This is a genomic window from Bradyrhizobium sp. AZCC 1678 (assembly GCF_036924765.1).
Classification (GTDB): domain Bacteria; phylum Pseudomonadota; class Alphaproteobacteria; order Rhizobiales; family Xanthobacteraceae; genus Bradyrhizobium; species Bradyrhizobium algeriense.
The window spans coordinates 5782886-6009241 of record NZ_JAZHSE010000001.1; the positions used below are offsets into that span (position 1 = coordinate 5782886).

The window sequence follows — 226356 nt, forward strand, 5'->3', positions numbered from 1 at the left end:
ATAATCGGCAAACTTACTTCGCCGTTGCGGCTTCGACGGCGCGGCGCGTCAAGACGCCGATCAGGTGCGCGCGGTATTCGGCGCTGCCGTGCAGATCGCTGTTCAGCCCTTCCGACGACACCGAAATGCCGTCGAGCACCTTGTGCGAGAAACGCTTCTTCAGCGCCTCCTCAAACTGGGTAGCGCGGAACACGCCGTCCGAGCCCGCGCCGGTGACGGCGACGCGCACATCCGACGGCCGCTTGGCGACGAACACGCCGACCAGCGCGTAACGCGAAGCCTGGTTACGGAATTTGATGTAGGCCGCTTTCTTCGCCAGCGGGAACATCACCTTGGTGATGATCTCGTCGCTCTCCAGCGCGGTCGTGAACAGGCCCTGGAAGAACTCTTCCGCCTTGAGGCGGCGCTTGTTGGTGACGATAGTGGCGCCGAGCGCGAGCACCGCTGCGGGATAGTCCGCGGTCGGGTCGTTGTTGGCGAGCGAGCCGCCGATCGTGCCTTTATGGCGCACCGCGGGATCGCCTATCCCGCCGGCGAGTTCGGCGAGCGCCGGAATGGCTTCGCCGACGATCGACGACGTTGCGACTTCGGCATGGCTGGCGGTCGCGCCGATCACCAGCGAACGGCCCTTCATCTCGATGGCGTCGAGCCCTTCGATATGGGAGAGGTCGACCAGGTGCGGCGGGCTGGCAAGGCGCTGCTTCATGACCGGCACCAGCGTATGGCCGCCGGCGATCACCTTGGCGTCTTCGTTCTTCACCAGCAGATTGGCGGCCTGCCGCACGGTCGCCGGACGATGATATTTGAATTCGTACATTGAGAACTTCCTGATCGCGGTCGCGATGAAATCAATTAAGCGAGATCGGCCTCAAGCAAGATCAGACTTGGCCATCGCCTTGGCGCCGGCGGCGATCGAGGCAACGATGTTCTGGTAGCCGGTGCAGCGGCACAGATTGCCTTCAAGCTCTTCGCGAATGACGTGGTCGGAGAGGTCATGGCCCTTGCGATGCACCAGATCGACCGCCGTCATGATCATGCCGGGGGTGCAGAAGCCGCATTGCAGGCCATGATGCTCGCGAAAAGCTTCCTGCATCGGATGCAGCGGCGCGCCGTCGGCGGCCAGGCCCTCGATGGTGCGGACCTCGTGGCCGTCGGCCATGACAGCGAGCGTGGTGCAGGACTTCACCGCCTTGCCATCGAGATGCACGACGCAGGCGCCGCATTGCGAGGTATCGCAGCCGACATGGGTGCCCGTCAGCCGCAGATTTTCCCGCAGCAACTGGACCAGGAGGGTACGGGGATCGATATTGGCGTTTACGGGGTTACCGTTCACGATCAGGGAAATCTTGGCCATCACCACTCTCTTGAGCTGCACCGCCGGATATGCCGGCAAAGCAGGCGTTTATAGTCATTCCAAGGCCCATAATATGGGCCATCCCGGTAATGAGCAACCTCAGGAGCCCCTCGCCTGGGGCATGGCCTGAGTGACTTGACGGCCTGTTCGACCGGGGGCGGGCCCGCGCAGAATCAGCCTTGGTCAGCCTTGATCATCCTTGCACGGCCTTGGCGAAATTGGCGAAGAACTCGTCGGCCAGTTTCTTGGCCGCGCCGTTGATCAGGCGCTGGCCGAGCTGGGCGAGCTTGCCGCCGATCTGGGCCTCGACGGTATAGCTCAGCAGGGTACCGCCATCCTTTTCGGCGAGCGCCACGGTGGCGCCCCCCTTGGCAAAGCCGGCAACGCCGCCCTCGCCTTCGCCCGAGATCTTGTAGCCATTGGGCGGATCGAGATCGCTCAAATTAACCTTGCCCTTGAAGCGGGCGGAGACCGGTCCGACCTTCATTTTGGCGGTGGCGCGGAAGCCGTTGTCCTCGGTCTTTTCCAGCTCCTCGCAGCCGGGGATGCAGACCTTCAGCACTTCCGGATCGTTCAGCTTGGCCCACACGGCCTCGCGCGACGCCGCAAGCTGGACTTCGCCGTTCATCGTCATGGCCATGGGAGTGCCTCCTGGATCGCGCCTGATATCCCCAAGTAAAGCACGCCCGGGCCAAAAGGAAGGGCGATAAGCGATGCATATTCGCAAGTGCAGCAGAGCCAAACCGATAAGGGCATTGGCAGCGACAGGCCGGGATGGTTAGGTCGCGAGCAGATGAGCACCGCACTCTCCCCATTGCTTGCCCCGATGCTGTCGAGCGCCGCCATGCGCGCGATCTGCGACGATGCGGCGGCCCTGCAAAACATGCTGGATTTCGAGGCTGCGCTGGCGCGCACCGAGGCCGCGCTGGGGGTCATTCCGGCAAGTGCTGCGGGACCGATCACGAATGCGTGCAGGGCCGAATCATTCGACCTCGCCGCGCTGGCCCACGCCGCCACCCGCTCCGGTAACCTCGCCATCCCGCTGGTCAAGGCGCTGACGGCCAATGTCGCCAAGGTGGATGCCGAGGCGGCGCGTTATGTCCATTGGGGCGCGACCAGCCAGGACGTCATCGATACCGGCGCCATGCTCGGCCTTCGCGCCGGCATCGACGCGCTGCTCGCCGACATCAGCCGCGCGATCGCGGGCTTTGCCGGACTGGCGCGTCAACACCGCCACACCCCGGTAGTCGCCCGCACCTGGCTCCAGCATGCGCTGCCGATGCCGTTCGGGCTCAAGCTCGCCGAATATGCCGCGGCGCTGCACCGCTCGAAGCTGCGGCTGCAGCGCTTGCGCAGCGAGACGCTGGCGTTGCAATTCGGCGGCGCGGCCGGCACCCTCGCGGCGCTGGGCGACAACGGACTAAAGGTCGCAGAAGGACTGGCAGCGGAGCTCAAGCTGCCGCTGCCGGACGCGCCCTGGCACACCCACCGCGACCGCATCGCGGAAGCAGCCTCGGTGTTCGCCATCATTGCCGGCACTTGCGGCAAGATCGCGCGCGATGTTTCGCTGATGATGCAGACCGATGTCGGCGAAGCGTTCGAACCATCGGGCGAAGGCCGCGGCGGCTCCTCCACCATGCCGCACAAGCGCAATCCCGTCGCGGCAGCCAGTGCGCTTGCCGCAGCCACCATGGCGCCCGGTCTCGCGGCGACGATTTTTGCGGCGCAGGTGCAGGACCACGAGCGTAGCGCCGGCCCCTGGCACGCCGAATGGCCGACGCTGCCGACGCTGATGCTGGTCACCTCGGGCGGGCTGGCGGCCATTGTGGATATCGCCGAGGGGCTGGAAGTCGACGCCGCGCGCATGCGCAGCAATCTCGACACGACGGACGGACTGATCATGGCCGAAGCGGTGACGATGGCGCTGGCCGAAAAGGTCGGCAAGAGCGACGCGCATCACCTGATCGAAGCGGCGAGCAAGAAGGCGGTCAAGGACAAGAAGCATCTGCGCGATGTCTTGACGTCGGATGCCAAGGTCGCCGCACAGCTCGACGCCGACAGAATCGCAAAACTGTTCGAGCCGATGGCCTATCAGGGCGCCTCGCAGGCCCTGATCGACCGCCTGCTCGCTTCGCTGGACGACAAGTGACCGGAGAATCCCTATGCCGATGATCGACGCCGACGGGTGCTTGCTCAACGTATCCGTCGAAGGCCGCGACGGCGGACCGACGCTGATGCTGTCGAATTCGCTGGGCTCGACGATGCAGATGTGGGAGCCGCAGATGAAGGCGCTGACGCAGGTGTTCCGCGTCATCCGCTACGACCGGCGCGGCCACGGCAAGTCAAACGTGCCGCCCGGGCCCTATTCATTGGAGCGTTTCGGCCGCGACGTGCTGGCGATCCTCGACGACCTCAACATCGCAAAAGCCCATTGGTGCGGCCTGTCGATGGGCGGCATGGTCGGGCAATGGCTGGGCGCCAACGCGTCAGACAGGTTCGGCAAGATCGTGCTGGCCAACACCACCTGCCACTACCCAGACCCGACGCGCTGGAACGACCGCATCAAGGCGGTAAAGGAAGGCGGCATCGCCGCGGTCGCCGACGCCGTGATGGCGGGCTGGCTGACGGCGGATTTTCGCGAGCGCGAGCCGCAGATCGCAGCCAACATGAGGGCGATGATGCTGACCACGCCGGTCGAGGGCTACATCGCCTGCTGCGAGGCGCTGTCGACACTCGACCAGCGCGAGCTGCTATCGAAAATCAAAAGCCCGACGCTGATCATCGCCGGCCGCCACGACATGTCGACGACGATCGCGGACGCCGAATTCATGCGCAGCCGGATTCCCGGCGCGAGCATGACCATCCTCGATGCGGCGCATATTTCGAACGTCGAGCAGCCGCACGCCTTCACCGACGCGGTGATCGGTTTTTTGACGCAACGCTGACAACCACAACCAGGGACGTCATTGCGAGGAGCGAAGCGACGAAGCAATCCATGTCTCAGCAAGCCGTGAAATGGATTGCTTCGCTTCGCTCGCAATGACGGGGAGAACGTACCATGGACGACAACCAACGCCGCGACGACGGCATGGCCCAGCGCCGAAAAGTGCTCGGCAATGAATGGGTCGACAAGTCGATCAAGAACCGCAACGCGTTCAATACCGACTTCCAGGACCTGATCACCCGTTACGCCTGGGGCGACATCTGGACCCGGCCGCATTTCGACCACCGCACCCGCCGCGTGCTCGTGATCGGCACCATGGTCGCACTGGGACAGTGGGATGAATTCCGCCTGCATGTGCGCGCAGCCCTTGCCGAAGGCGGCTTCACGCCCGACGACATCAAGGAAATCCTGCTGCAGCAGGCGATCTATTGCGGCGTGCCGGCGGCCAACCACGCGATCAAGGAAGCGAACGCGATCATTGCGGAATTAGATTTGCTGAAGGGCTAGGGCTTGCGCTTCATGGCTGCACCGGCAGCGATGTAACGAGCGACCTGATCCGGTCGGCATCCGATCGCGTGACCGGATTGTAGACGATCATGCCAAGGTCCGGCCGGCCGTCGACGGCAAACGCCGAATATTCCAGCGTGATCTGCCCGAGGATCGGATGGCGGAGGCGCTTGATGCCTTCGCCGTAAACGTTGACGTTGTTGTCGCGCCACAAGGCTTCGAATTCAGGGCTGAGCCGGCAGAGTTCGTCGACGAGTTGGCCGACTTCGGAAACAGCGCCTGCGCGCGCTGCGTCCGCCCTGAACGCGCCGACCACGAAACGCGCCACGCTTTCCCAATCATATTGCGCGGCCCGCACCCGCGGATCGCCGAAGATGAGGCGAAGGATGTTGCGCTGGCCCGGAGGAAGCTTGCCGTAGTCAGTCAGGACCGCAGCAGCCGCGCGATTCCATGCAACGACATCCCAGGTGGCCGTCTTGATCAGGGCAGGACTGGCATCGAGTGCATCAAGCAGGCGCTGCAGGCGAGGCGTTACGCCTTCGGTGGCCGTGTAGCGAACCTCGGGCGGACGCCCGAGTCCGAGCAGGAAGAGATGTTCGCGCTCGATGTCGGTCAGCATCAGCGCGCGGGCGATCCGGTTCAACACATCAGCCGAAGGAGCCCCGCCGCGGCCTTGCTCCAGCCACGTGTACCAGGTCGGGCTGATGTGGGCGCGCTGGGCGACCTCCTCCCGGCGCAGCCCCGGCGTCCGTCTGCGTCCCACCGCGAAACCGAGGGCGGCCGGATCAAGCCGGGTGCGGCGATCCCTGAGATAGCTTCCGAGCAGATTGTTGGTTTCGACGCTCACGCTGATCCTGTTGGTCATTATACCACGATAACATCACTACTTTAACATGACAGGCGCTTGGCCAATATCCGCCTCCACACATCATTGGAGACTTTCACTTGCGCATCTTCGTTACCGGCGCGACCGGCTTTGTCGGCTCCGCCGTCGTCCACGAACTCATCACATCGGGCCATCAGGTACTTGGTCTCACCCGCTCCGATACCGGAGCGAGCGCACTCGCGGGCCTGGGCGCGGAAGCCCATCGCGGCTCGCTCGAAGATCTGGAGAGCCTTCGCGACGGCGCGCGCAGGGCGGACGCTGTCATCCACACCGCCTTCAACCACGACTTCTCGAGATTTCTGGAGAATTGCGCGGAAGACCGCCGTGCGATCGAAGCGATGGGCGCCGAGCTTGAAGGGTCCCAGCGGCCGATGCTGGTGACCTCAGCATTTGGCTCGCTGGCGCCGCGCCGGATCGCGACCGAGGCCGACAGGCCTGCTCCCGATTTCCCGCGCGCCTCCGAGGCCGCGGCCGCTGCCGTTGCGGCACGGGGTGTGCGCGCGTCCGCGGTCCGGCTGGCGGCATCGACCCATGGCGATGGCGATCACGGTTTCGTCCCGCGCCTGATCGATATCGCACGCGAGAAAGGCGTCGCGGCCTATGTCGGTGATGGAGCGAACCGCTGGCCCGGTGTGCACCGATTCGATGCGGCCCGCCTCTACCGGCTTGCGCTCGAACAGGGCGTCGAGGGCGGCCCCTATCACGCGGTCGCCGACGAAGGCGTGCCGTTCAAAAAGATCGCCGAAGTGATCGGCCGCAGGCTCGGCGTGCCCGTCATTTCCAAAACGCATGACGAGGCACCTGCGCATTTCGGCTGGATCGCGAGATTCGCCGCGATGGACATGCCGGCCTCGAGCGCGCGCACCAGAGCGGCGCTGGGATGGAAGCCGGAGCAGCCGGGGCTCATCGCCGATCTCGATCAGGACAACTATTTCGCCTGAGCACGCCCAAGTGTCTTGAGCGCCGAACCACGAGCGTGTATCGGCGCGAGCAAAATGCCGGCCCGGCAGCATTGCAGCGCCGAGCCGGTGAAGTCCTGCCCAGGTGATATCTTGAACTCCGAACCTTCGACGAAACCCGTGGCGGCTTCCGGCTCGTTCGCGGCCATGAAGTCCGCGCCCTATCGCGCCCAGTTCATGGCCTATGTGCTGGCCATGATGGCCGACAATATCGAGCACGTGATCAGCTATTGGGTGGTCTTTCAGAAATTCCACTCGCCTGCGCTGGCCGGCTTCGCGGTGCTGTCGCACTGGCTTCCGTTCCTGCTGTTTTCGGTCGCCGTAGGCTCGCTGGCGGACCGGCTCGATCCGCGCCGTATCATCCAGTGCGGGATGCTGCTCTTCATCGTGGCCTCGGCAGGATGGGGATTTTTCTTCATCACCGACACGCTTGAGATGTGGCACGCGATGCTGCTGCTCGTCATCCATGGCTGCGCCGGCGTGCTGTGGCAGACGCCGAACCAGTTGCTGCTCTACGACATCGTGGGCCCGGCCAATCTGCCGAGCGCGGTGCGGCTGAACGCGACGGCGCGCTATCTCGGCATCCTGGTCGGTCCGGCCGTGGGCAGCGTCATCATGCTGGCGCTCGGCCCATCCCACGGCATCATTTTCAACACGCTGTTCTATCTGCCGATGCTGCTCTGGCTGTTCTGGGCGCCCACGAAGGCCAAGGACGCCGCACCCCGACGCATCCCCGTCCGCGGCCTTGCCGACATCATGCAGACCATCCGCGACATCGGCACGCAGCGGGTCCTGACCTCGATGACGCTGCTCGCCGGGCTGACTTCCTTCATGATCGGCAACGCCTACCATGCCCAGATGCCGGGCTTTGCCGGCGATCTCGGGCATGGCGACCCCGGCGTATCCTACAGCGTGCTGCTGGCCGCCGACGCCGCCGGCGCGCTGCTTGCGGGCATCGCCCTCGAAGCGTGGGGACGGCTGAAGCCTGATCCCCGGACAGCCATCGTGCTCGCCATTCTGTGGAGCCTGTCCCTGCTCGCCTTCGCGTCCGTCGGGATTTACACGCTTGCGATCGCATTGCTGTTCGCCGCCGGTTTCTTCGAGCTGTCGTTCAACACGATGGCGCAGGCGCTGGTGCAGATAAATGCCCCCGCCGACATCCGCGGCCGCGTTGTCGGCCTGTTCAATATGGCCGGCCTCGGCATGCGGGCGTTCAGCGGCATCACTGTGGGCCTCGCCGGTGCCGCGATCGGCATTCACTGGTCGCTCGGCGTGTCGGCCGCCGTGCTGCTGGCTTGTCTGGCCGTCCTGTATCGCCGCGCTGCAAAGAGCGGCTCGTCGCCGAACTAGCTTCGCTGAAGGGATAGCCCGGTGGGCGCAGCGCCGGCCTGCTGCGGCGGCGCGGGCCGCTCGATCAGCATGATAATGACGGTGCCGAGCATCATCATGAGCTCGGCCGCATGCAGCCGAAGCGCTGAAGTCTCGCCGGCCTGCGAGGCCATCAGCACGCCGGCAAAACTCATCACGCTGCCGATCAAAAGCGCCATGCCGAGCGCTTCCTCGCAGCCGCCGCTCCGGCGGGCCGACGCGCGGGTGATGAAAACCAGAAAGGCCGCAAGGAACGCCACCACGGTCATCCGGCCGAGCGCCAGCAGCCAGGCGACGCGAACGGTGGCCAATCCACTGAGCTGCAGGTGGTCGCTGACGAACAGCGCCAGCGAAATGTTCGGCCGCTCATAGAGACCGTGGATCGGCGAAACGACGATCTTGAAGGCTGCGATGGTCCAGGCCGGAATGAAATAGGCCGCCAGCAGCGCGCCGTTGAATGTGCTGATCCGCCTGTTTCCGATCATGCCGCTTCCCCCAAGCCCCCAACGGGGCGACGGCGACCTAACGCCCGCAAAATCCGGGCGGCAATTTAAACCATTTGTTTACCTTAATTTCCCGGACCATCCATTTGCCCCCGGCTTGACCCGAGGGTTCATCACACGAGTTCGGCCATGACGGTGGCGGGCCGAGCGCCACAAAAGAAAAGCCCCGCCTTCGGCAGGGCCTTCTTCACTCACTCACCCGTCCGGCTAGCTGTCCTGATCAGGCATCTGCTTCCCCTGACGGTTGGGATTCGGCTTCTCACGGCCCGGATCCTGCTGCTGCTGGCCCGGCTTCTGGCCGCCACCCTGCTGCTGCTGACCGGGCTTCTGACCCGGGTTCTGGTTCTGCTGGCCCGGGTTGTTCTGATTGGTCATTGGGGGATCTCCGTTGTTGACCATAGCCGGGGTGAACGGAAAGGCATGACATTCGTTGCAAGGGAATGCCGGTTCCGCTGCGATCATTGCGCGGCAAAGGCGTGGCAGCACTGTGAAGCGGGAACCCGTGCTGAAAAACTAGCTCTGTACAAGCCAAATAAGCCGCAGCCGGCGCTGTTGCCGCCCCCGGTTCCCACCTGTTAGAAAACGACACGACGCGTCGCATCGGGCTGCCGGAGCTCTCGCCGCGTCGCGGCTCTAACTACGGCAGCGCATGGATTATTTCGCCCAGCAACTGATCAACGGCCTCGTGCTCGGCTCGATCTACGGCCTGATCGCCATCGGCTACACCATGGTCTACGGCATCGTCGGCATGATCAATTTCGCCCATGGCGATATTTTCATGATCGGCGGCTTCATCGCCCTGATCACCTTCCTGATCCTGGTCTCGTTCGGCCTGACTGCCATCCCCCTGATCCTGCTGGTGGTACTGCTGGTATCGATGGCGATCACGGCGCTCTATGGCTGGACGGTGGAACGCATCGCCTACCGGCCGCTGCGGCACTCGTTCCGCCTGGCGCCGATGCTCTCCGCGATCGGTATGTCATTCGTGCTGACCAATTATTCCCAGGTGGCGCAGGGCGCGCGCGTCAAACCGGTGCCGCCGATCATCACGGGCGGCTATACCCTGCACGAGGGCGCCGAAGGCTTCGTGGTGCAGCTTTCCAACGTCCAGATCATCGTCGTCATCACCACCGTGGTGCTGCTGGCGCTGTTCACCTGGCTGGTATCGCGCACCCGGCTCGGGCGCGACATGCGCGCCTGCGAGCAGGACCAGACCATGGCCTCGCTGCTCGGCGTCGACGTCGACCGCACCATCTCCATGACCTTCGTGATCGGGGCTGCGCTCGCCGCCGTCGCCGGCATGATGTACCTGCTCTATTATGGGCTGGTCGATTTCTTCATGGGCTTCGTCGCCGGCATCAAGGCGTTCACCGCCGCGGTGCTCGGCGGCATCGGCTCGCTGCCCGGCGCGATGCTGGGCGGGCTACTCATCGGCCTGATCGAAACATTGTGGTCGGCCTACTTCTCGGTCGAGTACAAGGACGTCGCCGCGTTCTCGATCCTGATCGTGGTCCTGATCTTCCTTCCGACCGGCCTGCTCGGCCGGCCTGAAGTCGAAAAAGTCTGATGGGCGGCAGCGTGAGCGCACCCCCCGCCGCCCAAACCTCGCGCGCTCCGGGCGCCGCCTTCATCCTCAAGAAAGCGCTGATCAGCGCGCTGGTGGCGCTGGTGCTGTTTTCGCTGATGATCGGCGTGCGCACCGAGGCCGGACCGCAGGGACAATTGATCTACTGGACGCGGTTCGGCGACCTCGCCGTCATGGTCGCGGCCGTGTTCGGCGGTAGCATCCTCGTCGAGTTGCTGCGGCAATGGTGGGGACCGGTCGGCACCGTCAGGATCGTGCCACCTTCCGTGCAAAGCACCCTCGCCGTCGCGCGCCGCGCCATCGCACCGGTGCTGCTGGTGTTCACGTTTCTGGTGCCGGTCCTGTTCTACGACGAGCGCTACATTCTCGACCTCGGCATCCTCGTGCTCACTTACGTGATGCTTGGATGGGGGCTGAACGTGGTGGTCGGCCTCGCCGGCCTGCTCGACCTCGGCTATGTCGCGTTCTACGCGGTCGGCGCCTATTCCTACGCGCTGCTGGCGACCAATTTCGGATTGTCGTTCTGGGTATGCCTGCCGCTTGCCGGCATTCTCGCCGCGTTCTGGGGCGTGCTGCTCGGCTTTCCCGTGCTGCGGCTGCGCGGCGACTATCTCGCTATTGTCACGTTGGCCTTCGGCGAGATCATCCGCCTCGTCATCATCAACTGGCAGACCCTGACCGGCGGGCCGAACGGCGTCACCGGCATTCCCCGGCCAACCCTGTTCGGCATTCCGCTAACACCGGCCGATGACGGGCTTGCGGCCATGCTCGGCATCGAATTCTCGCCGACGCACCGCATCGTGTTCCTGTTCTATTTGATTCTGGCGCTGGCGCTGCTCACCAACTGGGTCACGATCCGGCTGCGGCGGCTGCCGATCGGCCGCGCCTGGGAAGCGTTGCGCGAGGACGAAGTCGCCTGCCGCGCGCTCGGCATCAACACCACCACGACCAAGCTGACGGCGTTTGCGACGGGCGCAATGTTCGGCGGTTTAGCCGGCGCATTCTTCGCGACGCGGCAGGGCTTCATCAGCCCGGAATCCTTCACCTTCCATGAATCGGCGCTGGTGCTGGCGATCGTGGTGCTGGGCGGCATGGGTTCGCAACTCGGCGTCGCGCTCGCAGCACTTGCCATGATCGGCGGCTTCGAGCTTTTTCGAGGGCTCGACCAGTACCGCATGCTGGTGTTCGGCATGGCGATGGTGCTGTTGATGATCTGGCGGCCGCGCGGCCTAATCGGCCATCGCGCGCCGACTGTGTTCCTCGAGCGCAATCAGGCAATCTCGTCCGACCTCGTCAAGGAGGGACACGGATGAGCGGCGACCAGATCCTGTCCGTCGATAGCCTGTCGATGCGCTTCGGCGGCATCGTCGCCGTCAACGAACTCTCCTTCAATGCCGAGCGGCGCAAGATCACCGCGCTGATCGGGCCGAACGGCGCCGGCAAGACCACCGTCTTCAACTGCATCACCGGCTTCTACAAGCCAACGTCAGGCGCGATGCGGCTCGCGCATGATAATGGCCACGCCATCCAGCTCGAACAGCTGAACGATTTCCGGATTTCCAAGCTGGCCAAGGTCGCACGCACCTTCCAGAACATCCGGCTGTTTCCCGGCATGACGGTGCTGGAGAACCTGATGGTGGCGCAGCACAATGCGCTGATGCGCGCCTCCGGGCTGACGTTTCTCGGGCTGATCGGCGCGCCGTCCTGGCGCAAGGCCGAGGAGGCCGCGATCGATCTGGCGCGGACCTGGCTCGACCGCATCGGGCTCCTGGACCGCGCCGACGACGCCGGCGGCAATTTGCCCTATGGCGACCAGCGGCGTCTCGAGATCGCGCGCGCGATGTGCACCCAGCCCGCGCTGCTCTGCCTCGACGAGCCGGCAGCCGGCCTCAACGCGCGCGAAAGCGCCGCTTTAAGCGAACTGCTGCTCTCGATCCGCGCGAATCAAGGCACCTCGATCCTGCTGATCGAGCACGACATGAGCGTGGTGATGGAAATCTCCGACCACATCGTCGTGATGGATCACGGGCTGAAGATCGCCGAAGGCACGCCGCGCGAGATCCGCGACGATCCCAAGGTGATCGCGGCCTATCTCGGCACGGATGAAGAGGAAGCCATCGCCGTGATGGAGAGCGGAACGTGACCGCCCCATCGAAGACTCCCCTGCTCGCGATCCGCGCCCTGCGCGCGGCCTATGGCAAGATCGAGGCGCTGAAGGGCGTTGATCTCGATATCAACGCCGGTGAGATCGTCGCCCTGATCGGCGCCAACGGCGCCGGCAAGTCGACCCTGATGATGACGATTTTCGGCCGGCCCCGCGCCCGTGCGGGGAGGATCGAATTCGACGGCCAGGACATCACCGGCGTGCCGACGCACGAGATCGCGCGGCTGCGCATCGCCCAATCCCCGGAGGGCCGCCGCATCTTCCCGCGCATGAGCGTGGCGGAAAACCTCCAGATGGGCGCCGATGCGACCGATAGCAGCGAGGCCGACCGGGCAAGCGGCCTGGAACGCGTCTTCGCGCTGTTCCCGCGGCTCAAGGAACGCATGACCCAGCGCGGCGGCACGCTTTCCGGCGGCGAGCAACAGATGCTGGCGATCGGCCGGGCCCTGATGAGCCGGCCGCGCCTGTTGATGCTGGACGAGCCGTCGCTGGGGCTGGCCCCACTGATCGCGCGGCAGATTTTCGATGCGATCCGGACCCTGAACCGGCAGGACGGCCTGACCGTCCTGATCGTCGAACAGAACGCCAACCACGCGCTGAAACTGGCGCATCGGGGCTATGTCATGGTCAACGGCCTGATCACCCTGTCCGGAACCGGCAGCGAATTGCTGCAGCGCCCGGAAATCCGCGCTGCCTATCTGGAAGGCGGCCGGCGGGAGTAGTCACATTTCCACCTGCCTCCCACCTACCCAGGCGTGCTGCGGCAAGATGCTGCGAACCGACCGTGGATTTGCCCGAAAATTGCCGATGACTTCGCCGTAAAATCAGCCGACAATGGGCGTGATTTTCGTACCCGGCCCGCCGGGTGCTTCCTGAAATCGACTGACCTGCGAGGATATCTCATGAAATCACTGAAACTTATCGGCCTGGCTTTGGGCGCATCGTTGGCGCTGTCGACAACGGCGCTGGCGCAGGACATCTCCATCGCAGTGGTGGGCCCGATGACGGGCGGCGAATCCGCATTCGGCCGGCAGATGAAGAACGGCGCCGAACAATTCGTGGCCGATTTCAACGCCGCCGGCGGCGTGCTCGGCAAGAAGCTGGCGCTGCAGATCGGCGACGATGCCTGCGATCCCAAGCAGGCGCGCTCGGTGGCGGAAAAGTTCGCCAGCGCCAAGATCCCGTTCGTTGCCGGTCACTTCTGCTCCTCGTCGTCGATCCCGGCGTCGGAAGCCTACGCCGACGGCAACGTGCTGCAGATTACCCCGGCCTCGACCAACCCGCTGTTTACCGAGCGCAAGCTCTGGAACGTGGCGCGCGTCTGCGGCCGCGACGACCAGCAGGGCCTGGTTGCCGCCGACTACATCGTCAAGAACTACAAGGGCAAGAACGTCGCCATCCTCAACGACAAGACCACCTACGGCAAAGGCCTTGCCGACGAAACCAAGAAGGCGCTCAACAAGGCCGGCTTCACCGAGAAGATGTTCGAATCCTACAACAAGGGCGACAAGGATTTTAACTCGATCGTGTCACGGCTGAAGCGCGACAATATCGATCTGGTGTTTGTCGGCGGCTACCATCAGGAAGCCGGCCTGATCCTGCGCCAGATGCGCGACCAGGGCCTCAAGACGGTGTTGATGGCGGGCGACGCCATGAACGACAAGGAATTCGCCTCGATCACCGGGCCGGCCGCCGAAGGCACGCTGTTCACCTTCGGTCCCGACCCGCGCAACAAGGCGACCGCCAAGGCGATCGTCGAGAAGTTCAAGGCCAAGAACATCGATCCCGAAGGCTACACCCTCTACACCTATGCTGCGATGCAGGTCTGGACGCAGGCGGTGGCGAAGGCGAAGACCACCGATCCGAAGAAGGTCATGGAGACCATCAAGGCCAGCGATTGGGACACTGTGCTTGGCAAGTTGGGGTTCGATGCCAAGGGCGACATCAAGGTCATCGACTACGTCGTTTACAAGTGGGACGCCAAGGGCAACTACACCGAGATCAATCCGAAGGGGTCATAGGCCCCTCGTCGATCAGAACCTCAAACGCCCCGGCTTGCCGGGGCGTTTTCATTTTGGGTTCCAGATAATTTTCCGATCGCGGGAACAATTGGGTTCCCGCCGCATTGAGCAAACTGGGCTGAGTTCCATGTCATTGATTTCTCGACCTTAACCGTTATTCCAACTTGATCTGCCGGTGGGGCAGCGGTTCTATCTGTGAAATCGCATTTCAGCCTAAGTGATTTGCGCGCGAACTGGTCGAGGAAACACCATGAGTGACCTTTCCCCTGGGGCATCACCCTCCGTTCGCCGGGTCGCCAAAGCCCAACCAGCCACCACCAACGGCACGTCCGATCCGATGCAGGATCTGCTGCACGCCTTGCAGGCAATGCGCGCGGGTGATTTCTCGGTACGGATGACCGGCGATCACCTCGGCATCGAGGGCAAGATCGCCGACACCTTCAACGAAATCGTCGCCGCCAACCAGCGAATGGCGCAGCAACTGGAGCACGTCGGCCAGGTCGTCGGCCGCGAAGGCAAGACGCGGCAGCGCGTCAAGTTCGACCTGTCGAGCGGATCGTGGGCGGACATGGAGGGATCCGTCAACACGCTGATCGATGACCTGCTGTGGCCGACCCGCGAAGTCACGCGCGCGGTCGCCGCCGTTGCCCAGGGCAATCTACTACAGACCGTGCAGCTCGACGTCGACGGCCGCCCACTTGGCGGCGAATTCTTGCAGTCGGCCAACATCGTCAACACGATGATCAAGCAGCTTTCCGTGTTCACCTCGGAAGTGACGCGCGTGGCGCGCGAGGTCGGCACCGAGGGCAAGCTCGGCGGCCAGGCCCAGGTCCCGGAAGTGACGGGCGTCTGGAAAGACCTGACCGAGAGCGTCAACTCGATGGCCAACAATTTGACCGGCCAGGTCCGCAACATCGCCGAGGTCACCATCGCGGTGGCCAATGGCGACTTGTCGAAGAAGATCACGGTGGACGTCCGCGGCGAGATCCTGCAGCTCAAGGAAGCCATCAACACGATGGTGGATCAACTTCGATCCTTCGCTTCCGAAGTGACCCGCGTGGCGCGCGAAGTCGGCACCGACGGCAAGCTCGGCGGCCAGGCGATCGTCCCCGGCGTCGCCGGCACCTGGAAGGATCTGACCGACTCCGTCAATGCGATGTGCGGCAACCTCACCGCACAGGTCCGCAACATCGCCAACGTCACCACGGCGGTGGCCCGCGGCGACCTCTCGCGCAAGATCACGGTCGACGTCCGCGGTGAAATCCTGGAGCTGAAGGACACCATCAACACGATGGTCGACCAGCTCAACTCGTTCGCTTCCGAAGTGACGCGCGTCGCCCGCGAGGTCGGCACCGAGGGCAAGCTCGGCGGTCAGGCCCAGGTCCCCGGCGTCGCCGGCACCTGGAAGGACCTCACCGACAACGTCAACTTCATGGCCTCCAACCTGACGGCGCAGGTCCGCAACATCGCCGACGTCGCGACCGCCATCGCCGGCGGCGACCTTTCCAAGAAGATCACCGTGAACGTGTCGGGCGAAATCCTTCAGTTGAAGGAAACGCTCAACACGATGGTCGACCAGCTCAACGCCTTCGCGGGCGAAGTGACGCGTGTGGCGCGCGAAGTCGGCACCGAGGGACGGCTCGGCGGTCAGGCCAACGTGCTCGGCGTCGCCGGCACCTGGAAGGACCTTACCGAGAGCGTCAACTCGATGGCTTCCAACCTGACGGCGCAGGTCCGCAACATCGCCGAAGTGACGACCGCAGTCGCCAATGGCGACCTATCGAAGAAGATCACCGTGGACGTCCGCGGCGAAATTTTGGAGCTGAAGGACACCATCAATACGATGGTCGACCAGCTCAACGCCTTTGCCGGCGAAGTGACGCGCGTCGCGCGCGAAGTCGGCACCGAAGGCAAGCTCGGCGGCCAGGCCAACGTGCGCGGCGTCGCCGGCACCTGGAAGGACCTCACCGACAACGTCAATTCGATGGCCGGCAACCTCACCGCTCAGGTCCGCAACATCGCCGAAGTCGCGACCGCGGTGGCGAAGGGCGACCTGTCGAAGAAGATCACTGTCAACGTCTCGGGCGAAATTCTTCAGTTGAAGGAAACGCTCAATACGATGGTGGACCAGCTCAACGCCTTTGCGAGCGAAGTGACCCGCGTCGCGCGCGAAGTCGGCACCGACGGCAAGCTCGGCGGCCAGGCCCAGGTGACCGGCGTCGCCGGCACCTGGAAGGATCTCACCGACAGCGTGAACTCGATGGCCGGCAATTTGACGGCGCAGGTCCGCAACATCGCCGAGGTCGCGACCGCGATCGCCGGCGGCGACCTGTCGCGCAAGATCACCGTGGACGTGCGCGGCGAGATCCTGCAGCTCAAGGAAACGCTGAACACGATGGTCGACCAGCTCAATCGCTTCGCCGGCGAAGTGACGCGCGTGGCGCGCGAGGTCGGCACCGAGGGACGATTGGGTGGTCAAGCCAACGTGCCCGGCGTCGCCGGCACCTGGAAGGACCTGACGGATAACGTCAACTCGATGGCCGGCAACCTCACCGGCCAGGTCCGCAACATCGCCGAGGTGACCACGGCGGTGGCGAAGGGCGACCTGTCGAAGAAGATCACCGTCGACGTCAAGGGCGAAATTCTGGAACTGAAGAACACCGTCAACACGATGGTCGACCAGCTCAACGCCTTCGCCTCCGAAGTCACCCGCGTGGCGCGCGAGGTCGGCACCGAAGGCAAACTCGGCGGCCAGGCCCAGGTGCCTCAAGTGGCCGGCACCTGGAAAGACCTCACCGACAACGTCAACTTCATGGCTTCGAACCTGACCGCGCAGGTCCGCAACATTGCCGAAGTCGCCACCGCCATCGCCGGCGGCGACCTGTCGAAGAAGATCACGGTCGACGTCCGCGGCGAAATCCTGCTGCTGAAGGATACCCTGAACACGATGGTCGAGCAGCTCCGCTCCTTTGCCGCCGAAGTGACGCGCGTGGCGCGCGAGGTCGGCACCGAGGGGCGATTGGGCGGACAGGCCGTGGTGCCCGGCGTCGGCGGCACCTGGAAGGACTTGACCGACAACGTCAACCTGCTCGCAGCCAACCTCACCACGCAGGTCCGCAACATCGCCGAAGTCACCACCGCCGTGGCCCGCGGCGACCTGTCGCGCAAGATCACCGTGGACGTGAAGGGCGAAATCCTCGAGTTGAAAAACACCATCAACACGATGGTCGATCAGCTCAACGCCTTTGCCGGCGAAGTGACGCGCGTGGCGCGCGAAGTCGGCACCGAGGGCAAGCTCGGCGGTCAGGCGCAGGTCCCCGGCGTCGCCGGCACCTGGAAGGACCTCACCGACACCGTGAACTTCATGGCCGCCAATCTGACCGAACAGGTGCGCGGCATCGTCAAGGTCGTGACGGCGGTCGCCGACGGCGACCTGAAGCAGAACCTGACGGTGAAATCGAAGGGCGAAGTCGCAGCCCTTGCCGACACCATTAACAACATGACCGAGACGCTGGCTACCTTCGCCGATCAGGTCACCAGCGTGGCGCGCGAAGTCGGCGTCGAGGGACGCCTCGGCGGCCAGGCCAACGTGCCCGGCGCCGCCGGCACCTGGAAGGACCTCACCGGCAACGTCAACCTGCTCGCCGCCAACCTGACCTCACAGGTGCGCGCGATCGCCGAGGTGGCGACCGCCGTGACCAAGGGCGACCTGACCCGCTCGATCCAGGTCGACGCCCGCGGCGAAATGGCCGAACTCAAAGACAACATCAATACGATGATCGGCAACCTGCGTCTGACGACGCAGGTGAATACCGAACAGGACTGGCTGAAGACCAACCTCGCCAGTTTCACCAACATGCTGCAGGGGCAGCGCGACCTCACGACCGTCGGCCGGCTGCTGCTGACCGAACTGGCGCCGCTGGTCAACGCGCATATGGGCGCGATCTATCAGACCGAGAATCCCGATAGCCCACAATTGCGCCTGCTCTCCGCCTATGCGGGCGATAGCGCCAATCCCCACCCGCTGGTCGTTCAATTCGGCGAAGGGCTGATCGGCCAGTGCGCGATGGACAAGCGCCAGCGGCTGCTGTCGGACATCCCGACCGATACGGCGCCGATCAATTCGGCGCTGCTGCGCGTCATTCCGAGGAATCTCGTCGTGCTTCCGGTATTGTTCGAAAACCAGGTCAAGGCGGTGATCGAACTGTCTTCGATCAGTTCGTTCACGACCTCGCAGATGACCTTCCTCGAACAGCTCACCGACTCTATCGGCATCGTGCTCAACTCGATCGAGGCCACGATGCAGACCGAGGGCCTGCTGAAACAGTCCCAACAACTCGCCGGCGAATTGCAGACGCAGCAGAAGGAACTGCAGCAGACCAACGAGCAGCTCGAACAGAAGGCCCAGCAGCTTGCCGAGCGCAACGTCGAGGTGGAAAGAAAGAACCAGGAAATCGAACAGGCCCGCCGCGCGCTCGAAGAAAAGGCGACCGAGCTTTCGCTGACCTCGAAGTACAAGTCCGAATTCCTCGCCAACATGTCGCATGAGCTGCGCACGCCGCTCAACAGCATCCTGATCCTCGGCCAGCAGCTCACCGAAAATCCGGACGGCAATTTGTCGGCAAAACAGGTCGAATTCGCCCGCACTATCCACGGCGCCGGCACCGACCTGCTCAACCTGATCAGCGACATTCTCGATCTGTCGAAGATCGAATCCGGCACTGTGACGGTCGATGCCGAGGAGATCCTGACGTCGAGCCTTCTGGAGACCGTCGGCCGCCCGTTCCGCCACGAAGCCGAGAACCGCCAACTTTCGTTCAGCGTCGAGGTCGACGAGAATCTCGCCCGCAGCATGGTCACCGACTCGAAACGTCTGCAGCAGGTTTTGAAAAACCTGCTGTCGAACGCGTTCAAGTTCACCGCGGAGGGCGGCGTCAAGATGACCGTATCGGCCGCCGTCGGCGGCTGGAGCGCCGAGCACCCGATCCTCAATCACGCACCCGCCGTCGTCGCCTTCGAGGTGACCGACACCGGCATCGGCATTCCCCTGGAGAAACAGAAACTGATCTTCGAGGCGTTCCAGCAGGCCGACGCCGGCACCAGCCGCAAATACGGCGGCACCGGCCTTGGCCTTGCCATCAGCCGCGAGCTCGCGAGCCTGCTCGGCGGCGAAATTCATCTGCGCAGCGCCCCAGGCAAGGGCAGCACCTTCGTGCTCTATCTGCCGCTGACATATTCAGGCCCCACGGTCGCGCCCCGGGCCCCTGCCTCGTCGCCGTTCGCTGGTGCGCCGGCGCTGCAGGTCGCAGCACAGGAGCGGGTCATCGAACAGTTGCCGGATGACCGGCTCAACCTCGAACCAGGAGATACCATCCTGCTGATCGTCGAAGACGATCTGCATTATGCGCGGGTGCTGATCGATCTGGCGCGCGACAAGGGCTTCAAGGTGCTGGTCGCCAGCCGCGGTGCGGAAGCGCTCGAACTCGCCAAGCAGTTCCAGCCGACCGCGGTTTCGCTCGACGTGTTCCTGCCGGACATGCTGGGCTGGACCGTGCTGAGCCAGCTCAAGCACAATCCGCTGACGCGCCACATTCCGGTGCAGATCATCACGCTCGACGAAGACCGCCAGCATGCCCTGGCGCGCGGCGCGTTCTCCTTCGTCAACAAGCCGACAACGACGGAGGGCGTCAGCGCGGCGCTGTCGCAGATCAAGGAATACGCAAAACCTCGCCGCAAGCGCCTTCTGATCGTGGAAGACGACGCCGCCGAACAGATGAGCATCACCGAACTGCTCGGCCACGACGACATCGAGATTCTCACCGCCGATACCGGCGCCGATGCGCTCTCGACAATGCGGAACCAGCCTTGCGACTGCGTCGTGCTGGATTTGCGGCTGCCAGACATGAGCGGCTTCGAAGTGCTCGACCGGCTTCGCAACGACGACGCGCTATCGACCGTGCCCGTCGTGGTGTTCACGGGGCGGGAACTTTCAGCCGAGGAGGATGCGGAACTTCACACCATGGCGAGGAGCATCGTGGTGAAAGGCGTGGAGTCGCCGGAACGCCTGCTCGACGAAACGTCGCTGTTTTTACACCGTGTGATCACGGAATTGCCAGCCGAGAAGCAGAGAATGCTCGAAAAGCTCAATAGCTCCGATGAGGATCTCGTTGGCAAAACCGCACTTCTGGTGGACGATGACGCCCGGAACATCTTTGCGCTGTCGAGCGTATTAGAACGGCGCGGCATGAAGGTGCTGACAGCTACGACCGGCAATGAAGCCGTTGCGCTGGTCGAGTCCAATCCGAATATCGCAATCGTGCTGATGGATATCATGATGCCGCAGATGGACGGATATCAGACCATCGGCGTCATCAGGCAAAACCCGTCCCTTGGCCGCCTTCCGATCATCGCGCTGACCGCCAAGGCGATGAAGGGCGACCGCGAGAAATGTCTCGAAGCCGGCGCTTCCGACTATCTCGCAAAACCCGTCAATACCGAGCAGTTGCTGCTCGCCATTCGAATGTGGCTACACCGCTGACCGGCGTATGCAGATGATGGACCAAGACAAGGTAAACATTCTTCTGGTTGACGATCAGCCGGCGAAGCTGCTCGCCTATGAAGTCATCCTGAAGGAACTCGGCGAGAACCTGGTCAAGGCTTCGTCCGGGCGTGAAGCGCTTGAGTTCCTGCTCAAGAACGACGTCGCGATCATCCTGGTCGACGTCTGCATGCCCGAACTGGACGGGTTCGAACTGGCCGCGATGATCCGCGAACACCCCCGCTTCCAGAAGACGGCGATGATATTCATCTCCGCCATCCAAGTCAGCGACATCGACCGGCTGCGCGGCTACGAAATGGGTGCGGTCGACTATGTTCCGGTGCCCGTCGTGCCGGAGGTGTTGCGCGCCAAGATCAAGGTGTTTGCGGAGCTCTATCGCAAGACGCGCCAGCTCGAGCGCCTCAACGTCGAGCTCGAAGATCGCGTTCGCGCCCGCACCGCCGAACTGGAGGAATCGCACGCGAGGCTTTTGGAAAGCGAGCAGCGCCGCAGTCTCGCGATAGCCGCCGGGAAGATGGGATCCTGGGACTGGGACTGGGTCAATGGCGACTGGATGTGGGATGAAGGCCAGTATCAGATCCTTGGCATCGATCCCCACAAGTTCGAGCTGACGCCGGCCAATATCCAGGCGCTGTTTCACCCCGATGACGTTCATGAACTGCACGAGGCGTGGGCGAGCTTCGCCCGAGGCGCGAAATCATACGAAGCGGAATTCCGCATCATCCGGCCGAATGGCGAGATGCGCTGGTGCGCGGGCACGGCGGCGGCAAGCACCGACAAGGGCGGCCGTGTCATCCGCGTCAGCGGCGTCACCGTCGATATCACCGAGCGCAAACAGGCCGAGGAGCGGCAGAACCTGCTGGCGCGGGAGGTCGATCACCGTGCCAAGAACGCGCTGGCGCTGGCGCAATCCATCGTCCGGCTGACGCGCGGCGAGAACGTGAAGACCTATATCCGTTCGGTCGAAGGGCGGATCAACGCGCTGGCGCGGGTGCACACCGTGCTCTCGTTGTCGAGCTGGCAAGGCGCCGAAATAAGAAAACTGATCGACGAGGAGCTGGCGCCCTATTCCACCGGCGAACAGATCGACTTGTCCGGTCCGGAGGTCCAGCTCGAGCCGGCGACGGCCCAGACCGTCGCGCTGGCGCTGCACGAACTCGTCACCAATTCGGCGAAATACGGCGCCCTGTCGGCGCTGTTGGGCCGACTGTCGGTGAGCTGGGAAGACCAGGCGGGCCTTCTCAAGATCATTTGGGTGGAGACCGGCGGGCCGCCGGTCGAGAAGCCGGTATCGCGAGGGTTCGGAACCAGAAGCGTGATTGCCAGCATCGAGTCGCAGCTCGGTGGCCATGCCGAATTCGACTGGCGCCGGGAGGGCCTCGTTTGTTGCCTCTCGGTCCCCTTGCCGCATCGGCAGTTTACCGCCGAGCCGGTTTCGCTGCTCGAGGCTACCGCCGACGGCAATGGCCTGCGACGCGCGGGGCGGTAACCCTACGCGATCTGGATTTTTGATTTGACGCGTTTTCTTGACGCGAACCGGTCCCCACTTCGCTGGAGGCTTTAGCGCGCCGCCGCTGCGGCGGCCCCGGCCGACGGCCGGCGCGATCCCTGCGCCGCTTCGATCGCGCGCATCAAATCCGGCGGACGAAACGGTTTCTGCAGACAGACCACATCGGAGAGCTCAGGCGTCTCCGACAGAAAGTCCAGCGCGGTCATTCCTGAAATCGCAATGACGGGCAGACCGGGCACGCGGGCGCGCAGCATCGCAATCAGTTCTGAGCCGTTGGTGCCCTGCAGAAAGATATCGACGATCGCAAGATCGAAGCTTGCTTCCTCGAACAGCTTCAATGCGGATGCGGCGCCCTCTGCCTCGACGATTTCGAACTGATGGATGCGCAGCACGATGGAAATGATCGTACGGACGCCGGCCTGATCGTCAACAACAAGCACGCGCGGCATCGAAGCCTCCCGGATCGGTCGTGCGAACAGCTTACGATGAGAATTCGTGTATTTCGGCGGTTCCGCGGGCATTATTCAGCCGGTCGGTAAAGAGGCGGTTACCCGCCTGGAGCGGGATGACTTTTCTTCGAATCGTCATCCCACTCTATCTCTTTGATTTACGCATGATCTTTTCGGAAAACCGGTACCCACTTTTCCGGATCATGCTCTAGCGAGTTCCTCTCCAGGCATTGCCAGGTAATATATAACTTGAGTTGATTCCCGCCGGGGCGACACTAGCGTAGACTTGGTGCAGCGATACCGGTGGCGTCAATCCCGGTGGCGTCCGACTTTCGGCTGGATGTCCGGCCGCGCTGAATGCATTACTTTCCAGCGTTTGAGACTATTGCCAATTTGAAGCTATTGCCATGGCGCGTTCGTTGCCAGTTTGCCGGAGACGACAATGGGTGACGAGCGCAACATCTTTCTTTCGACCATGCCGACGACGCGCCGCGATCGTATGGCCGCGCTCGCCGTGGTCGGCGTCTCAGCGGTGCTGTTCGCCTGCGCCGTGCCATTTGCCGGCGTGCCGCTCACCCCGATCCCGGCATTCGTTGCGAGCTACCAGTCCGCGCTCGCCATCAACGACCTGATCACCGCCATCCTGCTGTTTTCGCAGTTTTCGATTTCCCGTTCGCGGGCGATGCTGTTGCTCGCCAGTGGATATTTGTTCACGGCGCTGGCAGCCATCGTCCACGCGCTGACCTTTCCCGAACTGTTCGCGCCCGGCGGCCTGCTCGGCGCGGGAACGCAGACCACCGTCTGGCTCTACATGATCTGGCACGGCGGTTTTCCGCTGCTCGTCCTCGGCTACGCCTTGCTGAAGGCAAGGGACAACGAGCGGAAGATCCAGGGTTCGACCGGCGCGGCAGTCGTTACGAGCATCGTTGCGGTCGGTGCCGCGATGGCCGCATTCACCTGGCTCGTCACCGCCCAGCACGACCGTCTGCCGATCCTGCTGAGCGGCGGCCATTACACGCCCATCATGCTCGGAGTGGTCTCGACCGTATGGTGCCTCAGCCTGGCTGCATTGATCGTGCTGTGGCTTCGCAGACCGCACTTCGTCCTCGACGTCTGGCTGATGGTGGTGATGTGCGCCTGGCTGTTCGACATCGCCCTGTCGGCGATCCTGAACGTGGCGCGATTCGACGTCGGCTTCTATCTCGGCCGCATCTATGGCCTTTCTGCCGCGAGCTTCGTGCTCGCCGTCCTGCTCGTCGAAAATGTCGGCCTGCAGGCCAAGCTCGCCCGCCTGCTCGGATCATTGCGCTTGCAAGCCGCCTCTGAAAGAGACCTTCGCACCGAGCGCGACAGCCTTTTTAGCGCTGTCGTGGAATCGTCCAACGACGCCATCATCACCAAACTGCTGGACGGCACCATCACGAGTTGGAACGGAGCCGCTGAACGCCTGTTCGGCTACACGGCCGCGGAGGCGATCGGCAGGCACATCAATCTCATTGTTCCGCCGGACCGGCGCGACGAGATACGCAATATTATTGAACGGATCGGCCGAGGCGAGCCGATTGCACATTACAAAACGTCGCGCATGCGCAAGGATGGCAGCACCGTCGACGTTTCGCTGAGCATCTCTCCCATCCGCACCGCGTCCGGCAAGATTGTCGGCGTTTCCAAAGCTGCGCACGACATCACCGAGAGCAAGCGGACACAGCAGGCGCTCAGCCAGGAAATCGAGGAGCGGCGGCGCATCTTCGAGTCCTCGAACGACCTCATCTTCGTGACCGATTCCGCGGGGAATTTCATCCAGGTCAGCCCGAGCGTCACTGCCATCCTTGGCTATCATCCCTCCGACATGGTCGGACGCAGCGCGATCGAATTCATCCATCCCGACGATCTCGAACACACCCGCAGGGAGATGCGGGCGGGACGACGGGGGTACAGCAAGCGCAATTTCGAGACGCGTTATGTCAACAAGGAGGGCAAGGCGGTCGCGCTGAACTGGACCGGAAACTGGTCGGAGCCGGTCCGCCGCCACTTCTTCATCGGCCGCGACCTGACGGAAAAGCAGGCCGCGGAAGCCCAGTTGCGGCATGCGCAGAAGATGGATGCGGTCGGCCAGCTCACGGGTGGTGTCGCGCACGACTTCAACAACATCCTGACCGTGATCACGGGCACCATCGGCATCCTGGAAGAAGCCGTCGCCGATCAGCCCCAGCTCGCCGCCATCGCCAAGCTGATCGACGAAGCCGCCGAACGCGGGGCCAACCTGACCAAGCACCTGCTGGCCTTTGCCCGCAAGCAGCCGCTGCAGCCGGTTGAAGTCGACGTCAACGCGCTGGTGCTGGAGTCGGCGAAGCTGCTGAACCCGACGCTTGGCGAAAACATCGAAATCACGCCGCTATTGGCCGAAGATGCATGGACCGCGCTGGCCGATCCAAACCTGCTGACGACGGCCGTCCTCAACCTGGCAATAAATGCGCGCGATGCCATGCCCAACGGCGGCAAGCTCGCGCTCGAGACCAGCAACGTCTTCCTCGACGACAACTACGCGAGCATGCACGACGAGGTCACGACCGGCAATTACGTGATGATCGCGGTCAGCGACACCGGCTCCGGAATCTCGCCCGCGCTGCTCGAACGGGTATTCGAACCGTTTTTCACGACCAAGGAGGTCGGCCGGGGCACCGGCCTTGGCCTCAGCATGGTGTTCGGCTTCGTCAAGCAGTCGGGCGGTCACGTCAAGATCTACAGCGAGGAAGGCCACGGCACCTCCGTCAAGATCTACCTGCCGCGGGCGACGGGATTGCAGCAGACCACGGCGGAAGCGCTGGTCTCGGCGCATGTCGAGGGCGGCAACGAAACGGTCCTCGTCGTCGAGGACGATACGCTGGTGCGGCGCTACGTGATGACCCAGATCGAGAGCCTGGGCTACACCACGCTCGAGGCGTCCAACGCTTCCGACGCCCTGCGCTTCATCGACGAGGTCCCCGCCATCGACCTGCTTTTCACCGACGTGATCATGCCCGGCATCATGAACGGCCGCCAGCTCGTCGACGAAGCGCTGAAGCGGCGGCCGGGCCTCAAGACCCTGTTCACATCGGGATATACCGAGAACGCCATCGTCCATCATGGCCGCCTGGATTCCGGCGTGCTGCTGCTGGCAAAGCCCTATCGCAAATCCGAACTCGCCAGGATGATCCGGCTGGCGCTTGCCAGTTAGGCAAACTGCAACAACGAAACCGGACTGCGCCCACTCACTTCCGTCCGGTAATCATTCCAATGTCACCGGCCAGCGACGACACCCGGAGATCCCGAAATCCGGTTTCGGCCATCCAGCCCTCACAGTCTGCAGCACTGTAATCAAAGCCGCCGGCCGTGAGGACCAGCATGTTCAGGCTGGCCAGCAGGCCCGCCGTACTGAATCGCCGGCCGTCGTCGATAAAACGCTCGTAGACGATAAGGACGCCGCCGCCTGGAAGCGCGTCAAACGCTTTTTTGAGCAGCAGCATCTTGGTGGCGCGATCCCAATTATGGAGCACGCGGCCCATCACCAGAACGTCGGCTGTGGGCAATGGATCGTTGAAGAAATCTCCGGAATGGAAGCGCAAGCGGCCCGTCACGCCATGTTGCTCGGCGTAGGCTTCGAACAGCGGCTTCAGCGCGGGAAGATCGAAACCGCCGCCGCTGAGGTGTGGATGAGCCGACGCAATCTGGACCGGCAAGCATCCCTGCGCGGTGCCGATATCGATCAGCGTGCGAAACTCCTGCCACGGGAAACGCGCTGCGATCGCCTGCGCGGCGCGCAGTGATCCACCGGTCATGCCCCGGGCAACGTTCTCCAGAATGGCGGAGTCGGCGTAATAGGCCGGGTAATCCTCCGTGCCCCGCGCTCCACTTTGTGGCTTGCCGGTGCGCAACGCGTCCGTGAGCATGCTCCAGGGGCCAAACTGCCGCGCGTTCGCCAATTCAAGTTCGCCGCCGATATAGGAAAGCTTGTTGCGGTCGAGATACTGGTTCGCGTCCGGCGCGTTACTGTAGCGGCCGGATTCATCCCGTTCGAGCAGACCAAGCGCGACCAGGGCATCGAAGAAGTCCCTCGCCCCTCGCGCGTGGACGCCCGATTTTTCCGCGAGTGGAACCAGCTCAAGCGGTTGCTGGGCCAGCAAGGTAAAGACGTCAAGTTCGACGGCGCTCAGCAGCGTCTTGGAATCCCTGAAGGCGAGGCCCAATTTCACCAAACGATCCGGGGCGGCGGTGGTCGCTTCCATGGTACATCCTTTCTCTATCGGGTCGTACCTGCGACGATTTCTCGGACTTTCTTCTTCTGCTCCGCAATGGACGACGAAAACTCCGCAGGTGTGCCGACCCGAACCTCGACCCCGACATTGCGCAACCGTGAGATGACGGCGGCATCCGCGCCTACCGTCCTGACGTCCTCTGCAATCTGATCGCGCAGCGGCGTCGGCATATCCCGCCATCCGTAAAACCCGACCACGCCTTCAAACGTCAACTCCGGAAAACCGGACTCCCCGGCGGTCGGCACCTCCGGAGCCAACGGGGAGCGCTGCCGGTTTGAAACCATCACGAGCCTGGCTTTGCCTGTGGCGACCGCTGGCAGCAGGAATGACGGCGCGGTAACGACGACGTGGATGCGTCCTTCAGCGAAGTCCTGGAGCGCGGGTGCAAAGTCCCGGTACGGCACCTGTGTGAGCACGAGGCCGGTCGATTTTTGGAAAGCTGAAAAGATGTACTGAGGCAGCCCCGCCGTCGCTGCCCAGTTGAACTTGCCCGGATTGTCTCGCGCCATCGCGACAAATGAGCCCAAGGAGTCCACGCCCAGCGAATTCGAAACCGCGATGCAGAAAAAATTTTCGGCCGCCGCGGCGATCGGAACAAGGTCGCGATCGGGATCGTATGGCAGCTTGTCGTAGATCAGCGGATTGATCGAAATTGGACCAGCGAATGAAAACAGAAGTTCGTGATCGTCGCGCGAATTGACGAAGCTCGCCACACCAGCGAGCCCGTCCACTCCCGGGCGGTTCTCAACGACAACAGCGTGTCGCCATCGCTGGGACAGGCGTTCGGCGAACAGGCGCGCGGCAAGATCGGTGGCGCCACCTGCGGGCAGCGGAAGGATGATTTTGACGGTCCGCTGTGGCCAGGCCTGCGAGAGCGCCTCCACCGGGGGCCACGTTGCCGCGATGGCAATCAGAGCATATGCAAAACGCTGAATTGCAAGCATGCCGTTATCCCCCGTGCCTAAATGGACTTGCGTGAAGTTCGTTTGCGTCGTCCGGCACCGGGCCGCGCATGGACACGGTTTCCTTCCACTAGACGCACCAGCATATCAATGAAGAGCTTTTTTTCCGATGCGTTCAGCGGCGCCAGGACGCGCTGGTTGGCGGCAAAGACTTCCGGCTGGCATTGCCGCCACAGGCGTTCTCCCTTTCGGGTCAGATAGACTTGACGCGCGCGGCGATCGTCCCCGTTGACCGTTCGCCTGAGAAGCCCTCTCGCTTCGAGTTTTTCGGCGATCAGACCGACATTGTTGCGATCAACCCCCATTGCCTCGGCGAGCGTTTGCTGGCTGATGCCGGGCGCATCATTGACGAACACCAGCAAGGCATATTCAAGCTGGACCAGTCCGGCTTCGGCCAAGGCTTCAGTGATGATCGACACGCAGATTTGTTGAAGGCTTCGGGTGAGTGGCGCCACAACCCGGCGAAGCGGCACGCCGTCACGGCCGATGTGAAGTAGCGAACCGCCCGCTTGAAGATCGCTATCGGAAGCTGTGTCGGACATCAGAGCAGCCTATATAGTCATAATTTTGATCATCATATATTTGAGTAATTCCATTGTCAACGTAGCCGGACGCCGAACTGAACGATTAGAATGGTGCTGGACAGTCGCGACGTTTTTCGCGACTGGTGTGTTCGCAATGAAACAACACGCGCCCGACGGACTGCCCACTTGAAAAATCTCCTCACCGATATTTCCGGCGTTCGCGTCGGCCACGCCCACGACGCGGCCATCGCCTCCGGCGTCACCGCGATCATTTTCGATACTCCCGCGGTCGCCTCGATCGACGTGCGCGGCGGCGGCCCGGGCACCCGTGATGACGCGATGCTCAAGCCCGAAAGTACGGTCGAGGCGATCGACGCCATCGCGCTTTCCGGCGGCTCGGCGCTCGGGCTGGATGCCGCGGGCGGCATACAGGCCTGGCTCGCCGAACAGGGTCGCGGTTTAAGAATCCGCGAGGCGGTTATTCCGATCGTTCCGGGCGCGATCTGCTTCGATCTGCTCAACGGCGGCAACAAGGCATGGGGACGCTTCCCGCCCTATCGCGATCTCGGCTACGCCGCGGCGTGTGCCGCAGGCGGCGATTTCGCGCTGGGCAGCGTCGGCGCCGGCCTCGGCGCGACGACTGCCAATTTCAAGGGCGGCCTCGGCTCGGCTTCCGCGCAGACCGAAAGCGGCGTCACCGTCGCGGCGCTCGCCGTCGTCAACGCCGTCGGCAGCGTCACTGTCGGCGACGGACCCTGGTTCTGGGCGGCGCCGTTCGAAACAGCCAATGAATTTGGCGGGCGCGGACTGCCGCCGGCGTTCACGCCTGATATGCTGAGCGCGCGGCTCAAGGGCGGCCCGGCCGCGGCATCTTCGGAAAACACCACGCTGGTGGTCGTGGTCACGGACGCCATACTGACAAAAGCGCAGGCCAAACGGCTCGCGATGATCGCGCACACCGGCATGGCGCGCGCCATCTATCCCGTCCATGCCACGACGGATGGCGACGTGGTGTATGCCGCAGCGACCGGCAAGACGCCGATCGATCCGCGGTTCGGCCTCACCGAACTCGGCATGGTGGCCGCCAACACGGTTGCGCGCGCGATCGCGCGCGGCGTCCATAGTGCGACCGCGCTACCCTTTCTGGGTGCGCTACCGGCGTGGGGCGATCGCTTCGGTTAGATCGCAGAAGGGATCTCGCCGGGTCTCGTGTTCAGACGCTCACCGAGAGCGATGAAGTGGCGGCCGATGCAATTTGCTGGGCCTGCCGCTGGATCATCTGCTCGATGAAATTGTAGGACGATGCCGCTGAAGTGGATGAGCTTTTGCCCGCGGCCGACGTCATCGTCACCTTGGATCCGTCCGCATAGGTGAGCGACGTCGTCACTGAACCATCGCTGTTGGTGACGGATGTGGTGGAAGCGCCCTGCAGCGCCTGCGAGAGCGGATCGGAATTCGATCCGTCGTCATTGCCGGCAGCGTTGCTCGCCTGGTCGTCGTGATGCTTCTTGCCGCCCTTCAGCGCCGACGCCAGTTCCTTGAGGCTAACCGAACCGTCGCCATCCGTATCGAACTTGCCGAAAGCATTGCCGGCTTGGGCGGCCTTGTTGCCGTCGGCGCCGAGCGCCTCGAACTCTGATTTGCTGATCTTGCCGTCACCGTCGCTGTCGACCTTGGCGAACCATTCCTTCAGCGAATTTGAGCGCATCGACAGCGACGATACATTCGAGCTGGACTGGCTCTGTGCGTCGAGCAGCGCACTCATGGTCTGCGGCGATATCTGCGAACCGCCGCCGGATCCGGAACCCGTGCCCGAGCCGACCGAAGCCGACGAACCCGAGGACATCAGATCGAACGGGCTCTTGGCGTCCTGGCTGCGGCCGGTGGATTGCGCGGACGACGACTTCGACGACGTCAGCGCCTTGAGGGCATCGATCGCCGACGACGCGGCGCCCAAAGCAAAGAACATGGCAAAACTCCAACAACGCCGCATTGGTCGCGGCCGATAGCTCGTGCATGTTCCTCAGCAAGCGCCGTGCCATGACGAAAAACCCAATAAAACCGGGCTTTCCCGCATCCGTTCCGATCCGGCAAACCCGGCAATAGCTGCCCGCTCCGGCAGATTTTTCCCGCCCACAGGTCGCCTTGGCGGTCGCATTGCCCCCGGCCGCCCTGCATGTTACGCGGAGCCATCCTGCCCCTCGAGTTTTGGGAAAGCGCACATGTCTCAGCAATTTGCGTCGCGTCCCCTTGTCATCGCGCCGTCGATCCTGGCGGCGGATTTCGCCAAGCTGGGCGAGGAAGTCCGCGCTGTCGATGCGGCCGGCGCCGACTGGATCCATCTCGACGTGATGGACGGGCATTTCGTGCCCAACATTTCCTACGGTCCTGATGTGATCAAGGCGATGCGCCCGCACACCAAGAAGATCTTTGACGCCCATCTGATGATCTCGCCCTGCGACCCTTATCTGGAGGCGTTTGCAAAAGCCGGCTGCGATCACATCACCGTCCATGCCGAGGCAGGCCCGCATCTGCATCGCTCGCTGCAGGCGATCCGCGCGCTCGGCAAGAAGGCCGGCGTCTCGCTCAATCCCGGCACGCCGGCGAGCGCCATCGAATACGTCATCGACCTGATCGATCTGGTGCTGGTGATGTCGGTCAATCCCGGATTCGGCGGCCAGGCCTTCATCAAGTCGGCGCTCGGCAAAGTCAGCGACATCAGGGCGATGACGGCGGGACGCCCGATCGACATCGAGGTCGATGGCGGCGTAGGCCCAGATGTCGCCGGACAGTTGGCCGCTGCCGGCGCCAATGCGCTGGTCGCAGGCTCGGCGGTATTCAAGGGCGGCACATTGGAGGCCTACAAGACCAACATTTCCGCGATCCGTCACGCGGCGGCGCTGGCGCGCGGCGAAGCGGTCTGACGCGGACAAGTCTCTCGCGGGCGCCGAACCGTTCCCCGTGCCGGCGCGACCAACCAGCCATGGACGAACGGCGATCCACGATATTTTCCTCGATATTTTCCTTGATATTTTCCTTGATATTTTCCTTGGGCTTACGGCGGCTGTTGACTGAAGCGCTTCAACCCGGCGAGCGCGTGCTGTGGCAGAGCCCACCCGACGGCGTCGCCCGCATGATGATGTGGCGGTTTCTGTGGTGGATCGGGTTTCCCTGGCTGCTGCTCACGCTCATGGCGATCTCCAGGGCCTGGATTGATCAATCGATTCCGTTTCTCCTGATGCCTGGGGTGATGATGGTTGCCGCTCCGTTCGTGATGCTGCTGCATGACCAGCAGACGCTGTTCGCGATCACCAACCGGCGCGCGCTGATCGTGCGAACGGCCTGGGGCAAGCGGACCGTGACGACGACGCGCTTTGAAGACATGGATGCAGCATTCGAGATAGCAGACATGGGCCGCGGCGCCGGCCATCTGAATTTCGCGTCGGGGCGCTCGACGCGCTCTCCCGATACGGATCACACCGGCCGCTACGGGTTCCGCTGCGTCCGAAACCCTTCAGGTGTCCGCGACATTCGGGAGTGCGCGCGCCGCCGCACCGTGTAGCGACCGGGCAGCAAAGCCACAGCAGGCGCGCGATGGATCATGGAACCCAAAGCTTCACGCTCCGGCCACAAAGCTTCACGCATCTCGCCATAAAGGCAGATCAGCATCCCGCCTTTCACAGATGGGACGAAAATATGATCAAGGCCTGCACCACCGCCGCAATGCTCCTGCTGCTCGCACCTTCTGCCGCGCTCGCGCAGCGCGCGGGCGACGCTGCATTGGGCGCGGTAGCCGGTGCCGTCGTGCTGGGTCCCGTCGGGGCCGTCGCCGGCGCCTTCGTCGGCTACACGGCCGGGCCTTCGATATCACGTTCGTGGGGACTGGAAGGCTCGCGCTCGTCACGGCACCGCAGGCAGTCTTCAAGGGACGGTGTGCGCGGCGCCAGGGCGGAAGCCGTGGCCCCCGCATCCAATTCCGCCGCCCAAGCCGACCGGGGCGGTCGCGCCGCCAGTTATCCGGTGCCGAACCCGCCGCGCGCCGCCAAAACAACGCTGCCGCCCGTCCAGAGCCTCGACTGAGCGTCTGACCCGACGCTAGAGCCTTTTCCGTTCCGATAGAATCGGAACGGGGCTCTAGATTTTTGTTTTGACGCGTTTTCTTAACGCGAACCGGTTTCCACTTCGCTGGAAAACGCTCTAACTAACGCTGATTACCTTGCTGCGCCGGCACAGACGCCGACGGTGGCGGTCGCACCACCGTCACGGTGCAGGCAGCCTCGGCCGCGACCTTGGCTGACACGCTGCCGAGCAGCGCGCGCAGCATCGAATTCTGCCGCGCGCCGATCACGATGTGATCAACGTGATTGACCCTGGTGAATTCCAGGATCGCGGCGGCGGGATCGACCGCCTCCAATACATGCACCGTGAGCCGGCTTTCATCCAGCTCCAGCGGCTGCGCCCAGTGCCGGAGCGCGACCAGGCGGTCGATATGCTTGTTGTTGCCCTGTTCGTCGAGCGTCCGGTCGATGGTGATGCGCCCGAGCCTGAGCACGTTCAGGCAGGCGAGCCGCGCCGACGGCAATGTCGCCAGGAGTTGTGCGGCGGTGCGGCGGAGGCATTCGTTGAGCGGTCCCGACCCCTCCTCGGTATCGAGCGCAACGACCACGATCGGTCCAGAAGCGAGCTGAGCTGCGACATCGGATTTCGGCCGCGGCAGCGCCAGGCCGCGATTGAAGCGGCGGCGCCACACCGTAGAAAGCGGATCGCGCTTAATCCGCTCCGACCGCGCCGTCAGCTTGACCTGTTCGGGATGGGCCAGTTCGAACGCCAGTTGCGAAGCCGTCGGATGCCGCCACACCGGCTCGATCTCGAGGCACCGGAGCACGATTTCCTGCAGCCATGGCGGATAGTCCGGCTTAAGCTTGCGCGGCGGATAGGGATCGCGCCACAGCCTTCGCCGCATGCCGCGCAGCGTTTCGCTCTCGCCGAACGGCCGCTCGCCGGTGGTGAAGAAATATAGCAGCACACCCAGCGAAAACAGATCGCTGCGCGGGTCGTCGCGGACGCCGAGCAAACGTTCCGGCGCCATATAGGGTGCGGTGCCGTAGGGCAGACGGAATTCTTCCTGCAACAGGTCCGGCAACTGGTTGTGATGCGACAGGCCGAAATCGATCAGCACGCATTCGCCGGAGGGGCGAAACATGATGCTGCTCGGCTTGATGTCGTGGTGAATGACGTTCTGCCGGTGCAGGTCCGCCAGTGCGGTGGCGATCTTGCCGCCGATCACCCTCACCTCTTCGTAAGGGATCGGCAATTGGTCGATCCGGCCATAGAGCGTCTTGCCGGGGATGCGCTCCATGACGACGTAGGGCTGCCGGTCGAAGTCGCCGGTGCCGAAACAGCCCGGCACGTGCGGGCCGGCCAGCCGCGGCAGGATCATCTGCTCCATCTCGAAGCTGACGATGGCTGCCGGGTCCTCGCCCTCGGCAACCCGCGGGACCTTCATCAACAGCGGCACGCTGATGCCGGGATGGGTCACCGTCCACAGCGTCGTCATGCCGCCCTGGTGGACGCGCTCGCCGATGGTGAAGCCGTCAAGTTGCGCGCCCTGCTCGATCAAAGGCTTCACCATTCCCTCATTTCCCCACGAGCAGGCGATCGGCCAGCCAGTGCGGCAAGCCGTTGGCGCGGATCCGGTCCGCCGCCGCCTCGACGTCGTAAGGTACGCGACAATAGGTGATCTCGCGCGACGTCGTATCGAGCATCGCGAACGAAGCCGCCGGGTCGCGGTCCCGCGGCTGCCCGACCGAGCCGAGTACGGCGAGCCAGCGCCGGCCGCCGAGCAATTGCACCGGCACATCAGATGTGGGGATGAAGCTCGTCATCTTCGCCGCCGATGACATCGAATAGAGCGCCGGCCGGTGAATGTGGCCGCAGAAGGTGACATGGGCATCGGTGGCCGCGATGCTGCGCGCGGCGTCCGGCGTATCGCGCACATAGCGCCATTGCGACGGGTGTGAGGCTTCGGAATGCACATAGAGGCGATCGTCTTCGCGCCGGGTCAGCGGCAACGCGGCGAGAAAACGCCGCTGCGCCACGCTGAGCCTGCCGCGCGTCCACTCGATCGCGGCTTGCGCCGCGGCGTTCATGGTCTCCGATGGGGCGCTGATGGCGTGATCGTGGTTGCCGATCACGGCGATGGCGCCGTCTTCGACCAGACCCATCACGGTATCGACCGCCCATTCCGGATCGGCGCCATAGCCGACGACATCGCCGAGGCAGACGATGCGTTCCGCGCCGCGGGCACGCGCGAATTCGAGGCACGCGCTGAACGCCTGCCGGTTGGCATGGATATCCGCAAAGATGGCAAGCCGCACGCTTTCCCTCCGCATCCATCATCGCGCCCGTGCTTGCGCGTGTCTTGAGGGATACCAAACAACAGGCCGCTTGTGAGGTGCAATCAGGCTGGGGGCGCCGGAAGGCCATTAGGCTGATCAGATCCAGCCGGCGGCGCGATACAAATGAGTGGGTAATCCCCTCGCTATCCTGAGCTGAGGGCTGGCACCCGCGGCAATAACCGGCAAGCAGAATACCAATCTCTCCCACTTCAATATGTAGCGCGTAAGGAGCTTGCTTCAAGACCCCGGTCATCCCGTAGAAACGCCCACCGAAGCCAGTTGCTACGGAGGGACGAAATGGGTGCGGCAAAGACCAGGCATGCGGTGGTAATCGTCGGCGGAGGTCCGACAGGACTGATGTTGGCAGGCGAGTTGGCGTTGGCGGGCATCGACGTCGCTATTGTCGAGCGGCGCGCCAATCAGGAACTCGCCGGCTCTCGCGCCGGCGGTCTGCACGCACGCGCCATCGAGGCGCTCGACCAGCGCGGGATCGCCGATCGGTTCCTGTCACAGGGACAGACCCATCAGGTCGTGCATTTCCACATGATCATGTTGGACATCAGCGACTTTCCCACCCGGCACAACTACCTTCTCGGGCTGTGGCAGAACCACATCGAGCGCATCCTGGCCGAGTGGGTCGGCGAACTGAAGGTGCCGATCTATCGCGGACGTGAGGTGACCGATATCGCGCAGGACGACACCGGCGTCGACGTCGCGCTCTCCGACGGCCAGTCGCTCCGGGCGGAATATCTCGTCGGGTGCGACGGCGGCCGCAGCGTGATTCGCAAGGCAGCCGGCATCGCGTTTCCCGGGTGGGATCCGACGATGAGTTGGCTGATCGCCGAAGTCGAGACGACCGAAGAGCCGAAATGGGGGTTTCACCAGGACGCCTTCGGCACCCATGGCATCGGCAGGACGGAGAATGGAGGGGCGCGGGTCGTATTGACCGAGCGGGACGTCGGATCCACCAGCGAACCCACGATGCGCGATGTCAGCGAGGCGCTGATCGCCGTCTACGGGACCGACTACGGCATCCACAGTCCGACCTGGATCTCCCGCTTCACCGATATGACGCGGCAAGCCGCGGCGTATCGCGAGAGGCGCGTCCTGCTGGCCGGCGACGCCGCGCATGTGCATCCCCCGATGGGTGGACAGGGCCTCAACACCGGTGTGCAGGATGCGGTGAACCTGGGATGGAAGCTGGCCCAGGTGGTCAAGCTGATATCACCGGAAAGCCTTCTCGATAGCTATCACGCCGAGCGCTTTCCCGTCGCCGCCCGCGTCTTGCGCAACACGATGGCGCAGGTCGCGCTTCGTCGTAGGGACGAGCGCAGCAAGGCCCTGGGCGACACCGTTTCCGAACTCCTCGGCATGGACGAGCCTCGCAGGCGGCTCGCCGGGGAGATGTCCGGTCTGGACATTCACTACGACCTCGGCGAGGGACACAAGCTGCTCGGACGCCGCATGCCCGATCTCGACCTGGTCACCGCCAACGATCCGCTGCGGGTTTTCACCCTGCTCCACGATGCCCGGCCGGTGCTGCTCAACCTCGGTGCACCCGGCGGCCTCAACATCACGCCATGGGCGGATCGGGTTCAGTTCGTTGCGGCTGAGTACGATGGTCCGTGGGAGCTTCCGGTGCTTGGCGCGGTCACGGCTCCCGACGCTGTATTAATTCGGCCCGACGGATATGTGGCTTGGGTGGGCGACCTGACCCAACCGGGGCTCGCTGACGCGCTAACCACCTGGTTCGGACCACCTGCCGCGGCGTAGCCGCACTTTGAGTTGCATTTAGCTTCCGAACCGCGCGGTTTAGTGCAACACATGTTTTGCGATACGAGAGCTATCCTTTGCGCCGCCCATCGCTCTCGCCAAGCTGAAAAGGGACGCCCGGATGAAGCGCCTGCATCGCCTTCTCGCTGTATTGTCCATCCTCCATCTCGTGACTGTCGGCCTTGCTACCGCCGCCCGCGCCTACGCCGTCGCGCCGGCGGGCGGCCCGGAAGCACTCGGTTTCTCGTCATCGCGGTTGGCGCGGATCGCGGCCTGGCAACAATCGCAGGTCGATGCCGGCGCCTTCTCGGGCGCGGTTGCAGCGATCGCGCGCAATGGCAAGGTCGCGTATCTGCGAGCTGTAGGCTTTCGCGACCGGGCCAAGACGATCCCGCTACAGCCCGATGCGATCTTCTGGATCGCCTCGATGACCAAGCCGGTCACCAGCGTTGCCGCCATGATGCTGGTCGAGGAAGGCAAGCTCGACCTCGCCGCCCCGGTCCATCGCTATCTTCCCGAACTCAAGGACATGATGGTCGGCGTCGAGACGAAAGACCCGGTGGCCGGACAGAGCAAGCTCGCGCTTGAGCCGCAGAAGCGCCCGATGACCGTCGAGGATCTGCTGCGCCACACATCCGGCCTCGTCTACTTCGACCACGGCAATACGGCCGTGCACAAACTCTACCGCGAGAGCGGGCTTGACCCTAAGAGCTTGGCGCGCGACAGCACGTTGAAGGACTTCGTGTCTCGCTTGGCGCGACTCCCACTCGCGCATCAGCCAGGCGAGGTGTGGGAGTACGGTCACAGCGCCGACGTTCTGGGACGGGTCGTCGAGGTCGCTTCGGGGCAGCCGCTCGATCAGTTTCTCGACAATCGCCTGTTCAAACCGCTCGGCATGGTCGACACCGGTTTCTGGGTGCCACCGGAGAAGCTCGCCCGCCTGGTCGATCCGCCGATTCGCGCGCAGATTCTTCCCGACCGTGACGTCACCAAACCGACCACGCTGTTCTCGGGTGGCGGCGGGCTGGTGTCGACAGCCCCCGACTATCTGCGATTCTGCCAGATGCTGCTCAACGATGGTGAGCTCGACGGAGTGCGCATCCTTTCGCCCGCAACCGTCCGCCGCATGACTACGAATTCGCTGCCGCCCGACATCCGCTCCACCAGCGATGGCATGGGGCCGCGGAGCGATGCGACCTTCGGGCTCGGCTTCGGAGTCCGCAGCGATGCCGCCCGAAGCTGGGTGCCCGGGTCGGTCGGCAGCTTCACCTGGAGCGGGGTCTGGGGAACGTACTTCTGGGTCGACCCGGCGGAGCAGCTGATCGCCATACAACTCATCCATGTTGCGACTAAGTTCGACCAGTTCACCCGTCCGTTTCGCAATCTGACCTACGGGGCCTTGCGTGCTGGCGACGAGGGCGTGCCGACGTCGGTCACGGGACCGGTGACCATCGACCCGACCATGCTTGCGGGTTACGAGGGAACTTACACGTTCGGACTCTCGACGAGCTCACGCGACAAGCAAGCGCTCGGCGCGCTCGGCGGCCTCGGCGTCGACGTTGCCATGGAGCAAGGTGTCGTCAAGGTGCTGTCTCCGATCCGGGGCATGCCCGCCGCCAAGGCCGGCATCATGGCAGGCGACATCATCACACATCTCGACGACGCCGCGATCCAAGGCCTTTCCCTCAACCAGGCGATCGAGAAGATGCGCGGGCCGGTCAACACCAACGTCCGCCTGAGGATTATACGGAAGGGACAGGACGGGCCCATCGAGCTGCCGCTCGTCCGCGCCCGGATCCGACTGCAAGGAGCTGCCGATCTTCAAATCGTCAACAAGGATGGCCACCTCCTGATCGAGGCAAGCGGAGACCTGCCGGTCCTCGATTTTGAGAAAGGCGCAGCGATCACGGTCGTCCCCACGTCGAGCAACGAGTTCTTCGTGGATGGCGGCGACCACACCCGCCTTGCCTTCCTGCGCGACGGGGCCGGCCCGATGCGCCTGGTGCTCAATCCGGGACCCTGGCAGATCACGGGTCAGCGGATCAACTGACGGGACACGAAAATAGGAGACGCGAAGGACAGCTCGCGGCGCCCGGAGAACGAGGGTTTGACCCTACAGCTCGGATACAGAACGATCGTCAGCGCTTGCGCGGCGTTTCCAAACCCTTGAGCAGCAGCGCGAGCAAGGCGTCGATCCGCGCCGGGGCACCCGGCTCGTTCCATTCCTCGGCGTGCGCGGGATGGTGGAAGCGGCTGGTGGCATCGAAAATCGCGCGCGCCGTCACCTTGACGTCGGCGACCTCGAACGCGCCCTGCTTCACGCCGTCGGACAGGATCAGGGCGATCTGGTCGACCAGGCAGTCCTTGTGGCAGTTCACCGACTTGCAGGCCTCACGGGCCAGCGCCAGGTAGGTCGCAAACATCTCGGGATCGTCGCCAAGCCTCTTGTGCTTGATCGAAAACATCGTGCGCAGCCACCTCTCCAGCCGGGCGGGCGCCGGGCCGGAAGTTTCTGCGATCTTCAGCAGCGGCGCGCTGAGACGGTCGAGCCAGCGCTTGGCCACCGCCTCGCGCAGCGAGGCCTTGCTGGGGAAATGGCGATAGACGCTGCCGTGGCTGACATCGAGCGCACGGGCAACATCCACTACGGTTGCCTTGGCGAGCCCGTAGCGGCGCAAAACGTCCTCGGTTACCTCCAGAATCCGTTCGGGGGTCAGAACCACGACTTCGTTCATGCGCACACCTGCGAAACGATGGGACGGGTGGTCATCTAATCCCCCTTAGGCAATCACCTTGGCGGGTTAATGTTTCGTCGCCGGTTCCAGCCGCTCGGCCTGGGCGGCCAGATGACGGGCAACGCTCTGGTTGAGCCAGCGCTGGATTTGGGCAGTCAGTTGAATGAGATGGGTCGTCATAACGTAGTCCTTTACAAGTACCCGGGCTCAAAACTATCGGAGCCGGGTGACGCCTGATTTTGGCGTCGGCAATGGATATAGCATATCTCGCTGACAGATTTCAATATCTGTCAGTCAATAATTCGTGATTGTCGGGGCCATCGCCGGATGCCTATGGCTCGTCCTTCGGCGGCATCCGCGGCGGAAGCAGCGGTGTAAACGACACCTCGTCGCCATCGCGGGGCGTCGCAAGCAATCCCCCTCCCGTCGAGGGATCGCCGCCCGACGTGTCCAGGATCATGCTGGGCGTGATGTACTCACGGGCGGCTTGGAGCAGCCCGCCGCCGCCATCGCCAAAATCGGCGGCGCGACCGCCTTGGGCACGGCCAGCGGCGATCTCGCCCGCCGCCTTGTCGGTCTTTTCCGCAAGCCTGTCGCTATAGGGAATGCGGTACGCCCTGGGGACGCCGCTCGGCCGATTGCCCTCGTCGAGCGTCTCGACCCACAGATAGATCGAGCCCGGATCGCCTTCCAGCGAGTGCGGCTCAACGATCCGGGCCTGCAGCAATTTGAAGGCGACAGGAAGCCTGTCTACGCTGGCCCAGCCCAGCAGTCCGCGCACCCCGACAAAGCTCGCAATGTAGAACGCGCTCGTCACCACCACGGCGACCGCCTTGGCCGACCAGGGCACGCGCGCATAGACGAGGACAATCAGCAATAGCGCGCCGATCAGCGCGTAGCTGAGAGAGAGCGTGAGGATGACGGATTGAAGGCTATTCACGGCGCGGCATCCTCACGCCGGTTTTCGGATCGAGATCCGCGCCGTTGGAGCGAACGTTGCGGAACGTCTCCATCAGCGACTTCTGCCGCTGCTGGACGTCGACCACCTTGCCTGCGGCGTCGAGCCAGAAGCGCACCGCCGTCTTCTCATCACCGGTGTGATCGAGCGTCAGCTTGTTGTCGAAGATCACCTGCGCGGTTGGATTGAGTTTCTGGACCTTCACGCTCACCGAAACAGGCTGCCCGGTGATGGCCTGAAAGTGCGAGACGTTGACGGTGTATTCGCCGGGGACGATGCCGCGCACCGTGACGATTTCCTCCCGGATCGGCGACAGGATCTTCTTGCCGGCGACGACGATGAAATCGTTGGCACCGCCGCGATCATCGCGGTCGAGGGTCAGGAAGCCGGCTTCGCGACGGCGATACCAGGCGATGTTGCCGGCGGGGTCCTGCACGAACAGATCGAAGTCGTCAGGATGATTGTCCGGCCAATCCATCGTGATGAGGAATTCGGCCTTGGAATCGATCTTGCCATCCTTCGCGTCGGGCGAGATCGCCAGCAAAGCCAGGAAGAACAGGAAGGCGATCACCTGCAGCGCCTTGAACAGCATCACGCCGAGCGGGTCGAACGGCTCCTCGCGCGGATAGAGACCGAAGTCATCCATCATGGCGGCGTCCCAAGGCGGCTTTCCAATACCGGGGTGACGTGGGTCTCGGTCAGCATGACGGCATCGGAAAACACCCGCTGGGTCGCGGCATCGAGCATGTAATATTGGATGCGGACCAGGATGGAGCCGATCAGGCCCGCCAGCGTCGTGTACATGGCCACCGCCATGCCGTCGCTCATCAGGCCCATCGATGTTTTCATCGCGGCCTTGTCGGCCGCGTCCAGCGTGGCGATCGGCGCCAGCATGATGATGAAGCCGACGATCGTGCCGAGCAGCCCGAGCTTCATCAGCGTGTCGGAAACGAATGCGCCAAACCCGTTGGAGCCCCTCAACCGGTCGGCCAGCGTCCGCAACAGCAGCGTCTGGTCGATGCGGCCGGCGGCTTGCGCCCTGGCCTTCGTCACCAGGCTGCGGATGTGATCGCTGACCAGCCCGCCCGGCAGGCCGCGCGCATCGGCGCCGAGCGCCTTCGCGCCATCAGGCATCGACAGCACGGCGCGACAGCCTCTTGCGACCTCGCCTTCCCGCGCGATCGCGCGCGTTCGCCAGAAGCAATGGCCGCAGGTGATGAGGTAGAGAACGGCGATCAGGCTCGAAATATAGGTGCGGTCGGAGGCGACCATGAGATGGATCAACCCGTACCGCCACAGCAGGAAGACGGCAAAGACCGAAAGCCCGGTAAAGATCATCCAGAGCAGCAGGACGCCGCGTTCCGGCGTGGCCGTGCCTGATAATGCGGTCTCGGCACCAATGGCACTCATGCTGCGTTAGCTCCCTTGAGGGCTGCTGCGCCGAAGCCCGCCCGCCAAAAGGCCCCCTCGCCCCTCGTTAGATCAGAGGCGGCAGGCGCGGTCCAAAGACATATGCCCGCGGGTTGCCGGGAAAATTTCCCAATCTGCGCGTCGCCACCGGCTTGCAATTGGAACGAAATAGCGGTGCTGTTACCGTCATCGACAAGCCGTGGAGTGATCGCATGCGCCTCGTGCTTCAACTCGTCGCCCGCCTGCTCGTCGTCGTCGCCTTGTGTCTGGGGGCTGCGACCATCTGGGCCACCATCGACGCCTATCGCAGCGTCGATCGAGCCACGGCCGCATCCGCAGAACGGGTCTCCCAGGCGCTGGAAGCGCTGTACTGGCGCGAGTTGCTGTTGCGCAGCAACCGAACGCGCGAACATCTCATGCCGGTGTCCGATTGGCGCACCATCGAGACGATGAAGCTGATTTCGCCCGGAATTTGCGTCCGGTTCGAGCCGGTGGGCGCGTTCGAGAATCCGCTCTGCGGCCAGAGCAAGGGGATCGGCCAGCCGCCACCACTCTGGTTCGCCGCGGCCGTGCAGAAATTGTTTGGTACCCACGCGGCGGTGGCCCGGTCAATCAGCACGCGTAACGTCACCGCAGGCACCGTCTCGGCCATCGCCGATCCGGACGCCGCGATATCGCTGGCCTGGCAACATATCGTGGACAACATCCACGTCGCGCTGCTGATGGCCCTGGCTATCGCCTTCTTCGCATCGCTCGCCATCGCGCATACGCTGGCGCCGGCGCAGCAGATTGTCGCGGCATTGCAACGCATGGCGCACGGACAATACCGGACATCGCTGCCGCGTTTCCGGTCGATGGAACTCGCCATGATCGGGCAAGCCGTCGGCGATCTCGGCGAGCGCCTCGCGCAGGCCACGGAGGAACGCGCCGTCCTGACCCGGCGCCTGCTTGAAATCCGCAACGACGAGCGGCGGGCGCTTGCCCGCGAATTGCACGATGAGTTCGGCCAGAACCTTTCTGCCATTCTCGCCTTCGCCAGCATCATCGAAGCGACCGGCGCGCGGGAACAGGCCAAGAGCAATGTCGCGAGCGATGTCAGGAGCGATGTCGCGCAGGATGCGCGGATGATCTCGCAAGCGACCCACCGCATTATGGCCTGCCTGCGGGATACCCTGAATCGTTTGCGCCATCCACCCGCCGAGGAACTCGGACTGGAAGCCTGCCTCGTCAGCCTGGTCGACAGCTGGCGGTCACAGAATGCGACGCAGCCGATGATCCAGCTCGACCTGCAGGGCGACCTCGCCGACGTGCGCGGCACCGTTGCCGCGACAGCCTACCGCGTCGCCCAGGAATGCCTGACCAACTCGTTGCGCCACAGCGCCGCGCGCGAAATCGTGCTCCGGATCGAGCGGCGGACAGGGACGGAAAATGCGCTGCTGATCCGCGTCGAGGACGACGGCGGCGGGGATGCGGCCAAGGTGGCACAATCCACAGGCTTCGGCCTGACCGGAATCCGTGAGAGAGTGACAGCGCTTGGCGGTTCGCTTTCGATCGCGCGCGCGCGGCGTGGCGTAAGCGTGGCCGCCACGATACCGCTCGCCGCTTGACGCCAGAGCATGATCGATCCTGATTCAACCAGACAGGCCAAGGGCATTTCGATCCTGCTGGTCGACGACCATCCTGTCGTCCGGCAGGGCTACCGGCGCGTTTTGGAGCACCAAAGCGACTTCCGCGTGGTCGCCGAGGCCGACAACGCCGTCAACGCTTACCGCGCGTTCAAGACCCATGCCCCCGACATCGTGGTCATGGACATATCGATGCCCGGAGCCAGCGGCCTCGAGGCCATCCGGAACATCCGGTTGAGGCACTCCGGCTCACGCATCCTGGTCTTCAGCATGCATAGCGAAGCCGCACTGGTGAAGGCCGCTTTCAGCGCCGGGGCCAGCGGCTATGTGACCAAGAGCAGCGAACCGGCCGCGCTCATCAAGGCGATCCGTGCCGTGGCGCGCGGCGAACACGCGATGAGCGACGACATCGCGCACGTGCTGGCGATGGAAAGCCTCTCCCCGTCAGGATCGGTGCTCGACCAGTTGGGGGAAAGGGAGATCGAGATCCTCAGGCAATTGGCTGGCGGCGCGACGGCGGAGCAGATCGCCTCCAACCTCAATCTCAGCATCAAGACCGTTCAAAACTATCACTATCTGATCAAGACCAAGACGGGCATGCGAACCGACGCGCAACTCGTCCGCCTGGCCGTCGAGTGCGGGCTGGCCAGCCTTTAGCAGCGGCCTGCCGGCGGGTCGGAGCCGACAGTTTTCCCCCGGCCAGGCCCACACGGGTGGTTTCCCGGCACCCGATCTGCTAAAGCGCGGCGTAAAAACAATTCGGCCGGGATCTGCCTTGCGACCCCGCCCACTGCCTGGAGTCCTTGATGATCCCCCGCTATACCCGCCCGGAAATGGCCTCCATCTGGGAGCCCCAGACCCGCTTCAAGATCTGGTTCGAGATCGAGGCGCATGCGGCTGATGCGCTGGCGGAACTCGGCACAATCCCCAAGGAAGCAGCCAAGACGATCTGGGCCAAGGCCAGGGATGCCACCTTCGACGTGGCGCGGATCGACGAGATCGAGCGCGAGACCAAGCACGACGTCATCGCCTTCCTGACCCATCTGGCCGAAATCGTCGGCCCCGAGGCCCGCTTTGTCCACCAGGGCATGACCTCTTCCGACGTGCTCGACACCTGCCTCAACGTGCAACTCACCCGCGCCGCGGACCTGTTGATATCGGATATCGACAAGGTTCTGGCGGCGCTGAAAAAGCGCGCCTTCGAGCACAAGATGACGCCGACCATCGGACGCTCCCACGGCATCCACGCCGAGCCGGTGACGTTCGGGCTCAAGCTCGCCTATGCCTACGCGGAATTTTCCCGCGCCCGCGAGCGCCTGGTCGCCGCCCGCAAGGAGGTCGCCACCTGCGCAATTTCAGGCGCCGTCGGCACTTTTGCGCAGATCGATCCGCGCGTCGAAGAACATGTTGCGAAAGCGATGGGGCTGGTGCCCGAGCCGATCTCGACCCAGGTAATCCCGCGCGACCGCCACGCGATGTATTTTGCGACGCTCGGCGTGATCGCCTCCTCGGTCGAGCGGCTCTCGATCGAAATCCGCCATCTGCAGCGCACCGAGGTGCTGGAAGCCGAGGAGTTCTTCTCCGAGGGCCAGAAGGGTTCGTCGGCGATGCCGCACAAGCGCAACCCGGTGCTGTCGGAAAACCTCACCGGTCTCTCCCGCATGGTGCGCGCCTATGCGATGCCGGCGATGGAAAACGTCGCCCTCTGGCACGAGCGCGATATCTCGCACTCCTCGGCCGAACGCATGATCGGGCCGGACGCCACCGTGACGCTCGATTTTGCACTGATGCGCCTCGCCGGCCTGATCGAAAAGCTTTTGATCCATCCCGCCAACATGCAGAAGAACCTCGACCGTCTCGGCGGGCTCGTGCATTCGCAGCGGCTCCTGATCGCGCTGACGCAAAAGGGTGCCAGCCGCGAGGACGCCTACAAATACGTCCAGCGCAACGCCATGCCGGTCTGGCGCGGCGAAGGCGACTTCCAGACGCTGCTCAAGAAAGATCCTGACGTGAAGAAGCATCTGAGCGATGCCGAGATCGAAGAGCAGTTCGACCTCGGCTATCACTTCAAGCATGTCGACACGATTTTCAAGCGGGTGTTCGGCGAGAGCTGACAACGCACGCCGTCCGAACGCTTGACGGTCATCTCTCGGTCTGCAGCAAACCGACCACGAGATATCGGAAAGCCTCGACAGCCTTTGCAAAGACGGCGTGCGGATCGTCGGCTGCGGCAATCCAGAGCGAGGCGTTGAGCGCCGCTCCATTGATGAGCCGCGCGGCAGCTTCCGCATCCATCGGCCTCACCGTTCCTTCGTCGATAAGCGCCTGGATCGTTTGCGTCGTCGAGCGAAGACACGCAGTCTGGTTGGGCCATAGCGATGGATCGCCGAGCACGGCCGGCCCGTCTAGCAGCATGATGCGCTGGATCTCCGGCTCCAGCGCCATCTCGATATAGGCGACGCCCTCGGCGAGAAAGCCGAGCCACCGGGTCTCCGCCTGATCTTGTACAGCGCGCATTCGCGCCACCATTTCCGCGTCGATCTGCTCGATCACGGCCTGCAGCAGACCCTTCTTGTCGCCGAAATTGTGATAAAGCGCGCCGCGCGTCAGGCCGGCCTCGGCGGTTAAATCGTCCATCGACGCCGCCGCATAGCCTTTGGTCGCGAAAGCCTTACGGGCGGCCTGGGTGAGCTTGGCCCGGGTTTCCTCCACCATCTGTGCGCGTCGCTTGGCGGCCACCCTATCTCCGCAAGTTACATACGCTCCGTATGCTAGTTGACATACGCCGCGTATGTAACCTATAGAAACATACGGAGCGTATGTCAATTTATCGCTCGAGTAGGATGCAAACAGCCGGACCCGTGGAGGTCTGGCTTGGCTTGCCTTTGAACAGGAGTGACGTCATGGCCAAACGCGATGCAATCTTCCCTGCCGGCCGGCAGGCGCTCTACGAGATCAACCGTTATTCGGCGGCGATCCGCTCGGGCGACCTTCTGTTCGTCTCGGGCCAGGTCGGCAGCCGCGATGACGGGTCGCCCGAGCCGGTATTCGAAAAGCAGGTCCAGCTTGCCTTCGACAATCTCTCGGCCGTGCTGAAGTCTGCCGGTTGCACGTTTGATGATGTCGTTGACGTGACCACGTTCCATACCAATCCGGCCGCGCAGTGGGAGGCGGTCAACGCAATTCGCCTGAAGGAGATCGGTGAGCCGCCTTATCCGAATTGGACTGCGGTGGGCGTGAACTGGCTGGCTGGCTTCGATTTTGAAATCAAGGTCATCGCGCGCCTTCCTCAGTCCATCTGATCGATCGGCGGCGGGCGTTGCAAGGGACAGTGGACGAAGTGGCCGTCCGTCGTCTCTGGACACCCATCTCTCATCGACCGCAGGGTACCGCCCCCGCCCCAGCAGTCTTCCGGCCTTGCCAAACCGATTTAGATCATTCCAAATTGTCCCAATCGCCGTCGACTCCGTGATCCCGCCGGCACCCCTTAAAGCAACCCAACGGTAACCGCAGATCGGCTAAGGTCGCAGCGTGTCAGCCCCGCCCACCATCCTCGTCTTCGACTCCGGCCTTGGCGGCCTCACGGTCCTGCGCGAGATCGTCCGCGCCCGGCCCGACGCGCACTATGTCTATGTCGCCGACGACGCGTTCTTTCCCTATGGCCATCACGGCGAGGAAGAGATCATCGCCCGCGTGGTGCCGCTGATCGGCGAGTTGATCGCACGCCACGCCCCCGCTTTGGTGGTAATTGCCTGCAACACCGCTTCCACGCTTGTGATGTCGCACCTGCGCAGCGCCTACAGCGCGCCGTTCGTCGGCACCGTGCCTGCGATCAAGCCGGCCTGCGCCAACTCAAAGACCAAACGCGTGTCGGTGCTCGGCACCAAGGGCACCGTCAAGCGCGAATACACCCGGCGCCTGATCGATGATTTCGCGCAAGGCTGCGAAGTGACGCTGGTGGGATCGGCGGAACTCGCCTCGCTCGCCGAATCCGCCCTCAGCGGCAACGACGTCCGCGACGAGGATATCGCAGCCGAGCTTGCCCCCTGCTTTGTCGGAAATGGCGATGATCGTACCGACACCGTCGTGCTGGCCTGCACCCACTATCCGCTGCTGCTCGACCGCCTGACAAGGCTCGCGCCGTGGCCGGTCGACTGGATCGATCCGGCACCCGCCATCGCCCGGCGCGTGTCCGACCTGCTCGTATCTCCAAGCCGGAAAAGCGATCAGGCCGGGGCCGAGATGATCTTCACCTCCCAGCGGCCACACAGGCTGAGCCAGGCACTGATGCCGTTTTTCGGCGGCCGCGTCCTGGCATAAAGGCGCCTGTGGGCGCGTATTCAAAAAAGAAGAGTCGAGAAGGCACCGCTGAAGCGGAGAAAGCACCGGCGATGGTCTCGATTATTGTCGCGGCAGATCAAAAGTTCCTCCACACGAAACTGTAAGACCCTCTGGTAGGCGACACCGGGCCACCTTTCCGGATGAGCCCCGCCGGACCGTGCCACCCAGGCAATCTATGCCGGATGCCATATTCAGGCTGGCTGCGACTCTTGGCAGAATTTCGCGCATGCTACTCGAGCAGACGATCACCCTTGGGCAAATGCGGCAGTCCGGCGCTCGCCGACTGCATGTGTTCTGCGGCGATTACAAGTGCTCGCATTCGGTTGAGATAGACGCTGACTGTTGGCCCGCGAGCCTGCGGCTGTCCGATCTGGAGGCCCTATTCGTCTGCTTGGTTTGCGGCCATCGCGGCGCCGACGTGCGGCCGGATGAGCAAGGAGCAGAACGTCGGCTCGCCAGCGTCGACCGGTGAGAACATCTGCCGAGACTTGGGGTCTTCGTAGAACTACGCGGACAATTTAGGAACGAACTCTCACGCCGGCGTACTACGGCCGCCTCCGCTCCTTCTTCCCAGACACCCCACAGCCCGGAGGCAGGTCTGCCAGCCCCGGTGTTTGAGCACCACCAGGAGGCCGCGGCTTGGCTGGTCAGCGTGAGCGGGCTTCGATAAGCTGCAGCCTACGAACGGTCGCCGTCGGGTCTAGGCTTTGTCTCTCGGCCGGCCACAGCTCTCAGTTCCGGAGCAGGGTGCAGGCCCAGCGATGATAGCCACTTGCTTATGTGAGCACGGACCAACTTGATGAACTTGGTCGGAAACCCGCCCTACTGCTATCGATGTCGACTGACAGTTGTCCGGGGCGGCGCCGTGAAGAAGAGGCCGAGACGTGGGCGGCCTTAATCCTCCTCCAATCGGCGAAGCTGAGCCAGTAACTCTGCCTCTAATTCCCGAAGGTGAGTTGCCGTTGGTTCACTAACGTACTCTTTGGCAAGCTGTCTACAGCGCGCCAACTTTTCATGGATTGCCAATTCTTCTCGCTCGCCATCCATAAACGTAAGATACGGCAAAGGGAGAAATGTTCAACACCAGCACTATGGCCAAGTTGGTTGGTTCAACTGCGACATGCACAATCAGCGTCTAGTCTAATCAAGCTAGAACTGGGGCTTGCGGTGGGATACAAAAAAGGTTCATTCTGAACGCACCATATTTAATTGGATTGCGGCGGGTAGCCCGGGCTGCCGGCGCCAGACAATTTAGACGTGGCGTTGGGGTAGCAAGAGGATTAAGGCGCCGCGCTGGGCAGGCGAGGTCAAGCCTATGTTAGATGTGTCCCTGGACCAAGAAACATTCACGCGCTGCATCCGGCTGGTGATCGCAGATCGACAACCAATCGTTCTGCAGGGATTGACGTCGGTATTCGCAGCTCAGGACGACTTCGAGATTGTTGCGTCGTGTAGCCGCGGAACAAGCTGCCTCGATGCGATTCGGAATTTGGCACCCGACGTTGCGCTCGTTGCTGACACGTTGCCTGACCTGACGGTATCCAAGATCCTCGCCATTGCGAAAGCCGAGAATCTTCCCACTCGGCTGGTGTTCTTTGCCGAATCCGAAGGAGACGGCGATCTCACCGCGGCAATCGCGGCCGGCGCTTGCAGTGCAATTTCGAGCTACGCAAACCCTGACACCATTCTGCGTTCCCTGAGGCTGATGACGGAGCGCACCAGTGCGCGACCGACACCGTCCCCAGAGCTCGCGCCAAACGGGAAGGAAGTAGACGGCGCCAAAATCGAAAAAAAGCTGAGGGTGCTCACGCATCGCGAGCGCGAAATCATACGACTGGTGGCCGAAGGTTTGTCGAACAAGGAGATTGCGCGCCAGCTGAACCTTTCCCCAGGCACAGTCAAAGTACACCTCTACAACATATTTCATAAGCTTGAAATCAGTAATAGGACCGTGCTCGCCACGATCGCGCTGTTGCAACGATCCACCGGCTTCGGGACGCTCTCGCTCGCCTTGGCGTTCGCAATTTTGAGCGAGATCAAGGCGTCAGACGCGAACAACGCCTTCCTGGATGACGACAGCACTGCCGACAAGGATCTTGAGCACTCCGTATTTGAGCTCTGGAAGAAAGCGATCCTCCGGCACGTCATCGTTGCGGATCCCGGCGAGACGGTCGTGCTCACCCAGAGAGACTCCCCAATTAAGGTGAACCAAGTCGCGCACTCGGCGGCGAGAATGGGAGAGCTGCACGCGGCTGAGCAGGCCGCCCTCTCCAACTTCGGGAGAGGCTACGGCCTGATTGGATCCGGCACGCCCTATCTTTTCATTTCGCCGCTGCTGCAAGCGATTAACCCGACCGGCAGCTCCACGGCGCAGCAGCAGTTCCCGCCGCTGGCGTTTGCCTCGAACCCGATAACGAGTCGTGGAGGCTATGGCGGCTTCAGCATGACGGCCGCCGGCGTGGGGATCTACACACTCGACAACTCCCATGCCGCAGCGCAGGTGCTCGACCCCGGCGAAACGCTGATCGACACACCCACGGTCGCCACCATGGATGGCACCACACAAGTGGCGACGATCACCATTCATGGCGCCGGCCATGTAGACCCCAACGATGTCGACAACCTGGCTTCGGGGCCAGTTGTCCACGACTCCAGCCTGCTGCTCGAGTTTGGACACGACAGCGCCACAGGAGAAGGCAACGCGGGCCAAATAATCCATGGCGTCGCCGGTGACGACACCCTCAATGGCACCGGCCTAGTGGATGTTATCTACGGAGCCGCGGGGAACGATACGATTAGGGATATCGGTGGTGACGACACGATCTATGGAGGATCCGGCAGCGACACAATCAACGGCAACAACGGCAACGATACCATCATCGGCGGAGATGACGGTGACCAGCTGACGGGCAGCAAGGACGATGACATCTTTGTCTATCTTTCAGCGATCGATTCCAACGCTACCCAGTTCGACACCATCATCGATTTCACATCGGGGGAGGACAAGATCAACCTGGCGGCTTTCGGCGCGCTGGCGTTCCTGCACCTGACGTCAGCAAGCAAGTCCGTGCCGCCGCATACCCTCGCCTGGATCTACAACCCCGCGAGCAATGAAACGATCGTCTATGTGAATCCGACGGATCGCAGCCTTGATATCGGCGATCCGGGCCTGCTCGAAATCCATTTGCAGGGAGTTGTGTCCGTTGCCGAGTCGGATTTCGTCTACGAGCAGGAAGCGGCGGCTGTCGCGGCGGCTTTGGAAGGAATCGATCCTGCGCTGCTGGCGGCTGCGAGCGATGGGACCGTTGTCACGGCGGATACCGCCATTGAAGCGGATGCGAGCGAGAGCGCGGTCGAAACGGATGGTATCTGGACCATGCCTGCTGACGACGGTTTGAGGTTCCATTTCGGGCGAGACCGGGTCGGTTCCAACGTTTCGAGTAGGCTCATCAATTTCGGCGACGATCCAACTTATGCAACTGAGCAAAACGACGACAATGGTGCGGTTACTGTGCCGGTGCACGTATCATTAATCGAGCTTGCTCATAGCCAAGCGACGGTCCTGACCGAGGACAATCTCACTTTCAAGAAGGAGCCGGTCCACGCGAACACCGGGGCTAAGGAAACCGGGAATGGCAAGGCACCCGCAACCGCCGGGTTTGAAATTCTCGAGTTTGGGATACAAAGCGCCGCCCCGGTCGCAGTCGCCGACCCGGTCGAACCTAGCGTCGCACCGGGTGATGGTGGCGGCCATGGCAACCCGTCGCACCCGTCACACTCGGCCTCTGCAAAAGCATCGGCGGCCGGCGAACTAACCGAGCCGGGCGTCACATCGGGCAACGGCGTCGGCCACAACAACGCGCACTCTTCACACCCGGCCTCCGCAAGCATTATGGAAGCGGCCGACCCGGTCGAACCTGGCGTCGCACCGGGTGATGGTGGCGGCCATGGCAACCCGCCGCACCCTTCACACTCGGCCTCTGCAAAGGCACTGGCGGCCGGCGAACTAACCGAACCAGGCGTCACATCGGGCAACGGCGTCGGCCACAACAACGCGCACTCTTCACACTCGGCCTCCGCAAGCACTATGGAAGCGGCCGAGCCGGTCGAACCTGACGTGGCACCGGGGAATGGTGGCGGCCACGGCAACGCGTCGCACGCTTCACATGCGGCCTCTGCAACGGCATTGGCGGCCGGCGAACCAACCGAACCGGGCGTCACATCGGGCAACGGCGTCGGCCACAACAACTCGCATGCCTCACACTCGGCATCCACTAGCGCTGCGGAAGCGGCCGAGCCGGTCGAACCCGGCGTCGCACCGGGGAATAGTGGCGGCCACGGCAACTCGCCGCCCCCTTCACACGCGGCCTCTGCAACGGCATTGGCGGCCGGCGAACCAACCGAATCGGGCGTCACATCGGGCAACGGCGTCGGCCACAACAACGCGCACGCTTCACACTCGGCATCCGCAAGCGCTGTGGAAGCGGCCGAGCCGGTCGAACCCGGCGTCGCACCGGGCAATAGTGGCGGCCATGGCAACTCGTCGCACGCTTCACACTCGGCCTCTGCAACGGCATTGGCGGCCGGCGAACTAACCGAACCGGGCGTCACATCGGGCAACGGCGTCGGCCACAACAACGCGCACGCTTCACACTCGGCATCCGCAAGCGCTGTGGAAGCGGCCGAGCCGGTCGAACCCGGCGTCGCACGGGAGAATAGTGGCGGCCACGGCAACTCGCCGCCCCCTTCACACTCGGCCTCTGCAACGGCATTGGCGGCCGGTGAATTAACCGAACCGGACGTCACACCGGGCGACGGCGTCGGCCACAACAACGCACACGCTTCAACGGCATCCGCAAGCGCTGTGGAAGCGGCCGAGCCGGTCGAACCTAACGTCGCACCGGGTAATGGTGGCAGCCAAGGCAACTCGACGCACGCTTCGCACTCTGCCTCTGCGAACGCATCAGCGGACACCCCCCAGCCGGCCGACCCCGCGTTCGGGATCGGCGGCGCTGGCCACGAACCGGCATTCCACTTCAAAGATCAGGCTCCCCCTTCCACCCCCACCGCGGCCGTTGCGCTGGAAGAGCTTAACGATACGTCCGCTCTCCTCGTTCACAGCGCCGAGTTGGCGGCAATCCTTGAGATGGGCTCAGCTGCCATGGAGGAACACGCGACCAGTCACGACAACAACGGTCAGCACCATTCCATGGCACATTTGTCCCACGATCTGCTCACGTGAAACGTTGTTGGCGGCGGGGTCCCCTACGGATCGAATAAGGCCGAGGCGCTGCAGCGGCCGCTGCCCGACGATGCGCTCAAAATCGTGATGCGCGGACGAAGGCGCGGCTCGGCTACAGCAGAACCGTGCCGACGCCTTTAAGCAGGATGCAATTTTCTAGGTAGTCCCGAGGCCGGCCTTGGCGCATTGCTCGTCCTGGTCGCCGGTGACGCCGCTCACTCCCACTCCGCCAGTGACTTTGCCGTCGACCATGATCGGCAATCCGCCCGGCGAGGCGAAGACACCGGGAAGTGTGGCCGTGGCCGGCCCGCCTTTGTTGATCGCCTCCATGAAAACGCGCGTCGGGCGCCGATAGGTCGCCGCGGACTTCGCCTTGCCGATGGCGATGTCCATGCTGCCCGTCTGCGTGTTGTCCATGCGTTCGAAATACACCAGGAATCCGTGATTATCGACCACGGCGACCGCCACATTCCATCCGTTCTTCTGGCATTCGGCGACGACGCCGGCTGCGATCTTCTTCGCGCCCGCGGCATTGACTGCGGTGCCGTAATCGGGGCGCTTGTCCTGAGCAGATGCGCCGACGGTAAGGGCGGCAAGTGCGGCAGCGACCAGTATTATCCTCATCTTCGTCTCCTCCCCTAGGTTTATTGTGCAGGGATTATACCGGGACGAAACGCCGGTGTGCGGTCAATGATGTCGCAAACCCCCTCTGTTTAGGGCCAGCCAAGCGCTGATGTGGGTGCACGCCTAGCCCAATTGCCGGCCTGCCATCCGTCCGATCTCCGCGAAGACCGCTTCGAACTGCTTTGATGCGGTTTTTCGGCAGGCGCGTCCCGGTGTAAAGCCGCCGAGCGCGCTTGCGCCCAGGGACAAAAGCAACCCGGGCCGCGATACCCAATGTCCGAGTTCGGCTGCTCGAAGGGCCGAGGTCGGCATAAAGCCGACCCGGCATTGCAGGCTTTCTACCGCTCAGCGGTGACAAGCTGATAGGCGCCGCGCTCGAGCGCGTCGTAGGTGGCCAGCGCCTTGGCGTCGGCGAATGGCAGGTACTGCATCATGATCACGCCGGCGATGCCGCGCGCCGGATCGATCCAGAAGAACGTGTTGTTGATGCCGCCCCAGCTCAGGCTGCCGGGGGAGCGCTTGCCGGCTACCTGATCGGCCGTGATGAGGAAGCCCAGCCCCCACTTGTCTCGACCGTCAGCGATGAAGGTGAAATCGGCGCTCCGCGGCAGCGCGCTTTTGAGTGCGGGGACCGAGACCGCGCCGATGTGGTTCTGGCCCATCAGCGCCACCGTCTCGGCCTTGAGCACACGCGTCCCGTCAAGCGCGCCGCCGTTGAGCAGCATCCGCACGAAGCGTCCGTAGTCATCAGCGGTCGATGCGAGGCCGCCGCCACCGATCGGCGCCGCGATGGTGAGCCCGAGCTGCGGCTTTTGCAATTCTATAGCGCCGTCCATGCGCTGGCCGGCGCGCTGCTGTTGAGCAACGAGGCGTGCCCCCTTTGCCTCCGGCACGTTGTAGGACGTGTCATCCATCTTGAGCGGGGCAAAGATGTGCTGGCGGAAATAATCCTCGAGCTTCTGGCCGGACACCACCTCGACCAGTCTGCCGACGACATCGGTGCTGGTGCTGTAGTGCCAGCGCTCGCCCGGATCGAACAGCAGCGGTCCGCCGAACGGATATTTTTCGCCGTCGCGCGGCTTGAAATCGCGCCAGATCGGGCTGGTGAACGGATATGCCAATCCGGACGTGTGCGTCAGGAAGTGTTTGACGGTCGCCGGTCTTGATGCCGGGCGGAGCACGTAGGCTCCGGTAGTGGCGTCGAACGATTCAAAGACTTTCAGTCCCGCAAGCTCAGGCAGGTATTTCTCGGCCGGGTCATCGAGACCGAGGCGGCCCTGCTCGACGAGCTGCATCAATGCGACAGAAGTGACCGGCTTGGTCATCGAGGCGATGCGAAACAGCGCGTCTGATGTGAGCGGCCGCCCGGTCGCGACATCGGCTACGCCAAATGCGCCCTGATAAAGCACCCGCTCGCGATCGGTGATCAGCGCGACCACGCCCGGGACGTCCTTGCTCTCGACCGCGCCGCGCAGGCTTGTGTCGAGAGCCGCACTCGATGGTGAATTCTGTGCGTTCGCGTCGCCGGCCAACATAGCAACGGCAGCGCTCAACGTGACGACCATTCCGGCAGCCTTTCGATTCATGGAAGCCTCCCTGTTGCGCGAGAAGCCCCGGGCATCGCCAGCGCTCCTCTCCCGAGGCTAATTTTTTGTTTGATGACGGCGCGGTGGACACAGCGCCGCCTCTGCCTCTCGCATGGTGACACTAGCACTCGGCATGCGTCGAGTCCCGAATTCCCTCGATCATGGGTTGCGCAGGCGAGAGCAACGGCGGACTGCTCGCGTACCCGTGGGCACTAGCCCAATTGCCCGCCTGCCATCCGTCCGATTTCCGCAAAGATCGCTTCGAATTGCGGCGGCGTGGGCGAGCCTCCCTGCGTATAGGCGCAAATCAGCACCGGCCCGCCCACCTTTGGCCAGGCGATCGCGATATCGCCGGAGGCGTCCTTGCCGTTGTTGCCGGTCTTGTCGCCGATCTTCCAGTCCTTCGGCAGACCACCGCGCAGGCGGTTGTTGCCGGTCTTGCAGCCCACGAGCCACTCCGTGAGATGTTCGCGTGAGCCCTGCGACAGCGCCTCCCCCAGCACGAAGCGGCGCAGATTTCCGGCCATGGCGGCGGGCATGGTGGTGTCGTTGGGATCGCCGGGCGGCGAGCGGTTCAACTCCGGCTCGTTATGGTCGAGGCGCGAAACCGTATCTCCAGTCGCGCGCCAGAACGCGGTCAGCGCGGCCGGGCCGCCGGACCGCGCCAGCAACAGATTGGCGCAGGTATTGTCGCTGAGTTCGACGATGGCCTTGCACATGTCCGAGACCGACATGGCGCCCGCAGCAAGGTTCGCTTTGGCGACCGGCGCATAGTCAAGAAGGTCCGCCGCGGCATACCCGACCATGTCTTCAAGGCGCTCCTCACCGCGGTCGACCCGTGCCAGCACGAAGGCGGCCAGCGAGGCCTTGAACGTGCTGCACATGACGAAGCGCTCCTCGGCGCGCCAGACGATCTTCGCGCCGCTTGCGAGATTTTCGGCGTAAAGGCCGATCCGTCCAGCGGTTTCGCGCTCATACGCTGCAAGCACCGGCGGCGCCTCCTCCGCGAGCGCCGGCGAGAGCACGAAGCCAGATGCCGCGGCCAGGAATGTACGTCGATTGATCGTCATGAAAGCATCCTTTGCACCAAATCCTCGCGTTGCGTTGCTTGCCGCTTGCGCCGGAATCATGGCGAGCCAAATGCGATGCGTTAAAAACAATGTGGCTCGATAGGCCACGGATTTATCCTTATGATACCAGCCACCCATTTTTGAATCGGCCGTTTGATTTAAGGAGTTTCCGCCTTGACCTCCGCAAAACCTGCGCCGCTCAACCGCCTGCGCCAGCTATGGCGGGAGGGACGCCCGACCTTCGGCGCGATCGCGACCATTCCCTCGATCCAGACGGTGCAGATCATGGCGCGCTCCGGGATCGACTGGATCATCGTCGATCTCGAGCATGGGCCGATCGATCTCGGTTCGGCACATGCGATGATCACGGCCACCTCAGGCACGCCCTGCGTGCCGATGGTACGGATCGCCGCCAACGAGCCCTGGCTTGCGAAAGCGCCGATGGACCTCGGCGCGCTCGGCATCAATTTTCCGATGATCTGCAGCCGCGCGGATGCCGAAAAGGCCGTGCGGAGCGTGCGCTACCCGCCAAAGGGCGACCGGTTGTGGGGCCCGTTCCACGCGCCGTTCCGCTGGGGCCTATCGATGGCGGATTATATGGCGACCGCTGATGACGACATGATCTGCATGATCACCATCGAGCATGTCGAGGCGGTCGAGCGCATCGACGAGATCATGGCGACACCAGGCATCGACCTCGCGGTGATCGGGCCCGGCGACCTCGCCACGTCGATCGACAAGCGCGGCCTGCCCGACGATCCCGAGGTGCTGGCGCTGATGGCGCGCGCCGAGGCCGGCATCCTGAGGAGCGGCATGCCGATCGGCGGCGTCGCCCGCACGGCCGAGCAGGCCAACCGGATGATCGAACGCGGCTATGTCGCGCTGGCGCTGGGCTTCGACTGGTCGCTGTTCCAGCGCGGCATCGCGGCGAGCTTTGACGGGATCAAGCGATAGGTGCCGAGACGGCGGCAAACCCTTCAAAGTCCTTGGGGTTTACATCGCCCTCGGAGGCCCGGCCGCCGGCCATCCGGGCGAATCCGGATACGAACCCTCTGGCGTCAAAACGCCTTGTTCGTGCTAGATGAGGTGCTGGCAGGCAGCCTGGGCGGCCTGCCGGTTTTCTGATTGATCTATTGCGGAAACCCTGAGCGGAGCGATGCGCGGAACGGTTCGAAAAATCACACTACCGCGCCGCCTGGTCGCCGACCTCATGCACGCGTCGATCCGTGTGCCTTTTGTTTCGCTCACACGTCCGCTTCATATCCGCACCTTGCAGGAAGCTCGTGCGCAGGCCGCCCAACGGCCAGGCTGGGCCGCGATCTTCGTCAAGGCCTTCGCGCTGGTGGCGAAGGAAGAGCCGGTGCTGCGCACGCTCTACGTCAAATGGCCGATGCCTGCCTTTTACGAACTGCCGCGCAGCGTCGCGATGGTGGCGATCGCCCGGGTCGAGGACGGCCAGGATTGCGTGCTGCCGCAAAAGGTCACCGCGCCGGATGAAATGCCGCTTGCCGAGGTCGATGCCCTGATCCGGCACGCCAAGGAGGCGCCGATCGACGAGGTGCCGGCGTTCCGGAAGATTTTGCGAACCACCCGGCTGCCGCTGCCGCTGCGGCGGCTGTTCTGGGCGATCGGGCTCAATTTCGGCCGCCAGCGGGCCAATTATTTCGGCAGTTTTGGCGTGACCTCGGTGGCCGCCTATGGCGCCGGCCAGCTCCACGCCATCAGCCCTGGACCGTTTGTCCTGAGCTATGGGGTGGAAAAACCCGATCAGACCATCGATGTGGTGCTGCGCTGGGATCACCGGGTTACCGACGCCGCTCCGATGGCCAAGGCGCTGAACCGGCTGGAACAGGTGCTGAACGGTGAAATTGCCGCCGAATTGCGCTCCAATCGGCAGCAAAGCGACCCCAAACCGGTCCGGGCGGTCGCGACCTGACGGGGACCGATTTGGCCCGGAAAAGCGGCCGTTTTCGTTGACAGAACGGCGGTTTCTCCTTAAGAACCCGCTTGCTCGCGGGCCGGTTTCGGCCCGCGATGCGTTTCGCGACCCGTGGTCTTCCCCGAGCTTTCGAGGCGGACCTGTCGGCCCCGGCCCTGCCGGTGCACAGGAGGGCGCGTTTCCTCAATACTCAAACCTAATGCAGAGGACGCGATGACAAAGCGCAGTGAGGCGAAATACAAGATCGATCGCCGTATGGGCCAGAATATCTGGGGCCGCCCGAAGAGCCCCGTGAATCGCCGTGAATACGGCCCCGGCCAGCACGGCCAGCGCCGCAAGGGCAAGCTGTCCGACTTCGGCGTGCAGCTCCGCGCCAAGCAGAAGCTCAAGGGTTACTACGCCAACATCTCAGAGCGCCAGTTCCACGGCATCTACGTCGAGGCCGGCCGGATGAAGGGCGACACCGGTGAAAACCTGATCGGCCTGCTCGAGCGCCGTCTCGACACGGTGGTCTATCGCGCCAAGTTCGTCGCGACGATGTTCGCCGCCCGCCAGTTCATCAACCACGGCCACATCAAGGTGAACGGCCGCCGTGTCAATATTTCGAGCTACAAGCTCAAGCCCGGCGACCTCGTCGAGATCAAGGAATCCTCCAAGCAGCTCACTCCCGTTCTGGAAGCAAGCCAGCTCGGCGAGCGCGACGTGCCGGATTTCATCGAAGCCGATCACGGCAAGATGACCGCGAAGTTCACCCGCATCCCCGCCCTGTCGGACGTGCCGTTCGCAGTGCAGATGGAGCCGCATCTGATCGTCGAATTCTATTCGCGCTGATCGATTTTCGGTTCCCGAGACATCAAAGGCCCCGGTTTTGCCGGGGCCTTTTTTCTGTCCGCAGTTTGCAATGCGCATGGTTCAAACACCGGCTTGCAAGTAGGATTCAGCCCAAGGTTCAGCCAAGGGGGAGCCATGGATTGAACCGGCGCCGGGGGACAACATGCGTTTGAGCGACTGCTACAACTTCCATGATTTCCGCAAGCTGGCGCAACGACGGTTGCCCGGCCCAATCTTCAACTACATCGACGGCGCCGCCGATGACGAGGCAACGCTTCGCCAGAATACCGCAAGCTTCGAGCGTTGCGATCTGGTGCCCAACGTCCTGCGCGGCGTGGAAACCATCGACATGTCGGTGACCGTCATGGGCCAGAAACTGGCCATGCCGTTTTACTGTTCCCCGACCGCGCTGCAGCGCCTGTTCCACCATACCGGCGAACGCGCGGTGGCCGCCGCGGCCGCGAAATACGGCACCATGTTCGGCGTATCCTCGCTCGGCACCGTAAGCCTCGAGGAATTGCGCAGGGCGTACGATACGCCGCAAGTCTATCAGTTCTATTTTCACCGGGATCGCGGCCTCAACCGCGCCATGATGCAGCGGGCGAAGGAAGCCGGCGTCAACGTCATGATGCTGACCGTGGACAGCATCACCGGCGGCAACCGCGAACGCGATCTGCGTACAGGCTTCTCAATTCCGTTCAGCCTGACGCTTGCCGGTATGGCCCAGTTTGCGGTCAAACCGATGTGGGGCATCAACTACCTCGCCCATGAGAGTTTCAAACTGCCCCAGCTGGACCAGCACGTTGACATGAGCGGCGGCGCCATGTCGATCGGCCGCTATTTCACCGAAATGCTCGACCCTTCGATGAATTGGGACGACGTGGCTGAAATGGTGCAGCTATGGAACGGGCAATTCTGCCTGAAGGGCATCATGTCGGTGGCCGACGCGAAACGCGCCGTTGAGATCGGCTGCACCGGTATCGTGCTTTCCAACCATGGCGGCCGGCAGCTCGACGGCTCGCGGGCGGCGTTCGATCAATTGGCTGAAATCGTGGATGCCGTGGGCGACCAGATCGACGTGATCATGGACGGCGGGATCCAGCGCGGAACCCACGTCCTGAAAGCGCTGTCGCTAGGAGCCAAGGCTGTTGGCGTTGGACGCTTCTATCTTTATCCTCTCGCCGCGGCCGGCCAGGCCGGCGTTGAACGCGCCCTCGGCCTGATGCGGGCCGAGATCGAGCGAGGAATGAAGCTGATGGGGTGCAGATCGATCGACCAGCTCTCACGCGAAAATCTGCGCTTCAGATAATTCCTTCTCCCCTCATCACGTTTGCAAATTCGGTCTTCAGTTCCGAGATATTAAAGGCCCCGGTTTTGCCGGAGCGTTTTTGTTTGAGGTTCAAAGGTCGATTGCGGCGTCAGACTGCCATTGCCTTCTTCGCCGCCTGGGCAAGGAAGCCCGAGCGCGTGAACCCTTCCCGTTCGGCGTAGCGATCGATTTGATCGAGCACGTCGGCCGGCATCGTCACGTTGATCCGAACACTCTTCAGTTCCGCGGCGGGCGCCGCGATCAGCACGGCAACGCCATCCTTGTTTTGCGCATTTTTCATGATCTGTTCCAGAGAGCTTGGCTCTGGCGCGGCTTCGCCATCGGCCGCCAAACCTTCCAGATGCAGCGCCAAAGCTTCTGCGCCCATATCGCGGGCTTCATCCAGAGTCTTGCCGGCGCTGATCACGCCGGGTAGGTCCGGAAACGATACGCCGTAGTCGCTGCCCGGCTCTTTGTGGATCAAGGCGATGTACTGTCGCATTTTCTATTCATCCTCTGCTTCTGGCAGGGCGGGCCGCTGGCCCATTTCCTATCTGTTCTATTTCAGCTTCAGACCGGTTGCTTCTCGATGCTCCTGAACGTGCCGGTCGGGATATCTCTTCGCGGGTGAGGCACCGTTACCCGCCCCGGTTTGGTTGGATGCTTGAGCTGGACATGACTTCCTTTTTGGGCGACCTGCACCCAGCCGTCCGCCTTCAACGCGGAGATAATGGCCTTAGAATTCATGAGTATTTATACACACTTTAATGCGTGATTTCAAGTGTATAAATACACACTAAGATTCGAGCCCACCCTTGACGCGAGGCACCGGACGCGTGCTTTTGCCCGGCCATAGCAATTGTGAGCGAGAAGAACTCCCATGCACTACACCCCTGCCCCTCGCGATCCCAAGGCCGATCCCATCCGCATCAACCTGCTGTCGGACACGCAGACGCGCCCCACACAAGCGATGCGCGAGGCGATGGCGCGGGCTGAGGTCGGCGACGAACAGATCGGCGACGACCCGACGGTGAACCTGCTGTGCGAGCGTGTGGCCGACCTGCTCGGCAAGGAAGCGGCCGTGTTCATGCCGTCGGGCACCATGTGCAATGTCGCGGCAACACTGGCCCATTGCCGGCCGGGCGATGAAATTCTCGCCCATGCCAGCGCGCATATCATTGCGCGCGAAGGCGGCGCGCATGCAGCCCTTGGCGGATTCCAGATCACGGCGCTGCCGGGCGACGACGGGCAATTTGCCCCCGGAACGTTCCGCGCCGCGCTGCATCCGCGCTCGCGCTACCAGCCGCCGCAGACGGTCGTCAGCGTCGAGCAGACCGCCAATATCGGTGGCGGGACGATCTGGAAGAAGGCGGCGCTCGATGAAGTGGTGGAGATCGCCAAGGCCAATGGGCTGATCACCCATATGGACGGCGCGCGGCTGTTGAACGCCTGCGTCGCGACAAAAATATCGGCGCGCGATATGGCCGCGGGCTGGGATTCGGCCTGGATCGATTTCTCAAAAGGCTTGGGCGCACCGATCGGCGGCGTCATCGCGGGTTCGCGCGCCTTCATCGACGACGTCTGGCGCTGGAAGCAGCGCCTCGGCGGATCGATGCGGCAGGCCGGCATCTGCGCCGCGGCTTGCGTCTATGCGCTCGACCATCACGTCGACCGCCTCGCGGACGATCACGCCAATGCGCGTTCATTGGCGCGGGGGCTGTCGCAGATCAACGGCATCGAGGTGCAAGAGCCCGAGACCAATCTGGTGTTCTTCAGGCCTGACGGCGCGGGCGTCAGCGGCGATAAAATGGTCGAGGCCTTGCGCAAGCGCGGCGTGCTGCTCGCGATGATGGATGGCCGCATTCGCGCTTGCACGCATCTCGATGTCAGCGCTGCGATGATCGAGGAGACGGTCGGCATCGTGCGCGAGATCGTGCGCGGGGCGTGAGAGAACTCAGGCAACAGCAGCAGTGCGTGCCCGCCACAGCGCACTGCCGAGCAGGACATACACCGCCGCGGTCCACATCGCCTGCCAGTTCTCGAACCCTTCATTGAAGACAACGTAGACCGCGGCAAGCGCGAACAGTCCGGCAAACACGGCTTCCGAGAGCGGCCGCTCGCCGGATTTCGAACCATTGAGGAATGCCAAGGTCCAGAACGGCACCACGGCCATGGTCAGGGCGGCGAACGGGAAATCGCGCCAGCGCGCGTCGAATATCAGGCTGAGCGCGGTTTGCGTGGCAATGAGCGTCGTCACGATCAGCGTGATGCCGAGCATATTGGCCATGAAGAATGGGGTCAGATCCTTGGGCGGCCCCAACACTTCAAGAAACGACGGAAGCCCGCGCCCCGAGATCAGCGCGTAGGTGGACAGCAGTGGCGCAGTCACCGCCGCCGCCAGCAGGAAACCCTGAACCAGCCAACCGCCGGCCCCGTAACTTTCGTGGAGCATCTTGTCCACGCTCACGCCCAGCAGGATTCCGCCAGTAGTCGCGGACACCGCGACCGCAAGCCACGATGCCAATGGCATCGGCGACGGCCGGCGCTTCAGCGTGACCAAGGCTACGGCGAATACGCCGATGCAAAGAAACAGCCCGCATGCCATCTGCAGCTTCCAGAGCGGGTAATTGCTGATGGCCACCCCTGCCGGATATTTCAGCTTGCGTTCGATCCCGTCGAACAGCCCCCAATAGCCACCCACCGTTCCTTCCCAGCGTCGCTTCCACGGCTCGTCATAGGCCTCGAAAAAATTGACGCGAAAATTGTCCTGTCGCGCCCGCTCGAGAATCTGGGAAATGAAACGCGCCTGATTGACGCGGGAAGCCAGCGCGCCGTCGCGCATCCGCCCGTGGCTTGGCCAACCGGTTTCCCCGATCAGGATCTCCTTGCCGGGAAACGCTGCCACGACCTGCTTGCGAATGTCATCGACATGCGCGGCCGCATCTTCGGCGCGCGGCGGAACGTCCTCCCAATACGGCAGGAAATGGGCGGTGACGAAATCGACATCCTCGCCCACTTCGCGATAGCGCAGCCAGAATTCCCAGACATCGGCATAGGTCACCGGCACGTCCACGCGCGGCTTGACCGAACGGATCGTTTGGCGAAGGTCGTCCACCGTCATGTCGCCGCGCAGCAGCACTTCGCTGCCGACGATGATCGCCGCGACCACGCCGGGATGATCCTTCACCAGCGAGACCGCGGTGTTGATCAGGAGCGCGTTCTTGGCGCGATCGCGTCCGATCCAGACGCCGAGCAGAACCTTCAATCCGACCCTGGACGCAAGCTCGGGCACCTTGTCGAGCCCGTTGTCGATGGAATAGGTGCGGATGCATTTGGAGACCTTGGCCAGTTCGCGTAAGTCCTCCGCGATCTGCGCCGGGCTGACGATCAGCGTTGGATCATGCGGCGTCTGATCGCCCCTGAACGGCGCGTAGGAAACGCACTCCAGCTTCGCGGCATCATCGATCGGCGCGCGCGTCAGCGCCACCGGCGTGGCGAGCCACCACCACACCGCGGCGACCATGCCCAGCGATACAATGAAAAGCGCCAGCGGCGTGCGCAAGCCGATCGTCCTGCTCCCCAAATCGGTGAATATATCAGCCTGTTTAGCGGTGCGCGGCGGCCCTGTCGACCCGCGGATTCAGCCGCTTGCACAATTGCACTGGGACACCGAAGCAGTGATATTAGACCTGCTTCGAACACGAAGCATCAAGAGTGAGCCTTGTTTTGCTCAAGATTGATTGATCCCGACGAGTGAAGCGATGCCATTCAAGAGATTTTCCCGGCGGCAATTTGGCAGAATTGCGGGCTGGTCTGCACTTGGCATGTCGATGCTGCCAGCCGGGTCCGGACGAGCCCAATCGGATGCGGATAGTGGAACACGAAATCGAACAACCTCTTTCGGTTTTCCGAGCGGTTTCCTGTGGGGCACGGCGACCTCGGCCTATCAGATCGAGGGAGCCGTGAACGAAGACGGCCGCGGTCCGTCGATCTGGGACCGTTTCTCCCACACGAGCGGCACCATCTCCGATCACAGCAACGGCGACACCGCGACCGACCATTATCGTCTGTACAAGGAAGACATCCAGTTGATGAGGGCGCTCGGCGCAAAGGCCTATCGATTCTCGATCGCATGGCCTCGCGTCTTCCCGGACGGAGCCGGCGCGACAAATCCAAAAGGCCTCGATTTCTACAACCGCCTTGTCGACGAGTTGCTGGCGAACGGCATCGAGCCGTTTGCGACGCTGTATCATTGGGACCTGCCGCAGGCGCTGCAGGATCGCTTCGGCGGCTGGACCTCGCGCGACACCTCAAAGGCCTTTGCGGATTACGCAGGCCATGTCGCGGGGCGCCTAAGCGATCGCGTGAAGCACTTCTTCACCATCAACGAATGCTCCAGGCTCGTCCATCTCGGCCATGAGTTTGGCGCTGATGCGCCGGGGCTCAAACTATCCCCATCGGACGTGAAGCAGGTCAGGCACAACGTCGCGCTGGGGCACGGTCTCGCGGTTCAGGCGATCCGGGCCAATGGACAGGCCGGAATCAAGGTCGGTCCGGCGGAGAATGCCGTGAGCTGCATCCCGGCCATCGAAACGCCTGCGAACATCCGCGCAGCCGAGATCGCGACGCGTGAGCTCAATGCCGGCTATTTGACCGTGATGCTCGAGGGAAAATACACTGATGCTTATCTCGCGCAGGCCGGCAAAGATGCTCCAAAATACACCGCCGAAGATCTGCGCATCATCTCCTCCCCGATCGATTTTGTCGGGCTGAATGTTTACATGCCTGATCATTACGTCGTTGCTGCCGACAACGAACGCGGCTTCACTCTAGCGCCATTTCCCAAATCGTTCCCGCACATGAAGGCGACCTGGCTCAGGCCCGGCCCCGAAACAATGTACTGGGTACCACGCCATGTGGCCAAGCTGTGGAACGTGAAATCGATCTACATCACCGAGAACGGCACGTCGGGAAGCGACCAGCCGGCCGCGGACGGCACCATCTATGACGTCGATCGCATCATGTACTTACGCAGCTATCTGACGCAGTTGCAGCGCGCGACATCAGAGGGCGTGCCCGTGCTTGGATATTTTCTGTGGAGCCTGATGGACAATTTCGAATGGTCGGACGGGTATGAACAGCGCTTCGGCCTCTATCACGTCGACTTCGATACCAAGCGCCGGACGCCCAAGCTGAGCGCGTCGTTCTATCGCGAGACGATCGCGCGCAACGCGGTCGCGTAGTCAGGCGATCGTCAATCCTCTATCAATCCTTGCGCAGGCCCTTGCCCAGCGCCTCAAACATCATCGTCTTCAGCGCCAGTTGGATCCGCCCACCTTGCGTCGGAGCCTGCACCATACAGACAACGAGCATGTCGTCCTCGGGGTCGACAAAATAGAAACTGCCGCCCGCACCGTCCCAGCGGTATTCGCCGAGCGGCCATGTCGTATTCGGCGGCGGTGAGGTGCGCACGGCAAAGCCGAGACCAAAGCCAGAGCTCGGGCCGGGGAAATAGAAGGGATCGTGAATGATCCTGGTCTCTGGCCCGATCTGATCCGACGTCATCAGTGCGACTGTCTCGGGCTTGAGGTACCGCTTGCCGTCCAGTTCGCCTCCGTTCAGCAGCATTTGCAGGAAGCGGGCATAGTCCCCGGCCGTCGAGACCAGCCCCGCTCCGCCGGATTCCCAGCGCCGCGGCAATGCTGGGTCCCTGATTCCGGCCACCCGAAAACGATCGACGGGAAATGCCTGGGCAATGCGCGACCACTTCGATTCATCTGCGACATAATATGCGGTCTCGGACATGCCGAGAGGATCGAACAATCTTTGCTTTTCGAATTGAAACAGCGTCTGCCCCGAGGCCACCTCGACAACGCGGCCTAGCACGTCGGTTGAATGGCTGTAATTCCAACGCACCGCGGGCTGATCGGCGAGCGGCAGTGTCGCGATCCGGTCGGCGAATTCGGCGTTATCGAAATCGCCGGCGTACAGTTGGGGATTGGCGTAGAGTTTCTGTACCGCGGTTTCGCCGAAGAAGCCGTACGTGATGCCCGACGTGTGCCGCAGCAGATCCTTGATCGTGATCGGGCGCTTCAACGGCTCGAGCTTGAGCGGGTACTGTCCTGCTTCATCGGAAAGATCGACGCCGACTTTTGCATCCGCAAAGGCGCGAATGTATTTCGACACGGGATCGTCGAGCGCCAGCTTGCCGTCGTCGACCAGCATCATCGCGGCAACCGAGGTGACGGCTTTCGACATCGAATAGATCTGGAAAATCGTGTCCGGCGTCATCGGCTGGCCGGTCGCCGGGTCCCGCACGCCGAAACTTTGCAAATAGACCGGCTTGCCGTGCTGCTGGATCAGCAGGACTGCGCCGGGAATCTTGCCGGTCGCGACCTCGTTGCGGATGTAGTCGCCGATCCGGTCAAGGGCCGCGCGTGAAAAAGTTGGCGCGTTCGCCACTTTCGGCTCGGCTCGCGCCTCGTGCGGTCGGCCAGCGACCAACAAAACCACGAGCCCGGCCGCGACGAGGCAGCGCCCTGCGGCGCCGTCAGTTCTCCAGCGCTTCATAGACCAACTGCTTCAGCGTCCGCTGGACGCGCTGGCGCTCCGTCGGCGTCTGCTCCAGCACCACGAAGAACATGTCCTGCTTGCGGTCAACCACCATATAGCAGCCGGCGGCGCCGTCCCATTTCAGTTCGCCCAGCGATCCCGGCGGCGGCGGCTTGGCGTTGCCGGGATCGGTGCGCACGGCAAGCCCAAGCCCCATCCCGAAGCCGTCACCGGGGAAATAATAATGATCCCGCGCAACGCCGGAGTCCTTGCCGGCGTGGTCCGATGTCATCAGTTCGAACGTCTTCGGGCTGAGATAGGTCTTGCCCTCGAACGTACCGCCATTGGCCAGCATCTGCGCAAACTTCGAAAAATCCGACATGGTCGAAACCATGCCGCCGCTGGCGGATTCCCACTTCTGGCGAACCTCGGTCCTGTAGAGGCGGCCGACCCGGAAATCGCTGTCGTTCGGCAATGGTTGGGCAAGCCGCTGCAGCCGCTCCGGTTCGGTAACGAAGAAGCCGGTGTCGGTCATGCCGAGCGGATCGAGCAGCTTTTCCTTTTCGATCTCGAGCAATGATTTGCCGGACACGATCTCCATGATCCGCGCCAGTATGTCGGTGGAATGGCCGTATTGCCAGAGCGCGCCCGGCTGGTTGTGCAGCGGCAGCTTGGCGATCCGCTCGGCGAATTCGGCAAGGTCGAATTCGCCCGCGTAGAGATTGGCCTCCTTATAGGCCTTGCGCACCAGACTGTCGCCATAGAAGCCATAGGTGATGCCGGAGGTATGACGCATCAGGTCGAGAATGGTGATAGGCCGGGTCAGCGGCGCCAGTTCGAGCGTCCTGGTACCGTCCTCGGCCTTTTTCTCCTCACCGACCTTCATGTTGGCGAAGGAGGGAATGTACTTCGAGACGGGATCGTCGAGCTTGATCTTGCCGTCCTGGATCAACTGCATCGCCACAACGGAGGTGATCGCCTTGGTCAGCGAAGACAGACGGAAGATGGTCTTGTCGGTGATCGGCGCCTTCGACACGACGTCCTGAACGCCGAAGGTTTCGTGATAGACCGGCTTGCCGTGCTGCTGGATCAGAACGTTGGCGCCGGCGATCTTGCCGGTCGACACCTCGTTCTTGAAGAACTCGGTGATCTTCCCAAGCTTGTCCTTGTTGAAATGCGCACCTGCGGGAATATCGAAGGTGCCTTCGGCGCGGGCGGACGACAGCGTTGCAAGCATCAGCGCGCCGAAGCCCAGCGCGCGCAGCATTCCTGATGAATTCATTGGACCCTACCCCTCTCCTTGGAATTCAGCGGAGAGTGTAGCGGCGGCTTGTCAGTCGGCACAAGGGCTGCCGAAGGTATCCAATGCCGCCTGATGCAACTGGGCGCTGGCATCGGAGAAGCAGCAGAAGACCACTTGCATGACTGTGGGTGCAGCCGCGAGCGTATCGACGACGGTCTGGACTGCGATGCCGGCCGCGCGATCGGCGGGGAAGCGATAGATGCCCGTTGAGATCGCGGGAAAGGCGACTGAAACTAGGCCGTGCTTCTCGCACAATTCGATCGAGCGACGATAGCAAGAGGCAAGCAGATCGTCCTCGCCAAGCGTGCCGCCATTCCACACCGGCCCAACCGTATGGATCACGTGCTTGGCCGGCAGGCGATAGCCCTTGGTGATCTTGGCGTCGCCGGTCTCGCAGCCGTGGAGCTTACGGCATTCAGCCACCAGCTCCGGCCCCGCCGCCCGATGGATCGCACCATCGACGCCGCCCCCGCCAAGGAGCGACGAATTGGCCGCGTTGACGATGGCGTCAACGCGCAAGCTGGTGATGTCGGCAACGATGACTTCGAGCCGCGCCCGGCCGATCTGGCGCGCGCGACCGCTCAGGCCGAGGCCGCCGCGCTGACGGTGACGCCCTTGTCGGCGAACAGCTGCTGCAATTCACCGGCCTGGAACATCTCACGAATGATGTCGCAGCCGCCGATGAACTCGCCCTTGACGTAGAGCTGCGGGATCGTCGGCCAGTTCGAATATTCCTTGATGCCGTTGCGAAGTTCGGCGGATTCCAGGACGTTCAGGCCCTTGTAGCCAACGCCGACGTGGTCGAGGATCTGCACCACCTGGCCGGAGAAACCGCACTGCGGAAACTGCGGCGTGCCCTTCATGAACAGCACAACGTCGTTCGACTTCACTTCATTGGCGATGAATTGTTCGATGCTCATATTCGCTTCCTTTTGCGGCTCAGCCCCCTGCGGCTTCGCCTGACGGGCCGGCTCGTCCATCTAACCTGGTTACTTGCCCTATATGTAACCCAAACCGTTGGGCATCCATAGTAAAATGGCGAGTAGGTGGCATGCGCGGGTCCGGCTCGGAGCCCCCGGCGGCCGCGGCCCAATAGTCTGACGGCATCAATATCATAGCGGGGGAAGGCTTTTTTCCCGGAGGGGAACCCCTATCTAGGACGGACCGCCCGTCGGGAACCAGTTTGCCGGACTAAAGTTCTCTCCCTTAACCGGAGACACCTGTGACGAAATCAGTATCTGCAGCGTCCCTTGCCAGCCCCACCCCGTCACTTTTCTCCGATTCAGGCACCCTCGCCCAGAATTTGGTGGAAGCCTATCTGGCCGTCCGCGGCGAGACCGAGCGCCGCGCTGCCCCCCTGAGCCCCGAGGACCAGCTGATCCAGTCGATGCCGGACGCCAGCCCGGCCAAATGGCACCGCGCCCATACCACCTGGTTCTTCGAGCAGTTCCTGCTCGGCGAACACTGCGAGGGTTACCGGCCCTTCCACCCCGACTACGCGTTTCTATTCAATTCCTACTATGTCAGCGCAGGTCCCCGGCACGCCCGTCACCAGCGCGGCCACCTCACCCGCCCGAGCGCGGACGAGGTCACCGCCTATCGCCGGCATGTCGATGCCGCCGTGGTCAAGTTCTTCCAGACCGCCGGCGAGGAGCGCCTCACAAAACTGGTCCCGCTGGTCGAGGTCGGCCTCAACCACGAGCAGCAGCATCAGGAATTGATGCTGACCGATATCCTGCACGCCTTTGCGCAGAACCCGCTTCCGCCGGCCTACGATCCGTCATGGCGCTTCCCGGCGCAGCATCGTTCGGCGGAGGAATGGGTCACCCTCAACGAGGGCATCCACACCGTCGGCCACAGCGACGACAGCTTCCATTTCGACAATGAAAAACCCGCGCACCGGGCGCTGGTCGGCCCGGTCAGCCTCGCCCGCAACCTCGTCACCAATGCCGAATGGCTGGCCTTCATGAAGGACGGCGGCTACGGCACGGCCACGCTGTGGCTGATGGACGGCTTTGCCGCCGCGACCAACGAGGGCTGGCAGGCGCCGGGCCACTGGCGCCAGGTCGACGGCGACTGGCGGATCATGACGCTCGGCGGGCTGCAGCCGATCGACCCTTCAGGCCCGGTCAGCCATGTCAGCTATTACGAGGCGGACGCGTTCGCGCGCTGGGCCGGCCGCCATCTGCCGACCGAAATGGAATGGGAGGTCGCCGCCCGCGCCGGCCAGCTCAACGACGCCTTCGGCATCGTCTGGCAGTGGACCCGCAGCTCCTACTCACCTTATCCCGGCTACCGCGCCATCGAGGGTGCGCTGGGCGAATATAACGGCAAGTTCATGGTCAATCAGCTGGTGCTGCGCGGCTCCTCGCTTGCAACCCCGGCCGGCCACAGCCGTATCACCTATCGCAACTTCTTCTATCCCTACCACCGCTGGCAATTCACGGGGTTACGCCTCGCCGATTACGCCTGACCCGCTCAACAGGATCATAGCGCGCCGGAAAGCGCGTTCGGGAGAGTATCATGAATGTGCACGCCGCCGCTTTGGCCCAAAGCTACCCGTTCGATGAGCAGACCTCCGCCTTTGCCGGCGACGTGATCGGCGACCTGTCGCAATTTCCCAAGCGCCTGTCGCCGAAATATTTCTACGACGCCGCAGGTTCGGAGCTGTTCGAGCAGATCACGGTCCTGCCGGAATATTATCCGACCCGCACCGAGCTCGGCATTCTGCGCAGCCGCGGCGGCGAGATCGCTTCCATCGTTCCCAAAGGTGCCGCGCTGGTGGAATTCGGCGCCGGCGCCACCACCAAGGTCCGCCTGCTGCTGGAGCGCTGCGATTTCGGCGGCTATGTCCCCGTCGACATTTCCGGCGACTTCCTGACCGCGCAGGCCAGCGGCTTGCGCAAGGATTTTCCCGAGCTCGGCGTTTATCCGGTTGCCGCCGATTTCACCGCGCCGTTCACCCTGCCCGCCGAGATCGAAGGGATGCCCAAGGTCGGCTTCTTTCCGGGATCGACGCTCGGCAATTTCGAGCCGCACGAAGCGCGCGCCTTCCTGCGCAGTGCGCGCGACATTCTGGGCGAAGGCGCGCAAATGATCATCGGCGTCGATCTCGAAAAGAACGAGCGCGTGCTCTACGATGCCTATAACGATGCAGCCGGCGTCACCGCGCGCTTCAATCTCAACGTTCTGGTCCGCATCAACCGCGAGCTCGGCGGCAATTTCGACGTTTCCGCCTTCATGCACCGCTCGGTCTATAACCGCGAGCGGCATCGCATCGAGATGCACCTGATCGCCAAGAAGGCGCAGACCGTGCGCATCCTCGGACGGAATTTTTCATTCCGCCCGGGTGAGAGCATCCACACCGAGTCGAGCTACAAATACAGCTTCGACCGCTTCACCGATCTGGCGCGCGACTCCGGCTGGTCGGTACGGGAATCCTGGACCGACCACGACCGGATGTTTTCGGTTCACGCGCTGGCGGCGTCAGCCTGAGGAGTGGTCGCGAGCTTTGCAGTTCAGGTCTCTGCAGTTCAAGTCTCTGCAGTTCAAGTCTCTGCAGTTCAAGTCTTGCAGTTCAAGTCTTGCAGTCAGATCTCCTGCGCTCCGGTCGCATCCTGCGTGTTGGAGCGATCCGGGGCGCGGCGGATATCCAGTCATCGAATAGTCGATCTGCACCCAGCAACCACGCGTGAATGATCCGCCACTTGTCCTGCCCACGAGACTGGAAATCCAATAGCGCCGATCCAGCGTCCTGCAGCTCGTGGAAGAACTTCAACGAATCTTTTCCAGTGGGTCCGTCCTGCTCGATCGCCTGCGTCACGATCCAGCGATCCCACTCCTGAATGATGCGTACTCTTGCTTCACTTTGTTTCATAGGCGCGCATTCCCACCACGGCAACCCCGTGGGCACTGAGTGAATCGCGCTGGTCTAGGTCTGATGGAAAGGTGCTACGCCGCCGCGCGTCCCCGCACCTTTGCCGCGCCCACTATAGACAAACTTCTTAACAAATCTTCATCTTTATCGACCCGCCCGCAAAACGCTCCATCCGCGCTCTCGTTTGCCCTTCGAAACGTCCAACTTTTGACGCGGACTCAGTCGAATTTCTGCGTCAGGCTCGGCTAGGGGTGTGTTCGTGCCAGGGGATGTCAGTTATGGGCAACGCATATCCAGCGTCCGGCAATCGGAAGGAAGATTCCAGCTCGTCCTCCGTTCGCGAGGACCAGGCTTGGGATCAAGAGACGGACGCCGAACGGGTGTCCCTCATCGAGGAAAATGCCAGGCTGCGGGCGCTCGTCGTGCAATTGTCAAATCTCGTTCTTCGAAACGTCGTCGATCAGCACAGCACGTCGCCATTTCTGCCGGTCAGGCGATCGCTGCCTGATTAGGGCGCTTTCAAGTTAGAGCGTTTCCAGACGAACCACGCCCTCGGACTTGATCCGGGGGTGGATTCGGTTTGCGTAAAGAAAACGCATCAAAACGAAAGACGAGAGCCCGGTTCTGATTCAATCAGAACCGATGAGGCTCTAACGGTACTATTCTCTCGGACCCGATTGCAGCGAGACCGATTCCCACACCGCGACCACCATCATGATGGCGGTGGTCAGGATCGACAGCATCAGCGGCGACAGCTCGCTTGCGAACCAGGCGAGCACGCAGAGTGCGATGATACCGACCCCGTGCGAGAGCTGAAGGAAGCCGCGAAAGCTGTGCTTGAACAGGATGGTCCCGAACAGAAACAGCAGCGGACCGCCGATTGCGCTTATCACCGTCTTGAGATCGGAATGCCCGCCCGGGTGCTTCAGCACCAGTTCGTCGGCCACCGCCGAGACGATGATGCCGGCCACGATAGGCATGTGCAGATAGGTATAAGCGAGCCGCGCCAGCCTTCCCGGCTCGCTCGATCTTGAGATCTGCTCGGAGCCGGCTTCGGCGCCGATGTGGAAATAGATCCACCACATGGCGATGCTGCCGGCCAGCACCGTGACGAAGGCGATCAGGTTTTCGGCCGACCAGGCCAGTTCGGCAAATGTTGCGCCGGTCACGACGACGGATTCACCCAGCGCGATGATGACGAAGAGCGCGCAGCGTTCGGCCATGTGGCCGCCTTCGATCACCCAGTCCGCGACGGAAGACGCGCCATATCGGGGTATCCAGAACCGCACCGCCGGCGAGACATACTCGATGACAAGCGCGATCGCCCAAAGCACGAGCCGCAACTCGCCTTGCGCCAATCCGCCCACGATCCAGAAGATCGCCGACATCGACAGCCACGCGGTAATGCGGATGGCATTCATCCGCGCCAGCGGCCGCGATCGTGGGGTCGAAATCCAGAGAAAGACCGTCTTGCCGACCTGCATCGCCGCGTAGGCAATGGCAAACCACAGGCCGCGCCCGTCAAACGCCGTCGGAATCGAGGTCGACAGCACGAGCCCGCCCAGCATCATCGCAAACAGCAGGAGCCGGACCGGGGTCTTTTCGGGATTGAGCCAGTTGGTGATCCAGGAGGTGTAGACCCACACCCACCACACGGCGAGGAACAGCAGCGTGACCTGCAACACGCCTAGCGGCGTAAAGTGCGCCAGCAGCGTGTGAGAGATCTGCGTAACCGCAAAGACGAACACGAGGTCGAAGAACAGCTCCGCATAAGTGACGCGGCTGTGCTGGTGCGGCACGATCGCGCGAAACATCGCGCCGTGCGGATTGTCCGTCATCGGTGCCCCCGCGTGGCCAGTCGGGGCCTAGGCCTCCGGCACTCCAGGTCCGCTAGGTACTCCGGTCTGCAGCGCCAGCGCATGCAGCAAGCCGCCCATCTGCCCCTTGAGCGACTGGTAGACGATCTGGTGCTGCTGCACGCGCGACTTGCCGCGGAAGGATTCCGAAATCACGGTCGCGGCGTAGTGGTCGCCGTCGCCTGCGAGATCGCGGATCGTCACCTCGGCATCGGGGATAGCTGCCTTGATCATCGATTCGATATCGTGGGCATCCATCGGCATCCAGCATGTCTCCGTCAGGTGTTTCGAATCACGGCCGGCTCGCGCGACCGTGACGGCCGAACCTAGCGCGTAGGCTCTTCTAGGTCACGCCTGGCGGCACTATATTCCGCCTTCGACCGTTTGACACCTGAGATCCGGTCGCGCCCGATCATTATGGGCTGACCGAAAAAGAGGCTGAAAATCATGAAATTGCCCGGTCCCGACCATCCGATCACGATAACGGCAAACCCCAAGCGCGTCCGCGTCTCGGTGGGCGGCGTGGTCATCGCCGACACCACCCATGCGCTGACCCTGAAGGAAGCCAGCTATCCGGCGGTGCAATATGTGCCGCGCGAGGATGCCAATATGTCGCTGCTGGCCCGCACCGAGCGGACCACCCACTGCCCCTACAAGGGGGATGCGAACTATTTCAGCATCAACGCCAACGGCAAGAGCATCGAAAATTCGATCTGGACCTATGAGACGCCCTTCCCGGCCATGGCCGAGATATCAGGCCATCTGGCGTTCTATCCGGACAAGGTGACGATCGAGGAAATGGCGTAGGCCGTCTCCCGTCTGTCATCGCCGGGGCATAAGTGTCTGCGCTGCGCAGAACAGGTAGACTTGTCTGTACTACTGGCCATTCCGTGGCAAACGGCAGCGAACATTGGGCCTTGCTGAATCGGGTTCCCGGCTGCAACATTCGGCACAAACAGGCTGGCCGGGAGGCGCGCATGACATCGATTTCCGCCGTGGGGCACGCCGAATTGGGTGCAGTGCCCAAGGCCAGGACGCGAAACCTTTCGCTTGATCGCGCCCGCACCTTCCTGACGCTGGTGGTGCTCCTCCACCATGCCGTCATCCCCTATACCTATTTCGGCCACACCGATCCGAAGTCGTTCTTCGGGTTCGACATGATCGTGCTCGCCACCGACAGTTTCTTCATGGCGATGTTCTTTTTCCTTTCGGGACTGTTCGCCTGGTCCGGCATCGCCCGGAAGGGAGCGCTGAACTACTTGGTGGACCGCCTGCTTCGGCTTGGCCTGCCGTTCGTGATCTGCGCGTTCACGGTCATTCCGCTCGCCTATTACGCGATCTCCCTGCGGCACCATCCCGAAATCGGCTTTTCGGAATATTGGTGGAACATGGTGACGAAGGGTCCGTGGCCGAGCGGGCCGATCTGGTTTCTCTGGGTTTTGTTCGCCTTCGACGTGGTTGCCTGCCTGCTGCACCGGCTGTCGCCCAACATGCTCGATCCGATCAACCGCCTCTCGCTGCACGGCCGTCGCCGACCCGCAGTGTTCTTCGCGGTCATGCTCGCCGTCACCGCCGCGTTCTATGTTCCCGGGCTGATGATTTACGGACCAAGCAGCTGGTTCGAGTTCGGCCCGTTCTCGGTGCAGCACGGGCGCGTGATGCTCTATGCGAGCTACTTCTTTTTCGGTGCCGGCATCGGCGTCGCGAACATGGATCGCGGACTGCTTTCGGCAGACGGCCGGATGGCGAAGGTCAGCTGGGACTGGATGGTGCTGGCGATCGTGCCGTATTGCCTGCTCTGGACGCTGATCTTCATCAAGCGCGAAATACTGGGAAATCCGTCGCCGCTGCCGAACTGGTATGAGGGGCTCTATGCCGTCTGTTTCGCTGTGTTCAGCGTAGCCATCCTGTTTCTGATCTTGGCCTTTTTCCAGAGGTTCAGGCAATCAGGCTCAGCCAAGCTACTCGATCCGATGCAGGCCGACGCCTATGGCATGTTCCTGGTGCACTACCCGATCGCGCTTTGGCTGCAATACTGGCTGTTCGACTATGACCTGCCGGCGATCGTCAAGGCCACGATCGGATTCGTGCTGACGGTCGCAGGAAGCTGGGCGCTGACGCGAGCGTTGCGGCAGATCCCCGGGGCGAACAAGGTGCTGTAACCGTCATTGCGAGCGCAGCGAAGCAATCCATCATACGGCATAACGGATGCACGGATTGCTTCGTCGCTTCGCTCCTCGCAATGACGTGGAGAGAAATCAGGCCGCCTTGCCGCTCATATAGGCCGGCAGCCAGTGCTCGAACGCCGTTTTCAGCGTCTTGATCAAAACCGGAATCTGGTCGGTGATGCTAATCGCATCGCCGCCGGTGGTGCCGATCCGCGCGCAGGGCACGCCCGCGCCCTTCATCTTCGCCAGCACCAGGCCGGCATCCGCCTCCGGCACCGTCACGATGTAGCGCGCCTGATCCTCGCCGAACCAGTAGGCGTGCGGCACGATCGAGGCCGGCGCGGCCAATAGCTGCGCGCCGGTGCCGCTGGCAATCGCCATCTCGGCGAGCGCAATCAATAAGCCGCCGTCGGAGATGTCATGCACCGCAGTTGCGGTGCCGGCGTGGATCATGCCGCGCACCACGTCGCCATTGCGCTTTTCGGCCGCGAGATCGACCGGCGGCGGCGCGCCCTCTTCGCGGCCGCAGATATCGCGCAGATACACCGACTGCCCGAGCCAGCCTTGGGTGTCGCCGATCAGCAGGATCGCTTCACCGGAAGCCTTGAACGCCAGCGTGGCGGATTTCGTGAAATCGTCGAGCAGACCGACGCCGCCGATCGAGGGCGTCGGCAGAATGCCGCGGCCGTTGGTCTCGTTGTAGAGCGAGACGTTGCCCGACACGACCGGGAAGTCGAGCGCGCTGCAGGCTTCCGAAATACCCTTCAGGCAGCCGACGAACTGGCCCATGATTTCAGGGCGTTCCGGATTGCCGAAATTCAGATTGTCGGTAATCGCCAGCGGGCGGCCGCCGACCGCTGTGATGTTGCGCCAGGCTTCGGCGACAGCCTGCTTGCCGCCTTCGAACGGATCGGCCTCGCAATAGCGCGGCGTCACGTCGACGGTGAGCGCGAGCCCCTTCGGCCCGTCCTGCACGCGGACCACGGCGGCATCGCCGCCCGGCCGCTGCACGGTATTGCCCAAAATGACGTGGTCATATTGCTCCCACACCCAGCGCTTCGAGCACAGTTCGGGCGTCGCGATCAGCTTTTCCAGCGCGGCCGATATGCCGAGCGGCGGGTCTACCTCGCGTGCCTGCACCACCGGCAGCGCCGCGGACGGGACATGCGGCCGGTCATAGATCGGCGCCTCGTCGCCCAGTTCCTTGATCGGCAGATCGGCCATGACGTCGCCGCCATGCTTGACCACGAAGCGCTTGGTCGGCGTGGTGTAGCCGACGACGGCGAAGTCCAATCCCCACTTCGTGAAGATCGCCTCGGCCTCTTTTTCCTTCTCGGGCTTGAGCACCATGAGCATGCGCTCCTGGCTTTCCGAGAGCATCATCTCATAGGCGCTCATGCCGGTTTCGCGCGTCGGCACCGCATCGAGATTGAGATCGACGCCTAGATCGCCCTTGGCGCCCATCTCGACCGCCGAGCAGGTCAGCCCGGCCGCGCCCATGTCCTGGATCGCGATCACGCAACCTTTTTCCATGATTTCGAGGCAGGCTTCCAGCAGCAGCTTTTCCGCAAAGGGATCGCCGACCTGCACCGTCGGCCGCTTCTCGGCCGAATCGTCATCGAACTCGGCCGATGCCATCGAGGCGCCGTGAATGCCGTCGCGCCCGGTCTTGGAGCCGAGATAGACGATCGGCATGTTCACGCCTGACGCCGCCGCATAGAAAATCTTGTCGGTGTCGGCCAGCCCAACCGCCATCGCATTGACCAGGATGTTGCCGTCATAACGGGTGTGGAAGCGCACCTGGCCACCGACCGTCGGCACGCCGAACGAATTGCCATAGCCGCCGACGCCGGCGACCACGCCCGACACCAGATGGCGCGTCTTGGGGTGTTCCGGCGCGCCGAACGAGAGCGCATTGAGGCAGGCGATCGGCCGCGCGCCCATCGTGAACACGTCGCGCAAAATGCCGCCGACGCCCGTGGTCGCGCCCTGATAGGGCTCGATATAGCTCGGGTGGTTGTGGCTCTCCATCTTGAAGACGACCGCCTGCCCGTCGCCGATGTCGATGACGCCGGCGTTCTCGCCCGGGCCCTGGATCACCCAGGGCGCCTTGGTCGGCAGCCCCCGCAGATGGATGCGCGAGGACTTGTACGAGCAATGCTCGTTCCACATCGCCGAGAAGATCCCCAGTTCAGTGAAACTCGGCACCCGCCCGATCAGCTTGAGGATGCGCTCATACTCGTCGGGTTTCAGGCCATGGCTGGCGACAAGTTCGGGGGTGATCTGGGGCTCGTTCATGGGTGCCTTAATAGGAAGATCGAGGGGGTGCGAAAAGGCCTTTTATGGCGCATTTCCGCCCTGTCCAGAGCTTTACGGGGGGAGCCTTGCAGGATCGGCGTTTGCACATCGTTCCCGGATCGGATTTAAGGGCGGAAACACCTGATTGAAGGGCCATTTTTAGTGAACGAACTCCCCAAAAATGCATTTCACCGGCGCCCCGACCTGCATGTCGAAACCGAGGGCGAATTCGCGGGCTGGCGGACCTGGACCCGCGACAGTTTTGAGACCCATAACGGCCCGTTCTGGCACCGGATGGACGAAAACGGCCGCGTGCAATGCGCGTTCCGGGTCGAGAAGAAGCACCTCAACGGCATGCGCAACGTCCATGGCGGCTGCTTCATGTCGTTCGCCGATTACTGCCTGTTTGCGATCGCCTCCTCCGTGCTGGAGGGGCCGGGCGTCACGGTTTCGTTCGCCTGCGAGTTTCTCGACGCCGCGCGCGAGGGCGAACTGGTCGAATGCGAGGGCGAAATCACCCGCGCCGGCGGCTCGCTGATCTTCCTGCGCGGCGTATTGAAATCCGGCGAACGGTCGCTGTTTACCTTCTCAGGCACCATCAAGCGGGTGAAATGGAAGAAGCCCTCGGGCACCAGCGCCGTTGCTACCTGACGCGCCAAAGGCCCGTCGCGGCTGGCGCGACTATGCGTTGCTGCTCGCGCTGGCGTGCTGCTGGAGTTCGACCTATCCGCTGACCAAGATCGGCCTCGGCTCGATCCCACCGATCACCTTCATTTCCGCCCGCTCGCTGATCGCGGCCGCCTTCCTGCTCGTGGTCCTGCGCGTCCGCGGGATACCAATGCCGACGGAAGTGAAGGCCTGGAAGCTGTTCGCCCAGCAGCAGACCATCAATTCGACGTTTCCGTTCCTGCTGATCACCTGGGCGCAGCAATATGTGCCGGCGTCAAATACGGTGGTGCTGGCCTCGACGACGCCGATCTTCGCCTTTCTCATCACCTGGGCCATTACGCGGCACGAGCCGGCCACGCTGCTCAAGCTTGCCGGCGCCATTCTGGGACTTGTCGGAACGGCTGTGATCATCGGCCTCGACGCGCTCGCGACGCTTGATGCCAGTATATTTGCCGAGATCGTCATCCTGATCGCCACCATCTCGTTTGCCTGCGCCACGATCTTCGGTCTGCGGCTGACAGATTACGACCCGATGGTGGTGGCCGCCGGCTCGCTCTTGTTCGGCGGACTCATACTGCTGCCGGTGTCACTGGTCGTCGATCATCCCTGGACCTTGCGGCCGACGGCTGAGGCGCTGGTTGCAACAGTCGCGATGAGCATATTCTCCAGCGCCTTCGGCCTGATGCTATTTTACATGTGCCTGACGCGGCTCGGCACGCTCACCACCAACGCGCAAGGTTACCTGCGCATCCCGATCGGCGTCGGCCTGTCGGTGATCCTGCTCGGCGAAGCCGTGCCCGCCAATCTCGCGCTCGGCCTCGTCCTTGTCACAGCCGGTGTCGCCGCCATGACGATCCCGAAAGACGCCTACCGGCGGTGGCGGCGTCGCGGCGGCTGAGCGCCACGCAGCTATTGCACGCTCACCAGCGTCAGATCGACGAACCACGACTGCGGCGAAACAAACCCCTTGACCTTCGGGCTCATCGCGCGGGGATTGAGATCGTGGACGATGTAGAGCCACGGCGGATTGTCGACGAGCCGCTCATGCGCCTTGCGGTAGGCGGTCGAGATCGCCTTCGAATCGGTCGATTCCGAGATCGTCTTCAGCGCGTCTTCGAATTCGTCGTCTTTCCACTGCTCGAAATTGAAACCGTTCGGCGAGAAATTGGCAGCCAGAAAATAGCGCGCCATGACGCCGGCATCCGACGACGGCGAACTGATATTGAGCGCCATCGCGCCGCGCAGATTCGGGCTGTCAGGCGTGGCGCGCGCCGCCGTCAGCAGCACCTGCCATTCGATCACGTCGAATTCCACGTTGACGCCGCAGGCCTCTTTCAGATTCTGCTGCAAGTACTCGTTCATCGGCAACGGCAGCATCTGCCCCGAGCCGGAATTCGAGATCAGCGCCTTGAACGAGAGCGGCTTCGCCGGTGTGTAGCCTGCTTCCGCGAGCAGAGCCTTACCCTTGGCGGGCTCGAACTTGTAGCGATTGACCGGCGCGCCGAAATCGGGATCGCTAGCCTTGAGCCACCCGACCGACGGCTCCGCAGTGCCGTTGAGCAGCGAGACCAGCCCTTCCCGATCGATGCAATAGTTCAGCGCCTGGCGAACTCTGACATCCTTGAACGGGCTGTTGGCCGCGCCGATGTTGTAGAACCACGGCCAGACATGCGGATAGGAGCCGGTGGTGATGGTGAAGCCCGCGGATTTCAGGGAGGCGATGCCGTCAGGCGGCGGCACTTCAATCCAGTCGACCTGGCCGGAGCGCAACGCGGCCAATCGCGAATTCGCCTCGGGGATCGGCATCAGCACGACATTGTCGACTTTTGCCATCCTGCCCGGGTCCCAATATTTGTCCCAGCGCGCCAGATCGGCTTCCTGCCGCGGCACCACTTTGGTGATCCGAAACGGCCCGGTGCCAGCCGCCGGCAATGTCGCGACCTTCGCCCATTCCTTTCCCGCCTTCTCGAACGATGTCGGCGAGGTGAACAGAAGATAGACCGCCATATGGGGAAAATAGGAAGCCGGCTTCGTGGTGGTGATGGCGACGGTTGCGTCGTCGATCTTCTTGTAGCTGCCCATCACGGGAACACGCGCCCGCGACATCGCTGAACTCGGCGGCTCAAATTGCGGGCTCTCGCTGTTGAAATAACGGTCAAGATTCCAGATCACGGCGTCGGCATTGAAATCGGTGCCGTCGTGGAATTTGACGCCCTGGCGCAGATGAAAAATCCAGGTCTTGTTGTCGCTGGGGTCCTGTTCCCATTTCTCCGCGAGCCCGGGACGCAAGGTCGCCAGTCGGTCGGTCTTGGTCAAATCCCAAAGCACCAATCCTTCGAAGATCGGATAGCCGAGGAAGCGCATTCCCTCGAAACCGTTGTTCGGCAGCCCGGTTGCAGTGGGGATATCGGACGCTGTCATGGCGATGCGCAGCGTGGATTCAGCCATCGCCGAATGGGACGACAGGAGCGCGGTCAGCAGCGCAACCGTGCAGGAAGCCTTAACCGTGCGGGAAGCCTTGCGAATGGGCATGATCTATCTCCGTCCGACGATCGGAAAATCCGCGTTTGGGATCAGGAGATACGAGCAAGTTTCAGGCCAGCCACTTGCCGCAACTGAACAAAGATTCCGCAGTTGAACAAAGGCAGTTGAACAAAGAATGTCTTCGGCCGCTGCTACTCAGCCCAACAACTGCTTTTCAGCGATCGAAAGCCATTCGGCCTGCGCCTCGCGCAGATATTTGGGCGCGCGTTTCATCTGCAGCAGCAGTTCGTTGAATACGACTCTGGCCTCAGCGTTGCGACCCGCCATGCGCAGCAGCATGCCGTAACGGACCCGCGCCTCCGCGCCGGGGAAGTAGGCCACGAGCGCGTGGTACTCTTCGAGCGCCTCGTCAATCCGCCCGACCTCTGCCAACGCACGCGCATAGAGCAAATGCCCCTCCGCCGATTCAAAGTCCGGCCAGCGCTTTTGCAGATCGTCCAACGTGGCGAGTGCCTCGGCCGGACGGTTACGACCGAATTCGGCCTGCGCCCTGCCCAGCGCATAGGCCGGCTCGCCACCGAGCGGCAGCATCAGGATGTGATCGTAGTGACGCATCGCTTCGTCGAATCTCGCCAGCCTAAGGCACTCCGCTGCCAGCGCGGCGCGATTGGCAACAGTGTCTGTGTTGGCGAGCCGATCGGAGAGCTCGCGATAGAGCTTTTCCGGGTCGAGTTTGCCGGCGATACGCTTGCGTGCCTGCTGGGCACCGGGACTTCCAAACCATTCTGGCACCAGTTCGACAACGATGTAGGCGAGCGCGCCGACCAGCGGGATCATCAGGATGATGAAGGCCCAGGGCTGCAGGCGGCCCGTCTTCGATGCGTGATAGATCAGCGTGATATCGAGCAGCAAGACGACGAGAGCAACGGGCATGGCGCATTCCAGGCAAACCGGACGGACGGTCCTTAGTGGCTTTGATAGCGCGGCAAGTTCAATCGGACAATCTTCAGTTGTGATGGAATGCGAAATATCGGCTGGCGATTCCACAGAAGCAACACTGCGCTTCCACATTTGTGGCCAGTGGAAATCTTCATGGGAACAGCAACGAACTGTGATCGGCAGGCGGGAACGCTCCGTTGGCGGACCTCGTTGGCGCGTTACGCAAGCCAAGAAAAGGAGCAATCATGAAACTCGCAGCATTGGGATTGGCGACAGCGCTGGCATTCACGGGCACTTACGCGCTGGCGCAGTCCACCGGCGGCTCCACAGGAAGTTCGGCCACGGGTGGTGCGGCAACGGGCGGCACGACGACGGGATCTTCCACCAGTGGAACGACATCAGGCGGAACGACGACCGGCAATGCGACGGGCAGCCCCGCTGACACCGGCATGACCAACAACGCCGGCAGCGCCGCGGCCGCACGGAACAGCGGAGTGAACCCGTCGGGGAACACCCACATCAACCCCTCGCCCAGCGGTTCGGCGCTGGCTCCGGCGGGGCCCGGCTCGCCTGCTGGCCGATAGCAAAAAGCCCCGCTGCGCGGGGCTTTTTCATTCGCGTGGCACCTTCATCACGTGGCTGCCGATGCTACTTCTTCTCTTCCAGCAGCTTCCTGTATTTCGCGACGTCGCGCGTCACCAACCGCCCGAGCACTTCGCTCGCGAGCTCGTTGGCGTCGGGCGCGACGGTGGAGAGATCGTGAAAGCGCTTCTTCACCGCCTCGCTTTCGACGGCGGTCTTGGCTGCGGCGTTCAGCTTCGCGATGATCGCAGGCGGCGTGCCCTTCGGCGCAAACAGGCCGTTCCAGCCCTGCGCCTCGAATTCGGGCAGGCCTGCTTCCGACGACATCGGCAGATCGGGCAAGGTTGAAAGCCGCACCGTCGAACCCACGACGAGGCCCTTCACCAATTTGTCGTCGATCGCCTGCGACACCGAGGCAGCTGAGTCGCAGACGCCGTCGATCTGGCCGCCGATCGCGTCCGTCAGCGCAGGCGCCGCGCCGCGATAGCCGACCAGTGTGACCTCGATGCCGGCCGCATGTTCAAAGCTCTTGCAGATCAGGAAATTCGAGGAGCCGACGCCGGCATGGCCGAGATTGACCTTGCCGGGATTCTTCTTCGCATAGGCGATGAAATCCTGCAGGTTCTTCGCCGGAAAATCCTTGCGCAGCGCGACGATGCCGAAAGTTTTCGCAACCACCGCAATCGGCACAAAGGATTCCGGCGTGAACGGCAGCTTAGGATAGATCGTATAGGTCGCGGCACTCGTGCCGGCGTTGCCGATCGCGATGGTGTAGCCGTCAGGCTCAGCGCGCGCGGCACGCGTGAGCGCGGTCGAGCCGCCGGCGCCCGCGACATTCTCGATCACGATCGGCTGCCCGAGCGACTTGGTCATCTCCTCGGCGACCACGCGCGCGATCACGTCGGACGTGCCGCCGGCCGCGAACGGCACGATCATGGTAACCGGACGCTTGGGATAGTCCTGCGCGTGGGCGGCTGCGGTGAGCGAGAAGGCCGCCGCGGCGACGGCCAGGCGCATCATGAAGGATTTCACGCCGCTTTTTCCAGATGAGCGACGAGGCCCGCGAACAGGCCGCGCCCGTCGGTGCAACCCATGATGTCTTCGACGTGGTTTTCCGGATGCGGCATCATGCCGAGCACATTGCCGCGCTCGTTGACGATGCCGGCGATCGACTGCGCGGCGCCGTTGATGTTGGATTCCTCGTCGACCACACCATCGGCGGAGCAATAGCGATAGAGCACCCGCCCCTCGCCCTCGAGCCGTTTCACGGTCTCCTCGTCGGCTTCATAGTTGCCCTCGCCATGCGCGACCGGCACGCGAATGACCTGGCCGGCATTGTAACCGCGCGTGAACGGCGTATCCGAGCGTTCGACCCGCAGATGCACGTCCTTGCAGATGAATTTCAGCCGTGAATTGCGCATCAGGACGCCGGGCAGCAGGCCCGCTTCACACAGTATCTGGAAACCGTTGCAGACACCGAGCACGAGACCGCCGTCGGCGGCAAATTTGCGCACGGCGTCCATCACCGGCGCGCGGGCGGCAATCGCGCCGCAGCGCAGGTAATCGCCATAAGAAAACCCGCCGGGCACGACGACGAGATCGGTCCCCTTCGGCAGCTCGGTCTCCGCGTGCCACACCATCGCCGCCTCCTGGCCGGAGGCGAGCTTCAGCGCCCGCGCCATGTCGCGCTCGCGGTTGATTCCGGGAAAGACGAGGACGGCTGATTTCATGAAAAATGCGCCTAGAGAAGTTCGACCCGGTAATTCTCGATCACCGTATTCGCCAGCAGCTTGTCGGCGGCATCCTTCAATGCCGCCTCCGCCTTGGCCTTGTCGGCCCCTGACAGTTCGATGTCGAACACCTTGCCTTGGCGGACGCTGGCAACGCCATCGACGCCGAGCGATTTCAGCGCGCCTTCGATGGCCTTGCCCTGCGGATCGAGAATGCCTGACTTCAACGTAACGGTAACGCGTGCCTTCACGATCTCAACCTCAGCTCTTCACCAGCACCGGACCAGTACCGGCCGGACGCTCGTTCTCCATCAGGATGCCGAGACGCTTTGCCACTTCGGTATAGGCTTCCAGCAACCCACCGAGATCCCTGCGGAAACGATCCTTGTCGAGCTTCTCGTTCGACTTGATATCCCACAGCCGGCATGAGTCGGGCGAGATTTCGTCGGCGACGATGATCCGCATCATCTCGTTTTCGAACAGGCGTCCGCATTCCATCTTGAAATCGACCAGACGGATGCCGATGCCGAGGAACAGCCCGGTCAGGAAGTCGTTGACGCGGATGGCGAGCGCCATGATGTCGTCGATTTCCTGCGGCGTCGCCCAGCCGAACGCGGTGATATGCTCTTCCGACACCATGGGGTCGTTGAGTTGGTCGTTCTTGTAATAGAACTCGATGATCGAGCGCGGTAGCTGGGTGCCCTCCTCGATGCCAAGGCGCTGCGACAGCGAACCGGCGGCGACGTTCCGCACCACCACTTCCAGCGGCACGATCTCGACCTCGCGAATCAGCTGCTCGCGCATATTGAGGCGGCGGATAAAATGGGTCGGCACCCCGATGTCGTTGAGGTGCTGAAACAGGTACTCCGAAATCCGGTTGTTGAGGACGCCCTTGCCCTCGATCACCTGGTGTTTCTTGGCATTAAACGCGGTCGCATCATCCTTGAAGTGCTGGATCAGGGTTCCCGGCTCCGGGCCTTCATACAGGACCTTGGCCTTGCCTTCATAAATACGGCGTCGACGGCTCATTGGGATGTACCGTGTTTTGTTGAAATCCATGAAATTGGTGTGCTCCGGATGACAAGGGTTTACGACCACGACGGAGCTGCCGTGAAGGCCAGATCCCGAACAGAACGACCGGAAACAGAACAAGAACCTCGCCTGATGGCAACCTATCCGATTGGCCCATCCAGCACAATCGACCCGGCCCAATTGGGGCCAACTTATCCCGATTGCCTGCGGCCTAACGGCCCGTTGTTTTACCGATTCGTCCCCTCTATCTAGGTAGGCGATCGGGCCGCGACAACGCGGCCCTGCTTACCATTTCCGGGGATTGGAACCGAAGAATGAGCACTTTCGACAAGCGCGAGGAAGGTTTTGAGAAGAAATTCGCCCTCGACGAGGAGCAGAAGTTCAAGGCCGAGGTGCGCCGTAACAAGCTGCTCGGTCTTTGGGCAGCGGAGAAGCTCGGCATGTCCGGTGACGACGCCAATGCCTACGCCAAGGAAGTGGTTTCGGCCGATTTCGAGGAAGCCGGCGACCAGGACGTCCAGAACAAGGTCGTCAAGGATTTGACCGCCAAGGGCGTCGCCATCACCGCTGCCGAGGTGCGCGTCAAGATGGACGAGCTGATGGCGGCGGCCGCCGCCCAGGTGAAGGCGGGGACGTAAAGTACATTCCATCCCCGTTATTGCGAGGAGCGAAGCGACGAAGCAATCCATTCCTCCACTTGCGGCAGCATGGATTGCTTCGCTCCGCTCGCAATGACGGCGGAGAATGCCGTGACGTATCTCTAAGACCGCATCCCGCGATATTCCCCACGCACGATCTCCATCAATCGCCGCGCCGCCGCGCTGAGAAAGCCGCCGCGGCGCGTTACTGTTACCACGTCGTGGCTCGCCTTGAGATCGCGCACGCCGATCACAGCGATGGTCCCGTGTCGCAGTTCCTCAGCAGCGTTGCTCTCCGACAGCAGCGCCACGCCGAGGCCTGCTTCGACCAGGCGCTTCTGCGCGGTCAGGCTGTCGACCGGCGTCCAGTCGACTTCACCCAGCCCGTGGGTCTGAAATAGCGCAAAGACGTGTGCGGCCGTGATCTCGCGCCGTCCCGGCACGACAGGGAATGCGATCCAGCGTTCGCCGCGCAGCTCTGCAAGTTTTGCGACACGGCGCCCTGCACGCGGATGATCCAGAGCACACACCACCTGCAGTCGTTCGGACAACAGCAATTCGCAGTCGAGATCACGCGAACGGTCGCGGTCATAGCGCAGCCCGATGGTCGCCTCGCCGCGCCGGATCATGTCGCTGACCTCAGCGCTGGTCGCGGTGCGTAAACTCAATTCGACCCCAGGGTGCTCGGCCGCGAAGCGCTTTAAGATCGCCGACAGCCGCCCGCCGGCAAGCGTGCCGACCACCGCAAGCGCGACAGGCCCCGAATCCGGCCGCGCCAGCGCGCGAACCGCATTCTCCGCGTCCTGGGCCGCGGCGACCGCGCGCTCGGCGTAAGGCACCATTACCCGCCCGGCATCGCTCAGCATCGTGCGCCCCGCGATCCGCTCGAACAGCGGCACGCCGAGCTCCTGCTCCAGCAATGCAATGCGCCGCGAGATCGCCGGCTGCGAACGGTGCAGCGCCTTCGCCGCGCTCGAAATACCGCCGCGGCGGTGAACGGTCAGGAACGTGAGAAGCGCATCGCTGTCCATGCTTCCTCTATGCAAAAAGCTGATGATGCATAGAGAAATAACAAATTTGGCTGATGGGCGGTAGCCCGCTAGTTTCGCTGCCAGCCAGAACCGGCCAACCAAGCGGAGATTGCCGATGCGAACCCAGATGGAAAAAGCCGAAGCGTTTCGCGCGCTGCATGCGCGCCCGGGCGCCTTCATCATTCCCAATCCCTGGGACGCCGGCACGGCAAAACTGCTCGCCGCGATGGGGTTCGAGGCGCTCGCGACCACGAGCCTCGGCGTTGCCAATACGCTCGGCAGCGCCGCCGTCAGCCTCGATGCCATCATCGAGAACTGCCGGGTGATCGCTGATGCCACCGGCCTGCCCGTCAACGCCGATTTGGAGAATTGCGGCGCGGACGATCCGAAGACCGCGGCGAAAGCGATCGCGCGCGCGGCGGAGGCAGGCTGCGTCGGCGGCTCGATCGAAGATTTTACCGGCGATCCGCAGAAGCCGATCTACGACTTCTCGCTCGCAGTCGAGCGCGTACGGGCGGCGGTCGAGGCCGCACGTGCGCTCCCCTTCCCGTTCACGTTGACGGCGCGGGCGGAGAATTTCCTGCACGGCCGCAAGGATGTCGACGACACCATCAAGCGGCTGCAGGCATTCGAGGCGGCCGGAGCGGACGTCCTGTATTCGCCAGGCCTGTATGACATCGGCACGATCCGCACCGTCGTGTCATCGGTCGGCAAGCCGTTCAACCATGTGATGGGCTTTGCCGACCCCACGCTGACGGTCGATCAGCTCTCAGCCGCAGGCGTCAAGCGCATCAGCGTCGGCGGCGCGATGGAGCGCTACGCGCTTGCAGCGTTCTTAAAATGCGCCCGCGAGATGAAGGAGCGCGGCGCGTTCACCTATGTACGTGATATGACGCCGATCGGGGAGATTAGGGCGGCGTTCGTGTGACGCTCTCTCACCGTCATTGCCTGCGACAAACGTGAAGCGTTTGCGCAAGAGAGCGAAGCGACGAAGCAATCCATTCTTTCTATCCGCGGCGGGATTGATTGCTTCGCTTCGCTCGCAATGACGGTGGAGGGATGGGTCACCCCTCCTTGAACCCATACTCCGGCACGTTACCGCTGGCGCCGTAATATTTGTACGGCAGGAATTTGCCGGACATCGTGATCTTGACGCGGTCGCCCTTGGGATTGGGCAGGCGCTCCATCACCATGTCGAAGTCGATCGCCGACATGATGCCGTCGCCATATTCTTCCTCGATCAGCGCCTTCCACGCCGGGCCATTGACCATCACCAGTTCGTAGAAGCGATAGATCAAAGGATCGGTCGGCGGCATCGGCGTTCCGGTGCCGCGCATCGGAACTTCGTTGAGCATGGCGATTTCGGATTTGGAAAGCCCGAACAGCTCGCCGGCATTGGCGGCCTGCGGCTTTGTCAGTTTCATCTGGCCGAGAATGGCGCCTGTTATCAGCACCTCCGAATAGCCGCCGATCTTTTCGCAGATATGTTTCCAGCTCCAGCCCTTCTCGCGCTTGATGTCGAGCAGCTTTTCGGTGAGGTCTTCGCGTTTCATATTTGTCTCTCCTTTGAAATCTAGCGCGCGATCGTTTGCGCTGAACTGGTCTCGACCAGGTTCGGCGCTGACACGATGGTAGGTTCGCCCAACCCCGGCCGCACCACCGGCACGTTGCGCGGATCGTGATTGGTCACATCAGCCGCAAATGTCTTGCTGCGGCTGACCAGGAAATCGACGATGTGGTTGCGCAGCGCGTAGTAGTAGGGATGGCGGTGCAGATCGATGCGGCCGCGATCCTTCGGCAGTGGATTTTCCACGATCTCGGCCAGCACGGCGCCGGGGCCGTTGGTCATCAGGAAAATCTTGTCGGCGAGATAGATCGCTTCATCGACGTCATGGGTGATCATGAAGGCGGTCTGTCCGGTTTCGAGACAGATGCGGCGCACCTCGTCCTGCAGCGTGCCGCGCGTCAGCGCATCGAGTGCCGAGAACGGCTCGTCCATCAGCATGATCTTCGGCGTGATCGAGAGCGCGCGCGCAATGCCGACGCGCTGCTTCATGCCGCCGGAGAGTTCCGACGGACGCTTGTGCTCGGAGCCGGTCAGCCCGACCAGGTCGATGAACTTCTGCGCATGTGCCTTGACCTTGGCGCGATCCCAGTTGCGCCATTTCGAGGTCACGGCATAGGCGACGTTGCCGAGCACGGTGCGCCACGGCAGCAGCGCGTGGCTCTGGAAGATCACGGCACGGTCGAGGCTCGTGCCTTCAATGGCCTGTCCGTCGACGATGACGGCGCCCTCGCTCGGCTCGTCGAGCCCAGCGAGAATATTCAGCACGGTGGTCTTGCCGCAGCCGGAATGGCCGATCACACAGCCGAATTCGCCCCGCCCCATCGACAGCCACAGATCGTCGAACACCGTGGTCGCGGCCCCATCCGCGCCGGGATAACGCCGCGCGATGCCTTCAATGGAAATGAATTTGTCGGTCATCACAGCTATTCCGGGAACGTGACCATGCGCGTGAAGCGCGCCAGAATCTGGTCGAGCAGCATGCCGACGATCCCGATCAGGAGGATCGCGATGATGACATTGGTGATCGAGAGGTTGTTCCACTCGTTCCAGACGAAGTAGCCAATGCCGGTGCCGCCGACCAGCATCTCGGCCGCGACGATGACGAGCCAGGCGATGCCGATCGAAATCCGCATGCCGGTGAGAATCGTCGGTGCGGCCGCCGGCAGGATCACCGTGAAGGCGCGCCTGATGGTGCCGACCTCCAGCGTGCGGGCGACGTTGATCCATTCCTTGCGCACCGCGGCGACGCCGAACGAGGTGTTGAGCAGCATCGGCCACACCGAGCAGATGAAAATGACAAAAATCGCCGAGATCGAGGAATCCTTGATGGTGTAGAGCGCAAGCGGCATCCAGGCGAGCGGCGAGATCGGCTTCAGCACCTGGATGAACGGATCGAGTGCCTTGCTGATCAAGGGCGACATGCCGATCAGGAAGCCGAGCGGAATGGCAACGAGCACCGCAAGCAGATAGCCGAGACCGACGCGGCCGATGGAATAGCCGAGCTGGATGCCGAGGCCCTTGTCGTTCGGCCCCTTGTCGTAAAACGGCTGCTTGAGATGCTCCCACAATTTCGCGCCGACATCGAGCGGACCCGGCATCGCCGACTTGCCCTGAGTCGCCGTCAGCCCCATCAGCTTGGCGTATTCCGGCGTCATGGTGGTGGTCGCAGCCGTCGAGCGCGTGGCGAGATGCCAGATGCCGAGGAATGCGGCGAACAGCACGATCGAGACCACGGCCGCGCGGAAACGAAGTGAGAAGGTCATCTCCCTCTCCCCGCGCGCGGGAAGAGGGTCGGGGTGAGGGGCTCTCTCCGCGAGGCGAATGCTAGTTGATGGACCTGTACCCCCTCACCCGCCGCGCAAAAGCGCGGCGACCTCTCCCCGCAAGCGGGGCGAGGTAAGAAAGAGGCAAGGCCAGGATCCCTCACGACGCCTTCCTGATCTTGAAGCTGGCGAGATAATCATCCGGCTTCGCCGGATCGAACGTCTTGCCCATCACCGCGAACGATTTGTACGACGTCGTCGGCGGTGTCAGTCCCATCTCCTTCATGACCTTGCCGGTGTCGGTCGCGAGATAAACCTGTTCCGCCACCGCCTTGTAATCGACATCGCCCTTGATCTGGCCCCAGCGCTTCATCTGGGTCAGCATCCACACCGCAAAGGACTGCCAGGGGAACGGATCGAAGTCGACACGCTTGGCGTCGGTTTTGACGCCGCCCAATCCGTCCGCATAGGTGCCGGTCAGCACCTGCTCCAGCACGGTGACCGGTGCGTTGATATAGTTCGCGGGAGCGATCGCTTCCGCGATCTGCTTGCGGTTCTCGGCTTTCGACGCATAGGCGGTCGCGTCCACGATCGCCCGCGTCAGCGCTGCAAAGCTGTTCGGCGAGCTGGTGATGAATTCCTTGCTGGCGGCAAAGCTGCAGCAGGGATGGCCGTCCCAGATCTCCTTGGACAGGATGTGCATGAAGCCGACGCCGTCATAGATCGCACGCTGGCAGATGTTGTCCGGCGCGAGGAAGCCGTCGATGTTGTCGGCGCGGAGGTTGGCGACCATTTCCGGCGGCGGCACCGAGCGCAATTGCACGTCGGTATCGGGATCGAGGCCGTGTTCGGCCAGATAATAGCGCAGCAGATAATTGTGCATCGAATAGTCGAACGGAATGGCGAACTTCATGCCCTTCCAGTCCTTCGGATCGCGCTTGTCCTTGTGCTTCATGGCGAGCGTGATGCCCTGCCCGTTGATGTTCTCGATCGCCGGCACCGTGAACGGGATCGCATTGGCGCCCAGCCCCAGCGAGATCGCGATCGGCATCGGCGCCAGCATGTGGGCTGCGTCGTATTCCTTGTTGATGGTCTTGTCGCGGATCACCGCCCAGCCGGCGGTCTTCACCACTTCGACGTTGAGGCCGTGCTTGGAATAGAAGCCGAGCGGGGCCGCCATGATGATCGGCGTTGCGCAGGTGATCGGAATGAAGCCGACCTTGAGATCCTTCTTCTCGGGCGCCCCGCCTTGCGCGAAAACCTCGGTCGCGGTCTGAAGCGGAAAGAATTGCGAGATCGCGGCCAGCGCGGTCGAGGCGCCGACCGATTTCAGGAACGCGCGCCGTGCGGCATCCCTGGGAAACATCGCCCGCATCACGGCGGAGGCTACGACGCCCTCGTAGCGCTTGTCCTCGCTCGGTGCGGGCTCGCAGCGCAGCGCCGAGGCCGCATGTTCATGTTCGGCTTCGCTGAAATGCTGGCCGCAACTGCAGCCACCGGCACGAAGACGGCGATCGGGATCGAATGGATTGTCGAAGGTAGACATGAGACCTCCTGCACGGGCGTTGCCCCCTAATTAAGCAAGGCACATGCCAGCCCTCTTCTTCGGCGATTGCGTAGATGCCGCAGGGATTTGCGGCTTCGTTGGCGATTACGAAAATTCGTGATAAACGAAATATCGTAGCTGGATTACGAATTTTCGGAGTCGATCAAATGGATCTGGCCTTGGGTTCCACGGCCGCGCCACAAGACGCCAGCCTTCACACCGCCGCGTTCGAGTTCGCAGTCGAGCCGGCGCTGCTGCTCGATCCCCATGCCGACCTGATCCTCGACGCCAATCCGGCCGCCTGCGCCCTGCTCGGCTACGACCGCGCGCTGCTGCGGCAGACCAAAGTCAGCACGCTGCATGCAGGCCAACTCCCCTCGTTGATCGTGTTCACCCAGGCCGTCCTCGACAAGGGCGCGTACTGGACCAATGCACTGACGCCGCGCCACGCCACCGGGCAGACGCTCAGGCTCGAATATGCCGGCTCGCTCGTGCCGGGTGACGGCCGCGCGCTGGTGCTGCTCACCATGAGCGACCTCGATGCACGCCGCCGCCGCTATGTCGATGCGGCGGCTGAGGACCACATGCGCGGCGGGATCGCGACCTGGCAACGGGTCGAGCGCGTGTTCCAGGACATCGAGCGCGAAAACCAGTTGATCCTGCGCGCCGCCGGCGAAGGCATTTACGGCGTCAACGCCGAGGGCAAGACCACCTTCGTCAATCCGGCGGCCGAGCGCATGCTGGGCTGGTCGGCCGAAGAACTGGTCGGCAAGGAAATCCACCCGATCGTTCATCACACCCATCATGACGGGCGGCACTATCCCGATCACGACTGCCCGATCTACGCGGCGTTTCGGGACGGCGCCGTGCATCAGGTCGAGGGCGAGGTGTTCTGGCGCAAGGACGGCACGCCGGTCTGGGTCGAATACACCTCGACGCCGATCCGCGACCGCGGCGTCGTCGTTGGCGCGGTCATCGTGTTCCGCGATGTCAGCCAGCGCCGCGAGGCCGACGAAAAGCTGCATGCGGCACTCGCCGAAGTCGATCGCCTGCGCGAGCGGTTGGAGCTGGAAAACGCTTACCTGCAGGAAGAAATCCGCATCGAGACCAATCCGCGCGGCATCATCGGCCAGAGCGAGGCGATCCAGAAGACGCTGCGCCAGGTCAAGCTGGTGGCGCCGACCTCGGCGGCCGTGATGATCACAGGCGAATCCGGCACCGGCAAGGAACTGATCGCGCGCGCCATCCATGAGGCGAGCAGCCGCCGCGACCGGCCGCTGATCCGCGTCAATTGCGCGGCGATCCCGCGCGAACTGTTCGAAAGCGAGTTCTTCGGCCACGTCCGCGGCGCCTTCACCGGCGCGATGCGCGATCGCATCGGGCGATTCGAGCTCGCCGACGGCGGCACGCTGTTTCTCGACGAGGTGGGCGAAATTCCGCTCGAACTGCAGGGCAAGCTGTTGCGCGTGCTGCAGGAGGGTAATTTCGAGCGCGTCGGCGAAGAGCGCACCCGCGCGGTCGACGTCCGCCTGATCGCCGCCACCAACCGCGACCTCAAGCAGGAGGTGCAGCGCGGCCGGTTTCGCGAGGACCTCTATTTCCGGCTCAACGTGTTTCCAGTGGAATCGGTGCCGCTGCGCGAGCGGCGCGAGGACATTCCGCTGCTGGCGCAGCATTTTCTGACGCGCGAAAGCAAGGCGCTGAAATCCGAGCTTCGATTGTCGGAAGGCGATGCGCGGCGTCTCGCACGCTATGACTGGCCCGGCAACGTGCGCGAATTGCAGAACGTGATCGAGCGCGCCGCGATCCTTGCCCAGAACGGCCGCCTCCGCATCGACCTGCCCGACGCGTCCGGCGCGCAGCCCTCCCCCGGCGCGGCGCGCGCGAAAACAGATAGCCGCCCCACGGTCATGACATCAGCAGAGATGCGCGCGCACGAACGCGCCAATATTCTGGCCGCACTGCAGGCCTGCTCCGGAAAAGTGTTCGGCCCCGGCGGCGCGGCCGAAATGCTCGACATCAAGCCAACCACGCTGGCTTCACGCATCAAGGCGCTTGGAATTACGAGTGGGCGCGGCTTGGCTGGCTAATTAGGGCGTGTGCTCATAAACATCGGCTTCCCACGGCAAAGCGGAAGTCACCCGGCTTGACCGTGATCGGCGGCTCGTGACCCTCAACGCACCTTGCATCTAGACTTTAATCGGCGGCTCTACTTGAGCAAGCTCCTCTTTCAAAGGGGTCCAGCCGTGAGCCATCACAACTGTGCTCAAGATTCCACGAAGAGAAAAACTAACCTCAAAAATCTCGCCAGTTTCGGCCTCAAGCTCAAATGTGACTTTGGGGTCCTCCTCCGTCGAAGCGTCGCCTCTCATGCTTCGGCCCATTACTATCGTCGCCAGCCGTGTTCGCTTCGCCATTAGAATTCCACGCTCCCTTCCAACATTTCGCCAACTCGGCAGCTTACCCTGGGATGCAGCGGCTGTGGCACCGACCCATTCATTCGCGTTGGCGGCGCAGAAGAACGCAGCTTGCTTCAATCCAAATAGAGTGCATGTAGCTCTCTTCGCCGACGACCTCGCCTACGTGCAGCTCCAGAAATCCGTTGTCGATCCCCGCAATAGGAAAGATGCGACCCATGCAAGCTTCAAACAATGCCTGTGTGCCCATCCCAGACGGAAGCGATCCCGGTACCGCAACTACTTCGACTTGATCCCCGATCTTCATGCCGCACCATTCAGCCCCCAGTTCGCTACCCTTAGCAGGTGACGTCTCCTGCTGTGAAGGTAAAGCGGACCTGACTTAATTACGAGTACATGCCTAGTAGCGGCGGCCGCCGATAGCAAATGGCGAGGCCCCGGGCAGCGAGTTGATCTCGCTGTCGAGGCGGCCCGACTGCTGGACGTAACCGACCCCGAGCGACAGGCTGAGATTCGACGTCGCCTGGAATTCGACGCCGGCATTCACGCTGGAGATCGGCAGCGTGCCGGATTTGGAGTCGAAGGGCGCGAACGGGCCGCCGATGCCGGTATTGTATTTCAGCGTGTCGAAACCGGCATAGAAGGTGACGGGCAAGCCGCTGTTCTTCAAGCTGTAGCCGAACTGCACGCCTTCGCTATAGAGCGAACCGAAACTGCCGAACGCACTCTGGCTGAGGCTGCCGAAGCCCATGCCGCTGCGCTGGCTGCCGACAAAAAAGCCGTTCGAAAAATTGTAGCGCGCATGGGACGAGCCGTTTCCGAGATCGCGGAAGTCGAAGCTCGGAAAGGTGCCGTACGCGTCAGGGCTCTCACCCGCAGCACCGCTGAATCCCATCGGCCAGCCCGGAATCCAGTAGTTTACCGGCGAGGCCTGCGCGTGGGCCGCTGGCGCGCCCAGGCACAGCATCGCTGCGACCATTGCAAGACCAAATCTGCGTGAGAACATCGACATCCGGGCGACCACCTGACTGCGTCGCGATTATACGCAGCGGAGATCAGGAACGCCAGAGTGGCGCGATGGCGCGGTTCCATTGGTTCGCGCCATCACTTCAGGAATCGCCGGCCGCCTTGTTGCCGTCCAATTCCATGGAATAAGACTGCAACACCGGACGCGTCGTTACGCCGCCTTGGTGGTGAGCTTGACGTCCGTCGGCAACCCCTCCTCGATCGGGAGCGACGGATCGCGCGACCATTCGTTCCAGGAGCCGAAATACATCCGGACATCCTTCACGCCGGCGTTCTTCAGCGCGAGGAACGTGTTCGAGGCCCGCGCGCCCTTGAAGCAGTAGAGATAGACCGGCGTATTCTCTGTGATGCCGACGGTGGCACACTCCGCCAGGATCTCGTTCTTGGACTTGAAGCGCGGCCCTTCCGCGGTCGGCTTCATCATGCGGTACCACTCCAGCCACACGGCGCCGGGAATGCGTCCCTTGCGCGGGCAGAAGTCTTTCCCATACGGCGAAGAGCTTTCGCCGATCCACTCGTCGATGTCGCGCACGTCGAGCAGCGCGATGCCGGGCTTGCCGACGGCGGCGAGCATGGTCTTGGCGTCGATCAGGATATCGCCGGCTTCCGGCACGACCGTGAACGACGCCTTCACCGGCGACGGCACGTCCGTGGTGACCGGCAGCCCCGCCGCCGCCCAGGCGTCGTAACCGCCATGCAGCACCTTGACCTTGGGATAGCCCAGCATGGTCAAGAGATAGTAGCCGCGGCAGGACTGGCCGAAGCCGGAATTCATCGACTGCTCGTAGATGACGGCGGTCTCTTTGCCCGAAAGCCCGGCAGCGCCGAACGCATCGGCGAATTTCGTCTTCAGTTCATGAATGCCTTCCGGCGTCGAGGTCGCGAGGTACGTGAAGATTTCATGGACATTGACGGCGCCGGGGAGATGCCCCGCGCCGTAGGCTTCGGGATTGCGGGTGTCGATGATGACACACGGCTCTTTCGTGAGGAATTCCGCGAGTTCGCCGGCAGTAATCAGAACGTCCGTCATGGCAGGCCTCTCCTGTTTTATGGTTGCTGGTTGGGTCGAAACGGAAATCCCTTTAGTGCTCGTCGCCAGCCAGCATCTTGCGAAGCTGCTTGGTGGCAGGGGTAACGATGGCGACGAAATAAGCTTCGCGGAGCCTGCGCTGGGCGCGGTGGCTTTTGAGGTAACCGCGCGCGCCGCAATGGAGCATCGCCGCATGCGCAGCCGCGACGCTGGCGTCGCCGGCGCGTAAGCGAAGCGCCACCACCCGCCGCCAATAGCTGTCGTCGGTGTTGTAGGGATCGCGCGCCAGCGCCATCGTCTCCTTCTCGAACTCGGCGTGGAGCTCGCGGAATTGAACCGGCTGCTGCGCCAGATAGCGGTTGACGTGGCCGAGCGGCGCCTCGACCTCGTCCATGATCTGGATGCAATCCTTGATCAGGCCGAGCGCCATGCCGGCCTGCAGCAGGATGAAGCCGGCGCGGATTTTCTTGACGAAGGGGCCGGCCGGTTCGGCGAGGATCAGTTCATCCGGCACGAAGACATCGCGAAACTGCACGCCATAGGTGCCGGTGCCGTCCATCGCCAGGAACGGCTTGCACGGCTGCAACGTGATCGCGGGATTGGAGCAATCGGCAAGGAACATCACGATGCCCGGCCCGCCGTTTGCGGTGCCGCCGGGCCCGTCCTCGCGCTCGAAGATCGTGCCGAAGAAATGCTCGGCGCCCAAATTTGACACCCAGGGCAGCGCGCCGCGCACGACGTAACCGCCCTCGACCTTGCGTCCTTTCAGCTTCAACTTCTCGATGCCGAAAAAACTCTTCATCGGGTTGGACAGCCCGGTGCCACCGAGAATTTCGCCGCTGGCGAACTTATCGGCGAATTTGGCGACGAGTTTTGGATTGCCCGAATTCGAGGCGTACCAGACCAGCGTGTTCTGGCACCACGCCATGAAGGCGGTGGCGCCGCAGACTTCGCCGAGCGCTGCGATCGATTGAATGGCGCAGCGCAGATCGGCCGCGCCATTCACCGGTTGGTGGCTGCCCCAGGCGCCGGCTTCGCCAAGCCGCCGGAGCAAGGCATCGGGGTAGAGCGTGCCTTCGTCGATCGCCAGCGCCTGGGGTGCGAGTTCTTTGCGCGCAATCACTGCTACCTGATCGGCGATCGACGCCGATGGCAGAGTTGCGTCAATCGCGAGCCGGGATACCGCCAGTGAACCCATCAAACCCTCCACACCCCATTGGCCTGCCGTGGCCGCCTACGCGCTGACTTCGAGATTGACCGGGCGGGTAAAGGTGTTGGCGACCGGCGACCACTGCTTGACGTGGGCCACCAGCGCGTCGATCTCGGCCTTCGGAATGCCCTCGCATTCCATGTCGACCTTGACCCGCACGTCGGTGAAGCCGACCGGCTTCTCGCTGACATCGCCGGTGCCCCACACCGCCGTGATGTTGAGATCGCCCTCGAGCTCGAGTTCGAGCTTGTTGACGATCCAGCCGCGGTGAACGGCGTTGGCGTGCAGGCCGACCGCAAGGCACGAGCCGAGCGCGGCCAATGACGCCTCCGACGGGTTGGGCGCGGTGTCGTCGCCGAGCAGGCCCGGCGGCTCGTCGACGATGCAAGGCGCGAGGTTGCGGATGTAGTTGGCATGGCGGAACTTGCCTTCCGCCACCGTCTTGCACTTCAAGGTCTTGATGACCTTCGGATTGGCCTTGCCGTTGGCGATGAGCTGCTCGAGCCCATTTTTGTCGATCGGCGCCAGGCAGCCTGTAAGCACCGTTTTTTGAGCGACCGCGGTCATCATTTCTCTCCCTAGGGTAGGATACCGAACGTTCTGTTTCCTGCATTAAGCGTGCCAGATCAGGCCAAAACCAAAAGGCGAAGCTCTCCCGCCGCTTAGCGATCGCTGCCCGGAAATTGGTCAGCGCCGCGCTGCACAGGCGCGAAGCAATTGCCGCGTGCCTGCGATTAATTTCGGCGCAAAGATGCGACTTGATGATTGCGCGGCGCTCCGATTAACTGCAGCGCATGGGCAAATCGGTTTCAAAGAGGAAAGCTGTCGCGGCACGCGCCGCAGGCGATGAGGAATCCGCGCGCGGACGCCTGCTCGGCGCGGCGACGCATCTGTTCTGCAAGAACGGCATCAACGCCACCGGGATCGATGCCATCATCGACGAGGCCGGCACCGCCAAGACCACGCTCTACAAAGTGTTCGGATCGAAGACCAACCTCGTCAACGCCGTGCTGGAGAGCGAAGGCAAGGCGTGGCGCGAATGGTTCATCGGCGCGATGGAGGATGGCGGCGGCGACGCGCAGGCGAAATTGACGCGGATCTTTCCAGCGCTGAAGCGCTGGTTCGCCGAGGAGCGCTTCTACGGCTGCCCCTTCATCAACGCGGTCGCCGAGCACGACAAGGACGCCAAGCAGTTCCGCAATATCGCACTGCGCCACAAGAAAGTGGTGCTGGCGCATATCGAAAAGCTCGCCAGTGAAATGGGCGCGGCCGAACCGCAAATGCTTGCCCATCAGCTCGCGCTGCTGATCGACGGCGCCATCGTCGCCGCCATGGTCTCGCGCGATCCCGGCGTCGCCGATACCGCCGGTCTCGCCGCGGGCAATCTGTTCGGGCCATCGAAGGTGAAGAAGACGAAGCGGACCGGCAGCCCTGCGGAGCTCGTCGCCGTCTGAGGCGAGCTATAGCGACGCGGGCGCTGTGACGGTCAGGCCGTACGCGAGGACAACTGCGCCGGCCACGATCAGGCCCACGCCCGCGGCGCGGCTGAGCCATTCGCTGCGTGGCAGCAGCCTCTCGAAGGCGACATAGATCGCGACGGCTGCGACCCAGGCGAGGTTCATGACACCGACGACGAAGAGCAGCGCCATCAGGAACCAGCAGCAGCCGACGCAATAACTGCCATGCCGGAATCCCATGCGCAGCGCGCCCATGGCGCCGCGTTGCCAGTAGCTCGAGAGGAACAGCAACGGACTCTGGCAGTAGCGAAGACAGGCGCGCTTGATCGGCGTCAACTGATAGAGGCCGGCGGCAAGCAGGATGATTGCGGCGAGCACGCTGCTGGTGCTTGCCATCATGCCGGACAGCAACCCGGCCTGCTCAAGTCCCCACTGCAGCGAGACCGCGACCACGCTGAACCCTGCCCAGATCACGAGATAGCCGGCGAGAAACAGCCAGCTTGAAATCGCGGGACTGTCCGCGGCCGCCTGCCTGCGCTTGATGGCGGCGAACAGCAGGATCATGGGGGCTGCGCTAGGCACCATCATCGCGACCATCATCACCCACCACATCACGAACATGAGCCATGCCTGGGCCGGCGACCACGGCTCAGGGTCCATCGGCATATCGGCCATGCTCATGTCGATGCCGGCGCCGGCAATCAGATATCCCCAGGAGAACGCAACGACGACGGCTATTCCGATGGCCACGATCAGGCGATCGTGCCGCAGGGTCTGTTCGAGCGCCGAGGTCGCCATCATAAACCCCACCCCCGACTGGGCGTGTAGAGATTAGGGCGCAGCGCTAGGCCGCAACGCCCTGCGGCGTCTGAACGACATTGGCGAGCGAACTATGCGTGCCCTTGGTGTCGAACTTGATGGCGCCGCTCGAGCGGATGTTGGCCGAAGCAACCTCGGCCGCCCTGTGCTCGAAGCCCTCGGGCATCACGACCTGAATGCGGTGAGGCTCTCCTGTCACCGGATTCTTGATCGGCTCGACCTCGGTCTCCAGCACGCCCTTCGCCACCATACGCGCTACGCGCCCGTCCTTGTCGAATTCGAATTCGATCGGTACGAACAACGGTTCATGCATCTTGGTCACGATCAGGCTGAGAATCTGGAATAGCGTGCCTTCGGCAGAGTTCTGACCCGACATGATATTGAAAAGTGCTTCGCGTTGTTCCGGTGTGGCGCGCTCGTCGATGATCGGCTGCAGCTGGCCATTGCCCTCATGCAGCGCACCGGGAAAATGAACGGTTGCCGCGAAAACCAGGCCGTCGAGTTTGGTCTTCTCGAAATGTCCCTTGGTGATCCGCATGCCGACCGTGCCCTTGCAATAACCCTGGGTCGGCAGGGCATTGAAATCGCACGGGCAGCCAAATGCGCAATTGCAGTTCTTGATCCATTCGCCTTCGAGACGCCAGTCAGATGTAGCCATCGCACACCTCCGTTTGCGTATTCGATTGAACTGCAGGGGTAAGCTTATCCCGTTTGCGCGCGCGGGGACAGGGAGCGTCGGCCGGCTTGCCCGATAGGCCCGCCTAGCTGCGCTCGCGCAGCTTCGCCTCGAGCCGAGCGAGTTCCGCGACCAGATCGCGCTCGACTTCGGCGACCTTCATCTCGATCACACGGTAGTCGCGTGCTTCCAGCCACGTCTTGCGGCCGGCGCGGTCGGCGACGATGGCCTCCGACTCGTTCGGATTGACCAGCTCGATCGCGAGCCGGTGCACGAAGGAGACGAAATCCGGAATGTGGCGCCCCACCGGAGTCTGGCGCTTGAACTGGCCGGCGAAGCGCCGGTCGCGGGTCAGCGCCTGCCACAGGACCCGCTCGGCGTCGGTCGGGTTCCGCCGCAGCAGCCGGGCCAGCCCGCGCACGGTAGAACTGTCGCCCGGCACCGCCGGCCCCTGCCCGTGCTCGGCCAGCAAAGCGCGCAGCCGCGTCGCCTGTTCGCCGTCGAGCACGCCACCCTTGGCCGGTCCCTTGCGGCCTTCCGCGATCGCCATCACCACGCCGTGCAAAGTGTGCATGTCCTGCTTGGTCGGGTCCATGCGGGTAAAGATGTTGCGCAGGTTCACCAGCATGGTCTCCCGCTTCTCGCGCGGGCGGAGGAATTCGACTTTGTCGAGTTCCCGGACCAGATTGTCGAAGAAGGCTTGCATCTGGTGCTGCGAGGCCGGCTCGGAGCGTTCGGGCATCGCGAACGGCAAGGCGCCGCCCGTCGACAGCTTGAACCACTCATAGCCGATCAGCAGCACCGCCTGCGCCAGATTGAGCGAGGCAAAACCCGGATTGACCGGAAAGGTAATGATCCGGTTGGCGAGCGCCACTTCCTCGTTCTGCAGGCCGTAGCGCTCGCGGCCGAACATGATGCCAGCCCCGCCGCCGCTGCCGACATGCGCCACGATCTCGGCCGCCGCTTCCCCGGGTGCGACCACCGGCTTGGCCTGGTCGTGGGCCCGGGCGGTGGTGGCGAACAGCAGTGTCAGGTCGGCGACCGCCTGCTCGACGGTGTCGAACAACTGGGCCTGTTCCAGAATCTGGTCGGCGCCGGCCGCCGCCCGCTGCGCGGCGATGTTCGGCCAGCCGTCGCGCGGATTGACGATTCTTAGACGGGAAAGCGCGAAATTGCCCATCGCGCGCGCGGCCATGCCGATATTCTCGCCGAGCTGCGGCTCGACGAGGATCACAACAGGTCCGGCTAAGTCCCAACCAGACTTGGTTTTATCGGTGCCCGAACCGGACATTCGTTACTTCACTTTCTGATTCAACTTCCGAAGTTGATTCAACCTCTGAAGAGTTTGAACGGCCGCGCGTTTTTGGATGGCGGAATTCGAGAAGCCTGCTGTGCGGCTTAGTAACCTCTCCGAACGCTCGATCAAAGCCTCAAGGAAGCTTGATCCCGCCCGCCGCTTGCGCGCGTTAGACTTTCGGATAGGCTAACAATCACAAACAAAGCGAAGCTGCAAACAGCCCGAAAACCGGTTCAACGGCGAGGGAATCAATGGGGAGGCGTCCATGCGCGGCAGGGGTGGTCGTTGGCGATACTGGGCGTGGTCCTGATCCTGGCGGGCGGCCTGTTCGCCCATTTCACGCAGACCGCAGGCGGGATCAGGATCCAAGACGTCCGCTTCCAGGGCGCCAAGGGCAACACGATGAGCGCCCTGCTCTACATTCCGCCGAACGCCACGCCCCAGATCCCCGCCCCCGGTATCCTCGCGGTCCACGGTTACATCAACTCCCGCGAAACCCAGGACGGCTTTGCCATCGAGTTCGCCCGCCGCGGCTATGTGGTCCTCGCGCTCGACCAGACCGGCCACGGCTATAGCGACCCGCCCGCTTTCGCCAACGGGTTCGGCGGGCCCGATGGCCTCGCCTATCTGCGCAGCCTCGAAATCGTCGACAAGAACAATATCGGGCTCGAGGGGCACTCGATGGGCGGCTGGACCGTGCTGGCAGCGGCCACCGCCGCGCCCAATGACTACAAGTCGATGGTGCTGGAGGGCTCATCGACCGGCAAGCCGTTCGCCGCCGAAGGGACCCCAAGCTGGCCGCGAAACGTGGCGCTGGTGTTCGCCCAATATGAAGAGTTCCCGACCCTGATGTGGGGCGTCGACAAGGCCCGCGACGTCACCCAGAGCCCGAAGCTGTGGGCGCTGTTCGGCACGCAAGGGCCGGTGGAGCCAGGCAAGGTCTATGGCGACATCGCGCAAGGCACGGCGCGGGTGCTCTACACCCCCGCCATCACCCATCCGGCCGAGCACATCTCCCACGAGACCATCGGCCACAGCCTCGACTGGTTCGCAAAGACCCTGCAGGGTGGCACGCCCCGCCCGGTTGACGACCAGATATGGCTCGCTAAGGAGATCGGCACGCTGATCGCGCTGCTCGGTTTTGTGGCGCTTTTGATCGGCGCCTTCGATGCGCTGCTGGAAGCGCCGATGTATTCCCGGCTGCGGCTGCCGGAGATTGCCGACGGCACCATGCCCGAGCACACCGCAGCGAGCGGCCGGCGCTGGACTGCGGCCTTCATCCTCTCAGCCTTAATTCCGGCGCTCACCTATTACCCGGCGTTCGCGCTGGGCGGGACATTCGTAAAGCCCTCCGCCTTCCTGCCGCAGGGCATCACCAACCAGATCCTGGTGTGGGCCATCATCAACGGCCTGATCACGCTCGCCTTGATGCGGTTCGCGCCCAAGCGCGCCAGCCGGTCGGGCATCGTCCTGCAGTCGCTCGTGATCGCCATCGCCACGGTGGCGATCGGCTACGCGGCGCTGTGGCTCGCCGACCTCACCTTCAAGATCGACTTCCGGTTCTGGATCGTCGCGCTGAAGCTGATGAGCACGAAGCAGTTTTTGATCTTCCTGATCTATCTCGTGCCGTTCACGGCGTTTTTCGTGATCGCGCTGCACGTCCTGCACCGCAATTTCTCGACCATGGCGGCGCCCCGCGGGGCGCTTTATTTAACCAATATCCTGGCGTTGACGCTGGGCTTTATCGTGCTCGTGGGCGGGCAATACGCCATTCTCTGGCTCACCGGAAAACTGTTCAACCCGCTGCCCGACCCCGGCTTCGTGCCGCTCTCGACCATCGTCGCCATCCAGTTCGTGCCGCTGCTGGCGATCTGTGCCGTGATCGCGACCTTCACCTGGCGGCGGACCGGCTCCAGCCTGCCCGGCGCCCTGATCTGCGGCCTGTTCGTGACCTGGTACGTGGTCGCGGGGACGGCGACCCAGGCAGCAATATAATCTAAAGGATGGGCAGAAAGTGCATAACGGCTTGGCTTTCGCCGGCCGGTTTGCAGTGCTATAGGCCGCCTATAATCACTCCACCCCGCCCAAATGCGCGGTTTTCCGAGAAAAGGCCCCCTCCATCATGGCAAAAATCAAGGTGACCAACCCCGTCGTCGAACTCGATGGCGACGAGATGACCCGGATCATCTGGCAGTACATCAAGGACAAGCTGATCACCCCCTTCCTCGATGTCGAGCTTTTGTATTTTGACCTCGGAATGGAGTACCGCGACCAGACCAACGACCAGGTCACGATCGACGCCGCCAACGCCATCAAGAAGGTCGGCGTCGGCGTCAAATGCGCCACCATCACCCCCGACGAGGCCCGGGTGAAGGAATTCGGCCTGAAGGAAATGTGGAAGTCGCCGAACGGCACCATCCGCAACATCCTCGGCGGCGTGATCTTCCGCGAGCCGATCATCTGCAAGAACGTGCCGCGCCTGGTCCCCGGCTGGACCAAGCCGATCATCATCGGCCGCCATGCCTATGGCGACCAGTACCGCGCCACCGACTTCAAGTTCCCCGGCGCAGGCACCCTGTCGATGAAGTTCGTCGGCGCAGACGGCACCGTGATCGAGAGGGAAGTGTTCAAGTCCCCCGACGCCGGCGTCGCGATGGGCATGTACAACCTCGATGATTCCATCATCGACTTCGCCCGCGCCTCCCTGAACTACGGCCTCTTGCGCGGCTACCCGGTCTACCTCTCGACCAAGAACACGATTCTCAAGGTCTATGACGGCCGCTTCAAGGACATCTTCCAGGACATCTACGACCGCGAATTCAAGAAGGAATTCGAGGCCAAGCGGCTCACTTACGAACACCGCCTGATCGACGACATGGTCGCTTCCGCGCTGAAATGGTCCGGCGGCTACGTCTGGGCCTGCAAGAACTACGACGGCGACGTACAGTCGGATACGGTGGCGCAAGGCTACGGCTCGCTCGGCCTGATGACCTCGGTGCTGCTGACGCCCGACGGCAAGACGGTGGAAGCCGAAGCCGCCCACGGCACGGTGACCCGGCACTACCGCGAGCACCAGAAGGGCAAGGAGACCTCGACCAATTCGATCGCGTCGATCTTCGCCTGGACCCGCGGCCTGTCACACCGCGCCAAGCTCGACAACAACCCGCAGCTCGCAAAATTCGCCGAGACGCTGGAAAAGGTCTGCGTCGCGACCGTTGAGGAAGGCTACATGACCAAGGACCTCGCGCTTTTGGTCGGCGCCGACCAGCGCTGGCTGTCCACGACCGGCTTCCTCGACAAGGTCTCGGATAACCTTGCCAAGGCGATGGCGGCGTAAGTCGCCTTATCGCAAGTCCCTCCACATCATCGCGAGGGGCAGAGCGACGAACAATCCATGCCTCAGCTTGGGGTACGATGGATTGCTCGGAGCCTGTCGTCGGTCGCGCATTCGCGCGGCCGTTGGCTCGTAGTGATAAAAAAAACAACGACGGAGCAATACCGTGTCGTTCCCTAAGAACGCCGTACTCACTGCCATCTTTCTCACCGGGTCGCTCGTCAGCGCATCCGCCCAGAAATCGCTTCCCGAGGCCATCGCAGCACCGGGTGAAACCGTGATGCTCACGCTGCATGCCGAAGGCGCGCAGGTCTACGAGTGCAAGACCGGCGCCGACGGCGCACTCGCCTGGGTGTTTCGCGAGCCGATCGCGACGCTTTTCCTGGACGGAAAGACGGTCGGCCGGCACTATGCCGGACCGAACTGGGAGTACAGCGACGGCAGCGCGGTGGTCGGCCAGGTCGTCGGCACCGCCCCAGGGCAGGTCGCGATGGACATTCCCTGGCTGAAGCTCGGAGTGGCTTCCCGGCGCGGCAGCGGTGTTCTCAGTCCGGTGACGACAGTGCAACGGATCAACACGTCGGGTGGAAAGCTCAATGGCGCCTGCTACAAGGCAGGCGACTATGAAAGCGTCCCCTACTCGGCCGATTACGTGTTCCTGCGCAAGGGCTGATACGACGCTGCCGTCGAGGAAGGCTACAATGACCAAGGGCCTCGCGCTCCTGGTCGGCGCCGACCAGCGCTGGCTGTCCACGACCGGCTTCCTCGGCAAGGTTTCGGACAACCTCGCCAAGCCGATGGCATAATTGGCTGATAATGGTGTTGGTCCTTCGGGGCCCACACCATGGATTCATGATGCCGATTGTCCGGAATACCGCACTCGCTCTGCTCCTGTCGTCGGCGTCAGTTTTGAGCGCCTCCGCCCAGACGCCGCTTCCCGACGCCATCGCCGCGCCCGGCGAAGCGATCGTGCTCACCCTTCACGCTGAAGGCGCGCAGGTCTACGAGTGCAAGGCTGCCAGCGACGGCAAACTGGCCTGGGCATTCCGCGAGCCGACAGCAACCCTGCTGCTCGACGGCAAGACCGTCGGCCGGCACTATGCAGGGCCGAACTGGGAACACATCGACTCTAGCGCCGTCGTCGGCAAGGCGGTCGGCAATGCGCCCGGTGCTACGCCGAACGATATTCCCTGGCTGAAACTGACCGTGACCTCCGGGCGCGGCACCGGCATCCTCTCCGGCGTCACGACGGTGCAGCGGATCAACACGGCGGGCGGCAAACTCGAGGGCGAGTGCGAAAAGCCCGGCAGCTATCGCAACGCGCCCTACTCCGCGGACTACGTGTTCCTGCGCAAGGGCTGACGTAGCGCCCCATCCGGAGTTGCCGATGCTGTTCATGGTGATCGAGCGCTTCAAGAACCAGGACCCGGTCCCGGTCTACCGCCGCGTCCGCGATCCCGGGATCAAATTCCCGGATGGACTGAAATATGTCGGGAGCTGGATCGAGCCGAATTTCGACCGCTGCTTCCAGCTCATGGAATGCGACGATTTGCGGCTGCTGCAGGAATGGGTGCTGGCCAACAACCGCGATCTCGGCATGACGTTCGAGATTGTCCCCGGTGGTGCCAGCAAGGAGACGCGGGAAGTCGTTGCGCCGTTCCTCGACGAGCAGTAGCCGAGACCAGCGCGGATCGCGCTCATCGAGCGCGACCCGACTGATCCCCTACCGCGCCCGCCATCGCCTGTTCGATCGTCGTTGGCGCTTGCTTTCCATTGCGACTCGCGGCCGAGCACATTTTCTGAGTTGGACACTCGGAAAACGCTTCACCATCCCGGCAGGCTTGTCCTGATATGAACGAGCGCGGAGCGGTGCCGGGCGAGACCGGCCCACTCTGCAACACCAAGAATTAGCGACCTTTAGAAGCGACCTCTACAAGTCTCGCGATACCTGCGGCAGTTTCCTTCGCCTCGTTCGCCCAACTCGTCCTTGTTGAGGCAGGCTTGTCTCAATTCGCCGCACACATCCCTCCGAACTGGCCTTTGGCAAGTCTCACGGTATCTGCGGCAATTTCCTTCGCCCCGCTCCCCCAGCGCGTCCTTGTTTTCGCAGGCACGCCGCAATTGCTCGCATTGTCCCCCTCGACCGTCGTACACTCGGACGCCTCCCGGTCCAACTTCAATGGATTGGGAAAAGGCCGAGATCGGAATTACAAAAAGAGCAGCTGCCGCTGCGGCGCCGAACGCATAGTTGCGCATTGCTTTCAACATTTCCTGGTCCTCCAGTTGCTATGTGCCCGTGAATAGAGAGGCCGCTTCGGCGGCCTCTCTCTTGTCGATGGGAACGGACGGAGCTGGCGTTATTGCTTCTCGCCATCGCCAACCTTAGTGCGCGCAGACCTTGATGGTCTTCATCCCGGTTTCAGCTGCGGTGCGCGTCTTGAACACCTTGCCGTCGCCAACAACCACAGTGGTGGTCGTGGTCGGCTTCTTGTCCACGATGGTGCATTTCTTCGTGGAGGTGTCTTGCACTACATAAAATTCCGTCTGAGCGTAGGCAGCGCCGGTCATGATTGCTGCGGCTGCCGCCGAAACAAGAAACTTCTTCATGATGTCTCCTCCATTGGATAACTGAGCGGCGTGGAGTCGGTTCCACGGCTGGGAACTCCGTCTACGGGTACTAGCTTTCAGTTCCTGGATGGAGACTCTAAAAGGGTTGACGTGAACGCCGGTCGAACGAGCAGTTCAGAGACTGTTTATTTCGAGCTTACTTTCGCCTTCATGAGCGCGACTTCCGCTTCGGGTCAGAACGATTTTCGATTGGCTAGCGCCAGTTCGAAACTAAGCCGGCGCGAGATCGATCTGCTCAAGCCGATTTCTTTCCGCATCATAAACCTTGACCTGAAGGTTGGGAAAACGCCTCTTCAAGTCTTTCGCTGCTTGATTGGCAGAGTCCTGGGTTTCGAACTCTCGCTTCGCTTGGCCGTCCACGACAAGTGCATAACCACTTGTCGGAAGGTCGGTCGGCGCCCTGCTGGTCGTCGCCCGCGCAGCCATAGGCGCGCCCTGCGTGCGTTCTTGGCGCATGAGAAAACTCCTTTTGGGGGATTGCTTCTATAACGCCCCACCGGCCCAACGGTTCCTGGAGCAGCGACGGATTTCTCTCAGAATGAAGTGTCCCCCTCAATCAATATTCGATCGCCGCCGCTGCACGCCGGGAAATTTGTGATGGGTGCGACAAAAAGGCTTTTGCAACACCATCAACCATGAGCGGACGTAGCCGCTTCGTTCGATCTCCTCACCGGCGAACAGGAACGGCCTGGCAAGCGTCGCTCCGCACGTTGTGACCGTCTATCCACGCTCATCAGCAACGGCACCTCGCGCTGCCGCTAACCCATCGCCACCTTGTCGCCCGCGGCCCCGTGCTGGCGTTGGTCGAACCACATCGTGCCGAGCGCAAACGCCAGCCACCCGAAATTGTAGGCAAGGCCTGCCATCAGAACGATCCAGCCGGGGATCGGCCCGACAGCGGCGCGATCGGCAAATTCCGACAAGGTCGACGCAGGCGTCGGATGGATCGCTATCTTGCCGTAATAGGCAATCACCTGGACGGCGAGAATCCAGACGTAGTTGCGACGCAGCCGCCGCCCCGCCGCGCGGACAAACGAAATGTGGTGGCGGGGCGCCGTGTAGTCGCGCCCGAGAATCATCTGCCAGCTATCGTCGCGGGCTTCACCGGTGAATATTGGCGCGTAGAAATTCATTTCCATCCATCGAGCTCGGGCGCGCCAGACATTGAAGTAACGATAACGTCGTGCCTCCATGCCGAGAAACACGGCAATGAGCAGGCCTACGAGCAGGAGTGGCAGGGGGGAAGCCTCCGGGCTCGAAAAGGTCGTCGACAGAGCGATGCCCATCGTGACGATCGCCCAGTTGGTCGTGTTGTCGAGCCGCGTTCTCCAGATCGTCGAACGGTAGACTTCGCCCCGGTAGAGATGAGCGATGGCGCCCATCTCAGCAGGATTGAAGGTGTGTTGGAGATGTGTTTCGCTGGAAGCCGTAACAGACATGGCAGGACTCCGGTTGTCCGAACCGCAGATCACCGGCGTTGACCGGGAGAGTCCGCATCATCGACGCCGACGAACCTATCCGGAATTGTGACGTCGCAACTATGCTCGCCCCGGGGCCGAATTGCCAGCAACAGATCCAGCAATAGAACGGTGCACCACACCATCCTGAGCCGCGGCCGCATCAGGTCGCACCCTCTAAGTTCCCGCAACAGAGTCAGGATGGCGAAAGCGGCACTGCATACCGCGCAGCGGGATCGTCTGAGCGCAGGAGAACAGCGGCATCAGAACTGGCGCAGGACGATGGTTCGATCGATTGGGAGATGGCCCTGGCTGAGACCGGCAGATCGCGGCGTCCCTACCTCTTGGCCCCGAGATACGTCGTCCATACGGCGCTGGCTAAAGTCTGGGATGCTTTCCGAGCGCATGTCTTTTCGACTTCCGCCACGATCGACGACACACCGATCTTCGGCTGTGTTTGGCCACTCGCCGCGGCAACATAATTAAGTCCCGTCCAGAAACCGTGGATCCAGACCGTCCCCTCCAGCCGGTGCTCTTCCGCGGACCGCCAGTGCGCGCAACTCATGCTCCCGACGCCAATCATTTCGACTGAAACCTTGGCGTCCTGCGCTGAGGCCACGCAGACGGAAGCACCAAAGACGATTGACGCAAATAGAGATCGCTTCACTATCCACCAGATCATCCTGGCACCTCTCGCCTGAACGCCAAAAGTCGGCTGTCGCGTAAGTCCAGCGATCGGGTTGTCCACCGGAATGCCGCTACCAAATGATGCCCGCAAGGTTCGCGGCACCATCGAGGGTTCGATCAACGTGGATTCTCTGCAGCATCACCACGAATTAGGCTGCAGCGTGACGAATGAAGGTGGCGTCAGCCCTTCTGCCGCTCCCACTTGTAGGGGCGATGGATGGCGCCAGGATCACATCCTGCCCGGCAAGTTGGTCCATCAGCCATTGCAATCGCAGCGACAGCGCTAGCGATCAAGAGGTCTATGAGTCCACGCCCGAGCTTGCCTGCGCTTCAGGCGCCGGCCATCGCCTCTTCGATCGCCGAGAGCGCCGCATTCGCCTTGGCGCCATCAGGCCCGCCAGCCTGCGCCATGTCAGGCCGCCCGCCGCCGCCCTTGCCGCCGAGCGCCTCGGAACCCTTGCGCACCAGTTCGACCGCGTTGAAGCGCGAGGTGAGATCGCTCGTGACGCCGACGACGAGACCCGCCTTGCCATCCTCGGTAACGCCGACGATCGCGACGACGCCGGAGCCGATCTGCTTCTTGCCGTCGTCGACCAGGCTCTTGAGGTCCTTGGTCTCGACGCCCTCAACCGCGCGGGCCAGGAGCTTGACGCCGCCCGCTTCGCGCACGCCGCCGGCCGCCGCGCCGCCGTTGGTGGCGCCACCGCCCATCGCCAGCTTCTTGCGCGCGTCCGAAAGGTCACGCTCGAGCTTCTTGCGCTCTTCCATCAAGGCCGCTATACGCGCCGGCATGTCGTCGACTGTCGTGCGGAGTTCCGATGCCGCGGTCTTGGCAATCGCCATTGTATCGTTGGCATGCTTGCGCGCATGACGCCCGGTCAGCGCCTCGATGCGCCGCACGCCGGAGGCCACCGCGCTTTCGCCGGTCACGGTAATCAGCCCGATATCGCCGGTGCGGCGCACATGGGTACCGCCGCACAGTTCGACCGACCAGCCGAGTGCGTTCTGCCCCTGTTCGCGCGGGCCCTTGCCCATCGAGACGACACGGACCTCATCGCCGTATTTTTCACCGAACAGGGCGCGCGCGCCAGCTTCGCGGGCATCATCGACCGCCATCAGCCGCGTTGTCACCTCGTCGTTTTCGAGCACGACTTCGTTGGCGATGTCCTCGACGCGGGCGAGTTCTTCCGCCGTGATCGGCTTCGGATGCACGAAGTCGAAGCGGAGCCGATCCGGCGCCACCAGCGAGCCGCGCTGGGCAATGTGATCGCCGAGCACCTGCCGCAGCGCCTCGTGCAACAAATGCGTCGCCGAGTGATGCGCGCGGATCGAGGAGCGCCTGCCATGGTCGACTTCGAGCTGCAGCGCTGTACCCACCTTCAGCGTACCCTGCTCCACCGTGCCGATATGCACGAAAAGATCGCCGGCCTTCTTCTGCATGTCGGTAACGCGGAACTTGACGCCCTCGCCGGTCAACAGGCCGGTATCGCCGACCTGGCCGCCGGACTCCGCGTAGAACGGCGTCTGGTTCAGCACGATTGCGCCGCTCTCGCCGGTGTTCAGGCTGTCGGCGTCCTTGCCGTCCTTCACCAGCGCGGTGACCACGCCTTCGGCGCTCTCGGTGTCGTAGCCGAGGAATTCGGTGGCACCGAGCTTTTCACGTAGCGGAAACCAGACGTTCTCGCTGGCGGTATCGCCCGAGCCTGACCACGACGCGCGCGCCTTGGCTTTCTGCTTTTCCATCGCATCGGTGAACGAAGCCTGATCAACGCTGATGCCGCGCGACTTCAGCGCGTCCTGGGTGAGATCGAGCGGGAAGCCGTAGGTGTCGTACAGCGTGAACGCGGTATCGCCGTCGAACATGTCGCCCTTTTTCAGGCCGGCGCTCTTCTCGTCGAGAATGGCGAGGCCCCGCGCGAGAGTCTTGCGGAAGCGGGTCTCTTCCAGCCGCAGCGTCTCCTCGATCAGCTTCTCCGCGCGCACCAGGTCCGGATAGGCCTGCCCCATCTCGCGGACCAGCGCCCAGACCAGGCGATGCATCAATGGCTCATGCGCACCGAGGAGCTGCGCGTGGCGCATCGCGCGGCGCATGATCCGGCGCAGCACATAGCCGCGGCCTTCATTGGACGGCAGCACGCCGTCCGAAATCAGGAAGGCCGAGGAGCGCAGATGGTCCGCAATGACCCGGAACGACGCGGCGGTCTGTTCCTTCGGTCCGGTCCCTAGCGCCGAAGCAGTCGCCTCGATCAGGTTACGGAAAAGATCGGTTTCGAAGACACTCTCAACGCCCTGCAGGATGCAGGCCATGCGCTCCAGCCCCAAGCCGGTGTCGATCGAGGGGCGCGGCAGCGGCTGGCGCTCCTCCTTCGTCACCTGCTCGAACTGCATGAAGACGAGGTTCCAGAATTCGAGGAAGCGATCGCCGTCCTCTTCCGGGCTGCCCGGAGGCCCACCCCAGATGTGCTCGCCGCGGTCGATGAAGATTTCCGAGCACGGCCCACAGGGCCCCGTGTCGCCCATCGCCCAGAAATTGTCCGAGGTCGCGATGCGGATGATGCGGTCGTCCGAAAAGCCGGCGATCTTCTTCCAGTGGCCCGCCGCCTCATCGTCGTCGTGGTAGACGGTGACGAGCAGCTTGTCCTTCTTGAGCCCGAACTCCTTTGTGATCAGCTTCCACGCAAGCTCGATCGCGCGCTCCTTGAAGTAATCGCCGAATGAGAAATTGCCGAGCATCTCGAAGAAGGTGAGATGCCGCGCGGTGTAGCCGACATTGTCGAGGTCGTTGTGCTTGCCGCCGGCGCGCACGCATTTCTGCGAGGTGGTGGCGCGCTGGTAGGGCCGCTTCTCGACGCCGGTGAAGACGTTCTTGAACTGCACCATGCCGGCATTGGTGAACATCAGGGTCGGGTCGTTGCGCGGCACGAGCGGCGACGACGGCACGATCTCGTGGCCGTTCTCCGCAAAGAAATCCAAGAATTTCGACCTGATCTCGTTGACGCCGCTCATGTTCATCCAATCGGAAGTATGCCCGGGTCAGGCCGCAAATAGCCCAATCTTCCGGCGGAACGCTTTTAGACAAGGGCCGCCGTGCTGTCCAGAAACTGTGCAGGCGGATCATGGGCTTGCCGCAGCACACAAGATAGGCGCGCAAGTCTCGTTGATAATGCTGCGGCTGCGTTGACAGGCTTGGCAGGGCTGTGTTTCCCTCCTATCTGTAAGACGTCACGTCGGGAGAGATCGGCTTTAGCGCCGGCGCCGAAGGAGCAACCGCCCCGGAAACTCTCAGGCAAACGAACCGCGTGACGAACTAGCATCTGGAAAGTGACGCCGGGCGGCTTTGGCCCAGGGCGTCCGCCGACGGGATAATACTCTCAGGCACAGCGACAGATGGGGCTTTCTTTCGGGTTTTCGGGGGCTGGTCCCCGGAACCCCTGAGGGTCCCTGGATGCTGGCACGCGACGAATCTCACCTGAAACGCACCCCGTTGCACGCGCTCCATGTTGCGCGCGGCGGTAAGATGGTTCCCTTCGCGGGCTATGAGATGCCGGTGCAATACGCCTCCGGCGTGCTCAGGGAGCATCTGCATACGCGCGCGAGCGCCGGCCTGTTCGACGTCTCGCATATGGGCCAGCTCGCGCTGCGTCCCAAATCAGGCCAGGTCGCCGATGCGGCGCTGGCGCTGGAGCGGCTGGTGCCGCAGGACATCGTGGCGGTTGCACCGGGACGGCAGCGCTACGCGCAGTTCACCAATGAAGACGGCGGCCTCCTCGACGATCTGATGGTGGCGAATTTCGGCGACCATTTGTTTCTGGTCGTCAACGCCGCCTGCAAGGCCGAGGACGAAGCGCATCTGCGCGCGCATCTCTCCGAGACCTGCGTCGTCGATTCGCTGGCCGACCGCGGCCTGATCGCGCTGCAGGGGCCGAAAGCGGAATCGGTGCTGGCCAAATTTTGTGCAGACGTGACCGCGATGCGGTTCATGGATACCGGGCCGCGGAAGGTCTTAGGCTTCGACTGCTTCGTCTCGCGCTCCGGTTATACCGGCGAGGACGGGTTTGAGATTTCGGTTCCGGCCGAGCACGCCGAGACACTGGTCGCGGCGCTGCTGGATAATCCGGACGTGCTGCCGATTGGCCTTGGCGCGCGCGACAGCCTGCGGCTGGAAGCCGGGCTTTGTCTTTATGGCCACGACATCGACACCACGACGACGCCGGTCGAGGGCGCGCTGGAATGGTCGGTGCAGAAGAGCCGTCGCACCGGCGGCGCCCGCGCCGGCGGATTCCCCGGCGCCGAAAAAATCCTTTCGCAGTTTGAAAAAGGCGCGTCGCGCCGCCGCGTCGGCTTGCGGCCCGAGGGCCGCGCGCCGGTGCGCGAAGGTGCGCTGCTGTTTGCGGACGCCGCCTCAAGCGAGCCGATCGGCAAGGTCACGTCGGGCGGTTTTGGCCCAAGCCTCAATGCGCCGGTTGCGATGGGCTACCTGCCGACATCGTTGTCCGCCGACGGCACGCAGGTTTTCGCCGAAGTGCGCGGCCAGCGCCTGCCGCTGCAGGTCGCGGCCATGCCTTTCGTTCCCAACACCTACAAACGCTAGTTCTGCAAACGCTGATTCAAACGCCAGAGGAAGTTTCATGACGACGTTGTTCACCTCAGACCACGAATGGCTCCGCATCGAGGGCGATGTCGCCACCATCGGGGTCACCGACTATGCGCAGTCGCAGCTCGGCGACGTCGTGTTCGTCGAACTGCCCAAGGTCGGCCGCACCCTGAAAAAGGCCGAAGCCGCCGCCGTGGTCGAATCGGTCAAGGCCGCCTCCGACGTCTATGCGCCGATCTCGGGCGAAGTGCTCGAAGTCAACGAGGCGCTCGCCGCCGAACCCGCACTGGTGAATTCCGACGCCGGCGGCAAGGCCTGGTTCTTCAAGCTCAGGATTGCGGACAAGAGCGAACTCGGCGGTCTGATGGATGAGGCCGCTTACAAGGCACATACGGCTTAAGGAAAGCACGCCATGAACGCGCCGCTCAAGACCACCGCCGAAGCCGCCACTGATTTCGTGCGCCGGCATATCGGCCCCTCGCCCCGCGACATCGCCGCGATGCTGGACAGCGTCGGCGCGAAAAGCCTCACTGAGCTGATGAGCCAGACGCTGCCGTCCTCGATCCGGCAGAAGGCGCCGCTCGATCTGGGACCTGCGTTTAGCGAAACCGAGGTGCTTTCGCATATGCGCGAACTCGCCGCGCAAAACCAGGTGTTCACCTCGCTGATCGGCCAAGGCTATTCCGGCACCATCCTGCCCGCGGTGATCCAGCGCAACATTCTGGAGAACCCGGCCTGGTACACGGCCTACACGCCGTATCAGCCGGAGATCAGCCAGGGCAGGCTGGAAGCGCTGTTCAATTTCCAGACCATGATCTGCGACCTCACCGGGCTCGACGTCGCCAACGCCTCGCTGCTCGATGAGGCCACCGCCGCGGCCGAAGCGATGGCGCTCGCCGAACGCGCCGCGCAGGCCAAGGCAAAATCATTCTTCGTCGACGCGGAAGTGCATCCGCAGACGCTCGCCGTGCTGCGCACCCGCGCCGAGCCCTTGGGGTGGAATCTGATCGTCGGCGATCCCCTCACCGATCTCGACAAGGCCGAGGTGTTCGGCGGCCTCTTGCAGTATCCGGGCACGTCAGGCGCGGTGCGCGACCTCAGGCCGGCGATCAATACGCTGCGCGTCAAGGGCGCGCTTGCCGTCGTCGCCGCCGACCTGCTGGCGCTGACGCTGATCGCCTCGCCCGGCGAACTCGGCGCTGACATCGCCATCGGATCGGCGCAGCGCTTTGGCGTGCCGATGGGCTATGGCGGCCCGCACGCGGCCTACATGTCGGTACGCGATGCGCTGAAGCGTTCGCTGCCCGGCCGCATCGTCGGCCTGTCGGTGGATTCGCGGGGGGCGCCGGCCTATCGGCTGGCGTTGCAGACCCGCGAGCAGCACATCCGCCGCGAAAAGGCGACCTCCAACATCTGCACCGCGCAGGTGCTGCTGGCGGTGATCGCCTCGATGTACGCGGTCTATCACGGCCCCGAAGGGCTGACGCACATCGCGCGGACCGTGCATCGGCGCGCGGTGGTGCTGGCGGCGGGCCTCGCAAGGCTCGGCTTTGCGCCGCAGTCGCAGGCATTCTTCGATACGGTGACGGTCGCGGCCGGCGCCAAGCAGAATGAAATCGTCGCGCGCGCGCTCGCTGAGAAGATCAATCTGCGGATCAGCCAGGGCCGGCTCGGCATTGCCGTCGACGAGACCACGACGCCTGAAATCGTCGAGGCGGTGTGGCGCGCGTTCGGCGGCATGCTTTCCTATGCGGAGGTCGAATTGACCGCGCGCGAGACGTTGCCCGTTGAACTCAAGCGCGACAGCGCGTTCCTTGTCCATCCCGTGTTCCATGCGCACCGCTCCGAGACCGAGCTGTTGCGCTACATGCGCAAGCTCAGTGACCGCGACCTCGCGCTCGACCGCGCGATGATCCCGCTGGGCTCCTGCACCATGAAGCTCAACGCGACCACGGAGATGATTCCGTTGACGTGGCCCGAGTTCGGCAGTCTGCATCCGTTCGCGCCATCCGAGCAGGCCAAAGGCTATCATGTGTTGTTCAGACGGCTGGAGAAAGCGCTGTGCGACATCACAGGCTATGACGCGATCTCGCTGCAGCCGAATTCGGGCGCGCAGGGCGAATATGCCGGGCTGCTCGCGATCCGCGCCTATCATGCCGCGCGCGGCGAGCCGCACCGCAAGGTCTGCCTGATCCCCTCCTCCGCACACGGCACCAACCCGGCCTCCGCACATATGGCCGGCATGGAGGTGGTGGTGACCGCGTGCGACACGCGCGGTGACGTCGACGTCGACGACCTCCGCGCCAAGGCGGAGAAGCATTCCAAGAATCTCGCCGCCGTGATGATCACCTATCCCTCGACGCATGGCGTGTTCGAGGAGCATATCCGCGATATCTGCGAGATCGTTCACGGCCACGGCGGCCAGGTCTATCTCGACGGCGCCAACATGAACGCGCAGGTCGGTCTCTCGCGCCCCGGCGATTACGGCGCCGACGTCTCGCATCTCAACCTGCACAAGACCTTCTGCATCCCGCATGGCGGCGGCGGCCCCGGCATGGGCCCGATCGGCGTGAAGGCGCACCTCGCGCCGTATCTACCCGGCCATCCCGCCATCGACGGCGCGGTGGCGGCTTCCGTAGGACCGGTGTCGGCGGCGCCGGCAGGCTCGGCGTCGATCCTGACCATCTCCTACATCTACATTTTGTTGATGGGCGGCGAAGGCCTGACGCGCGCCACCGAGATCGCGATCCTGAACGCCAACTACATCGCAAGCCGGCTCGATCCGCATTTCCCGGTGCTCTACAAGAATGCCAAGGGTCGCGTCGCGCATGAATGCATCGTCGATCCGCGCCCGCTCAAGACCACGAGCGGCGTCACCGTCGACGACATCGCCAAACGCCTGATCGACTACGGCTTCCATGCGCCCACCATGAGTTTTCCGGTGCCGGGCACGCTGATGATCGAGCCGACCGAATCGGAATCCAAGGCGGAGCTGGATCGTTTTTGCGATGCCATGATCGCGATCCGAAGCGAGATCACGGAGATCGAGGCTGGCCGCTGGAAGGCCGAAGCATCGCCCTTGCGCCATGCCCCGCACACCGTGCACGACATCGCCGATGATGCGTGGAGCCGCGCCTATAGCCGTGCCAAGGGGTGTTTCCCCGACGGCGTCTCGCGCACCGACAAATATTGGAGCCCGGTCGGCCGCGTCGACAACGTCTATGGCGACCGCAACCTGGTGTGCTCGTGCCCGCCGGTGGCGGACTACGCGCAGGCCGCGGAGTAGCTTCGTAGGATGGGTAGCGCGAAGCGAAACCCATCATGGTCATCACCGCGGGTGCGGCACGATGATGGGTTTCGCTTCGCGCTACCCATCCTACGGCCACGCCGCTACGGCACGAGCAATACAGGGTCCCAGCGCCACAGCCGGTCGTTGGTCAGTCTCGTGCCGCCCCACCAGCGATCGATCGGGTTATGCTGGCTGAAATCTTCGGTGCCGGCCAAAATTGCCTTGCCGAGCGCGGTGAGCGATAGCCGGCTCTCCTTATATCGCTCGTATCGCTCACGCTCATCGTGCATCTCCAGCGTGAACGGCCATTCCGCAAGGCCTGACACGGCCGGCACCGGGGCGAGCGCAAGCCTTTCCAGGAGAGCACCAGCTTCCCAATAGCCGAACACGCGGCGCTGAAAGCGCTGCTTGAAATGAGGAAATACCTCGAACGGATGCACGTAACCGGCCGCGATCAATTCCAGAATTCGCAGTTCGGACGCGCCAAGCCCGGTTGCGCGACCGGGAAGCTCATCGAGCATTTCCAGAACGCATCGCCGAAGCTGCGGCAAGATGCTCAGATCCTTGCTCAGCAGGTTGAACCACGCGTGTGGCGTGGGTGCCCGGAAGGCCTGCCACGCAAGGCTTGCGATCTCGATATGATGGTCGTTGATCGCAACACCCGGAAACCTCAATTCGGCGAGACGCGCCGGTTCTGTCTCGCCGAGAGAGGCATCCAAATGTCGCAAGATAATGTTTAATGTTTTCGCCTTCAGGCCGAGATAATTCAGCAGCCAGATCAGGACTAGTTGGGCATTCGGCTCGGTTTCCATCCAGAGCTCGACCGTTTCGCAACGTTCGCAAGCCTCGATCAACCCGAGATCCTTGAAGCCGGATTTCTGACGGCGCTGCGGCGGCACAGAATCGAGCCAATGCGAGTCCGGCCCTTGCGTTGTCCTTGCCTCCAAAAATGCTGCAAGCTCCGCATCGGAACGCGGCGCCCCCCAAACCATCCGAAGCTCGATGGCGACAGCCAGATCGGCAAGACCGGCCGATACAACGCAGCCCGCACTTGAGGGATCTGCCGTCAGGATCAAACGCGTCACGGTACGCCTCGTTCAGACTGCCTGCAGAAGGGCTTGGTCAGCGCCGGATTCCAGCGCCAGAGCCGATCGTTGGTCAAATGCGTGCCGCCCCACCAGCGGTCGATTGGATTGTGCCGGCTGAAGTCTTCCTTGTGGGCGACAACAGCCTTGCCGAACTCGGTAAGCGACAGGCGGCTGCGTAAGTAGGCCTCATGGCGATCCCTGAGGTTTTCCCGCAAAAGTGTGCGCAGCCCCTCGTCAAGGCCCGCCACGGCCGGTTTGCGCCCGAACGCCAGCCCATCGAGCAAATAGCCGCATTCCCATTCGCCGAAGGTGCGCGTGCCGCGGATAGTCCGCAGATGAAACAGCGGATTGGTATTCGCAAATCCCCACGCCAACATCTCCAGTATCCGCATTTCAGTTACGCCGAGCCCGGTCACGCCGGAGGGCAGCTCTTCGAGCAGTTCGACCATGGCCGGTCTTAGCAGCGGCAAGGCGCTCAGATTGCTGGAAAGCAGATCGAAGCAGGCTTCGGGCGTCGGCGAACAATACGCCTGCCAGCTCCGGCTTGCCGTGTTCAATTCCGCCTCCGTAACGGACAAATCGAACACCTCAAGCCTGCGAAACTCCTCCGCGCGCACGCCAAGCAAATCAAAGTCAACAAGGCGAAAAACCAGCTTCGCTGCAATCTCCGGATGAGACTGGAAGTAATCGAGCAGCCAGACCAGTTGCAACTGGTCGTTAGGATGCGGGTCGAACCACAGTTCGATCGTGTCGTAGGCCTCGCAGAATTCGACAAGGCTGAGGTCTTGTCTTTCCTCGTCGTCGGCAGGCCCCCGGCGGGCATAGTCCGACCAGTGATCCCCCGAACGCTGTTCCTCCGAACGCGTTCCGAGATAGGACGAAAGCTCGTCCGGGGACGGCAACTGCCCCCACGCGAAGCGATAGCAAAAGTGGATGACAAATTCGGCAAGGCCCGAACCAAGAAGACCAAATCCGGACGAACTGGTTAGGATCAGACGCCTCATGAGCCAATCACCTGCGCACGCAGAATTACCAAACAAAACGGGCGCTGAAGACGTCGGCAACTCAACGTCCGCAGCACCCGTCTGTCGCGTTTCAAACCTTATCGGCCTGAAGCGTCGGAAACTTACTCTTCCGCCGGCTCTTCGCCGTCGGCGTCGCGCTCGGCGGGACCGGCGAGGATCTGCTCGGCGATCAGGCCGGAGTTCTGGCGGATCGCCATCTCGATCTTGGCGACCATGTCGGGATTGGCCTTGAGGAAGGCTTTCGAGTTCTCGCGTCCCTGGCCCAGCCGCTGGCTGTCATAGGAGAACCAGGCGCCGGACTTTTCTACGATGCCGGCCTTGACGCCGAGATCGAGAATTTCGCCCATCTTGGAGACGCCCTCGCCATACATGATGTCGAACTCGACCTGCTTGAAGGGCGGCGCCAGCTTGTTCTTCACCACCTTGACGCGGGTGGTGTTGCCGACCACTTCGTCGCGCTCCTTGATCGCGCCGATGCGGCGGATGTCGAGGCGGACGGAGGCGTAAAATTTCAGCGCATTGCCGCCGGTGGTGGTTTCCGGCGAGCCGTACATCACCCCGATCTTCATGCGGATCTGGTTGATGAAGATCACCATGGTGTTGGACTTGTTGATCGAGGCGGTGAGCTTGCGCAGCGCCTGGCTCATCAGCCGCGCCTGCAACCCCGGCAGCGCGTCGCCCATCTCGCCCTCGAGTTCGGCCTTCGGCACCAGCGCCGCCACCGAATCCACCACCAGCACGTCAACCGCGCCGGAGCGCACCAGCGTGTCGCAGATTTCCAGCGCCTGCTCGCCGGTATCGGGCTGCGAGATCAAGAGCTCGTCGATGTTGACGCCGAGCTTGCGCGCATAGACCGGATCGAGCGCGTGTTCGGCGTCGATGAAGGCGCAGATGCCGCCCTTCTTCTGCCCTTCCGCCACCGTGTGCAGCGCCAGCGTGGTCTTGCCTGAAGATTCCGGCCCGTAGATCTCGACCACGCGCCCCTTTGGCAACCCGCCTACGCCGAGCGCGATATCGAGCCCGAGCGAGCCCGATGAAATGGTCTCGATATCCATCGAGCGGTCGTTCTTGCCCAGCTTCATCACCGAGCCCTTGCCGAACTGGCGCTCGATCTGGGAGAGCGCGGCAGACAGGGCCTTGGTCTTATCCATGGAGGATCCTTCAACGATACGCAGGGCAGTGGCGGACATAATACGTGCTCCTTATGGCGGGGATTCGCGAGCGGGACAAACGGGCGATGGAAGGTTTTAGGATTCGATTTCTGGATTCGTTGGCGTATAGGAATTTCGTACCACGTTTGTTCTATGTTCGCAATATGTTCTTTTCCCGGAGATGGCAATGGCCTGTTTCAACCGCTGGTGGCCGGTTTTGAAGTTAACAGTGGCCTAATTTGATTTTGAGCTTAGCCTTCACTGCCTCACAACAAGATAGAGGCAACGCCCGTGAAGTCTCTCCATTGCAGGTTCAGCAATCTGTATGGCTTTCGCAGCTTCGAATGGAGCCGCTCTGGCGGAGTCGCTGGGATATCAATGCCGCTCCGCCGTCCGCGCGGAAATGAAGGGGCCTGATTGCCGGATGGCGCTCCCGCTTAGCCCGACCAGTCACTGCAATATACCTGCTAACGCCGAGGTCGAAGTTATGGACAATAAAATCAATGAGTGCGTCAAGCGGGGACAAGCAAAAACTAGATCATGATGGAGGTCTAGAGGCCGCCAACTGAGGCGGCCTTTTTCGTTCAGGCCTGTCTTTGCGAGCGGGCCTATTTCAGCCGGTACCTTGGACACGTGAAATTTGGCCCCTGGTGCCCCAAGCAAACTTGCCAGCTTCCCAACTTTCATAATTCCGTAATTTTACGGGCAGCGGACCTTCCCGCGGCCCGCGGGCTTAAGTATCATCGAGGCTTGGGGTCAATCGACGGGGTGCGTAAATGACGGGACACACTCAATTGGCAATAACACCACGCGACCGTTTTCTTGAGACGGCGCAAAAGGAACTGGCCGCCTTCGAGCAGCGCGAGCGTGAATTTTCCAGGAAGGAACGGCAGGAGCGGGCAGCAGAATTACAAATTCCCGTCTACAAGGGCGGACTTCACAGTTAGGCAGGGCCCGTAACAAGACTGTCATCGATCGCTAATAGCCGTAGCGGACCATCCTTCGAGATCATCAAAATGGTTAGACTAAAGCCGCCCAACAGGGCGGCTTATTTTTGATGTTTTTCCAGCTGGACGGCTCCAGCTACGTAACCATACGGAAGTGACCCGGCGCGCAGGGCTCAGCATATTTCCGCGGATGGGCCGACCACGATGCCGAAATCGGCAGCTCGGCTCGGAACGCCCGCCCTTCAAGGTCCGGCGCGAACATGGCGAGCGCTCCATATCCCCGCCGTCTTGAGTCCATTTTTGTACTTTTCCGCCGGAACGGATTCCGCCGCAGTGCGTAATCGCATCAGGAGCGACGACGGGTAGTTTAACGGGGAACCAGAATTGTGCCGGGTAAAAAATATCTAACGGAACAAGCGGCAACCTTTTTGAAATTTGCAATGGCCACCACGGATCCGGACGTCGCCGCGGGCTTTCTCGACAAGGCCGCCGACCTTTCGGCCAGGAGTGAAGAGGCGCCGGACGCCAGCCCCCGGCCGCCTGACGTAGAGCAGCCGGAAAGCTAGCTCTCGCGATGAGGCCGCCGAACCGGCGGTCTCATCGTTTATTGGTCGATCTGCAAAATCATGCCTTGCGACGTCTCATGCCTTGGACGCCCCTTCGATGACCCTTGGGCGACATCGCTTACAATTTTAGGCGTGCTTGCAGTTTCATCTGAACCGGCCGTCAAGACGCGCACGCTATGCCTTGCTGCATGCACATACAGGTTGCCTTCACCCCCGCTCCCACCCTGCCGATGCTTCAGCAGCATGGCGCCCATCTCCTCACACGGCGCTTGAGCCTCAGCCGCACCCCGGAGCCCTCGCGGGTGCCGCAGCCGGTCCGGCCGGACCTGCCCTCCAGACCCCATATGCCGCCGCGGCAGCCTTATCCAACGCGCCAGGAATAGGCGCCGGCAGCAGCGGCCTTTTCCTGCAAGCACGGGTCGCCCCAGCCAAACGACCCCGCCGCTTGGGGCTATGCAGCGAGGTCGCCGACGGCGGGGAAAATCTGGAGGACCACCCCCGCCCTCGCGAGCAGATACGTCTGCCGCAAGGGCCCCGTTTCAGCGTGCAAACTGCCCGGCAAATTCGCCCCCAGCGCGTTGAACCTTTTTCTCACCATCCAGACAAAACCTTGCCTGGGACATTGCATCACTCGGGGAATAGGCCTGCGCCGCCAAGCGACCATACTCCGCTTGCGCGGCGCAGTGCTTTTTAACGGCGCGCAAGCGGGGCCGGCGGGGGAATTCGGACGCGCCTGTGGGGTTGGAACGCATACAGCGCCAGGATTTCTGCCGCGCCGGAGCGCGGCAAATGTCAGCAGATGGAATATGGAACTTTGTGGTTCCGCTGCCGTTATCACGGAGTGCGGGAGATTTTCATGAACCGCAAAGGCGTAGAATATACGCTCACCAAGTCGGAGACCCCGGGCTTCTGGAAATGGCAATTTCGGATTGGCGACCTGGTCAGGTCGGGTAAGACCGAGGCGAGGCTGGCCATGCGCCGCGTCGAGTTAAGAATCGATCGCGAACTGAAGCACGCGGCGCACCAACTGGTGTCCTGATCGGGGCCGTGGGGTTATTCCCGGCTCCTCTCCGTTTCTTCGCAGGCGTCTGACTGGCGCCTGATCAAATCTCGTACAGTTGCATCGTTTATTTCTTGCAATTTTAGGTGATAAGTATGGATTTGAAGCGGTTGGGGCCGCGGCGGGATTTTTGTATGGTCTACAAGGGTGTTGAATTCACCGTGACGGCGGTCGCTCCGGGCATTTGGAAATGGCAATTCCGCATCGGCGACCAGGTCATCGCGGGCAAGACCGAAGCCAAGCTCAATCTGCTGGCCATCCGGCGGGTCCAGCTTCGGATCGATCGGGAGCTGAAAAAAGCCGAACGGGATTAGCCCGCTTCGTCGGATCCTTGCGTCGGCCGCTCGCCCGTGAAATCTTAAGTAATTACATAATGTTACAGATACATCATGATATAGCGCATATGCACGGTAACGGCCCTGGGCCCGTAAAAACCCGGAGTTGATCTTTCCGCGCGCCAGGAATCCACTCCGCCTGCACTTGCGCATTCTCAGGGCCAACGGCGGCCCATTTGACGTTTGGTCCATTGCCATGCCGATCTTCTTCTTCAGCGTTCGACATGGCGAGGATGCATGCGTCAACAACGACGGCGCGGAGTTTGCGGATCATAACGCCGCCTGGAAGGAAATGACCGGCGTCTGCGGCGACATGATCGCGGACATTTCCCGCCAACTCTCCGAAAACGCCAAGTGGCAGATGGAATTGCTGGATGAATCCAGGAAGCCGGTATTCCGGATTCGCCTGGTAGCGGAGACGCTGCAGGACGCCGATCAGGAAGCGAGCTAAATTCAGGCGTCCGCCTTCTTGGTAACGGCATCCGCTTCACCGGCCGGCGCGGCGCCCTTTCGCAGCTCCCGGGCGGAGATGAATCGGACGCCGACCATCTCGCCCCTGCGCCAGATCAACGTGCATACCCGAAGCACCTCGCCGCCCGCCGTAAGGGAAAGGCCGAACACTTTGGGAACAGCGAGGTCGCCCACATCCAGGCAGGCGCCGTTATCGGAAATGTCGAGGACGTAGCACTGGATCCATGGCGCATCTGGCGCCGGAATCAGGAACCCCGGCTTGCGCAAATCGACTCGAACGAACTTGCGGGCACCAAGGTCTTTGCGGTCTCTCGTCATGATTTCTCCTGCGCGGAGAAATCCTAGGCGGAATACCTGAATACCGAGTTATCGGAATTCGGCAAAAATCGAGGTGTTGGTGATTTCGTGGACCCCCATAGCGTTTTCGAACAAAGCATGCCCCCGGACTTGATCCGGGATGCGGACCGGTTCGCGTCAAGAAAACGCGTCAAAACAAGAATCTAGAGTTTCGATTCTGATTCAATCAGAGCCAAAACTCTAATCGGCGCTGGCAAGCCGGCGCATCGTGAATTCGATGTCGCCATCGGGCAGCTCGCGCCAGCTTTCGACCGAGCTCATATAGGCCGCCTTGGGATAGCGGTCGAGAAAGTCGCGCGCCCGCGCTCTGGCCTTGTCGCGCGGCAGTGTAAAAGTCTCGCGCAAATAGCCGTCGTCCGGCTTGCGCCGGCCGCCCATCCGGCTCGCGAGATCGCGCGGACGAAAGACCATGTCGTAACTCCAGACACAGGACGACAGGTCGAATATAGGGGTTGCGGCGAACGAATCCTACTCGCCGCTGTCGCGAGACAGTTACTGGTTGTTGCTGCCGGTCTTGCTCTTCTTGGGCGCCGCTGCGGCCTTCGGGGCGTCGGTGCTGCGCACGGTGCCCCAGGGATCGGAAGAGGCCTTGGCGTCGGGTATCTTCTTCAAGGATTCCCTATAGGCTTTGTCCTTGATCGCATCCGCCTCCTTCTCCTCCGGCGATTTGGACTGGAACTCCGGCATCAGGTTGATGTTCGGGGTCTGCGCGTAGGCCGGCACCGTCAACAACACCACCACCGCGGCCGCGCTCAGCATTCTCATGAAGCTCTCCTTTGGGACGCTGACTTTGCGTTTCCGGGAAGGATACCACCGGCTCAACCGCCTCGCCAAGCATGGGGCCCCAGTCTCTGGTTCGACGCCGATTCGCAGGATTTCGTGCCGTATTGTGGCCCACCGCGCCTGTTCCCTTGGCCGCAATGGCCACTACAATGCGCCGGCAACAAAATGTCGGGCGAAACGGGCGTTCATGCAACAACAGCCACAAGCAACGGAATTCGGCATCGCGGAAGCCAGGCGGGTGCTAGGCGAGGTCTTTGCACCTTGGGTGATGGATCTCAATCTTGCGATCGAGCGCTTCGACAGTGCCCCACCAGGCGACGCCGCCGACTGGCAGCCGGGCGCGATCTTGCGTCTGCCGTTCTCGGAGCGGCTGTGCCGCAATGGCGGCACGGTCTCGGGCCAGGCGCTGATGGCCTTTGCCGACACCGCGATGGTGATCGCCAACCTCGCCGCCAACCGCGGCTACCGGGCCATGACGACGGTCGACCAGACCACGCATTTCATGCGCGCGGTCTCGGCCTCCGACGTGCTGGCGGACGCGCGCGTGGTCCGCCTCGGACGCACCATGAGTTTTGGCCGCGTTACGCTTTCAGCCGCCGCCGACAACAAGCCGGTGGCGATGGTCTCGAGCGCGTTCGCGATGCTGTAGTCCCGAAGGCGCCTTAGCCCCGATGGAGCGAAAGCGAAATCCGGAACTGCCGCACGCAATGCGCCGCGAGAATACGAAGGTATGTCAACCGTCATTGCGAGCGCAGCGAAGCAATCCATGCCGCCGCAAAGGAAGAGTGTATTGCTTCGCTTCGCTCGCAACGACGATGGTCCGCTCACACCCTCCCCACCCTGCTCCGCCGCCAGCGCCAGACCAACATCGCCATCAGCACGATCACAAACCCAACCACGATCGCCCCGCTCATGAATCGCCCGCCCGGCCGGTCGATGGTGCGCGAGCGCAGCGAGGGCGTTTCGCCCGGCCGCGCCAGGCGGAATGCCACCACGCTGTCGCCGATGGTCGTGCCCGACTCCGAATGACCGCCGGCGCCGATCGCGACATATTGCTCGCCCTTCCACTGATAGGTCATGGGATTGGCAACACCCGGCACCGGCAGCCGGCCCTGCCACAGCTCCTGCCCCGATCGCGCGTCGAAGGCGCGCAGATAAGCATCCATCGCGCCGGTGAAGACGAGACCGCCGGCGGTGATCGCAACGCCGTTGACGAGCGGCGTGCCGAACGGAAAGGCGATGCCGAGCGGCGCGCGGTCCTCGGTGGTGCCCACGCGCGAACGCCAGAGAATCTTGCCCGCCTTCAGATCGACCGCGACCATCTCGCCCCAGGGCGGCTTGTTGCACAACATGCCCAAGGGCGACGTGGCGACAGCGCGCGTCATCGCAAACGGCGCGCCCTGCTGCCGTCCGAAATCGTGCCCGGGCGGCGGCTCGAACCCTTGCGTGGCCTCACGCGGAATCAGTTTGACGATATGGATCGCGCGCGAAATGTTGGCGTAAAGGATCTGGTTGACGGGATCGAAGGCAGCACCACCCCAGTTCACGCCGCCGCCGGTCATCGGAAACACCACGGTGCCCTGCGTCGACGGCGGCGTGTAAATTCCGTCATTGCGCGCCGGCGCGACCTTCGCGCGGCAGGCCCCGCTATCCCAGAACGGAATCAGGCCGAACACGTCGTCGGCCGAAATCTGCTGCGACAGCAGCGGCGGCACATGGGTCGGAAACGGCTGCGTCGGCGAGAGCTGCTCGCCTTCGGCGCCGCCCTGCGGCACCGCGCGCTCTTCCACAGGCCACACCGGCTTGCCGGTATCGCGGTCGAGCACGAACACAAATCCCTGCTTGGTCGGCTGGATCACGACGTCGCGCAGGCCCTCCCCGGTATCGATGCGCGACAACGTCGGCTGCGCCGACAAGTCGTAATCCCAGACATCGTGATGCACGGTCTGATACGACCAGGCCCGCTCGCCGGACTCGGCGCGCAGCGCCACCACCGAATTGGCGTAGTTGTTGTTACCGGGCCGCTTGCCGCCCCAGAAGTCCGGACTCGGCGAGGACGTCGGCAAGAACACCAGGCCGCGCTCCTCGTCCACGGACATCGGCGCCCAGACATTGGCGTGGCCGGCCACGACGCCGCTATGCACCAGCGGATCGAAACTCCAGCGCGGACGCCCGGTTCGTGCATCGAAGGCGCGCACCATGCCGGGGGGCGCCTCGACACGGCGGTTGTCCGCGATCGCAGAACCGACGATGACGGTGTCGCGGATAATGACGGGGGCCGACGTGATCTGGAATTCGCCGGGCCACTCCAGCGGCATGCCGGTCTCGACCTTGATCTCGCCATTGGCGCCGAAATCGGCGCAGGGAATGCCGGACCTGGCGTCGATCGCGATCACCCGCGCGTCGTTGGTGCCCATGAAAATTCGTACGCGGCAGGCGGCCGTTCCGGCCGCCTTGTCGTCGACCCAATAGGCGACGCCACGGCAATTGTAACGGTTGGCCGGGCGTTGATTGGTCGAGATCTTCGGATCGTACCGCCACTTCTGCGCGCCGCTGCCGGGATCGAGCGCAATGACTTCGTTGAATGGCGAGCAGAAGATCAGGCTGTCTTCGACCAAGAGCGGCGTGGCCTGAAACTTGGTCCGCTTCATAACCTCGGGCGCGCGGGTGTCGAGATCGCCGGTGCGAAACTCCCAGGCGCGAACCAGATTGCCGACATTATCAGGCGTGATCTGGTTGAGCGGCGAAAACCGCGTTCCGCCGCGATCGCCGCCCCAGTGCTCCCAGGCGGAAGTTGGAAGCGGGATACCCGCGCAGAAGATGGCAACGATGAAAGTGAACAGACGAACCGGATTTCGCATCCTGCCCCCGCAAGCGCAACGCAACGCTTGCGGGATCGATTACCCTATTGCCACTTCAGTATCTACCCCGGTCGCCATAGTTGCCGCCATGGCCGCCGCGGCCGCCGCCAAATCCGCCGAGACCGATGCCGATGCCGATGCTGACCGGCGGTCTCGATGGCTCGTACACTTCGCGCGGCGGCGGGTCGTACACCACGCGCGGGGGCGGACGACGAACGACCACGACGTCGTCATCCGGCTCGCTCCGACGCGGCGGCCTGCGATCGACCCGCTTCTTCGGCGGATCCGGCTCGACGTGCCGGACCGGGGCATTGACCTTCAGTGGCTGCGGCAACGGCGGCTGCACGTTGCAGGGGCACATCGGCCCGGTGAGCGCAACGTTTTGCGGCACGGCGGCGTTGGCGGCGGCAACCGCCGGCGTGAACTCGGGACGGTTGCGCAGCCGCTGTTCCAGCTTGCGCGCGGTCGCGGAAAGATCACTGTCGGGGAATTTCGCCAGGAAGGAGCGATATCCCGACGCGGTGTTGATGAGCACGGCCTCGTTCCACGCCACCATGCGCCGGTGCCGAACCAGCCAGTCGCGCGCCAGCCGCCCGAGCGCCGTCTGCGGGAACAGGCCGGCAAAGGCCTCATACGCTTCGTCGGTGCCGTCGGCCACGATCACCTCGTTCGCCGCCTCGACCGGCTTGCCCTTCAGATCGCGTGTCCACTCGGCGACCGATTTCTTCGGAGCGACCGCAGGCTTCGGCCCGGCGACGGATGCGCCCGAAAAGCGGAAATCCTCGGTCAGCGAGGAGCTGTCCCACGGGGTCTGCCGCCCTTCGGTGACCTTGTTCACCGCAAGCCGCACCCGCTTGAAGGTCTCCTCGATCGGAATGTTCTGCTCCTTGCCGGCGGCCAGCAGCGCATTCGTATACGGACTGTTGGAGCCGGAGCCGTCTTCCGCGACCGCGCCGGGCGAGGTCGAGAACGACAGGAACGTGCCGGGCGAGCCGACCTTGGCATCGACAAGGGCAAGCCCGCCGCCGGCGGTCTTGAGGTCCGGGAACGGATTGTTGCGGCAGGCGTCGAGCATCAGGATGCGCATCTTGCTCGGCACCGACGTCAGCGTGTTCAGGATGTCGTTGAGGCGCACCGCCTGGATCGGAATGTCGGCTTCCCGCTTCGGATCGATGTCGACCGGAACCAGAAAATTCTCGCCGTCGATCTGCAGCCCATGGCCGGCGTAAAACACCAGCGCTACGGTATCGGCGCCCTTGGCCGCAACCTTGCCGGCGAAGTCGCTGACTACTTCCCGCATCTGGCCTTGCGAAAGATCGGACGCGGTCGAGACCTCGAAACCGGAATCGGTCAACAATTGCGTCACCGCCCTGGCGTCATTGGCCGGATTGGGCAGCGCCGGCACCGAGCGATAGGCGGACTGGCCGATCACCAGCGCAAGGCGGCTTTCGGCAGAGGCCGAATGTGCGCCCAAAAGAACCGCAGCGGGAATCATCAATGTGAACAGCGCGTGACGGAACATGATGCCACCTCCCGGCAATGCAGGCTACGGATTGGTCACGGCCCCGAAGCCAAAGGTTCAAGCCGGCGGCGCCATGGGGGCGTAACAGGGCCCGATTCAACGGCGATCTTGTCGCAGGCCCAAGTCCCGCGCAGTGATCTCAATCACAGTATCGGGATCGTTATCTGGGCAACATGCCCTGTTCTACCGCAGCGTGTTCGGGGTAAAACGCTCTCGGATGCGGCGGATCGTGGTTCACATAGCGCTGATGGCGGGCGCGGCGCTGATGCTTGCGGGTTGCGGCTTTGCCGACGTCCGCTCGCCGGTGCCCGAGTTCATGCGCGCCAAGGCGCCAGAGCCGCCCGCGCTCGAGCCGGCGCCTGACGTCAAGCGCATGCTGAAGGAGAAACTGGATTCGGTGTTCACCGCGGCCTCGCAGCCGACCAGTGTTCGCGTTTCCGAGCCGCGCCCCAACCTCCGCGGACCGGGCTGGACCGCCTGCGTCAAGGCCGAAGTGATTTCGGTGACCGGCAAACCGCTGGGCACGCAGACCTATCGTGTCGAGATTTCCGGCGGCGTGATCGCCGATCGCCAAAAGGTCGAAGCCGAGGATACCTGCAACACCGAGAGCTACGAGCCGGTCTAGCGCTACAGGCAGCGCGTCGTCGCCCGCACCGGACAAAGCTTCAGCGCGCTCGTCAGCGAGAACAGCACCCGCGCGCCGCGGGTGGGATTGTCAGGCGCGCGATAGGTAAGCGGCGCGGCAGCGCCGATGTCGGCCTGCAGGCCGTCGACGAGGAAGAAGCGAACGCCGCCGCCGGCCGATGTGAGCGACAGGCCGTCGCTCAGTTGGTAACCGTCATTCCAGGCAACGCCGCTGTCGACGAATCCGTAGATCTGATAACCGCTCAGATATTGAAGGTTCGTCTTCTGGTCGAAGCGCAGTTCCGCCGAGCCCGCCAGACCGTTATCGCCGCTGATCTCGGCGCTGCCATAGCCGCGTCCGAATGCGATGCCGCCGAGATAGAATTGCTGCGAGGTGAACAGCGGGCCGGATGCCGTCTGGCCGGCCGCGGCGAGTTTCAGCGACCATGCATCCGACAGCGTCTGGTAGCGCGTGAACCAGAAATTCAGCGCGGAGAATTTGCCGGACGCCCCGTCGTGCGACAGATAGTCCTCGTCGCGGTGCGAGGCGCCGAGAATGTCGAGGCCCTGGCGATAGTTCACGGTCAGATAGTTGGTGCCGCCGAAACTGTCCTGCAGCCGATAGTCCGATGTGAGGCTGGCGGTGCGGATACGATCGGCATAGATCGGGCCGAACACATCGTTTTCGGTGGCATTGGTGAATCCGGCCGCCGCGGTCAGCGTCAGGCTCGATTTCTGCGATTGCAGCGCAGCGATGCTGCCGTGAATTTCGAACGACTCGGTCTTGATGTTGTCGCTGTAGAGATGGCGGTAGTCGCCGGGCCAGACCTCGCTGTAGTAGCCCGATGCGCCGATGCGGGCGCCGTCGGCGCCGACGGGCACTTCGTAGGACAGGCGGCCGAACGCGAGCTGCCGCGGATCGCCGGGCGTGGTCGACAGGTTCAACACCAGGGAATCGCCGGGAGCGAGATAGGAGTTGAACGCCGCCGTCCCATAGCTTTGCCACGGTCCGACCGACGACGATCCCAGATTGTCGACGCCGAACGACGTAAAGAGGTGCCACGTCTTCAAAGACACGATCAGGCGAAAATGGCCGCTCGCGGTGCCGATCTCCTCGATCGCGGTGTCCTCGATCCGCACGCCGGGCCGTCCGTTGATCAGCAGTAACTGCCGTTCGAGCGTCGCAAGCCGCGAGGGCCGCTCAGTCAGCACGGCATCAAGCATCGGCCGGACGCCGAACTGTTCGGCGCCGTCTCCCTCCAGCGCCAGCTCCGTGATGCTGCCTTCGATGACTTGAATGCGAAGCCGGCCGCTCTGGATGTCCTGTGGAGGAACGATCGCCCGGCTGAGGTGAAAGCCGGCGGCGCGATAGACGTCGCTGACCGCAGCAGCGATAGCCGCGAGATCAGCCTGCGAAACCTTTTTCCCGATGTAGGACTGATACGTCGCCGCAAGCCGCTCCTGCGGCATTGCGACGGCGCCGGAGATCGAGACATGGCGGAGCACGAACAGCGGCCTGGAATCCCCCTGCCCCTCCGGCCGGGCGAATTGCGGCAACGGCAGCCGGGGCCGCCCGTTTGCGCCCTGGCTCGATTGCTGATCATCGAAACGTTTTTCGGTCTGCCGCGGATCATAGCCCGGCTGGTTCGCATGCTGCGCTTGCGCCGGAAGGCAGCCGGTCAGGGTCCAGAGGACGAGGCCGGCGGTGCTCAGGTGGTGCCGGGATAAAGCCGCATGGGCGCACTTCCGTAGAAGTACGGACGCCAAGCGCCAATCGTTAAGGGAGCCCCTACCCATATGATTTTTAATAAGATTTTATGGTCAATGAATCGTTAACGAGGCTCGCGCAGTTCACCGTTTCCGCTCACTCAATGTTGAAACATTTCCGCTACTAACCGGGACAAAGCGGCAATCAGAGAGAGTTTTCATGCGTGCGATCCCTCACGTCTCAAGAGCACTCGCGACCGTGTTCGTGCTGGCGACGGCTTCCGCCGCTTTCGCCGCTGACGGCGGCGACTGGACGGTCAGCAAGTCCTCGGGCGAGGTATGGCTCACGGGCAGCGGCGTGCAGCAAGCGGCGCTGAGACAGGAGGACGTGCTGAAGCCAGGGGACACCATCAGCACCGGCCGCACCGGGCGCGTGCTCCTGAAGCGCGGCGATGAAATGATCCTGGTTTCGCCGAATTCCGTGGTCGGCGTCCCCGCCCAGAAGAAGGAAGGACTCTCGACGACGATCAAGCAGCAGGCCGGCTCGATCCTGCTCGACGTCGAGAAGCGCAACGTCAAGCATTTCGAGGTCGAGACTCCCTACCTCGCGGCCGTGGTGAAGGGCACGCAATTCCGTGTCACCGTCAACGCGGGGAAGACCACCGTCGACGTGGTCCGCGGTCAGGTTGAAGTCGCAGATTTCAAGTCGGGCCAGATCGCCCAGGTGATGGCGGGCCAACATGCTACGGCGTTCGCCAACGGCAAGACCGGCCTCTCGCTGGGCGGCTCCGGCGCCCTCGCCCCGATCGAGCAAGGCAAGCCGCGCGCACCGTCGATCGAGCGCGTTCCGGTGCCGCGCGGAGGCTTTACCGCGATCCGCCATGCCACGAATGGACAGGGCGTCCAGCCGTTGCGGCATACAAGCGTGCAGCCCGCAAAGCATGGCGTCACCCGGATCTCGTCATCGATCGGTGAAGTCCGGTTGAACGTCCACCGCGCCACGCACGGCCTCGCCCGTGACGGGTCGGCGGTGCATGGCGGATCGCGGGACGCCAAGAACGATACAATCTGGAACCAGTCCGATTCAGCCGTGGCGAACAACAGCCAGGGCAATGCCGCCAATGGCGCAGCCAGCTCGAGCAACGCCGCGGCCTCCAGCGTCAGCACCACGATAGCCGCCTCCAGCGGGTCGGATGGTGGCGGCAATGGCAAGAGCAACAACGGCAATGGGAATGGCAACGGGGCCAATGGTAACGGCAAGGGGAATGGGAACGGTAATGGCAACGGAAACGGTAATGGCAATGGTAACGGCCGGGGCAAGAACTAGTTTGCGACGTCAATTGCAGAGCTGACAGCCATCAGGCGTAGCGACGCCGCATTCCCGACCACCAGAATGGTGACCATGTGAAACGATATCGGCCGCATATTTTCGTGGTGATTGCGCTCGCAATCGTGTTGGCGGGCGGCTGGCACAATTCGCTTCGCCACGCATTGGCCGACCTGCGCTTTACCTGGCAGTCGCGCCAGGCCTCTGGCGATATCGTGGTGATCGCGATCGACGCATCGTCGATCGACAGGATCGGCGTCTGGCCGTGGCCGCGCCTGCTCCACGCCGAGCTGCTCCGGCAGCTTCAGAAGGCGGACGTCCAGGACATCGCGCTCGATGTCGACTTCTCCACGCCCTCCGACGCGGCGTCGGACCGGAACTTTGCCGAAGCCCTGCAGAGCGCCGGCGGATCGGTGGTGCTGCCCTCCTTCCAGCAGCCCCGCACCGACAGGACGACGCTTCACGTCAATCGCCCGTTGCCGCAATTCGCCGAACATTCCTGGCCGGCGCTCGTCAATGTCGAGGTCGGACCCGACGGCCTCGTCCGCCGTTACCCGTTCGGCGAGAAGCTGGACGGCAAATTCGTGCCCGCGATGGCTGCCGTGCTCGCCGGCCAATACGATGAGAAGCGCACGCCCTTTCTGATCGACTTCAGCATCCGAACGGCGGGAATCCCCAAAGTATCCTTTGCCGACGTGCTGCGCGGCGACCCGGCGACACTGCAAAAGCTGCAAGGCAAGAAGGTCGTCGGCGGCGGCACGGCGCTCGAACTCGGTGACCGCTTCAGCGTCCCGAACGGCGCGATCGTGTCCGGCCCCGTGCTGCAGACACTGGCCGCGGAATCGCTGCTGCAGAACCGCGCGCTGCAATGGACTTCGCAAATCGTCACGCTGACCGGCCTCGCTTTGCTCGCCTTGCTCATGCTGTTCTCATGGCGTCGCCTTTCCGCCGGCAAGCGCGTGGCGCTGCTCGCCGCAACTTCTGTCGCCCTCGAAACAGGTGCGCTTGCCCTGCAAGCGGCTTTCCCGCTCATTCTCGACACCTCGCTGTTTCAGATCGCCATCATCGTCTACATCGCCGCGATCGCGCTCGACGAAATCGACATCCGCGATCTGCTAGGCAGGGTCGCCGAGAGCCGCTTTCAGCGCGTGGCGATGTCGCTCGGCGACGGCCTGATCTGCACCGATTCCAATTACCTGATCACGGTCTGGAATCCCGGCGCGACCGCGATCTTCGGCTATCTGCCTCAGGAGATGATCGGACGGCCGTTCGACGAGATTTGCGCCCGCGATGCGGATACGCCTGCATTTTCCGTCAGGGATGCAGCAGCACTCGCCGCCGGCACGGTGATCGAGTTCGACGCACGCCGCAGCGACGGCGAGGTGTTTCCGGTCGAAGCCAGTTTCTCCGGCTGGCAGGGTACTGATGGATTTCAGTTCGGCGCGATCCTTCGCGACATCTCGGTGCGCAAGCGTGAAGCCGAGAGAATTCGATACCTGGCGGAACATGACACGCTGACCGGCCTCATCAACCGCAATACCCTTCATGCCAAGCTTGAAGCGAAAATTGCCAAAGCCGGGGCTGACGGCCGCAAGGTAGCGCTGCTGGTGATCGGCATCGACGGCTTCCAGCAGGTCAACGACATGCTCGGTCATGCCAGTGGCGATCTCGTGCTTCGCGCCATATCAGAGCGGCTGATGGAGGTGATGCCGGCGACGGGCCTGATCGCGCGCTTGAGCGGAGACGAGTTCGCCATCGCAGTTCCGGCGAATGCCATCGGCCAAAACGTCAGCCGTTTTGCCGGGCAGATCGGTGCAGGCTTCGACGAACCGCTGCTCGTCGGCACGCGCCACCTCCGCGTCAGGGTCAGCATCGGCGCCGCTGTCTTCCCGTCCGACGGGCGGACGGCGGCCGAGCTCCTGGGCAACTCCCACATGGCGCTGAGCCGCGCCAAGGCAACCCGGCGCGGCGGTCACGTGCTGTTCGAGGATTCGATCCGCCGCGAACTGGAAACCCGCTTGACGCTGGAAGCGGAGCTGGCGCTGGCCGCGGAGCGCAATGAATTCGAACTGTTCTACCAGCCACAAATACAGCTGGCCGACGGCAGCCTGATCGGCGCCGAAGCCCTGATCCGCTGGCGTCATCCCGAACGTGGCCTGGTTTCGCCGGGGGAATTCATGCCGGTTGTCAACACCTCGCCGATCTCCGAACGAATAGCGGAGTGGGTTCTCGAAACCGCCTGCGCCAAGGCGGCCGCCTGGGAGCGCGCCGGACAAAAACTCCGGATCGGCGTCAACCTTTCGCCCTCCCAACTGCAGTCGGGTGACCTTGCAAGCTCGGTCGCGCAGGCCCTTGCCCGCACCGGTTTGAGTCCAACCAGCCTCGAGCTCGAGGTCACCGAAGACATCCTGCTCCACGACGAGCAGAGCGCGCTCAATACGTTCCTGAAGATCCAGGCGCTCGGCGTGCGCCTCGTGTTCGACGATTTCGGCACCGGCTTTGCCAGCCTGAGCTACCTGAAGAAATTCCCGCTCGATGGACTGAAGATCGACCGCTCTTTCGTGCTCGGATTGCTGGTCAATCCCGACGACGCAGCGATCGTCAGCTCGACCATCGGGCTGAGCAAGCAACTAGGCCTGTCGGTCATCGCCGAAGGCATCGAGGACCGGGCCACGGCCGACTTCCTGATCAGGATGGGTTGCGAGGAGGGACAGGGCTATTTCTTCGGACGGCCGATGCCGGCGAGCGAGTTCGAAGCCAAATTCCTCACCGCGCCCGCAGCCGCTGAGGTGGCGTAACGGCTGAGCGCCCTGATCAGGCTGAACGATCCGTTAACTCGACCGCTCAAATCCGAGCTTCGCTGCAACGCGATTTTCCACCTCTTTCCATTAGCGTTGCCCCGTGAACGCGATGGCCGGGCGGCCCCCTCAAGGTGTCGTCGGTCACATAAATCGCGAACGGGGATTCGGGGAAGTGGCTGATATTGCCGACACATTGACGGCTCGTCGTGCATCGAGCAAGGATGCGAACGCACGCGCGCCAGACGCCGTCGGGGCGCTGACGCCGCTCGCCGGCGTTTCCGCAGGCCCTTGGCGCGCGCTCTCGGCACGCGCCGCCGAGCCGAACGGCTACTATTTGCCCGAATGGGAATTGGCGGTGAACGCTTCGGCGCGGGGCCGCGGCGACACCGACGCGCTCGGCGCGTGGCGCGATGCGTCCAGCCTGATCGGCCTGGTGCCTGTGATCTCGATGTGGCGCGCCTACAAAATCCCGCTGCCCGCTTTGGTCAGCGCCGATCCCTATGGCACGCTTTGCACGCCGCTGCTTGATCGCGACATGGCGGAGGAAGCCGTCACGGGCATTCTGCAGCAGGCCCGGAGGGCTGGCGCGCATGCGCTGATCTTCCGCGCCACCTCGCTTGATGGCGCGGCCATGAAAGCCTTTACCGATGTGCTGCATCGCAGCCGCATGCAGCCCGCGGTGCTGCAATCGCATGTCCGCGCCTGCCTTGATACCACCGGTGATGCCGACGACGTGCTGCGCGAGGCGCTGGGCGCGAAGAAACTGAAGGAACTGCGCCGTCAGCGCAATCGCCTCGCCGAACACGGTGCTATCAACTTCGACGTGGCGAGGACGCCCGCCGAAATGACCACCGCTGTCGAAACGTTCCTGATGCTGGAGGCCAGCGGCTGGAAGGGGCAGCGCGGCACCGCGCTCGGCCAGGACGACGGCGATGCGGCCTTCGTCCGCCGCGCCACGTCAGCGCTGGCCGAGACGGGCCAGTGCGAGATCGTGACCCTGCGGGCCGGCGAAACGCCGGTGGCCGCGGCCATCGTGCTGCGCCATCAGGATCGCGCCTTCTACTTCAAGCTCGGCGTCGACGAGCGCTTTGCGAAGTTTTCGCCGGGCGTGCAGCTGACGCTGGAATTGACCCGGCATCTCTGCGCGGATCCGGCCATTTCAATGGTGGATTCCACCGCCGCCCCCGACCATCCCATGATCAACCCGATCTGGCGCGGACGCCTTGCGATCGGCGACGTCTTGATCCCGCTGCGACGGGGCGATCCGGTCGTGTCGCTGATCCGCGCCGCGCTCGGCTTGCGCAGCGCGATCCGCGAACCGGTACGCCGCATGGTTCATTTCGCCAGAGCACGGCAGGAGAAATCCTAAATGAATACGCTCGCCGCTATTGCGCCCGTGATTACGGCCGATCATGACGCGCTTCGCCGCGACTTTCCGCTCAAGCCGTTTGCGATCCATCACAAGCTCGCCGGCCATCCGCTGCTGACGCTGCCGCGCATCGCGCAGCTCGCGGCCGAACTGCCGCGCGATCTGATCGAATATAATTCCGGCAAGGTCGCGATCAGCCAGGATCCGGACGCGATTCCCTCCGTCGACCTCGATCCGGTCGAAGTGGTGAAGCGCATCGAAACCGCCGGCGCCTGGATGGTGCTCAAGCGCGTGGAGAATTCGCCGGAGTATCGCCGCCTGCTGGAGGACACCCTGCTGTCGGTCGCCCGCGCCCGCGGCTTCAACAGCCTGCTCGACGCCGGCTTCGAGCAAGTCGAGGGTTTTCTGTTCGTGTCCTCGCCGAACTCGACCACGCCGTTCCATCTCGACAGCGAAGACAATTTCTTCGTCCACATCCACGGCGAAAAATTCTTCACGATCTTCGACAATACCGATCGTTCGATCGCCTCCGACGACGAGATCGAGCGCTCGATGACCAAGCACCGCAACCTGAAGTACGACGAAAGCTTTGCGCCGCGGGCTACGGAATTCCATCTGTTCGCGGGCGACGGCTGCTACGTGCCATACCAATGGCCGCACTGGGTGCGCACATCAGGCTCGTTCTCGATCTCGATGGCGATCACCTGGAAAACGCGCGAAGTGCGGCGGCTGAACGACCTGCACTTCTTCAATTCGATGCTGCGCGGCATCGGCTTCCCGCAACAGCCGCCCGGCAAACAGCCCGTGCTCGATAGGCTAAAGCTCGCGTTCTACCGCACGGTAACGACCGCGATAAGACCGCTGCGCGCCTCCATGGCGATGCGCCGCGTGCTGCGGCGGATCGCGCTCGGGAAACGGGCGAATTATTATCTGAAGGGCGCGTAGCCGCGGCAGCGTAGCCATACCGAACACCGTGGCAGACCAGGTAATTGAAATCCAGAAAAGCACATCGTCTCGGTTCATCAGCGGCCCCTACCCTTGTACCGATCCTGTCAATTGGTCTGCACGACTCTCGTATTGATCTGCGTCAATCTCCTCCCGCTTCCTCCTGATGAAATCATTTCGCGTCTAGGACAGGCGCAAGAGAGTGGACGGCTCCCGGCGGAATCCTGCCTAGATTTGCCTGCGAGGGAGGACTTCCCCATGGCCGACCACCACCCCACCATTTCGACTGAATCCGATCTGGCATCGCCGGCCCTGCCGGCCACCGCGGTCACGCGCCGTTCGCTGCTCGGCGGGGCCGGCATCGCCGTTGGCGCCGCCGTGTTGACGTCGCCGCCGGGCATGCCCGGAGTAGCCCCGGCTGCGGCGCAGACTGTGGGCGTGGGCGTGGACGTGCGCCCGCTCGACGCGGCGTTCAAGCGCCGCGCCTTCGAAGTCCGACAGGCCTGCGCGAGCAACAACGAGAAAATTCCGATCCCGCCGCACCCGGCGAATGGCGATGAGGCGCGCTACACCAACAAGATCGGGTCCGATACACGGGGCCTGCCGCATGACAAACGCGGCGAAGTGGAGCAAGCGGCATGGCAGGCGCTCTATGCCGCTTGCCAGTCGGCCGAAGCAGCTGATTTCGAGAAAATCCCGCTCGGCGGCACGCGCAAACTGGTCAACCCCATCGGCACCCAGGCCGTCAGTCTGAGCGGCATGAACCCTACCCAGATTGCGATACCGCCGGCACCGGAGCTTGCGAGTGCGGAGCGCGGCGGCGAGGCGGTCGAGGTCTATTGGCAAGCCCTGCTTCGCGACGTTCCGTTGACCGAGTTGCGCGACGACACCACCCATCGCGACGTGCTTGCGGCAACCGAGGAGATCAACAAGCTTGCCGATTTCCGGGGGCCGAAGTCCGGCGGGCGGGTCACACCCGGTACGCTGTTCCGTGCCAATGCGCTCTATTTCGACCCGGCTGACCCGAAGGGTCGCTCCGTCACGCCGGCAGGCGTTCTGGACGGACCAATGATCTCGCAATTCCTGCTTCGGGACGTGCCCTATGCCGCGCAGTGGATCAGTGCTCAAATTCGCACGGCGTTGCCCTCCAACGAATTCCTGACCGAATACGAGGAATGGCTGGCGACCCAGAACGGCACCGCACCGAAACGCCGGATACAGTTCGACGCGACGCCGCGATACATCACGACGGGAAGAGATCTCGCGGAGTATATCCATAGTGGTCCCGCACTTGGGTGGGCGGCAGCATTGATCCTTGCCACCCCCGGCGGCGGAGCGGACCCACGCTACACCGGCATGTATCCGCCGACGGAGCCCGTGTCCTACCCATCGAACCCGTACCGGAAATCAAAGACACAGCAACCTGCGGGGGGCACCTTCGGGTTACCCTATGTGCAGGCATTGCTCACCACGGGGATCAGTAACTCCGTCCGCGCGGCCTACTGGCAGAAGTATTTCGTGCACCGGGCGGTGCGACCTGAAGCCTATGGCGGTCTGGCGCACCATCGCCTCGCCAACGGCGTGAGCGATTATCCGTTGCATGAGAACTTCCTGAAATCGGAAGCCCTCGATCGCAGCAAAGCCAAATACGGCACCTATCTCTTGTCACAAACCTATCCGGAGGGAGCGCCGCTTCACTCCACCTATCCCGGCGGTGCCACAAGCGTTGGGGCCGTCACGGCTACCATATTGAAGGCGTTTTTCGACGAGACCCGCGTCATCGCCAACCCGGTACAGCCCGATCCGGCTGACCCGACGAAGCTCGTGCCCTATAGCGGCCCGCCGCTCACGGTTGGCGGAGAGTTGAACAAGCTCGCGGTGAATTTCGGTTTCGGACGGAATTGGGCGGGCATCCACTGGCGTTCCGACGCTTCCGCCTCCATGGCGATCGGCGAGGAAGTGGCGATCGGCATGCTGAGGGACGAGCGCACGACGCTCCGCGAGCCCTTCGACGGCTTCTCCTTCACGCGCTTCGACGGCAGCCGCGTGACAATCTGACGGCAGCCGGCGCCGCCCGTGCCGTGAGGCGCAGGCGGCACGGTGCCGCGCTGGCGGCGCGACTTGAACAGGTGCAATTGCCGCGGTGTTATCTGCACCGCTCCATCCGAGCTACGTAGACGCCTCACTGCAGCGGCGAATGCGGCGCCGGCAGCATGATGGTCGAGTGCATCTCCTCGAGGAAGCCTGGTCCCTTCCCCAAAAACTCCTGCCAGGCCGGATCCTTCATCGCATTGCCGCGCGCTTCGGCGCGGGCGTTCAGGCTGGGATAGGCCCAGATGTGGCAGGCTTCGTTCGGCTGCCCTGCTTCGGTCGTCCAGAGGCCGACGATCTTTGAATATTTCTCGCGCTCCGGCAGCACCGCGGTGAACGCATCGAGCCACTGCTTCAGGCCGCCCGCCGCCTTGGCGCGATAGTTGCGGAGTTCGTAGACATTACCTGTCGAGGACGGTGCAACCGGCGGCCTTACCGCGTTCATCAGGCGGACGTCCTGACGCACCAGCCAGGGGCGGATCAGCGGCACATACTCGCCGGACCAGCGCGGGTTCTTCGCAAGTTCGGCCCGCATCCGCGTGCGCTCATCAAAACTGTTGTAGCTCCACATGTGCAAGACCTGATTGAGCGGCCCGATCTCGGTCGACCAATAGCCTTCCAGCTTCCCGTAATCGTCCTTGCGGATCTCGCGCGACACCGTGCTTGCGGCCTTGATCATGTCGCCAAGTGTGCCAGGCTTTACGGTGTAGGTGCGCAGTTCATAGATCATGATATTCCCCCAGGTTCAGTTGTTGATTGTCAGGGCGACACTCACGGTCAAACGCGACACCGCGCTGTCTGGAGAGAGGCCCTCACCCCGCCCCTCTAAGAGCGAGCTTTCGCTCGTCTCGACCCTGCAAGAGCGGGGCGAGGGAGAAAACCGAGTTACTCTGCCGCCTGCGCGTTGATTTCGCCGGATACCTGGCGGATGGCGCGGGCAAGCTGGTCGGCGGGCTGGGCGCCGGAGACGGCGTATTTCTGTGCGAACACGAAGGTCGGCACGCCCGAGATACCCTTGTCGGAGGCCTCCTGCGCCTGGCTGGAGATCAGCGCGACATCCTCGTCGGTTGCGAGGCGCTTGCGTACGTCGTCGGCGTCGAGGCCGACATCGGCCGCCGCCTGCACCAGCACGTTGACGTCGGTGAGGTCGCCGCCATCGCGGAAATACAATTCCATCAGGCGCTGCTTCATCTCGGCGGATTTGCCCTGCGCATCCGCCCAGTGGATCAGGCGGTGGCAATCGATGGTGTTCGGCTGACGCTTCACGAGTTCAGGCCGGTAGGTCAGCCCCTCTTCGCCTGCAGCCGCCACGACGCGGCCGGCGATGCCCTTGTAGGCTTCGACCGAGCCGAATTTTGCGGTGAGATATTCGTCGCGGCTGATGCCCTCGCGTGGCACCCAGGAATTGAGGAAGAACGGCCGCCAGCGCACTTCGACGGGAACATCCGGCACCAGCGCCAGCGCGTTCTCGATCCGGCGTTTTCCGATGTAGCACCACGGGCAAACCACGTCGGAGACGACGTCGATCTTGAGGGGTTTTAGGGTGCTCATCGGGGTCTCCTGACTGAATGGTGCCCGGAAGGTAGTCCGATCGGGCGAGGAGACAAGGGGACGGCCTGCATGTCTCGTATCACTTCAGGCCGGAAGGCCCCTGTTTCGGGCCACCGAACAGGCCCGTGGCCCGTGGTCGCCAGACGTGCTGCAGGGCAGCGCGACGACGGCGCTGATGACGCGCGAGGTCGAATGGCTTGGCACCCAGGCCCAGGCGTCCTGAGCGCCGAGTGTCAAGGCGCCAGATACTGCAACAGCCTTGGATCGTTGCGAACCTCTTGCGCCGATCCGGTGAGCGCGACCCTTCCACGATCGAGCACAAAGGCCCGGTCTGCGACGCGTAGCGCAAGATCGAGATGCTGTTCCACGATCACGACGGCGATCTCCCGGGCGAGCAGGATCAGACGTTCGGTGATTTCCTCGATCACGCCGATCCAGACGCCTTCGGTCGGCTCATCCAGCAGCAATACCCGCGGGTTCGACAGCAAGGCACGGCCGATCGCGAGCATCTTGCGCTCGCCGCCGGACAATGTGCCGGCGACCTGATCCATCCGCTGGCCCAGTTTTGGAAATATCTCCAGCACACGATTGACGGCCTGGCTGTCGCGGTTGGTCAACGCGCCGACGGCGAGATTGTCGCGCACCGAAAGCCTGCCGAACACCGAGTGCTCTTGCGGCACGTAGCCCAACCCGAGGCGAATGCGCTGCTCTGTCGGTAGCTGGCCAACGCTGCGGGCATCGAGACTGACGGAGCCGCCGAGCAGCGGCAATTCTCCGACGATGGCCTTCATCAACGTGGTCTTGCCGGCGCCGTTGCGGCCAAGTATGGCGACGCCGCCGCGCCAGGGAACGCCCAGCGTGACACCGAACAGCACCTGGCTGCGGCCATAGCCCGCATCAACATTCTGGATATCGAGATATTTGTCCTCGTCAGGCACGGCGGAGATAGACCTCCTGAACCCGGGCGCTCGACTGAATATGCTGCACCGAACCGGTATCCAGCACGCTTCCCTGGTCGAGCACGGTCAGCCGGTCGCAAATGTCGCGAATAAAATCGAGGTCGTGCTCGACGATGACGAGGGAGCAGCGCTTCTTGATCGGCTGCAGCAGTTCGCCGGTAACCCGCCGTTCCTCGAGGCTCATGCCGCCGGTCGGCTCGTCCAGCAGCAGGAGCTTTGGCTCAGGCGCCAGCGCCATCGCGATTTCAAGCCATTGCTGCTGGCCGTGGGAGAGCGCGGAGGCCGGATCCGCCGCCCGGTCCACCAGACGGAATTGTTCGAGCATGGCCATGGCGCGGTCGTGCAGGATTCCGCGGGTGCGCGAGAACACCAGCCGGGGAAGCGACGTCTGCGCCTGCAGCGCCAGCAGAATGTTGTCGTACAGCGTCAATGCCGGCAGAACACTCGTGATCTGGAACTTGAGGCTCATGCCGGCGCGCGCCCGCTCGGCAGGAGAGGCTCGCGAGATATCGCGGCCGCCAAACGTCACCGTGCCCGACGTCGGGATCTCCGCACCGGCGACGCATTTCATCAGCGTGCTCTTGCCCGAGCCGTTGGGTCCGATCAAGCCGTGGAATTCGTTCTCCGCGACCGTAAGATCCGCACCGTTCAGGGCCGTCAGCTTGCCGAATATCTTGACCAGGCCTCGCGCTTCAAGAAGATCCATGATCGCCCTTCCCCGGCGGCCGGCCGAAATTGCCGACGCGCTCGCGCTCGCTGAGGACCAGGCTGATCAGGCCGGCGGGACGAAACAGGATAACCAGCAGCAACAATACGCCGAGGATGATCGGCCAGATGTCCTGATAGCTGTTCGACAGCCAGAAACTGACCGCCTCGATCGCAACTGTTCCGATCACAGCTCCGATCAGCGTGCCGGAGCCGCCGAACAACACGTAGAGGACCACCTGCGTCGATATCACCACGCCCAGCATGTTGGGCCAGACGAAACCTTCATGAAAGGCGTAAAGACTACCTGCGAGCCCTGCGACGGCGCCGGCGAAGGAAAAGATGATCGCCTTGAGCCGTTGCACCTGATAGCCGAAGAAGGCGATCCGCTGCTCGTTCTCGCGCAGACCCGCCAGCGCAAGCCCGAACTGCGATCGCACCAGAAAGCGGCATAGAAGATAGACGAGGACGAGAATCCCGAGCGTCAGATAATAATAGACCGGCCCCTCGGTGATATCGTAGCTGCCGAGCGACATCGGCGGGATCGATGGAATGCCGTTCTGGCCTCCCAGATAATACCAGCCCCGCGCCACGCGATCCGCCGCGTATGAGCCGGTGAGCGTGCCCAGCGAAACAAAGATCACGCTGGAGGGATGACGTCCGAGCAGTAGAAAGCCGCCAAGCAGCAGTGCAAATGCGAGCCCGATCAACAGGCCGGCCGGCAACACGAGCAGGATCGAGGTCACGCCGAGATCGCGGGCGAGCAGCGCAACGCCATATCCCGCGGTCCCGAAGAACACGGCCTGCCCAAAACTCATGATGCCGGCGTATCCCCACACCAGATCGAACGAGAGCGCGAACAGGCAGAGGATCAGGACGCGCGTCGCATAGACCGTCAGATAATCCTTGAGGACCAGCGGCAGCAGTGCGCCGATCACCAGCACCACGATTTCGATGATCGGTAGCACCTGTAACCGGCGCGAGCGGCTGGCACGAAGCGAAAGGCTCAAGGGCGTCGTCTGTGTCGTTTCTGTCATCAAGTTGCCAGTAAATCCGCTCCGGAGTTCGCAGCGGCGGGTTGCCGCCGCTGCATTTCGCTCATCACTCAGCATTCCTTGGGATCGACGAGGCCGGCGCTGCGCGCAACGATCTCATAATTGCCGCCCTTGGCAACCGCCGTATACATCTTCATCTTGCAATGCCGCTTGCCGGGAACCATTTCCGCAGGTCCGCCGGGACCTTCGGCGATCTTCGCATGGTCCAACGCAGCCGCAACCGCGTCGCGATCGACCTTGCCGGCCTCCTTCACGGCCGCCTCCCATAGTTTGAGGCCACGATAGGTCCCGGTCGCGGCACTTCCCGCGGCAAACAGGAATGTGCCCGGGAACTGCTTTTCATAGGTCGCCTGAAGCTTGGCGCTGAACGGATCCTCCGGCGTCAGCGCCTTGAAATAATCGAGGCAACTCGCAAGTCCTTCGATCTCCGCGGCCTGGTTGATGTTGAGCGTGTTCTCGTCGTAATAGACACACGACAGCCGGCCGCCGTTCTTCAGAAATCCCGCCTCGTAAAGCTGCTTGAAGAACGGTCCTACCCCCGGCGGGATCACGGTGTTGAACACCACGTCCACTTTGTTGGAAATGACCCGGTTCACGGTGGCACTGAAGTCGATCTGGTCGAGCGGGTAGTATTCTTCAAAGATGACTTCGCCGCCATTGGCCTCGATCACCTTGCGGGCATAGACGTTCAGCGTGTGAGGCCAGACATAGTTGGCGCTCGGCAGCGCGAACCTCTTGCCGCCGTTCTTGATCAGCCAGGGAATGAATTCGTCGCACTGCTGCGCCGGCGTCGGGCCGGTGCAGAACAGATAGGGCGTGCATTCCTTACCCTCGTACAGCTGCGGATAAATGTAGAGCGTCTTGCCGCGCGCGACGATCACGTCCTTGATGGCATTGCGCATCGAACTGGTGATGCCTCCCAGCACCAAGTCGACCTTGTCGCGCTGGATCAGCTTGCGGACGTTGCCGACCGCGACCGATTCATTCGACGCGGTGTCCTCGATGAACAGTTCCAGCGGCCGGCCAAGCAGTCCGCCGGCATCGTTGATCTCCTTGATCACCATCTTCGCGACATTCGCGTCCGCATTCCCGGCGTAGCCGATCGGACCGGTCAAGTCGGTCGCGATGCCGACCTTGATCGGGTCCGAAGCCGCATTCGCCCAGTCGGGGCGGACGACCCAACTGCCGACGCCCGTGGCAATGGCGGTACTGGCAAAGGCGAAGTTGGAGAGAAATCGCCGGCGGCTGAGATTGCTGCGGTCGCTGAACATGGACTAGACCCCCTTTGTTGAAATCAGACCTTGCGGCCGAAACTTGATGAAGATGATGGCGAGAACGAACACGAGGACGTCGGCGATCACGGGCGGAATGATCCATGGCAATGCGGCGGCGAGCGTTCCGATTACGCCCGCGCCCGCCACCGGTCCCGCGAACGAGCCCACCCCACCGACCATGACGGCGACGAACCCCTGAATCAGGAAGCGCAGGCCGAGATCGGCAAACAGCGAGAACACCGGCACGATCAGCGCACCCGCAAGTCCCGCGAGTGCGGCGCCGAACGCAAAGGTGGCGCCATAGATCGCATTGGTCGAAATACCCGATGCGCGGGCGAGCGCTGGATTTTCCAGCGACGCTCGAATTCGCAACCCGAAGGCGGTGCGCGCCAGCAGCAGATAGCTGCCGATCATCACCAGTGCCGTAATGAGAATGATGACCAGCCGCCAGGTGGAGAAATGCATGGTCCCGATGGTGACCGAACCGCCGAGCGGCTCCGGGACCGACAGATACAACCCGCCGATCAAACCGCGGACGATCTCGCGGATGATGAGCCCGAGTGCGTAGGTGCCGAGCATCGCCACGATCGGTGCGGCGTAGAATCGCCGGACGATCGTCCGCTCCAGGAAAAATCCCAGTGCGCCGACGACAAAGGGCGCAGCCAGCATTCCGAGCCAGACCGGCAGGCCCGCACTGTGGACGATATAGGTGACGTAGGCGCCAAGCAGGACGAACTCGCCCTGCGCGAAGTTGAAGATGCCCATCATGCTGGCGATGATTCCGAGTCCCAGCACGACCAGAACGACGATCGCGCCGAAACTCAGGATCTCGAACAGTGCGACGAACAGATTATCCATGTGGCATCACCAGCACCCTTATCACCAGCCCCCTCTCGGCGTTCGGCTGCTTGCTTACATTTTCTTCCAGTCACCGGCCTGCTCGAAGGCATGCGCCGCACGATAGATGGTCATTTCATCGAAATGCCGGCCGACCAGCATCAGGCCGACAGGAAGTCCGTCGACCATGCCGCAAGGCACCGACATGGCCGGATGGTGCGTAATATCGAACGGCGCGGTGTTGCTGATCATCTCGAACGCGCGCGCGCACACCTCCTCGCGGGCAGCGCCCGGCGCAGGCAACGGCGTCGCCTTCATCGGCGTGGTCGGCATCAAGAGTAGATCGTAGCTCGCCAGAACCTTGTCATAGGCCGCGGTCACGCGACGCGAGATGTTCACGGCCTTGCCGTAGTAACGCGGACCGAAATTATTGTTGACGTAGACGCCAAGCATCAGAAACAGTTTTGTCGTTTCCGACAGAGAGTCCGCCTGCCCGCGCCAGCCACGGTGAAAATCCATCAGCGATGTCGAGTAGAGGTCCGAGCGGCTGAGACCATACCCGTCGCCGAACATCATGGTCTGCGCGATACCTTCGGCTCCGATCGGCGTCCAGACCGCCGGTGCGACCATGTGCATCGGGATCGAGACTTCCTCAACGGTAGCGCCGAGGCTCGCAAGCCGCTTTGCCGCTTCCCGCACGCTTTCATTGACGGCGGCTTCGGCGCCGACCTGCTCAAAGCCTTCCTTGACGATGGCGATTTTCATGCCCTTAACGCCGCCGCCAAGCGCCTTGGTGTATTCCTGCACTTCTGGCGACTTGATCCGCGGATCATAACCGTCGTCACCGGCGAGCACTTCGAGCAGCAGGGCGTTGTCGGCAACGTTCGCGGTCATCGGCCCGGTATGGTCGACGAAGATTTCGATCGGCATGACGCCGGTGTAAGGCACCAGCCCCCAGGTCGGCTTCATGCCGTAGGTGCCGCTGAACGAGGACGGCATCCGGATCGATCCGCCCTGGTCGCCGCCGATCGCCATGTCGACCTCGCCGAGCGCGACAACGACCGCACTCCCCGAGGACGATCCGCCGGCGGAGTAACCCATCTTGTGGGGATTATGGACCGGGCCGGTCGAATTGGTGTGGCTGCCGCCGGATATGCAAAATGACTCGCAATGCACCTTACCGGCGATCTCGGCGCCGGCATCGAGCATGCGCGTGACGATGGTGGCGTCGAAATCCGGCACGTAGCCCTCGAGCGTCGCGGAGCCGTTCATCATCGGCACCCCGGCCAGCATGATGTTGTCCTTCAGCGCCACGACCTTGCCTTTCAGCTTGCCGCTCGCGGCACCCTTGACGGTCGATTTGCGGTACCAGGCGTTGCGCGGATTTTCCTCCGGGCCGGGCCGATAGCCCGGCGTCCGCGGGTATTTGACGACCGGGACTTCGTCGGGCATCGCGCCGACAGCGTTGTAGGCATCGACAGAGCCTTGCATCAATCCGCGGAACGAGACGACATCGTCATCGGTCAATGCCAGGCCGCATTGATCGGCGACCGCGCGCAGTTGATCGGGCGTTGGAAGCGCTACTGTCACGATGGTTTCTCCTGTTTCTTCTGAATGCTTGTGGGCAAGTTGCCGGATGAAGGCCGGCCCCGTTCACATCACTAGAAACGGAAATGTTTTCCTTTTCAAGTATTATTTCGCAACCTTCCCTTTTGGTGAAACGATACGTGCGGCCGTCAGAACTGCTTGATCAGCTGGAAGTCGAGCCCGCTGGCCGCCGCAAGATAGATCGGCATGCGTGCGCTGCCGCGCCGGATGCCAATGGTGCCTCGCGCGCCCTGATAGTCCACATTCGCGGCAGCCGAGAGCAGCGGCTTTCTTGCCAGCGATCCCGCGCGCGCCGCGACCGTCTCCAGAAACCGCAACCCTTCGTAGTTCGATTGCGCGATCGAGCCGAGCGGTGGCGCGTGGCGACCGAACGACGCCTCGTATTGGCTGAGGAAGGCATCGTTCTCGCGCGACGCCCTGTCGATGAAATAGCCCGACGCGCAGAACAGGTTTTCGGTATTGTCGGCACCGATCCCGAGCAGCACGGTCTCGTCCATCGCGCCGGCTAGACGGAGCATTCGCCCGCCCAGCCCCTGCTCGCCAAAGGTACGATTGAAAACGACGCTATCGGCGCCGATCAACGTGATCAGAACCACGTCGGGCTTGGCGGCCCGAATCCGCGCGAGCTGGCTGCTGTGATTGTGCTCGCCGATGGGCACGAACTCTTCGCCGACGACACGCCCGCCGGCATCCGCGATGTATTTCTTGATCGCCTTGTGCGAGAGCCATGGCCAGACATAGTCGCTGCCGATCAGATACCAGTTCGACGCGTGCCTGGCATTGGCGAGCCACTCGATGGCCGGGCGCCATTGCGCCCCCGGCGTCTCGCCGATGGCCATGACGCCGGGCGTTCGCTCGCCGCCCTCATATACCGGCGTGTAAAGGTAGGGAATGTGTCCGGCGACGACCTTGCGCAACGCCACCCTGACCGCACTGATATGCGAGCCCATCACGAGATCTGCGTCTTCGGACGCGACAATGTCGGAAGCCGTCCGCGTCACGTCGTTGATATCGCCGCCGGTGTCATGGAACGCGACTTCAATCTCGCGGCCAAGAATGCCGCCGCGGCGGTTGATTTCGGAAACGCCCAGCAGCGTACTGTTGATGGAGGCCGGCCCCCAGATTCCCGACGGACCCGATAGTCCGACAAAATTGGCAATGCGCAGTTTCTTGCGGTCGCCGCGCTCACGGAACAGGCGCGGCGATGGCCCGGAGCTTCCGGAACCGAACTCCGGGAGTCCCCTTAGCAGCCATTCCGGCGGCATCGACGGCCCGCCGAACTTTCCAAATTGCGTTAGCGAGAGCAATTCGCTCTCCTTTCAGCTTCTTTAGTCCGGCGCGATCAGACTACCATCGGCAAGGTGATCGGCAACAAAAAATATCCTAGTGGAAAATATTGAATATTCAACGATTCTCATGCATATAGAACAAGCAAGAGCGCTAAATATTCATCCAAAACCCCCGTTATGAAGTTCAAACCCTTGGCCAAATCGCCCAGCAAACCCATCACCGAGCATCTCGCTTATCTGCTTGCGCAGGCCAACCGGGAGATCAACCGTCAGCTCGACGCGCGGTTTCGCAAGGAAGGCGTGCCGGTCGAGCAATGGCGTATTCTGAAAGTTCTTTCCGATGGCAAGGGCCACTCGATGGGTGAGCTCGCCGAAGCCGTACTGCTTAATCATCCGACCCTGACCAAGATGGTCGACCGAATGGTGTCCGACGCGCTCGTGTACCGGGTCCAGGACGCCGACGACCGACGCAAGGTTTTGATGTTCTCCTCCGATCGCGGCAAGGCGCTGACCCAGCGCCTGAACTCGCTGGCGCTGAGTCAGGAAGCCTTTATCGCCGAGAACTACGGCGACAAGGCCACGGCAGAATTGAAACGCCTGCTGGAAAGCCTGATCGAGAAGGCGAACTGATTTCTGATTACGCTACGCCGCCAACGCTGTGAGCGCGGCCTCGGAGGCAGCGTCCATCGGCATGAACATCTCCACGCGCAATTCCTGCAGCATTACATCCTGTGGTGCCCAGCGTCAGCACCGCCCCGATCAGGCCGATACTGACGTTGCCCTTGCGCAAGCGCACTTCGCACAGCGGTCCCGGCACGTCGCTTTCGTTGAACTGCGGGGCAGTGACATTATGGCGCTGATGGGTTTCGCTTCGCTCTACCCATCCTACTCAAGTCAAGCTCGCCGCTATCTGCCGCATCCGCTCGGCGGTCAGATCGTCGGCGGGGAAGAAGGTTTCCAGCGCCAGCTCCTGCAACGTGATGTCGACCGGCGTGCCGAATACCATGGTGGTCGAGATGAAGCTCAGCACTTCGTCATTGCGGCGCAGCTTGAAGGGGATCGCGACATTGTCGGCCGAGACCGGACCCGAGCGCGCCGGCATCCGATAGGCTTTCAGTTCCTGATACAGTTTGAGCAGTTCGGGATCGGCCGTCGCCTCGCACTGCCGGTGCAGCCGCTCCAGAAGATGCGCGCTCCATTCGGCGAGATTGACTGTGCGCGGCGCCAGTCCCTCGGGATGAAAGGCCAGCCTTAGAATGTTGAAGGGCTGCCCGAGCAAATGCGGCGGGATGCCTTCGAGCAGCGGCGCCACCATGCGATTGGCCGTCACCAGATTCCAGTGCCGGTCATAGGCCAGCGCCGGATTAGGTTCATGCGCCTTGAGGACGAGGTCGATCGCCTGCCGGGCTGATTTGAGCGCGGGGTCGTCGAGCGAGCGCTGCGGAAAGGCCGGCGCAAACCCCGCCGCGACCAGGAGCACGTTGCGTTCGCGCAAGGGAACCTCCAATCGCTCGGCGAGTTTCAGCACCATTTCGCGCGACGGCGCAGCGCGGCCCGTCTCGACAAAACTGAGATGGCGCGCGGATATTTCGGCGTCCCCCGCCAGATCGAGCTGGCTCAGATGGCGGCGCTGCCGCCATTCGCGCAAATGATCGCCGATATGGACAGGCTGGGTTCGTTCGGCTCGCGCCGTGGCGGCATGTGCGTTCATGGTGGAAAACCTACCATGCGAATTTCGTCCATTCCATTACGTCCGAGGTAATCGAAACGGGTCACGGGCTCGCTCATCCTGGGGGTACAGGAGATGACCCATGCTGATGCTTTCCCTCTTCCGCTTCGTCGCCGCTGTAATCCCCTGGGTGGTCAATCTGGCCACCTGGTTGCTGGCGCGCTCCCTGAACTTGCCGCAGCCGTTGGTGCACGACACCAGCGTCTTCGTGTTCGTGCAGGTGCAGACGATCGAAAACAGGGTCGGCAAGGCGCTCTGCCCGATGCGGCTGATGCGTCAGCTCCGGTCGCTGCTGCAACGCTGATCGCTGTCTCGCCCAAAGTCCCCCCAAGCCAAAGGAGAACTGCCATGATTCATCCGTCCACATTCCTGAACCGCGCGCTGCTCGCCGACGCCATCTTCAGCGGCGTCGCTGCGGTGGCCCTTACCCTCGGCGCCGGCGCGCTCGCGCCCTTCCTCAATCTGCCGGAGGCGTTGCTGCGTGAAACCGGGCTGTTCCTGATCGCCTATACGGCGCTGGTTGGCTGGCTGGCCACACGGTCGACGGTGGCGAAGGCGCTGTTGTTGCTTGTCATCGTGGGAAATGCCGCGTGGACGCTCGGCAGCATCGCACTGCTGTTCTCGGGTGCGGTAAGCCCGAACCTGCTCGGCCAGGTCTTCATCGTTGCCCAGGCGATTGCGACAGGCGTGTTTGCTGAGTTGCAATATATCGGCCTGCGCAAGAGCGGCGAGACGGTAACGGCATAAGCCTCAGCCGTCATCGTCCGCGACAAACGCGAAGCGTTTGCGCAAGGGAGCAAAGCGACGAAGCAATCCATGCCTCAGCAAGTGGAGAAATGGATTGCTTCGCGGAGCCTGTCATCGGGCGCGCATTCGCGCGCCCGATGGCTCGCAATGACGGGGAAAGAGCCTCAGCTTAGCATTACCGCCGCGATCATCCCGGCAAAGGTCAGCACGAGCCCGATCACGAGCATCGGCACCAGGCTGCTGCCGGAATACGGATCGGCCTGCTCCTTGTTGGTCACGACATGCGTACGATAAGCCATTACACTGCTCCTGTTTGATTGCGCCGAAATCGTTCCCCGTTGCCGAGCATGACGCCGTGGGTGCCGGCAATGCCGAGTTCGAGGCTTGCCGCGATGCGGCGTGCCCGTTCCACGAAATGCGCCTCCGCCTCGGGCGGACAGATCTCGCGGGCGGTTTGCTCGAACAGTTCGATCCAGCGGTCGAAATGCCCGGCGTCGACCGGCAGCGGCAGATGTTTGGCCATCGGGGTGCCGTGGTAGCGGCCCGTCATCAACGCGACCGATGACCAGAACGCGCACATCTGCGCCAGATGCGGCTCCCAATCCGTGATGCGGGCCTCGAAGATCGGCCCCAGCACCACGTCGGCCCGCACCTTGGCGTAGAAGCCGCGCACCAGGCGATCGATCATCGCCTCGTCAATGCCCGTCCGCTCCATGATTTCGGCCGTCAAGCGCTCCCGCCGCACCGGCCCTGCCACGATCGCTTCCATTTTTCCGCCTGCCCTTAAATAGGTATTTCAAATACCTATTTAGACGGCTATAGATGTTTTGCAAGCAGATCCTTCAAGAGGGCTCCCATGCGCCTGACGTCGTTCACGGATTTCGCGTTGCGCGCCTTGATGCGGCTGGCGGGCGACCTTGGCCGTTCCTTCGCCACCAACGAGATCGCGGCAGAGTTCGGCATTTCCCGCAACCATCTGGCCAAGGTGGTGCGCGATCTCGCCGATAGCGGCTTCATCTCGACCCAGCGCGGCGTTGGCGGCGGCTTCACGCTGGCCCGCCCCGCCCAGTCGATCACCATCGGCGAGGTGGTGCGCGCGCTTGAAGGGCCGCCGCTGGTCGAATGTTTTCGCGAGGACGGCGGCAATTGCGTGCTGAAGCCGCGCTGCCGGCTCAAGGCAAAACTCGCCGCCGCCCGCGAAGCCTTCATGCGCGAACTCGACGCCACCACGCTGGCGGAATGCGCCTATCCGCCAAGCGCCAGGCGGAGCCCGGCACTTGCGTGAGGGCTGCAAGAAACCATGACAAGGCTCAGGTGCAACTCATGAAACCGATCGAGTTCGAAAATGGCGCAGTGCAGATCGACGCCGCCATCGTCGCCGAAGGCCTCGGCCTGGCGCCTTCCCTGCTTCAGGAAGCAATGCGCGCGGGCCGGATCACCAGCCTTGCGGAGCGCGGGGTCGATGCCGACTCCGGCCGGCATCGCCTGACCTTCTTCTCCGAACACCGGCGGTTCCGCGTCGTGGTCGACGAAACCGGCGCGATCATTCAACGCTCGGCGGTCGACTTCGGCGATTCGCTGCTGCCGAAGTCGGTGCACAAGGCTGGCAGATGAGACGTCAAATGGCGGTGGTCTGCGCCTCAAGGGAGAAAGCGGCGGGTTGAACCTCAAGGACCGGCGCGGGCGCGGAAACTGGCGGCTTGCTGGCGCTCGATTTTTTGCCGGCAACCCTGACGCGGCTGTTGCCGTTCAGACGTTTGGCGTTGAGCGACCTGCCATTGAGAGACTTGCCGTTAAGGGACTTGCCATTCGGCGAATGGCCGTTCAGCTTGAGCGTCTTCTTCACCTTCCGCTCAGCCTTATCCTTCAGCTTCGCTTTAGCCTTCTGCTGTTCTTTGGCCAGCTTTTCAGCCTTCTTCAGCGCTTTCCGCTCGGCCTTGGCCTTGAGGCGGGCCTTCTCCGCCCGCGCCTCGGCGCGCTGCTTCTTGCGCTTCTTCTCGCAGGCCGCGCATTTGCAGCCGATCGGCTTCAGATAGGCTTTGAAATAATCGGTGCCGTAATCGTAGTTGATCTCCTCGCCCGGCTCGATGTTCTTGATGGCGCGGATGAACACCTTGCGCTTGCGTGGGCGAACGTCGGATTCCGCGTTCGGCTTGCAGGCGTGGTTGATGTAGCGGGCGATGTTCTTGCGCACCGAGCCGTCGATGGTCCAGCGGTCGTTCAGCTCGAACAGGTACTTGTTCTCGATCGCGTCGTCTTTTTTCTTCTTCGAATCCAGAAGCGGCCCAAAATAGCGGATGATTTTGGTGCCCTTCTTGATCGGCTTGGTGGCGAAGAGACCTAGTCCGGTGGGGGAGCGGCCGACGCGATAGGGCTTATTCGATGGTATGGAAGGCATGAGGACTGAATGACTGCGGGCTTGGGAAACGACGAATTGCGAGCCGCTCTTCTAGGACGATTCCGCGTCAATGTCAGGTGTTTCGTACCTTTGCCATGAACCTTCCCCAGATTGCGCACGTCTGATCCTGGAAGTTCCATGCGAGAAATGCAGATGAAACGCGTCCCCCATCGGCCGCTCACTGTGCCGGCCGCCGCCGCCCTGTTCGCGGCTGCATTCGGCCTGATTTCACCGGCCAACGCCCAAACATTCAGCAGCAGCTACACATCGACGGCGCCGAAGGACTGCCGCACCATCGGCAAACCCGAGAACGGCAGCACGAAGCAGGTGTGCCCCGGCAAATCGGGGCTGGTGGTGCTGATCAGCGAGGACGACCTGCGCCAAACCGTCTCGGTCGGAGCCGACCGCGCTGCCGCCAGCAAGGAGCCGGCCGCGGAGGCCGGGTTTGCCCCCTTCAATTCCACCGCCAATACTGTCGAATGGCGGGCGGTGGACGGCAAGCCGTTCGCGATCATTCAGCGCTGGCTGATCGCCGACAACGACGCCCCGGACAAGACCGGAAGCCCGACCTCGAAACCGATGCTCGCCGTGACGCGGTTGCCGCCGGGCCCTGTCTGTCACGTCGCCTATATCGACGGCCAGGCCAACCGCAATGCCAACGAGCTCGCGCGCCAGGCGGCGGACGAATTTGCGCGTGATTTCAAGTGCGGCAAGGACGAAGTGAAGGTAATCGGTGAAAAAGGCATCGCCGTCAGCCTTGCAAAGCGCTGACGCAGCCCACGGCCGGCGTGTTTTCGCCGCATTAACGTCAAAGCTACAGCCTTGAGTGCTTGATATATTCTCACGTCACGGATTTTAACGGCGGCCACACCGGAGCGACGATGCTAACGAGAATCATGGTTCTGCTGGTTGCAGGCTCCGCCCTCACCGGCTGCTGCGCCTCCGGCACCGGCTGCTCGACGACACAGACCGCAGGCGCCCCGATCGCCTGGGACGGGTTGGGCGAACCACCGACGGCAAATGACGCGCCGGGCGAGCCAAAACGGCCGGCAAAGCGAAGAACGGCCCGCAATCAGGAGATCATTCTCGGCCCGCTGAACGATGCCCCGGCCCAATCGAACGCCAAAGCGCGGTATGACGAGTGGACACGGCAGCCCAACGAAGACGCGGAAGCCGACGCAAGGCTCGCGCGCCAAACCAAGATTTGCAGGGGTTGCTGAGCGGCACGCCATCCACACCGTTGGCCGCGCAGGGTCCATTCCGGCGCCAGCGAACTCGCCCCCAAACCGCTGTCCTATAGCGCCGGCGGCCGTGCGACGGTCGAGACCAGCATCGCATGTAGCAGCTGGTCGACGCCGGTGCCTTCCGGCAGCCGGTGCAAAATATCCTTCAGCCGTCCATCGAGCAGCAGCGTGGTGAAGCCGTGCACCAAAGACCACGCGCGCGCGATGGCCGCGGCCTGGTCAAGCGACAATGCTTCCAGCGCCGCGCCGGTGAGCTTCTCATCACGGCCGAGGCCAGCCGCGGTTGCCAGTCCTTCGAAGGAGGCAGTCGCCGCCTCGTGCAGCGACGGCCGCGTCATGTCGAGCCGCTCGGTTCGGAACATTAGCCCGTACATGCCGGGACGCGCCTGCGCATAGGCGACATAGGCCTTGGCGCGGGCCATCGCCTTCATCAGCGGAAGCGTTTGGGTCTCGCCTGCGGCCGTCATGGCCTCGTTGAAGCGCCGGAAGCCGATGGCGGCGAGTTCGCTCAGGAGCCCGGTGAGATCGCCGAAATGATGGGTCGGCGCGGCGTGCGACACGCCGGCCTCGCGCGCCACCGCGCGCAACGTCAGGCCCGCCAGCCCATCGCGTTCCAGCACCCGCTCGGCGGCGGCGAGCAAGGCGTCGTGCAGATCGCCATGATGATAAGGGGCCTCGCCGGCTGGACGGCGACGCCGGCTGGCCGGCCTTTCGGTCACGGCTCTTGCCGGCTTGCGCTTCGCGGAGGGACGGCTGGTTCTGGCTTCTCTCGAGATTCTTGTCATATGAATCCTTATAGCTGCAATTTTTACACTGTAAAGATTTTGCTTGACGGTCGATGACAACGCGCTTACTGACATCTTTACGATGTAAAGATATATCCGGAGGAAACGTAAGATGCTCGACCAAGTGGCGACGACCAATACGGCGCGGGACAATCTGGCGCCGATCCCGATGGAATGCGACGCGCCGCATCTCAAGGTGACCGGCGAATTGCCACGCGAACTCAACGGCACGCTCTATCGCAACGGGCCCAACCCGCAATTCGAGGCGCCGGGCGCACACTGGTTTTTCGGCGACGGCATGCTGCACGCCTTCCACTTGGAGAACGGCCGCGCCAGCTACCGCAACCGCTGGGTCCGCACCCCGAAATGGCTGGCCGAGCACGACGCCGGCCGCGCGCTGTTCGGCGGCTTCGGCCGCAAGCTGCCGGGTGCGCCGGCCGGGATCACCGACGACGGCGGCGTCGCCAACACCAACATCATCTTCCATGGCGGTAAGCTGCTGGCGCTGGAAGAAGGCCATCTGCCGACCGAGATCGAGCCCGACACCCTTAATCGCGTCGGCTATTGCGACTACAAGGGCGCCATCAAGGGACCCTTCACCGCGCATCCCAAGATCGATCCCGTGACCGGCGAGATGGTGTTCTTCGGCTATAACGCCGCAGGCCTCCTTACCCCTGCCCTCTCCTTCGGATCCGTCAACGCCTCCGGCGTGGTGACGCGGTTCGATCGCTTCGATGCGCCCTATGCCAGCATGGTGCACGACTTCATCGTCACCGAAAACCATCTGCTGTTTCCGATCCTGCCCATCACTGGCAGCATGGAGCGGGCGATGCGCGGCAAGGCGCCTTATGCCTGGGAGCCCGAGAAAGGCGGCTACGTCGGCGTCATGAAGCGCAGCGGTTCCGCCAAGGACATCGTCTGGTTTCGCGCTGAGAGCTGCTACGTCTTCCACGTTATGAATGCGTGGGAGGAAGGCAACCGCATCATCGCCGACGTGATGCAATTCGAGGAAGCGCCGCTGTTCTCCCATCCCGACGGCTCGAAGACCGATCCGCAGAAATCGCGCGCGCGGTACTGCCGCTGGACTTTCGACCTCGCCGGTAGTACCGACCGCTTCACGCAAACCTATCTCGACGATCTAACCGGCGAATTCCCGCGCATCGACGACCGCCGCGCGGGACGCGCGAACGGCCATGGCTGGTACGCCTGCGCCAACCCCGATCTGCCGATGTTCGGCGCGCTGTCCGGCATCGTCCAGGTCGACGGCAAGGGCAAGCGGCTCGGCCATTATCTGCTGCCGGCCGGCGACACCATTTCCGAGCCGGTGTTTGTCGAACGCGGGCCTGATGCCGCCGAGGGCGACGGCTGGCTGCTCGCCGCCGTCTGGCGCGCGCAGGAGAATCGCAGCGATCTTGCAGTGTTCAACGCTCAGGACGTCGAATCAGGCCCCGTGGCGCTGGTGCATCTCGGCCATCGCGTGCCCGACGGCTTTCACGGCAATTGGGTCGGCGCGGCGTAAGCGCAATCTCTTGCAGCAGTCATTCCGGGATGGTCCGAAGGACCAGACCTCAGATGCGCAATTGCGCATCGGGGAATCTCGAGATTCCGGGTTCGATGCTGCGCATCGCCCCGGAATGACGTCGTTGAACGCACAGACTCGGGGAGACACACATGCATCTGCCCTCGATCACGTCAGCCTATCTCGCCATACTCGCCCTGCTCTATACCATCCTCGCCGTTCAGGTCGGGCGGCTGCGCATGAGAGACCGGACGGCGTTCGGCGACAACGGAAGCCTCGCGCTGCGGAGCGCGATCCGCGCGCATGCCAACTTCATCGAATACGTGCCGATCATTACACTGATGGTCGCGATGCTGGAAATGTCCGGCCTCGGAGCCATGTGGGTCCATCTGCTGATGGGCGCGCTGCTGTTGTCGCGGCTGCTGCATCCGCTCGGCATGTACGCCGCGCCCAATACTCTGCAATTCCGCGTCGGCCGGATGGGCGGCATCACCATCACGCTCGTTTTACTGCTCGCCTGCGCCCTGACGATCCTGGTGCGCGTCATATAAGACCACAAGCCATTGCAAATACGTTGATTTCTCAATTAGCTGGTTTTATTTTGACACTGTAAAGATTTTTCTTGACGACTCCCGACCTTGCGCATAGTTTATCTTTACGATGTAAAGATTAGCCCGAGAGGCTGCCATGACCATCTTCCTGATCCTCGCCCCGTTCGGTTCGTTCGCCCTGCTGATGCTGGTGACCTCCGCCGAGATCAGCCTGTTCGCATCGGCCGGGATCTGCCTCGCCGTCATCGGCATCGACGTCTACCGCGGCCGTTCGATCAAGATGCTCGGCGCAGGCTGCGCCGTCGTGTTCGCCGCACTCGGCGCATACATCGCGCTGATCGATCCGAACTTGAGTCATTCGGTTGTCAAGCTGGCGGTCGATATCGGCGTGCTCGCAATATCGCTGGCGTCGCTCGTCATCCGCAAACCGTTCGTGCTGCAATATGCGCTCGAGGAGGTCGATGCCGAGACGGCGAAGCTGCCCGGTTTCAAGAAGGCGATCTATATCATCACCTGGGCATGGACCGGCGCCTTCGTCCTGATGATCGCGGGTAACGTGCTGATGATCTACGTGCCGGGCGTGCCGCTCTGGTCCGGGCTCGTGATCGCCTTCGCCGCCCGCAACAGCGCCGCCTATTTCACGACTTGGTATCCACAATATCGCAAGACAAAGTATGGTTCCGCGCCGGCCAACGCCCTACCGGGCACCCACTAAGTACCCTTTCGATCCGCAACAATCCTCCAGCAGAAAGCAAGCCGATGAAGGACGTATTCGCCAGACTGGGCGCCGATTTTTTCTCCACCAACCTGTTCATCGCGATCTACCTCACCACCGACAATGTGCTGCTGGCGACCGGCGTGGCGATCGCAGGCGCCATCGCGCAAGTGATCTACTCGCGCGTCAAGGGCAAGGAGCTCGGCTACATGACCTGGGCGAGCCTCGCGCTCGTCATCGTGCTCGGCAGCGCGACGCTTTTGACCCACGACCCCCGCTTCGTGCTGGCGAAGCCCGCGATCGGGCATTTTGCGATCGGCGTCATCATGCTCAAGCGCGGCTGGATGTTGCGCTATATGCCGCCGATCGTGACACAGACCATTCCCGAATACGTCACCTTCGCGGGCTATGCCTGGGCCGCGCTGTGCTTCGTGCTCGCCGCCGGCACCATCGGCGTCGCCATGACCGGCGACATGAAGCTGTGGACGTTCTACGTGACCGTCGTACTGGTCGGCGCCAAGATTGCCGCCTTCGCAATTCAATACATCGCGTTTCGTGTCTTGGTCGGCAGCCGGCTTCGCGCTGCCGCCCAGCGCGCCTAAAGAAATACGCGTCAAAAGGACGCTTGAGACGGTTGGGCTTGTATGGCGAGATAGGCTATACCGCCGGTCGAGTTGGCGGGATCTCGCAAACCATTCCGGTTTGCCGGGAAGAAATGTCGGGGAGACAAAGATGGCCGTGGACGGAAACTGGAACATCACCATGAGCACGCCGATGGGCGAGCGCAATGCAACGCTGTCGCTGACGAGCGCGGGTGGTACGCTGACCGGCACCCAGGGCGCCGACGGCAATTCCGGCGAAATATTTGACGGCACCGTCAACGGCGACGACGTCGCCTGGAAGATCTCTATCACCAACCCGATGCCGCTGACGCTTGCCTTCACCGGCAAGGTTTCCGGAGACAGCATGTCCGGCGAAATGGGCATCGGCCCGATGGGCAGCTTCCCCTTCACGGGATCGCGGGCGTAAGAGCCTCCATCGAGCGCGATCAGATCGGAACTGACGGTCCGGGGCCCTGCCCCGGACCGTTTCGGCGTTCACGCTGGACCTATTTCAGCATCTGCGCGACGTTGTCCTTGGTGACGAGATCGAGGCCGGTATGGACGATCTCCGGCACCTTCCCGCCCTTCTTGATCGCGAGCAGGACATCCATCGACTTCTCGCCCATCTCGAACGGCCGCTGCCCCGTCAGCGCGTTGGCATAGCCGTCACGCAACAGCTCGAGCTGCATCTTCAGCGTATCTGCAACGACGAGGGTGAACTTGCCGGACTCGATGTCCTTCTTGTTCTTGCTGGCGAAGGCCTTGAAGCCTTCCGGCGCGAACATCGGCCAGCCGCCGACCGGCACGATCGCGGCGAGGTCGGGCGTTGCGGTCCGCAGGTCTGTCATCTGCTGAACGGCGAGCGCGGGATCGTCGTTGCAGAACGTCGGTGAGCCACCGACCTCGACCCATTTCGATCCCTTCAGCGCCTCGCGGACGCCATCGACGCGCTCGGCGAGGTTCTTGGCGCCTGGCCCGCCCGAGACCATGGCGTATTTGCCGCCCTCGGGGCGGAGCTGCAGCAATTGCTTGCCAAGCGCGACACCGAACTCCTTGTTGTTGGTGCCGATATAGGCAATGCGCTTGGACCCCGGCGCATCCGCATCGAAAGTGATGACGGGAATGCCGGCAGCACTCGCCGCCTCGATCGACTTGGTCATGGCCGCGACGTCGGCGACCGAAATCGCGAGGCCGTCGACCTTCTGCGTGACGAAGTCCTGGATGATCTGCGCCTGCGTTGCCGGCTCATGCTCGACCGGCCCCCTGTAGATGCATTCGATGTTGCCGAGCTCCTTGGCGCGCTTCTGGCAGCCGTCGCGCGCGAAATCGAAGAACGGATTGTTCATCGCCTTGGGCACGATGACGAAGCGGTAGGTCTGGGCGAGCGCCGGCGTCACCATCATCGCGATCGCCATGCCGGCAAGCAGAACTTTCCTCATTGGTTCCCTCCACACGTTTGATTGCCTATCCTCAATTGCCTGATCCGGGAGCGGATAGACGAGGCCTTGTTGTCTCCCGGCCAGTGTCTCTCACAGCATCCGCGAGCGGACCCGGTCGACCAGCACCGCCAGGATGATGATCACGCCCACCAATGTCTGCTGCCAGTAGGAGCTGACCTGTGCGAGCACGAGGCCATTGCGAATCACCTCGAGCAGCACGCAGCCGACGATGGCGCCGAGCGGCCCACCGATGCCGCCGGCAAGGTTGGCGCCGCCGATCACCGCGGCCGCGATCACGGTGAGCTCATAGGAGGTCGCCATGTTCGCCGGCGCCGAGCCGAGCCAGCCGCAGATGATGATCCCTTGCAGGCCGGCGGCGAGCGCGCAGATCACATAGACCTCGATCTTGACCCGCACCACCGAGATGCCGGTGAGTTCGGCCGCCTTCTCATTGCCGCCGAGCGCGAAGACGTGACGGCCGAACGTCGTATGGTGGAGCGCGACCGCCATGAGCAACGCCAGGATCACGAGATAGATGAACGGCATAGGCACGCCGAGCACGTCGCCCGAGGTCAGCGCATAGAAATAGTCGGCATCCGGCCCGCCCGGAAAACTGCCGCGGCCGTTCGAGACGACATAGCCGAGGCCGCGCACGATCGAGAGCATGCCGAGCGTGGTCACGAACGGCGACAGCCCGAGCACGGCGATGCAGAAGCCGTTGACGAGGCCGACGATCAGCGCCACGCCGAGCCCCGCAAGCACCGAGACGACGAGGATGAGACCGGGCACGTTGGCGACCACGGTCTTGCCGTCGGCGGCGAAATGCACGAACAGCGACGCCCCCGGCATGCCCGGCGTCGACAGGCCAGCCATCACCATCGAGGTGATCATGGCCGAGAAGCACATCATCGAGCCGACCGAAAGATCGATGCCGCCGGTAATGATAACGAAGGTGACGCCGAGGGTGGCGATGGCGATGAACGAAAAGTTCTTCGCCACGTTCTGCATGTTGCCTTGGGTGAAGAAGAAGGGGCTCGCGAAATGCATCACGATCAGCAGCACGACCAGCGCGAGCGTGACATAGGCGGTTTGCGACGCGAACACGCCGCGCTGCCACCACCTGGACTGGCCGACATTGGTGAAGGAGATCGGGGATTCCATCGGCAGAGCCATCAGGCCGCCTCCTTCGCGCCGGTGATGAGGGCCGTCACCTCTTCGGGGCTGGTATCGGCGATCGACTTGTCCGCCCGCTTCTCGCCCCGCCGCATCACGACGACGCGGTCGCAGACCGCGAAGACGTCGGGCATCCGGTGCGAGATCAGCATGACGGCCACGCCCTGCTCCTTCAGGCGATGGATCAGGCTCAAGACCTGCTCGACCTGACGGACCGAGATCGCGGCGGTCGGCTCGTCCATCATCACGAGCTTGGCGTTGGACAGCCGCGTCCGCGCGATCGCGACCGCCTGGCGCTGGCCGCCCGACATCTGCTTGACGAGATCATGCGGCCGGGTCTCCGAACGCAGCTCCCCGAACAGTTCGAGCGCCCGCGCCGCCATCGCCCTGTGATCGAGGAAGGCGAACGGGCCGATCTTGCGCTTCAGCTCGCGGCCGAGGAAGACATTGGCCGCAGCCGTCAGATTGTCAGCGAGCGCAAGATCCTGGTACACGACCTCGATCCCAACGGCGCGGGCGTCAACCGGGCGATAGAAATGCACGACGTTACCGTCGAAGCGCACCTCGCCATGACTCGGCGGAAAATTGCCGGCGATGATCTTGACCAGCGTCGACTTGCCGGCGCCGTTGTCGCCCATCAGGCCGACGACCTCGCCCGGATAAACCTTCATGTCGACGTCATGCAGCGCGCGGATCGCGCCGAACTCCTTGCCAATGCCGGTCAGCTCCAAAACCGGTTGCGCTGTTGCATGAGGACTTGCCATGAACGGCCTCGCTCAAACGTACCGGTTAACCAGGGATTCCAGATATTCCTGACGTCCCGAGCGCGGCTGCGGATCGAACCCGGACCCCATCGCGCGATCGGCGAGATCGGCCAGCGAATGCTGGCCCGCGAGGATCGCGCGCCCCTCGGCGCCGGCCCATCCTTTATAGCGCTCGGCGAGCGGCGCAGTGAGCACGCCCGCATCGAGCATGTCGGCCGCGGCCAGGAAGGCGCGTGCGCAGGCATCCATCGAGCCGACATGGGCATGAATCAGATCGTCGGGATCAATCGACTGGCGCCGGATCTTGGCATCGAAATTGAGCCCGCCCGACGTGAAGCCACCGCGGTTCAGTATCTCGTGGAACACCAGAACCAGCTCCGGCACGTTCATCGCGAACTGATCGGTGTCCCAGCCCAGCAAATCGTCGCCGCGATTGATGTCGAGCGAGCCGAACACTCCGAGCGCTTCCGCAAGGGCCACCTCATGCTGGAACGAATGGCCGGCGAGGATGGCGTGGTTCTGCTCGATATTGAGCTTGACGTCTTTCAAGAGGTCATAGCGCTGCAGGAAGCCGTAGCAGGTCGCGACGTCGAAGTCGTATTGATGCTTGGTGGGCTCCTTCGGCTTCGGTTCGATCAGGATCGGGCCCTTGAAACCGATCTTGTGCTTGTGCTCGACGACAAGCGAGACGAAACGGCCGAGCTGGTCGAGTTCGCGACCGATGTCGGTGTTGAGCAGCGTCTCGTAGCCCTCGCGCCCGCCCCACAGCACATAGTTCTGGCCGCCGAGCCGATGCGTCACCTCGAGCGCGGCGCGCACCTGCCCCGCGGCATAGGTGAAAATCTCCGGATCCGGATTGGTCGCAGCACCCGCCATGTAGCGGCGATGCGAGAACAAGTTGGCCGTGCCCCAGAGCAGACGCACCTTGGCTGTCGCCATCTTCTGTTCGAAGACATCAGCGATGGCGTTCAGATTGGCAACGGACTCGGCAAGCGTCCGCCCCTCGGGCGCCGCATCCGCGTCGTGAAAGGCGAAGAAGGGAACGTCGAGCAGGTGGAACAGTTCGAAGGCGACATCGGCCTTGGCGCGCGCCTGTGCCATCGCATCGGAGCCATGGTGCCAGGGCCGCAGAAAAGTCTCGCCGCCGAACGGATCGAGCCCGGGCCAGCAGAACGAATGCCAGTAACAGACCGCAAAGCGCAGATGATCTTCGAGCCGTCGCCCGCGCACGACGCGGTCCTTGTCATACCAGCGGAAGGCGAGCGGAGTTGAGGCCTGCGCGCCGCCATAGGCGATCGGCGTGCGGATGGTGAAGAATTCGGATGCCGCGTTCACTTAAGTACACTCCTTCAGCGCAGGATAGAGCTTTCGCCATTGATGATAGGCGTCGTCATAGGCCGCGACCGCCGACGGGCGCGGCATGAACGTCGATAGCCGCCGCGGACGCGTGCAGACATCCAGAGGCTCTTCGCCGGTCGCGGCGAGCCGGCCGAGCCGCGCCGCGCCGAGCGCAGCCCCTACCTCGCCCTCCTCGACGCGGTGGACGGGAATGCCGAGCACGTCGGCGCAGATCTGCGCCCACAGCGCCGAGCGCGATCCGCCGCCAACGAAATCGACCTCTGTAATATTCGAACTGGCGCTCCCCAGCGCATTGAGATTATCGCGCGCCGCAAACGCCACGCCTTCGAGCACGGCCTGCACCATCTCGTTACGCCCGCTCGCGCTGCGAAGCCCGACGAACGTACCGCTCGCCGCCGCATCATTGTGCGGCGTGCGCTCGCCATCAAGGTAAGGCAGGAATTTTACGGGGCTCGGCCGGTCTGCGACGTCGCCCAACGGCGCGAGCAGCGCCGGTGCCGGCGTGGCCATCACATCCGACAACCAGGCCAGCGACGCCGCCGCCGCCAGCATCACGCCCATCTGGTGCCAGCGGCCGGGCAGCGCATGGCAGAAGGCATGCACGGCTGACGCCGCCGCCGGCGCAAACCGGTCGGTGACGCGGAACAAAACGCCCGATGTTCCCAGCGACAGGAAGGCGTCGCCCGGCGCGATGGCGCCAAGCCCGATCGCACTCGCGGCGCAATCACCGGCGCCTCCGGCAACCACGACGCTTTGTGTCATGCCCCAGCGCTGCGCGAGTTCAGGTGAAAGCATCGCGCTTGCCTGGCTGCCCTCGACGAGGCGCGGCATGTGGCTGATGTCGAGACCGGTGGCCTGCAGCAGTTCTTCGGACCAACGGCGCCGGCCGACATCGAGCCATAGCGTTCCCGCCGCGTCCGACATGTCCTCGACGATCTCGCCCGTCAGGCGATAGCGGACATAGGCCTTGGGTAGCAGCACCTTGGCCAGTTTCCTGAACGTCTCGGGCTCGTGCCGCGCCACCCACAACAGCTTTGGCGCGGTGAAGCCGGGCATCGCGAGGTTGCCCGCGATCGCGTGCAACGCGGGACATTGTCGCTCCAGTTCGGCGCATTCGGCATGCGAACGGCCATCGTTCCAGAGGATGGCCGGACGCAAGGGACGGCCGGCGGCGTCGAGCAGTGTCGCGCCGTGCATCTGGCCGGACAGTCCGATGCCGCAGACAGCAGCCGCTTCGCGCGGATGCGCGGCCGCGAGATCATCGACGGCGCCGATCGCGCCATCGACCCAGGCATCGGGATCCTGCTCGGACCACAGCGGTGCGGGATGCGACAGCGCAAGCTCACGCGCGGCAGTGGCGATAACGGCGCCAGCCTCGTTCACGAGTACCGCCTTCACACCGGACGTGCCGATGTCCATTCCGAGATACACGAACCATCCTCCTTTCCGGCTCTGCGCGGTGTGCGAACTGCGTCGCCTTTCCCGCACGAGAGCCGTCTTGCAATGTCGCCTGTCGTCCGGCCGCTCCGATTACGGCAGATTGTCCCGCATCACGATGTCGATCCGGATCTTCTCCTGTTCACTCAAGATCGGCTCGCCGCGCGCGAGCGCCAGCAGCACCCGCACGGCGGCGCGCGCTTCATGTCCCGGGTTCTGCGAGATCGCGGCATCCATCACGCCCTGCAGCAACAGCTTGCGTGTCAGCACTGTGACGTCATGGCCGACGAATACGACCTGCTTGTCGCGCCCAGACTCGATCAGCGCCTTGGCGACACCCGGCGTCCCGGCGCCGACATTGTAGAGGCCGACCATGTCCGGATGATCACGCAGCAGGCGTGCGGTCAGCTCTTCCGAGCGCGCATCGTCGTCGCGGCCTTCGAGCACCGGCAGCACATCGAGGCCTGCGAATTCGGACGCCATCACCTGGTTGAAGCCGAAGATGCGTTCGGCGTGGTCGCGCAGGCCTTGCGAGCCCGCGATGATCGCGACCTTGCCCTGGCGCGCGCGCACCAGGCGGCCAACCAGCGCGCCCGCGGAGCGGCCGGCCGCGATATTGTCGATGCCAACATAGTGGTGACGCCGCGAAGACGGCACGTCCGATACCAACGTCACGATTTCGGTACCGCTATCGACGAGATCATTGATCGCTGCCCGCACGCTCGGATGATCGAGCGCGACTACCGCCACGCCATCGAAATCGCCGGCGAGCTGCTCAAGGCAGTCGGTCAGCACCATCGGATCGAACACATCGGTTGCGATTATCTCGACCGAAAGACGGCGCGCCGAAAGCCAACCCGACATCTCGCCGAGATAGGCCTCGATCTGCTGCATGAAGAGGTTCGGGCCCGACGGCATCACGAAGGCAAAGCGCCGCGCACGGCCGCGAGCGAGTTCGGCCGCCGCGACATGCGGCTGGAAGGCGTTACGCTCGATCGCCTCCTTCACGCGCCGCACGGTGTCCGGCCGCACGCCGGGGCGGTTGTGCAGCACGCGGTCGACGGTGGCGAGGCTGACGCCGGCCTGGCGGGCGATGTCCCTCAGCGTCAGCGGCGCGCTCGCGACCTCTTCCTTCATGGCGGTAACCTAGCAGAGGGCTTTTGAGGTACGCAACTCATTTTGAGGCGGAATTTTTACTACCCTGCGGAAATATCCCTAGAACCAGATCTGCATCGGTAGGCCGTGCACGTCCAATGGCGGCGCCCCCTCCGGAACGCAGCCCTGCGGCTCCCGTGCTGCAATCGCAACCGCGCAGGCGTCCAGCACATCGTCGCGCTTGGCGCCGGTGCCGATGCGTGCCTCGCTCAGCCACTCGTCGATCTCGCGAAAGCCAAAGCGCTTGAGCAGCCTGCGGCGGAGCGCATCGCCCTCCTCCGACTTCTTCGGCGGAAGCGGCTCGCAGCCGTTCATCCGCAGGAAGACAAGTTCAGGATGGACCTCGCGGATATCGCGTGCGGGATGCGCGCGAACGAAGGCGTCGACCTCCGAAATCTTCGGGCCGAGATGCCAGAGCTGCCGCGACACACGTTTCTGGCCGCGGCCTAGCGCGTCCTTGTTGGCCTTGTCCGGATCATCGAACTCCTGCCAAAGCCAGCGCCGCGCGCCCGTGAAGACGCGCGACGTATGCGGGCGGAGTCTTTCACGCGCGAGTCGATCACAATCACGCTCGCCGTTATCGGTCATGCCGACCGGGATATCGATGCCGGCACGGTCGAACGGGCGCGCCAGCGCATCCACAATATCAGCGTGGAAGGAGATTGTTTGCCGGTCGCCATCGAGGCATACGGCGACCCACCCCTTGCTGAACCCGTCGAGGCCCAGCGCCCTCACCCCAGATTCAATTCCTTGAAGAAGTCGTTGCCCTTGTCGTCGATGATGATGAATGCCGGGAAATCCTCGACCTCGATGCGCCAGATCGCTTCCATGCCGAGTTCGGGGTATTCGACGACCTCGACCTTCTTGATGCAGTGCTCAGCGAGGTTCGCCGCAGCACCGCCGATCGAGCCGAGATAGAAGCCGCCGTGCTTCTTGCAGGCCTCACGCACCGCGACCGCACGGTTGCCCTTGGCCACCATCACCATCGATCCGCCAGCCGCCTGGAACTGGTCGACGAAGGAATCCATCCGACCTGCGGTGGTCGGACCGAACGCGCCGGAGGCGTAGCCGTCGGGCGTCTTGGCGGGACCGGCGTAATACACCGGATGGTTCTTGAAGTAATCCGGCAGCGGCTCGCCCTTCTCCAGCCGCTCGCGCAATTTGGCGTGCGCGGAATCGCGGGCCACGATCATAGTGCCGGTCATCGAGACGCGCGTCTTGATCGGATATTGCGACAGCGTCGCCAGAATCTCCTTCATCGGTTTGTTGAGATCGATCTTGACGACCTCGCCGCCGAGCGACTGTTCGACGGCCGGCAGATATTGCGCCGGATTGTGCTCGAGCTCCTCAAGATAGACGCCGTCTTTTGTAATTTTGCCGAGCACCTGGCGATCCGCCGAACAGGACACGCCGAGTCCGATCGGCAGCGACGCGCCATGGCGAGGCATCCGGATCACGCGCACGTCGTGGCAGAAATACTTGCCGCCGAACTGCGCGCCGACGCCGAGCGACTGCGTCATCTTGAGAATTTCCTGCTCCATCTCCAGGTCGCGGAACGCGTTGCCATCCGCCGAGCCTTGGGTGGGCAGCGCGTCGAGATAACGCGCGGATGCAAGTTTTACGGTCTTCATGCAGAGCTCGGCGGAAGTGCCGCCGATCACGATCGCAAGGTGATACGGCGGGCAAGCCGCGGTGCCGAGCGTGAGCACCTTCTCTTTCAGGAACGCCAGCAGGCGATCCTTGGTCAGAACGGATGGAGTCGCCTGGAACAGAAAACTCTTGTTGGCGGAGCCGCCGCCCTTGGCCATGAACATGAACTTGTAGGCGTCATCTCCCTCGGCGTAGATCTCGCACTGCGCCGGCATGTTGTTGGCGGTGTTCTTTTCCTCATACATCGACAGCGGCGCCACCTGCGAGTAGCGCAGGTTACGGCGCAAGTAAGCGTCGCGCGCGCCTTCCGAGAGCGCGGCCTCATCGTCGCCGTCGGTGATGACGTTGCAGCCCTTCTTGCCCATGATGATCGCGGTGCCGGTATCCTGGCACATCGGCAGCACGCCGCCGGCTGCGATGTTGGCGTTCTTCAGGAAATCGAACGCAACGAACTTGTCGTTGTCGCTGGCTTCCTTGTCTTCCAGGATCGAGCGCAACTGCTTCAGGTGGCCCGGCCGCAGGTAATGATTGATGTCGCCGAACGCAGCCTCCGACAGCGCCCGCAACGCCTCGCGCGACACGACGAGCATGTCCTTACCGAGCACCTTTTCGACACGCACGCCCTCGGCCGTGATCTTCTTGTAGGGCGTGGTGTCCGGTCCCAGCGGAAACAGCGGCGTGTGCTTGTAGGGCGGAACGGGTTTTTGGTCAGGGAAAGCGGTCGGGGCGTTCATGTCGACATCTCGGGTTGGAGCCGGCGGCGGCCAGAAACGCGCCGCGGCGATAGACCCGTTCTAAGCATTTTTCGACCAAAAGGAAGGTTTTGCTTGCCCGCCAGATGCGGCCGAAGCAGGCCATTACGGCCGCCCATCGGCGGTTGAACCGTTCCGGGCCCTCTTCAGACAAATCCGAGATTTCCAATGGTCCCTGAATCGATTGCGAACGTAATGAACTCCGCCATATTGCCTGACGCAGCCTCTCGCCCCATCCGCGCGCCGCGGCTGCTCGGGCTTTATCTGCTTCTGATCATCATCGCTGCCATCGAAGCCTTCGACGGGCTGTCGCACGTGCCGATCCTGTTCGACGACATGTCGAAAATTCCGGGTCCCGGCGTCGGCGGAGCGATCATCAAGGCGTACATTGCGAGCCATCCCCTGCTGGCGCTGGCCGCACTGGCGTTTGCCACCGTCGGCCGGCTGCGTTACGCGATCATCACGCTGGGCGCGCTCGTGCTCATGACCTGGCTGAACTTCATGCCCTCGGTGGTACGACACGGACTGGATTTTCGTGGTGTCTCCGCCTTCGAGACGCCGGTCCGGATCGTCGCGTTTCCGCTGATGGCCGCCTGCGGCATCGCACTTGCCGCACGCAGCCAGCGGCTGGGACTCGCCACCATGCTGGTCAGCATTCCCACGCTGTACAATGTCTTCGCCGTGATCGCCCTCGGGATCGGCGTCATCCTCTACGGTTTCTGAGAAGCAGTTGACTTCCGCGCGCGGCCCTTGCAGGAAATCCGCGCGCGGGGTTCAATGGCGCAAAGGGGCATTCACAATGGCTTTGGGATCACAATTTCGCCGACCAACCTTGCTTGCCGCCACGCTGGCGCTGGTTGCTGTGGTCGGCGCATCGCCGGCGCAGGCCGACCGCTGCGACGATATCGCCAAGGAATTGAAGAACCAGATCGACGGCCTCAAGATCAGCGTCAATACCGGCAACATGATCTATCTGACGCATCCGGCGGCGAAGGAGCTGTCGCTCGGCTGCCGCGGCCGCAACTATTCCAACGAGCTCTACGCCAAGGCGGACCGCAAGCCGAAGCCGCAATTCTTCGAACTGATCGCCTCGGCCGGCGCCATCATTTTCACGATTCCGAAGCCCGATGTTGCGACCGGCTCCTCGCGCTGCATCAAGCGCATGGGCATCCTGCGCGGCGACAAGGTCTCGATGCGCTTCCGCCGGCTCAACATGGAATGCACGCGCACCAAGACCGAGGCTTCGATCGTGGTGACCCGCGGCAAGGACGAGTAGGTGCTATAGCCTTTTCGAGCGAAAGCCTGCCCCGGACTTGATCCGGGGTGGACGCCGGTTCGCGTCAAGAAAACGCGTCAAAACAAGAATCCAGAGCTCCCGGTCCGTTGCATTCTAACGATTTCGCGAGCCGCCCGTTCACCATTGGCCGCGATTGACGGCGTCGGCGCGGAACTGCCGCACGGAATTCACCAATCGTTCGCTTCAAGCCGGCCAGTGTCGGAGGCAACCAAAAGGACGCTTCCGATGAATGTCTCTGCTGTCCCCGCAACGGTGGTGGTCAAACCGCCTGAAGTCCCCGCGTTCAAGGCTCCCGACAAGACCCCCGACGTGCAGAACGGCGCTGCCGCCGACGGCACCCGCACGCCGAAGCCGACGCTGGTCGCTCCCCTGCCGCCAGGTCAGGGAACACGGATCGACCAACTGGCGTAGCGTTTCACGTTCCGGCCAGGACGAAACCAACGCCGCAAGTTTGCCGGAAAATCGCGCGATCATGCTGTCACGGGCGAATGGAACCCGAGCATGATCGCAAAGCTTCTGCTGCAAAACACCATCGTCGTCATTGCCATGGGCGCGCTATTGTTCGGCGCGGCGGGTTCGCTGGACTGGCCGGCGGCGTGGGTAATGCTGATCGTCAGCGCGATCCTTGGTCCTGCCTGCGGATTGTGGCTAGCCAAGACCGATCCGGCGCTGCTCGCCGAGCGCATGCGACCGACATTTCAGGCCAACCAGCCTACCGCCGACAAGATATTCATGCTGATCTTCTTCCTGGCGCTGTTGCTATGGCTTGTTGCGATCGGCCTCGACCGGCGCGCGAACGCCTCCGACGTTCCGCTGCTGCTGCAGGCGCTCGGCCTTGCGATGTACTTGGCCTCGATCGCCTTCATCATGTGGGTGTTCCGCGAGAATTCGTTCGCCGCGCCGGTCGTCAAGGTGCAGGCCGCGCGCCACCAACGCGTGATCTCGAGCGGGCCCTACGCCTTCGTCCGTCATCCCATGTATAGCGGCGTCATGCTGTACTTCCTTGGAATACCGCTGCTGCTAGGGTCGTGGTGGGGCGTGGCGATCGCGCCGGTGTTCGCCGTCCTGTTCGCCATTCGCGCCCGCATCGAGGAGCGCGCGCTGGTCGAGGGATTGCCTGATTATGCTGACTACACCGCACGCGTGCGCTATCGTCTGGTGCCCGGACTTTGGTGAAAAAGAGGATGGCGAAGCGGAATGCCCGATAGCAAGACCTACACCGGCGGCTGCCATTGCGGCCAGGTACGATTCGAATGCACCAGCGATCTTTCGATGGTCACCGCCTGCAACTGCTCGATCTGCACCAAGAAAGGGCTGCATTTCACCTTCCTCGACCCGAAGAGTTTTCAGCTCCGCGCCGGCGAGGAAAACCTGAAGGAATACCTCTTCAACAAGCACGCGATCCACCACCAGCTCTGCGTCGATTGCGGCGTCGACGTCTTCGCGCGCGGCAAGAAGCCCGATGGCAGCGATGTGGTGGCGCTGAATGTGAGCTGCATCGACGGCATCGAACTGTCGAAGCTGAATATGACGCCGGTGGATGGACGGAGCATGTGACGGCAACGCCGTCACTCCGGGGGCGGGCAAAGCGCGAACCCGGAATGACGAACTACCCATCCAGCACCTTGTACCTCCGAAATATCCCGTCCTCGTTGAACGCAATCCTCCGGTCGCTCGCCAGATACGTCTTGATGTTCGGGCGCGCAGCGACGCGGTCGTGCAGTTCGACCAGGCCGGGAATTTCCTTCTCGAACTTCTTCATGCGTTTCGGAAAGGCGTAGCGAAGACCTTCCACGATCTGGAACAGCGAGAGGTCGACGTAAGTCAGGCGGCGGCCGGTGATGTAGGTGCCGCCATTGGCCGCCAGCAGGTCCTCGAAGTAACCCAGATATTTCGGCACGCGCGCCTTCCAGAACTCATCGGTGCGTTTCTTCGCGGGCGCTTTCTGCTCCTCGTAGTAGAGCGACGGACCGAGCGGGTGATGGGTGTCGTGGACTTCCAGCACCAGATCGGCGATCGTGAGCTGCAACTGATGCACCCAGAGTTTGCCGGCCTCCGACTTCGGCGCCAGCCCGTGCCGTGATCCCAGATAGAGCAGGATATTGGCGGTCTGCCCGATCACGAGCTTGCCGTCCTTGAGGAACGGCGGTGCGAAGGGCGGCGCTCCCTTCCGCGCTTCCATCATTCGCATCATCGCGGCCATGCCGTTGCCGCGGCGCGCGACGTCGGCGTAGCGGGCGCCCGCCTCTTCCAGCGCGAGGCGGACGTATTCGCCACGGCCCTGAATGCTCGGCCAGTAATAGAGCTCGTAACGCATCGATGATACCTCCGCTGCCGGTTTGACCGACATAACAAATCATCTTGCGGTTCGTTCGTCACGCCAAACGCGGCGTCCGCGCGACCGTCGCGGCATGAACGCGGCGCCCAGATCTCCACAGCTCCGAATCTGTCCGAATGCGAGCGGGCGTGATAGGTTGCCTCCCGTTTGAAGCATCGATTTTCTCAACACGACAGGAGAATGCGGATGGCGGACAACACGAAGAAGCGCGGCGGGGCCGATCGCGGGCTGATCGCGTTGAGCGAGCCTTACGAGGTCGCTTACTGGTCGAAGAAATTCAAGATCACGCCGGCCAGGCTGAAAGCCGCTGTCAAGAAAGTGGGGCACTCCGCCAAGAACGTCGACGCCTATTTCAAGCTGCAGAAGCACAAGGCCTCCGACCGGGCACGGATCGCAGTGAGCCAGCCCTACGAAGTCAGCTACTGGTCGAAGAAGTTCAGGGTCACCCCCGCCAGATTGAAGGCCGCCGTCGCCGCCGTCGGGCATTCGTCGAAGGCCGTCGGCGCCCATCTCGCCAAGCGCAAGGCTGCGAAGAAGGCGAAGAAGAGCGCCAGCAAAACTCCCGGTAAGACGATAGAGAAGCGTGCAAAGAAAAAGGCCGCCTAGCGGCGGCCTTTAACGCAAGGCGCGGCTTGCAGGGATTCGTAGCCCGGATGAAGCGAAGCGCAATCCGGGGCCGCACGCAGGAGAACCCGGGTTTCGCTGCGCTTCATCCGGGCTACCACTTCCCGCTCCTCGCAATGACGTTCGTGAGCTCAGTTCGCTGCGAAGCAATAGAACAGTCCGTCACCGCCCGTGCTCTTGAGGTCGGCCTGCGAGCAACCGCCATCCGGACCGCGCGAGGGGTGCGAGGAGTTCCAGGATTTCGAAGCTTCGTCGTCGCGCAGGCCCATGCGGTCGGAATGGCCGACCATCGCCGCGCCTTGCGTCGAACTCGTCCAGTTCTTGCAGGTGCGATCCTCGCCAGCCGCAAACGCTGACCCGTCGGGCTGCGATCCCGTCAGCACGTCGTGACGATTGGGCGTATCGCCGCGGCCGTTGATGACCTCGCCCTTCTCACTGAGCGCGCTCTGCTTGGTGAGGCCGTTGGCGCCGTGCAACTCGGCGACGTCCTTGGCGACCACCGCGCCCTTGGCATTCTTCCACGGCCCCTTGCCGATGCGGTCGCGCGCATTGACGGCCGGCGTGCCGTCGGCGGCTTGCGTCGAGAGATAGGCGCGCCAGGTCTTGCCGCCCGCTCCAGCCGCCTGCGCCAATGTCTGGCAGTGATTGTCGGCGCCGGCGAGCCCACCGAGATTGCCGCCATTGCCGATGCCGTTGCTGGTCAGGAAGAAACTGATATCGGCCGATTGCGCCTGCGCGGGCGCGCTGGCGAGGGCCGATAGGGCGGCAAGCGCAAAGCATGCCGGCGAGATGATTCTGGCGAAGCTCTTCATCTGGTTTCTCCCTGTTTTTTCGTTCGTTGCCATCAACACATCACGGCGACTATTATTCCGGAGCGAAATGAAGCGGGCATTCTGGCAAAGAAAAAGGCGCCGCGGAACGAACCGCAGCGCCTTCCTCGTTACGTTGTGGCGATCAGCTGGTCTGCTGGATCGCCGAGAGTTCCCAATCGGCGCCGCGTCGACGGGCAAAGGTCCACACTTCGGTGGCTTCGATCGGCGTTTCGCTGCCCGAGACCAGGCGGCCGGTGGTGCGCTCCAGGGTCTTGTCGACCAGCGAGAACCGCATCGCCACGCTGGCGAAATCGGTTTCGCCTTCGCGCCAGGCTTCGGCGAGGTCGCCCTGCAGCAGCTTGACGTCGGTCACCTTGTTGACGTCGTTGCGGGCCTTGTTCTCCTCGAGATCCTTGGAGAAGTAGGACACCATCTCGGGCGTCGCCAGCGTATGCAGTTTGGCGACATCCTCGTTCGACCATGCAGCCTGGACCTCGCCGAGCAGACGCTCGAACGCTTCATAGTCGGCCGGCTGGATTTCCAGCTGCGGCTGGCTCGATCCCAGCCCAAAGCCGCCGAGGCCAGAGCGGAAGCTGCTCTGGGCGCCGGGGCCTTCAGCGGCAGGAGCAGGTCCCGTCGCGTAGGCGGAGGCCGGCGTATGGCGGCGCTGCCACCACGACATCGCCAGCCGCACCACAATAACGATCAGGGCGATCTGCAGCAGCAGGCCGATAATCGAGGACAGGCCGCCGAGGCCGGAGAACAGGCCACCGCCGGTCAGCATGCCGAACAGGCCTGCGCCAAGGAAGCCCATAGCGAGACCGCCAAGCATGCCCCCCATCATTCCGGGCCGGTTGAAGAAGCCGCCCTTGGCGGCCGCGCCGGCAGCCGCCGGTGCGCCCACGCCAGGAGTACCCGGCTGGGTGAAGGTACGGTTCATGGGCTGCGCCGTGCCCGGCGCGGTGGTGGTGCTCGGGGGCGCCGAATAGGTCCTCGATCCCCGCGAACCGGAACTGCCGCCACCGCCAACGCGGGCGTCAGCCGCCGAAATCGAGATCGCCAACGGAACCGCCACCGACATCACGATCGCGATGGTCCGTATAATTCCGCGCGCAGTCAGCGTGAAATTCATGTCTTTTTCCTCATTCCCCGACATTGGAGAAGTGCCCCTAAGATGGGCAGGACCACCCAAAAGTGAAGCCGCCATAGGGACGCACGGCTGCGGCCCTCGGTCGCGGGGATGTGACGATTTAGCCGTGAACCAGCATTAATCAATGGTTTAGGGCCAGCAATGTCAGCTCGCGCAGGATGCGTAGCCGAGAGAACTCGCCCTCGAATGGCGGTTCCTCCGGCGTGCTGAAGCATTTCATACGGGCGGATTTGACAGGCAGATCTCAAGAAGCCGTCATCGTCTCCTTCACCTTCTCGACCAGCGCGCTGAGCGCGAACGGCTTCGGCAGGAAGGCGAATTGCTCGTTTTCCGGCAGGCTCTTGTCGAAAGCTTCTTCGGCATAACCTGAGACGAAGATGATCTTGAGGCTAGGATTGCGCTTGCGCATCTCGCGCAACAGCGTCGGGCCGTCCATTTCCGGCATCACGACGTCGGAGACGACAAGATCGACCGCGCCGTCCTTTTCGTCCAGCGCTTCCATCGCCTCGATGCCGTTGGCGGCCTCGATTACGCTGTAGCCGCGCGAACGAAGGCCGCGCGCATTCAGGGAGCGCAGGCCATCCTCGTCTTCCACCAGCAGGATGGTGCCCTGCCCGGTCAGGTCGGGCCGCGGCTTCGGCGGCTCGGCTCCGGCTTCCTTTGCCGCCCCGTTTGTGGCCTGCGCTTCGGGCTGGGTCTCCAGTTCGGCACGATGGCGCGGCAGGAAGATGCGGAACGTGGTGCCCTCGCCCGGCGTGGAGTCGACGTAAACAAAGCCGCCGGTCTGCTTGACGATGCCGTACACCGTCGAGAGACCAAGCCCGGTGCCCTTGCCGACCTCCTTGGTCGAGAAGAACGGTTCGAAAATCTTGTCGACGATGTCGGCCGGGATTCCGGTACCGGTATCGGAAATGTCGATCCGCACGTAATCGGCGGCCGGCATGCCCTTGTGGGTGAGCTGGGCTGCTTCATCCACCGTCACGTTGGCGGTCCGCACCGTCAGCTTGCCGCCATCGGGCATGGCATCGCGCGCATTGACCGCGAGATTGACGACCACCTGCTCGAACTGCGAGACGTCGACCTTGACCGGCCAGAGGTCGCGGCCATGCACGAGGTCGAGCTTGACCTTCTCGCCGATCAGCCGCCGCAGCAGCATGGTGAGATCGGACAAGGCGTCGCCGAGGTCGAGCACCTGCGGCCGCAGCGTCTGGCGGCGCGAGAATGCGAGCAGTTGCCGCACCAGCGTCGCGGCGCGGGTCGCGTTCTGCTTGATCTGCATGATGTCCTGGAACGACGGATCGGTCGGCTTGTGCGCGTTCAGCAGGAAGTCGTTGGCCATCATGATGGCAGACAGCACGTTGTTGAAGTCGTGCGCGATGCCGCCGGCGAGCTGGCCGACCATGTCCATCTTCTGCGACTGGTTGATCTGGTTTTCCAGCGTGCGCCGCTCGGTAGTCTCCAGCAGATAGACGATGGCGGCTTCGGTGTCGCGCTCGTCCTCCTCGACCGCGGTGACGAAGAACTGCCCCCAACGCTCCTTGGCCCCGTCGAGCATGGCCTCGACGGGGGCAATGTCGCCCTGCCCTTCCGCCGCCTGGTTGATCGCCGCAATCAGAAGGCCGCGGTCGCGCGCGTTCACGGTGCGGAAGATCGACTTGTTCGCTGCGCCGTCCGGGCTGAGGTTCTGCGCCAGCTTGGCGAAGCGCGCGTTGGCACGGACGACAGCGCCGCCGCGGTCCACCGTCGCAATCGCCATCGGCGTATGGTCGAAGAACCGCATGAAGCGGACTTCGGCGGCGCGTTCGGGGTCGGAATGCTCGTCGCGCGTGCGGCTGATCACGAGCGTGCGCGAGGAACCCGGCGAGCCGTCGGCGCCGAAAGCCAGCTTGTGGTAGAGCCGCACCGGCATGGTCCTGCCGCCGCGCATGCGCAGGTCGATGTCGAACACCTCGGTCTTGACCTCGCCGGGCACCGCCACGATCGAAGTCAATAGCGCAGCGCCATCGCCGGAGACGATATCGGTGAGCTTCAGCCCACCCGAACCGATCTCGGCGAGATCGTAATCGAGCCAGTTCGCCAGCGTGGCGTTGACATAGATGACGTCAGCGGCCGGACTGACCGAGAAGAATCCGCATGGCGCGTGGTCGAGATATTCGATCGCGTGCTGCAGTTCCCGGAACACATCTTCCTGGCGCTCGCGGTCCCGCGTGATGTCGGCGATCGACCACACCGCGTATTTTGCTTCGCGCTTGCTCTGGCCGAGCGGACGAACCCGCATCCGGAGCCAGCGTCCCTGCGCACCGTCAGAGCCGGCGATGCGGACCTCCTCCTGCTGCCGCTTGCCTTCGCGGGCGGCCTTGAGCAGGCGGAACACGGCTTCGGAGACGTCCGGGTTGCCGATGAAGACGCGTTCGATGGGGCGCACGTCCTGCGGGCTCGCGGCGCCCGTCAGCGCCAGATAGGCGGCGTTCGAATAGACGACATGGCCCTTCGGGTCGGTCACGGCCAAACCGTCATGGGCGTGATCGGCGATGCGGCCCATCACGGGGTCGTCGGCGGCGCGGTCGGTGAAGCGGATGATCCCGGCGGCAAAGGCGAACAGATTGAACAAACCGACCATGGCGAGCAGCGCCAGCACGCCAAGGATATAGGGCTGGGCCTGGGCGCGACCGATGGTCATGAGCGCCACCGCCACCGCCACGATGCCGGCAGCCACCAGCAGCACCAGCACGATGCTACCGCCCCGCCGCGCCGGTTCGTGGGCCGCAAGGGGCCCGGTCGACGGATGGCTGTCAGTTTCGACGGTCATAGGAAGCGGCGTTGCCCTTCGGCAAGGAGTCACGCGCCGGTCAGGATGGCCGGCCGCAGGTAACCCCGCGTTCGGCTGGCGCACCCCTCCTGAGTGCCTGAATCGGCCCCGCAAGCGCAAGCCCATCAGGCAGCTATTTGACAGATTGAAGGCATTTCAAGGCGATTTCCAGCGGTTCCTCTCACATTCTCCGGGCAGCAAGCCCGTTCTTCAGGCCCATGACGTAGCCGATGATCTCGGCGACCGCCTGATAGTGCTCGACCGGAATCTCCTCGTCGATATCGACGGTGGCATAAAGCGCCCGCGCCAGCGGCACGTTCTCCACGATCGGAATGTCGTGTTTCTTCGCGACTTCCCTGATCTTGAGCGCGATGTTGTCGGCGCCCTTGGCGACGCAGACCGGCGCCGACATGCCGCGATCGTAGGACAGCGCCACCGAATAGTGAGTCGGGTTGGTGATGATCACGCTGGCCTTGGGAACGGCGGCCATCATGCGCTTCTTCATCTGCTGTACCCGCAACTGCCGGATCCGGCCCTTGATGTGGGGGTCGCCTTCGGACTGCTTGTATTCGTCCTTGATCTCCTGCAGCGACATCTTCTGCCGCTCGTACCACTGCCGGTACTGGAAGAAGTAGTCGGCGATCGCGACCGCCGCCAGCATCGCCACCACCGCGCCCATCAGATGCAGCGTCAGATTGGTGGTGACGCCGAGAATCGCGGAGGGATCGAACATCAAGAACGATTCCAGGCGATGGCGCTCGGGCCACAGCACCGCCATCATGACGGCGCCGAGCGCGATCAGCTTGAACAGGCCCTTGGCGAAATTCGCCACCGCCTGCTTGCCGAAGATGCGTTTCAGTCCGGCGCCGGGAGATACCTTGCTGAATTTCGGTGTCAGCGATTCCGACGACCATACCAGCCGGTGCTGGATCATGTTGCCGGCGATCGCGGCGAGCATGAGCATCAACAGCGGCACGCCGATGGCGCCGAGCACGGCATAGCCCAGCGTGTTGCCGAGCGCGAGCAGCGCCGCGCCGTCGGCACGAAGCTGGCCCGCGTTGGCGATCAGGTTGCGCAGCGGCGTCAGGATGCCGCCGCCGATCGATCCCGAAAAGGTCGACAATATCAGCGTGGCGCCCGCGATGATGAACCAGGTGTTGACCTCCTGGCTCTTGACGACGTCCCCCTTGGCAAGCGCGTCATCGAGACGTTTTTGCGTAGGGTCTTCTGTTTTGTCGTCGGTATCGTCGGCCATCGCGGCGTCCTAGCATTTTGTTTGAGCATGATTTCCGCGACAACGCGGAACGCGTTTGCGCGGAGATCATGCTCTATTTCAGCGGCGTCAGCTCGTGCATCACGCCGATGAAGTAGTTGAGATAGGTTGCCATCATTCCGGTGAGGACGAAGGCGAAGATCAGGAAGCCAATCATGATCGACAGCGGCACGCCGACGAAATAGACCTGCATCGCCGGCATCAGCCGCGCCAGCACGCCGAGGCCGATATTGAAGACGAGGCCGAACACCAGGAACGGCGCCGAAAGCTGCATGCCGATCTTGAAGGCCGTGGCAAACGCGCGCGTGGCCAGCGCCGCGACGTCGCCGCTCGGCATCACTTCGCCCGGCGAGAAAATCCGGTAGCTCTCGTTCAGTGCCGCGATCACGAGATGGTGGCTGTCGGTGGCAAACAGCAGCGTCATGCCGAGGAGGGTGAGGAAGTTGCCGATCAGCAGGCCCTGTTGCCCCTGAGTCGGATCGACGGAGGTGACAAAGCCCAAACCGAGTTGCTGGGCGATCACCGAGCCGGCCACCGAGAGCGCCGACAGCGTGACGCGCGCGGTGGCGCCGAGTACGATGCCGATGACGATCTCGTGCATCATCAGCACGCCCAGCGAGCTCATCGAGGTCAGGTCGACCTGATAGGCGGTGCGGTGCAGCGGCAGGATGATCAGCGTCAGCAGCAGCGCGATCCCAAGCTTGATGCGCACCGGGATGTTGCTCTCGCCAAATCCCGGCATCAGCATCACCATGGCGCCCACGCGGGCAAACACCAGCATGAAGGTGGCGGCAAGGGCCGGCAGCAGGGATATGTCGACGCGCATTCATTCACAATGCATCAACCGCCTATGATTCGCGACGATATCCGCATCATGTGACTGTGCAGCGAATCCGCCATGAACGGCAACGCCAGCAATAATGTCACGAAGATCGCGAGAATCTTCGGCACGAAGATCAGCGTCTGTTCCTGGATCTGGGTCAGCGCCTGGAATAGCGAGACCACGACGCCGACCACGAGCCCGATTACCATCAAGGGCGACGACACCACCACGATGGTCCAGATCGCATCGCGCGCCACGTCGAGGGTTTCAGCACCGGTCATTGTAGACTTCCCTTCTTCCAATTCTCCACCGTCATTGCCTGCGACAAACGCGAAGCGTTTGCGCAAGGGAGCGCAGCGACGAAGCAATCCATTCTTTCTGCCGCCCGATGGATTGCTTCGCTGCGCTCGCAATGACGAAACTCATGACGTCCAAGGACCGTCAGATCGGCATCTTCATGATGTCTTCGTAGGACTGGATCACCCGGTCGCGCACGGACACCAGCGTCGAGACCGCGACGTCGGTCTCCGCGACCGCCGTCACCACGTCCATGACGTTGGCCTTGCCCGAACTCATCGCCATGGTCTGGGCGTCGGATTTCTTGCCGGCATCCAGCACGCTGCCCACCGCGTCCTTGAGCAGCGCGCTGAAGGACGGGCCGCCGGCGGTTTGGCCACCCTTCTCGGCGCCGCCGGATTCCATGATGCGCGAAAGCGCGGCGTAGGCATTTGCTGCAACGGTGGGTGAAGCCATTTTCTATGGTTCCTGTTCAGGCCTTGAGGATGTCGAGCGTGCGTTGGATCATGCGGCGCGTGGCGCTGATGATGTTGAGGTTGGCTTCATAGGACCGCTGCGCCTCGCGCATGTCGGTCATTTCAACCAGCGGATTGACGTTCGGATATTTGACGTTGCCGGCCGCGTCCGCCGCCGGATTGCTCGGCTCATGCTTGACGCGAAACGCCGACTGGTCGGCCCTGACCTTGTCGAGCGTCACCACCCTTGCGTCCAGCGTGCGGTCGAGCGCTGACGAGAATGTCGGCACCTTGCGGCGATAGGGATTGCCGGCGGCGGTCGGCGCGGTGGAATCCGCATTCGCGATGTTTTCCGAGATCACCCGCATCCGCCCCGCCTGCGCGCGCAACCCGGAGGTCGCGATGCTCATCGAGCGGGCGAAATCGCTTCCATCATCTGCCATGATCCGGTTCTCCTAATCGCGGCGCGTCAGCGTTTTCCGATGGCGGTTTTGAGCAGGCCGAGGCTGCGGGTGTAGAGCGAAGTGGCGGCCGCATAGTCCATCTGGTTGGCCGAGACCTTCAGCATCTGGTCTTCGAGATTGACCGAATTGCCGGCAGGCTTGGTCAGGAAGCCGCTCCTGCCGCCATCGCCCCTGAAACTCTGCCCGCCGCCGGAGACGCTGATATGGGTGGCACTGGTGCGCATCATGCCAAGCGAGCCCATCCCGCCGCCGACATTCGCGCCCTTATTGTCGAACTTCGGCTCCACCAGGTCGCTCGGCCGGAAATTCGGGGTGTTGGCGTTGGACACGTTTTCGGCGAGCACGCGCTGGCGTTCCTGGTGCCACTGCATCTTGGTGCGGAGCGCCGACAGGATCGGAAGATCGTTGATGGCCATCGAGCCGGTTCCCCGTTAACCTCTGGCAGACGCCGCGAGGTAGGCAGAATTTGCCCGGTGTATGGTTAACGGCTGGTTAAAATTACACTCGAGCGCCGTCGACATCCGCCAATACCCGCTGACAGCGCCAAAACGAGCGCATTTTCGCCACGAAAACTGCGTTAACCAGCACCAGCCGACGCGACTTGGGGCGCTCAGAAGTCGTTTTGGCTCAAGCGATTCTTGGTCTATTAATTAACCGGACGGCGGCGTTCGCCGCGGGGAATTAAGAAATAAGGCTGATCTCGGGCGTGATTCGCCGTCTCGCGGATCGCTTCGGAGCATGGTCAGGATGCCGGGAACCGTGTTCCCGGAGAACATGCTCGGACAGCAAGACCTAAGACCGCACTCGACGAAGCCAGCATCAAGAGAACGGCCCGTGGCCGGGGACTAAAGAATGCAATCACCTCTGACATTCCTCTTCGCATTCATCGCCGTTCTGGCGCTGATCGGCTTGGCCGCGTGGCTGGTCCGCCGTTTCGCCAATAACCGCATCGGCGCCAACACCCAACGCGGGCGGATGCCGCGGCTCGCCGTTATCGACGCCGCCGCCGTGGACGGCCGCCGGCGCCTGGTGCTGGTACGGCGCGACAATGTCGAGCATCTCCTGATGATCGGCGGCCCGAGCGACATCGTGGTCGAACCCAATATCGTGCGTGCGATGCCCAACCGCGATCAAATGGCGCCACGCCCGGCGGTCGGCGAGCAGCCGCCGCGCATCGCGCCGCTGCCCGATGCCGCCTGGAACGACGAGGCGGCAAGAGAGGCGGCAAGATCCGATTCGCGATCGACCGAGGCCTTCGATCATCCCGAACCGCAAATGCCGGAGCCGCCGCCGCGCCCCGCACGGCCCTCTTTCGCCGACGAAATCCGCCGCCCCGCGCCGCCACCGATGCCGGAACGTCGCGGTGATCCGTTGACGGGCTTTGCGCCGGAATCGATCAGCGGCCGCCCGGAATCGGGCCCGCCGCGCCTCGGCCGCAACGAGCCGCTGATGCCACGGCCGCAGCGCGAGTTGCCCAAGGCACCGCCCATCCGTGAGGCACCGCCAGTCCGTGAGGCGCCGCCGGTCCGCGAGGCACAGCAAATCCGTGAGGCATCGCCAGGCCGCGAGACACCACCGTCCATCCGAGAGGCGCTGCCTGTCCGTGACGCTCCGGCGGTTCGTGAGACGCCGGCCCGGGCGCCTGAACGCGCTGCTGCTGCGCCGCCGCCTCCGCCTCCACCCCCTTCGGCCCCCGCGCCGTCAAGTGCCGACCAGAATCTGGCCGAAATGGCGCAGCGGCTGGAAGCCGCGCTGCGCCGGCCGGCCGAACCGGTGGCGCCGCCGGTAGCGCCGGAAACGCCGCCGCCCGCCCGGACCTCCCGCAACGAGCCTCCCGCGCCCACCCCCGCTCCGCAGAAGAGCGGCTTCGAAAATCTCGAAGACGAGATGGCGTCCTTGCTGGGTCGTCCGAAGAACCCTTCGTGAGGCCGGCGACTTCTCCGCGTAGAGTTTTATTTTTCTTAATCCTGACCGCCACCGGATCGCTTGCCGATCCGGCGCTGGCGCAGGACATCAGCATCAATCTCGGCCAGGGCGGCGGCGGGGTCACCGAGCGCGCGATCCAGTTGATCGCGCTGTTGACGGTGCTGTCGATCGCGCCATCGATCCTGATCATGATGACGTCGTTCACGCGCATCGTCGTCGTGCTGTCGCTGCTGCGCACCGCATTGGGTACCGCGACCGCCCCACCCAACTCGGTGATCATTGCGCTCGCGATGTTCCTGACCGCGTTCGTGATGGGGCCCGTCCTGCAGAAGTCCTATGACGACGGCATCAAGCCCCTGGTCGCCAACCAGATCGGGGTCGAGGAAGCGCTGCAAAAGGCTTCGGTGCCGCTGCGCGGCTTCATGCAGAAGAACGTTCGCGAAAAGGATCTGAAGCTGTTCGTCGATCTCTCCGGTGAGCCGCCGCCGGCGACGCCGGAGGATCTGTCGCTGCGAATTCTGGTCCCGGCCTTCATGATCTCGGAGCTGAAACGCGCCTTCGAGATCGGTTTCCTGCTGTTCCTCCCCTTCCTGATCATCGATCTCGTCGTCGCATCGGTGCTGATGTCGATGGGTATGATGATGCTGCCCCCCGTCGTGGTCTCGCTCCCGTTCAAGTTGATCTTTTTCGTGCTGGTCGACGGCTGGTCGCTGGTGGCGGGGAGCCTGGTGCAGAGCTACGGCGGCAACTAGCGGCCGATTCCCAGGGGTTCCACAACCCAATAGGTCAATATTGATTACGTATTTGCCGCGGAGTTTCCTGGCGAATTTAAGGTCAGATTAGTTCCTTCGTGCACAATGGAGGGCTTAGGGCACCGAATTTCGTAGCAAACGCATCACCGGATCAAACGATGGTAGGCCAGTCGATCGGCGAGATGGACGTCGAATACGCCACGACGATTGCCGACCGGGCTATGCGGTTGATGGCCCAGCAGTCAGTTCCTGCCACCCCGACCAATTTTGCGGTCTGGTTCGAATATTCCCTGGGCAATTCGCTGGCGCTGCGAAAGACCATCGACATCCTGATCGCCGGCAAGCGCAAATTCGATCCGGCGATCAACCACGAACTCTACATTACTTATGTGACGCCGCAGTCCAGCCCCGACCCGCTCGGTGACCTTCCCGAGCAGTTGAGCGGCCTGATCGCCACCGCCCAGCAATTCCTGAACACCGCCGTCACCGACAACCAGACCCACATCAAGGCGCTCGGCGAGGTGTCGTCCGAAGCCGCTGGCGCCGCAGATCCCCGGACGATCATTGCGAAACTGGTTGATGAATTGTCAAAGGCGACGTCGCGGGCCGCGACGCTGGAAGCAAATTTCGCCGCCACCTCGGAGGAACTGGACAGCATCCGCGATTCGCTGAAGGCGGCCGAGCAACGCTCCAACACCGATGCGCTGACCGGGCTCGCCAACCGGCACTCGATGGATGAGTTCCTCCGCCTCGCCCAGATCGCGGCGATGGAAAAGGACGAGGCGCTCAGCGTCTTCCTGATCGACATCGATCATTTTAAGAAATTCAACGACGATTATGGTCATCAGGTCGGCGATCAGGTGCTTCGGCTGGTGGCCAAGGTCCTGCAGGAAGGCGTTCGCGAAGTCGATCTCGCAGCCCGTTACGGCGGAGAGGAATTGATCGCGGTGCTTCCGGGAGCCGATCTCGAGGCTTGTACCTCGGTCGCCGAGCGCATTCGCCGCCGCATCGCCGAAGCGCGTCTGACGCGCCGTGCGACGGGCAAGGAAATCGGCAGCATCACGGTTTCGATCGGCGTGGCGCAATTCCGCCTCGCCGAATCCGCGGACGCCATGATCGAGCGCTGCGACCGCGGGCTTTATCAAGCCAAGCGGCTCGGCCGTAACCGCACGGTGACGGAAACCGAACTCGAGCCCGAGGCCGGCGCGGCCTAGCGGGATCGCTCCAGCGTCAACGCACCTCCAGCTCTGCCTTGTTTGAAGCGTGAAGAAATTGCTGCACCGCGCTCCGGTGCGGAACTAATGCCGCAATTCCGGCTTATCGTAGACGCCCTACAGCCGGGAGTATTTCATGAAAATCGCAGGGATGATTATGGCTGCTACTGCGGCCCTCAGCATCGTCGGTACGTCGGCGCTTGCCCAGCAAACGCGTACGGGAATGGTGACGAGAATAGACCGGATCAGCGGCACCATCTCGATCAAGGATATGCCTGATGGCACCACCGGCGCGAACGCCGGCGCCGCGACCGAAGAATTCAAGGTCCAGGACGGCGCGCGGCTGAATGTCTTGCACGCCGGCGACAGGGTCACGTTTGCCGTGAGCGACACGGCGGGGACCAAGACCGTTACGAAGATCGACAAGACGGACGCGGTCACGAAGATCGACAAGAAGTGAGACGTTGCCGAAGCGAGATCCAGCCTCGTGATGTCTCGCTTCGCCCGAAAGAGCGAGGCTCGGAGTGCCCATCATACTTTGGGAGTCCGGGCCTCGTACCCTGAACTGCCCCTTCCGGATGGAGCCGCTCGGTACGGAATGCAATGTAGGTAATCCGGCCAGCGTGCCTTGATCTGCCGCAAACGCTCGCCCGACTTCATTCCCGGAAAACCGGCACCGGCTTCTTACGGACTAGCGTGGCGGCGCACGCTCGAGCGAAGCGCGAATTTCGGCGACTGTCTCGTCGCAATATTCGTTCAGTTTCTGGAATTGTTGCTGCAGCGCCCGAAGTTTTCCGGCGCGTTTGGCCGGCCCTTCCCGATCGATATTGAATCTGTCGGCGGGCGATAGACGTGACGCCGCGGCCGCCCGCGCCGCTTGCATCGATGTGTCATGACCGTTGCTGGAAGACATCTCTGCACGCCTCACAAATTGGAATCCGGCCGGAAAAGGTCCGGTAGAATTTCCGTGTGATCGCGCGCTGGCGTTGCGAGCTTGCACCCGACAGTGTGTTGTTTGGATGCCCGGCCGGGGTCGATTTGGTGGCAAAAGATGGATGGTGGTGGCAACCCTCGTATTCTTACGGAGCTGTTTTTCCACGAATAAGATACAATCGGCAGCCAATTTCGCCGATGCTTTCCTTTGTTTTTTGTTGCTCAGCGATAGTTGATATGTCCGTACCGCATTCAGAAACCGCCCTGCCGCCGCGCTGCGAAATTTGCGGGATCGGCACGGTCAGGATCGGGAAGCTGCCCCGAATCGGATTGCGCCCGCTCGTCTACGTCTACAAGTGCGATGCCTGCAACCAGATCACGTCGGTCGAGCCGGAGCGGCAGGAGGAAGCGGTCCGTCGCCGCCCGGTGTCGACGCGACGGCCGCGGCGCTAGCTGGAGCGTTTTCCAGCGAAGTGGAGACCGGTTCGCGTCAAGAAGACGCGTCAAATCAAAAATCCAGAGCCCCGTTCCGATTCAATCGGAACGGAAAAGACTCTAGTCAAGATAGACCGCACTTAAAAACGCGGATCCCCACGCCGGGCCGGGTTTCTTCCTGGCCATGCCGCATGTAAAGCTTCGGCCAAACTTCTCATAAAGAAGAGGCAGGGGCATGTCCGAGGACTTCATCGACGAACTGCGCAACGTGCTCGACAAGGGCACGGTGCTGGCAGGCGGCGACATCGACGCGCGCTATCATCACGATCTCGCCGGCAATCCGGTGCCGAAGCCGCGCGCGGTCGTCCGCCCGAGAACGACGGAGGATGTCTCCGTGTTGCTGCGGCTCTGTCATCGCGAAGGCGTGCCTGTGACGACGCAAGGCGGCATGACCGGGCTGGTGCGCGGCGCGCTGCCGAATCCGAACGAAATCGTGCTGTCGATGGAGCGCATGAACAGCGTTGAAGAGGTCGATGTCTCCGCCGGCGTCGCCATCGCGCAGGCCGGCACGCCGCTGCAAAAGCTCCAGGAGCGGGTCGAGCAGGACGGCCTGATGTTTCCGCTCGACCTCGGCTCGCGCGGCAGTTGCACCATCGGCGGCAACATCTCGACCAATGCCGGCGGCAACCGCGTCATCCGTTACGGCATGACGCGTGACCTGATCCTCGGCCTCGAAGTCGTCACCGCCGACGGGACCGTGCTCAAGGGCCTGCGCAAATACATCAAGAACAATACCGGCATCGACTTAAAGCAGCTTTTCATCGGCAGCGAAGGCATCCTCGGCGTGGTGACGCGCGCTGCGCTGCGCGTCTTTCCCGCGCCGGCGGAGCGGCAGGTGGCGCTGTGCGCCCTGCCCTCGTTCGGGCAGATCACGGCATTCCTGAGGATGGCGCGGGAAAGTCTTGGCGGCGAACTGACCGCCTTCGAGGTGATGTGGAATGCTTACTACCGCCTCACGGTCGAACGCATAAAGGGCGTGGCCGGGCCTCTGCCGACCCACCATCCGTTCTACGTCCTGCTGGAGGCTTCCGGCAGCGACCCCGAGCGCATCCATGCCGACCTCGAGAAACTGCTCGAAACCGCGATGGACGACAACCTGATCCTCGACGCCACGCTCTCGACCTCGAATGCATCCGCCGCCGCGATCTGGCGCATCCGCGATTCCAGCGTCGAACTGGGCCGCAGCTTTCCTTACGCTGCGCGGATGGGCTTCGACGTCAGTCTCGCCATCGACAGGATGGAGGAATATGCGGATACGCTTGATGCACGAGTCAAGGCGATCGATCCACAAGCCTTCACCATCGTGATGGGACACGTCGGCGACGGCAATTTGCATCCCAGCGTGTATCACGAACATACGCCCGAGAAGCACGATGAATTCGAGAAGCTGCTCTACGACCTCACGGGCGAATTCGGCGGCTCGATCTCGGCCGAACACGGCATCGGCATCCTGAAGCGGCCCTACCTGAAAATGAGCCGCACCGAAGAGGAAATCGAAACCATGCGCACGCTCAAGCGCGCCCTCGACCCCAAGAACATTTTGAACCCGGGGCGAATTTTTACGGTGTGAAGACGTTTTGGGCGGTCAAGCCTGGCCGGACGCTGGCAACTGCCCGTCACTCCTTAAAATTATACTGCTTGCAGAGGTGGTCGCCGATCTGGACCAGCATGGCGACGCATTCGGGATAACCCGGCTTGGCGATCGTGGCATCGTCGGCCTCGGCGCGGAATTCCCAGCTATCGCCGTCGGGGATCACCGAGATCGCAATACCCTCGGGACATTCGAGATGGGCCTTCAACTCGGCTCGCGCCATCGCAATGAGTTCGGCTTCGGTCTTGGCGGGCTTGCTCATCGTGATGGCGTCCTCCGGCAGGTTGTTTGCCTGCAGGTTGCCGCTTTGACGCGGATCTGTCGAGGGGTGACGGAACGACGCGCCATCTCGTCGCGCTCGCCCTGCCCGCCATCGCGATTGCAGCCGCTGTCGGCGCGACCGCAGCGCGGTGCGTTATTGCGCCGCGCTTGCCGGCCTCGTTTCGGCGATGACCCGCAGCGAAGCGGTTTTGTTCGTGTCCAGCTCCGAGCCGGTCGCGATCGGGTCGGCCGGCGACGACGGTAACTTCTGAATGTGCTTGGTGAATATCCTGATGACCCGGCCTTTGATCACAGGCACCCTGTCGAACATATCGGATGCGATGCCCTCGACGGCATCCCGCAGCGCCAAAAACTGCGCCTGCCTTGCGATGCTCTCCGTACCCTTCACGCCGCCGAGTTCGTCCAATGCGGCATCGCTGATCTGGCACTCGACAATATCGGCTTCGTTCCGCATGGTGAACCTGAACGCCAGGCGTTCATTGTCGTGTCCAATAATTCGGTCCCGGGTCAGCGGCATCGGACGGCCAGTTTTGGACGACTAGTGAGAGACGATAACAGGCAGCACCAGGGCGGCGCTGACGTCCTGCCTAATGCGTCAACTCGTCAAAAATTGGCCGAACCTGCGGCCAAATCCGCTACTTCGCCGGCTTCTTCAGATCAATCCGCCTGATGCCTGATATCGCGGGCAAGGAGCCAGTGTGGACCGGCTCGGCCCCGGACATTTCCGGCGATAGCGGCGCGCGGGCGGTGGCATCCGGGAAGCGGATCTTCATTTCGCGGATGAAGCCGTCGAGCGTGTCGACGCTGGCGGCCATCTTGGCGATCAGGGCGAATTCGGCGCTGTTGGAAGCGGCCGGCTTGCTCGCGGTATCGAATGCAAGCCGGTCGGCCTCGCCGGTCATCAGCGGCGCGTATTTCTCGCGGAAACGCGCCAGGCCGATCGCGTCCCCGGCCAGCGCATAGCCGACCACGGCGCGGATCACGTCGCTCTTCTCGGCGGCGTTGAGCGGCCTGAAGTCGCGCCAGCGGTCGGCGTAATACAGTTCGATCTGTTCGGAAGCCTCTCGCCACTGCCGCGACGCCCAATAAATGTCGGAGCGCAGCCGGATCGCTTCGCGGCCGGCGATGTTGGAGATGATATCGAGCGCCAGATCATGCCGACCGATGTCGCTTTGGGCCCGTGACTCGAGCAGCAGCCGCTGCTGCCGCAGTTCGCCGGAGAGATCGGCGATCCGGGTCAGGCGCAGCGCCGCGATCGCCCTATCCGGCTTGCGGTTGGTCAGGTAGACCATGGCAAGGCGTGCCGCCACCTGCGCGCGCGCGGCTCCCTCCAGCCGCTTGTCGACCTGGTACTGCAGCAGTTCGGCGGCCTGGTCGAGCAGGTCGACCGTAGCCAGCCGGTCCGCGAGGCGCCGGATCATCTCGTCGCCGCGCCGGCCGATCGGCGTCAATTCGCGAAACTCATAGAACATGGCGAGTGCGTCGACCGGCTTCATGTCGTCGCCCTTCGAGCCGACATAGATCTCCGCGAACAAGGCGGACGCCGCATCCTGGCCCTGCCGCGACAGTTCGGAATTGGGCTGCAGCTTCGTCGCGGTCTTGGCGGCTCCGAGCGAGTCGGCATAGCGGCCGGTTTCGGCGTAGATCTGGGCCATCTTGTTCAACGCCCTCAACTCGATCGCGTCGCCGCGCCAGGTGACCGACAACGTCTCCAGCTCGCGCAGCAAATCGGCCTGGCCCAGTTCGCCGCGTTTGTGCCGCAGCAAGGCCTCCAGCAGCCTCGCCTCCGCCGACGCCTGCCGGTCGCGGGACTGCGCCGCGTACCTGTAGGCGTCGAGCGCGTCCTTGTCGTGCCCCAGCGCCTCGGCGAGCCGCCCGCGCAGCACCGCGATCTCGGGCTTCATCTCGTTGGGAATACCGATCACCTCGAGTTCGCTGCGCCGCCGCGAGGCACCGGCATAGTCCTTCACCTCGAGCGAGGCCCGCATCGCGTCCGCGGTGACGATGCGCTGCAGTTCCGGCGGCAGCGCGGCGATCGAGAATTCGTCGTTCTTGAACTTTTCGCGCGCGTCCGCCCATTTTTCCTGACGGGCGAGCGCGAACCCTTTCCACAATTGGGAATCGTAGCCGTTGCCGATCGCAGGACTTGCAAGATCCTTCAGCGCCCGCTCGGGATGGCCGATCAGGATGCTGGCGACCGCATGCACCATCAGCACGGTGGCATCTTCGTTCCCCTGGTTGGTGTCGGAGAGGATGAGGTTGGTCACCCCCCTCGCCTCCTGATACATCCCGCGCGACATGTAGAAATTGGCAAGCTCGAGGCGGGCTTGCGCTTTTAGCTCAGGCCTCGCGGCGGCGGCAGCCTTGATCAACGCATCCAGTTTGGGGAGAAATTTCTCTTCCCGGTTCTTGCGCCATTCGTTGGCGTCGAACAGCGGCCGCACCGCCGCGGTGGCGCGTTCGGCGGCGACGTCGGCGGACGACAGCGTCAACCCGCCGGGCCGTCCGAGCATCACCTTGTCGGCGCCGACCTCGGCGTTGATGTCGTCGGAGTTCGGATGCACGACCACGCCGTGCACGGATTCCAGCAGCGATAGTTCGACGAAATCCTGCCGCTTGATGAGGCCGCGGGTCGGCGGCGGCGCGGTGACGACCAGCAGCGTATCGCCGGCGTCGGGATCGACCAGCCGGTGCATCGCGCCGGGATTGGCCAGCGGCACGGTGACATTGGCGAGCGCGGGATCGGTGATGTTCCGCAGCACCATCAGCGGCAGCGGCGAGGCCTGGCCGCGGTCGGCGAAGGTCAGCGTCCACTCGGCGCCGTTGGCGCGGCCTTCGCTTTCGAGCGAAGGAATCTGCGGCCGGTTAAGGCGGATGCGGATGGCCTGGCCCTTTTCCAGCGGCAGCCGGCTGACATCGCCGATGATGGCGCCGCCCTTGGCACGGATCGGTTCGATATCGATGGGTTTGGCTTGGTCGAACACCAGCCACAGCGTATCGGCACGGCGGAACAGCGCGGCCGGGGTCGGCGTGGCAAAGGAGAACGTCACGCGCAGGCCGTCGCTGTCACGCCTCGCCTCGACGGTGGCCGCCTTGTCCTTGACGCCGCTTTCCAGCGGCGGGCTGGATGCCGCCGGCGCTGGCTGCTTCGGCAGCTCCGCGGGAGGTGGAGCCTGGCTGGGCGCCACGGCCTTCGGCGCTTCCGCAGCAACGGCCTGGACCTGTTCGGCAGGCTGCGCCGCTTTTGCGGCTTCCGCCGGCGGCGATGTTTTTTCCGCAGCGGCCGCCATCTTCTCGGCCGCTGGAGCCGCGTTGTCACTGGCCGGCGTCACTTTTTCGACGGCAGGCGTTTTGACCTCGGTCACGGCCGGCGCTTCGGTCGCCTGCCCCGGCTTGATCTCGATCCTGGCCTGCTCGGCAATCATCTCCGAGGTGACGGGCGGAATTTCCGCCGGCTGCTGCAGTGACGGCGATTCCTTCAGGGCCTTGTCGCGCGAAACCCGCGAGGCAGGGCCCGGTTTGGCCGGTACGGCCGGCTTGGCCTCGGCATGCGGCGCGGCCAAAGCGGGTTTTTCCGCCTGCTGGAAGGCGACATCGATCACATAGTTCTTTTCCTCACGGAAGGAATGCACGTCGACCTCGCCGATCAGAACGAGGTCGACTGCGGAAGAGTCGACGTCGGCCCGCTGGTTGATCGAGGCAATGTTCGGTGGCGCCGCCACCTTCGCATCCGCCAGGTCGAAATTGAGCACGCTGTTGAACTGCAGCGTCAGCTTCTGATCGTTCAGCACCGACGATACGTTGACGCCGTCGGGCATCTCGAACACGAAGCGGACGAAGGTCGGCTGCACCGAGGCGCGGACACGCACCGGCGGCCTCTTCTTTGCGGCATTGACCGCCATCTGCGCGCGAAGCGCGCGCTCGGCTGCCCGCGCCCGAGCCGCCAGTTCGCGAATGACTTCGGCAGGAAGCGAGGGCGGCGGACCGGTCCAGCTATCGGGCAGGAAGTCGACGAAGATCCGCTCCCCCGCCGTCATGGTGTTGACGGTTGCCCGCCGTGCCAGCGATAGCCGGATCGCCGTACCGTCGGGATCGCGCCGCGCCGAGCCGACATAATCGGGAACGGCGTCCGACAATTTGTCGACGGGAATATCCACCGGGCGCTTGAAGTGGATGATGATGATCGAACCCGCGGTCGAAACCTCCGATTCGACGTCCTCGGCCAGTTTCAATACCAGCCGGGCGAAGCCACCGCCGGACGTGAACGTCGCCTCCCCCCGGACCGGATCGTCGGCCCGGCAGGGCTGCGAAACAGCGATGCCGGCGAGCAGCAGGACAAAGGCAAGCGGCCGGCCGAGGCACAGCCGGGCCGCCCGCGCCAAAGCGCGGCCCTGCGACCCAGTTCCAGCGGCAGCCCTTTGCCCCATCCAGGAAATCTCGCGGCCTCAATGAGTTCTGCGGCGAAGCGCGCTCGCCTGCGGATTTGAATCTTGGATTGGCCGACTTAAGGTTTTGTTAACGTCAACTCATTGATTTCGTTGGAGAGGCGGCCTGGCGCCCGGACGAAGCATTACACGTCGCAGGATGGGTCGGAATCCGGCCCCTTTTCGTGATCATCCGGCACGCCGCAGGCTCGCACGCTGCGGCTCCTACCACAGCGCCGCCCCGCGTCTTGATCTGCATCAATAATCTCACGACGGTTGGAACCAACATCAGCCATCCCGTCTTAGGGAAACAATGGACCCGGGACGCGGGGCCGGCAATCGACAAACCAGCTCCCGGGCCTGCCAAACCTGCCTCAGGCAGCCAATTCGGAGTGCGTGAAAATGGCAACCCAGATCGTGATGGATCGTACCGGTGACACCCGCCATACATTCGACGTCCATGATCGCGCGGAGGTCGAAAAGGCCGAGCGGCGTTTCAGGGATTTGACCGGCGCAGGCTTTACGGCAGCGGTACGATCGGGGCCCGGCGAGCAACGGGTGATCCGCTCCTTCGATCCGACGGCGGAGGAAACGCTGTTTTATCCACGTCTCGTCGGTGGCTGACGGCGGTGACCCAGCAGATCGTCCTGGCGATGTGCTCGTTCGCCCTCGCTTTATTTGGCACGCTGCTGCTTTCGGCGCTTTCGCTGGTCGTGGCGCGATCGGGTACCTGTAGCAGATCGTTCCGCTACGAAACCGAAGCGCGAGCGCTGACCCTGTTGAACGGCTGGCTCTCGCCGAAGCAGCGCGCCTGCTACGAGCGGTTCCGATATTTCGACGTCACCGGCAGCGATACCGGGACGCGCTATCGGATCCATCATGGCACGCAGACCAACATCGAGGAACTCAGCGGCACGGGCCACCACGTCTGCAAATGGTGCTTCGTTCCGGACGGCGACCTCGTCGCGGGCGATGTCATGCTGGCGCAGAAGATCGCCCTTGAAACCAACGAGCGCGGCGCGCTTGCCGTGGCCCATCGCTCGTTCGTTTCGTCGGGGCCGCGCAGGTTCTGAAGCGGGTGGCGCCAACGCCCCCTTTACGGGGGGCGCCGGTACGTCCGCGTCAATTGGGCTTTTGCTGCAGGACCTTGCCTTCGATCTTCGGCAGCTCGGCCGTAGACGTGGATTTATCGGTGCCGGCGCGGCGGGCCAGTTCGACCGTCAGCCGCTCGGCCGCTTCCGGCTGCATCAAGCCCAGAATGTCCGACATCTTGCGTGGCGCGATCTGGGAGGCGATGTCGTAGAGCACCGACATTTCCAGCCGGTCGAACACCTTGGCGGCATCCTTTGGCTTCATGCCCTCGTACATCGTGATGATGCCCTTGAAGCGAGCGGCGTCCTGCTCGGCCTTTTGGCCGGTCGCGGTCGAGATCTTTGCTTCGGTGGCCTTCATTTCCTCGACGCGGCCCTCGATGCGCTTCTCGGCGGATTTCAAAAGGCTCTCGCGAATTTCAACTTCACGCGCGCGCTGCTCCAATTCCTGGCGCCGCGCCTGCAGCCGCTCCAGGATGGCGCGCTCCGACGGCGACACCGATTGCGGGTTCTGGTCGGGAAACACCACGACGCCGTCGGGCTTCGGCGCGTCGGTGGCGGGAGCGGCCGGCTTCGGCGCCTCTTCCTTTTTCTCTTCCTTCTTGACCGATCCGGTGATGTCGGCGGGATCGGCCTTAGCGCTGGTCGGATAGCCCAGATTGTCCTGCGCCCACGAACGCTTGGCCGGCTGGCTGACCTGATAATCGAACACGTATCCGCCATCGATCACGAGGCCCGCGATCTTCAGCACGGCAAGGCCGAAGATCGCGACCAGCACGACCGGAATGACACGGATGTCGCGAAACGACTTCATGCGGCGAGGCCACTGGCCCTTCTGCGTTCGGAGAATGCTTCAGCCGCCGCGGCAACCGCCTTGGCAGTAGAGACCTTGGGCGCTGCGGGCTCGGCCTCCTGCGAGGGCCGCGCCGCGATCGCGATCTTGGACAGCCGGCGAATGACGCCATCGCCTTCGGCGAGCATGTTCTTCAGGTGCCCCGCCATCTGCGTCGCCGCCGCAAGCTGGCTGCCGAGATTCTCGTTGACGTCGCGCACGGTGTGTTTGAGGCCGCCGATCGCCCGCTCGGCGATTTCGGTTGCGGTGATCAGTTCGGCGATCGTGGCCTTCAGCGAATGCTCGTCCGCCTTCAGCCGCTTCAGCCGCTTGTTGAGCAGCATGCAGTAGCCGATCGTGAGCATCAGCAGCACCGCCACCAGACTCTCGATCACAACGCCAAGGGAATGACTCATTGTGCCTCCATCAACTTGGTTTGCTCGTCGGCCTTCTCGAACATCGCGAAGGTGGTATTGGGCTTGCGCAACTGCTTGGTGACGCGAATGGCGACGCGATCGCCGACACGGCCCATGCGCCCTTCGGTCAAAAGAACATTGCCGCAGCGGACCTGTACCAGCGCTTCAGGGCGCATCTCCAGCGGCAGGGTATCGCCGACCTTCAGCTTCATCAGCTGCTTCAGCGGAATGTCGGCTTCATAGAGCACCGCATCGACCGATATCTCGGCCTGCGCCACTTCGGTCGCGAAATGGCCTTCCCAGATCGGATCGCGGCCGAACTTTTCGCCCATGAACATCTGGAGCAGAACCGGGCGGATCGGCTCGATGGTCGCGTAAGGCAGCAGCAACTCGATATTGCCGCCGCGGTCTTCCATGTCGATGCGCAGCCGCACCAGGATCGCGGCGTTGGCGGGCCTGGAGATCGCGGCGAAGCGCGGATTGGTTTCCAGCCGGTCGATCGAGAACGTCACCGGCGACAGCGGCCGGAACGCCTGCTCGGCGTCGGCCAGCACCACCTCGACCAGCCGCTTGACCAGGTTGGTTTCGATCGTGGTGTAGGGCCGGCCCTCGATCCGCAGCGAGGTCTGGCCGCGGCGGCCGCCGAGCAGCACGTCGATGATCGAATAGATCAGGCTGGAATCGACCGTCGCCAGGCCGAAATTTTCCCACTCCTCGGCCTTGAACACGCTGAGCACGGCCGGCAAGGGAATTGAATTCATGTAGTCGCCGAAGCGAACCGAGGTGATGCGGTCGAGCGAGACTTCGACGTTATCCGAGGTGAAATTGCGCAAGCTCGTGGTCATCAGCCGCACCAGGCGGTCGAACACGATTTCGAGCATCGGTAGACGCTCGTAGGACACCATCGCGGAATCGATGATGGCGCGAATGCCGGAATGGTCGTCGAGATTGACGTCGCCGACGGTGAAGCCGAGCAGATTGTCGATTTCTTCCTGCGACAGAACCCGTTCGCCGGAGTTCTTGTTGCCGAACTCGCGGCCGCCATCCTCGACCATGGCCGCCCATTGCAGCGCCATGCTCTCGGAGAGTTCATTGGCGGCAGCTTCTTCCGCGGCCGCCGCGGGATCCTCGGAATCGAGCGACGCCTCCCACTGGGCGGCAATCGCGTCCTGGTCCATCTGGTCTTGGTTGCCGGCCATGATGCTAGATCCGTTCCATCACTGCACGACGATTTCCTTGAACAACACGGCGCTCACCTGCTGCGGCGCCACCGCGTTGTTGACCCGCTTGGTCAGTTCTTCCTTGAGGCGAAACAGCCCGGCGGAACCGTTGATGTCGGAGGGACGCAGTTCGCGCAGGTAGGTCTGGAACAGGTCGGTGACGCGCGGCAGGCTCGGCTTGATCGCCTCGACCTGCTTCTCGTCCTTGATCTCGAGCACGACCTTGACGCGGAGATATTGCACCCGCTCGCCGGGGGCCCCGACCAGGTTGACCATCATATCGGGCACTTCGACAAAGGACGGCGGCTTCGGCGGCGGCGCTTCGGCGTGCTTTTCCTCGCCATGGCCGCGCATCAGGAAGAACCAGCCGGCGCCGGCGCCGAGGATTGCGACGAAACCCGCCACCGCAATGATCAGCTTGAGCTTGCCCTTTTTCGACGATGCGGCTTCTGCGCCGTCTGCGCCTTCCACCTGCTCGTTGTCAGCCATTGCCCCGCCCGCTTCGATTCCGAAAAACGAACGCGGTTGCCACCAGCCTGGGTAACGATGCCCCCACAACGCGAAACAAAAGCCGCCAGCGCACACGCGCTCTACATCTGCAACGCTAGGGTAATAATGGTTAACGGAACCTTTCCATTAGCGCCCAACTAGGAAAAATCTGCCGGGCAAACATGGTCAACAAGACCTTTCTGCCGCCCGCCCCGCGCCCCGAAAAAAGCCTAACCCCTTAAAAATCCAGCATTTCCGTAACTGGCACGGCTTTCGCTGAGTAACTGGCGTGACCTGCCGGCTTGGGAGAGCCCAAAGGTTTACGACGGATCCGGACCACGGGCTTGGGAGAGCCTGTTTCGGATCGATCAAGGGGAGAACCACCGATGGAGAATATGCTTCTCGTCGGACTTTCGCGGCAGATGACGCTGGAACGGCAGTTGGATGTCGTCGCCAACAACGTCGCCAACATCAACACGACCGGCTTCAAGGCCGACCGGTCGCTGTTCGAGGAATATCTGCGCTCGCCGGCGCATGAAGACAATTTCGTGCACGCCGACCGCCGCGTCTCCTTCGTGCACGACCGCGCCACCTTCCACGATTTCGCGCCCGGCCCCTCCGAGCAGACCAAGAACCCGCTCGACGTCGCGATCGACGGCAACGCCTTCCTGGTGGTGCAGACGGCCGCCGGCGAACGCTACACCCGCGACGGCGGCCTGCAGATCAACAATCAGGGCCAGCTCGTGACCGCGAGCGGCGATCCGGTGCTGGGCACCTCCGGCCCGATCGTGTTCCAGCCCACCGACAAGGCGATCAACATCGCAGCCGACGGCAATATCACGGTCCTCGAGGGCACCGGCAGCACCGACGCGGTCCGCGGCAAGCTGCGGCTGGTCAATTTTGCCGACGCGCAGAAGCTCGTGAAGGAAGGCGGCAACCTCTACTCCGCGGGCCAGGGCGTCGCCGCCCAGCCCGACACCACCTCGCGGGTCCGCCAGGGTTTTATCGAGAAGTCGAACGTCAATTCCGTTCACGAAATGAGCCGCATGATCGAGATCACGCGCACCTACACGCAGATCTCGGCGATGCTGCAACAGCAGCACGACCTGCACCGAACCGCAGTCGAGAAACTCGCCGACGTTCCGGCATAACCGTAAGGCATTGATCGATGCGCGCTTTATACTCAGCAGCGACCGGCATGGCGGCACAGGAACTCAACGTTCAGGTGATCTCCAACAACATCGCGAATATGCGCACCACCGGCTACAAGAAGCAGCGCGCCGCGTTTCAGGACCTGATCTATGACCACGTGCGCCGCGTCGGCGCGCAAGCCTCCGACCAGGGCACCATCTTGCCCGTCGGCGTCGACATCGGCGGCGGCGTCAAGACCGTCGGCACGCCGCGCCTGATGAGCCAGGGCACGCTGTCGCCGACCGGCAACGACCTCGACATCGCGATCCGCGGCGAAGGCTTCTTCAAGATCCAGGTGCCCGACGGCACCTATGCCTATACCCGCGACGGCTCGTTCATGATGGACGCGCAGGGCCGCGTCGTCACCGCACAGGGCAATCCGGTGCAGCCGACGATCACGATCCCGCAGAATTCCTCCCAGATCACCATCAACGCGCAGGGCCAGGTCACCGTGATTGTGCCCGGCTCGACTACACCGACGCAGGTCGGCCAGATCGGCCTGACCCGCTTCATCAACAAGGCCGGCCTCAACCCGATCGGCGACAATCTGTTCACGGACACGCCCGCCTCCGGCACGCCGCAGGACGGCGTCGCCAACACCGACGGTTTTGGTGACATGCAGCAGGGCAATCTCGAACAGGCCAATGTCGAGGTGGTGACCGAAATCTCCGACCTGATCGCCGCCCAGCGCGCCTATGAGATGAACGCCAAGGTGGTCAGCGCGGCCGACCAGATGATGCAATCGACCGCCAACATGTTCCGCTAAAGGACTGGTCATGATCGCCCGCGCCCTCCTCCTGGCCACAGCCCTGATCGCCGCATCGAGCGCGGCCGCGGTCGCGCAGACCCAGGAAAGCTTCACGAACCGCAATGCGATCGCCGCACCCGTGCTGCGCGCCAACGTGCAGGTGTCGAGCGATCTGGTGCGGATCGGCGACGTCATCGACAATGCCGGCAGCGCAGCGCAGATCGCGATCTACCGCGCGCCGGATCTGGGCACCACGGGCTCGCTGCCGGTCGCGCAGGTGCTCAACACCCTTCGCGCCCATCATGTGATCGGCGTCGATACCCGCGACCTCAGGGAAATTTCGGTGACGCGTCTGGCTCGTACGCTCGAGGGCAAGGATATCGAGTTGCAGATCGCCCGCGCGCTGGAACGCCGCAACGGTCTCGGCGACGCCGCCAATCTGTCGCTGACTTTCGACCGCGACCCCAGCGACGTCAGGCTGGACGCCGGCTTCACCGGCGCCATGCAGGCAGCCATCGTGCGCTACGACAACCGCAACGGCCGCTTCGACGTCACCTTTGAAATCGGCAACGACAACGGCGCCGCCGCAGCCAAGCTGCGTTTCACCGGCACGGCGATCGAGACCGTCGAAGCCACGGTGCTGGCACGCAATGTCGAGCGCAATGAGATCCTGAAATCATCCGACGTGGTGGTCGAGCGTCGCGCGAAAGCGGAAGTCGGCGCTGATGCCGCCGCGCGCGACCGCGCGGTGGGCATGCAGGCCCGCCGCCAGCTCCGCGCCGGCCAGGCGATCCGCACCGCCGATCTCGTCAAACCCGACCTGGTGCAGCGCGACCAAAACGTCATGTTGGTCTACGAGGCGCCCGGAATCTACCTCACCATGCGCGGCAAGGCGCTGGACAACGGCACCGAAGGCGACGTCGTCAGCGTCATGAACGTGCAGTCGAAGCGCACGCTGTCCGGCACCGTGATCGGCCGCGGCCAGGTTTCGATCACGCCCGCGGCGCCCCGCCCGCCGCAGACCAGCGATGCCACCTCCTCGCTCGGCTCCACACAACCCGCGCCCGTTGCCGTAGCTACCGTCAGTTCGCCAGTCGCTCCAAAAGCCGAGTAATGTAAAATGTCAGTCATCCGTCTCAACCGCATCATTCTCACGGGCGCCATGCTGTCGCTGGCCGCCCTGGCCGGCGGTTGTTCCTCGATCGACCGTCTGTCGCAAATCGGCGAAAAGCCGAAGCTGACGGAGATCGAAAACCCGACCACGCAGCCCGGCTACAAGCCGGTGCAGATGCCGATGCCGAAGCCGGAGCAGGCTTCCTACAATGCCAACTCGCTGTGGCGGAACGGCTCGCGCGCCTTCTTTAGGGATCAGCGCGCGGCGCGGATCGGCGATATCCTGACGGTGACCGTCAACATCACCGACAAGGCCAACCTGTCCAATGAGACCCAGCGCAGCCGCACCGCCAAGGAAGACTCCGGGATTTCCGACTTCATCGGATCCCAGACGATCACGCAGCCGCTCAAGGTTTTGCCCGGCAAAATCCTGACCACGGACTCGACGTCGTCGAGCGACGGCAAGGGCTCGGTCAACCGCCAGGAGTCTCTCACCACCAACGTCGCCGCCGTGGTGACGCAGGTGCTGCCGAACGGCAATCTCGTGGTCGAAGGCAAGCAGGAGATCCGCGTCAACTTCGAAATTCGGGAACTCATCGTCGCCGGCATCGTCCGCCCCGAAGACATCCAGAGCGACAACACCATCGATTCCTCCAAGATCGCGCAGGCCCGCATCGCCTATGGCGGCCGCGGCCAGATCACCGACGTGCAGCAACCCCGCTACGGCCAGCAGGTGATGGACGTGCTGCTGCCGTTCTAGTTTTTCTTAGAGCTCCCACACCTCATCGCGAACCTAGGCGCGATGAAGTGTATCAACGCGGCCTCCGCCAGCTCCCCTGGCGGAGGCCGTGGTCGTTTTGGCTGAATGTCAGGAATGGAGACATCGCCGCCGCAAATCTCCAAAGGGCATCATGACCTCGGTTCAAAAATCCGGCTCTTCCTCAGCCACCCGGTTCTGGTGACGCCAATGCTGCCATATGGCCAGCCCGACCGAGGCCGCCGCCGCCAGCAGCAGCAAGCCGGAAATCGGCCGCGTCAGGAAAAGCCAGGGATTCGCGTCGGTCATGATCGCGCGCACCAGATTGATTTCGATCTGGTCGCCGAGAATTAAACCTAAGATCAGCGGCGCGAGCGGAAAGCCGAGCTTGACCAGCACGTAACCGACGACGCCGAACAGCAGCAGCACGTAGACGCTCTGCATGGTATTGTTGAGCGCGTAGGCGCCGACGACGCAGAGCACGAGCACGACCGGCGCCAGCACCGCCATCCGCACCGAGGTCACCCGCAGCATCAGCGGCATCAGCACGATGCAGATCAGCAGCATGCAGGGGTGCGCCAGGATGTAGGCCGCATAGATGCCATAGGCGATATCAGGGTTTTGCGAGATGAACAGCGGTCCCGACTGAATGCCGTGGATCGTCATCGCGCCCAGCATCACGGCGGTTACGGCGTCACCGGGGATGCCGAATGCCATGATGGTCATCAGCGAGCCGCTGACATTTGCGTTATTCGAGGCTTCCGAAGCGATGATGCCCTCGGGGTGCCCCTTGCCGAAACGCTCCGGCGTTTTCGAGAACTTCTTGGCCTGGTCATAGGCCATGACGCTCGATGCGCTACCGCCGATGGCAGGCAGGATTCCGATGATCAGCCCGACGATCGTTGCCCACGCGAGCAGGAACGGCTGCTTGAAGATTTCCAGGTTCACCTTGAGGTGCGAGAAGCGCTCGAGCCTGACCCCGACCAGCGACTCCAGCGCCCGGCCGCGCGGCGAATTCAGCTTCTCCAGATCGGTCATGATCTGCGCGAAAGCGAAAATGCCGATCAGCACGGGGAGGAATGGAAAGCCGCCGCCGATGAACGCCGAGCCGAAGGTAAAGCGCGGCACGCTGCCGATCGGATCGTGGCCGACCACCGTGATCAACAACCCGATGGCGGTCGAGATCAGTCCCTTGAGGAGCGAGGATTCGGTGAGACCCGCTACCATCGCCATGGCGAGCACGAACAGCGAGAAGTACTCCCATGGCCCGAATTCCAGCGCGATCGCCGCAAGCGGCCCGGTGAGGAACACCAGGAATAAGGCGCCGAGCAGGCCGCCCCAGACCGAAGCCCAGACGCCGAGCCAGATGGCACGGCCCGGCTCGCCATTGCGCGCCATTGGAAAGCCGTCGAACGTGGTGGCGATCGAAGAAGGCGAGCCTGGGATACCAAGCAGACAGCAGGCGATGAGGCCGCCGGTCGATCCGCCGACATAGACGCCGGTCATCGCCGCAAGGCCCGCCAGCGGATCGAGCCCATAGGTGAACGGCAGCACCACGATAACCGTCATGGTGATGGTGACGCCCGGCAGCGAACCACCGATCACGCCGATGAATGTGCCGGCAAACAGCGGCAACAGATATTTCCACTGGGCGACGTTGACGAGGCCGTTCCAGAGTAAATCGAGCATCAGAAGCCCGTCCAGGCGCCGCGTGGCAGCAGCACCAGCAGGTATCGTTCGAAGACGAAGTAGCTCACCATGGCAGTGCCGAGCGCAATCGCGGCGAGTACACCCCATTGCCGCGCCGTTCGCGGACGGTCCAAAGCGGCCTGCAGCGCGCCGACGAACAAGACCGTGGCGACGCGAAATCCCACGAGCGGCAGCAGCACCACATAGGCGCCGACGATTGCGAACGCGATCACGACCAGGCGATAATTTCGTCGCGGCGCCTCACCCGCGCCGGCTGCGGCCGCCGGGCGGCGCTTCAGGAGGTCCTGCAGAACTAATAGCGCGCTCGCGGCCGCCATGAACGACAGCACGATGGCCGGGTAAAAACCTGGCCCGACCGGAACGATCGGCAGGGACGGAAGCTGGAACGACTTGACCAGGAGGACCAGGCTGATCGCGAGCAGAATCAGCCCGGCAATTCCGTCGCGGCCGATACTCATTTCTTGATCAGGCCGAGATCGGTCATGACGACCTTGTTCTCGTTGTCGATCTTGGCGAGGAACTGCGCATAGTCATTGGCATTGAGGAATGCCACGCGGGTTCCTTGCAGCTTCATCGCCTGGGCGAAACTCGGCTCCTTGGTCGCCTTGGCGCAGCTCTCCTCGAGCTTGGCGCGCACCTGCGCGGGTGTCCCTTTGGGGACGAAGATGCCGCGCGCCACTTCGTACACGATGTTCATGCCGAGGTCCTTGAGCGTCGGCACGTCGGGCGCTTCCGGATCGCGCTTCTCGCTGGCGATCGCGATGTAGCGCAGCAGGCCGGCTTCGACCTTGCCCTTCTGCGTCAGGTTGGAGTCGGTGAGGTTGATGTGGCCGCCAAGCAGCGCGTTCATCCGCGGGGCCAGGCCGTCGTAGGACACGAACTTGAATTTCACGCCGGCCGCCTTCTCGATCATTGCCGGGAAGATGTGGCTGGTCGAGCCGAGCGTGGCGCCCACCGTGATCTCGCCCGGCCGCTTCTTGGCGTCGTCGGCGAGCTCCTGCCAGTTCTTCCAGGGCGTTTTGGCACTTGCGGTCAGCACCGAGGGCGTCGCCGAGACCAGGCAAATCGGCTCGAAGTCGGTGTATTTGACGTCACTGATGCCCGCGTAGAACGTCAGGTGAATGTAGTCGTGCACCGCGTAGACCGTATAGCCGTCGGGCGCCGCAGCCTTCGCCTCGCGCGCGCCGGTAGTGCCGGACGCACCGCCGACATTGGCGACAACCACCGGTTGGCCGATGTGCTTCTGGAGTTCGGCGGCGAACGGCCGGAAGATATTATCGGTGTCACCCCCCGCGGCCCATGGCACGATCATCTTGATGGGGCGGTCGGGATATTGCGCCATCGCTGGCGCCGATAAGGCGGCCAGCACGCCGACCAGCGCGGCTGCGCCGACCATCGTCACGAATGTCCTTGCCATCCGTTCTCTCCCTGGTCGTTTCGTGGGCCATTCAGGCTCTCCGTCGGGACAATAACAGCCGATCCCCGCAGGGGAAAGCCCTGCGGGGATCGCATGCCCGCTACGGCCAGCAGGTGATGGACGTGCTGTGCCGTTCTGAGTCTTATCCAGAGCTCCCACACTCCATCGCAAACCTAGGCACGATGACATGTATCAACGCGGCCCTCGCCAGCTCCCATGGCGAGGACCGTGGTCATTTTTGAATGGTGCATCGCGAAAATGTATTCGCGCGGTCCGATGTCAGTTCGAACGACGACGCACATGGCGCTTGTCGATGAGCTGGGCGTTGGCGCTGAAGTTGCGATTGTCCGTGCAATAAGCCGTCCGGCCCGAAGCCGCAGCCTGGCACAGCGCGTTGGTCGTGAAGATACACTCGCCCGACCCGCCGCGGAAGTCGTCGCCCTGAATGCAATAAGGGTAATCCTTCGCAGAAGCCGCGCTAAGGCCGGTGAAGAAGACAACTGCCGATGTGACGAGGGCAGTAAGTACTATACGCATGTTACGCATGTTTCCCTGCCGCGCTAACAGGGCATTCGTAGGTCCGGGCTCAGTTTGGCAGCGTGAGGTATTTCACATTGCCAAGGTCACTGTTGGCGCCAGCACTTGTTGCGGAAGCCGTGGTCGATTTGAAAATCATTGAAGGGATGCAGCGCTGCTCAGGTTTCGTGGGCGTGCGTCGATGCGCAACCCTTCGCCTCGGAACGTTTCCCCTCCCCTCCTCGTTTTTCATCCATCAACCTCGACGGAGGGAACCATGACCCTGGAAGCAAACGAAACCGGCAACCTGATTGGTAGCGACAAGGTCGAGGGAACTGCGGTCTATGGCGCCGATCGCAACAAGATCGGTTCGATCGAGCGCGTCATGATCGACAAGAAGAGCGGCAGGGTGTCCTATGCCGTGCTCTCTTTCGGCGGCTTTCTCGGCATCGGCGACGACCATTATCCGCTGCCATGGCAATCGCTGAAATACGATACCTCGCTCGGCGGCTACGTCACCGGCGTGACGGAAGCGCAGCTGAAGGACGCACCGCATTACCGCAACGACAACACCTGGAACTGGAGCGACCCGACCAGGGCCCGCGCCGTCAACGACTATTACGGCATCGCGATCTGATCGCGGTCACACCTTGACTTGCGAAGGGCCGCCTCGAGCGGGCCTTCTGCGAACACAGATGCGTGTGCCTGTCAGCAGAGAACTATTCCTGCTGCATTGCGTTGGGGTCTGCGGGAGCCAGAGCAATGGGAAAATTCTTCTTGATCATTATCGCCATCAGCGTCGCCGTTTTGCTGGCGATGAGCGCGTATGTCATCAGCCTGTGACGGCGATGCGCCCCGCGAGATCAAAATGGCGCGGTCGCGTCTCCTCACAAGGTCGCTCAAAAAAGGCAGGCTCCAGCGCCTCTCGGGGGGAAGATAGCGCCGAAGCCTGACAAGGTTACCGTGTGTCTAGCGACACGATTGCATAATTTTCCCGATCGAGAATCGTTCCTGCCTGGACGTCACTTCCTCATGGTTGCGACAGGAGAAGTGGCGGCGGTCCACGGCGCCCGCAGTTCCCGCGCCTTGCGTGCTGGCGTCCTTCGGCGAAAGCCTGGAGTTCCCGGTCGTCGCGCCGATCACGCGTTCTTCGTCGCGGCTCCGCCGGTCGTCGTGCTGTTGTTCATATCGTCGCCGGCGGTCGCCTTCAAAGCCGGTCCGTCGGCCCGCGAACTGCATACGCTCCTGCATCCCTCGTAAGGCGGGTGCGCCGCGAACGCACGCAAGCGCGCCGCGCGCGTCCCTGCGAGATGACATGTTGCGAATCGTCACGAGCGATGCAACGGGCGCGGCAGCGTCGGGTGTGCAAGTTTGTCGCATGGCGGTATTGCCTGAGTGCGCACAACGGCGCGCAGACAAGCGGCGCTCAAACGCCTCCGCCAGAACTTCGGTCGGCAGCCATGCCCACCCAATACGATTGGTTAACGAAGCTGCCGGCGGCGACGGGGATCCGTGGTCCTGGCATCCATATTAGCGCCACGCGCCGAATCTCCTTCGAGTCCGGCCGGGTTTTCAATTAACCATTAACTCCCCGGCGACAGCGGCAAGACGAATTCGTCATCGTCTTAAGCCCGTTAAAACCACTGCACGGGGAGCGCTGGCTGATCCCGAGTACCCGTGGTGACCGGCGTGTGGCCTGCCACCAATGCACGGGGCCGAGGGTACTCGGCGGCCCGGCATTCCCTGCGCCCTCTTTCTTTTTTGATGGAACCGGTTAGCATGACCCGGGTGAAATGAGCTGCGGCAACGCGAACACACCCGTTGTCATTCGTCCGCGCCGGGCAGGCGATCGAGTACTCCAGAGACAGCAGTGATGGACACGACAGGGCGCGGCGTACTGGATACCCCGCAAGTGCGGCGTATGACCATCTCTTGTGGGGCAGCGCTTCTCCTCCTCCTCGCGATCCTCATCCCGGCCTCGCCTGCGTTCGCAGAGCCGTGCAGCAGGCCGGCAGCACGCTCCAAGATCGTCGAGACGCTCCCGCTCGCCTCGGAGCAGCGGCCGGTCAACATCACATTCCGCACCCACGCCGACGGTGTGAAACTGTCGCTCGGCCTGAAGTCGAAATATCCCGACGATATGACCATCATTCTGCAGCGTGACTTCGAGCAGTTGAATATCAAGGAAGACCGCTTCGAGGTCTTGCTGCGACTCATGGGGGCGAGGGAACGCCTCTCGGTGCCCTTCACCGCGATCAAGGCATTTTGGGACAAGTCCGACTTAAAGTGCTCGGACAGTTAAAACCTTTATTGTCTTGCAATGAGATAAAGTGGTGACCGCTTCCCGCCATCTCCTGCCTGGGAGAGAAGCCACATGTGCCACCTCTGCGATGCCCGAGAAGCCGTCACTGCACAAGCTACATCACGTCGCCGCTTTCTCGGCCTGACGGGCGGTATCGCCGCCGGGCTCGCTTTTTCGTCCGCCGCGTGGGCCAAGGATAAAAAGCCGCCGCCCAAGCCGCAAAACGTGGTCTCGCCGGATGAGGCACTCGACCGGCTGATGATGGGCAACGCCCGTTATGTCGAAGGCATCTCACGCCGGCACGATTTCAAGCACGAGCGCGAGGCGCTGGCGGGCGGACAAAATCCCTACGCCGCCATCTTGAGCTGCGCGGATTCCCGTATTGCTCCCGAATACGCGTTCGACAGCGGTCGCGGCGATCTGTTCGTCTGCCGCGTCGCCGGCAATTTCGCCAATGACGACTCCGTGGCGAGCCTGGAATATTCGGTCGCTGTCCTCAACACCCCGCTGTTCGTGGTGCTCGGCCACGAAAGCTGCGGCGCGGTGGATGCGACGATCAAGTCGCTGAAGGACAACACTACCCTGCCCGGCCACCTGCCATCGCTGGTCGCGGCGCTGGCACCAGCGGTGAAGGCCGTTGCAGATCAGCCGGGCGACAAGCTCGTGAACGCCACTCGGCGAAACGTCAGTGATAACGTCGCCAAGCTCAAGGCCGCGGCGCCGATTCTCAGTGAGGCGGTCGGGCAAGGCAAGTTGAAAATAGTCGGCGGCATCTATCGGCTCGGTGACGGCAGGGTCGAATTGCTGTCGTAGCCGGACGAGCGTTCACTCCGGCGTCGCCCGCCGGATCAGGGCGCAGAGCCCGGTCATGCGCGCGATCGGATGTTCGACGAACAGTCGGCAGGAAGCGAGCGCTCCCTTCAGCGTATCCGGCGGTGTGGCAGGTTTCAGTTGCGACGCGAGAACCGCGCCATGCGCATACCCAAGCGCGCGAGTCGAAACCGTCAACGCATTCAACCGGCCTTGACGCTGCAGCGGCGCCAGCATGGTTCGCACCAGCGCCAGGTAGGCCGGCCAGTAAGCGAGATGCCGGTACATGCTCGCGATCAGTTGCGGCTCGGTGTCTTCGCCGAAGCAATTCAATTCACCGACCAGCGCCGCCACTTCGGGATCGAGCGCATCCATCGGCGGCAATTCCGGGATTTTGGCGCCGGACGGTTTTGGCGCGGTATCGGCAGCCGTCACGCTATCGGCCGGGCGCGGCTCGTAATGTGCCAGCAGCGCCGAGAGCACGACGAGTGCGAGCGCGTTGGTATATTGATAGCTGTCGAGCACGTCACGAATGAGCGCGCGTTCGGCCTCGTCCACGCCGGCGGCAGCTAAGGTATCTGTGGAGAAGCCAGGCCAGTCAGGCAGCGCGATCGTCTGCCTGACGGCTTCGGCATGCAATGGGGCGTCGCCGAGATAAAGCGGACGGACGGTGGACCACGTCCATTCCAGCGCACCCGGCATGGTCGCAAGGTTGCGCCAGATCAGGTTGACCACGCTGGTGCCGAGAACCTTTCGAATGTCGGCATAGATGTCGGCGATTTCACCCTTGGCGTCAGATTCGAGAACCGACGGAACGCTCTCAGCCATCACACCCACCCGTCCCGGCGCGCTTCGCGCTTCGCCCACCATCTCTCAAAATCATTTATGCTGAATGGTGGGCACGCGGAGCCTGTCATCGGGCGCGCATTCGCGCGACCCGTTGGCTTTGCCCACCCCACAAATCTATGAGGCGTCACCCGAACTTCGCTTCCACCGTGCCCAACCCGTCGAGCTCCATCTTCACGCTGTCGCCCGCATCGAGCCAGACGGTTTTCACAAGACTGCCTGTGAGCACGATCTGCCCGGCATGCAGTCCCTTGCCCTCTTCGGCGAGATGATTGGCGAGCCAGGCCAGTGCGTTGTGGGGATGGCCAAGCACGTCGGCGCCGGTGCCGCGCCCGGCTTCCTTGCCGTTGACGATGGCGTGGCCCTTGACCGTGAGCAGGTCCGGCGCCCTGGTGCGCGCCACTGCCTTGCCGAGCACGCAGCCGGCGGCGAAGAAATCATCGGCAACCAGCGTCGGCGCGCCCATCGTCTCCCATTTGACGTAGCGGTCGTCGACGATCTCGATCGCGGGATGGTAGGCCTCGATCGCCTCCATCATCCACTCCGCGGTGAACGGGGCTTCCGACGGCGCAAGATTGCGTGCGAGCCGCACCGCGATCTCGCATTCGACGCCGACACGGACATAATCGCCATAGCGCAGCTCGGCGCCGCTGACGTGAACGCCCTTGGCAAACACGCCACCGGCGCAGGGATGGGGGATGTCGAGATATTGCTGCATCACCGCGCTGGTGCAGCCGATCTTGTAACCGACCAGACTGCCGGTCTGCGGCAGCAGCAGGTCGTGGACCGCGCGTTGAATGCGATAGCCTTCCGCCTCATCGCCGGGCACAAGCTCAGCGGGAAGCGAGGCCAGCGGCGTGCGATTGCGGCGGGCAGTAGCGATGATCTGTGCGGCCGCAAGAATGTTGTCCATCAGCGGCGGCTTTCTGTTGCAAGGCGCAGCGCTGACCGCATGGCGGTCAGCCGCCCGTCAATGTGCCCTACTCGTCCCGGTAAACCTTCTCGCGCTTCTCGTGGCGTTCCTGCGCTTCCACCGACAGCGTTGCAATCGGACGGGCCTCCAGCCGCTTGAGCGAGATCGGCTCGCCGGTCTCCTCGCAATAGCCGTAGGTGTTGTCCTCGATGCGTTGCAGCGCGGCGTCGATCTTGGAGATCAATTTGCGCTGGCGGTCGCGGGCGCGCAGTTCGATGGCGCGATCGGTTTCGGAAGAGGCGCGATCAGCCAGATCGGGATGATTGACGTTCTCTTCCTGAAGGGTTTGCAGGGTAATCTTTGATTCCCTCAGGATCTCGTCCTTCCACGCCAGCAGCTTGGCGCGAAAATAATCGCGCTGGCGGTCGTTCATGAAAGGCTCTTTTTCGGAGGGTCGATAATTCTTCAACTTTTCCAAGGCCAGCCCATCTTCACGTGCAAGGCGGGGCGGAAAATTGTCCGTCCGCGCCGGCCTTATATAGCGGCGGGTTGTGACAGACAATATCGTCCGTCCCCGTGGGAGTACCGCCCCCAAGGCCTTGCACAGGCAAAACTATCGGGGCGGCCCACTGCCTTAATATCCGACCGTAAAACGCTGGCGGATATGAGCCGGGCGTTCGATCTCATCGGCGAGTGCAATTGCGAAATCCTCGAAGGAAATCGAGCTTTTGCCGTCGGCAGCGGTCAAAAGCTGGTCGGTCCCGAGACGGAACTTGCCGGTTCGCTCGCCGGCCACAAACAGCGCCGAGGGCGACAGGAAGGTCCAGCTGAGTTCCTTCTCGGCCCGGAGCAGGTCGAGGAAGGCCGCACCCTTCTCGGCTTCCGCCTTGTATACCACGGGAAAGCCAGGGGTGGTGACCAGCCGGACACCGGGGGCCACTTCGAGGCTGCCGGCGCCGCCGACGACGAGGTAGCGGGCGACCTTCGAATCCTTGGCGGCCCCGATCAGCTTGGCCGGATCGCTGGCAAGAAAGTGGACCGAACTGATCGCGACGTCGTGGCCGGCCAGCAGCCGGGCAAGGCCGGCCTGGTCCATCACGTCGCCTTTGGTCGGCGTGACGCTGGGCCCGCTTGCGATCTTGTCGGGATGGCGGGCGATGGCGGTCACGCTGTGGCCGCGGCGGGCGAGTTCGGCAGTGATGCGCGAACCGGCATTGCCGGACGCGCCGATGACGGCGATTTTCATGGAAGTCTCCCTTGCGATACGCGAATGTGGTATCCAATGGTGACTAGATAGCGAAAGGGATGTAAGTGTGAAGAGAGCACTTTTGGGTCACCTGATTACGCCGGAGTAACCGCTATGAAAGCCGCCAATTCGAAAACCCCGAACGCCTATGCGGCCGATTGCCCGACGCGCCAGATTCTCGATCGCGTCGGCGACAAATGGGCGGTGTTAATCCTGCTTCTCGTGCGCGACGAGCCGATGCGTTTCAATGCGTTACGGCGGACGATTGAAGGCATCTCGCAGAAGATGCTGAGCCAGGTTCTCAAATCGCTCGAACGCGACGGACTGATCCGGCGGCGCGCGATCGCGACTGTGCCGGTCACGGTGGAGTATTCGATCACGCCGCTCGGCGCGACGCTCGCCGGCGCCGTCGATCCGTTGCGAGAGTGGGCGGAGAATAACCTGAAGGAGGTGTTGAACGCGCAGCGCCGTTACGACGCGGCGCGCAAGGATATCGCGGCGTAAATCTTAGAACTGCCCGGCCTTTGCGAGCTCGACTTCAACCCGCAGCTCGATCTCGGACAGCACGGCATCGAGGCCGGGATCGCCGGAGGAGGATTTCAGATTGGCCGCGGCGTCGCGCAGCCGGTTCACGGTGGAAGCATCGAGATTGCCGGAGAGCAGCCCGATCTTGAGTTCGTCGAGCACGTCGAGCGCGCCCCTGCCCCGCGCCACCGAACGCTTGCGGCGCTCGGTCGGATCCTCGACGCCCTGCAGGGCGAGCAGCGCATCGATGTTGCCGGCGGCCTTGGGTGCTGCGGCCGAGCGCAACTCTTCGGGTGCAGCCGTCGTCTCCGGCAGCGAGAAGCCGGTCGAACTGGTTCGCCGCGTGTGGGTCGCGGGCGATCCAAGCGTGGTGCCGTTCGGTCCGTAGATGCGCATCGTGTGATCTCGCCGTGAGAGTAGAGAGACCTTCGCCCTCTTATGGTTAATGATGCGTAAATGGCCCGGCAAAATCTGCCGACGTGCGGCAGTTTCGCCCTTCATGGTGAAGTCGCCGCAGCACCATGCCTCCAGCGAACATCCAGAAATATCAAGGTATTGCATCAGAAACGCGACGTGGCACGGCGTTCGCATAGTTAATGCTGGATCGCCGTCATGGGAGTGGCGCAAGCGGTCCGGTCAAGACCTCGAGGGGAGCACAGGATGCCCGGCATCCGTTCGGCAAGACTGATTTGGGTGGCCTGCGCCGCGCTGTTGGCGCTGGCGTTATCGCCCTCGGCCGCGGGTGCGACGTCGCGGATCAAGGATCTCGCCAACATCGAAGGCGTGCGGCAGAACCAGCTGATCGGCTACGGCCTCGTGGTCGGCCTCAACGGCACCGGCGACACGCTGAACAACATCCCCTTCACCAAGCAATCGCTGCAGGCGATGCTGGAGCGCATGGGCGTCAACATCCGCGGCGCCACCATCCGCACCGGCAACGTCGCCGCCGTCATGGTCACCGGCAATCTGCCGGCCTTCGGGACTCAAGGCACGCGGATGGACGTCACGGTATCCGCGCTCGGCGACGCCAAGAACCTGCAGGGCGGCACCCTGCTCGTCACCCCCCTGCTCGGCGCCGACGGCAACGTCTATGCGGTCGCCCAGGGCTCGCTCGCGATCTCCGGCTTCCAGGCCGAAGGCGAAGCCGCCAAGATTACCCGCGGCGTGCCGACCGTCGGCCGCATCGCCAACGGCGCCATCATCGAGCGCGAGATCGAATTCGCGCTCAATCGCCTGCCCAATGTCCGGCTGGCGCTGCGCAACGCCGATTTCACCACCGCCAAGCGCATAGCGGCGGCCGTCAACGATTTCCTCGGCGTCAAGACCGCCGAGCCGATCGATCCCTCCACGGTGCAGCTCGCGATCCCCACCGAATTCAAGGGCAACGTCGTCGCTTTCCTGACCGAGATCGAGCAATTGCAGGTCGAGCCGGATCTCGCCGCCAAGATCGTCATCGACGAACGTTCCGGCATCATCGTGATGGGCCGCGACGTCCGCGTCGCCACCGTGGCGGTGGCGCAAGGTAATCTCACCGTAACGATTTCCGAAAGCCCGCAAGTCAGCCAGCCCAACCCGCTGTCGCGCGGCCGCACCGTGGTGACGCCGCGCACGGGGGTCAGCGTCAGCGAAGACGGCAAGAAATTTGCGGTCGTGAAAGACGGCGTCTCGCTGCAGCAGCTCGTCGACGGCCTCAACGGGCTTGGCATCGGCCCGCGCGACCTGATCGGCATCCTGCAGGCGATCAAGGCCGCCGGCGCGATCCAGGCCGACATCGAGGTGATGTGATGGACACGAGCCTTATCAATGGGATCGGTGCCTACACGAAGAAAAAGGCTTCGCTGATCAACGGCCGCAACGATCCGCAACTCGCCGACGCGCTGAAGAAGATTTCGCCTGAGGCGCAGAAGAAGACGCGCGCCAAGGCCCAGGAGTTCGAGGCGATGTTCCTCAACTCGATGTTTTCGCAGATGACCACCGGCGTCAAAGGCGAAGGGCCGTTCGGCGACACGACCGGCACCGGCGTCTGGCGCTCGATGCTGACGGACGAATATTCGAAATCCTTTGCCAAGTCCGGCGGCATCGGCATTTCCAACGACGTCTTCCGCTCCTTGATCCTGCAGCAAGCCAACCGCGCCGGCTGATCCAAAAGGAAAACCCGACATGAATCAGCGTCCTCAGGCCAGCCCCGCACGCTCACCGGCATCCGCACCAGCAAGAGCGATCTCCACGCCGCCGGAAGCGCGCAAGCTCGCGGAAGATCTGATGGACGTGATGACCGGCCTGCTCGGCATCATCGAACGCGAAACCGAACTGGTTCGCGCCGGCAAAATCCCCGAAGCGATGCGGCTGGAAGAGCAGAAAGGCGAGTTGTCGGGCCGCTATATGGTGGCGGTCGAAAGCCTGAAGAACGCGCAAAAATATCTCACTCAGGTCTCGCCGGAATTGCTGACCACGCTGCGGCGCCATCACGACACCTTCCGCGCCATGCTGCAGGTCAACCTCACCGTCCTTGCGACGGCGCATGCGGTGTCCGAAGGCATCGTGCGCGGCGTCAACACCGAGATGCAACGCAAGAACATCCCGAACACCTATACAGCCTCGGGACAGCGCGCGACGCCCGGACCACGCAACATTACGCCGCTCACGGTCAGCCGCTCGCTGTGATCGTTCCGTGCTTCCAAAAAAATAGCAGCAATTTTAACTAAAAACTTCCGCGGATTTCAGCGCGAAATTCAGCGCATTCTCTAACATTGTATTGAGGGGTGTTGGGGCATAGTTCCGATTCGAGAGGGGTTGGGATTTGACTCGAAGCAAGCCAGGAGGCTGCCGTGAGTACAGATTTCAGCATCAAGCCGGTGGGGGCACCGGTTGCCGCGCCGATTGTGCAGCCCGTGAGCGAAGCGGCGCATAAGGCGGTGGCGACAGAACTGCCGGCGGCGCAAAGCGTCACGGCGGCAGATGCGAGCGCACGTGCGCGCGCGGAGTCAGATGCGGTCAATGTTTCCAGATCGCGTCAGGTGGTTTTCGATCGCGCAGCTGCCTCGATCGTCTACCAGGTCGTCGATACCAGGACCAGCGTGGTGGTGCAGCAGTTTCCCGATGAAGCGGTGCTGCGCCGTCGCGCCTATTTCCACGCCCTCGACCTGACCAAGGACGCGCCGACGCGCGCTCTTGCCACCGATCGCAAGGCTTGACGCGCGAAACCGTCAGGCCTTGCCTGACAGGCCCGCGGCGAGGTTGCAGTTGATGTCGATCAGCGACTTCAGTTTCGCCGGATCCGGATTCAGCTGCATGTCGACTGTCTGCTTCATCACGAACACGCCGAGATTGGCGATGTTCTGACGAATTTCCAGCGGTTGCGGGTTGTCGTTGGTCTCGACCGCGCTCATGAAGATCGACCACAGCCGGCGATTGAAGAGCAGCGCATTGTGCATGTTCTTGTCGGGGCCAGTCCAGTTGGCCTGAACATCCAGAAGCTGTCTCGCAGCCTTCAGCAGCGCCTGCGCTTCGATTTCACGGGGAGATGCCGTTGCATGTGACGTACGCGCGTAGGCCTGGGCTGCATTGGACATTCACGACCTCGATGGGAGCGGCTCGCAGGACCGCTGGGGGACTTCAAAACTGCCCAACTTTCATACAGTTCGTGCCTTTAAATGTGGTTAGCAACGGTTACCAAATGTGACGGAGTATCGGCATGTCGGGACCCTTGCTAGAGTGGGATGGGTTGGAGTCGAATCGATTCGCCATTAGCGCGCAGTTAACGATCTCGTGTCCTGGACGCAGTGCAGATACTTCTTCGGCGGTACACCGCAGGGCCTAGACACAAAATCGCGAAAACAACCCCATGCAAAGTAGAATAGGCCCCGGCTCGCAGCACTCACGCCGCTTGCGTCCGGGGCACGAGATAGTCCGTCGTCACGGCCCAACCTAATCTCATCCTGCTCTAGGCGATATGGAAATCGCTGGCGTGCAGGTTCGCCAGGGCAACATTCTGCAGCAGGATGGTGGTCGATGCATCGACAGTAATCAACGTATCGCTGCCGACCTGGGTGGCCGCAGCGAGCGCAGCGTTGGCGTCGGCGAATATACCGTCGTGAAGCTCGATCAAGTCGCTCCCCGCCGTAAAGTCCGTGATCGTGTCCTGGCCGAAGCCTGCGTGGAACACAAACGCATCGTTGCCCGCGCCGCCGGTCAATGTGTCGTTGCCGGCGCCTCCCGTCAGGATGTTGGCACCGGCATTGCCGCGCAGCACGTCGTTGAAATTGCTTCCCGTCAGGTTCTGGATGAACAGGAACGTATCGCCTGCGGCATCGCCGACGTTCAAGCTAGGCGTCGACAAATCCGCCGTCACGCCGGATGCAGCCGTGATGTAGCTTGCGGTGTTCGAGCCGGCGCCGCCGATCAATTGATCGGCACCCGATCCACCGATGAGAATGTCATCTCCTGCGCCGCCATCGATTACATTGATACCGGAGGTGCCGGTGAGTGTGTCGTTGAACGAACTTCCCGTGAGATTCTCGATGGTATCGTAGGTATCGCCCGCCGCATCGCCTGTATTGCTCGCCGGCGCAGCCAGACTTGCGACCACGCCACTGCTTGCATTTGAATAGCTCGCGGTATCCGTGCCGGCGCCGCCGACCAGGGTGTCCGCTCCTGCCCCGCCGGTCAGGATATTGTCGCCACCATCGCCGCGCAGCGTATCGTTGAAAGCACTGCCCGTGAGGTTTTCGATACTCGAATACGTGTCACCCGCCGCATGCCCCAGATTCGACCCGGGCGTTGAAAGGTCGGCCGTGACTGCGGCCCCCGCGGTGATGTAGCTCGCGGTGTCCGATCCGGCCCCGCCGATCAACTGATCGGCTCCGGCATCGCCGATCAGAGTGTCATTGCCGGTTCCGCCGTTTAGGATGTCGTTGCCGATGTTGCCGATTAGGATGTTGTCGTCGGCACTGCCGGTGATCGTGGTGTTGGACGCCAGCGCCGCCGTGCCGTTCTCGACATTGGCCGACATCGTGTAGCTGGTGGTTCCGATGATGACGGTGTCGATGCCCTGATTGGCGCTCTCGAATATCTGATCGGTCGAGACGTCAACGTAGTAGGTGTCGTTGCCCAACTCACCAAACAGCCTGTCGGTTCCGACGCCGCCATCGAGCACGTCATCGCCCGCACCAGCGCTGATGTCATTGTTGCCGGCGTTGCCGATCAACGTGTCATTGAAGGCGCTGCCGGCCAGGTTCGCGACGCCGCTATAGGTATCCCCCGCCGCATCGCCGGTGTTGCTCGACGGTGTCGCCAGCGACACTGTCAACCCTACCGTTGATGTCGAATAGCTTGCAGTCGTGACACCGCCACCCACCAGGACGTCGGCTCCGGCGCCACCGATCAAGGTATCGAAGCCGCCGTTGCCTCCACTGAGGGTGTTGTTGCCTGCATCGCCGATCAAAACATCGTTGAAGCCGCTGCCTTTCAGGTTCTCGATGCTGGTGTAGCTGTCGCCCGCCGCGTCATTGGTGTTGGCCGAAGAATTGGCGAGATTGGCCGTCACGCCGACAGTTGCCCCCTCGTAGCTCGCAGTGTCGCTACCCGCACCGCCGATCAACGTATCCGCCCCGGCACCGCCGATCAGCGTATCGTCGCCGACGTTGCCGGTGAGGGTGTTGTTGTCCGCGCTGCCGATGATCGTGGTGTTGGATGTCAGCGCCGCCGTGCCGTTCTCAACGTTGGCCGACAGCGTGTAACTGGTGGTTCCGATGATGACGGTGTCGATGCCCTGATTGGCGCTCTCGAATATCTGATCGGTCGAGACGTCAACGTAGTAGGTGTCGTTGCCCAACTCACCAAACAGCCTGTCGGTTCCGACGCCGCCATCGAGCACGTCATCGCCCGCACCAGCGCTGATGTCATTGTTGCCGGCATTGCCAATCAACGTGTCATTGAAGCTGCTGCCAATCAAACTGGAGATGCCAATGTAGGTATCCCCGGCAGCATCACCCGTGTTCATGGATGGCGTTGCCAAAGACGCTGTCAACCCGACGGTCGAAGTCGAATAACTCGCAGACGTTGAGCCGCCTGCGATCAAAACATCAGCTCCGGCGCCACCGATCAAGGTATCGAAGCCGCCGTTGCCTCCACTGAGGGTGTTGTTGCCTGCATCGCCGATCAAAACATCGTTGAAGCCGCTGCCTTTCAGGTTCTCGATGCTGGTGTAGCTGTCGCCCGCCGCGTCATTGGTGTTGGCCGAAGAATTGGCGAGATTGGCCGTCACGCCGACAGTTGCCCCCTCGTAGCTCGCAGTGTCGCTACCCGCACCGCCGATCAACGTATCCGCCCCGGCACCGCCGATCAGCGTATCGTCGCCGACGTTGCCGGTGAGGGTGTTGTTGTCCGCGCTGCCGATGATCGTGGTGTTGGATGTCAGCGCCGCCGTGCCGTTCTCGACATTGGCCGACATCGTGTAACTGGTGGTTCCGATGATGACGGTGTCGATGCCCTGATTGGCGCTCTCGAATATCTGATCGGTCGAGACGTCAACGTAGTAGGTGTCGTTGCCCAACTCACCAAACAGCCTGTCGGTTCCGACGCCGCCATCGAGCACGTCATCGCCCGCACCAGCGCTGATGTCATTGTTGCCGGCGTTGCCGATCAACGTGTCATTGAAGGCGCTGCCGGCCAGGTTCGCGACGCCGCTATAGGTATCCCCCGCCGCATCGCCGGTGTTGCTCGACGGTGTCGCCAGCGACACTGTCAACCCTACCGTTGATGTCGAATAGCTTGCAGTCGTGACACCGCCACCCACCAGGACGTCGGCTCCGGCGCCACCGATCAAGGTATCGAAGCCGCCGTTGCCTCCACTGAGGGTGTTGTTGCCTGCATCGCCGATCAAAACATCGTTGAAGCCGCTGCCTTTCAGGTTCTCGATGCTGGTGTAGCTGTCGCCCGCCGCGTCATTGGTGTTGGCCGAAGAATTGGCGAGATTGGCCGTCACGCCGACAGTTGCCCCCTCGTAGCTCGCAGTGTCGCTACCCGCACCGCCGATCAACGTATCCGCCCCGGCACCGCCGATCAGCGTATCGTCGCCGACGTTGCCGGTGAGGGTGTTGTTGTCCGCGCTGCCGATGATCGTGGTGTTGGATGTCAGCGCCGCCGTGCCGTTCTCGACATTGGCCGACAGCGTGTAACTGGTGGTTCCGATGATGACGGTGTCGATGCCCTGATTGGCGCTCTCGAATATCTGATCGGTCGAGACGTCAACGTAGTAGGTGTCGTTGCCCAACTCACCAAACAGCCTGTCGGTTCCGACGCCGCCATCGAGCACGTCATCGCCCGCACCAGCGCTGATGTCATTGTTGCCGGCGTTGCCGATCAACGTGTCATTGAAGGCGCTGCCGGCCAGGTTCGCGACGCCGCTATAGGTATCCCCCGCCGCATCGCCGGTGTTGCTCGACGGTGTCGCCAGCGACACTGTCAACCCTACCGTTGATGTCGAATAGCTTGCAGTCGTGACACCGCCACCCACCAGGACGTCGGCTCCGGCGCCACCGATCAAGGTATCGAAGCCGCCGTTGCCTCCACTGAGGGTGTTGTTGCCTGCATCGCCGATCAAAACATCGTTGAAGCCGCTGCCTTTCAGGTTCTCGATGCTGGTGTAGCTGTCGCCCGTCGCGTCATTGGTGTTGGCCGAAGAATTGGCGAGATTGGCCGTCACGCCGACAGTTGCCCCCTCGTAGCTCGCAGTGTCGCTACCCGCACCGCCGATCAACGTATCCGCCCCGGCACCGCCGATCAGCGTATCGTCGCCGACGTTGCCGGTGAGGGTGTTGTTGTCCGCGCTGCCGATGATCGTGGTGTTGGATGTCAGCGCCGCCGTGCCGTTCTCGACATTGGCCGACAGCGTGTAACTGGTGGTTCCGATGATGACGGTGTCGATGCCCTGATTGGCGCTCTCGAATATCTGATCGGTCGAGACGTCAACGTAGTAGGTGTCGTTGCCCAACTCACCAAACAGCCTGTCGGTTCCGACGCCGCCATCGAGCACGTCATCGCCCGCACCAGCGCTGATGTCATTGTTGCCGGCATTGCCAATCAACGTGTCATTGAAGCTGCTGCCAATCAAACTGGAGATGCCAATGTAGGTATCCCCGGCAGCATCACCCGTGTTCATGGATGGCGTTGCCAAAGACGCTGTCAACCCGACGGTCGAAGTCGAATAACTCGCAGACGTTGAGCCGCCTGCGATCAAAACATCAGCTCCGGCGCCACCGATCAAGGTATCGAAGCCGCCGTTGCCTCCACTGAGGGTGTTGTTGCCTGCATCGCCGATCAAAACATCGTTGAAGCCGCTGCCTTTCAGGTTCTCGATGCTGGTGTAGCTGTCGCCCGCCGCGTCATTGGTGTTGGCCGAAGAATTGGCGAGATTGGCCGTCACGCCGACAGTTGCCCCCTCGTAGCTCGCAGTGTCGCTACCCGCACCGCCGATCAACGTATCCGCCCCGGCACCGCCGATCAGCGTATCGTCGCCGACGTTGCCGGTGAGGGTGTTGTTGTCCGCGCTGCCGATGATCGTGGTGTTGGATGTCAGCGCCGCCGTGCCGTTCTCGACATTGGCCGACATCGTGTAACTGGTGGTTCCGATGATGACGGTGTCGATGCCCCCGATCGTGCCGTTGCTTTCGTTGACCACATCCGTCGAAGCATCAACATAGAACGTGTCATTACCGTTGCCACCTGCCAGCGTATCGGTTCCCGCTCCGCCGTCCAGCACGTCATTACCGTCCCCACCGTTGAGCGTGTCGTTGCCGCCCCCGCCGCTCAGCGCGTTGTTTGCGGCATCGCCGGTCAGCGTGTCGACGAAGTTTGTTCCGATGATATTTTCAACGGAAGTATACGTATCGCCGGCCGCCTCGCCGGTGTTGCCCGCGGACGCAGCGAGATTGGCGACGACGCCTGCGGCTGCGGCAGTATAGCTCGCGGTGTCGGTGCCCGCGCCTCCTATCAAGGCGTCGGCGCCCGCGCCGCCGATCAGCGTGTCGTCGCCGGCTCCGCCGTCGAGCCGGTTCGCGCCGGCGTCGCCGACCAAGGTGTCGTTGAAGCCGCTGCCGAGCAGGTTTTCGATCGCGTTGTAGGTATCGCCGGCAGCTTCGCCGGTATTGTCGGTGAAGGCGCCAAGGCTGGCGAGGACGCCCGCGCCGGCATTCGCATAACTGGCGGTATCGGTGCCGAGGCCTCCGATCAGCGCATCCGCGCCGACGCCACCTTCGAGCACGTCGTTGCCCGCGCCGCCATCCAGAGTGTCGTTGCCCACGCCACCGCTAAGCGTGTTGTCGTTCGCGTCGCCGGTCAGCGTATCGGCAAATGCGCTGCCCAGCAGATTCTCGATGCCGTTATAGCTGTCGCCGACCGCGTCGCCGGTGTTGCCCGCAGGCGCGGCCAGGCTGGCCGTCACGCTTGCCGTCGCGGTGGCATAGCTCGCGGTGTCGATGCCGTCGCCGCCGGTCAGCGCGTCCGCGCCGGTGCCGCCCTCCAGCATGTCGTTGCCCGCGCCACCGTTCAGGGTATCGTCGCCCGCGCCGCCGCCGAGGGCGTTGTTGTTCACGTCGCCGGTCAGATTGTCGGCCAACGCGCTGCCCAGCAGGTTCTCGATGTCGACATAGGTGTCGCCGGCGGCATCGCCGGTGTTGGATGCCGGCGCGGCAAGGCTCGCGGTCACCGCCGCAAGCGCCGTCGCATAACTCGCGGTGTCGCTGCCCGCGCCGCCAATCAGAAGGTCTGCTCCGGCACCACCTTCGAGCACATCGTTGCCCGCACCGCCGTCGAGACTGTTGTTGTTCTCGTCGCCTCCCAATACGTCGGCGAATGCCGTTCCGGTCAGATTTTCGATGCCGCCATAGGCGTCGCCCAGCGCATCGCCGGTGTTGTTCGCGGAGGTTGCAAGGCTGGCGGTGATGCCGCTCGCCGCGCTCGCATAGCTCGCAGTGTCGGTGCCGGCCCCGCCAAGGAGGGTGTCTGCACCGGCACCGCCGGTCAGAACGTCGTTGCCGTCGCCGCCATCGATCGTGTTGGCGCCTGCATTGCCGGTCAGTGTGTCGGCAAACGCGCTGCCGGTCAGATTCTCGATACCGTTGTAGGTGTCGCCCGCCGCGTCGCCGGAATTGCCCGAGGAGGCAGCGAGGTTGGCGGTCACTCCCGTTGCCGCAGTCGCGTAGCTCGCGGTATCGGTGCCGGCACCGCCGATCAGGGTGTCTGCGCCCGCTCCGCCGCTCAGCACATCGTCGTCTTCGCCGCCATCAAGGACATTGGCGCTGGCATTGCCGGTCAAAATATCGGCGAACCCACTGCCGGTCAGATTCTCGATGCTGCTGTAGGTATCGCCGGCCGCATCGCCGGCATTGCCAGCGGATGCGACAAGACTGGCCGTCACCGCATCGGCCGCGCTCGCATAGCTCACGGTGTCGGTGCCCGCCCCGCCGATTAGCGAGTCCGCCCCTGCGCCGCCGTCGAGCAGGTCGTTGCCCGAGCCACCATTGAGCACGTTGCCGTTGTCGTCGCCGCTCAGCGTGTCGGCAAACGCACTGCCGGTCAGGTTCTCGATGCCGTTGTAGGCATCGCCTGCCGCGTCGCCGGCAGTGCCCGCGGATGTAGCAAGGCTGGCCGTGACACCGGCTGCCGCGGAAGCGTAGCTTGCGGTGTCGGTGCCGGCTCCGCCGATTAGAGTATCCGCTCCGGCGCCGCCGATGAGGGTATCGTTTCCGTCACCCCCGTCGATCCTGTTGGCCGCAGTGCTACCCGTAAGAATATCGTTGAACGCGCTGCCGGTCAGATTTTCGATGCTGTTGTAGGTGTCGCCGGCAGCGTCTCCGGTGTTGCCCGAGGGCGACGCAAGGCTGGCGGTCACCCCGGTTTCCGCGCCCGCGTAGCTCGCCGTATCGACGCCGGCACCGCCGATCAGCGTGTCCGCGCCGCCGCCTCCTTCGAGCACGTCGTTGCCCGCGCCGCCATCGATGACGTTATTGTCGACGTCGCCGATCAGCCTGTCGGCAAAGGCCGTCCCCGTCAGGTTTTCGATGCCGCTGTAGGTATCGCCGGCCGCAGCTCCGGTATTGCCCGAGGAATCGGTCAGGTTGGCGATGACGCCGCCGGTCGCGGCCGCATAACTTGCAGTATCGATGCCGTCGCCGCCGATCAGTGTGTCCGCGCCGGCGCCACCGACGAGCAGGTCGTTGCCGGCTCTGCCATCGATAATGTTGTCGTTCGCATCGCCGGTCAGTGAATCGGCGAAGGCGCTGCCGGTCAGGTTCTCGATGCTGATGTAGCTGTCGCCGACCGCTTCGCCGGTGTTGGCTGAAGGCTGCGCGAGCGACGCGACGATTCCGGTCGCCGCGCCGGCATAGCTTGCGGTGTCGCTCCCGGCGCCGCCATCCAGGGTGTCGGCGCCGGCGCCGCCCTGGAGCACATCGTTGCCGCCCAATCCCTGGATCAGATCCTGCTCGGCGCTTCCGACAATGACGTCGTCGCCCGCCGTGCCGACGAACGTGCCGGATACGTCGGTGATCGAGATGGTGAAGACCTTGCCGAAGCTGAGTCCGCCCTGGTCGGTCACTCGAACGGTGACGTCATGCGACGCGACCGTTTCGAAGTCGAGCAAGGTCCCGTTCGCCACCGTGATCTGTCCCGTGCCCGCATCGATCGCGAAGCGGCCTCCGGCATCGTCTGTCAGCGCATAGGACAGTACCGCCCCCGCATCGGGATCAGCGCCTGTCACCACGCCGACCACCGTGCCGTTCACCGCGCTCTCGGCGACCGATCCGCCCGCCAGCGACGCCGCGGTGGGCACCTCGTTGATGTCGTTGACTGCAACAGTGAAAACCTTGTCGAAGGTCAACCCGCCCTGATCGGTCACCCGCACGGTGACGTCATGCGACGCTGCGGCCTCGAAGTTCAGCAGCGCCCCGTTCGCGACCGTGATCTGGCCCGTCGTCGTATCGATCGCGAACCGGCCTCCGGCATCATCCGTCAGCGCGTAAGACAACACGGCGCCGGCGTCCGGATCGACGCCTGCAGCCGTGCCGACGACGGTGCCGCTCGCCGAATTCTCCGCGACCGACCCGCCGGCCAGCGCCGCGCCGGTCGGCGCTTCATTGACGTCGGTGACATCCAGCGTGAGCACCTTGTCGATGGTCGCCCCGTTCTGATCCGTCGCCCGCACTGTGACGTCGTGCGAGGTCGCCGTCTCGAAGTCCAGCAACGCGCCGTTGGCCACGGTCACCGCGCCGGTGCCGGCATCGATGACGAACCGGCCGCCCGCATCGTCGATCAAGGCAAACGACAGCACCGTCGCCGGATCATTGTCGTCAACGATTCCGATTGCCGCGCCATTCGCAGCGTTCTCTGCGATCGTTGCTCCCGTCAGCGACAAGTCAGTCATGGACAGCTCCCGGATGTTTGATGGTTAGTGATGAACGGACGCGCCAACGATTGCCCGCGATTGCAGGATCACGCGGAGAGGCCCGGTTTGAACGATGGAACGGAGTTCGCGCGGTCACACATGACCGGCAGATGCGGCGACGAACGCAAAAAAATCGGAATGACCTGGATTTGCGGCGCGACGCGGCAAGCACCCGCAACCACGAAAACCGCTTGACCACGGCGCATCTATTGCCGGCATTCGGCATTGAAGGAACCGCCCTCAATCAAAAAGTGCCGGCACAACTGCCTGTCAGTCTACTCAGCGCCCCAACTCGGACACTAATAGGAACGCTCTCCAGTTGTAAAGCGAGATAAGCGACACGCAAAAAAACACGTAAAGCGGGAAAATTTATCTTAAAAGTGTTGCAAAGGGAGAATCGCAACCTGATTCGCCGCTCGGCGCGATCATCTGTCCTTTAAAACGCGCAAACAGCGCAGACGTGCTGAATTCATGGGAGATATGTCGTCCCGCAGCTTTTGCGACGACAACAAGCAGACAGAGGGCGACGTCGAAGCAAGATGCCGCGCGCGATCAGGCAATGCTGAAGTTACTGATGAGATTGATCAGGACGCGCGATCGCGGATCGAACAGAGGCTGACTACTATCAGACCCGATCGACCGGCGCCGAGTTCAGGGTCGACTGCCCGGTGGCGGGATTGGTGACCACGGTCTTGATCGTGCCGTGGCCCTCCTTCGACAGCAAGAATTTGGAGTCGCCCATCTTGAAGGCGTTGTCCTTGATCAGGATGTCCTGGTATTTGATCGGACCGTTGCCGCTCTGATATCTCACCTTCCCGCGAAATCCCTGCACGTTGGACACCGAGAAGGAAAACTTCTCACCCGTCGAATAGGTCCCCTTCCAGGTCCCTTCCCACTGCGTGGCATCGACAGGGACATACTTCGTATGCGACGGAGGCGTCGGGGGTTTGGACGTGTAGCCGGCTGCAAGAGTGCTGAAGATATCACCCATAGCTGAACCTTCCTGCTTGATGCCCGTTGCTGTTCAGGCGCGGCCGCCGAGGCCGGCCGCGAGGTTGCGGTTGATCTCGATCAGCGGCTTGATGTGCTCGACCTGCGG

Annotated in this window: 216 protein-coding genes, 1 pseudogene and 1 riboswitch (1 of these 218 running past the window's edge); of the genes and pseudogenes, 101 read left to right on the forward strand and 116 right to left on the reverse strand. The window is 63.0% G+C overall.

The genetic code is table 11. The features are described 5' to 3' along the window. Positions 1–13 precede the first annotated feature (13 nt). The 3 genes from V1294_RS27870 to V1294_RS27880 all read right to left on the reverse strand — a co-directional run bounded on the left by V1294_RS27870 (position 14) and on the right by V1294_RS27880 (position 1994). A complete protein-coding gene (locus V1294_RS27870) occupies positions 14–817 on the reverse strand; it encodes an FAD binding domain-containing protein (protein WP_334479162.1) in 804 nt (267 codons plus the stop codon). 51 nt (positions 818–868) lie between these two features. Continuing rightward, positions 869–1354 (reverse strand): (2Fe-2S)-binding protein, encoded by a 486-nt coding sequence (locus V1294_RS27875; protein WP_108516919.1) that lies wholly within the window; start codon positions 1352–1354, stop codon positions 869–871. A gap of 193 nt (positions 1355–1547) precedes the next feature. After that, complete coding sequence (locus tag V1294_RS27880; protein WP_108516537.1) at positions 1548–1994, reverse strand: SRPBCC family protein; 447 nt, start codon at positions 1992–1994, stop codon at positions 1548–1550. Between the two features lie 153 nt (positions 1995–2147). On the opposite strand from V1294_RS27880, the gene V1294_RS27885 reads away from it, so the two are divergent. The 3 genes from V1294_RS27885 to V1294_RS27895 all read left to right on the forward strand — a co-directional run bounded on the left by V1294_RS27885 (position 2148) and on the right by V1294_RS27895 (position 4805). Beyond that, the gene (locus tag V1294_RS27885; RefSeq protein ID WP_334501648.1) at positions 2148–3503 is read left to right on the forward strand and encodes a 3-carboxy-cis,cis-muconate cycloisomerase; all 1356 of its coding nucleotides are present in this window, start codon (positions 2148–2150) and stop codon (positions 3501–3503) included. Positions 3504–3516: 13 nt separating this feature from the next. Next, the gene (gene pcaD / locus V1294_RS27890; RefSeq protein ID WP_334501651.1) at positions 3517–4299 is read left to right on the forward strand and encodes a 3-oxoadipate enol-lactonase; all 783 of its coding nucleotides are present in this window, start codon (positions 3517–3519) and stop codon (positions 4297–4299) included. Positions 4300–4412: 113 nt separating this feature from the next. Beyond that, positions 4413–4805: a carboxymuconolactone decarboxylase family protein gene (locus V1294_RS27895; protein WP_334501653.1), complete on the forward strand. Its 393-nt coding sequence runs from the start codon at positions 4413–4415 to the stop codon at positions 4803–4805. A gap of 10 nt (positions 4806–4815) precedes the next feature. Here V1294_RS27895 and V1294_RS27900 read toward each other — a convergent pair whose 3' ends face one another. Further along, positions 4816–5670: a helix-turn-helix transcriptional regulator gene (locus V1294_RS27900; protein ID WP_334501654.1), complete on the reverse strand. Its 855-nt coding sequence runs from the start codon at positions 5668–5670 to the stop codon at positions 4816–4818. 80 nt (positions 5671–5750) lie between these two features. Here V1294_RS27900 and V1294_RS27905 point away from each other — a divergent pair, with 80 nt between their 5' ends. Together V1294_RS27905 and V1294_RS27910 are read left to right on the forward strand one after the other, a co-directional pair. Continuing rightward, positions 5751–6632, forward strand: coding sequence for an SDR family oxidoreductase (locus tag V1294_RS27905; protein WP_334501655.1), 882 nt, complete (start codon positions 5751–5753; stop codon positions 6630–6632). A gap of 111 nt (positions 6633–6743) precedes the next feature. Beyond that, on the forward strand, positions 6744–8000 hold the full coding sequence (locus V1294_RS27910) for an MFS transporter (protein ID WP_334501656.1): 1257 nt from the start codon (positions 6744–6746) through the stop codon (positions 7998–8000). Here V1294_RS27910 and V1294_RS27915 read toward each other — a convergent pair. Both V1294_RS27915 and V1294_RS27920 read right to left on the reverse strand, forming a co-directional pair. Continuing rightward, a complete protein-coding gene (locus V1294_RS27915; RefSeq protein ID WP_334501657.1) occupies positions 7997–8503 on the reverse strand; it encodes a hypothetical protein in 507 nt (168 codons plus the stop codon). The two genes, V1294_RS27910 and V1294_RS27915, sit on opposite strands and share 4 nt — an antisense overlap. A 225-nt stretch (positions 8504–8728) precedes the next feature. Then, positions 8729–8896 (reverse strand): hypothetical protein, encoded by a 168-nt coding sequence (locus V1294_RS27920; RefSeq protein WP_190241861.1) that lies wholly within the window; start codon positions 8894–8896, stop codon positions 8729–8731. A 274-nt stretch (positions 8897–9170) separates the two neighbouring features. Here V1294_RS27920 and V1294_RS27925 point away from each other — a divergent pair, with 274 nt between their 5' ends. The 7 genes from V1294_RS27925 (at position 9171) to V1294_RS27955 (ending at position 22339) form a co-directional block, all read left to right on the forward strand. Then, positions 9171–10088, forward strand: coding sequence for an ABC transporter permease subunit (locus V1294_RS27925; protein ID WP_334501658.1), 918 nt, complete (start codon positions 9171–9173; stop codon positions 10086–10088). Beyond that, positions 10088–11419 carry a high-affinity branched-chain amino acid ABC transporter permease LivM gene (gene livM, locus V1294_RS27930; protein ID WP_334501659.1) on the forward strand — a complete coding sequence of 444 codons (1332 nt, stop codon included), beginning with the start codon at positions 10088–10090 and terminating at the stop codon, positions 11417–11419. Before V1294_RS27925 ends, livM begins: the two co-directional genes overlap by 1 nt. Continuing rightward, positions 11416–12249: an ABC transporter ATP-binding protein gene (locus V1294_RS27935; RefSeq protein ID WP_334501660.1), complete on the forward strand. Its 834-nt coding sequence runs from the start codon at positions 11416–11418 to the stop codon at positions 12247–12249. Before livM ends, V1294_RS27935 begins: the two co-directional genes overlap by 4 nt. Continuing rightward, on the forward strand, positions 12246–12992 hold the full coding sequence (locus V1294_RS27940; protein WP_334479142.1) for an ABC transporter ATP-binding protein: 747 nt from the start codon (positions 12246–12248) through the stop codon (positions 12990–12992). Before V1294_RS27935 ends, V1294_RS27940 begins: the two co-directional genes overlap by 4 nt. Before the next feature lie 180 nt (positions 12993–13172). Beyond that, positions 13173–14291, forward strand: coding sequence for a branched-chain amino acid ABC transporter substrate-binding protein (locus tag V1294_RS27945; protein ID WP_334501662.1), 1119 nt, complete (start codon positions 13173–13175; stop codon positions 14289–14291). A 250-nt stretch (positions 14292–14541) separates the two neighbouring features. After that, positions 14542–20829 (forward strand): HAMP domain-containing protein, encoded by a 6288-nt coding sequence (locus V1294_RS27950; RefSeq protein ID WP_334501664.1) that lies wholly within the window; start codon positions 14542–14544, stop codon positions 20827–20829. Between the two features lie 16 nt (positions 20830–20845). Beyond that, complete coding sequence (locus tag V1294_RS27955) at positions 20846–22339, forward strand: HWE histidine kinase domain-containing protein (protein ID WP_334504852.1); 1494 nt, start codon at positions 20846–20848, stop codon at positions 22337–22339. A 71-nt stretch (positions 22340–22410) separates the two neighbouring features. On the opposite strand, the gene V1294_RS27960 is transcribed toward V1294_RS27955, so the two are convergent. Next, positions 22411–22809, reverse strand: a complete 399-nt coding sequence (locus tag V1294_RS27960; protein WP_334501665.1) for a response regulator — start codon at positions 22807–22809, stop codon at positions 22411–22413. A 442-nt stretch (positions 22810–23251) separates the two neighbouring features. Between V1294_RS27960 and V1294_RS27965 the strand changes: the two genes are divergently transcribed. Beyond that, positions 23252–26026: a PAS domain S-box protein gene (locus tag V1294_RS27965; protein ID WP_334501666.1), complete on the forward strand. Its 2775-nt coding sequence runs from the start codon at positions 23252–23254 to the stop codon at positions 26024–26026. A 34-nt stretch (positions 26027–26060) separates the two neighbouring features. Here the strand turns inward: V1294_RS27965 and V1294_RS27970 are convergent, their stop codons facing one another. From V1294_RS27970 to V1294_RS27980, 3 genes are read right to left on the reverse strand one after another with little or no spacing between them, the layout of a single operon-like run. Next, complete coding sequence (locus V1294_RS27970; protein ID WP_334501667.1) at positions 26061–27074, reverse strand: methyltransferase; 1014 nt, start codon at positions 27072–27074, stop codon at positions 26061–26063. Between the two features lie 14 nt (positions 27075–27088). After that, on the reverse strand, positions 27089–28048 hold the full coding sequence (locus V1294_RS27975; protein ID WP_334501668.1) for a Bug family tripartite tricarboxylate transporter substrate binding protein: 960 nt from the start codon (positions 28046–28048) through the stop codon (positions 27089–27091). A 17-nt stretch (positions 28049–28065) separates the two neighbouring features. Then, on the reverse strand, positions 28066–28608 hold the full coding sequence (locus tag V1294_RS27980; RefSeq protein ID WP_334479133.1) for a MarR family winged helix-turn-helix transcriptional regulator: 543 nt from the start codon (positions 28606–28608) through the stop codon (positions 28066–28068). Positions 28609–28776: 168 nt separating this feature from the next. On the opposite strand from V1294_RS27980, the gene V1294_RS27985 reads away from it, so the two are divergent. Then, positions 28777–29772 (forward strand): P1 family peptidase, encoded by a 996-nt coding sequence (locus V1294_RS27985; protein ID WP_334501671.1) that lies wholly within the window; start codon positions 28777–28779, stop codon positions 29770–29772. Positions 29773–29803: 31 nt separating this feature from the next. Here V1294_RS27985 and V1294_RS27990 read toward each other — a convergent pair whose 3' ends face one another. Next, positions 29804–30559, reverse strand: a complete 756-nt coding sequence (locus V1294_RS27990; protein ID WP_334501673.1) for an EF-hand domain-containing protein — start codon at positions 30557–30559, stop codon at positions 29804–29806. A 253-nt stretch (positions 30560–30812) separates the two neighbouring features. Here V1294_RS27990 and rpe point away from each other — a divergent pair, with 253 nt between their 5' ends. The 3 genes from rpe to V1294_RS28005 all read left to right on the forward strand — a co-directional run bounded on the left by rpe (position 30813) and on the right by V1294_RS28005 (position 32670). Next, positions 30813–31514 carry a ribulose-phosphate 3-epimerase gene (gene rpe / locus V1294_RS27995; protein WP_334479127.1) on the forward strand — a complete coding sequence of 234 codons (702 nt, stop codon included), beginning with the start codon at positions 30813–30815 and terminating at the stop codon, positions 31512–31514. A 143-nt stretch (positions 31515–31657) separates the two neighbouring features. Then, positions 31658–32152, forward strand: coding sequence for a hypothetical protein (locus V1294_RS28000; protein WP_334501675.1), 495 nt, complete (start codon positions 31658–31660; stop codon positions 32150–32152). Positions 32153–32184: 32 nt separating this feature from the next. Beyond that, entirely contained in the window at positions 32185–32670 is a 486-nt protein-coding gene (locus tag V1294_RS28005) for a hypothetical protein (RefSeq protein ID WP_334501678.1), read from the forward strand. A gap of 121 nt (positions 32671–32791) precedes the next feature. Here the strand turns inward: V1294_RS28005 and V1294_RS28010 are convergent, their stop codons facing one another. Together V1294_RS28010 and V1294_RS28015 are read right to left on the reverse strand one after the other, a co-directional pair. Beyond that, positions 32792–34222, reverse strand: a complete 1431-nt coding sequence (locus V1294_RS28010; RefSeq protein ID WP_334501680.1) for a serine/threonine protein kinase — start codon at positions 34220–34222, stop codon at positions 32792–32794. A gap of 4 nt (positions 34223–34226) precedes the next feature. Beyond that, entirely contained in the window at positions 34227–34967 is a 741-nt protein-coding gene (locus V1294_RS28015) for a metallophosphoesterase family protein (RefSeq protein WP_334501683.1), read from the reverse strand. A gap of 318 nt (positions 34968–35285) precedes the next feature. On the opposite strand from V1294_RS28015, the gene V1294_RS28020 reads away from it, so the two are divergent. Further along, a complete protein-coding gene (locus tag V1294_RS28020; protein ID WP_334501685.1) occupies positions 35286–36761 on the forward strand; it encodes an FAD-dependent monooxygenase in 1476 nt (491 codons plus the stop codon). Positions 36762–37017: 256 nt separating this feature from the next. Then, the gene (locus tag V1294_RS28025; RefSeq protein ID WP_334501688.1) at positions 37018–38811 is read left to right on the forward strand and encodes a serine hydrolase; all 1794 of its coding nucleotides are present in this window, start codon (positions 37018–37020) and stop codon (positions 38809–38811) included. Between the two features lie 88 nt (positions 38812–38899). Here V1294_RS28025 and V1294_RS28030 read toward each other — a convergent pair whose 3' ends face one another. The 4 genes from V1294_RS28030 to V1294_RS28045 form a co-directional block, all read right to left on the reverse strand. Then, the gene (locus tag V1294_RS28030) at positions 38900–39496 is read right to left on the reverse strand and encodes a TetR family transcriptional regulator (protein ID WP_334501690.1); all 597 of its coding nucleotides are present in this window, start codon (positions 39494–39496) and stop codon (positions 38900–38902) included. Positions 39497–39827: 331 nt separating this feature from the next. Next, positions 39828–40436, reverse strand: coding sequence for a hypothetical protein (locus tag V1294_RS28035; protein WP_334501692.1), 609 nt, complete (start codon positions 40434–40436; stop codon positions 39828–39830). Then, the gene (locus V1294_RS28040) at positions 40429–41103 is read right to left on the reverse strand and encodes a hypothetical protein (protein WP_334479112.1); all 675 of its coding nucleotides are present in this window, start codon (positions 41101–41103) and stop codon (positions 40429–40431) included. Before V1294_RS28040 ends, V1294_RS28035 begins: the two co-directional genes overlap by 8 nt. After that, positions 41100–41864, reverse strand: coding sequence for a MotA/TolQ/ExbB proton channel family protein (locus tag V1294_RS28045; protein WP_334501694.1), 765 nt, complete (start codon positions 41862–41864; stop codon positions 41100–41102). Before V1294_RS28045 ends, V1294_RS28040 begins: the two co-directional genes overlap by 4 nt. A gap of 212 nt (positions 41865–42076) precedes the next feature. Here V1294_RS28045 and V1294_RS28050 point away from each other — a divergent pair, with 212 nt between their 5' ends. The 3 genes from V1294_RS28050 (at position 42077) to purB (ending at position 45603) form a co-directional block, all read left to right on the forward strand. Beyond that, on the forward strand, positions 42077–43471 hold the full coding sequence (locus V1294_RS28050) for a sensor histidine kinase (protein ID WP_334501696.1): 1395 nt from the start codon (positions 42077–42079) through the stop codon (positions 43469–43471). Positions 43472–43480: 9 nt separating this feature from the next. Then, positions 43481–44146 carry a response regulator transcription factor gene (locus tag V1294_RS28055; protein ID WP_334501698.1) on the forward strand — a complete coding sequence of 222 codons (666 nt, stop codon included), beginning with the start codon at positions 43481–43483 and terminating at the stop codon, positions 44144–44146. 149 nt (positions 44147–44295) lie between these two features. Further along, a complete protein-coding gene (purB, locus tag V1294_RS28060) occupies positions 44296–45603 on the forward strand; it encodes an adenylosuccinate lyase (RefSeq protein WP_334501701.1) in 1308 nt (435 codons plus the stop codon). Positions 45604–45631: 28 nt separating this feature from the next. Here purB and V1294_RS28065 read toward each other — a convergent pair whose 3' ends face one another. Then, on the reverse strand, positions 45632–46228 hold the full coding sequence (locus V1294_RS28065) for a TetR/AcrR family transcriptional regulator (protein WP_334501704.1): 597 nt from the start codon (positions 46226–46228) through the stop codon (positions 45632–45634). A gap of 164 nt (positions 46229–46392) precedes the next feature. On the opposite strand from V1294_RS28065, the gene V1294_RS28070 reads away from it, so the two are divergent. The 3 genes from V1294_RS28070 (at position 46393) to V1294_RS28080 (ending at position 53072) form a co-directional block, all read left to right on the forward strand. After that, positions 46393–46791, forward strand: coding sequence for a RidA family protein (locus tag V1294_RS28070; RefSeq protein ID WP_334479104.1), 399 nt, complete (start codon positions 46393–46395; stop codon positions 46789–46791). A gap of 229 nt (positions 46792–47020) precedes the next feature. Then, entirely contained in the window at positions 47021–47809 is a 789-nt protein-coding gene (gene murI, locus V1294_RS28075; protein WP_334501706.1) for a glutamate racemase, read from the forward strand. A gap of 1336 nt (positions 47810–49145) precedes the next feature. After that, positions 49146–53072 (forward strand): LuxR C-terminal-related transcriptional regulator, encoded by a 3927-nt coding sequence (locus tag V1294_RS28080; protein ID WP_334501708.1) that lies wholly within the window; start codon positions 49146–49148, stop codon positions 53070–53072. Positions 53073–53228: 156 nt separating this feature from the next. On the opposite strand, the gene V1294_RS28085 is transcribed toward V1294_RS28080, so the two are convergent. The 3 genes from V1294_RS28085 to bla form a co-directional block, all read right to left on the reverse strand. Next, positions 53229–53696 (reverse strand): GlcG/HbpS family heme-binding protein, encoded by a 468-nt coding sequence (locus V1294_RS28085; protein ID WP_334501710.1) that lies wholly within the window; start codon positions 53694–53696, stop codon positions 53229–53231. Positions 53697–54034: 338 nt separating this feature from the next. Further along, positions 54035–55282, reverse strand: coding sequence for a serine hydrolase domain-containing protein (locus tag V1294_RS28090; protein WP_334501712.1), 1248 nt, complete (start codon positions 55280–55282; stop codon positions 54035–54037). Between the two features lie 212 nt (positions 55283–55494). Beyond that, the gene (gene bla, locus V1294_RS28095; protein ID WP_334501714.1) at positions 55495–56352 is read right to left on the reverse strand and encodes a class A beta-lactamase; all 858 of its coding nucleotides are present in this window, start codon (positions 56350–56352) and stop codon (positions 55495–55497) included. 174 nt (positions 56353–56526) lie between these two features. Between bla and V1294_RS28100 the strand changes: the two genes are divergently transcribed. The 4 genes from V1294_RS28100 to V1294_RS28115 all read left to right on the forward strand — a co-directional run bounded on the left by V1294_RS28100 (position 56527) and on the right by V1294_RS28115 (position 60431). Beyond that, positions 56527–57306 carry an HpcH/HpaI aldolase family protein gene (locus V1294_RS28100; protein WP_334501716.1) on the forward strand — a complete coding sequence of 260 codons (780 nt, stop codon included), beginning with the start codon at positions 56527–56529 and terminating at the stop codon, positions 57304–57306. Positions 57307–57508: 202 nt separating this feature from the next. Beyond that, positions 57509–58288: an acyltransferase gene (locus V1294_RS28105; RefSeq protein WP_334501718.1), complete on the forward strand. Its 780-nt coding sequence runs from the start codon at positions 57509–57511 to the stop codon at positions 58286–58288. A 216-nt stretch (positions 58289–58504) separates the two neighbouring features. Then, positions 58505–59122 (forward strand): 30S ribosomal protein S4, encoded by a 618-nt coding sequence (gene rpsD, locus V1294_RS28110; RefSeq protein WP_108516453.1) that lies wholly within the window; start codon positions 58505–58507, stop codon positions 59120–59122. A gap of 163 nt (positions 59123–59285) precedes the next feature. Next, on the forward strand, positions 59286–60431 hold the full coding sequence (locus V1294_RS28115; RefSeq protein WP_334501720.1) for an alpha-hydroxy acid oxidase: 1146 nt from the start codon (positions 59286–59288) through the stop codon (positions 60429–60431). 109 nt (positions 60432–60540) lie between these two features. Here the strand turns inward: V1294_RS28115 and V1294_RS28120 are convergent, their stop codons facing one another. Then, positions 60541–60933, reverse strand: coding sequence for a type II toxin-antitoxin system HicB family antitoxin (locus V1294_RS28120; RefSeq protein ID WP_334501723.1), 393 nt, complete (start codon positions 60931–60933; stop codon positions 60541–60543). A 57-nt stretch (positions 60934–60990) separates the two neighbouring features. Further along, a pseudogene (locus V1294_RS28125) lies at positions 60991–61178 on the reverse strand (type II toxin-antitoxin system HicA family toxin). Between the two features lie 133 nt (positions 61179–61311). On the opposite strand from V1294_RS28125, the gene V1294_RS28130 reads away from it, so the two are divergent. Then, a complete protein-coding gene (locus V1294_RS28130; protein ID WP_334501725.1) occupies positions 61312–62379 on the forward strand; it encodes a threonine aldolase family protein in 1068 nt (355 codons plus the stop codon). Between the two features lie 6 nt (positions 62380–62385). Here V1294_RS28130 and V1294_RS28135 read toward each other — a convergent pair whose 3' ends face one another. Continuing rightward, the gene (locus tag V1294_RS28135) at positions 62386–63954 is read right to left on the reverse strand and encodes a glycoside hydrolase family 17 protein (RefSeq protein WP_334504853.1); all 1569 of its coding nucleotides are present in this window, start codon (positions 63952–63954) and stop codon (positions 62386–62388) included. Positions 63955–64192: 238 nt separating this feature from the next. On the opposite strand from V1294_RS28135, the gene V1294_RS28140 reads away from it, so the two are divergent. Beyond that, entirely contained in the window at positions 64193–65674 is a 1482-nt protein-coding gene (locus tag V1294_RS28140; RefSeq protein ID WP_334501727.1) for a GH1 family beta-glucosidase, read from the forward strand. A gap of 22 nt (positions 65675–65696) precedes the next feature. Here V1294_RS28140 and V1294_RS28145 read toward each other — a convergent pair whose 3' ends face one another. The 4 genes from V1294_RS28145 to grxD are packed head-to-tail and all read right to left on the reverse strand — an operon-like array spanning position 65697 to position 69206. Further along, entirely contained in the window at positions 65697–67001 is a 1305-nt protein-coding gene (locus V1294_RS28145; protein WP_334501729.1) for a serine hydrolase domain-containing protein, read from the reverse strand. Further along, positions 66982–68265, reverse strand: a complete 1284-nt coding sequence (locus tag V1294_RS28150; protein ID WP_334479080.1) for a serine hydrolase domain-containing protein — start codon at positions 68263–68265, stop codon at positions 66982–66984. Before V1294_RS28150 ends, V1294_RS28145 begins: the two co-directional genes overlap by 20 nt. A gap of 51 nt (positions 68266–68316) precedes the next feature. Further along, positions 68317–68871: an O-acetyl-ADP-ribose deacetylase gene (locus V1294_RS28155; protein WP_334504854.1), complete on the reverse strand. Its 555-nt coding sequence runs from the start codon at positions 68869–68871 to the stop codon at positions 68317–68319. Continuing rightward, positions 68868–69206, reverse strand: a complete 339-nt coding sequence (gene grxD / locus V1294_RS28160; protein ID WP_108516906.1) for a Grx4 family monothiol glutaredoxin — start codon at positions 69204–69206, stop codon at positions 68868–68870. Before grxD ends, V1294_RS28155 begins: the two co-directional genes overlap by 4 nt. Positions 69207–69508: 302 nt before the next feature. Here grxD and egtB point away from each other — a divergent pair, with 302 nt between their 5' ends. Then, positions 69509–70759: an ergothioneine biosynthesis protein EgtB gene (gene egtB / locus V1294_RS28165; RefSeq protein ID WP_334501731.1), complete on the forward strand. Its 1251-nt coding sequence runs from the start codon at positions 69509–69511 to the stop codon at positions 70757–70759. A 50-nt stretch (positions 70760–70809) separates the two neighbouring features. Then, positions 70810–71781: an L-histidine N(alpha)-methyltransferase gene (gene egtD, locus V1294_RS28170; protein WP_334501732.1), complete on the forward strand. Its 972-nt coding sequence runs from the start codon at positions 70810–70812 to the stop codon at positions 71779–71781. An 82-nt stretch (positions 71782–71863) separates the two neighbouring features. Here the strand turns inward: egtD and V1294_RS28175 are convergent, their stop codons facing one another. The 3 genes from V1294_RS28175 to V1294_RS28185 all read right to left on the reverse strand — a co-directional run bounded on the left by V1294_RS28175 (position 71864) and on the right by V1294_RS28185 (position 74283). Beyond that, complete coding sequence (locus V1294_RS28175; protein WP_108516428.1) at positions 71864–72163, reverse strand: hypothetical protein; 300 nt, start codon at positions 72161–72163, stop codon at positions 71864–71866. A gap of 659 nt (positions 72164–72822) precedes the next feature. Further along, positions 72823–74001: a low temperature requirement protein A gene (locus V1294_RS28180; protein ID WP_334501733.1), complete on the reverse strand. Its 1179-nt coding sequence runs from the start codon at positions 73999–74001 to the stop codon at positions 72823–72825. Between the two features lie 27 nt (positions 74002–74028). Next, positions 74029–74283, reverse strand: a complete 255-nt coding sequence (locus V1294_RS28185; protein WP_108516421.1) for a BolA family protein — start codon at positions 74281–74283, stop codon at positions 74029–74031. 183 nt (positions 74284–74466) lie between these two features. On the opposite strand from V1294_RS28185, the gene V1294_RS28190 reads away from it, so the two are divergent. Next, positions 74467–74826, forward strand: a complete 360-nt coding sequence (locus V1294_RS28190; RefSeq protein WP_334479070.1) for a DUF427 domain-containing protein — start codon at positions 74467–74469, stop codon at positions 74824–74826. Between the two features lie 170 nt (positions 74827–74996). Continuing rightward, positions 74997–76181: an acyltransferase family protein gene (locus tag V1294_RS28195; protein ID WP_334501734.1), complete on the forward strand. Its 1185-nt coding sequence runs from the start codon at positions 74997–74999 to the stop codon at positions 76179–76181. A 96-nt stretch (positions 76182–76277) separates the two neighbouring features. Here the strand turns inward: V1294_RS28195 and purL are convergent, their stop codons facing one another. Then, positions 76278–78485: a phosphoribosylformylglycinamidine synthase subunit PurL gene (gene purL / locus V1294_RS28200; protein ID WP_334501737.1), complete on the reverse strand. Its 2208-nt coding sequence runs from the start codon at positions 78483–78485 to the stop codon at positions 76278–76280. A 162-nt stretch (positions 78486–78647) separates the two neighbouring features. Between purL and V1294_RS28205 the strand changes: the two genes are divergently transcribed. Further along, positions 78648–79136 carry a PaaI family thioesterase gene (locus V1294_RS28205; RefSeq protein ID WP_334501739.1) on the forward strand — a complete coding sequence of 163 codons (489 nt, stop codon included), beginning with the start codon at positions 78648–78650 and terminating at the stop codon, positions 79134–79136. After that, positions 79126–80052 (forward strand): DMT family transporter, encoded by a 927-nt coding sequence (locus V1294_RS28210; protein ID WP_334501741.1) that lies wholly within the window; start codon positions 79126–79128, stop codon positions 80050–80052. Before V1294_RS28205 ends, V1294_RS28210 begins: the two co-directional genes overlap by 11 nt. Before the next feature lie 11 nt (positions 80053–80063). Here the strand turns inward: V1294_RS28210 and V1294_RS28215 are convergent, their stop codons facing one another. Beyond that, the gene (locus V1294_RS28215; RefSeq protein ID WP_334501743.1) at positions 80064–81686 is read right to left on the reverse strand and encodes an ABC transporter substrate-binding protein; all 1623 of its coding nucleotides are present in this window, start codon (positions 81684–81686) and stop codon (positions 80064–80066) included. Between the two features lie 147 nt (positions 81687–81833). Next, positions 81834–82571, reverse strand: a complete 738-nt coding sequence (locus V1294_RS28220) for a tetratricopeptide repeat protein (RefSeq protein WP_334501746.1) — start codon at positions 82569–82571, stop codon at positions 81834–81836. A gap of 251 nt (positions 82572–82822) precedes the next feature. Here V1294_RS28220 and V1294_RS28225 point away from each other — a divergent pair, with 251 nt between their 5' ends. Continuing rightward, on the forward strand, positions 82823–83161 hold the full coding sequence (locus V1294_RS28225) for a hypothetical protein (protein WP_334501748.1): 339 nt from the start codon (positions 82823–82825) through the stop codon (positions 83159–83161). 64 nt (positions 83162–83225) lie between these two features. On the opposite strand, the gene V1294_RS28230 is transcribed toward V1294_RS28225, so the two are convergent. The 4 genes from V1294_RS28230 to purC are packed head-to-tail and all read right to left on the reverse strand — an operon-like array spanning position 83226 to position 85918. Next, positions 83226–84179 (reverse strand): tripartite tricarboxylate transporter substrate-binding protein, encoded by a 954-nt coding sequence (locus V1294_RS28230; RefSeq protein WP_334489593.1) that lies wholly within the window; start codon positions 84177–84179, stop codon positions 83226–83228. Between the two features lie 8 nt (positions 84180–84187). Next, complete coding sequence (gene purQ, locus V1294_RS28235; RefSeq protein WP_334501750.1) at positions 84188–84889, reverse strand: phosphoribosylformylglycinamidine synthase subunit PurQ; 702 nt, start codon at positions 84887–84889, stop codon at positions 84188–84190. Positions 84890–84900: 11 nt separating this feature from the next. After that, positions 84901–85140 (reverse strand): phosphoribosylformylglycinamidine synthase subunit PurS, encoded by a 240-nt coding sequence (gene purS / locus V1294_RS28240; protein WP_057838858.1) that lies wholly within the window; start codon positions 85138–85140, stop codon positions 84901–84903. Between the two features lie 10 nt (positions 85141–85150). Continuing rightward, a complete protein-coding gene (purC, locus tag V1294_RS28245) occupies positions 85151–85918 on the reverse strand; it encodes a phosphoribosylaminoimidazolesuccinocarboxamide synthase (RefSeq protein ID WP_171708996.1) in 768 nt (255 codons plus the stop codon). Between the two features lie 317 nt (positions 85919–86235). Between purC and V1294_RS28250 the strand changes: the two genes are divergently transcribed. Continuing rightward, positions 86236–86559, forward strand: a complete 324-nt coding sequence (locus V1294_RS28250; RefSeq protein WP_108516398.1) for a DUF1476 domain-containing protein — start codon at positions 86236–86238, stop codon at positions 86557–86559. A gap of 122 nt (positions 86560–86681) precedes the next feature. Here the strand turns inward: V1294_RS28250 and V1294_RS28255 are convergent, their stop codons facing one another. Further along, entirely contained in the window at positions 86682–87590 is a 909-nt protein-coding gene (locus V1294_RS28255) for a LysR family transcriptional regulator (RefSeq protein ID WP_334501752.1), read from the reverse strand. 115 nt (positions 87591–87705) lie between these two features. On the opposite strand from V1294_RS28255, the gene V1294_RS28260 reads away from it, so the two are divergent. Then, complete coding sequence (locus tag V1294_RS28260) at positions 87706–88518, forward strand: isocitrate lyase/PEP mutase family protein (protein WP_334501754.1); 813 nt, start codon at positions 87706–87708, stop codon at positions 88516–88518. Positions 88519–88654: 136 nt separating this feature from the next. Here V1294_RS28260 and cynS read toward each other — a convergent pair whose 3' ends face one another. The 4 genes from cynS to V1294_RS28280 form a co-directional block, all read right to left on the reverse strand. After that, on the reverse strand, positions 88655–89143 hold the full coding sequence (gene cynS / locus V1294_RS28265; RefSeq protein ID WP_212421546.1) for a cyanase: 489 nt from the start codon (positions 89141–89143) through the stop codon (positions 88655–88657). 20 nt (positions 89144–89163) lie between these two features. Further along, positions 89164–90075 (reverse strand): ABC transporter ATP-binding protein, encoded by a 912-nt coding sequence (locus tag V1294_RS28270; protein ID WP_334501757.1) that lies wholly within the window; start codon positions 90073–90075, stop codon positions 89164–89166. Positions 90076–90080: 5 nt separating this feature from the next. Next, on the reverse strand, positions 90081–90920 hold the full coding sequence (gene ntrB, locus V1294_RS28275; protein ID WP_108516387.1) for a nitrate ABC transporter permease: 840 nt from the start codon (positions 90918–90920) through the stop codon (positions 90081–90083). Positions 90921–91080: 160 nt separating this feature from the next. Then, on the reverse strand, positions 91081–92466 hold the full coding sequence (locus V1294_RS28280; RefSeq protein WP_334501759.1) for a CmpA/NrtA family ABC transporter substrate-binding protein: 1386 nt from the start codon (positions 92464–92466) through the stop codon (positions 91081–91083). A gap of 167 nt (positions 92467–92633) precedes the next feature. On the opposite strand from V1294_RS28280, the gene V1294_RS28285 reads away from it, so the two are divergent. After that, positions 92634–94556, forward strand: a complete 1923-nt coding sequence (locus V1294_RS28285) for a sigma 54-interacting transcriptional regulator (RefSeq protein WP_334501761.1) — start codon at positions 92634–92636, stop codon at positions 94554–94556. A 406-nt stretch (positions 94557–94962) separates the two neighbouring features. On the opposite strand, the gene V1294_RS28290 is transcribed toward V1294_RS28285, so the two are convergent. The 5 genes from V1294_RS28290 to V1294_RS28310 all read right to left on the reverse strand — a co-directional run bounded on the left by V1294_RS28290 (position 94963) and on the right by V1294_RS28310 (position 98716). Then, on the reverse strand, positions 94963–95190 hold the full coding sequence (locus V1294_RS28290; RefSeq protein WP_334501763.1) for a hypothetical protein: 228 nt from the start codon (positions 95188–95190) through the stop codon (positions 94963–94965). 93 nt (positions 95191–95283) lie between these two features. Then, a complete protein-coding gene (locus V1294_RS28295) occupies positions 95284–95895 on the reverse strand; it encodes a hypothetical protein (RefSeq protein ID WP_334501765.1) in 612 nt (203 codons plus the stop codon). A 165-nt stretch (positions 95896–96060) separates the two neighbouring features. Continuing rightward, positions 96061–96939 (reverse strand): sulfurtransferase, encoded by an 879-nt coding sequence (locus tag V1294_RS28300; protein ID WP_334501767.1) that lies wholly within the window; start codon positions 96937–96939, stop codon positions 96061–96063. Positions 96940–96991: 52 nt separating this feature from the next. After that, complete coding sequence (locus V1294_RS28305) at positions 96992–98137, reverse strand: acyl-CoA dehydrogenase family protein (RefSeq protein ID WP_334501769.1); 1146 nt, start codon at positions 98135–98137, stop codon at positions 96992–96994. A 36-nt stretch (positions 98138–98173) separates the two neighbouring features. Then, the gene (locus V1294_RS28310; RefSeq protein WP_334501771.1) at positions 98174–98716 is read right to left on the reverse strand and encodes an OsmC family protein; all 543 of its coding nucleotides are present in this window, start codon (positions 98714–98716) and stop codon (positions 98174–98176) included. Between the two features lie 227 nt (positions 98717–98943). Here V1294_RS28310 and V1294_RS28315 point away from each other — a divergent pair, with 227 nt between their 5' ends. Next, the gene (locus V1294_RS28315; protein WP_334501773.1) at positions 98944–99603 is read left to right on the forward strand and encodes a TetR/AcrR family transcriptional regulator; all 660 of its coding nucleotides are present in this window, start codon (positions 98944–98946) and stop codon (positions 99601–99603) included. Between the two features lie 6 nt (positions 99604–99609). On the opposite strand, the gene V1294_RS28320 is transcribed toward V1294_RS28315, so the two are convergent. The 3 genes from V1294_RS28320 to V1294_RS28330 form a co-directional block, all read right to left on the reverse strand. Next, positions 99610–100404 (reverse strand): DUF2182 domain-containing protein, encoded by a 795-nt coding sequence (locus tag V1294_RS28320; RefSeq protein WP_334501774.1) that lies wholly within the window; start codon positions 100402–100404, stop codon positions 99610–99612. A 46-nt stretch (positions 100405–100450) separates the two neighbouring features. Beyond that, the gene (locus V1294_RS28325) at positions 100451–101083 is read right to left on the reverse strand and encodes a DUF1326 domain-containing protein (protein WP_334501775.1); all 633 of its coding nucleotides are present in this window, start codon (positions 101081–101083) and stop codon (positions 100451–100453) included. 103 nt (positions 101084–101186) lie between these two features. Continuing rightward, complete coding sequence (locus V1294_RS28330) at positions 101187–102392, reverse strand: TrmJ/YjtD family RNA methyltransferase (RefSeq protein WP_334501777.1); 1206 nt, start codon at positions 102390–102392, stop codon at positions 101187–101189. Between the two features lie 291 nt (positions 102393–102683). Between V1294_RS28330 and V1294_RS28335 the strand changes: the two genes are divergently transcribed. The 5 genes from V1294_RS28335 to V1294_RS28355 all read left to right on the forward strand — a co-directional run bounded on the left by V1294_RS28335 (position 102684) and on the right by V1294_RS28355 (position 107407). Then, entirely contained in the window at positions 102684–104393 is a 1710-nt protein-coding gene (locus V1294_RS28335) for an alpha/beta fold hydrolase (protein WP_334501778.1), read from the forward strand. A 127-nt stretch (positions 104394–104520) separates the two neighbouring features. After that, entirely contained in the window at positions 104521–105735 is a 1215-nt protein-coding gene (locus tag V1294_RS28340) for an NADP-dependent isocitrate dehydrogenase (RefSeq protein WP_334479024.1), read from the forward strand. A 196-nt stretch (positions 105736–105931) separates the two neighbouring features. Continuing rightward, positions 105932–106405 (forward strand): DUF3455 domain-containing protein, encoded by a 474-nt coding sequence (locus V1294_RS28345; protein WP_334504855.1) that lies wholly within the window; start codon positions 105932–105934, stop codon positions 106403–106405. Positions 106406–106587: 182 nt separating this feature from the next. Then, the gene (locus V1294_RS28350; RefSeq protein ID WP_334501780.1) at positions 106588–107094 is read left to right on the forward strand and encodes a DUF3455 domain-containing protein; all 507 of its coding nucleotides are present in this window, start codon (positions 106588–106590) and stop codon (positions 107092–107094) included. A 25-nt stretch (positions 107095–107119) separates the two neighbouring features. Next, the gene (locus tag V1294_RS28355) at positions 107120–107407 is read left to right on the forward strand and encodes a DUF3303 domain-containing protein (protein WP_334501782.1); all 288 of its coding nucleotides are present in this window, start codon (positions 107120–107122) and stop codon (positions 107405–107407) included. 707 nt (positions 107408–108114) lie between these two features. On the opposite strand, the gene V1294_RS28360 is transcribed toward V1294_RS28355, so the two are convergent. From V1294_RS28360 to alaS, 4 genes are all read right to left on the reverse strand, one after another. Beyond that, positions 108115–108339 (reverse strand): hypothetical protein, encoded by a 225-nt coding sequence (locus tag V1294_RS28360; protein WP_334479019.1) that lies wholly within the window; start codon positions 108337–108339, stop codon positions 108115–108117. 231 nt (positions 108340–108570) lie between these two features. Next, positions 108571–108816: a hypothetical protein gene (locus tag V1294_RS28365; protein WP_334501785.1), complete on the reverse strand. Its 246-nt coding sequence runs from the start codon at positions 108814–108816 to the stop codon at positions 108571–108573. A 302-nt stretch (positions 108817–109118) separates the two neighbouring features. After that, positions 109119–109799, reverse strand: coding sequence for a DUF2270 domain-containing protein (locus tag V1294_RS28370; RefSeq protein ID WP_334479017.1), 681 nt, complete (start codon positions 109797–109799; stop codon positions 109119–109121). 1035 nt (positions 109800–110834) lie between these two features. Then, positions 110835–113510: an alanine--tRNA ligase gene (gene alaS, locus V1294_RS28375; protein ID WP_334501787.1), complete on the reverse strand. Its 2676-nt coding sequence runs from the start codon at positions 113508–113510 to the stop codon at positions 110835–110837. A gap of 211 nt (positions 113511–113721) precedes the next feature. Next, positions 113722–113812, forward strand: a riboswitch (glycine riboswitch). Positions 113813–113949: 137 nt separating this feature from the next. Between alaS and gcvT the strand changes: the two genes are divergently transcribed. The 3 genes from gcvT to gcvP are packed head-to-tail and all read left to right on the forward strand — an operon-like array spanning position 113950 to position 118384. Further along, positions 113950–115095, forward strand: a complete 1146-nt coding sequence (gene gcvT / locus V1294_RS28380; RefSeq protein WP_334501789.1) for a glycine cleavage system aminomethyltransferase GcvT — start codon at positions 113950–113952, stop codon at positions 115093–115095. A 37-nt stretch (positions 115096–115132) separates the two neighbouring features. Further along, complete coding sequence (gene gcvH, locus V1294_RS28385) at positions 115133–115498, forward strand: glycine cleavage system protein GcvH (RefSeq protein WP_334501791.1); 366 nt, start codon at positions 115133–115135, stop codon at positions 115496–115498. A gap of 12 nt (positions 115499–115510) precedes the next feature. Further along, a complete protein-coding gene (gene gcvP, locus V1294_RS28390; RefSeq protein ID WP_334501793.1) occupies positions 115511–118384 on the forward strand; it encodes an aminomethyl-transferring glycine dehydrogenase in 2874 nt (957 codons plus the stop codon). Between the two features lie 104 nt (positions 118385–118488). On the opposite strand, the gene V1294_RS28395 is transcribed toward gcvP, so the two are convergent. The 3 genes from V1294_RS28395 to recA all read right to left on the reverse strand — a co-directional run bounded on the left by V1294_RS28395 (position 118489) and on the right by recA (position 121690). Beyond that, positions 118489–119472 carry a hypothetical protein gene (locus V1294_RS28395; RefSeq protein WP_334501795.1) on the reverse strand — a complete coding sequence of 328 codons (984 nt, stop codon included), beginning with the start codon at positions 119470–119472 and terminating at the stop codon, positions 118489–118491. Further along, complete coding sequence (locus tag V1294_RS28400; protein ID WP_334501796.1) at positions 119469–120539, reverse strand: hypothetical protein; 1071 nt, start codon at positions 120537–120539, stop codon at positions 119469–119471. The genes V1294_RS28395 and V1294_RS28400 overlap by 4 nt, the downstream gene beginning before the upstream one ends. A 62-nt stretch (positions 120540–120601) precedes the next feature. After that, positions 120602–121690: a recombinase RecA gene (gene recA, locus V1294_RS28405; RefSeq protein ID WP_334501797.1), complete on the reverse strand. Its 1089-nt coding sequence runs from the start codon at positions 121688–121690 to the stop codon at positions 120602–120604. A gap of 737 nt (positions 121691–122427) precedes the next feature. On the opposite strand from recA, the gene V1294_RS28410 reads away from it, so the two are divergent. From V1294_RS28410 to V1294_RS28430, 5 genes are all read left to right on the forward strand, one after another. After that, positions 122428–122598 carry a hypothetical protein gene (locus tag V1294_RS28410; protein ID WP_190242003.1) on the forward strand — a complete coding sequence of 57 codons (171 nt, stop codon included), beginning with the start codon at positions 122428–122430 and terminating at the stop codon, positions 122596–122598. A 386-nt stretch (positions 122599–122984) separates the two neighbouring features. Next, a complete protein-coding gene (locus tag V1294_RS28415) occupies positions 122985–123164 on the forward strand; it encodes a hypothetical protein (RefSeq protein WP_108519705.1) in 180 nt (59 codons plus the stop codon). Between the two features lie 856 nt (positions 123165–124020). Continuing rightward, the gene (locus V1294_RS28420; protein WP_334501798.1) at positions 124021–124203 is read left to right on the forward strand and encodes a hypothetical protein; all 183 of its coding nucleotides are present in this window, start codon (positions 124021–124023) and stop codon (positions 124201–124203) included. Positions 124204–124358: 155 nt separating this feature from the next. Then, complete coding sequence (locus tag V1294_RS28425) at positions 124359–124538, forward strand: hypothetical protein (RefSeq protein WP_108519708.1); 180 nt, start codon at positions 124359–124361, stop codon at positions 124536–124538. Positions 124539–124755: 217 nt separating this feature from the next. Continuing rightward, positions 124756–125010 (forward strand): DUF6894 family protein, encoded by a 255-nt coding sequence (locus tag V1294_RS28430; protein ID WP_334501799.1) that lies wholly within the window; start codon positions 124756–124758, stop codon positions 125008–125010. Positions 125011–125012: 2 nt separating this feature from the next. Here V1294_RS28430 and V1294_RS28435 read toward each other — a convergent pair whose 3' ends face one another. The 3 genes from V1294_RS28435 to V1294_RS28445 all read right to left on the reverse strand — a co-directional run bounded on the left by V1294_RS28435 (position 125013) and on the right by V1294_RS28445 (position 126152). Further along, positions 125013–125348, reverse strand: coding sequence for a PilZ domain-containing protein (locus V1294_RS28435; protein WP_334501801.1), 336 nt, complete (start codon positions 125346–125348; stop codon positions 125013–125015). A 219-nt stretch (positions 125349–125567) separates the two neighbouring features. Continuing rightward, entirely contained in the window at positions 125568–125798 is a 231-nt protein-coding gene (locus tag V1294_RS28440; RefSeq protein ID WP_334478999.1) for a hypothetical protein, read from the reverse strand. An 81-nt stretch (positions 125799–125879) separates the two neighbouring features. After that, complete coding sequence (locus V1294_RS28445) at positions 125880–126152, reverse strand: hypothetical protein (RefSeq protein ID WP_334501803.1); 273 nt, start codon at positions 126150–126152, stop codon at positions 125880–125882. A gap of 205 nt (positions 126153–126357) precedes the next feature. Between V1294_RS28445 and V1294_RS28450 the strand changes: the two genes are divergently transcribed. Further along, positions 126358–126819: a PaaI family thioesterase gene (locus V1294_RS28450; protein ID WP_334501805.1), complete on the forward strand. Its 462-nt coding sequence runs from the start codon at positions 126358–126360 to the stop codon at positions 126817–126819. Positions 126820–126994: 175 nt separating this feature from the next. Here V1294_RS28450 and V1294_RS28455 read toward each other — a convergent pair whose 3' ends face one another. Further along, on the reverse strand, positions 126995–129031 hold the full coding sequence (locus V1294_RS28455; RefSeq protein ID WP_334501807.1) for a pyrroloquinoline quinone-dependent dehydrogenase: 2037 nt from the start codon (positions 129029–129031) through the stop codon (positions 126995–126997). A gap of 55 nt (positions 129032–129086) precedes the next feature. Continuing rightward, a complete protein-coding gene (locus V1294_RS28460) occupies positions 129087–130553 on the reverse strand; it encodes a caspase family protein (protein WP_334501808.1) in 1467 nt (488 codons plus the stop codon). Positions 130554–130782: 229 nt separating this feature from the next. On the opposite strand from V1294_RS28460, the gene V1294_RS28465 reads away from it, so the two are divergent. Then, positions 130783–131178: a hypothetical protein gene (locus V1294_RS28465; RefSeq protein ID WP_334501810.1), complete on the forward strand. Its 396-nt coding sequence runs from the start codon at positions 130783–130785 to the stop codon at positions 131176–131178. A gap of 2 nt (positions 131179–131180) precedes the next feature. Here V1294_RS28465 and V1294_RS28470 read toward each other — a convergent pair whose 3' ends face one another. Then, entirely contained in the window at positions 131181–132944 is a 1764-nt protein-coding gene (locus tag V1294_RS28470; RefSeq protein WP_417021120.1) for a ShlB/FhaC/HecB family hemolysin secretion/activation protein, read from the reverse strand. A 160-nt stretch (positions 132945–133104) separates the two neighbouring features. Between V1294_RS28470 and V1294_RS28475 the strand changes: the two genes are divergently transcribed. The 5 genes from V1294_RS28475 to V1294_RS28495 all read left to right on the forward strand — a co-directional run bounded on the left by V1294_RS28475 (position 133105) and on the right by V1294_RS28495 (position 141384). Continuing rightward, complete coding sequence (locus tag V1294_RS28475) at positions 133105–134211, forward strand: FecR family protein (protein ID WP_334501813.1); 1107 nt, start codon at positions 133105–133107, stop codon at positions 134209–134211. A 77-nt stretch (positions 134212–134288) separates the two neighbouring features. Next, positions 134289–137009, forward strand: a complete 2721-nt coding sequence (locus tag V1294_RS28480; protein WP_334501816.1) for an EAL domain-containing protein — start codon at positions 134289–134291, stop codon at positions 137007–137009. Between the two features lie 175 nt (positions 137010–137184). Next, positions 137185–138381: a GNAT family N-acetyltransferase gene (locus V1294_RS28485; RefSeq protein ID WP_334501818.1), complete on the forward strand. Its 1197-nt coding sequence runs from the start codon at positions 137185–137187 to the stop codon at positions 138379–138381. Next, the gene (locus V1294_RS28490) at positions 138382–139326 is read left to right on the forward strand and encodes a cupin-like domain-containing protein (protein ID WP_334501821.1); all 945 of its coding nucleotides are present in this window, start codon (positions 138382–138384) and stop codon (positions 139324–139326) included. Between the two features lie 258 nt (positions 139327–139584). Then, positions 139585–141384: a vanadium-dependent haloperoxidase gene (locus tag V1294_RS28495; RefSeq protein WP_334501822.1), complete on the forward strand. Its 1800-nt coding sequence runs from the start codon at positions 139585–139587 to the stop codon at positions 141382–141384. Between the two features lie 124 nt (positions 141385–141508). Here the strand turns inward: V1294_RS28495 and V1294_RS28500 are convergent, their stop codons facing one another. From V1294_RS28500 to V1294_RS28540, 9 genes are all read right to left on the reverse strand, one after another. Further along, on the reverse strand, positions 141509–142147 hold the full coding sequence (locus tag V1294_RS28500) for an NIPSNAP family protein (RefSeq protein ID WP_334501823.1): 639 nt from the start codon (positions 142145–142147) through the stop codon (positions 141509–141511). Between the two features lie 155 nt (positions 142148–142302). Further along, complete coding sequence (locus tag V1294_RS28505; protein WP_334501824.1) at positions 142303–142968, reverse strand: DsbA family oxidoreductase; 666 nt, start codon at positions 142966–142968, stop codon at positions 142303–142305. 233 nt (positions 142969–143201) lie between these two features. After that, positions 143202–143906, reverse strand: a complete 705-nt coding sequence (locus V1294_RS28510; RefSeq protein WP_334501826.1) for an ABC transporter ATP-binding protein — start codon at positions 143904–143906, stop codon at positions 143202–143204. Next, positions 143899–144633 carry an ABC transporter ATP-binding protein gene (locus V1294_RS28515; RefSeq protein ID WP_334501827.1) on the reverse strand — a complete coding sequence of 245 codons (735 nt, stop codon included), beginning with the start codon at positions 144631–144633 and terminating at the stop codon, positions 143899–143901. The genes V1294_RS28510 and V1294_RS28515 overlap by 8 nt, the downstream gene beginning before the upstream one ends. Further along, positions 144620–145669, reverse strand: coding sequence for a branched-chain amino acid ABC transporter permease (locus tag V1294_RS28520; RefSeq protein WP_334501828.1), 1050 nt, complete (start codon positions 145667–145669; stop codon positions 144620–144622). Before V1294_RS28520 ends, V1294_RS28515 begins: the two co-directional genes overlap by 14 nt. 68 nt (positions 145670–145737) lie before the next feature. Further along, on the reverse strand, positions 145738–146958 hold the full coding sequence (locus V1294_RS28525; protein WP_334478978.1) for a substrate-binding protein: 1221 nt from the start codon (positions 146956–146958) through the stop codon (positions 145738–145740). Between the two features lie 3 nt (positions 146959–146961). Continuing rightward, positions 146962–147819, reverse strand: a complete 858-nt coding sequence (locus V1294_RS28530; RefSeq protein ID WP_334501829.1) for a branched-chain amino acid ABC transporter permease — start codon at positions 147817–147819, stop codon at positions 146962–146964. Between the two features lie 54 nt (positions 147820–147873). Continuing rightward, positions 147874–149388 carry an amidase gene (locus tag V1294_RS28535; RefSeq protein ID WP_334501831.1) on the reverse strand — a complete coding sequence of 505 codons (1515 nt, stop codon included), beginning with the start codon at positions 149386–149388 and terminating at the stop codon, positions 147874–147876. Between the two features lie 146 nt (positions 149389–149534). Continuing rightward, complete coding sequence (locus V1294_RS28540; protein WP_442895468.1) at positions 149535–150671, reverse strand: substrate-binding domain-containing protein; 1137 nt, start codon at positions 150669–150671, stop codon at positions 149535–149537. Positions 150672–150887: 216 nt separating this feature from the next. Here V1294_RS28540 and V1294_RS28545 point away from each other — a divergent pair, with 216 nt between their 5' ends. Next, on the forward strand, positions 150888–151325 hold the full coding sequence (locus tag V1294_RS28545) for a MarR family winged helix-turn-helix transcriptional regulator (protein WP_108519843.1): 438 nt from the start codon (positions 150888–150890) through the stop codon (positions 151323–151325). A gap of 259 nt (positions 151326–151584) precedes the next feature. Here the strand turns inward: V1294_RS28545 and V1294_RS28550 are convergent, their stop codons facing one another. Next, positions 151585–152406, reverse strand: a complete 822-nt coding sequence (locus V1294_RS28550) for a helix-turn-helix domain-containing protein (RefSeq protein WP_334501835.1) — start codon at positions 152404–152406, stop codon at positions 151585–151587. 100 nt (positions 152407–152506) lie between these two features. Here V1294_RS28550 and V1294_RS28555 point away from each other — a divergent pair, with 100 nt between their 5' ends. Next, positions 152507–152728 carry a hypothetical protein gene (locus V1294_RS28555; RefSeq protein ID WP_108519733.1) on the forward strand — a complete coding sequence of 74 codons (222 nt, stop codon included), beginning with the start codon at positions 152507–152509 and terminating at the stop codon, positions 152726–152728. Between the two features lie 44 nt (positions 152729–152772). Beyond that, complete coding sequence (locus V1294_RS28560) at positions 152773–153171, forward strand: hypothetical protein (RefSeq protein ID WP_334478967.1); 399 nt, start codon at positions 152773–152775, stop codon at positions 153169–153171. 164 nt (positions 153172–153335) lie between these two features. On the opposite strand, the gene V1294_RS28565 is transcribed toward V1294_RS28560, so the two are convergent. Next, positions 153336–153470: a hypothetical protein gene (locus V1294_RS28565; RefSeq protein WP_334478966.1), complete on the reverse strand. Its 135-nt coding sequence runs from the start codon at positions 153468–153470 to the stop codon at positions 153336–153338. Next, entirely contained in the window at positions 153470–153940 is a 471-nt protein-coding gene (locus V1294_RS28570; RefSeq protein WP_334501837.1) for a group III truncated hemoglobin, read from the reverse strand. Before V1294_RS28570 ends, V1294_RS28565 begins: the two co-directional genes overlap by 1 nt. An 87-nt stretch (positions 153941–154027) precedes the next feature. On the opposite strand from V1294_RS28570, the gene V1294_RS28575 reads away from it, so the two are divergent. After that, positions 154028–154456 (forward strand): RrF2 family transcriptional regulator, encoded by a 429-nt coding sequence (locus V1294_RS28575; RefSeq protein ID WP_334501839.1) that lies wholly within the window; start codon positions 154028–154030, stop codon positions 154454–154456. A 38-nt stretch (positions 154457–154494) separates the two neighbouring features. Beyond that, a complete protein-coding gene (locus V1294_RS28580; protein WP_334501842.1) occupies positions 154495–154785 on the forward strand; it encodes a DUF6522 family protein in 291 nt (96 codons plus the stop codon). 4 nt (positions 154786–154789) lie between these two features. Here the strand turns inward: V1294_RS28580 and V1294_RS28585 are convergent, their stop codons facing one another. Continuing rightward, positions 154790–155569: an SET domain-containing protein gene (locus V1294_RS28585; RefSeq protein ID WP_334501843.1), complete on the reverse strand. Its 780-nt coding sequence runs from the start codon at positions 155567–155569 to the stop codon at positions 154790–154792. Positions 155570–155722: 153 nt separating this feature from the next. Here V1294_RS28585 and V1294_RS28590 point away from each other — a divergent pair, with 153 nt between their 5' ends. Both V1294_RS28590 and V1294_RS28595 read left to right on the forward strand, forming a co-directional pair. Continuing rightward, the gene (locus V1294_RS28590; protein ID WP_334501844.1) at positions 155723–156340 is read left to right on the forward strand and encodes a hypothetical protein; all 618 of its coding nucleotides are present in this window, start codon (positions 155723–155725) and stop codon (positions 156338–156340) included. Between the two features lie 110 nt (positions 156341–156450). Next, complete coding sequence (locus tag V1294_RS28595) at positions 156451–156789, forward strand: hypothetical protein (RefSeq protein ID WP_145963696.1); 339 nt, start codon at positions 156451–156453, stop codon at positions 156787–156789. 74 nt (positions 156790–156863) lie between these two features. Here V1294_RS28595 and V1294_RS28600 read toward each other — a convergent pair whose 3' ends face one another. Beyond that, positions 156864–157598: a TetR/AcrR family transcriptional regulator gene (locus tag V1294_RS28600; RefSeq protein WP_334501845.1), complete on the reverse strand. Its 735-nt coding sequence runs from the start codon at positions 157596–157598 to the stop codon at positions 156864–156866. A gap of 112 nt (positions 157599–157710) precedes the next feature. Between V1294_RS28600 and V1294_RS28605 the strand changes: the two genes are divergently transcribed. The 5 genes from V1294_RS28605 (at position 157711) to V1294_RS28625 (ending at position 161412) form a co-directional block, all read left to right on the forward strand. Beyond that, on the forward strand, positions 157711–159117 hold the full coding sequence (locus V1294_RS28605) for a carotenoid oxygenase family protein (protein ID WP_334501846.1): 1407 nt from the start codon (positions 157711–157713) through the stop codon (positions 159115–159117). Between the two features lie 152 nt (positions 159118–159269). Continuing rightward, the gene (locus V1294_RS28610) at positions 159270–159668 is read left to right on the forward strand and encodes an MAPEG family protein (protein ID WP_334501848.1); all 399 of its coding nucleotides are present in this window, start codon (positions 159270–159272) and stop codon (positions 159666–159668) included. Between the two features lie 136 nt (positions 159669–159804). Beyond that, a complete protein-coding gene (locus V1294_RS28615) occupies positions 159805–160383 on the forward strand; it encodes a hypothetical protein (RefSeq protein WP_334501850.1) in 579 nt (192 codons plus the stop codon). 44 nt (positions 160384–160427) lie between these two features. Beyond that, a complete protein-coding gene (locus V1294_RS28620; RefSeq protein ID WP_334501852.1) occupies positions 160428–160985 on the forward strand; it encodes an inner membrane-spanning protein YciB in 558 nt (185 codons plus the stop codon). A 130-nt stretch (positions 160986–161115) separates the two neighbouring features. Then, positions 161116–161412: a hypothetical protein gene (locus V1294_RS28625; RefSeq protein ID WP_108519745.1), complete on the forward strand. Its 297-nt coding sequence runs from the start codon at positions 161116–161118 to the stop codon at positions 161410–161412. 79 nt (positions 161413–161491) lie between these two features. Here the strand turns inward: V1294_RS28625 and V1294_RS28630 are convergent, their stop codons facing one another. The 8 genes from V1294_RS28630 to V1294_RS28665 form a co-directional block, all read right to left on the reverse strand. Continuing rightward, on the reverse strand, positions 161492–162424 hold the full coding sequence (locus tag V1294_RS28630) for a sugar-binding protein (RefSeq protein WP_334501854.1): 933 nt from the start codon (positions 162422–162424) through the stop codon (positions 161492–161494). Between the two features lie 90 nt (positions 162425–162514). Next, the gene (locus V1294_RS28635; protein WP_334501856.1) at positions 162515–163597 is read right to left on the reverse strand and encodes an ABC transporter permease; all 1083 of its coding nucleotides are present in this window, start codon (positions 163595–163597) and stop codon (positions 162515–162517) included. After that, positions 163597–164361 (reverse strand): ATP-binding cassette domain-containing protein, encoded by a 765-nt coding sequence (locus tag V1294_RS28640; RefSeq protein WP_334478948.1) that lies wholly within the window; start codon positions 164359–164361, stop codon positions 163597–163599. The genes V1294_RS28635 and V1294_RS28640 overlap by 1 nt, the downstream gene beginning before the upstream one ends. 12 nt (positions 164362–164373) lie before the next feature. After that, a complete protein-coding gene (gene xylA, locus V1294_RS28645) occupies positions 164374–165696 on the reverse strand; it encodes a xylose isomerase (protein ID WP_334501858.1) in 1323 nt (440 codons plus the stop codon). Beyond that, positions 165697–167151: a xylulokinase gene (gene xylB, locus V1294_RS28650; RefSeq protein ID WP_334501860.1), complete on the reverse strand. Its 1455-nt coding sequence runs from the start codon at positions 167149–167151 to the stop codon at positions 165697–165699. It abuts the gene before it with no gap. A gap of 99 nt (positions 167152–167250) precedes the next feature. Further along, entirely contained in the window at positions 167251–168294 is a 1044-nt protein-coding gene (locus tag V1294_RS28655; protein WP_334501862.1) for a LacI family DNA-binding transcriptional regulator, read from the reverse strand. A 78-nt stretch (positions 168295–168372) separates the two neighbouring features. After that, complete coding sequence (locus V1294_RS28660; protein ID WP_334501864.1) at positions 168373–169047, reverse strand: DUF429 domain-containing protein; 675 nt, start codon at positions 169045–169047, stop codon at positions 168373–168375. Next, complete coding sequence (locus V1294_RS28665) at positions 169044–170696, reverse strand: fumarate hydratase (protein ID WP_334478943.1); 1653 nt, start codon at positions 170694–170696, stop codon at positions 169044–169046. The genes V1294_RS28660 and V1294_RS28665 overlap by 4 nt, the downstream gene beginning before the upstream one ends. A 186-nt stretch (positions 170697–170882) precedes the next feature. Between V1294_RS28665 and V1294_RS28670 the strand changes: the two genes are divergently transcribed. The 5 genes from V1294_RS28670 to V1294_RS28690 all read left to right on the forward strand — a co-directional run bounded on the left by V1294_RS28670 (position 170883) and on the right by V1294_RS28690 (position 173568). Beyond that, on the forward strand, positions 170883–171437 hold the full coding sequence (locus V1294_RS28670; protein ID WP_334501866.1) for a hypothetical protein: 555 nt from the start codon (positions 170883–170885) through the stop codon (positions 171435–171437). Positions 171438–171513: 76 nt separating this feature from the next. Beyond that, the gene (locus V1294_RS28675) at positions 171514–171990 is read left to right on the forward strand and encodes a hypothetical protein (protein WP_334478941.1); all 477 of its coding nucleotides are present in this window, start codon (positions 171514–171516) and stop codon (positions 171988–171990) included. A gap of 246 nt (positions 171991–172236) precedes the next feature. After that, positions 172237–172422, forward strand: coding sequence for a hypothetical protein (locus V1294_RS28680; protein WP_334501869.1), 186 nt, complete (start codon positions 172237–172239; stop codon positions 172420–172422). Between the two features lie 90 nt (positions 172423–172512). Continuing rightward, entirely contained in the window at positions 172513–173187 is a 675-nt protein-coding gene (locus tag V1294_RS28685) for a methyltransferase family protein (RefSeq protein ID WP_334501871.1), read from the forward strand. A gap of 21 nt (positions 173188–173208) precedes the next feature. Next, complete coding sequence (locus V1294_RS28690) at positions 173209–173568, forward strand: GFA family protein (protein WP_334478938.1); 360 nt, start codon at positions 173209–173211, stop codon at positions 173566–173568. A 52-nt stretch (positions 173569–173620) separates the two neighbouring features. Here V1294_RS28690 and V1294_RS28695 read toward each other — a convergent pair whose 3' ends face one another. After that, complete coding sequence (locus V1294_RS28695; protein WP_108519846.1) at positions 173621–174328, reverse strand: glutathione S-transferase; 708 nt, start codon at positions 174326–174328, stop codon at positions 173621–173623. Positions 174329–174535: 207 nt separating this feature from the next. Here V1294_RS28695 and V1294_RS28700 point away from each other — a divergent pair, with 207 nt between their 5' ends. After that, entirely contained in the window at positions 174536–174955 is a 420-nt protein-coding gene (locus V1294_RS28700) for a DUF3606 domain-containing protein (RefSeq protein WP_334501873.1), read from the forward strand. Between the two features lie 149 nt (positions 174956–175104). Here V1294_RS28700 and V1294_RS28705 read toward each other — a convergent pair whose 3' ends face one another. The 9 genes from V1294_RS28705 to flgB all read right to left on the reverse strand — a co-directional run bounded on the left by V1294_RS28705 (position 175105) and on the right by flgB (position 183472). Next, entirely contained in the window at positions 175105–175785 is a 681-nt protein-coding gene (locus V1294_RS28705; protein WP_334501875.1) for a lectin, read from the reverse strand. A 142-nt stretch (positions 175786–175927) separates the two neighbouring features. After that, positions 175928–176941 carry a Tim44 domain-containing protein gene (locus V1294_RS28710; protein WP_417021118.1) on the reverse strand — a complete coding sequence of 338 codons (1014 nt, stop codon included), beginning with the start codon at positions 176939–176941 and terminating at the stop codon, positions 175928–175930. Positions 176942–177179: 238 nt separating this feature from the next. Next, entirely contained in the window at positions 177180–179744 is a 2565-nt protein-coding gene (cckA, locus tag V1294_RS28715) for a cell cycle histidine kinase CckA (protein ID WP_334501877.1), read from the reverse strand. Between the two features lie 181 nt (positions 179745–179925). Then, positions 179926–180999, reverse strand: coding sequence for a flagellar biosynthesis protein FlhB (flhB, locus tag V1294_RS28720; protein ID WP_334478932.1), 1074 nt, complete (start codon positions 180997–180999; stop codon positions 179926–179928). Between the two features lie 73 nt (positions 181000–181072). Then, positions 181073–181843 carry a flagellar biosynthetic protein FliR gene (fliR, locus tag V1294_RS28725; RefSeq protein ID WP_334501879.1) on the reverse strand — a complete coding sequence of 257 codons (771 nt, stop codon included), beginning with the start codon at positions 181841–181843 and terminating at the stop codon, positions 181073–181075. A 14-nt stretch (positions 181844–181857) separates the two neighbouring features. Beyond that, entirely contained in the window at positions 181858–182121 is a 264-nt protein-coding gene (gene fliQ / locus V1294_RS28730; RefSeq protein WP_025588824.1) for a flagellar biosynthesis protein FliQ, read from the reverse strand. A 160-nt stretch (positions 182122–182281) separates the two neighbouring features. After that, complete coding sequence (gene fliE, locus V1294_RS28735) at positions 182282–182593, reverse strand: flagellar hook-basal body complex protein FliE (RefSeq protein WP_108519765.1); 312 nt, start codon at positions 182591–182593, stop codon at positions 182282–182284. Positions 182594–182609: 16 nt separating this feature from the next. Further along, the gene (gene flgC / locus V1294_RS28740; protein ID WP_334501881.1) at positions 182610–183035 is read right to left on the reverse strand and encodes a flagellar basal body rod protein FlgC; all 426 of its coding nucleotides are present in this window, start codon (positions 183033–183035) and stop codon (positions 182610–182612) included. 26 nt (positions 183036–183061) lie between these two features. Next, positions 183062–183472 carry a flagellar basal body rod protein FlgB gene (flgB, locus tag V1294_RS28745; RefSeq protein WP_108519767.1) on the reverse strand — a complete coding sequence of 137 codons (411 nt, stop codon included), beginning with the start codon at positions 183470–183472 and terminating at the stop codon, positions 183062–183064. Between the two features lie 436 nt (positions 183473–183908). On the opposite strand from flgB, the gene V1294_RS28750 reads away from it, so the two are divergent. The 6 genes from V1294_RS28750 (at position 183909) to V1294_RS28775 (ending at position 189946) form a co-directional block, all read left to right on the forward strand. Then, positions 183909–184982, forward strand: a complete 1074-nt coding sequence (locus V1294_RS28750) for a flagellar biosynthetic protein FliO (RefSeq protein ID WP_334501883.1) — start codon at positions 183909–183911, stop codon at positions 184980–184982. Further along, positions 184979–185734 (forward strand): flagellar type III secretion system pore protein FliP, encoded by a 756-nt coding sequence (gene fliP, locus V1294_RS28755; protein ID WP_108519769.1) that lies wholly within the window; start codon positions 184979–184981, stop codon positions 185732–185734. Before V1294_RS28750 ends, fliP begins: the two co-directional genes overlap by 4 nt. 230 nt (positions 185735–185964) lie before the next feature. Next, positions 185965–186948, forward strand: coding sequence for a GGDEF domain-containing protein (locus V1294_RS28760; RefSeq protein ID WP_334489587.1), 984 nt, complete (start codon positions 185965–185967; stop codon positions 186946–186948). A 136-nt stretch (positions 186949–187084) separates the two neighbouring features. After that, on the forward strand, positions 187085–187408 hold the full coding sequence (locus tag V1294_RS28765; RefSeq protein ID WP_108519770.1) for a copper-binding protein: 324 nt from the start codon (positions 187085–187087) through the stop codon (positions 187406–187408). 710 nt (positions 187409–188118) lie between these two features. Next, positions 188119–188334: a hypothetical protein gene (locus tag V1294_RS28770; RefSeq protein ID WP_334501886.1), complete on the forward strand. Its 216-nt coding sequence runs from the start codon at positions 188119–188121 to the stop codon at positions 188332–188334. Between the two features lie 217 nt (positions 188335–188551). Continuing rightward, positions 188552–189946, forward strand: a complete 1395-nt coding sequence (locus V1294_RS28775; RefSeq protein ID WP_334501888.1) for an FAD-binding oxidoreductase — start codon at positions 188552–188554, stop codon at positions 189944–189946. Between the two features lie 46 nt (positions 189947–189992). Here the strand turns inward: V1294_RS28775 and V1294_RS28780 are convergent, their stop codons facing one another. The 3 genes from V1294_RS28780 to V1294_RS28790 form a co-directional block, all read right to left on the reverse strand. Beyond that, on the reverse strand, positions 189993–190229 hold the full coding sequence (locus tag V1294_RS28780) for a hypothetical protein (protein ID WP_108519774.1): 237 nt from the start codon (positions 190227–190229) through the stop codon (positions 189993–189995). A gap of 153 nt (positions 190230–190382) precedes the next feature. Beyond that, positions 190383–190766 carry a DUF1488 family protein gene (locus tag V1294_RS28785; RefSeq protein WP_334501890.1) on the reverse strand — a complete coding sequence of 128 codons (384 nt, stop codon included), beginning with the start codon at positions 190764–190766 and terminating at the stop codon, positions 190383–190385. Positions 190767–190884: 118 nt separating this feature from the next. After that, the gene (locus V1294_RS28790; RefSeq protein ID WP_334501893.1) at positions 190885–194676 is read right to left on the reverse strand and encodes a tetratricopeptide repeat protein; all 3792 of its coding nucleotides are present in this window, start codon (positions 194674–194676) and stop codon (positions 190885–190887) included. A gap of 399 nt (positions 194677–195075) precedes the next feature. Between V1294_RS28790 and V1294_RS28795 the strand changes: the two genes are divergently transcribed. Together V1294_RS28795 and V1294_RS28800 are read left to right on the forward strand one after the other, a co-directional pair. Beyond that, entirely contained in the window at positions 195076–195297 is a 222-nt protein-coding gene (locus V1294_RS28795; RefSeq protein ID WP_334478916.1) for a hypothetical protein, read from the forward strand. A gap of 5 nt (positions 195298–195302) precedes the next feature. After that, positions 195303–195746 carry a hypothetical protein gene (locus V1294_RS28800; RefSeq protein WP_334501894.1) on the forward strand — a complete coding sequence of 148 codons (444 nt, stop codon included), beginning with the start codon at positions 195303–195305 and terminating at the stop codon, positions 195744–195746. Positions 195747–195795: 49 nt separating this feature from the next. Here V1294_RS28800 and V1294_RS28805 read toward each other — a convergent pair whose 3' ends face one another. Genes V1294_RS28805 through fliL form a run of 4 tightly spaced genes read right to left on the reverse strand, consistent with a single transcriptional unit; the run spans position 195796 to position 198721 of the window. Further along, positions 195796–196578: a MotE family protein gene (locus V1294_RS28805; RefSeq protein ID WP_334501895.1), complete on the reverse strand. Its 783-nt coding sequence runs from the start codon at positions 196576–196578 to the stop codon at positions 195796–195798. Further along, a complete protein-coding gene (locus V1294_RS28810; protein WP_334478911.1) occupies positions 196575–197012 on the reverse strand; it encodes a DUF6468 domain-containing protein in 438 nt (145 codons plus the stop codon). Before V1294_RS28810 ends, V1294_RS28805 begins: the two co-directional genes overlap by 4 nt. Next, entirely contained in the window at positions 197009–198211 is a 1203-nt protein-coding gene (gene fliM, locus V1294_RS28815) for a flagellar motor switch protein FliM (protein WP_108519780.1), read from the reverse strand. The genes V1294_RS28810 and fliM overlap by 4 nt, the downstream gene beginning before the upstream one ends. An 18-nt stretch (positions 198212–198229) precedes the next feature. After that, a complete protein-coding gene (fliL, locus tag V1294_RS28820; RefSeq protein ID WP_334478909.1) occupies positions 198230–198721 on the reverse strand; it encodes a flagellar basal body-associated protein FliL in 492 nt (163 codons plus the stop codon). 386 nt (positions 198722–199107) lie between these two features. On the opposite strand from fliL, the gene flgF reads away from it, so the two are divergent. Genes flgF through flgH form a run of 4 tightly spaced genes read left to right on the forward strand, consistent with a single transcriptional unit; the run spans position 199108 to position 202533 of the window. Then, complete coding sequence (flgF, locus tag V1294_RS28825) at positions 199108–199872, forward strand: flagellar basal-body rod protein FlgF (RefSeq protein ID WP_108519782.1); 765 nt, start codon at positions 199108–199110, stop codon at positions 199870–199872. A 17-nt stretch (positions 199873–199889) separates the two neighbouring features. Further along, positions 199890–200678 carry a flagellar basal-body rod protein FlgG gene (flgG, locus tag V1294_RS28830; protein ID WP_334478907.1) on the forward strand — a complete coding sequence of 263 codons (789 nt, stop codon included), beginning with the start codon at positions 199890–199892 and terminating at the stop codon, positions 200676–200678. Between the two features lie 10 nt (positions 200679–200688). Next, on the forward strand, positions 200689–201774 hold the full coding sequence (gene flgA / locus V1294_RS28835) for a flagellar basal body P-ring formation chaperone FlgA (RefSeq protein WP_334501899.1): 1086 nt from the start codon (positions 200689–200691) through the stop codon (positions 201772–201774). Positions 201775–201780: 6 nt separating this feature from the next. Further along, complete coding sequence (flgH, locus tag V1294_RS28840) at positions 201781–202533, forward strand: flagellar basal body L-ring protein FlgH (RefSeq protein WP_334501901.1); 753 nt, start codon at positions 201781–201783, stop codon at positions 202531–202533. A 162-nt stretch (positions 202534–202695) separates the two neighbouring features. On the opposite strand, the gene V1294_RS28845 is transcribed toward flgH, so the two are convergent. From V1294_RS28845 to V1294_RS28860, 4 genes are all read right to left on the reverse strand, one after another. Further along, the gene (locus V1294_RS28845; protein WP_334501903.1) at positions 202696–204219 is read right to left on the reverse strand and encodes a tripartite tricarboxylate transporter permease; all 1524 of its coding nucleotides are present in this window, start codon (positions 204217–204219) and stop codon (positions 202696–202698) included. After that, complete coding sequence (locus V1294_RS28850; RefSeq protein ID WP_334501905.1) at positions 204219–204698, reverse strand: tripartite tricarboxylate transporter TctB family protein; 480 nt, start codon at positions 204696–204698, stop codon at positions 204219–204221. The genes V1294_RS28845 and V1294_RS28850 overlap by 1 nt, the downstream gene beginning before the upstream one ends. Then, the gene (locus V1294_RS28855) at positions 204695–205657 is read right to left on the reverse strand and encodes a Bug family tripartite tricarboxylate transporter substrate binding protein (RefSeq protein ID WP_334501907.1); all 963 of its coding nucleotides are present in this window, start codon (positions 205655–205657) and stop codon (positions 204695–204697) included. The genes V1294_RS28850 and V1294_RS28855 overlap by 4 nt, the downstream gene beginning before the upstream one ends. Before the next feature lie 279 nt (positions 205658–205936). Then, a complete protein-coding gene (locus tag V1294_RS28860) occupies positions 205937–206203 on the reverse strand; it encodes a DUF3551 domain-containing protein (protein WP_334501910.1) in 267 nt (88 codons plus the stop codon). Between the two features lie 247 nt (positions 206204–206450). Here V1294_RS28860 and V1294_RS28865 point away from each other — a divergent pair, with 247 nt between their 5' ends. From V1294_RS28865 to V1294_RS28880, 4 genes are all read left to right on the forward strand, one after another. Then, positions 206451–206810, forward strand: a complete 360-nt coding sequence (locus V1294_RS28865) for a PRC-barrel domain-containing protein (protein WP_334478898.1) — start codon at positions 206451–206453, stop codon at positions 206808–206810. Between the two features lie 395 nt (positions 206811–207205). Then, positions 207206–207433: a hypothetical protein gene (locus V1294_RS28870; protein ID WP_334501912.1), complete on the forward strand. Its 228-nt coding sequence runs from the start codon at positions 207206–207208 to the stop codon at positions 207431–207433. A 613-nt stretch (positions 207434–208046) separates the two neighbouring features. Beyond that, complete coding sequence (locus V1294_RS28875) at positions 208047–208475, forward strand: ClpXP protease specificity-enhancing factor SspB (protein ID WP_334489585.1); 429 nt, start codon at positions 208047–208049, stop codon at positions 208473–208475. 72 nt (positions 208476–208547) lie between these two features. Continuing rightward, positions 208548–209288, forward strand: coding sequence for a carbonic anhydrase (locus tag V1294_RS28880; RefSeq protein WP_334501915.1), 741 nt, complete (start codon positions 208548–208550; stop codon positions 209286–209288). A 12-nt stretch (positions 209289–209300) separates the two neighbouring features. Here the strand turns inward: V1294_RS28880 and V1294_RS28885 are convergent, their stop codons facing one another. The 4 genes from V1294_RS28885 to V1294_RS28900 all read right to left on the reverse strand — a co-directional run bounded on the left by V1294_RS28885 (position 209301) and on the right by V1294_RS28900 (position 212290). Next, positions 209301–210113 carry a hypothetical protein gene (locus V1294_RS28885; RefSeq protein WP_334501917.1) on the reverse strand — a complete coding sequence of 271 codons (813 nt, stop codon included), beginning with the start codon at positions 210111–210113 and terminating at the stop codon, positions 209301–209303. A gap of 145 nt (positions 210114–210258) precedes the next feature. After that, complete coding sequence (locus tag V1294_RS28890; RefSeq protein ID WP_334501920.1) at positions 210259–211044, reverse strand: 2-keto-4-pentenoate hydratase; 786 nt, start codon at positions 211042–211044, stop codon at positions 210259–210261. Positions 211045–211111: 67 nt separating this feature from the next. Then, complete coding sequence (gene dksA, locus V1294_RS28895; protein ID WP_092509290.1) at positions 211112–211477, reverse strand: RNA polymerase-binding protein DksA; 366 nt, start codon at positions 211475–211477, stop codon at positions 211112–211114. Positions 211478–211678: 201 nt separating this feature from the next. Next, on the reverse strand, positions 211679–212290 hold the full coding sequence (locus V1294_RS28900) for an NAD(P)-dependent oxidoreductase (RefSeq protein ID WP_334501922.1): 612 nt from the start codon (positions 212288–212290) through the stop codon (positions 211679–211681). Between the two features lie 114 nt (positions 212291–212404). Here V1294_RS28900 and V1294_RS28905 point away from each other — a divergent pair, with 114 nt between their 5' ends. Beyond that, positions 212405–212794: a winged helix-turn-helix transcriptional regulator gene (locus tag V1294_RS28905; protein ID WP_334478889.1), complete on the forward strand. Its 390-nt coding sequence runs from the start codon at positions 212405–212407 to the stop codon at positions 212792–212794. 3 nt (positions 212795–212797) lie between these two features. Here V1294_RS28905 and V1294_RS28910 read toward each other — a convergent pair whose 3' ends face one another. Beyond that, a complete protein-coding gene (locus V1294_RS28910; RefSeq protein ID WP_334478888.1) occupies positions 212798–213211 on the reverse strand; it encodes a flagellar assembly protein FliX in 414 nt (137 codons plus the stop codon). 264 nt (positions 213212–213475) lie between these two features. Here V1294_RS28910 and V1294_RS28915 point away from each other — a divergent pair, with 264 nt between their 5' ends. The 4 genes from V1294_RS28915 (at position 213476) to V1294_RS28930 (ending at position 216009) form a co-directional block, all read left to right on the forward strand. Then, a complete protein-coding gene (locus V1294_RS28915) occupies positions 213476–214600 on the forward strand; it encodes a flagellar basal body P-ring protein FlgI (protein ID WP_334501924.1) in 1125 nt (374 codons plus the stop codon). After that, entirely contained in the window at positions 214600–214956 is a 357-nt protein-coding gene (gene flgJ, locus V1294_RS28920; RefSeq protein ID WP_108513185.1) for a flagellar assembly peptidoglycan hydrolase FlgJ, read from the forward strand. Before V1294_RS28915 ends, flgJ begins: the two co-directional genes overlap by 1 nt. A gap of 19 nt (positions 214957–214975) precedes the next feature. Further along, positions 214976–215479, forward strand: coding sequence for a hypothetical protein (locus V1294_RS28925; RefSeq protein ID WP_334501926.1), 504 nt, complete (start codon positions 214976–214978; stop codon positions 215477–215479). Positions 215480–215643: 164 nt separating this feature from the next. Next, entirely contained in the window at positions 215644–216009 is a 366-nt protein-coding gene (locus V1294_RS28930; protein WP_334501929.1) for a hypothetical protein, read from the forward strand. A gap of 12 nt (positions 216010–216021) precedes the next feature. Here V1294_RS28930 and flaF (V1294_RS28935) read toward each other — a convergent pair whose 3' ends face one another. The 4 genes from flaF (V1294_RS28935) to flaF (V1294_RS28950) all read right to left on the reverse strand — a co-directional run. Next, positions 216022–216387, reverse strand: coding sequence for a flagellar biosynthesis regulator FlaF (flaF, locus tag V1294_RS28935; RefSeq protein WP_334501931.1), 366 nt, complete (start codon positions 216385–216387; stop codon positions 216022–216024). Positions 216388–216758: 371 nt separating this feature from the next. Further along, positions 216759–225236, reverse strand: a complete 8478-nt coding sequence (locus V1294_RS28940) for a cadherin domain-containing protein (protein WP_334501933.1) — start codon at positions 225234–225236, stop codon at positions 216759–216761. Between the two features lie 646 nt (positions 225237–225882). Continuing rightward, the gene (locus tag V1294_RS28945) at positions 225883–226248 is read right to left on the reverse strand and encodes a hypothetical protein (protein WP_334501935.1); all 366 of its coding nucleotides are present in this window, start codon (positions 226246–226248) and stop codon (positions 225883–225885) included. A gap of 33 nt (positions 226249–226281) precedes the next feature. After that, positions 226282–226356: the final stretch of a flagellar biosynthesis regulator FlaF gene (gene flaF, locus V1294_RS28950; RefSeq protein ID WP_334501937.1), read on the reverse strand. Its footprint extends 294 nt past the window's final position; the window shows 75 of its 369 coding nt (coding positions 295–369); its start codon lies off the right edge, out of view; the stop codon is at positions 226282–226284.

Excerpts from the sequence above, each read along its gene's own strand:
- V1294_RS27870 (WP_334479162.1), bottom strand. The coding sequence starts at position 817 with ATGTACGAATTCAAATATCATCGTCCGGCGACCGTGCGGCAGGCCGCC.
- V1294_RS27875 (WP_108516919.1), bottom strand. The coding sequence starts at position 1,354 with ATGGCCAAGATTTCCCTGATCGTGAACGGTAACCCCGTAAACGCCAAT.
- V1294_RS27880 (WP_108516537.1), bottom strand. The coding sequence starts at position 1,994 with ATGGCCATGACGATGAACGGCGAAGTCCAGCTTGCGGCGTCGCGCGAG.
- V1294_RS27885 (WP_334501648.1), top strand. The coding sequence starts at position 2,148 with ATGAGCACCGCACTCTCCCCATTGCTTGCCCCGATGCTGTCGAGCGCC.
- pcaD (WP_334501651.1), top strand. The coding sequence starts at position 3,517 with ATGCCGATGATCGACGCCGACGGGTGCTTGCTCAACGTATCCGTCGAA.
- V1294_RS27895 (WP_334501653.1), top strand. The coding sequence starts at position 4,413 with ATGGACGACAACCAACGCCGCGACGACGGCATGGCCCAGCGCCGAAAA.
- V1294_RS27900 (WP_334501654.1), bottom strand. The coding sequence starts at position 5,670 with ATGACCAACAGGATCAGCGTGAGCGTCGAAACCAACAATCTGCTCGGA.
- V1294_RS27915 (WP_334501657.1), bottom strand. The coding sequence starts at position 8,503 with ATGATCGGAAACAGGCGGATCAGCACATTCAACGGCGCGCTGCTGGCG.
- V1294_RS27920 (WP_190241861.1), bottom strand. The coding sequence starts at position 8,896 with ATGACCAATCAGAACAACCCGGGCCAGCAGAACCAGAACCCGGGTCAG.
- V1294_RS27925 (WP_334501658.1), top strand. The coding sequence starts at position 9,171 with ATGGATTATTTCGCCCAGCAACTGATCAACGGCCTCGTGCTCGGCTCG.
- livM (WP_334501659.1), top strand. The coding sequence starts at position 10,088 with ATGGGCGGCAGCGTGAGCGCACCCCCCGCCGCCCAAACCTCGCGCGCT.
- V1294_RS27935 (WP_334501660.1), top strand. The coding sequence starts at position 11,416 with ATGAGCGGCGACCAGATCCTGTCCGTCGATAGCCTGTCGATGCGCTTC.
- V1294_RS27945 (WP_334501662.1), top strand. The coding sequence starts at position 13,173 with ATGAAATCACTGAAACTTATCGGCCTGGCTTTGGGCGCATCGTTGGCG.
- V1294_RS27950 (WP_334501664.1), top strand. The coding sequence starts at position 14,542 with ATGAGTGACCTTTCCCCTGGGGCATCACCCTCCGTTCGCCGGGTCGCC.
- V1294_RS27955 (WP_334504852.1), top strand. The coding sequence starts at position 20,846 with ATGGACCAAGACAAGGTAAACATTCTTCTGGTTGACGATCAGCCGGCG.
- V1294_RS27960 (WP_334501665.1), bottom strand. The coding sequence starts at position 22,809 with ATGCCGCGCGTGCTTGTTGTTGACGATCAGGCCGGCGTCCGTACGATC.
- V1294_RS27965 (WP_334501666.1), top strand. The coding sequence starts at position 23,252 with ATGGGTGACGAGCGCAACATCTTTCTTTCGACCATGCCGACGACGCGC.
- V1294_RS27970 (WP_334501667.1), bottom strand. The coding sequence starts at position 27,074 with ATGGAAGCGACCACCGCCGCCCCGGATCGTTTGGTGAAATTGGGCCTC.
- V1294_RS27975 (WP_334501668.1), bottom strand. The coding sequence starts at position 28,048 with ATGCTTGCAATTCAGCGTTTTGCATATGCTCTGATTGCCATCGCGGCA.
- V1294_RS27980 (WP_334479133.1), bottom strand. The coding sequence starts at position 28,608 with ATGTCCGACACAGCTTCCGATAGCGATCTTCAAGCGGGCGGTTCGCTA.
- V1294_RS27990 (WP_334501673.1), bottom strand. The coding sequence starts at position 30,559 with ATGTTCTTTGCTTTGGGCGCCGCGTCGTCGGCGATCGATGCCCTCAAG.
- rpe (WP_334479127.1), top strand. The coding sequence starts at position 30,813 with ATGTCTCAGCAATTTGCGTCGCGTCCCCTTGTCATCGCGCCGTCGATC.
- V1294_RS28005 (WP_334501678.1), top strand. The coding sequence starts at position 32,185 with ATGGATCATGGAACCCAAAGCTTCACGCTCCGGCCACAAAGCTTCACG.
- V1294_RS28010 (WP_334501680.1), bottom strand. The coding sequence starts at position 34,222 with ATGGTGAAGCCTTTGATCGAGCAGGGCGCGCAACTTGACGGCTTCACC.
- V1294_RS28020 (WP_334501685.1), top strand. The coding sequence starts at position 35,286 with ATGGGTGCGGCAAAGACCAGGCATGCGGTGGTAATCGTCGGCGGAGGT.
- V1294_RS28030 (WP_334501690.1), bottom strand. The coding sequence starts at position 39,496 with ATGAACGAAGTCGTGGTTCTGACCCCCGAACGGATTCTGGAGGTAACC.
- V1294_RS28040 (WP_334479112.1), bottom strand. The coding sequence starts at position 41,103 with ATGATGGATGACTTCGGTCTCTATCCGCGCGAGGAGCCGTTCGACCCG.
- V1294_RS28045 (WP_334501694.1), bottom strand. The coding sequence starts at position 41,864 with ATGAGTGCCATTGGTGCCGAGACCGCATTATCAGGCACGGCCACGCCG.
- V1294_RS28050 (WP_334501696.1), top strand. The coding sequence starts at position 42,077 with ATGCGCCTCGTGCTTCAACTCGTCGCCCGCCTGCTCGTCGTCGTCGCC.
- V1294_RS28055 (WP_334501698.1), top strand. The coding sequence starts at position 43,481 with ATGATCGATCCTGATTCAACCAGACAGGCCAAGGGCATTTCGATCCTG.
- purB (WP_334501701.1), top strand. The coding sequence starts at position 44,296 with ATGATCCCCCGCTATACCCGCCCGGAAATGGCCTCCATCTGGGAGCCC.
- V1294_RS28070 (WP_334479104.1), top strand. The coding sequence starts at position 46,393 with ATGGCCAAACGCGATGCAATCTTCCCTGCCGGCCGGCAGGCGCTCTAC.
- V1294_RS28080 (WP_334501708.1), top strand. The coding sequence starts at position 49,146 with ATGTTAGATGTGTCCCTGGACCAAGAAACATTCACGCGCTGCATCCGG.
- V1294_RS28085 (WP_334501710.1), bottom strand. The coding sequence starts at position 53,696 with ATGAGGATAATACTGGTCGCTGCCGCACTTGCCGCCCTTACCGTCGGC.
- V1294_RS28090 (WP_334501712.1), bottom strand. The coding sequence starts at position 55,282 with ATGAATCGAAAGGCTGCCGGAATGGTCGTCACGTTGAGCGCTGCCGTT.
- bla (WP_334501714.1), bottom strand. The coding sequence starts at position 56,352 with ATGACGATCAATCGACGTACATTCCTGGCCGCGGCATCTGGCTTCGTG.
- V1294_RS28105 (WP_334501718.1), top strand. The coding sequence starts at position 57,509 with ATGCGCGGAACGGTTCGAAAAATCACACTACCGCGCCGCCTGGTCGCC.
- rpsD (WP_108516453.1), top strand. The coding sequence starts at position 58,505 with ATGACAAAGCGCAGTGAGGCGAAATACAAGATCGATCGCCGTATGGGC.
- V1294_RS28115 (WP_334501720.1), top strand. The coding sequence starts at position 59,286 with ATGCGTTTGAGCGACTGCTACAACTTCCATGATTTCCGCAAGCTGGCG.
- V1294_RS28120 (WP_334501723.1), bottom strand. The coding sequence starts at position 60,933 with ATGCGACAGTACATCGCCTTGATCCACAAAGAGCCGGGCAGCGACTAC.
- V1294_RS28130 (WP_334501725.1), top strand. The coding sequence starts at position 61,312 with ATGCACTACACCCCTGCCCCTCGCGATCCCAAGGCCGATCCCATCCGC.
- V1294_RS28135 (WP_334504853.1), bottom strand. The coding sequence starts at position 63,954 with ATGGTCGCCGCGGTGTGGTGGTGGCTCGCCACGCCGGTGGCGCTGACG.
- V1294_RS28140 (WP_334501727.1), top strand. The coding sequence starts at position 64,193 with ATGCCATTCAAGAGATTTTCCCGGCGGCAATTTGGCAGAATTGCGGGC.
- V1294_RS28145 (WP_334501729.1), bottom strand. The coding sequence starts at position 67,001 with ATGAAGCGCTGGAGAACTGACGGCGCCGCAGGGCGCTGCCTCGTCGCG.
- V1294_RS28150 (WP_334479080.1), bottom strand. The coding sequence starts at position 68,265 with ATGAATTCATCAGGAATGCTGCGCGCGCTGGGCTTCGGCGCGCTGATG.
- grxD (WP_108516906.1), bottom strand. The coding sequence starts at position 69,206 with ATGAGCATCGAACAATTCATCGCCAATGAAGTGAAGTCGAACGACGTT.
- egtD (WP_334501732.1), top strand. The coding sequence starts at position 70,810 with ATGAATGTGCACGCCGCCGCTTTGGCCCAAAGCTACCCGTTCGATGAG.
- V1294_RS28175 (WP_108516428.1), bottom strand. The coding sequence starts at position 72,163 with ATGAAACAAAGTGAAGCAAGAGTACGCATCATTCAGGAGTGGGATCGC.
- V1294_RS28180 (WP_334501733.1), bottom strand. The coding sequence starts at position 74,001 with ATGACGGACAATCCGCACGGCGCGATGTTTCGCGCGATCGTGCCGCAC.
- V1294_RS28185 (WP_108516421.1), bottom strand. The coding sequence starts at position 74,283 with ATGCCGATGGATGCCCACGATATCGAATCGATGATCAAGGCAGCTATC.
- V1294_RS28190 (WP_334479070.1), top strand. The coding sequence starts at position 74,467 with ATGAAATTGCCCGGTCCCGACCATCCGATCACGATAACGGCAAACCCC.
- V1294_RS28195 (WP_334501734.1), top strand. The coding sequence starts at position 74,997 with ATGACATCGATTTCCGCCGTGGGGCACGCCGAATTGGGTGCAGTGCCC.
- purL (WP_334501737.1), bottom strand. The coding sequence starts at position 78,485 with ATGAACGAGCCCCAGATCACCCCCGAACTTGTCGCCAGCCATGGCCTG.
- V1294_RS28215 (WP_334501743.1), bottom strand. The coding sequence starts at position 81,686 with ATGCCCATTCGCAAGGCTTCCCGCACGGTTAAGGCTTCCTGCACGGTT.
- V1294_RS28220 (WP_334501746.1), bottom strand. The coding sequence starts at position 82,571 with ATGCCCGTTGCTCTCGTCGTCTTGCTGCTCGATATCACGCTGATCTAT.
- V1294_RS28225 (WP_334501748.1), top strand. The coding sequence starts at position 82,823 with ATGAAACTCGCAGCATTGGGATTGGCGACAGCGCTGGCATTCACGGGC.
- V1294_RS28230 (WP_334489593.1), bottom strand. The coding sequence starts at position 84,179 with ATGATGCGCCTGGCCGTCGCCGCGGCGGCCTTCTCGCTCACCGCAGCC.
- purQ (WP_334501750.1), bottom strand. The coding sequence starts at position 84,889 with ATGAAATCAGCCGTCCTCGTCTTTCCCGGAATCAACCGCGAGCGCGAC.
- purC (WP_171708996.1), bottom strand. The coding sequence starts at position 85,918 with ATGAGCCGTCGACGCCGTATTTATGAAGGCAAGGCCAAGGTCCTGTAT.
- V1294_RS28250 (WP_108516398.1), top strand. The coding sequence starts at position 86,236 with ATGAGCACTTTCGACAAGCGCGAGGAAGGTTTTGAGAAGAAATTCGCC.
- V1294_RS28255 (WP_334501752.1), bottom strand. The coding sequence starts at position 87,590 with ATGGACAGCGATGCGCTTCTCACGTTCCTGACCGTTCACCGCCGCGGC.
- V1294_RS28260 (WP_334501754.1), top strand. The coding sequence starts at position 87,706 with ATGCGAACCCAGATGGAAAAAGCCGAAGCGTTTCGCGCGCTGCATGCG.
- cynS (WP_212421546.1), bottom strand. The coding sequence starts at position 89,143 with ATGAAACGCGAAGACCTCACCGAAAAGCTGCTCGACATCAAGCGCGAG.
- V1294_RS28270 (WP_334501757.1), bottom strand. The coding sequence starts at position 90,075 with ATGACCGACAAATTCATTTCCATTGAAGGCATCGCGCGGCGTTATCCC.
- ntrB (WP_108516387.1), bottom strand. The coding sequence starts at position 90,920 with ATGACCTTCTCACTTCGTTTCCGCGCGGCCGTGGTCTCGATCGTGCTG.
- V1294_RS28280 (WP_334501759.1), bottom strand. The coding sequence starts at position 92,466 with ATGTCTACCTTCGACAATCCATTCGATCCCGATCGCCGTCTTCGTGCC.
- V1294_RS28285 (WP_334501761.1), top strand. The coding sequence starts at position 92,634 with ATGGATCTGGCCTTGGGTTCCACGGCCGCGCCACAAGACGCCAGCCTT.
- V1294_RS28290 (WP_334501763.1), bottom strand. The coding sequence starts at position 95,190 with ATGAAGATCGGGGATCAAGTCGAAGTAGTTGCGGTACCGGGATCGCTT.
- V1294_RS28295 (WP_334501765.1), bottom strand. The coding sequence starts at position 95,895 with ATGTCGATGTTCTCACGCAGATTTGGTCTTGCAATGGTCGCAGCGATG.
- V1294_RS28300 (WP_334501767.1), bottom strand. The coding sequence starts at position 96,939 with ATGACGGACGTTCTGATTACTGCCGGCGAACTCGCGGAATTCCTCACG.
- V1294_RS28305 (WP_334501769.1), bottom strand. The coding sequence starts at position 98,137 with ATGGGTTCACTGGCGGTATCCCGGCTCGCGATTGACGCAACTCTGCCA.
- V1294_RS28310 (WP_334501771.1), bottom strand. The coding sequence starts at position 98,716 with ATGACCGCGGTCGCTCAAAAAACGGTGCTTACAGGCTGCCTGGCGCCG.
- V1294_RS28315 (WP_334501773.1), top strand. The coding sequence starts at position 98,944 with ATGGGCAAATCGGTTTCAAAGAGGAAAGCTGTCGCGGCACGCGCCGCA.
- V1294_RS28320 (WP_334501774.1), bottom strand. The coding sequence starts at position 100,404 with ATGGCGACCTCGGCGCTCGAACAGACCCTGCGGCACGATCGCCTGATC.
- V1294_RS28325 (WP_334501775.1), bottom strand. The coding sequence starts at position 101,083 with ATGGCTACATCTGACTGGCGTCTCGAAGGCGAATGGATCAAGAACTGC.
- V1294_RS28330 (WP_334501777.1), bottom strand. The coding sequence starts at position 102,392 with ATGTCCGGTTCGGGCACCGATAAAACCAAGTCTGGTTGGGACTTAGCC.
- V1294_RS28340 (WP_334479024.1), top strand. The coding sequence starts at position 104,521 with ATGGCAAAAATCAAGGTGACCAACCCCGTCGTCGAACTCGATGGCGAC.
- V1294_RS28350 (WP_334501780.1), top strand. The coding sequence starts at position 106,588 with ATGCCGATTGTCCGGAATACCGCACTCGCTCTGCTCCTGTCGTCGGCG.
- V1294_RS28355 (WP_334501782.1), top strand. The coding sequence starts at position 107,120 with ATGCTGTTCATGGTGATCGAGCGCTTCAAGAACCAGGACCCGGTCCCG.
- V1294_RS28360 (WP_334479019.1), bottom strand. The coding sequence starts at position 108,339 with ATGAAGAAGTTTCTTGTTTCGGCGGCAGCCGCAGCAATCATGACCGGC.
- V1294_RS28365 (WP_334501785.1), bottom strand. The coding sequence starts at position 108,816 with ATGCGCCAAGAACGCACGCAGGGCGCGCCTATGGCTGCGCGGGCGACG.
- V1294_RS28370 (WP_334479017.1), bottom strand. The coding sequence starts at position 109,799 with ATGTCTGTTACGGCTTCCAGCGAAACACATCTCCAACACACCTTCAAT.
- alaS (WP_334501787.1), bottom strand. The coding sequence starts at position 113,510 with ATGAGCGGCGTCAACGAGATCAGGTCGAAATTCTTGGATTTCTTTGCG.
- gcvT (WP_334501789.1), top strand. The coding sequence starts at position 113,950 with ATGCTGGCACGCGACGAATCTCACCTGAAACGCACCCCGTTGCACGCG.
- gcvH (WP_334501791.1), top strand. The coding sequence starts at position 115,133 with ATGACGACGTTGTTCACCTCAGACCACGAATGGCTCCGCATCGAGGGC.
- gcvP (WP_334501793.1), top strand. The coding sequence starts at position 115,511 with ATGAACGCGCCGCTCAAGACCACCGCCGAAGCCGCCACTGATTTCGTG.
- recA (WP_334501797.1), bottom strand. The coding sequence starts at position 121,690 with ATGTCCGCCACTGCCCTGCGTATCGTTGAAGGATCCTCCATGGATAAG.
- V1294_RS28410 (WP_190242003.1), top strand. The coding sequence starts at position 122,428 with ATGACGGGACACACTCAATTGGCAATAACACCACGCGACCGTTTTCTT.
- V1294_RS28420 (WP_334501798.1), top strand. The coding sequence starts at position 124,021 with ATGAACCGCAAAGGCGTAGAATATACGCTCACCAAGTCGGAGACCCCG.
- V1294_RS28425 (WP_108519708.1), top strand. The coding sequence starts at position 124,359 with ATGGTCTACAAGGGTGTTGAATTCACCGTGACGGCGGTCGCTCCGGGC.
- V1294_RS28430 (WP_334501799.1), top strand. The coding sequence starts at position 124,756 with ATGCCGATCTTCTTCTTCAGCGTTCGACATGGCGAGGATGCATGCGTC.
- V1294_RS28435 (WP_334501801.1), bottom strand. The coding sequence starts at position 125,348 with ATGACGAGAGACCGCAAAGACCTTGGTGCCCGCAAGTTCGTTCGAGTC.
- V1294_RS28440 (WP_334478999.1), bottom strand. The coding sequence starts at position 125,798 with ATGGTCTTTCGTCCGCGCGATCTCGCGAGCCGGATGGGCGGCCGGCGC.
- V1294_RS28445 (WP_334501803.1), bottom strand. The coding sequence starts at position 126,152 with ATGAGAATGCTGAGCGCGGCCGCGGTGGTGGTGTTGTTGACGGTGCCG.
- V1294_RS28450 (WP_334501805.1), top strand. The coding sequence starts at position 126,358 with ATGCAACAACAGCCACAAGCAACGGAATTCGGCATCGCGGAAGCCAGG.
- V1294_RS28455 (WP_334501807.1), bottom strand. The coding sequence starts at position 129,031 with ATGCGAAATCCGGTTCGTCTGTTCACTTTCATCGTTGCCATCTTCTGC.
- V1294_RS28460 (WP_334501808.1), bottom strand. The coding sequence starts at position 130,553 with ATGTTCCGTCACGCGCTGTTCACATTGATGATTCCCGCTGCGGTTCTT.
- V1294_RS28475 (WP_334501813.1), top strand. The coding sequence starts at position 133,105 with ATGCGTGCGATCCCTCACGTCTCAAGAGCACTCGCGACCGTGTTCGTG.
- V1294_RS28490 (WP_334501821.1), top strand. The coding sequence starts at position 138,382 with ATGAATACGCTCGCCGCTATTGCGCCCGTGATTACGGCCGATCATGAC.
- V1294_RS28495 (WP_334501822.1), top strand. The coding sequence starts at position 139,585 with ATGGCCGACCACCACCCCACCATTTCGACTGAATCCGATCTGGCATCG.
- V1294_RS28500 (WP_334501823.1), bottom strand. The coding sequence starts at position 142,147 with ATGATCTATGAACTGCGCACCTACACCGTAAAGCCTGGCACACTTGGC.
- V1294_RS28505 (WP_334501824.1), bottom strand. The coding sequence starts at position 142,968 with ATGAGCACCCTAAAACCCCTCAAGATCGACGTCGTCTCCGACGTGGTT.
- V1294_RS28515 (WP_334501827.1), bottom strand. The coding sequence starts at position 144,633 with ATGGATCTTCTTGAAGCGCGAGGCCTGGTCAAGATATTCGGCAAGCTG.
- V1294_RS28520 (WP_334501828.1), bottom strand. The coding sequence starts at position 145,669 with ATGACAGAAACGACACAGACGACGCCCTTGAGCCTTTCGCTTCGTGCC.
- V1294_RS28525 (WP_334478978.1), bottom strand. The coding sequence starts at position 146,958 with ATGTTCAGCGACCGCAGCAATCTCAGCCGCCGGCGATTTCTCTCCAAC.
- V1294_RS28530 (WP_334501829.1), bottom strand. The coding sequence starts at position 147,819 with ATGGATAATCTGTTCGTCGCACTGTTCGAGATCCTGAGTTTCGGCGCG.
- V1294_RS28540 (WP_442895468.1), bottom strand. The coding sequence starts at position 150,671 with ATGCCGCCGGAATGGCTGCTAAGGGGACTCCCGGAGTTCGGTTCCGGA.
- V1294_RS28550 (WP_334501835.1), bottom strand. The coding sequence starts at position 152,406 with ATGAACGCACATGCCGCCACGGCGCGAGCCGAACGAACCCAGCCTGTC.
- V1294_RS28555 (WP_108519733.1), top strand. The coding sequence starts at position 152,507 with ATGCTGATGCTTTCCCTCTTCCGCTTCGTCGCCGCTGTAATCCCCTGG.
- V1294_RS28560 (WP_334478967.1), top strand. The coding sequence starts at position 152,773 with ATGATTCATCCGTCCACATTCCTGAACCGCGCGCTGCTCGCCGACGCC.
- V1294_RS28565 (WP_334478966.1), bottom strand. The coding sequence starts at position 153,470 with ATGGCTTATCGTACGCATGTCGTGACCAACAAGGAGCAGGCCGATCCG.
- V1294_RS28570 (WP_334501837.1), bottom strand. The coding sequence starts at position 153,940 with ATGGAAGCGATCGTGGCAGGGCCGGTGCGGCGGGAGCGCTTGACGGCC.
- V1294_RS28575 (WP_334501839.1), top strand. The coding sequence starts at position 154,028 with ATGCGCCTGACGTCGTTCACGGATTTCGCGTTGCGCGCCTTGATGCGG.
- V1294_RS28580 (WP_334501842.1), top strand. The coding sequence starts at position 154,495 with ATGAAACCGATCGAGTTCGAAAATGGCGCAGTGCAGATCGACGCCGCC.
- V1294_RS28585 (WP_334501843.1), bottom strand. The coding sequence starts at position 155,569 with ATGCCTTCCATACCATCGAATAAGCCCTATCGCGTCGGCCGCTCCCCC.
- V1294_RS28590 (WP_334501844.1), top strand. The coding sequence starts at position 155,723 with ATGAAACGCGTCCCCCATCGGCCGCTCACTGTGCCGGCCGCCGCCGCC.
- V1294_RS28595 (WP_145963696.1), top strand. The coding sequence starts at position 156,451 with ATGCTAACGAGAATCATGGTTCTGCTGGTTGCAGGCTCCGCCCTCACC.
- V1294_RS28600 (WP_334501845.1), bottom strand. The coding sequence starts at position 157,598 with ATGACAAGAATCTCGAGAGAAGCCAGAACCAGCCGTCCCTCCGCGAAG.
- V1294_RS28605 (WP_334501846.1), top strand. The coding sequence starts at position 157,711 with ATGCTCGACCAAGTGGCGACGACCAATACGGCGCGGGACAATCTGGCG.
- V1294_RS28610 (WP_334501848.1), top strand. The coding sequence starts at position 159,270 with ATGCATCTGCCCTCGATCACGTCAGCCTATCTCGCCATACTCGCCCTG.
- V1294_RS28615 (WP_334501850.1), top strand. The coding sequence starts at position 159,805 with ATGACCATCTTCCTGATCCTCGCCCCGTTCGGTTCGTTCGCCCTGCTG.
- V1294_RS28620 (WP_334501852.1), top strand. The coding sequence starts at position 160,428 with ATGAAGGACGTATTCGCCAGACTGGGCGCCGATTTTTTCTCCACCAAC.
- V1294_RS28625 (WP_108519745.1), top strand. The coding sequence starts at position 161,116 with ATGGCCGTGGACGGAAACTGGAACATCACCATGAGCACGCCGATGGGC.
- V1294_RS28630 (WP_334501854.1), bottom strand. The coding sequence starts at position 162,424 with ATGAGGAAAGTTCTGCTTGCCGGCATGGCGATCGCGATGATGGTGACG.
- V1294_RS28635 (WP_334501856.1), bottom strand. The coding sequence starts at position 163,597 with ATGGCTCTGCCGATGGAATCCCCGATCTCCTTCACCAATGTCGGCCAG.
- V1294_RS28640 (WP_334478948.1), bottom strand. The coding sequence starts at position 164,361 with ATGGCAAGTCCTCATGCAACAGCGCAACCGGTTTTGGAGCTGACCGGC.
- V1294_RS28655 (WP_334501862.1), bottom strand. The coding sequence starts at position 168,294 with ATGAAGGAAGAGGTCGCGAGCGCGCCGCTGACGCTGAGGGACATCGCC.
- V1294_RS28665 (WP_334478943.1), bottom strand. The coding sequence starts at position 170,696 with ATGAACGCCCCGACCGCTTTCCCTGACCAAAAACCCGTTCCGCCCTAC.
- V1294_RS28670 (WP_334501866.1), top strand. The coding sequence starts at position 170,883 with ATGGTCCCTGAATCGATTGCGAACGTAATGAACTCCGCCATATTGCCT.
- V1294_RS28675 (WP_334478941.1), top strand. The coding sequence starts at position 171,514 with ATGGCTTTGGGATCACAATTTCGCCGACCAACCTTGCTTGCCGCCACG.
- V1294_RS28680 (WP_334501869.1), top strand. The coding sequence starts at position 172,237 with ATGAATGTCTCTGCTGTCCCCGCAACGGTGGTGGTCAAACCGCCTGAA.
- V1294_RS28685 (WP_334501871.1), top strand. The coding sequence starts at position 172,513 with ATGATCGCAAAGCTTCTGCTGCAAAACACCATCGTCGTCATTGCCATG.
- V1294_RS28690 (WP_334478938.1), top strand. The coding sequence starts at position 173,209 with ATGCCCGATAGCAAGACCTACACCGGCGGCTGCCATTGCGGCCAGGTA.
- V1294_RS28695 (WP_108519846.1), bottom strand. The coding sequence starts at position 174,328 with ATGCGTTACGAGCTCTATTACTGGCCGAGCATTCAGGGCCGTGGCGAA.
- V1294_RS28700 (WP_334501873.1), top strand. The coding sequence starts at position 174,536 with ATGGCGGACAACACGAAGAAGCGCGGCGGGGCCGATCGCGGGCTGATC.
- V1294_RS28705 (WP_334501875.1), bottom strand. The coding sequence starts at position 175,785 with ATGAAGAGCTTCGCCAGAATCATCTCGCCGGCATGCTTTGCGCTTGCC.
- V1294_RS28710 (WP_417021118.1), bottom strand. The coding sequence starts at position 176,941 with ATGTCGGGGAATGAGGAAAAAGACATGAATTTCACGCTGACTGCGCGC.
- cckA (WP_334501877.1), bottom strand. The coding sequence starts at position 179,744 with ATGACCGTCGAAACTGACAGCCATCCGTCGACCGGGCCCCTTGCGGCC.
- flhB (WP_334478932.1), bottom strand. The coding sequence starts at position 180,999 with ATGGCCGACGATACCGACGACAAAACAGAAGACCCTACGCAAAAACGT.
- fliR (WP_334501879.1), bottom strand. The coding sequence starts at position 181,843 with ATGCGCGTCGACATATCCCTGCTGCCGGCCCTTGCCGCCACCTTCATG.
- fliQ (WP_025588824.1), bottom strand. The coding sequence starts at position 182,121 with ATGACCGGTGCTGAAACCCTCGACGTGGCGCGCGATGCGATCTGGACC.
- fliE (WP_108519765.1), bottom strand. The coding sequence starts at position 182,593 with ATGGCTTCACCCACCGTTGCAGCAAATGCCTACGCCGCGCTTTCGCGC.
- flgC (WP_334501881.1), bottom strand. The coding sequence starts at position 183,035 with ATGGCAGATGATGGAAGCGATTTCGCCCGCTCGATGAGCATCGCGACC.
- flgB (WP_108519767.1), bottom strand. The coding sequence starts at position 183,472 with ATGGCCATCAACGATCTTCCGATCCTGTCGGCGCTCCGCACCAAGATG.
- V1294_RS28750 (WP_334501883.1), top strand. The coding sequence starts at position 183,909 with ATGCAATCACCTCTGACATTCCTCTTCGCATTCATCGCCGTTCTGGCG.
- V1294_RS28760 (WP_334489587.1), top strand. The coding sequence starts at position 185,965 with ATGGCCCAGCAGTCAGTTCCTGCCACCCCGACCAATTTTGCGGTCTGG.
- V1294_RS28765 (WP_108519770.1), top strand. The coding sequence starts at position 187,085 with ATGAAAATCGCAGGGATGATTATGGCTGCTACTGCGGCCCTCAGCATC.
- V1294_RS28770 (WP_334501886.1), top strand. The coding sequence starts at position 188,119 with ATGTCCGTACCGCATTCAGAAACCGCCCTGCCGCCGCGCTGCGAAATT.
- V1294_RS28775 (WP_334501888.1), top strand. The coding sequence starts at position 188,552 with ATGTCCGAGGACTTCATCGACGAACTGCGCAACGTGCTCGACAAGGGC.
- V1294_RS28780 (WP_108519774.1), bottom strand. The coding sequence starts at position 190,229 with ATGAGCAAGCCCGCCAAGACCGAAGCCGAACTCATTGCGATGGCGCGA.
- V1294_RS28785 (WP_334501890.1), bottom strand. The coding sequence starts at position 190,766 with ATGCCGCTGACCCGGGACCGAATTATTGGACACGACAATGAACGCCTG.
- V1294_RS28790 (WP_334501893.1), bottom strand. The coding sequence starts at position 194,676 with ATGGGGCAAAGGGCTGCCGCTGGAACTGGGTCGCAGGGCCGCGCTTTG.
- V1294_RS28795 (WP_334478916.1), top strand. The coding sequence starts at position 195,076 with ATGGCAACCCAGATCGTGATGGATCGTACCGGTGACACCCGCCATACA.
- V1294_RS28805 (WP_334501895.1), bottom strand. The coding sequence starts at position 196,578 with ATGAAGTCGTTTCGCGACATCCGTGTCATTCCGGTCGTGCTGGTCGCG.
- V1294_RS28810 (WP_334478911.1), bottom strand. The coding sequence starts at position 197,012 with ATGAGTCATTCCCTTGGCGTTGTGATCGAGAGTCTGGTGGCGGTGCTG.
- fliM (WP_108519780.1), bottom strand. The coding sequence starts at position 198,211 with ATGGCCGGCAACCAAGACCAGATGGACCAGGACGCGATTGCCGCCCAG.
- fliL (WP_334478909.1), bottom strand. The coding sequence starts at position 198,721 with ATGGCTGACAACGAGCAGGTGGAAGGCGCAGACGGCGCAGAAGCCGCA.
- flgF (WP_108519782.1), top strand. The coding sequence starts at position 199,108 with ATGGAGAATATGCTTCTCGTCGGACTTTCGCGGCAGATGACGCTGGAA.
- flgG (WP_334478907.1), top strand. The coding sequence starts at position 199,890 with ATGCGCGCTTTATACTCAGCAGCGACCGGCATGGCGGCACAGGAACTC.
- flgA (WP_334501899.1), top strand. The coding sequence starts at position 200,689 with ATGATCGCCCGCGCCCTCCTCCTGGCCACAGCCCTGATCGCCGCATCG.
- flgH (WP_334501901.1), top strand. The coding sequence starts at position 201,781 with ATGTCAGTCATCCGTCTCAACCGCATCATTCTCACGGGCGCCATGCTG.
- V1294_RS28845 (WP_334501903.1), bottom strand. The coding sequence starts at position 204,219 with ATGCTCGATTTACTCTGGAACGGCCTCGTCAACGTCGCCCAGTGGAAA.
- V1294_RS28850 (WP_334501905.1), bottom strand. The coding sequence starts at position 204,698 with ATGAGTATCGGCCGCGACGGAATTGCCGGGCTGATTCTGCTCGCGATC.
- V1294_RS28855 (WP_334501907.1), bottom strand. The coding sequence starts at position 205,657 with ATGGCAAGGACATTCGTGACGATGGTCGGCGCAGCCGCGCTGGTCGGC.
- V1294_RS28860 (WP_334501910.1), bottom strand. The coding sequence starts at position 206,203 with ATGCGTAACATGCGTATAGTACTTACTGCCCTCGTCACATCGGCAGTT.
- V1294_RS28865 (WP_334478898.1), top strand. The coding sequence starts at position 206,451 with ATGACCCTGGAAGCAAACGAAACCGGCAACCTGATTGGTAGCGACAAG.
- V1294_RS28870 (WP_334501912.1), top strand. The coding sequence starts at position 207,206 with ATGGTTGCGACAGGAGAAGTGGCGGCGGTCCACGGCGCCCGCAGTTCC.
- V1294_RS28875 (WP_334489585.1), top strand. The coding sequence starts at position 208,047 with ATGGACACGACAGGGCGCGGCGTACTGGATACCCCGCAAGTGCGGCGT.
- V1294_RS28880 (WP_334501915.1), top strand. The coding sequence starts at position 208,548 with ATGTGCCACCTCTGCGATGCCCGAGAAGCCGTCACTGCACAAGCTACA.
- V1294_RS28885 (WP_334501917.1), bottom strand. The coding sequence starts at position 210,113 with ATGGCTGAGAGCGTTCCGTCGGTTCTCGAATCTGACGCCAAGGGTGAA.
- V1294_RS28890 (WP_334501920.1), bottom strand. The coding sequence starts at position 211,044 with ATGGACAACATTCTTGCGGCCGCACAGATCATCGCTACTGCCCGCCGC.
- dksA (WP_092509290.1), bottom strand. The coding sequence starts at position 211,477 with ATGAACGACCGCCAGCGCGATTATTTTCGCGCCAAGCTGCTGGCGTGG.
- V1294_RS28900 (WP_334501922.1), bottom strand. The coding sequence starts at position 212,290 with ATGAAAATCGCCGTCATCGGCGCGTCCGGCAATGCCGGTTCGCGCATC.
- V1294_RS28905 (WP_334478889.1), top strand. The coding sequence starts at position 212,405 with ATGAAAGCCGCCAATTCGAAAACCCCGAACGCCTATGCGGCCGATTGC.
- V1294_RS28910 (WP_334478888.1), bottom strand. The coding sequence starts at position 213,211 with ATGCGCATCTACGGACCGAACGGCACCACGCTTGGATCGCCCGCGACC.
- V1294_RS28915 (WP_334501924.1), top strand. The coding sequence starts at position 213,476 with ATGCCCGGCATCCGTTCGGCAAGACTGATTTGGGTGGCCTGCGCCGCG.
- flgJ (WP_108513185.1), top strand. The coding sequence starts at position 214,600 with ATGGACACGAGCCTTATCAATGGGATCGGTGCCTACACGAAGAAAAAG.
- V1294_RS28925 (WP_334501926.1), top strand. The coding sequence starts at position 214,976 with ATGAATCAGCGTCCTCAGGCCAGCCCCGCACGCTCACCGGCATCCGCA.
- flaF (WP_334501931.1), bottom strand. The coding sequence starts at position 216,387 with ATGTCCAATGCAGCCCAGGCCTACGCGCGTACGTCACATGCAACGGCA.
- V1294_RS28940 (WP_334501933.1), bottom strand. The coding sequence starts at position 225,236 with ATGACTGACTTGTCGCTGACGGGAGCAACGATCGCAGAGAACGCTGCG.
- V1294_RS28945 (WP_334501935.1), bottom strand. The coding sequence starts at position 226,248 with ATGGGTGATATCTTCAGCACTCTTGCAGCCGGCTACACGTCCAAACCC.